159 protein-coding genes are annotated in these 173,739 nt (G+C 59.1%); 61 read left to right on the top strand and 98 right to left on the bottom strand.

Features of this window, described 5'->3' with window-relative positions; genetic code table 11:
* The 3 genes from F4Y38_00795 to F4Y38_00785 all read left to right on the top strand — a co-directional run.
* Nucleotides 1-951, top strand: a 951-nt coding sequence (locus tag F4Y38_00795) for a class I SAM-dependent methyltransferase (protein ID MXY47813.1), incomplete at its 5' end; no start/stop codon positions are given.
* 165 nt (nt 952-1,116) lie between these two features.
* Nucleotides 1,117-1,899 (top strand): class I SAM-dependent methyltransferase, encoded by a 783-nt coding sequence (locus F4Y38_00790; protein ID MXY47812.1) that lies wholly within the window; start codon nt 1,117-1,119, stop codon nt 1,897-1,899.
* A 14-nt stretch (nt 1,900-1,913) separates the two neighbouring features.
* Complete coding sequence (locus tag F4Y38_00785) at nt 1,914-2,792, top strand: class I SAM-dependent methyltransferase (GenBank protein MXY47811.1); 879 nt, start codon at nt 1,914-1,916, stop codon at nt 2,790-2,792.
* Here the strand turns inward: F4Y38_00785 and F4Y38_00780 are convergent.
* From F4Y38_00780 to F4Y38_00770, 3 genes are all read right to left on the bottom strand, one after another.
* Entirely contained in the window at nt 2,779-3,399 is a 621-nt protein-coding gene (locus F4Y38_00780; GenBank protein ID MXY47810.1) for a rhodanese-like domain-containing protein, read from the bottom strand. The genes F4Y38_00785 and F4Y38_00780 overlap by 14 nt on opposite strands.
* A 93-nt stretch (nt 3,400-3,492) precedes the next feature.
* Nucleotides 3,493-4,092: an adenylate kinase gene (locus F4Y38_00775; protein MXY47809.1), complete on the bottom strand. Its 600-nt coding sequence runs from the start codon at nt 4,090-4,092 to the stop codon at nt 3,493-3,495.
* 63 nt (nt 4,093-4,155) lie between these two features.
* Nucleotides 4,156-4,854 (bottom strand): class I SAM-dependent methyltransferase, encoded by a 699-nt coding sequence (locus tag F4Y38_00770; GenBank protein ID MXY47808.1) that lies wholly within the window; start codon nt 4,852-4,854, stop codon nt 4,156-4,158.
* Nucleotides 4,855-5,252: 398 nt separating this feature from the next.
* Here F4Y38_00770 and F4Y38_00765 point away from each other — a divergent pair, with 398 nt between their 5' ends.
* The 6 genes from F4Y38_00765 to F4Y38_00740 all read left to right on the top strand — a co-directional run bounded on the left by F4Y38_00765 (nt 5,253) and on the right by F4Y38_00740 (nt 11,797).
* The gene (locus F4Y38_00765) at nt 5,253-5,573 is read left to right on the top strand and encodes a GYD domain-containing protein (protein ID MXY47807.1); all 321 of its coding nucleotides are present in this window, start codon (nt 5,253-5,255) and stop codon (nt 5,571-5,573) included.
* A gap of 335 nt (nt 5,574-5,908) precedes the next feature.
* On the top strand, nt 5,909-6,400 hold the full coding sequence (locus tag F4Y38_00760; GenBank protein MXY47806.1) for a 4Fe-4S dicluster domain-containing protein: 492 nt from the start codon (nt 5,909-5,911) through the stop codon (nt 6,398-6,400).
* Entirely contained in the window at nt 6,397-8,244 is a 1,848-nt protein-coding gene (locus F4Y38_00755; protein ID MXY47805.1) for an aldehyde ferredoxin oxidoreductase family protein, read from the top strand. The genes F4Y38_00760 and F4Y38_00755 overlap by 4 nt, the downstream gene beginning before the upstream one ends.
* Before the next feature lie 111 nt (nt 8,245-8,355).
* Nucleotides 8,356-10,185, top strand: a complete 1,830-nt coding sequence (locus tag F4Y38_00750; GenBank protein MXY47804.1) for an aldehyde ferredoxin oxidoreductase family protein — start codon at nt 8,356-8,358, stop codon at nt 10,183-10,185.
* Nucleotides 10,186-10,239: 54 nt separating this feature from the next.
* Nucleotides 10,240-11,610: an NAD(P)/FAD-dependent oxidoreductase gene (locus tag F4Y38_00745; protein ID MXY47803.1), complete on the top strand. Its 1,371-nt coding sequence runs from the start codon at nt 10,240-10,242 to the stop codon at nt 11,608-11,610.
* Nucleotides 11,558-11,797, top strand: coding sequence for a hypothetical protein (locus F4Y38_00740; protein MXY47802.1), 240 nt, complete (start codon nt 11,558-11,560; stop codon nt 11,795-11,797). Before F4Y38_00745 ends, F4Y38_00740 begins: the two co-directional genes overlap by 53 nt.
* Here the strand turns inward: F4Y38_00740 and F4Y38_00735 are convergent.
* Together F4Y38_00735 and F4Y38_00730 are read right to left on the bottom strand one after the other, a co-directional pair.
* Nucleotides 11,739-12,638 carry an outer membrane beta-barrel protein gene (locus tag F4Y38_00735; GenBank protein ID MXY47801.1) on the bottom strand — a complete coding sequence of 300 codons (900 nt, stop codon included), beginning with the start codon at nt 12,636-12,638 and terminating at the stop codon, nt 11,739-11,741. The two genes, F4Y38_00740 and F4Y38_00735, sit on opposite strands and share 59 nt — an antisense overlap.
* 22 nt (nt 12,639-12,660) lie before the next feature.
* Nucleotides 12,661-15,285, bottom strand: a complete 2,625-nt coding sequence (locus F4Y38_00730) for a carbohydrate binding family 9 domain-containing protein (protein ID MXY47800.1) — start codon at nt 15,283-15,285, stop codon at nt 12,661-12,663.
* Nucleotides 15,286-15,545: 260 nt separating this feature from the next.
* On the opposite strand from F4Y38_00730, the gene F4Y38_00725 reads away from it, so the two are divergent.
* The gene (locus F4Y38_00725) at nt 15,546-16,505 is read left to right on the top strand and encodes a threonine/serine dehydratase (protein MXY47799.1); all 960 of its coding nucleotides are present in this window, start codon (nt 15,546-15,548) and stop codon (nt 16,503-16,505) included.
* A gap of 38 nt (nt 16,506-16,543) precedes the next feature.
* On the opposite strand, the gene F4Y38_00720 is transcribed toward F4Y38_00725, so the two are convergent.
* The 5 genes from F4Y38_00720 to F4Y38_00700 form a co-directional block, all read right to left on the bottom strand.
* Entirely contained in the window at nt 16,544-17,875 is a 1,332-nt protein-coding gene (locus tag F4Y38_00720) for a DUF4097 family beta strand repeat protein (protein MXY47798.1), read from the bottom strand.
* A gap of 48 nt (nt 17,876-17,923) precedes the next feature.
* The gene (locus F4Y38_00715) at nt 17,924-18,607 is read right to left on the bottom strand and encodes a DUF4097 domain-containing protein (protein MXY47797.1); all 684 of its coding nucleotides are present in this window, start codon (nt 18,605-18,607) and stop codon (nt 17,924-17,926) included.
* Nucleotides 18,608-18,835: 228 nt separating this feature from the next.
* Complete coding sequence (locus F4Y38_00710) at nt 18,836-20,266, bottom strand: DUF4097 domain-containing protein (GenBank protein ID MXY47796.1); 1,431 nt, start codon at nt 20,264-20,266, stop codon at nt 18,836-18,838.
* Nucleotides 20,267-20,389: 123 nt separating this feature from the next.
* Complete coding sequence (locus F4Y38_00705) at nt 20,390-21,184, bottom strand: phytanoyl-CoA dioxygenase family protein (GenBank protein ID MXY47795.1); 795 nt, start codon at nt 21,182-21,184, stop codon at nt 20,390-20,392.
* 91 nt (nt 21,185-21,275) lie between these two features.
* Nucleotides 21,276-22,247, bottom strand: a complete 972-nt coding sequence (locus tag F4Y38_00700) for an NAD-dependent epimerase/dehydratase family protein (GenBank protein MXY47794.1) — start codon at nt 22,245-22,247, stop codon at nt 21,276-21,278.
* Between the two features lie 337 nt (nt 22,248-22,584).
* On the opposite strand from F4Y38_00700, the gene F4Y38_00695 reads away from it, so the two are divergent.
* A complete protein-coding gene (locus F4Y38_00695) occupies nt 22,585-24,582 on the top strand; it encodes a hypothetical protein (GenBank protein MXY47793.1) in 1,998 nt (665 codons plus the stop codon).
* 81 nt (nt 24,583-24,663) lie between these two features.
* Entirely contained in the window at nt 24,664-25,101 is a 438-nt protein-coding gene (locus F4Y38_00690; GenBank protein ID MXY47792.1) for a rhodanese-like domain-containing protein, read from the top strand.
* A gap of 59 nt (nt 25,102-25,160) precedes the next feature.
* Here F4Y38_00690 and bshA read toward each other — a convergent pair whose 3' ends face one another.
* From bshA to F4Y38_00670, 4 genes are read right to left on the bottom strand one after another with little or no spacing between them, the layout of a single operon-like run.
* On the bottom strand, nt 25,161-26,282 hold the full coding sequence (gene bshA, locus F4Y38_00685; GenBank protein ID MXY47791.1) for an N-acetyl-alpha-D-glucosaminyl L-malate synthase BshA: 1,122 nt from the start codon (nt 26,280-26,282) through the stop codon (nt 25,161-25,163).
* Nucleotides 26,279-27,010, bottom strand: a complete 732-nt coding sequence (bshB1, locus tag F4Y38_00680) for a bacillithiol biosynthesis deacetylase BshB1 (protein ID MXY47790.1) — start codon at nt 27,008-27,010, stop codon at nt 26,279-26,281. The genes bshA and bshB1 overlap by 4 nt, the downstream gene beginning before the upstream one ends.
* The gene (gene bshC / locus F4Y38_00675) at nt 27,007-28,641 is read right to left on the bottom strand and encodes a bacillithiol biosynthesis cysteine-adding enzyme BshC (protein ID MXY47789.1); all 1,635 of its coding nucleotides are present in this window, start codon (nt 28,639-28,641) and stop codon (nt 27,007-27,009) included. The genes bshB1 and bshC overlap by 4 nt, the downstream gene beginning before the upstream one ends.
* A complete protein-coding gene (locus tag F4Y38_00670) occupies nt 28,638-31,151 on the bottom strand; it encodes an MMPL family transporter (protein MXY47788.1) in 2,514 nt (837 codons plus the stop codon). Before F4Y38_00670 ends, bshC begins: the two co-directional genes overlap by 4 nt.
* Nucleotides 31,152-31,389: 238 nt before the next feature.
* On the opposite strand from F4Y38_00670, the gene F4Y38_00665 reads away from it, so the two are divergent.
* The 6 genes from F4Y38_00665 to F4Y38_00640 all read left to right on the top strand — a co-directional run bounded on the left by F4Y38_00665 (nt 31,390) and on the right by F4Y38_00640 (nt 43,438).
* Nucleotides 31,390-33,384 (top strand): hypothetical protein, encoded by a 1,995-nt coding sequence (locus tag F4Y38_00665; GenBank protein MXY47787.1) that lies wholly within the window; start codon nt 31,390-31,392, stop codon nt 33,382-33,384.
* A gap of 1 nt (nt 33,385) precedes the next feature.
* Entirely contained in the window at nt 33,386-37,954 is a 4,569-nt protein-coding gene (locus F4Y38_00660) for an FtsX-like permease family protein (protein MXY47786.1), read from the top strand.
* Between the two features lie 19 nt (nt 37,955-37,973).
* The gene (locus F4Y38_00655) at nt 37,974-39,131 is read left to right on the top strand and encodes an amidohydrolase/deacetylase family metallohydrolase (GenBank protein MXY47785.1); all 1,158 of its coding nucleotides are present in this window, start codon (nt 37,974-37,976) and stop codon (nt 39,129-39,131) included.
* A gap of 85 nt (nt 39,132-39,216) precedes the next feature.
* A complete protein-coding gene (locus F4Y38_00650) occupies nt 39,217-41,268 on the top strand; it encodes a peptide transporter (GenBank protein ID MXY47784.1) in 2,052 nt (683 codons plus the stop codon).
* Nucleotides 41,269-41,315: 47 nt separating this feature from the next.
* The gene (locus tag F4Y38_00645; protein MXY47783.1) at nt 41,316-42,380 is read left to right on the top strand and encodes a dehydrogenase; all 1,065 of its coding nucleotides are present in this window, start codon (nt 41,316-41,318) and stop codon (nt 42,378-42,380) included.
* Entirely contained in the window at nt 42,380-43,438 is a 1,059-nt protein-coding gene (locus tag F4Y38_00640; protein ID MXY47782.1) for an Ldh family oxidoreductase, read from the top strand. Before F4Y38_00645 ends, F4Y38_00640 begins: the two co-directional genes overlap by 1 nt.
* Nucleotides 43,439-43,512: 74 nt before the next feature.
* On the opposite strand, the gene F4Y38_00635 is transcribed toward F4Y38_00640, so the two are convergent.
* Nucleotides 43,513-44,070, bottom strand: a complete 558-nt coding sequence (locus F4Y38_00635; protein ID MXY47781.1) for a DUF2911 domain-containing protein — start codon at nt 44,068-44,070, stop codon at nt 43,513-43,515.
* A 316-nt stretch (nt 44,071-44,386) separates the two neighbouring features.
* On the opposite strand from F4Y38_00635, the gene F4Y38_00630 reads away from it, so the two are divergent.
* The 6 genes from F4Y38_00630 to F4Y38_00605 all read left to right on the top strand — a co-directional run bounded on the left by F4Y38_00630 (nt 44,387) and on the right by F4Y38_00605 (nt 51,824).
* Nucleotides 44,387-45,061, top strand: coding sequence for a hypothetical protein (locus F4Y38_00630; protein MXY47780.1), 675 nt, complete (start codon nt 44,387-44,389; stop codon nt 45,059-45,061).
* Nucleotides 45,062-45,069: 8 nt separating this feature from the next.
* Nucleotides 45,070-46,719 (top strand): urocanate hydratase, encoded by a 1,650-nt coding sequence (gene hutU, locus F4Y38_00625; protein MXY47779.1) that lies wholly within the window; start codon nt 45,070-45,072, stop codon nt 46,717-46,719.
* A gap of 22 nt (nt 46,720-46,741) precedes the next feature.
* Nucleotides 46,742-48,325 carry a histidine ammonia-lyase gene (gene hutH, locus F4Y38_00620; protein ID MXY47778.1) on the top strand — a complete coding sequence of 528 codons (1,584 nt, stop codon included), beginning with the start codon at nt 46,742-46,744 and terminating at the stop codon, nt 48,323-48,325.
* 86 nt (nt 48,326-48,411) lie between these two features.
* Nucleotides 48,412-49,686, top strand: a complete 1,275-nt coding sequence (locus F4Y38_00615) for an imidazolonepropionase (protein ID MXY47777.1) — start codon at nt 48,412-48,414, stop codon at nt 49,684-49,686.
* Complete coding sequence (locus F4Y38_00610; GenBank protein ID MXY47776.1) at nt 49,683-50,930, top strand: formimidoylglutamate deiminase; 1,248 nt, start codon at nt 49,683-49,685, stop codon at nt 50,928-50,930. Before F4Y38_00615 ends, F4Y38_00610 begins: the two co-directional genes overlap by 4 nt.
* Before the next feature lie 39 nt (nt 50,931-50,969).
* Nucleotides 50,970-51,824, top strand: a complete 855-nt coding sequence (locus tag F4Y38_00605) for a creatininase family protein (protein ID MXY47775.1) — start codon at nt 50,970-50,972, stop codon at nt 51,822-51,824.
* Nucleotides 51,825-51,828: 4 nt separating this feature from the next.
* Here the strand turns inward: F4Y38_00605 and F4Y38_00600 are convergent, their stop codons facing one another.
* The 4 genes from F4Y38_00600 to F4Y38_00585 form a co-directional block, all read right to left on the bottom strand.
* Nucleotides 51,829-52,665 carry a hypothetical protein gene (locus tag F4Y38_00600; GenBank protein ID MXY47774.1) on the bottom strand — a complete coding sequence of 279 codons (837 nt, stop codon included), beginning with the start codon at nt 52,663-52,665 and terminating at the stop codon, nt 51,829-51,831.
* A gap of 101 nt (nt 52,666-52,766) precedes the next feature.
* Nucleotides 52,767-53,648 carry a GNAT family N-acetyltransferase gene (locus F4Y38_00595; protein ID MXY47773.1) on the bottom strand — a complete coding sequence of 294 codons (882 nt, stop codon included), beginning with the start codon at nt 53,646-53,648 and terminating at the stop codon, nt 52,767-52,769.
* A gap of 9 nt (nt 53,649-53,657) precedes the next feature.
* Nucleotides 53,658-54,389 carry a class I SAM-dependent methyltransferase gene (locus F4Y38_00590; GenBank protein ID MXY47772.1) on the bottom strand — a complete coding sequence of 244 codons (732 nt, stop codon included), beginning with the start codon at nt 54,387-54,389 and terminating at the stop codon, nt 53,658-53,660.
* Complete coding sequence (locus F4Y38_00585; protein ID MXY47771.1) at nt 54,386-55,069, bottom strand: class I SAM-dependent methyltransferase; 684 nt, start codon at nt 55,067-55,069, stop codon at nt 54,386-54,388. The genes F4Y38_00590 and F4Y38_00585 overlap by 4 nt, the downstream gene beginning before the upstream one ends.
* 178 nt (nt 55,070-55,247) lie before the next feature.
* On the opposite strand from F4Y38_00585, the gene F4Y38_00580 reads away from it, so the two are divergent.
* The 5 genes from F4Y38_00580 to F4Y38_00560 all read left to right on the top strand — a co-directional run bounded on the left by F4Y38_00580 (nt 55,248) and on the right by F4Y38_00560 (nt 61,216).
* Nucleotides 55,248-56,657: an aminotransferase class V-fold PLP-dependent enzyme gene (locus F4Y38_00580; GenBank protein MXY47770.1), complete on the top strand. Its 1,410-nt coding sequence runs from the start codon at nt 55,248-55,250 to the stop codon at nt 56,655-56,657.
* 553 nt (nt 56,658-57,210) lie between these two features.
* Nucleotides 57,211-58,398 carry an ABC transporter substrate-binding protein gene (locus F4Y38_00575; GenBank protein ID MXY47769.1) on the top strand — a complete coding sequence of 396 codons (1,188 nt, stop codon included), beginning with the start codon at nt 57,211-57,213 and terminating at the stop codon, nt 58,396-58,398.
* Nucleotide 58,399: 1 nt separating this feature from the next.
* Complete coding sequence (locus F4Y38_00570; protein ID MXY47768.1) at nt 58,400-59,155, top strand: HAMP domain-containing protein; 756 nt, start codon at nt 58,400-58,402, stop codon at nt 59,153-59,155.
* 14 nt (nt 59,156-59,169) lie between these two features.
* The gene (locus F4Y38_00565) at nt 59,170-60,477 is read left to right on the top strand and encodes an OFA family MFS transporter (protein MXY47767.1); all 1,308 of its coding nucleotides are present in this window, start codon (nt 59,170-59,172) and stop codon (nt 60,475-60,477) included.
* A gap of 79 nt (nt 60,478-60,556) precedes the next feature.
* Nucleotides 60,557-61,216 carry a hypothetical protein gene (locus F4Y38_00560; GenBank protein ID MXY47766.1) on the top strand — a complete coding sequence of 220 codons (660 nt, stop codon included), beginning with the start codon at nt 60,557-60,559 and terminating at the stop codon, nt 61,214-61,216.
* Between the two features lie 19 nt (nt 61,217-61,235).
* On the opposite strand, the gene F4Y38_00555 is transcribed toward F4Y38_00560, so the two are convergent.
* From F4Y38_00555 to F4Y38_00545, 3 genes are all read right to left on the bottom strand, one after another.
* Complete coding sequence (locus F4Y38_00555) at nt 61,236-61,940, bottom strand: HAD family hydrolase (protein ID MXY47765.1); 705 nt, start codon at nt 61,938-61,940, stop codon at nt 61,236-61,238.
* A 99-nt stretch (nt 61,941-62,039) separates the two neighbouring features.
* Complete coding sequence (locus F4Y38_00550; GenBank protein ID MXY47764.1) at nt 62,040-62,846, bottom strand: methyltransferase domain-containing protein; 807 nt, start codon at nt 62,844-62,846, stop codon at nt 62,040-62,042.
* A gap of 12 nt (nt 62,847-62,858) precedes the next feature.
* The gene (locus F4Y38_00545) at nt 62,859-63,344 is read right to left on the bottom strand and encodes a GNAT family N-acetyltransferase (protein MXY47763.1); all 486 of its coding nucleotides are present in this window, start codon (nt 63,342-63,344) and stop codon (nt 62,859-62,861) included.
* Nucleotides 63,345-63,411: 67 nt separating this feature from the next.
* Here F4Y38_00545 and F4Y38_00540 point away from each other — a divergent pair, with 67 nt between their 5' ends.
* The 5 genes from F4Y38_00540 (at nt 63,412) to F4Y38_00520 (ending at nt 67,664) form a co-directional block, all read left to right on the top strand.
* Nucleotides 63,412-63,867, top strand: coding sequence for an HIT domain-containing protein (locus F4Y38_00540; GenBank protein ID MXY47762.1), 456 nt, complete (start codon nt 63,412-63,414; stop codon nt 63,865-63,867).
* Between the two features lie 104 nt (nt 63,868-63,971).
* A complete protein-coding gene (locus tag F4Y38_00535) occupies nt 63,972-65,390 on the top strand; it encodes an RNA polymerase sigma factor (protein MXY47761.1) in 1,419 nt (472 codons plus the stop codon).
* A gap of 222 nt (nt 65,391-65,612) precedes the next feature.
* A complete protein-coding gene (locus tag F4Y38_00530) occupies nt 65,613-66,044 on the top strand; it encodes a hypothetical protein (GenBank protein MXY47760.1) in 432 nt (143 codons plus the stop codon).
* 35 nt (nt 66,045-66,079) lie between these two features.
* Nucleotides 66,080-66,619, top strand: coding sequence for a GNAT family N-acetyltransferase (locus F4Y38_00525; GenBank protein MXY47759.1), 540 nt, complete (start codon nt 66,080-66,082; stop codon nt 66,617-66,619).
* Between the two features lie 13 nt (nt 66,620-66,632).
* The gene (locus F4Y38_00520) at nt 66,633-67,664 is read left to right on the top strand and encodes a hypothetical protein (protein ID MXY47758.1); all 1,032 of its coding nucleotides are present in this window, start codon (nt 66,633-66,635) and stop codon (nt 67,662-67,664) included.
* Between the two features lie 2 nt (nt 67,665-67,666).
* On the opposite strand, the gene F4Y38_00515 is transcribed toward F4Y38_00520, so the two are convergent.
* The 6 genes from F4Y38_00515 to F4Y38_00490 form a co-directional block, all read right to left on the bottom strand.
* Nucleotides 67,667-68,059 carry a VOC family protein gene (locus F4Y38_00515; GenBank protein ID MXY47757.1) on the bottom strand — a complete coding sequence of 131 codons (393 nt, stop codon included), beginning with the start codon at nt 68,057-68,059 and terminating at the stop codon, nt 67,667-67,669.
* A gap of 84 nt (nt 68,060-68,143) precedes the next feature.
* On the bottom strand, nt 68,144-69,007 hold the full coding sequence (locus tag F4Y38_00510; GenBank protein MXY47756.1) for a helix-turn-helix transcriptional regulator: 864 nt from the start codon (nt 69,005-69,007) through the stop codon (nt 68,144-68,146).
* Nucleotides 69,004-69,816, bottom strand: a complete 813-nt coding sequence (locus F4Y38_00505; protein ID MXY47755.1) for a class I SAM-dependent methyltransferase — start codon at nt 69,814-69,816, stop codon at nt 69,004-69,006. The genes F4Y38_00510 and F4Y38_00505 overlap by 4 nt, the downstream gene beginning before the upstream one ends.
* A 48-nt stretch (nt 69,817-69,864) precedes the next feature.
* Nucleotides 69,865-72,270, bottom strand: coding sequence for an FtsX-like permease family protein (locus F4Y38_00500; GenBank protein MXY47754.1), 2,406 nt, complete (start codon nt 72,268-72,270; stop codon nt 69,865-69,867).
* A gap of 83 nt (nt 72,271-72,353) precedes the next feature.
* The gene (locus tag F4Y38_00495; GenBank protein ID MXY47753.1) at nt 72,354-72,791 is read right to left on the bottom strand and encodes an NUDIX domain-containing protein; all 438 of its coding nucleotides are present in this window, start codon (nt 72,789-72,791) and stop codon (nt 72,354-72,356) included.
* Between the two features lie 7 nt (nt 72,792-72,798).
* Nucleotides 72,799-73,581, bottom strand: a complete 783-nt coding sequence (locus F4Y38_00490) for a methyltransferase domain-containing protein (protein ID MXY47752.1) — start codon at nt 73,579-73,581, stop codon at nt 72,799-72,801.
* A 106-nt stretch (nt 73,582-73,687) separates the two neighbouring features.
* Here F4Y38_00490 and F4Y38_00485 point away from each other — a divergent pair, with 106 nt between their 5' ends.
* Nucleotides 73,688-76,255, top strand: a complete 2,568-nt coding sequence (locus F4Y38_00485; GenBank protein MXY47751.1) for a hypothetical protein — start codon at nt 73,688-73,690, stop codon at nt 76,253-76,255.
* Between the two features lie 78 nt (nt 76,256-76,333).
* Here the strand turns inward: F4Y38_00485 and F4Y38_00480 are convergent, their stop codons facing one another.
* The 15 genes from F4Y38_00480 to F4Y38_00410 all read right to left on the bottom strand — a co-directional run bounded on the left by F4Y38_00480 (nt 76,334) and on the right by F4Y38_00410 (nt 88,482).
* Nucleotides 76,334-76,618: a helix-turn-helix transcriptional regulator gene (locus tag F4Y38_00480; protein ID MXY47750.1), complete on the bottom strand. Its 285-nt coding sequence runs from the start codon at nt 76,616-76,618 to the stop codon at nt 76,334-76,336.
* A gap of 187 nt (nt 76,619-76,805) precedes the next feature.
* On the bottom strand, nt 76,806-77,444 hold the full coding sequence (locus F4Y38_00475; protein MXY47749.1) for a prolyl oligopeptidase family serine peptidase: 639 nt from the start codon (nt 77,442-77,444) through the stop codon (nt 76,806-76,808).
* 187 nt (nt 77,445-77,631) lie between these two features.
* A complete protein-coding gene (locus tag F4Y38_00470; protein MXY47748.1) occupies nt 77,632-78,636 on the bottom strand; it encodes a polysaccharide deacetylase family protein in 1,005 nt (334 codons plus the stop codon).
* 15 nt (nt 78,637-78,651) lie between these two features.
* Nucleotides 78,652-79,455 carry a cysteine hydrolase family protein gene (locus F4Y38_00465; GenBank protein MXY47747.1) on the bottom strand — a complete coding sequence of 268 codons (804 nt, stop codon included), beginning with the start codon at nt 79,453-79,455 and terminating at the stop codon, nt 78,652-78,654.
* Nucleotides 79,452-80,732, bottom strand: coding sequence for an aminotransferase class V-fold PLP-dependent enzyme (locus F4Y38_00460; protein MXY47746.1), 1,281 nt, complete (start codon nt 80,730-80,732; stop codon nt 79,452-79,454). Before F4Y38_00460 ends, F4Y38_00465 begins: the two co-directional genes overlap by 4 nt.
* 12 nt (nt 80,733-80,744) lie before the next feature.
* On the bottom strand, nt 80,745-81,098 hold the full coding sequence (locus F4Y38_00455) for a tRNA-binding protein (protein ID MXY47745.1): 354 nt from the start codon (nt 81,096-81,098) through the stop codon (nt 80,745-80,747).
* Between the two features lie 43 nt (nt 81,099-81,141).
* Nucleotides 81,142-81,591 carry an NUDIX domain-containing protein gene (locus F4Y38_00450; protein MXY47744.1) on the bottom strand — a complete coding sequence of 150 codons (450 nt, stop codon included), beginning with the start codon at nt 81,589-81,591 and terminating at the stop codon, nt 81,142-81,144.
* A 39-nt stretch (nt 81,592-81,630) separates the two neighbouring features.
* Nucleotides 81,631-82,395: an SDR family oxidoreductase gene (locus F4Y38_00445; protein ID MXY47743.1), complete on the bottom strand. Its 765-nt coding sequence runs from the start codon at nt 82,393-82,395 to the stop codon at nt 81,631-81,633.
* Between the two features lie 106 nt (nt 82,396-82,501).
* Nucleotides 82,502-83,608: a beta-lactamase family protein gene (locus F4Y38_00440; GenBank protein MXY47742.1), complete on the bottom strand. Its 1,107-nt coding sequence runs from the start codon at nt 83,606-83,608 to the stop codon at nt 82,502-82,504.
* Nucleotides 83,609-83,647: 39 nt separating this feature from the next.
* Entirely contained in the window at nt 83,648-84,562 is a 915-nt protein-coding gene (locus F4Y38_00435) for a hypothetical protein (GenBank protein ID MXY47741.1), read from the bottom strand.
* A gap of 66 nt (nt 84,563-84,628) precedes the next feature.
* A complete protein-coding gene (locus tag F4Y38_00430) occupies nt 84,629-85,603 on the bottom strand; it encodes an LD-carboxypeptidase (GenBank protein MXY47740.1) in 975 nt (324 codons plus the stop codon).
* Between the two features lie 122 nt (nt 85,604-85,725).
* Complete coding sequence (locus F4Y38_00425; GenBank protein MXY47739.1) at nt 85,726-86,256, bottom strand: adenine phosphoribosyltransferase; 531 nt, start codon at nt 86,254-86,256, stop codon at nt 85,726-85,728.
* An 85-nt stretch (nt 86,257-86,341) separates the two neighbouring features.
* The gene (locus tag F4Y38_00420; protein ID MXY47738.1) at nt 86,342-87,208 is read right to left on the bottom strand and encodes a hypothetical protein; all 867 of its coding nucleotides are present in this window, start codon (nt 87,206-87,208) and stop codon (nt 86,342-86,344) included.
* A 13-nt stretch (nt 87,209-87,221) separates the two neighbouring features.
* A complete protein-coding gene (locus tag F4Y38_00415) occupies nt 87,222-87,905 on the bottom strand; it encodes a class I SAM-dependent methyltransferase (GenBank protein MXY47737.1) in 684 nt (227 codons plus the stop codon).
* Between the two features lie 58 nt (nt 87,906-87,963).
* Nucleotides 87,964-88,482 carry a DUF402 domain-containing protein gene (locus tag F4Y38_00410; GenBank protein MXY47736.1) on the bottom strand — a complete coding sequence of 173 codons (519 nt, stop codon included), beginning with the start codon at nt 88,480-88,482 and terminating at the stop codon, nt 87,964-87,966.
* A 199-nt stretch (nt 88,483-88,681) separates the two neighbouring features.
* Here F4Y38_00410 and F4Y38_00405 point away from each other — a divergent pair, with 199 nt between their 5' ends.
* Nucleotides 88,682-89,176: an HIT family protein gene (locus F4Y38_00405; protein MXY47735.1), complete on the top strand. Its 495-nt coding sequence runs from the start codon at nt 88,682-88,684 to the stop codon at nt 89,174-89,176.
* 33 nt (nt 89,177-89,209) lie between these two features.
* Here the strand turns inward: F4Y38_00405 and F4Y38_00400 are convergent, their stop codons facing one another.
* The 21 genes from F4Y38_00400 to F4Y38_00300 form a co-directional block, all read right to left on the bottom strand.
* Nucleotides 89,210-91,606, bottom strand: a complete 2,397-nt coding sequence (locus tag F4Y38_00400; GenBank protein ID MXY47734.1) for an FtsX-like permease family protein — start codon at nt 91,604-91,606, stop codon at nt 89,210-89,212.
* A 27-nt stretch (nt 91,607-91,633) separates the two neighbouring features.
* Nucleotides 91,634-94,036: an FtsX-like permease family protein gene (locus F4Y38_00395; GenBank protein ID MXY47733.1), complete on the bottom strand. Its 2,403-nt coding sequence runs from the start codon at nt 94,034-94,036 to the stop codon at nt 91,634-91,636.
* A 47-nt stretch (nt 94,037-94,083) separates the two neighbouring features.
* On the bottom strand, nt 94,084-96,513 hold the full coding sequence (locus F4Y38_00390; protein MXY47732.1) for an FtsX-like permease family protein: 2,430 nt from the start codon (nt 96,511-96,513) through the stop codon (nt 94,084-94,086).
* Between the two features lie 71 nt (nt 96,514-96,584).
* Entirely contained in the window at nt 96,585-97,349 is a 765-nt protein-coding gene (locus F4Y38_00385; GenBank protein MXY47731.1) for a class I SAM-dependent methyltransferase, read from the bottom strand.
* A 20-nt stretch (nt 97,350-97,369) separates the two neighbouring features.
* A complete protein-coding gene (locus F4Y38_00380) occupies nt 97,370-97,702 on the bottom strand; it encodes a hypothetical protein (protein ID MXY47730.1) in 333 nt (110 codons plus the stop codon).
* Between the two features lie 125 nt (nt 97,703-97,827).
* A complete protein-coding gene (locus tag F4Y38_00375) occupies nt 97,828-98,004 on the bottom strand; it encodes an alpha/beta fold hydrolase (GenBank protein MXY47729.1) in 177 nt (58 codons plus the stop codon).
* Between the two features lie 109 nt (nt 98,005-98,113).
* A complete protein-coding gene (locus tag F4Y38_00370; GenBank protein ID MXY47728.1) occupies nt 98,114-99,205 on the bottom strand; it encodes an ankyrin repeat domain-containing protein in 1,092 nt (363 codons plus the stop codon).
* A 105-nt stretch (nt 99,206-99,310) separates the two neighbouring features.
* Nucleotides 99,311-101,716, bottom strand: a complete 2,406-nt coding sequence (locus F4Y38_00365; protein ID MXY47727.1) for an FtsX-like permease family protein — start codon at nt 101,714-101,716, stop codon at nt 99,311-99,313.
* Nucleotides 101,717-101,758: 42 nt separating this feature from the next.
* On the bottom strand, nt 101,759-102,598 hold the full coding sequence (locus F4Y38_00360; GenBank protein ID MXY47726.1) for a phytanoyl-CoA dioxygenase family protein: 840 nt from the start codon (nt 102,596-102,598) through the stop codon (nt 101,759-101,761).
* 213 nt (nt 102,599-102,811) lie between these two features.
* Nucleotides 102,812-103,639: a hypothetical protein gene (locus F4Y38_00355; GenBank protein ID MXY47725.1), complete on the bottom strand. Its 828-nt coding sequence runs from the start codon at nt 103,637-103,639 to the stop codon at nt 102,812-102,814.
* A 25-nt stretch (nt 103,640-103,664) separates the two neighbouring features.
* Nucleotides 103,665-104,558 (bottom strand): tetratricopeptide repeat protein, encoded by an 894-nt coding sequence (locus F4Y38_00350; GenBank protein MXY47724.1) that lies wholly within the window; start codon nt 104,556-104,558, stop codon nt 103,665-103,667.
* Nucleotides 104,555-105,409, bottom strand: a complete 855-nt coding sequence (locus F4Y38_00345; protein ID MXY47723.1) for a carbon-nitrogen hydrolase family protein — start codon at nt 105,407-105,409, stop codon at nt 104,555-104,557. The genes F4Y38_00350 and F4Y38_00345 overlap by 4 nt, the downstream gene beginning before the upstream one ends.
* Before the next feature lie 106 nt (nt 105,410-105,515).
* On the bottom strand, nt 105,516-106,355 hold the full coding sequence (locus F4Y38_00340; GenBank protein ID MXY47722.1) for a hypothetical protein: 840 nt from the start codon (nt 106,353-106,355) through the stop codon (nt 105,516-105,518).
* 103 nt (nt 106,356-106,458) lie between these two features.
* On the bottom strand, nt 106,459-108,006 hold the full coding sequence (locus F4Y38_00335; protein ID MXY47721.1) for a hypothetical protein: 1,548 nt from the start codon (nt 108,004-108,006) through the stop codon (nt 106,459-106,461).
* A 130-nt stretch (nt 108,007-108,136) separates the two neighbouring features.
* The gene (locus tag F4Y38_00330) at nt 108,137-109,375 is read right to left on the bottom strand and encodes a hypothetical protein (GenBank protein MXY47720.1); all 1,239 of its coding nucleotides are present in this window, start codon (nt 109,373-109,375) and stop codon (nt 108,137-108,139) included.
* Complete coding sequence (locus F4Y38_00325; GenBank protein MXY47719.1) at nt 109,372-110,220, bottom strand: alpha/beta hydrolase; 849 nt, start codon at nt 110,218-110,220, stop codon at nt 109,372-109,374. The genes F4Y38_00330 and F4Y38_00325 overlap by 4 nt, the downstream gene beginning before the upstream one ends.
* Before the next feature lie 94 nt (nt 110,221-110,314).
* Nucleotides 110,315-110,788 carry an HIT family protein gene (locus tag F4Y38_00320; protein MXY47718.1) on the bottom strand — a complete coding sequence of 158 codons (474 nt, stop codon included), beginning with the start codon at nt 110,786-110,788 and terminating at the stop codon, nt 110,315-110,317.
* Nucleotides 110,760-111,521: a hypothetical protein gene (locus tag F4Y38_00315; GenBank protein ID MXY47717.1), complete on the bottom strand. Its 762-nt coding sequence runs from the start codon at nt 111,519-111,521 to the stop codon at nt 110,760-110,762. The genes F4Y38_00320 and F4Y38_00315 overlap by 29 nt, the downstream gene beginning before the upstream one ends.
* Nucleotides 111,522-111,543: 22 nt before the next feature.
* Entirely contained in the window at nt 111,544-112,203 is a 660-nt protein-coding gene (locus F4Y38_00310; protein MXY47716.1) for a class I SAM-dependent methyltransferase, read from the bottom strand.
* Nucleotides 112,204-112,304: 101 nt separating this feature from the next.
* Entirely contained in the window at nt 112,305-113,417 is a 1,113-nt protein-coding gene (locus F4Y38_00305) for a VCBS repeat-containing protein (GenBank protein ID MXY47715.1), read from the bottom strand.
* Between the two features lie 106 nt (nt 113,418-113,523).
* Nucleotides 113,524-114,579 (bottom strand): peptidase M19, encoded by a 1,056-nt coding sequence (locus F4Y38_00300; protein MXY47714.1) that lies wholly within the window; start codon nt 114,577-114,579, stop codon nt 113,524-113,526.
* Nucleotides 114,580-114,755: 176 nt separating this feature from the next.
* On the opposite strand from F4Y38_00300, the gene F4Y38_00295 reads away from it, so the two are divergent.
* A complete protein-coding gene (locus tag F4Y38_00295; GenBank protein ID MXY47713.1) occupies nt 114,756-115,427 on the top strand; it encodes a hypothetical protein in 672 nt (223 codons plus the stop codon).
* 54 nt (nt 115,428-115,481) lie between these two features.
* Here the strand turns inward: F4Y38_00295 and katG are convergent, their stop codons facing one another.
* Nucleotides 115,482-117,614 (bottom strand): catalase/peroxidase HPI, encoded by a 2,133-nt coding sequence (katG, locus tag F4Y38_00290; GenBank protein MXY47712.1) that lies wholly within the window; start codon nt 117,612-117,614, stop codon nt 115,482-115,484.
* Nucleotides 117,615-117,851: 237 nt separating this feature from the next.
* Here katG and F4Y38_00285 point away from each other — a divergent pair, with 237 nt between their 5' ends.
* Nucleotides 117,852-118,739, top strand: a complete 888-nt coding sequence (locus F4Y38_00285; GenBank protein ID MXY47711.1) for a DUF4377 domain-containing protein — start codon at nt 117,852-117,854, stop codon at nt 118,737-118,739.
* Nucleotides 118,319-119,548 carry a phytanoyl-CoA dioxygenase family protein gene (locus F4Y38_00280; GenBank protein ID MXY47710.1) on the top strand — a complete coding sequence of 410 codons (1,230 nt, stop codon included), beginning with the start codon at nt 118,319-118,321 and terminating at the stop codon, nt 119,546-119,548. Before F4Y38_00285 ends, F4Y38_00280 begins: the two co-directional genes overlap by 421 nt.
* 32 nt (nt 119,549-119,580) lie before the next feature.
* Here the strand turns inward: F4Y38_00280 and F4Y38_00275 are convergent, their stop codons facing one another.
* Entirely contained in the window at nt 119,581-120,297 is a 717-nt protein-coding gene (locus F4Y38_00275; GenBank protein MXY47709.1) for a class I SAM-dependent methyltransferase, read from the bottom strand.
* A gap of 57 nt (nt 120,298-120,354) precedes the next feature.
* Nucleotides 120,355-121,509 (bottom strand): DUF1295 domain-containing protein, encoded by a 1,155-nt coding sequence (locus tag F4Y38_00270; GenBank protein MXY47708.1) that lies wholly within the window; start codon nt 121,507-121,509, stop codon nt 120,355-120,357.
* A gap of 89 nt (nt 121,510-121,598) precedes the next feature.
* Between F4Y38_00270 and F4Y38_00265 the strand changes: the two genes are divergently transcribed.
* Entirely contained in the window at nt 121,599-123,026 is a 1,428-nt protein-coding gene (locus tag F4Y38_00265) for a hypothetical protein (GenBank protein ID MXY47707.1), read from the top strand.
* A 5-nt stretch (nt 123,027-123,031) separates the two neighbouring features.
* On the opposite strand, the gene F4Y38_00260 is transcribed toward F4Y38_00265, so the two are convergent.
* The 5 genes from F4Y38_00260 to leuB form a co-directional block, all read right to left on the bottom strand.
* Entirely contained in the window at nt 123,032-123,877 is an 846-nt protein-coding gene (locus F4Y38_00260; GenBank protein ID MXY47706.1) for a phytanoyl-CoA dioxygenase family protein, read from the bottom strand.
* A 31-nt stretch (nt 123,878-123,908) separates the two neighbouring features.
* Nucleotides 123,909-124,964, bottom strand: coding sequence for an SDR family NAD(P)-dependent oxidoreductase (locus F4Y38_00255; GenBank protein ID MXY47705.1), 1,056 nt, complete (start codon nt 124,962-124,964; stop codon nt 123,909-123,911).
* Nucleotides 124,965-125,088: 124 nt separating this feature from the next.
* Nucleotides 125,089-126,000 carry a phytanoyl-CoA dioxygenase family protein gene (locus F4Y38_00250; protein MXY47704.1) on the bottom strand — a complete coding sequence of 304 codons (912 nt, stop codon included), beginning with the start codon at nt 125,998-126,000 and terminating at the stop codon, nt 125,089-125,091.
* Nucleotides 126,001-126,165: 165 nt separating this feature from the next.
* Nucleotides 126,166-127,347 carry a citrate synthase/methylcitrate synthase gene (locus F4Y38_00245; GenBank protein ID MXY47703.1) on the bottom strand — a complete coding sequence of 394 codons (1,182 nt, stop codon included), beginning with the start codon at nt 127,345-127,347 and terminating at the stop codon, nt 126,166-126,168.
* Between the two features lie 43 nt (nt 127,348-127,390).
* Nucleotides 127,391-128,470, bottom strand: coding sequence for a 3-isopropylmalate dehydrogenase (leuB, locus tag F4Y38_00240; GenBank protein MXY47702.1), 1,080 nt, complete (start codon nt 128,468-128,470; stop codon nt 127,391-127,393).
* Nucleotides 128,471-128,582: 112 nt separating this feature from the next.
* On the opposite strand from leuB, the gene F4Y38_00235 reads away from it, so the two are divergent.
* Both F4Y38_00235 and F4Y38_00230 read left to right on the top strand, forming a co-directional pair.
* Entirely contained in the window at nt 128,583-129,884 is a 1,302-nt protein-coding gene (locus tag F4Y38_00235; protein ID MXY47701.1) for a MerR family transcriptional regulator, read from the top strand.
* Between the two features lie 402 nt (nt 129,885-130,286).
* Nucleotides 130,287-131,063 (top strand): hypothetical protein, encoded by a 777-nt coding sequence (locus F4Y38_00230; protein ID MXY47700.1) that lies wholly within the window; start codon nt 130,287-130,289, stop codon nt 131,061-131,063.
* 305 nt (nt 131,064-131,368) lie between these two features.
* Here F4Y38_00230 and F4Y38_00225 read toward each other — a convergent pair whose 3' ends face one another.
* From F4Y38_00225 to F4Y38_00200, 6 genes are all read right to left on the bottom strand, one after another.
* Nucleotides 131,369-131,593: a helix-turn-helix transcriptional regulator gene (locus F4Y38_00225; GenBank protein ID MXY47699.1), complete on the bottom strand. Its 225-nt coding sequence runs from the start codon at nt 131,591-131,593 to the stop codon at nt 131,369-131,371.
* A gap of 17 nt (nt 131,594-131,610) precedes the next feature.
* Nucleotides 131,611-132,030 carry a hypothetical protein gene (locus F4Y38_00220; protein MXY47698.1) on the bottom strand — a complete coding sequence of 140 codons (420 nt, stop codon included), beginning with the start codon at nt 132,028-132,030 and terminating at the stop codon, nt 131,611-131,613.
* A 132-nt stretch (nt 132,031-132,162) separates the two neighbouring features.
* Nucleotides 132,163-133,002 (bottom strand): inositol monophosphatase, encoded by an 840-nt coding sequence (locus F4Y38_00215; GenBank protein ID MXY47697.1) that lies wholly within the window; start codon nt 133,000-133,002, stop codon nt 132,163-132,165.
* An 18-nt stretch (nt 133,003-133,020) separates the two neighbouring features.
* Nucleotides 133,021-133,821 carry a methyltransferase domain-containing protein gene (locus tag F4Y38_00210; GenBank protein ID MXY47696.1) on the bottom strand — a complete coding sequence of 267 codons (801 nt, stop codon included), beginning with the start codon at nt 133,819-133,821 and terminating at the stop codon, nt 133,021-133,023.
* Between the two features lie 65 nt (nt 133,822-133,886).
* A complete protein-coding gene (locus F4Y38_00205; GenBank protein ID MXY47695.1) occupies nt 133,887-134,699 on the bottom strand; it encodes an aminoglycoside 3'-phosphotransferase in 813 nt (270 codons plus the stop codon).
* Between the two features lie 74 nt (nt 134,700-134,773).
* Nucleotides 134,774-135,448 carry an HAD family hydrolase gene (locus tag F4Y38_00200; GenBank protein MXY47694.1) on the bottom strand — a complete coding sequence of 225 codons (675 nt, stop codon included), beginning with the start codon at nt 135,446-135,448 and terminating at the stop codon, nt 134,774-134,776.
* 218 nt (nt 135,449-135,666) lie between these two features.
* Here F4Y38_00200 and F4Y38_00195 point away from each other — a divergent pair, with 218 nt between their 5' ends.
* On the top strand, nt 135,667-136,317 hold the full coding sequence (locus tag F4Y38_00195; GenBank protein ID MXY47693.1) for an HAD family hydrolase: 651 nt from the start codon (nt 135,667-135,669) through the stop codon (nt 136,315-136,317).
* 68 nt (nt 136,318-136,385) lie between these two features.
* On the opposite strand, the gene F4Y38_00190 is transcribed toward F4Y38_00195, so the two are convergent.
* The 3 genes from F4Y38_00190 to F4Y38_00180 are packed head-to-tail and all read right to left on the bottom strand — an operon-like array spanning nt 136,386 to nt 139,410.
* A complete protein-coding gene (locus F4Y38_00190) occupies nt 136,386-137,279 on the bottom strand; it encodes a phytanoyl-CoA dioxygenase family protein (GenBank protein ID MXY47692.1) in 894 nt (297 codons plus the stop codon).
* Nucleotides 137,276-137,941: an HAD family hydrolase gene (locus F4Y38_00185; GenBank protein MXY47691.1), complete on the bottom strand. Its 666-nt coding sequence runs from the start codon at nt 137,939-137,941 to the stop codon at nt 137,276-137,278. Before F4Y38_00185 ends, F4Y38_00190 begins: the two co-directional genes overlap by 4 nt.
* Nucleotides 137,938-139,410 carry an arylsulfatase gene (locus F4Y38_00180; GenBank protein MXY47690.1) on the bottom strand — a complete coding sequence of 491 codons (1,473 nt, stop codon included), beginning with the start codon at nt 139,408-139,410 and terminating at the stop codon, nt 137,938-137,940. Before F4Y38_00180 ends, F4Y38_00185 begins: the two co-directional genes overlap by 4 nt.
* A gap of 260 nt (nt 139,411-139,670) precedes the next feature.
* Between F4Y38_00180 and F4Y38_00175 the strand changes: the two genes are divergently transcribed.
* Genes F4Y38_00175 through F4Y38_00165 form a run of 3 tightly spaced genes read left to right on the top strand, consistent with a single transcriptional unit; the run spans nt 139,671 to nt 141,679 of the window.
* Entirely contained in the window at nt 139,671-140,414 is a 744-nt protein-coding gene (locus F4Y38_00175; GenBank protein ID MXY47689.1) for a hypothetical protein, read from the top strand.
* 25 nt (nt 140,415-140,439) lie between these two features.
* Entirely contained in the window at nt 140,440-141,165 is a 726-nt protein-coding gene (locus F4Y38_00170) for a decarboxylase (protein ID MXY47688.1), read from the top strand.
* 28 nt (nt 141,166-141,193) lie between these two features.
* Nucleotides 141,194-141,679 (top strand): DUF3830 family protein, encoded by a 486-nt coding sequence (locus tag F4Y38_00165; protein MXY47687.1) that lies wholly within the window; start codon nt 141,194-141,196, stop codon nt 141,677-141,679.
* Nucleotides 141,680-141,734: 55 nt separating this feature from the next.
* On the opposite strand, the gene F4Y38_00160 is transcribed toward F4Y38_00165, so the two are convergent.
* On the bottom strand, nt 141,735-142,316 hold the full coding sequence (locus F4Y38_00160; GenBank protein MXY47686.1) for a GNAT family N-acetyltransferase: 582 nt from the start codon (nt 142,314-142,316) through the stop codon (nt 141,735-141,737).
* Between the two features lie 54 nt (nt 142,317-142,370).
* Entirely contained in the window at nt 142,371-143,063 is a 693-nt protein-coding gene (locus F4Y38_00155; GenBank protein MXY47685.1) for an HAD family hydrolase, read from the bottom strand.
* 226 nt (nt 143,064-143,289) lie between these two features.
* On the opposite strand from F4Y38_00155, the gene F4Y38_00150 reads away from it, so the two are divergent.
* The gene (locus F4Y38_00150; GenBank protein MXY47684.1) at nt 143,290-143,670 is read left to right on the top strand and encodes a hypothetical protein; all 381 of its coding nucleotides are present in this window, start codon (nt 143,290-143,292) and stop codon (nt 143,668-143,670) included.
* Nucleotides 143,667-143,879 (top strand): helix-turn-helix transcriptional regulator, encoded by a 213-nt coding sequence (locus F4Y38_00145; GenBank protein MXY47683.1) that lies wholly within the window; start codon nt 143,667-143,669, stop codon nt 143,877-143,879. Before F4Y38_00150 ends, F4Y38_00145 begins: the two co-directional genes overlap by 4 nt.
* Before the next feature lie 153 nt (nt 143,880-144,032).
* On the opposite strand, the gene F4Y38_00140 is transcribed toward F4Y38_00145, so the two are convergent.
* On the bottom strand, nt 144,033-145,694 hold the full coding sequence (locus tag F4Y38_00140; protein ID MXY47682.1) for a S8 family serine peptidase: 1,662 nt from the start codon (nt 145,692-145,694) through the stop codon (nt 144,033-144,035).
* A 364-nt stretch (nt 145,695-146,058) separates the two neighbouring features.
* Here F4Y38_00140 and F4Y38_00135 point away from each other — a divergent pair, with 364 nt between their 5' ends.
* The 3 genes from F4Y38_00135 (at nt 146,059) to F4Y38_00125 (ending at nt 150,530) form a co-directional block, all read left to right on the top strand.
* Complete coding sequence (locus F4Y38_00135) at nt 146,059-146,571, top strand: RNA polymerase sigma factor (GenBank protein MXY47681.1); 513 nt, start codon at nt 146,059-146,061, stop codon at nt 146,569-146,571.
* A gap of 102 nt (nt 146,572-146,673) precedes the next feature.
* Nucleotides 146,674-147,945, top strand: coding sequence for a hypothetical protein (locus F4Y38_00130; GenBank protein ID MXY47680.1), 1,272 nt, complete (start codon nt 146,674-146,676; stop codon nt 147,943-147,945).
* Between the two features lie 182 nt (nt 147,946-148,127).
* Nucleotides 148,128-150,530, top strand: coding sequence for an FtsX-like permease family protein (locus F4Y38_00125; protein ID MXY47679.1), 2,403 nt, complete (start codon nt 148,128-148,130; stop codon nt 150,528-150,530).
* A gap of 38 nt (nt 150,531-150,568) precedes the next feature.
* Here F4Y38_00125 and F4Y38_00120 read toward each other — a convergent pair whose 3' ends face one another.
* Nucleotides 150,569-150,856, bottom strand: coding sequence for a HigA family addiction module antidote protein (locus F4Y38_00120; GenBank protein MXY47678.1), 288 nt, complete (start codon nt 150,854-150,856; stop codon nt 150,569-150,571).
* A gap of 70 nt (nt 150,857-150,926) precedes the next feature.
* On the opposite strand from F4Y38_00120, the gene F4Y38_00115 reads away from it, so the two are divergent.
* Both F4Y38_00115 and F4Y38_00110 read left to right on the top strand, forming a co-directional pair.
* Complete coding sequence (locus tag F4Y38_00115) at nt 150,927-151,859, top strand: aminoglycoside phosphotransferase family protein (GenBank protein MXY47677.1); 933 nt, start codon at nt 150,927-150,929, stop codon at nt 151,857-151,859.
* A gap of 42 nt (nt 151,860-151,901) precedes the next feature.
* A complete protein-coding gene (locus F4Y38_00110) occupies nt 151,902-152,942 on the top strand; it encodes a phosphotransferase (GenBank protein MXY47676.1) in 1,041 nt (346 codons plus the stop codon).
* A 90-nt stretch (nt 152,943-153,032) separates the two neighbouring features.
* On the opposite strand, the gene F4Y38_00105 is transcribed toward F4Y38_00110, so the two are convergent.
* Nucleotides 153,033-155,435: an FtsX-like permease family protein gene (locus tag F4Y38_00105; protein MXY47675.1), complete on the bottom strand. Its 2,403-nt coding sequence runs from the start codon at nt 155,433-155,435 to the stop codon at nt 153,033-153,035.
* Between the two features lie 271 nt (nt 155,436-155,706).
* On the bottom strand, nt 155,707-156,267 hold the full coding sequence (locus F4Y38_00100; GenBank protein MXY47674.1) for a GrpB family protein: 561 nt from the start codon (nt 156,265-156,267) through the stop codon (nt 155,707-155,709).
* Nucleotides 156,268-156,517: 250 nt separating this feature from the next.
* Here F4Y38_00100 and F4Y38_00095 point away from each other — a divergent pair, with 250 nt between their 5' ends.
* The 5 genes from F4Y38_00095 to F4Y38_00075 all read left to right on the top strand — a co-directional run bounded on the left by F4Y38_00095 (nt 156,518) and on the right by F4Y38_00075 (nt 161,182).
* Nucleotides 156,518-157,387 carry an ATP phosphoribosyltransferase gene (locus F4Y38_00095; GenBank protein MXY47673.1) on the top strand — a complete coding sequence of 290 codons (870 nt, stop codon included), beginning with the start codon at nt 156,518-156,520 and terminating at the stop codon, nt 157,385-157,387.
* Nucleotides 157,388-157,389: 2 nt separating this feature from the next.
* Nucleotides 157,390-158,454 (top strand): histidinol-phosphate transaminase, encoded by a 1,065-nt coding sequence (gene hisC, locus F4Y38_00090; GenBank protein ID MXY47672.1) that lies wholly within the window; start codon nt 157,390-157,392, stop codon nt 158,452-158,454.
* 53 nt (nt 158,455-158,507) lie between these two features.
* Complete coding sequence (locus F4Y38_00085; protein ID MXY47671.1) at nt 158,508-158,960, top strand: GNAT family N-acetyltransferase; 453 nt, start codon at nt 158,508-158,510, stop codon at nt 158,958-158,960.
* A 507-nt stretch (nt 158,961-159,467) separates the two neighbouring features.
* Nucleotides 159,468-160,991: a hypothetical protein gene (locus F4Y38_00080; protein ID MXY47670.1), complete on the top strand. Its 1,524-nt coding sequence runs from the start codon at nt 159,468-159,470 to the stop codon at nt 160,989-160,991.
* Nucleotides 160,988-161,182, top strand: coding sequence for a hypothetical protein (locus tag F4Y38_00075; protein MXY47669.1), 195 nt, complete (start codon nt 160,988-160,990; stop codon nt 161,180-161,182). The genes F4Y38_00080 and F4Y38_00075 overlap by 4 nt, the downstream gene beginning before the upstream one ends.
* Before the next feature lie 17 nt (nt 161,183-161,199).
* Here the strand turns inward: F4Y38_00075 and F4Y38_00070 are convergent, their stop codons facing one another.
* From F4Y38_00070 to F4Y38_00045, 6 genes are all read right to left on the bottom strand, one after another.
* Nucleotides 161,200-161,544, bottom strand: coding sequence for a hypothetical protein (locus tag F4Y38_00070; protein MXY47668.1), 345 nt, complete (start codon nt 161,542-161,544; stop codon nt 161,200-161,202).
* A 90-nt stretch (nt 161,545-161,634) separates the two neighbouring features.
* Nucleotides 161,635-163,002, bottom strand: coding sequence for a ThiF family adenylyltransferase (locus F4Y38_00065; GenBank protein ID MXY47667.1), 1,368 nt, complete (start codon nt 163,000-163,002; stop codon nt 161,635-161,637).
* A gap of 392 nt (nt 163,003-163,394) precedes the next feature.
* On the bottom strand, nt 163,395-163,664 hold the full coding sequence (locus F4Y38_00060) for a hypothetical protein (protein MXY47666.1): 270 nt from the start codon (nt 163,662-163,664) through the stop codon (nt 163,395-163,397).
* An 858-nt stretch (nt 163,665-164,522) separates the two neighbouring features.
* A complete protein-coding gene (locus F4Y38_00055; GenBank protein ID MXY47665.1) occupies nt 164,523-164,762 on the bottom strand; it encodes a hypothetical protein in 240 nt (79 codons plus the stop codon).
* A 120-nt stretch (nt 164,763-164,882) separates the two neighbouring features.
* On the bottom strand, nt 164,883-165,365 hold the full coding sequence (locus F4Y38_00050) for a very short patch repair endonuclease (GenBank protein ID MXY47664.1): 483 nt from the start codon (nt 165,363-165,365) through the stop codon (nt 164,883-164,885).
* 22 nt (nt 165,366-165,387) lie between these two features.
* Nucleotides 165,388-166,560: a DNA cytosine methyltransferase gene (locus tag F4Y38_00045; GenBank protein ID MXY47663.1), complete on the bottom strand. Its 1,173-nt coding sequence runs from the start codon at nt 166,558-166,560 to the stop codon at nt 165,388-165,390.
* 588 nt (nt 166,561-167,148) lie between these two features.
* On the opposite strand from F4Y38_00045, the gene F4Y38_00040 reads away from it, so the two are divergent.
* From F4Y38_00040 to F4Y38_00030, 3 genes are read left to right on the top strand one after another with little or no spacing between them, the layout of a single operon-like run.
* The gene (locus F4Y38_00040; protein ID MXY47662.1) at nt 167,149-168,363 is read left to right on the top strand and encodes a hypothetical protein; all 1,215 of its coding nucleotides are present in this window, start codon (nt 167,149-167,151) and stop codon (nt 168,361-168,363) included.
* A complete protein-coding gene (locus tag F4Y38_00035) occupies nt 168,363-169,772 on the top strand; it encodes a DEAD/DEAH box helicase (protein ID MXY47661.1) in 1,410 nt (469 codons plus the stop codon). The genes F4Y38_00040 and F4Y38_00035 overlap by 1 nt, the downstream gene beginning before the upstream one ends.
* 55 nt (nt 169,773-169,827) lie before the next feature.
* A complete protein-coding gene (locus tag F4Y38_00030) occupies nt 169,828-170,058 on the top strand; it encodes a hypothetical protein (GenBank protein ID MXY47660.1) in 231 nt (76 codons plus the stop codon).
* 176 nt (nt 170,059-170,234) lie between these two features.
* On the opposite strand, the gene F4Y38_00025 is transcribed toward F4Y38_00030, so the two are convergent.
* The 5 genes from F4Y38_00025 to F4Y38_00005 form a co-directional block, all read right to left on the bottom strand.
* Nucleotides 170,235-170,621: a nuclear transport factor 2 family protein gene (locus F4Y38_00025; protein MXY47659.1), complete on the bottom strand. Its 387-nt coding sequence runs from the start codon at nt 170,619-170,621 to the stop codon at nt 170,235-170,237.
* A 40-nt stretch (nt 170,622-170,661) separates the two neighbouring features.
* Nucleotides 170,662-171,543, bottom strand: a complete 882-nt coding sequence (locus tag F4Y38_00020) for an alpha/beta hydrolase (protein MXY47658.1) — start codon at nt 171,541-171,543, stop codon at nt 170,662-170,664.
* A gap of 67 nt (nt 171,544-171,610) precedes the next feature.
* The gene (locus F4Y38_00015; protein ID MXY47657.1) at nt 171,611-172,024 is read right to left on the bottom strand and encodes a DUF393 domain-containing protein; all 414 of its coding nucleotides are present in this window, start codon (nt 172,022-172,024) and stop codon (nt 171,611-171,613) included.
* A gap of 38 nt (nt 172,025-172,062) precedes the next feature.
* On the bottom strand, nt 172,063-172,917 hold the full coding sequence (locus F4Y38_00010) for a phytanoyl-CoA dioxygenase family protein (GenBank protein MXY47656.1): 855 nt from the start codon (nt 172,915-172,917) through the stop codon (nt 172,063-172,065).
* A 30-nt stretch (nt 172,918-172,947) separates the two neighbouring features.
* Nucleotides 172,948-173,739 (bottom strand): DUF2961 domain-containing protein (locus tag F4Y38_00005; GenBank protein ID MXY47655.1); only part of this gene is annotated, 792 nt, incomplete at its 5' end.

The following is a 173,739-nucleotide window of genomic DNA, read 5'->3' as shown; positions in this document are numbered from 1 at the left end:
GTTTTATGTTCTCGTGCGGGATATTCATGCGAGTTACAAGATGCGTTCCCGGGTCCGGATGCGTTTTCGGGTCGACCCCGTTCACTGTTGAATCGATACCTGGTGTTCCTGGTCACTAAATTCCGGTATCGCGTTGAAGTTGCCTGGGAGTACTACATTTTGTCGGAGTATGACCGGACGGACGCCGGATTCTACGATCGCTTTTCGACAGGGATCGACGGCGACGTGGCGTTCTACGTGGAAGAGGCACGGAAAGCCGGCGGTCCCGTGCTGGAGATCGGCTGCGGCACCGGCCGGATCATGATCCCTATCGCCGAGTCCGGCGTAGCCGTCGTCGGTCTCGACCAGGCACCGGCGATGCTGGATATCGCGCGGGCTAAAGTCGCCCGTCTGCCTGATAAAACGAGGCAACGCGTACGACTCGTCGATCATGACATGCGGGCCTTCGACCTGGATCGGCGCTTTAACCTGGTCGTTATACCCTATCGCACCTTCAATTACATGTTGACCGAAGAAGATCAGCGAACCGCGCTGAAGCGCATCAACGATCATCTGACCGACTATGGCCGGCTTGTATTCGACGTGATGGCCCCCAGTCCGGATGTGATCGCCGCCAGCCTGGATACACCGGGCGGTTCGCTGGATCATATCTGGACGTTCACGCATCCGGATTCCGGTAACCGGGTCATGGCGTGGGATACGAGGCAATTCGATCCGGTTGAACAGAGCGTGACAGTCTACCAGTATTTCCACGAACTGGACCATGGAGGCAAAGAGGTTTCCAATACGGTCATTCCGATTTTCTACCGCTACCTGTATCGGTATGAGATGCAGCACCTCCTCGAACTCTGCGGTTTCGAAGTCGAAGCGCTATATGGGGACTTCCGTCGCAGTCCGTTACATCGCGGAACGGAACAGGTGTGGATGGCCAGGAAAACTGGAAATGCCTGACGGTCTTCAGTGTCAGGGCAGACAACAGCCCGCGGGATCGTATTGTCCTGCATCCCTACATATGTATAATAGTCGAGGATCAGGCTACGTGTCTTGAAAGTATTTGGAAGCGGACCGCGGATTGCTGTCCGGTATCAGGCTGTTTTTGGATGAGGAGTGCATGATATGTCGGAATACGACAGGACGGACGCCGGGATATACGACAGCTTTTCGACGGGACTCGAAGGCGACGAGGCATTCTACGTGGAGGAAGCCGCCAGGGCGGAAGGCCCCGTGCTGGAGATCGGTTGCGGTACGGGCCGGATCACGATCCCGATCGCCGAGTCGGGCGTGTCCATCGTGGGGCTGGACCGGGCTCCCGCGATGCTGGAGGTGGCGCGCCGCAAGATGGACGCGCTGCCGGACGAAACGAAACAACGCATGCAGATCGTCGAAGGCGATATGAGGACGTTCAGCCTGGAGCGGCGTTTTCCGCTGGCCATCATTCCGTACCGCGCGTTCCTTCACATGATGAGCGGCGAGGACCAGCGCCGGGCCTTGACGCGGATCCGCGCGCATCTGACGGACCGGGGACGGCTGGTTTTCAACGTGTTCGACCCCAGCATCGAGTTGATCGCGGCCTACATGAAACCGCCCAGGGGCACCCTCAATCACTTGGGTTCGTTCACCCATCCCGAGACGGGACGCCGCGTCCTTGTTTCGGATACACGCCGGTACGATCCCTTGGAGCAGACGCTGGAGGAACACCGGTTCTTCGAAGAAGTGGACGACGAGGGCCGGGTGATTTCGAAGACCACCACCCCATTGTATCTACGCTATGTCCATCGGTTCGAGATGCAGTATCTTCTCGAACTTTGCGGCTACGAAATCGAAGCGCTCTACGGGGACTTCCAGCGTGGTCCATTCGAGCATGGCAATGAACAGGTCTGGGTGGCCCGAAGGACCTGAAAGGACTTAAGATCATGTGCCGGCATCCCATGCACGAGGCGAATCGCCGGGGCTGGGACGCCGCTGCCGCCCAGTGGCAGGCGGGTTTTGACGCCAAAGTGGACTGGCGCGGGATTCCGGGCGATATCCGCATCGCCCTGGACGACGTCGAGCTGAAATACCTCGGCGACATGTCCGGCCGGTCCATCTGCGTACTGGGCAGCGGGGACAACCTGGTAGCCTTCGCCCTGGCCGTCGCCGGAGCCCGGGTCACCTCCGTGGATATCTCGCAGGCCCAACTGGACATCGCCGCCGGAAGAGCGGAAGAACTCGGTCTATCGATCGCCTTTCACCGGGCGGACGTGACCGAGCTGGGAGGCCTTGGCGATCCGGACGAACCAGGCGACCCGGACGAGCCGGGAGACCCGGACGGACCGGACGGACCGGGCGACCCTCCTGGTGGTGGGTTCGACATTGTCTACACGGGCGGTCATGTTGCCGTGTGGGTGTCCGATCTGAAGCGCTACTACGGAGAAGCCATTCGGATACTTAAACCAGGCGGACTGTTCATGGTCAACGAGTACCATCCCTTCCGCCGGATCTGGAAACATTCGGCCGGTCCGCTGAAGCAGGAATACCACTACTTCGACAACGGTCCCCTTACCTACGACCGGTCCGAGGATCTTTCAGGTGATCCGGGACCGCTCCCGAGTTACGAATTCCACTGGACGGTATCGGACATGGTTCGCGCCATGCTGGATGGCGGATGCGAACTCACGGCCATGGAGGAATACGGGGACGGGCGTCAGGACTGGGAGGGCAAGGCGCCGCTGGAGAATCTGCCGGCGAACCTGCTCCTGGTGGGGCGGAAGAAACCGCTAGGCAGGGAATTTACACGGCTCACCAGGACCTGAGCACCTTCTTCAGCAGCTTGCCCCACACCCGGTCATAGGGATGGACAACGTGTACGCGTTCGTCACCTTGATAGACGGGTCGTCCCTCATTGGCCCAGGCGAAGATTGATCCTTCCAGGTTGTAGACCTTTTCGTATCCCCTCTTATGCAGGAAGTCGGCCATCTCCGACGACCGGTAGCCCACGGAACAGTAGAGCACGACGGGCCGATCCGGAGGAACGCCTTCAAGCACCTCAATTGCCTCCTTCTCAGAAGCGGCAAGTACGGCTTCTTTCAAGTGGCTGACCTCGTATTCCTCCTTCTCCCGCACGTCCAGAAGCAGCGGACGCCCCATCTGCGCCTGCCCTGGCTCCTCCAGCCAGGTCTGCAGGCTGTCGGTGGAAAGCTGCGAGACCCCTGGGAACTTCGCACGGATCATCTTCAGTGTGGTCGACCAGAACACGGTATTATCCTCGGTTTCTACCTGCACGGCGACGGCTGGTACGGAAAGGGCGGCAGTGGGAATGAACGCCGTGTAGACTACGCAGACTGCGAAGACCAGGCAGGCCGTCACGCGCACGATGCATGAGACAGCCGGTTTCGACCACCATAGCTTGCCCCGGCGCACTTTACAGCTCCTCTTTCCAGACGATCAACCGCACATTTCAGGCTAAATCAAGATTTGATTTTGAATCAGCCTAAAATCAACGATTCGATTAAGCTACGGGCGAATACCTTTCACGGTACGCAAGAACGCTTCGATTTCCGCGTTGGATCCGAGTCTGACAAAAGCGATGTGCCGCCATTCGAGATCCTCCATGCAGGCCCGCATGCGCCGGCGCTTCCTGCCCTGCTGGGTAACGATCCACCAGACCAGCGAGTCCTCCCGGTTCCACACCTTCAGCTGGGGCCAGAATCGCTCGTAATTGGTGCCCCAGAGCAATTCTTTCGAACGCGAGCGTTTCCACGACCGGACCAGCACGCGCCAGAGCAGCCGGTGCACGGGCAGGTCCAGCCAGACGACCGTTTCCACCCTGGACCAGAAAGTCCGCATCGAAAAGCCCATGTACGAACCCGAGACCACCCAGCCGTCTCCCGATGTCGCGTCCGAGATTTGCCGTTCCAGCTCTTCGGGATCTTTTTCGGCGAGGCTGACCCATCCCGGTTCCCAGTTGAGGGCGTCCAGCTCCACGTGAGGGACGTCAAGTGCAGAGGCAATCCGTCGGCCCAGGGTGCTTTTTCCCGAACAACTGTTGCCGGTGACGTGGACCCTGCTCCCCAGGGGGACGCCGCGAAAAGTTGCACGAGAACCTTTGGTCATTACCGCCCCTGAGTGAGGGATCAGCCTGTTTCCGGCCGTCGGGTGGGACGAAACTGCCTGGCATCACACCGGCTTCTGTAACGCCGCTGAGAGCCAGACCGGGAGGGCGGCCAAGGGATTCTCCTTCCAATCCAGAAGCCGCCTGTCGCTGCACGGCAGAAATGAAGAACCCTCCCAGTAGTTCTCATCGCCGGCCGGGTGTTCCAGGACGCGGCGAAGGACAAATCCCGTATCCGTCAGAGGATTCAAGATCTCGCCGAGCGTCCAGTTGTATTCAAAGGTCTCATCTTTTTCGTCTCGATAAGGCCCGGTTTGCCAGTAGGTTTTTTCCACCTCGATCGAACAGTTCCCGCCTTTCCAGAGCCTCTGAAAGGGATGCACATCATAGAAGACGTAGTGTCCGCCGGGCTTCAGTATGCGAAAAATCTCCCCATAGACCGTACGCAGATCCGCGATCCAGACGAAGAATCCGTTGGTCGAGCAGACCAGGTCGTACGTCCGGTCCGCCAGCGGCTTGAGATCGGCTGCGTCGGCCCGAACGAATGCAATGGAAAGACCCAGTTGCTCCGCGCGACCGGATGCAGTATCCAATTGTCGATCGGAGATGTCTACCGAGGTGACGCTAGCTTCCATGCCCGCCAGGGCGAAGGCCGCGTAGTTGTCCCCACTGCCGATGACGCAGACATCCTTTCCTTCCATGTCGCCGACTAGGGAACCTATCAACTCGTATGCGCCGCCTGCGAACCCCAGTTCGGGCTCCACGGGACAGCGGCGCCACAGACCGTCCCGGTCCCGGAGCTTCGCCCACCGCCCGGCCGCTGCGTCCCAATGACGGCGATTGGATTCGTGCGGATGACTGGTCGTCGGATCGGACGGCGGAGGCACAGGCGAGACTCGGTCAGGTTGGCGGAACAACAGGAAGCGTATCGATTAATATAGATCAACGCGAATCACCGGCGCAAGTGCACAGATCTTACTGCCCGCCAGCACATCCCCGGCATGCAGACCGGGTCCTGTTCCACGCCTTCAAAATCCGCTTGACAGTCACCGCGCGATCGTACCTTGTTAACAGGTATAAACGTCTTTAGCAACCATCCGGAGTCCGTGCAGCGGGAAGGTGTGGCACGGGCCATACAACTACTTCCGTGGGAGGAAGTGACATGGCGAAGTACATGTACCGTACCAAGTACACGCAAGCGGGCCTGCAGGGACTGATCAGGGAGGGTGGCACCGGCCGGCGCGCGGCCCTTTCGCAGACGATCGAAGGGATGGGCGGCAGCCTGGAAGGTTTCTATTACGCCATGGGAGACGACGATCTCATACTGATCGCCGAAATCCCCGATGAAGCTACCGCGACCGCGATTGCCCTCAACGTGGCCGCGGCGGGCGCGCTCGAGGTATCCACGACGGTACTGATCTCACCCGAGACGATCGACGAAGCGGTCGGCAAGAGCGTGACCTACCGGCCACCCGGAGCGTAAGCAAGCCGCACAGGCCGATGCACAGGCAAGCCGGCCAGACCGATCCATAGGCAAGCCGGCTGGGCCCGGTCAGTCGTGACCAGGCCAGGACAGCCGTGGCCGACCGGCCAGAACCGCAGATTTAACTGTTGCCATTCTGTTTTTAGTTGTTATACTGTTTAATAACCCCAGCAGTATTAAGGTAATCACCTTACTTAACACATCGTTGTCCTTCGCGATGACGGGCCTTAAATCCGAACGTTAGCGGCCTGTCATATACGCTATTTTTACCGTTGTTCAAGTCTACAGAAAGAAACGCCTCCAAATCCAGCTCATCGATACAGAAGGGAGTCGGCATGGCTAAATCTCTACGCATAATCCCGGAAAAATGCACCGGGTGCATGCAGTGCGAACTGGCATGTTCCTGGGTGCAGACCGGCATGTTTCAACCATCCCGGTCGCTGATCCGCGTGAACATTTTCGATGAGCAGGCCAGTTACGCGCCGTACACGTGTTTCCAGTGCGACGAAGCCTGGTGCATGACGGCCTGCCCCGTGAACGCCATCAGCATCGACGCGGATACCGGCGCCAAGGTCGTGGGCGATGCCAACTGCGTAGGTTGCGGGTTGTGCACCATCGCCTGTCCCTTCGGTACGGTGTTCTACAATCCCGACACACAGAAGGCCTTCAAGTGCGATCTGTGCGACGGCAATCCGGCCTGCGCGGTCGCGTGCCCGACGGGCGCCATCGAGTATACCGAGAGCGAGTCGGCCGACTGGCTGGGCGGCTGGGCCGAGAAGGTCAACGAGTCCTACCTGACATCCATCGAGGGAGGGAACGCGGCATGAGCAACGGCGGATGGACAGGCACGATCCTGCGCGTAGATCTGACCACCGGTCGGATCTCCAAAGAGCCCCTCAACATGGACTGGGCCAAGTCCTTCGTGGGCGGGCGCGGTCTCGCGGCCAGGTACCTCTATGAAGAGATGGATCCGGCGGCGGACGCGCTGGGCCCGGACAACAAGATGATTTTCGCGACCGGTCCCATGACCGGTACGAACGCCTCGACGAGTTCACGTTACATGGTGGTCACCAAGGGGGCGCTGACGAACGCCATCACCACGTCCAACTCGGGCGGCCACTGGGGACCGGAACTGAAGTTCGCCGGCTACGACATGCTGATCGTGGAAGGCCGGGCGCCGGTTCCGTCCTACATCTCCATCTGCGACGGCGACGTCCGGATCTGCTCCGCAGAGCACCTGTGGGGCAAGACGGTATGGGAGACCGATGATATCGTCCGGGAGGAGTCGGGGCAGCACGATACGGTCGTTACCTGTATTGGTCCGGCGGGCGAGAACCTCGTACGTTTCGCCGCCATAGTCAATGACCGGCACCGGGCCGCCGGACGATCCGGCGTCGGCGCGGTCATGGGTTCGAAGAACCTCAAAGCCATTGCCGTACGCGGTACCGGGGGCGTGCCCATCGCCGACCCGCAGAAGTTCATGTCGGCCATGTGGGAGATGAAGAGCAAGCTGGTCGAGCATCCGGTAACGGGTGAGGGTCTGGCCGCATACGGCACCGCGGTGCTGGTCAACATCATCAACGAGAGCGGCGCACTGCCGACGAACAACCACCAGGTCTCGCAGCTCGAAGGCGCGGACAACATCAGCGGGGAGACCCTGGCCGATACGCGGCTGGTGGCGAACAAGGCGTGTTTCGGCTGTACGATCGCCTGCGGCAGGGTGTCCCAGCTACCGGGCGAGGCGCAGGACAAGTTCACCGTGACCACCCGGCCCCACAACTGGAAGATCGCGGTGGAGGGACCGGAGTACGAGAACGCCTGGGCCATGGGCGCCGACTGCGGCATCAATGACCTGGACGCCCTCATCAAGGCGAACGCCATGTGCAACGAACTGGGCATGGACCCGATTTCCTTCGGGGCGACGCTCGCCGCGGCCATGGAGCTGTACGAAACCGGCGCCGTGAGCGATGAGCAGACCGGCATGCCGCTGAACTTCGGGAGCGGTGATGCGCTCGTCGCCATGACGGAAAAGGCGGCCTACCGCGAAGGCTTCGGCGATGAACTGGCCGAGGGCTCCAAGCGCATGACCGCCAAGTTCAACCGACCCGAGTTCTTCATGGGCGTGCGCGGCCAGGAGTTCCCGGCCTACGACGCCCGGGCGATCCAGGGCATGGGCCTGGGTTACGCGACCTCGAACCGGGGCGCCTGCCACCTGAAGAGCTACACGGTCGCCCCCGAGATCCTGGGGATCCCGGAAAAGATGGACCCGGCCGTGACGGAAGGCAAGGCGGAGATCACCAAGATCTTCCAGGACGCCACCTGCACCGTGGACGCGTCGGGCCTCTGCCTGTTCCTCACCTTCGGCGTGGGCCTGGATGAGATACAGCCCCAGCTCGAGGCGGTGACCGGCATCTCCTACACGGTGCCCGAACTGCTGGAGGTCGGGGAGCGCGTCTGGAACATCGAGCGCATGTGGAACCAGCGGGCGGGCTTCACGGGCAAGGACGATACGCTGCCGAAACGGCTGCTCGAAGAACCGATCCCCGATGGACCGACCAAGGGCGAAGTGAACCGCCTCGGCGAGATGCTGCCGGAATACTACGAAATCCGCGGTTGGAACGCGGAAGGCGAACCCACTCAGGAGAAACTGGCGTCGCTGGGACTGGCGTAGCGCCCGATCCGGCTCCCGTGCCAGGGGGATTCACTGGGCGCGTCCCGGGCCAAATGTGACCGGGGCGCGACCCCGTATCACCCGGCCTGAGCCGAGGAATGGAGTTTCTTCATGACACACGGGTGGGCCGGCCATATCCTGCGGGTGGACCTGTCGCGGGGCAAGGCGACCAAAGAGCCCCTGAGACTGGACTGGGCCGAGGAGTACATCGGCGGCCGCGGACTGGCCGCCCGGTACCTCTACGAGGAGATGGACCCCTCGTTCGACGCCCTCGGTCCCGACAACAAGCTGATCATGGCCACCGGGCCGCTCACGGGCACCAACGCCTCCTGCGGTGCCCGCTACATGGTGGTCACCAAGGGACCGCTCACCGGCGCCATCACGACGTCCAATTCGGGCGGACACTGGGGCCCGGAACTCAAGTTTGCCGGCTACGACATGGTGATCGTGGAAGGCCGGGCGGACCGTCCCTGCTACCTCCTCGTCGACGATGACCGCGTCGAGATCCGCGACGCCGCCGGCGTGTGGGGCAAAGTGGTCTCGGAGACCGAGGACGCCATCCGCGACGAGACCGGCATGCCCAAACTGCGGGTGGCCGGCATCGGACCGGCGGGCGAGAATCTGGTGCGGTTCGCGTGCATCGTCAACGACAAGCACCGGGCGGCCGGTCGTTCCGGCGTCGGCGCCGTCATGGGTTCCAAGAACCTGAAGGCCATCGCCGTACAGGGCAACCAGGGCGTGCGGATCGCGCGGCCCCGGGATTACATGTCCGCCATCTGGTCCTACCACGAACACCTGGCGGAGAGTCCCGGCCGGCAGGGCCTCACGGAACTGGGCACGGCCCCCACGGTCGACCTGGTCAACACCTTCGGCGGCCTGCCGACGCGCAATTTCACGGCCGGCCAGTTCGAAGGCACCGAGGCGATCAACGGGGAGAGCATCAAGGATAACTGGCTGGTCGCCAACAAGGCCTGCTTCGCCTGCAATATCGCCTGCGGCCGCGTGACCCAGGTGTCCCCCAACGCCGACAAGTACATGGTCAACATGCATCCCCGCAACTGGAAGGTCGCCGGGGAGGGACCGGAGTACGAGAACCTCTGGTCGCTGGGGGCCGACTGCGGCGTGGACGACATGGACGCCATCGTGATGGCCAACTACCTGTGCAACGACCTGGGCATGGATCCCATCTCCATGGGCGCCACGCTGGCCACGGCCATGGAGATGTACGAGCGGGGCCTGCTGAGTGATGAGCAGACGGGCATGGCGCTACGGTTCGGCGACGGCAAGGCCCTGATCGCCATGACGGAAGCCACGGGATTCCGGGAAGGCTTCGGCGACGAGCTGGCCGAGGGCTCCAAGCGGATGACCGACAAGTTCGAGCATCCGGAGTACTTCATGGGCGTCAAGGGGCAGGAGTTCCCGGCCTATGATCCCCGGGGATTCCAGGGCATGGGCGTGGCCTATGCCACCTGCAACCGCGGCGCCTGTCACCTGAGGGCCTGGACGCCCGGCATCGAGACCAGCGGCGAGTACGATCCCCACGGTACCGACGGAAAGTCGGTCTGGGTGGCCGAGGAGCAGAACCGGACCACCGCCCACGACGCCACGGGCATCTGCATGTTCACCACGGCGGGCGCGCCTCTGGACGACCTGATCCCCGTGCTGTCCGCGGCCACCGGCGTGGACTACACCATGGACGACTTCGTGCACATCGGCGAGCGGATATGGAACATCGAACGGCTGTGGAACCTGAAGGCCGGTCTCACCGCGGCCGATGACACGCTGCCGAAAAGACTGATGGAAGAAGCCCACAAGGAAGGGCCGTCGGCGGGAGTGACCGTCGATCTCGACGCCATGCTGCCGGACTACTACGCGGCCCGGGGCTGGACGGCGGACGGACGGCCCACCAGGGAAAAACTGATGGAGCTGGGACTTGCGTAACCACTGATGACCTGTACTTTCGTTTTTCGGTACTTTCTTTAGAAGGAGCGGATTATGGCGACAGAACACGTGATTGTAGGCGGCGGACCGGGCGGGATGAATGCCATCGAAACGATCCGCGGTTACGATGCGGACGCGTCCATCACCCTGATCTCCGATGAACCGGCCTATTCCCGCATGGCCCTGCCCTACTACATTTCAGGAAATATACCGGTCGAGCAGGTGAATACAGGAGACGACGACTATTTCGGCAGGCTGGGGGTGAAGACCCGCTTCGGAGTCAGCGTCTCCGAGGTGAATCCCCACGCGAGCATGCTCACGCTCAGCGACGGATCCATGGTACCCTTCGACAACCTGCTGATCGCCACGGGATCGTCCGCCCAGCAGCTGAACATACCCGGCGCGGACGGCGACGGCGTCCACAATCTCTGGACCGTGGCCGACGCGGAAAAGACCGTGGACGCCCTGGGAAGCGATGCCGAGGTGGCCTTCATCGGGGCCGGGTTCATCGGATTCATCATCCTCAACGCGATGCACAAGCGCGGCGCACGCCTGAAGGTGATCGAACTGGAAGACCAGGTGCTGCCTCGCATGCTGGACGCCCAGGGCGCTTCCCTGGTGGGCTCCTGGCTCGAGTCCCAGGGCGTCGAAGTCCACACCGGCGTGAGCGTGCAGGCCATCGATCACGGCCACGACGGCGTGAAGACCCTGCAGCTTTCCGATGGGTCGTCCACCCGCGCGGACGTGGTCATCGTCGCCACAGGGATCAAGGCCAATATCGGCTTTCTCGACGGATCGGGTATCGAGACCAACGAGGGCGTCCTGGTCAACAACCGGTGCCAGACCAACGTGGCCAACGTGTATGCGGCGGGTGACGTGGCCGAGGGACCGGACCTGTCCTCCGGCGGTCAGGCGGTACACGCCATTCAGCCCACCGCCGTCGACCACGGCCGGATCGCGGGCGCGAATATGGCCGGCCAGGACGTGGAGTATCCTGGCAGCCTGCTGATCAACATCCTGGACGTGTGCGGCCTGCAGTGCGCCAGTTTCGGCGACTGGTCCGGCGACGGCGACGTCACCGAGGTCATCAACGCCAACCGTCCGGTCTACCGGAAGCTGATCTGGGACGGCTCCACGATCACCGGGGCGATCATCCTGGGTCCCGCGGACGACGTGGCCATGTTGAACGACATGGGGATGATCAAGGGGTTGATCCAGGCGAAGACGGATCTGGGCGCATGGAAGCAGCACATCCAGGCGAACCCGACGGACATCCGGCGGCCCTACGTGGCCACGAAGACCGCGGAGAAAATGCTGGCCCTTACCTCGCTTGGCAAGCCGTCCGAGCACCGGTCATACCAGCATGCGCAGGATGGCGGAAAGGACCGCAGCGCGCACCAGGTCTTCGTCGATTCTACGGGGTAGGGTTGGGTTGACGGCCCAGCGGTTGGAGGCTCGGCGGTTGGAAGCCCGGCGGTTGGAGGCCCAGCGGTTGGAGGCTCGGCGGTTGGAGGCCCGGTGGGCATCGCCCGGTCCGGGAAACGACATTCCAGTCAATTACCAAACAGGAAGCGCACGTTCAGTGTCACGGACCAGTGGTTCGTGGCGCTGAACGTGTTTTTGTTTGTAAGCGAAGGATCCGTATCGAAGTGGGGATGGTACTCGTACGTCCCGATGTGTTCCACGTCGTCCACCCTCGAATAGGCCGCTTTCAGGCCGACTGCGGCACGATCGTTCAGGCTGTAGTCGGCGCCCGCGTACACATGCCCCGCGAATACCGTGTCCGACAATTTGGTATCCTGCTTGCTGTTGTAGAAGGACAGGGGCGGGTCGTAGATCGTACCCTCTCCGGAGGGGTCGCTGTATTCGATCGAAAAGAAGATCCGGGTCAGTTCCACGAACGCAATGCCGGTTCCCACCCCCACGTAGGGCGTGATCCTGCTCGGTCCGAAGGGAAGGTCGTAATACGCGTTCAGAGACACCGTTCTCGTCACGAAGTCTTCAAAGAAATTTGTGCTGGTAGCCTGAACTAGCCCCCGACCAAGGAAGGAACTGGCGCCCGCCGTGCTGCCGTCGAGGTAAGTGATCTCAAGGGGCGGACCCTGGTCGACCTTGTTTCTCCGTTGCGCGTACGCGACCTCGATTCGGGTGCGGTCGAATATCCGTCCGACGGCCGCATCGTATCCGATACCCCGGTCGGCGGATGGGTCGTAACGCCACCGGTAGCCGGGAATGTCCCGCAGAATCATATCGAAACAGGCGCTGGTGGGATAACAGGTGGATTCCGTGTTCGAGCCCGACTGGTCCAGGCCGTAGGCCAGGTTGCCGCCCAACCCACCGGAAACGTACCAGCCCGAGGTTCTCCGATCCTGGGCTGCCGCCTCGCCGTGCGCAGCGAGAAGCAGACAAATCGTAAGTGCGTACACCACGGCTATCGGTCTAAGCAGGTTCATATTCAGTATGATTGGAAACAGCCTACAGGTTGAACAGGTAGGAGACCTTGGCCACGATCTGCTGGTCCCGCAGCCTTAGCGGCGTCCGTTCGTAAACCCCGAAGCTTCCGTCGGTATCTAGGTCGTCGTCACGGAACTGGTTGAAGGCCAGGAAGAACGAGTGGCCGAAGGGCGATCGGTAGGCGAGAAGGAGGTTCATCGTAACCGTATTCGTGTGGAAGTCGTCGATCTCCCTTTGCCTGTCCGCGTTGAACTGGATGAAAGAGGAGAATGAAAGGTTCGGCGTGAAGGCGTAACTCATCCGGACGCTGGGTATGAGCTGGGTACGATGATCGTATTCGTCGGCCTCCAGTCCCTCACGGTTGCCCCGGTCGACGCGGCTGCGCGTGATACCCGGTTCCAGCGCGAAACGGGGGTTCGGCTTAATGGAAAGTTCGCTCGAAAGACTGAGCAGATCGGCGCCGTAGAATCGACCGTACCGGACACTGCCTCGACCGGAGAACTTCCGGCCGCTGTCGGTGAAGAGGAACACGTTTGCCTGGTTGTAGGAATAGGATCCCTCGGGGAAATGCACGCCGGCGATGCGCGTCGTTTTGCTCAGCGTATCGAATCTCATATCGTATGAAGCGGAGATCCACAGACCCCGTTCCAGTTCCAGGAACACGTTAGGCGAGAAGGACCAGGAATCGGCATCGTTGAAGCCCGTATCCTTCCGGGTCACGTAATTACTCCGAAAACCCCCGTTGATACGCCGTATGCCAAACCGGCGCAGAAAGGTGTTGGCCGTAAGTCCACCCCCGATCCGTTGCAGGCCCTCGTCCCGGACCAGCCCGGTCTGGCTGATGAAATCCTCACCGATATCCAGGTAGGAAACGCCGTACATCAACCAACGATTCTGCCAGCGTTGGATTGCCCGGAAGGTCCAGTCCTGGTTGCTGGTGCTCAGCGTATCCGTCCAGCTCTTGGCGAAGGTGATCTGCCCCCGGTGATTGGTCGCCCGTGCGGCCAGGTTCAGATCGAACCCCAACACCCTGTTGTAGTCCGAATCCGCGTACCGGGGCAGGGCCATTCCGAACCGGTCGTCGAACCGGGGATTCGGTTCCTTGAAGGTGGCCAGCATGCCCATGCTCGACCGTGTTCCAAAGTCCTGCCGTACACGCAAAGCCTGCCAGTTGGTCAGCGGTTCCGTCTTCTGTTCGCCGTCGTCGTCGTACTGGGTCTCCCGGGTCTGGACGTTCAGGAACCCTACGGTCGTGTGACCGAACTTGCCGGTAAGGCGCATCCCGAGGTCGATGGGTACGGTTTGCCCGTCCGGCAACTGCCGGCCGACGCGCCGGCTGAAGAAGAGCTGGGGCGTCAGATCGCCGCCGCCGCGCGGAGGTCCGCGTCGCTGCGGCCGTTCGTTCAGGGTGAAGATATCGCTGCGCTCCAGGAAGAAGGGCCGCTTCTCGGTAAACTGGAATTCGAAGCGGGAAAGGTTTACGACCTCATCGTCCGCTTCCACCTGGGCGAAATCGGGGTTGACCGTGGCGTTCAGCGTCATCCCGGAAGTAATGCTGACCTTCAGGTCGCCACCCAGTTTCCGTTGCATGCCGTTGTCGAGGTCCGTCGCCGCGATGGGCAGGACGGGCGTCGGGGCGGTTTCCGTAAACCGGGAGGACTGGGCGCCGAGCACGGTGAAGGGTGTCGCCTGCACCCGCCCGCCCGGCGTGATGTCGGACAGGGCTGTCAGCCGGCCGCCCTTGCCGAAGCGGTACAGCGCCTGGTCGCCGTCCCTCAGGCTCAGCGGAACCCAGAACGATTCCTCCCTGGTGCGCTGTATGCGGCGTCCGAAGTTAATGCCCCACGTCTGATCGCGGCGATGCGGAAACCGGAGGGTGTGGAACGGGATCACGTACTCGGCCGACCATCCGTAATCATATACCTGGCTGGCCGCGTTCCACAGCCCGTTCCAGTCTCGGTCGGTGTTGTTGCCCTCGGCGCTGACGAAGGAGTCGGACCGGGCGCCGTTGGGATTGGTCTGGAATTCGAAGGCTTCGCGGTAGTGGTCAAGCGACGCGATGACGACCGTGACCATGTCGTTGGAGAAACTCATCCGGGTGTCCCGTTGCATGTCCGGCGCCATGATCTGCTCCGGATTCGGATCGAAGCAGACGAATCCCACGTACAGGTTCCTGTCGTCGTACATCACCCGGACCTCGGTGGGATACGTGGCCGGTGCACCCTCAACCGGTTCGAGCTGGAAGAAATCGTTGGCGACGTCCGCCTGCTGCCATTCGAGTTCGTCGAGATGGCCGTCCACCTGGATGGAAGAACTTACCCGCTTAGCCTCCAGCATGAAGTCCGCGGGATCCAGGTTCCGGTAGTCGAAGGGCGACTTGGATACGGGCAGGGGAACGCTGAACGGTCGCGGGTCCGACGTCCGGTCGATCGCATCAGTCATCGCCATTACGGATTCCGTCATGTCCGTTTCGGTCGCGATCCGATCCTGCGGCGCTTGCGCCCCGGTGATGCCTGGGAGGAACAACAGAAAGGCCAAAATGAAACATGTGCCGCCGGTTTTGCGGACGGGTGGGAATAACGACATTAAGTCCTCCAGCATCGGACGAAGCATTAAGGAACAACGGACATTGACGTTCACTTCCATCTTATATTTTACAATCCAGCGCGTGTAATCCTTCAAGTGATGCCCGTAGCCTGTCGGACGGGCGGAACAAGACGGTCGGTATATGGCGGGCGAAATATAGAGGCCCTTCGCGGGTTTGTCCAGCAAGACAAATCTTTTTCTTTGACAACTATGGCCCGTTATCCTGCGTGGCCCGTTATCCTGCGCGGCCCGTTATCCTGCGCGGCCGCGTAGTTGAATTCGCTTGACGGCATGATGACCGGGCACAGATTGTGTGGACCATGCTGATTACCCTGGAAGAAATCGAACAGGCGAGGAAGGAACTACCACCGCAGGTCGTCTACACGCCCGTCCTGCAGTCGGGTGCGATTTCCGATCAGGCCGGCGCGGACGTCTGGCTGAAGGCGGAAAACCTGCAGGTGACGGGGTCTTACAAGACGCGCGCGGCCTATACCATCCTGAACCGCCTTTCCGCGGACCAGAAGAAGAAAGGGGCCGCGATCTCATCCTCCGGTAATTTCGCGACCGCTTTCGCCTACATGGGCACGCTGCTCGGGATTCCGACGGCGATCGTGATGATGGAAAAGACCTCGCCCTACAAGGTGCAGCGCACGAGGGAATACGGCGCCGAAGCGGTGCTGTGCGAAAACCACAACCAGGCGAGGTGGGACACGCTGGACCGGCTGGGCCGGGAACGGGGCATCACCGCGATCAACACCTGGGAAGACGCGAATGTCATACGGGGCCATGGCAGCATCGGCGCCGAGATCATGGAACAGGCGCCGGACCTGGACGCCGTGATCGTCCCCGTGAGCAGCGGAGGCCTGATCGGCGGCGTCGCCACGGCCGTGAAGACGCTGAACCCCGCGGTGAAGGTGATCGGGGTGCAACCCGAAGGGTCGCAGGCGGTTTACCGGTCTTTTATGAAGAAGGAGATCTGCGAGGTGCCGGAACCGGACACGGTGTGCGATTCACTCGTCGCGCCCCGGCCGGGCGATCTCACCTTCGAACACGTAATGGCCTACGTGGACGAGATGGTCCTCGTATCGGACGAACAGGCGATCGACGCGGTAAAGTACCTGGTGGGGACGACGAAACTCGTGGTCGAGCCCGGAGGCGCGGTCGGTGTCGCCGCGCTCCTGAACGGCATCGCGTCTCTGGAGGGCAAGAAGGTCGTGGCGCTGCTGAGCGGCGGGAACATCATGCCCGGGCAACTCGCGGGGTATCTGGGCGCGGCCTGATCCGAGAAATCAGGTCCGCACCCGGCAAGGGCTCAGGACTACCACTTGCGAATCCGAATATCGCCATCGCTAGTCTTTAGCCTGATGAGATGGCCGCCACCATTGATGTCGCCGGTGGCCCTTATCGTCCTGCCGTTACGGCCGCCATCGTCCTGCTCGTCCAGGTCGAAATCCGAGTCGATTCGATATTCCTCTTCGCGTCCGAACCAGGACCGCTCAAGGCGGATCTCCGCCTCGAGCGTGGCCGGCAGATCCTCGGGAATCTGAATGGACAGTTCCCCGCCGGACGACTGCAGCAGCCAGTCTTCTTCCAGCGCGCTTACGGACGCCCTCATACGCGCTTCGATGTCACCGCCCGAGGTCTTCGCCGTCACGCCGCCGCCCGTCGCATTGCCGATCGTGATATCACCGCCCGAGGTGCCCGCCTTCAGGCTTCCTTCAGCGCTGTCGATGGTGACATCGCCACCCGAGGTATGCACATCCACCTCGCCACCGGCGCGTTCGACCGTGATGTCGCCGCCCGAGGTCTTCGCTTTTACCTCTCCCGTGGTATGGCCTATCCTGATGTCGCCGCCCGAGGTCGTCGCCGCTGTGTTTCCCCCGGCCTGATCGATTTCGATATCGCCGCCGGAAGTCCTCACCGTCACTTCGCCTTCCGTACGGCCGATCTCGATGTCGCCGCCCGAGGTCTTGGCCGTCACTTCGCCGGCCGCGTCGCCGATGGTGACGTCACCGCCCGAGGTAGATGCATCCACCGCGCCCCGGGCGTTCAGGATCTCGATATCCCCGCCGGAGGTGGATACCTTCGTCTCCCTTGCGCCCCCCTTGACCTTTACATCGCCTCCTGACGTGTGAACCCGGATTACCCCGTCCGTCACGTTGCCCACGTTGATATCGCCGCCCGAGGTGCGGCCAAGCACGTCGCCCCGCAGGTCTCCGACATCGATATCTCCGCCCGAGGTCTTGAGGTCCAGACTGTACGTTTCCGGCACCCTGACCCGTATATCCACCGATATGCCTTCGTTCCCGTATTTCCGTTTGCGCTCTATCCGGATGTCTACGTCGTTCTCCTGCCGGGATATATCCACCGACACTTCATCGAAGGCCTCACGGGCGCTGTCTTCGCTGATACCCGTCCGCCGTTTTTCCACCTCGACTTCTACTTCGTCGTTGGACCAGCTTTCGACCCGAACAGAGCCGAAGTCGGTATCTACGGTCAACGTGCCGGCCCCATCCACTGCGTAATTCTGGTGTGTTCTTTCTACGTGACCCATACCTTCGCGCATAAACGTGACCTCCTGTGCGCCGCATGCGTATGCGGAGGCAACAAGCAGACCGACACCGACCAGGTTCAATAATAAACGCATCATTCCTCCCAAAATGTCAATACAGGCGGTGTTGTCATCGCCGACGAACCGTTACGTTGAACCGACCCTGACTTTTCCACCCAGCGTCTTGGCCGACGCTTTGCCCGAAACGGATTCCACGGTGATGTTTCCGCCCATGGTGTAGGCGGTCAGGTCACCTTCTGTGCGTCCGACGCGGATGCTTCCACCCATCGTCTGGGCGGACACGTCTCCATTGGCGTCCCCTATATCGATACTGCCGCCCAGGGTCTTCGCGGACACGCCCCCTTCGGTCGGGCCGATGCGGATGCTTCCACCCAGGGTCCTGGCGTTCACGTCCCCTTGCGTGGCGCCGATGCGGATGCTTCCGCCTGCCGTCTTGGCCACGATCTCGCCGTCCAGGTCCGCGATGATTATGCTTCCGCCTGCCGTCTCGATGTCCAGATCGTAGGTATAGGGCACCTGGACCGTCATCTCGATGGACAGGCCGTTGCGTCCCAACCATCGCGAATGGTCGACGCGGAGGTGCACGTCGTTGCCCTGCTGTTCCGTGGTTACCTCCACATCTTCGAAGGCGCGGCGGGCCTCGTCTGCGGTGCCTTCCTTCCGTTGCTTTTCGACAAGGATTTCCACTTTGTCGGTGGTCGCGGTCTCAATCCGAACGGATCCGAAGTCGGCGTCGATGATCAGCTCGCCGCCGGGGTCGACCGTGTACGTCGCCGTGGTGCTCTCCACGAATCCCCGTTCAGTTCGCATGATGTCGGTATCCTGTGCATCCTGCGCGACGGAATCAAGAACTGGAGTAACGCTTATAAACGCAATCATTGTGATCCATATCTTCTTCATACTCATCGAACTCCCACGGTTGTATAGCTAGAGAATCTGCACGATGTTGTTATTGAGACTCTCGAAGGGATTTAAAGGTTGTGCCTTTACTCGTTGCGTACCGTCCGGACGTGCTTACCTTCGAACAAACTGACACCACTACCAATCGTCTTTGCTGCGGATTCGTATTTTTCCATCATTGGTCACTAGTATAATATCGTTCCCTCCGCCATTTATTTCACCGACAGCTTTAATTGTATGGTTACCCGGGCTGGATTCCACTTTACTAACGTCCAGATCAAAATCCGAATCGATATGCCTCAGGACATGCCACGAATTTGGCAACCAAGGATCAATGATCTCCCCGATACTTATCTGCGCATCGATAACAGCCGGCATGTCGAATGGTAGGATTATTGAAATGTCACCGGCTAGTGATTGAAATTGGTATCTGGCATCAACGGATGAATCAGTATCGATCAAATCCCCTTCGATGTCACCACTGGCTGTACTGGCAACAATGCCGCCATGTGTAGAGCCTAGCCTGATGTCTCCGCTCAGGGATCTGGTTTCGGAAACGCCGAACACGTTTGAGACCTTGATGTTTCCGGAGGTCGTATTGGCTTTTACATTACTATTTACAGCACCGATGCTGATATGGCCGGATAGGGAACTGGATTGTACACTCCCCCCAATATCCCCGGTGTCAATATCGCCGTCCGTTGTGCTGACTGTAACGTCGTTTTTCACCGGACCCGTTTTAACGCTGCCGCTTAATGACGAGGCTTTCAGATTCCCGTCAACGAAACTGGACTCGATGCTGCCGGAGTTCGTACTGACTGTCACGTCACCATGCACGGGGCCGATTACGATGTTACCACTTAAAGACTTGCCTTGTACATTACCTTCTACGCTACCTGTTTTGATGTTGCCAGAATTCGAACGGACCTTCACTTCGCCGTTGACTGGGCCGATTTCGTTATAGCCACTCAGAGTAATGGTATGCACCTTGCCTACTACGGGACCGGTTCTGATATTCCCGCTGTTCGTTTTTATGCTCAAGTTTCCTTCGGCGGGACCGGTCGAAATGTTCCCTGAAAGGGTCTTTGCGGTCACGTCACCTACGGTATTTGTAGTCCGGATATCACCGCTGATCGTACTGAGATCCAGGTTATATTCCACGGGTACCGTTACTTCGATATCTACAGATAGCCGATCCGGCCAGTCCTGCCAGAACCATCGTCTGTACGTGACGTTCCTGATCTGATCGACTTCGATACGTACCCCTTTATCCACCTGTTTGATATCGATTTCAACATTACTAAAGGCTTTACGCGCCTGGTCAGCATCGGTTGACCTTAGTCGTTTTCTCACCAGGACATCGACTTCGTCATTGTTTGAACTTCTGATGTAAATTGCCCCTAATTCGGCATCGACCGTCAGTGTACCTCCAGGATTTACCTCGAATCTTTCCTGATCGCCCTCGATATAGTCCCGCCCTTCGCGCTCAAATCCGAACTCCTGGGTGCTGCACGCGCTTGAAGTCCAAAGAAACGCGCATAAAACCGCTACAACTCCATTCCGGTTCATATCATCCTCCAGTCTCGAGTTATAGAATCGAAACTACGTACTGCGATTCTTAAACATTAGACTAATGCGACGGGTATAATGTTTCGGGGACCCAGGGAATGTCTTACTGAGGTATTGAGAATCCTACTCCGCCCAGTGAGACACGAGGGGCTTCAGCTCACCGGGCAGTCCGTCGAAGACGTCCCTGGGGAGGGTGGGGACCAGGTTTTCCGTTATGCCGGTCTCGTCCACCAGGATCCGGCGGTCTTCCGAACCGGGCCGCAGCACGTTCAGGTTCAGCCACCAGGGCGCATAGCGGACGACGACCGCCACGCGGGGATCCCGGGAGGTGTTGGCGGCCGTCGAATGCCAGAGCCGGCTGTCCATGACGAGGACACTTCCCGCCTCGCCGGTCACGTTCAGCTCGTTCGGATGGGGTTCGTCCGGAGAAACTCCGTTGTTGCCGGTGGGATTGTTGTCCTTGCGGTGACTGCCCGGGACGATGAGCGTGCCCCCGTTTTCGCCGGTGAAGGAGGAGAGCATCCAGATGGTGGTGAGGTGCATGACCGCGTCCGGGTACGGAGCGGGCACATGTCCCGCGTTCCGCTGGTTGAAGGGCCAGTCCGCGTGCCAGCCTCCGCGTTCGTTCCCGGGTTCGTTGATGGTGGCCGTGGTGAAGGAGATGCGGAAATGGCGTCCGAGCAGCACGCCGGCCAGGTCGAGGAGCCGCGGGTCCGCGAGCCAGGGCGCCAGCGACTGGTCGTACTTCAGGAAACCGCTCACGTGGCCGATGTTCGCGGGTGCATCGGGATTCCGGTGGCGGTTGGTGGAAGCGATGACTTGGTGGCGTACCTCGTCCAGCCTGTCCCCCGGGATGATGCCGTCCAGGACGCACCAGCCGTCCGTCCGCATGGCCTGTATCTGACGTTCCAGCGTCATTCGGTCACCGCCTGCAACTGATTGTACAGGTCCGATACATAGTGGAGATTCGGTTCGTTGGGGCTGCGAAGCCGCAGTACCAAGGTGGTCCCTACAGGTCGTCCGTGCTCAGCGTGCCGGCCTCGTGATGGCGGCGGAATACGTCCCAGGTCTCCCTGATCCCCTCGTCCAGCGGCGTGTAGGGGATCTCGCCCACGTCCTCCTGGATGGCGCGGTCATCGAGGTCGGGCGCGATGGGCAAGTTCAGGTCCAGGTGGGAGATGAGTCCCTCCGAACCCGGGACGACGCGCTCGATGGACGCGATGACTTCGTCGATGGTCACGACGTCGCCGCGGATGCTGTAGGCTCCGGCGCCATCGGTGGCGACCTCGGCGCACCGGATGAAGGTTCGTGCCGTGTCGTTCACGTACTGCATGTTGTTCCGCCCGCCGTACCCGATCACGTAAGGGCGGCTTAACAGGGCGGCCTTGACCGCCTTCGTGGGGTCGGAGGTCAGGCCGAAGTCCCGCCCCGGGCCGTAGACAGTCCATGGCCGCAGGCCGATGCTGGAAATGCCGTGGTCGAGGTAATACACCCGGGCGTTCGCCTCGTTGCACTGCTTGAAGACGCCGTAGTGGGTGACGGGCCGCAATACCGCGTCGTTGCCGACCGGACCCGCATCGTAGTCGTCCTCCATGCCGTAGACGGCCGCGGAACTCGCGTAGACGATGCGCTTCACGATATCGGCATGGGTTTTCGCCGCCTCGAAGACGTTGAGCGTGCCGATCACGTTGACCGTGGCGCCCTTGATGGGGTCGGCCCGGCAGACGGGCACCTGCAGCCCGGCCAGGTGTATGATGCGGGACGCGCCCGTTTCTCCGACCACCCGGGTGAAGTGGGGACCGTCGGCGATGTCGCCCTCGATGAACCGAACCCGGGCGATCTCTTCCGTGTCCATGATCAACGCCATGCGGGCGGTGTGTTCCACCAGGTCGTAGATGGCGACATCGTGTCCGTCGTCGACCAGGTTCTTCACGATCCACGAACCGATGCAACCATATCCGCCGGTGAGCAGATACTGCATGAAAACGGTCCTTTTTGCCAGGAATCAGGGGACGAAAAACAACGGCCGAAAACCCCGTCCATTGTATGGCGCGCACGGGCCGGTGTCAAGGGAAACAGCCGCGTATCCAGCGGGCCTGTCCGCGGCTCCTGGGCGGCTCGTCGTCGGCCCGTCGGCGGCCTGTCCGCAGCCCTCCGCCAGCCGTTTTAGTCCTTGATCGGACCCCGACGGGAAGATACATTGTGCCCATCCCGGAACGACCGGCGAGCGACCGGTGTACGAACGGTGAGAGACCGGCGCTCGGCCGGCGGGCGACCGGTAAATCCAGTGAATTCCATCCCCTCAAGCGATCCGTCCCATGAGCGTACGCCAGCGGTCTTCCGCGCCGTCCGGGAAGCCGGATTCCCATCCTCTCGGAGCAGGCGCTCCCGCCCGGCATGGGGGCCTGGCGTCGGGCATGACGCTCCGGGCGGTGGGTCTCGGCCTGGGACTCTCCGCACTCATGGCGTGGTGGGTCGTGCATTCCGCCTTCGAAGCCCACTCCTCCTACCTTTCCATCACCCACATGCCCATGGCGGCGCTCTTCCCCTTCATGCTGGTCGTCTTCGTCATAAACGGCCTGTTGAAGCGTTTCGCGCCCACGCGGATTTTCACCGCGCCGGAACTGATTATCATATTCTTCATCGTGTTCACGGCCTCGGCCGTTCCGGGGTGGGCCTTTACCACCTACTGGGTCGCCGTGCCCTCCATCCCCCACTACTACGCCAATTCCGAGAACAGATACGTCGAGTTGTTCTTCGAGTACCTGCCGACCTGGCTGGTCGTCACCGACGAACGACAGGCCATACGCTGGTTCTACGAGGGCCTGCCGTCCACGGGGGTCATTCCCTGGCGGGACTGGATCATCCCCATGAGCTGGTGGGGCACCTTCTTCCTGGCCCTCTTCTTCGCCAGCGCCTCGCTCATGGTGATCCTGCGCAAGCAATGGATCGAAAGGGAGCGGTTGACCTTTCCGCTGGCCCGCGTCCCCCTGCTGCTCATCGAGGATGACGAAAGCGGCTCCGTGCTGCCCCGGATCGCCCGGTCCAGGGTGTTCTGGTACGGTTTCAGCATCCCCCTCTTCATCATTCTATGGAACATCATTTCGTATTGGGACGTCGTGCCGCCCATCAGGCTGGGGGGAGACTACCGCATACCGATCACCCTGGCCGAATCCTTCCCGCCGATTCAGTTCAAGATCAATTTCGCTTTCATCGGCATCGGGTTCTTCACGAACCTGAATATCCTGTTCAGCATCTGGGTGTTCTTCCTGCTTGCCACGATCCAGATCGGCATCATGAGCCGGTTCGGCATTCCGAAGACGACCGAGATCGTCACGGCCCAGCACCTGGGCGGTTTCTTCATGTTTACCCTCTTCGGACTCTGGATGGCGCGCCGCCACCTGTATGATGTGGTGAGAAAGGCTATCGGCCGGGGCCGCGACATCGATGATTCGGGAGAGTTCTTCTCGTACCGGACCGCCATGGGCGGCGTGGTGATCGGCATCGCCTACATGTTCTTCTTCCTGGTCAGCATGGGGATGACTGTCGCCGCCGCGGCCACGCTGCTGGCCACCTGCATGCTGCTCTATATCGGGGTCACCCGCGTGGTGGCGGAAGCAGGGCTCATCAACCTCGACCTGCCCTATAACGCCCATGAATTCACCGTGTTCTCCTTCGGGTCGGCGAACCTGCACCGGGCCGACCTCACGATACTGACGCTGTCCCAGACCTTCTCGAGGAACTGGCGGACACTGGGCATGTGCGCCATGGCCCACGTCAACAAGATGGGCGACGAGATCGGCGGCGCCCGGCGCGGCATCTTTCCCGTTATCATCTCGGCACTCGTCATGGCCGCGGTCATTTCGGTCGTCTACACCATCTTCCTGGGATACAACACCACCGGGGCGGATGGATTCGCCGATGCTTTCGGCAACGCCAAAGCGGGATACAACACACTGACGACGTGGATCAATAACCAGACGCAGTTGACCGGCGGGGAGTACCTGGGTCTCGGGCTCGGCGCACTCATCGCCTGGCTGCTGATCCTGGCCCACCACAATTTCCACTGGTGGCCGCTGCACCCCATCGGATGGGCGGTGGCCAAGACCTGGGGCATCGGGATGATCGCCACGTCGATCTTCCTCGTCTGGCTCGTCAAGGCCATAATCATGAAACTGGGCGGCACGAGACTCTACCGCCAGTCGCAGCCCTTCTTCATCGGCATGCTGGTGGGGTACGTACTGGGCGTGGCGCTTTCCTACGGAGTGGATGTGATCTGGTTTCCGAACTCGGGGCATATCGTGGAGACGTGGTAGCCGGCGTTATCAAGGCGATCCGCGGTGCGGACGCGACCCGCGGCGCCGATCATGATGGCAGTTAAAGGAAGGAGTACTTAGATGAGCGTGGAACAGGTCATGCCCGACGAGGCGGCCAGGCTGGTCGAATCCGAGGGATACGCATACATCGACGTCCGGTCGGTTCCCGAATTCGACCAGGGCCATCCCGCGCCGGCCGTTAACGTCCCCCTGCTGCACGCGGACGAGCAGACCGGGCAGATGACGCCCAACCCCGATTTCGTCCGGGTGATGAAGGCGAACTATCCGGAGGATTCGAAGCTGGTACTGGGTTGCCGGACGGGCCAGCGCTCCAATCACGCCGCCGAACTGCTGCAGTCGATGGGATACCAGACGGTCGTCAACATGCGCTGCGGGTTCAGCGGCGAGATGACGCCCTTCGGCCAGGTGGTCAATCCGGGATGGGAGGAAGTAGGCCTGCCGGTGAGTCACGACAGCGGCGAGGGCGTGAGTTACGCGTCGCTGGAGGCAAAAGGGTGAGTTACGCGTCGCTTGCGTCGAAGTCGGAAGAGGCCTGACAGGTTGTCCGCGGGTTCCGGCTATCCCCGCAACATTTCCTCGTAGTAGGCTTCGTAATGCGGGACCACGGCTTCTTCCGCGAAGTTGTCCAGCACCCGTTGCCGGGCCTGCCTGCCGACCGCCTCTCGTAAGCCGTCGTTCGCAAGCAGGTCGGTGGCGTGTCGGGCCATCTGCCGGATGTCGCCCACTTCGGTGATATAGCCCGTCTCCCCGTGGCGCACCAGTTCCGGCAGGCCGCCGGCGTTGGCGCCGATCACCGGGACGCCGCAGCTCATCGCCTCCAGGGCCGACAGTCCGAAGCTCTCCTGTTCGCTGGGAAGCAGATACAGGTCCGAACAGGAGAGAATCCGGTCCACCCCCTCCTGCTCTCCCATAAAAACCACGCCGTCCTGAAGCCCCAGGTCCCGGGCCAGTTCCTGCATGGGGATGCGCTCCGGACCTTCCCCCACCAGCAACAGCTTGCACTTTATTTCGCGCCGTACCTCTGCGTACATGCGGATGATGTCCCCGATGCGCTTGACCGGCCGGAAATTCGACACGTGCGCGATGACCTTTTCGTCATCGTCGACGAAATTGCTGATGTCGCAGTGGCCGTCCCCCCGGCGGAATCGGTCGACGTCGACGAAATTGGGAATCACCCGGATGTCCTTTTCGATGTCGAAGAGGGACAGCGTGTCGCGCTTGAGGGACTCGGAGACCGCCGTGACCCCCTGGCTTTCCTCGATGCTGAACCGGGTGATCCGGTAGAAGGACTTGTCGCTTCCCACGAGGGTGATATCGGTGCCGTGCAGGGTCGTGATGACCTTGACGTCCCGGTCGCGCAGCATGTGCCGCGCCAGGAAGGCGCAGGTGGCGTGGGGCACGGCGTAGTGCACGTGCAGGATGTCAAGCTTCGCCTCGGAGGCCACGTCCGCCATTTTCGCCGCGAGCGCGAGGGTGTAGGGCGGGTACTTGAACAGCGGGTAGGGCATGACCTCCACGTTGTGGAAGGAGATGTTCTGGCTGTATTCCTGCAGGCGGAAGGGGATCGAATAGCTCACGAAATGGACCCGGTGCCCCTTCCGGGCCAGCGCCTGTCCCAGTTCGGCGGCGATGGCGCCGCTTCCTCCGTAGGTGGGATAGCAGGTGATGCCGATATTCATTGGTTACAGCCTTCGCCCGTGAAATGGGCCAGGGGATCGTCGATCGAAAGGTACTCCCGGACGACGAAAGGCTCCCCGTATCGCGCGCCGATCAACTGTCCGTAGTAACGGCTCTGGGCTTCGACTTCATCAAGGAATTCGGGCCGGCTGATGAAGGTCTCCGGTTCGGTGGATTCCGGGTCGTGGAACTGCGACCGGTGGGCCTTCACGGCGTCGATTTTCCGGCTGAACGTCGTCGTGATGTCGACGATAAAGGAAGGCCGGGGTTCCCGGTAGCGGTGGTGGGTCAGGTAGAAGACCACTTTCCGGGGCCGGAAGGACGGGTGGTCCGTCTCGACTTTCTCGAGGCCGGCCAGGAAGGCCGCGTCCGTGGCCAGGCGGGCGGTCGCCCCGTGATCGGGATGGCGGGCGATCTCGTGGGGAACGAGGAGCATGTCGGGCCGGTACCGGCGTATGGAGTCGATGAGGACGTCGCGGTGCGTCGGGCAGGAACTGACGCGGGCGTCCGGCAGCTCCAGGTTCAGCCTTTCGGACAGCCCGAGCACTTCCGCCGCTGCCGCCGCTTCCTCTTTCCGCCCGTCGACCGTTCCCCGGGTACCCATCTCGCCCAGGCTCATGTCGACGATACCGGTGGCATATCCCAGGTCGGCGAACCGGATCATCAGGCCGCCGCAGTGCAACTCCACGTCGTCCGGGTGCGGGGATACGGCGAGTACATCGAGTTTCATAGCGGGGTCATCCTGTGTCTGAAGTCCGTCTCGTCCGTGGCCTCGAAGATCGTATCCATGACGTCGAAACCGTGCAGGGCGACGTACTGCCAGATGTTGGCCACCCTTTCCTGGAGGTGCCCGTTGGGATGCAACAGGCGGTCCGCCCGCATGATCTGGCCGCGCATGACCCCGTCCGCCTTCTTCAGGGCGCGGAAGGTCTTTTCTTCCAGTCTGCCCAGGGCGAAGTTGGTCTTCCGCTCCGAGGCCTCGACGATCCGGTTAAGTCCGGGGTCTATAGCCGTCACGTGTCCCTTCAGGTTTCTGTAGTGGGCTTCCACGTCGCCCCGTGCGGCCCGGAGACCTTCGGTGACCGATGCCGGCATCTCTTCCCGTAGTTTTCGGTCGACCACGGTTTCGATGCCCCGGACGAAATGGGAGATCGCGAGGCCGTGCTTCTCCAGGATCCGGGCGGTCCTCGCGCCCACCAGCGTATGGGACGCGCGGGGATAGACCACGGGGAAGGGCAGGCCGAACTGCCGGTAGACCCCGCCGAGCTGTCCGTAGTAGGCGATTTCCGCCGGCCCGCCGATATAGGTCAGCGTCGGAAACAGCGTGTCCTGCACCAGGGGCCGGGTGATGACGTTGTGCGTGAACCGACCGGGCGTATCCTCAAGCATCCGTAGCAGTTCCTTGCCGGTAAAGGAAAGGCTTTCGTCCCGGTTGCTGAACCGTCCGTCCTCGTAGCGCAGGGCATTGCGCTGCCCGTCCTCGTAGAGAAACAGGTTCACCGCGTCCGGGGACCGGGAGACCTGGGGATGAAACCCGGCGTGCTCCAGATCGCGCGACGCTTCCAGGACCGAACCCGTGGTCGAGAGCGGCGCGCGGATTTCCCGCTCGAACACGGGGCGCATAAGGGGTTTCAGCGCCGGGTCGGTGGGGTCGACGAGGACCAGGCCCTGTTCCCGGAACAGCAGCGTCATGAGCCGCGCGAAGGCATCGGACAGGGAAGTCCCGGCAGTACAGTGCCGCCGAAGCGCCTCGATGGCGGACGGACGGTACTCCGAGTCGGGCAGGGCCTCGGCGAATTGTCCGAGCAGCGCTTCGATTCCGGGTCCGAGCAGGCGGTCGCTCGCGGACCGGCGGTCGTTGGGGTCGTCGGGGCTCAGTTCGAACCTGAGGGCGTCCCCGTCCGTCCGGCAGACGTGGACATGGTTGATTTCGGCGTAGTCATGGTCGTCGGCGGCCATCCAGAAGACGGGCACGGTCCGCACGCCGGTTTCCTCCGAGACCCGCCTCGCCAGCTTGACCGCCGTTACGGCCTTGTAGATGGTGAACAGCGGACCCGTCAACAGGCCCGTCTGCTGTCCGGTGGAAACGACGAAGGTATCGTCCCCGGCGAGGGAGCGCGCGTTGGCGAGGACCGTCTCGTCCGCCCCGAACCGGCCGTTCTGGACCTCGAGGATCCCGGCGAGCGCCTTTCGCGGCGGCGGAGCGGCGCGGGACTGCACGGCCTCGATCATGCGCGGCCATACATCCTGATCACGTGGATCGTGGGTGTAGAAAGGCCGTAATGCCTCGAAGTCATCGAGAAAGGTATGCAGCAGGTGGTCCGGCAACACCTGGCGGTAGTCCACTGCATGAGCGTTCATGTAACCGGCCTTGTTCGGCGCTTTTCCATGATGAGCAGATAGGCGGGCAGTGCGACCAGGGCCGTCGCCAGCGTGGCGATCTCTCCCACGTTGGCCATGATCCCGAAGGAATGCAGGCCCCGGTTGGACGTCAGCATGAGCGAGGTGTACCCGATCAGCGTAGTGGACGAACACATGACCAGGGCCGCGCCCGTATGCTGTACCATATTACCTATGGAACCCCGTCCGTCAAGGCGGTAGCGTTGATACAGGTTCACGCTGTAGTCCACCCCGATGCCCAGCGTGGTGGGTATGACGATGAAGTTGAAGAAGTTCACTTTGATGTCGAAGACGGCGATGACCCCGCCCATGACCAGCATGCCGCCCAGCAGGGAGGCCAGGATCACCACCGACGCGTGAATGCTTCGGAACGCCAGTACGAGGAGCGTGATCACGCCCACGAAGCAGGCGATCGTGGCGATGGGCCCGTCGCGGTCCACGGCCTTCAGCATGTCGGCGAAGACCACGGCCTCTCCGGAGGAATAGATGACCTCGTCGTCCGGCAGGCGGTTGGAACGGACGACCTCCGCGAACCGGATCAGGTTCCGACCATTCCAGAGCCCGGCGTCCGACCGCGGGTAGACGTAGATCAGCCTGCCCACCGTCCCGTCCCGCTCCTCGTAAGGCCGCGTGAGCGCTTCGGGCAGGTCGTCCACGGTGATCCCGTCCAGGCTCAGGTTGTCGCGAAAATCGTTGATCTTCGCGACCTGGTCGGGCGGTATCCCGAGTTCGTCGGGCGGATTCGTGTCGAGCATGTACTCGATGTCCCAGAGGACGTCGATCTTGTCTTCCTGGTCCTCCGGCAGCAGGTCGAAAACGGTCCGGACCCGGTCGATGGTTGGATTGGGGACTTCCCTTTCGGCTGCTTTCTTGTCCAGCACGGCCCGGCGTATGCCCGGCACCTGGTCCAGGCGGTCCGCCAGGATGACGGCCGGCGACTGGGAAATGCCGAAGAGTGCGTTGACGCGGTGGTTGAGGATCCGTTCGTAGGTGTCTCCCCGCGGCTCGTTGCGCAGTTTCGAGAAGTCGTACTCGAAGGAGTTCGGGAGCCACCACACCAGCAGGGCGGCGCCCAGCACGACCAGGGAGAAACTCGTGCCCACCACGGCCCGCGGCTTCTTCTGCACAAGGTTGGCGAGACGGCTCATCGAACTGCCCCTTGAGACCTTCCGGGTCCAGGTCTTCCGTCCGAAGGCGGTACGGTCCCAGAGCATTAGCAGCGCCGGCAGGATGGAGAAGGTCGAAAGCCAGCACAGCAGCATGCCCAGGCCGCCGATGAACCCGAAATGGTTGAAGCCCCGGAAATCGGTGATCATGAGGGTACCGTAGGCCAGGCCGGTTGACGCCGCCGAGGTGACCGTCGCCGTGAGCGTGTTCCGGAAGGCGATCTGCACGCCGTCCCGGGCGTTCTCTCCCCGCAGCCGCTCTTCCTTGTACCTGGACATCAGGATCAGGCCGTAGTTGATGCCGTTCCCGATGATGATGGCGCCCAGGAAGGCGGTCTGCATGTTCAGGTAGCCGATGCGGAAGTAGGTCAGGCAGAACGTCCAGAGGATGCCGACGACCACGACCAGCGTGATGTTGATGACCGGGACGATGGTGCGGAAGTAGAGGAATATGGCCAGGGCGACCAGGGACAGCGTGACGCCGGCCGACGTGAAGATTTCACGGTTTACGGACTCGTACTGGTCCAGGATCAGGCGGTACTTGCCGGTGAGCCCGACCCTCAACGACGGGTGGTAGGACGTGGGTTCGAGCCCTTCCGCGATGGCCAGGACCCGTTCGCACAGGTCCCGCGAGAAGGACACGCCGGTCGACGATCCGAAGGGTTTCAGGACCATGACGAGAAACTGTCCCTGCTCGTCGTGGCCCGTGAAATAGCCGTCGACCCACTTGTCCAGCTTTTCCGACGCCTCTTTCTCGTACTTCTCCTCCAGGTCGCTCACGGTGAACGGCTCGTCTTCCGTCTCCAGGCCAAGGTCTTCCTCGGATACGAAAAGGGGATTCTGTTCCAGTTTCGTCTTAAGGATCTGCCGGCTCAGCCGGCTCTGGATCTCTTCCAGGTCTTCCAGGTCGGCGTACAGGTACTTGTGGTCTTCGTAGAACCGCTTCTCGTCGTCCACCCGGTACTCGATGTAGCGGACATACCCTTCCGGCAGATCGGATCGAAGCCTTCCGGCAAGGTCGTCGGCGTACCGCTGGGCGGCGGCCAGGTCTTCCGTCTCTATGACGACGGTCAGGTTGCCGATGCCGCCGACGCGCTCCGTGAGCCGGTGTATGTCGTCGACGCTCCGGTAGCCTTCGGGGAGCAGTTCGACGAAGTCGGTTTTCAGCTGAAGCCTGGAGGCGAAATGGATGGAAAGCGAAGCAGAAAGCAGCGCGAACAGCAGGACCTTGGCCGGATGGCGGCAGATGAAGGCGATGTACCTGTTCAGGAAGCGGTCTAGGGCGGCTCTGGTCTCGGCCTTCACGGTGCATTCCTCGTGTGAAACGCGCACATCCAAGGTATGGAAATATCCCCGTAAACCACTGGGGTGTCAACCACTAAAAACGGCGAGTGCAACGGGGTTGAAGGACTTCGGCGAATGGGCGTTTTCCTTTGACTTATCCCGCGCGCGACCTTACATATGCTGGACCCGTTTTTCAATTCAAACCATTGCCAAAAAACGCGAACGACGTTCTCCGCCCACTCCATTCTCCGCCCACTCCATGGCCTCAGTACAGCAAAGTGTTTCCGCCTCCGCTGTCCGTGCGACCGCGACCCGGATCATTACGCCGCGATCCATTCTGCTGGGCCTGACGAGCGTCGTACTGATTTCCCTCATCGTCCCCTATTTCCAGTACACCATGGCCTCGTCCCAACTGGGCGCGGACCATCTCCACATCGGCGCGCTGTTTCTGGCCTTTGCGTACCTGGTCGTATTCAACGTGGTGCTGGCCAGGTGGAAGAAGGACTGGGCCCTCACGCCCCACGAGTTCGTCATCCCCCTGGCCATGGGCATGGCGGCTTCGGGGCTGACGACCAACGGCATGGGCGCCCCGTTCATCTCCACGCTGATGGCCCCCTACCTGCTGGCGACGCCCGAGAACCAGTGGGCCGATTACTTCTACCCCTACCTGAAACCCTGGGCGACGGTCACGAACCAGGGCAACGCCCTCACGTGGCTGGTGGACGGCATCCCGCCCGGCGCGTCCATTCCCTGGAGCGTGTGGGGCATTCCGCTGTTCTGGTGGCTGACCTTCATCGTCCCGGTCATCTTCATGGGCCTGTGTCTCGTGGTCATCCTCAGGCGCCAGTGGGTCGAACACGAGAAGCTCGTCTTCCCCATGATGCAGATCCCCCTCGCCTTCACCCGCGGCATGGAATCGCCGAGCCGTGTCCCGGCCTTTCTCTCGGAGAAACGGTTCTGGATCGGCTTTTCCATCCCGTTCTGCGTGATGATGTACAACATCGTCGGGTTCTTCACCCCGGTCGTGCCCCAGTTCCCCTATTTCGGGTCGGCGCCGCCCATCGTATTCGGCGAGGGGTTTCCGCCGCTGGAAATCAATTTCCGCCCGGCCATCCTGGGCATTTCCTATTTCGTCAACCTGGACGTCCTCGCCGGTTTCTGGGTGTTCTACATGATCGGGATCATCCAGGTGGGCATCGCCCACCGGATCGGGTACGACATCCCGGGACGGGACAACTACACCTCGATCCATCCCATGCTGGACTGGCAGAACATGGGCGCGTTCATCCTGTTCGTGGGATGGGGGCTGTGGCGGGCGCGGTTCCACATCCGCGCCGTGTGTTCCCAGGCATTCGGAAGGAGGTCGGACCTGGACGACTCGCAGGAAATGCTGCCCTACCGGGTCGCGGTCTTCGGATTCATCGGAGGTTTCGTCTACGGGGTGGTCTGGCTGAACCAGCTGGGCATGAGCGCGCCCATCGCCGTGTTCCTGCTCGCCGGCGTGTTCATCATCTACATCGGGGTTTCCCGGATCATCGCCGAGGCCGGGCTGCCCTACGTGCGTTCGCCCATGATCGCCCAGGTGCTCGTGTTCTATTCGGTCGGGTCGGCCAACCTTTCCATGTCCACCATGACGGCCATGGCCCAGACGTACGGACCCGTCAGCGAGATCAAGTCGACCTTCATGCCCGCCTTCATGCAGGCGGCCAAGCTGTCCGAGATCGGCACGCGCTGGCACCGCGGCCTGGGCTGGGCGATCCTGTCCGCCGCGGTGATCGGCGTGGTGATCTCGCTGGTCTGGACGATCTACATGGGGTTCGACCAGGGCACGCGCCAGTTCACCAACGGCTGGTGGTTCGGCCGGATCGGTTCGACCATCCCCTACAATGAAACGCTCACCAAGATCCGGGATCCTTTCGGGCCCGACACGTCGCGGCTGATGTTCTTCCTGGTGGGCGGTGCGCTCATGTTTCTGCTCATGACGCTGAGGGCCCGGCTGCCGGGCTGGCCGCTGCATCCCCTCGGATTCTTCCTTTCATACTCCTGGCCCGCCCGGGCGATCGTCTCGTCCATGTTCGTTTGCTGGGTCATCAAGAGCATCATGATGTGGGTCGGCGGCATCGAACTGTACCGGAAGGGACAGCCCTTCTTCCTGGGCCTGATCTTCGGCGTGGTCACCGGCGTGGTCATCTCCATGTTCGTCGACTACGTGTGGTTCCCCCACGCAGGCCATCATATCTACGGGATAGACTAGCGTGTATTCTCGGATATTCGGTTACTTCTTCCTCGCCGTGGGCGTCCTGTTGTTCCTCGCCGTGGCCGTCGCCGGCCCGGCCTGGGTGACGGAGCACGTGATCCTGAGGATCGTCTCCCTTCCCGAGGACGTGCCGCCCAGACCCCTCGAGGAGGCGCCGGTGTCCTGGGATGAGGTATCCGAAATCGTTACCCTGGTACGCGTGGAAGCCCATGTCAGGGCGATGAGCGAGAACCCGTCGCGCGTCGTCGGCTATCCGGGCAACCGGGCGGCCATGGAATACGTGGTCGATGCCTTCCATGCCGGCGGCCTGGCCGACGTAGCCGTCGACACCTTCACGGTATCCTCACCCGTCGACCACGGATTCACGCTGACCGTGCACGACGCCGTCGAGACCGAGATACCGGTGTACCAGTTCTGGCCCAACCTGGTCCGGTTGAATTCCTTTCCCGACGGGATCCGGGGACCCCTGCACTACGGCCGGCGGGGTGAATTCCAGGCCTTCAACGGGAAAGAGATCGAGGGGAGCATCGTCCTGGTCGATTTCGACGGACGCGACCAGTACCTCAACGCGCGGATGCTGGGCGCGCAGGCGATTCTTTTCTTCGACAGCGGTCCCGGTGCCGTGACCAACAACCAGGCCCAGCGGAAGATCCTGGACGTGCCCGCCGACGTGCCGCGCTTCTGGGTCCCGGACCCGCATGCATCCGCGGTCCTGGCGGCCGCGCGGTCCGGCGAGGCCGAAGTGACGATCCGTGGCCGCATGTCGTGGGAACGGGCCGAGACCTGGAACGTCATGGGGTGGATACCAGGCCGGGACGAGCCGTTGCCCGGGGGCGACGGCACGGAGAAATGGAAAAACAGGATCGTCGTGCTCTCGGCGTTCTACGACGCCATGTCGGTCGTACCCGGACTGGCGCCGGGCGCCGAGAGCGCGGGGGGCATCGCCGCCATGCTGGAGCTGATGGACGTGCTCCGGGCTCATCCGCCGGGATACACCGTGCTGTTCCTGGCCACGTCCGCCCATTTCCACGGGCTGCAGGGCGTAAACGACTTCCTGGACCGGCACCAGCGGCAAGACGAGTTCTTCCTCGAACGGATCCCCGAAGCGGACCGGATCCCCTTTGCCCTCTTCCTGGGCCTGGACCTCACCAGCAGGGCGGACCAGGTCGGCCTGTTCAGCTATGGCGATTTCATCTTCTTCACCTCGAATCTGGACCTATTGTATGAACCCTACGCGGACCGCTACCTGAATTACGCGCGCAAGGCCGGGGTCCACGATGAAGAGGAAAGCCGTACGCCCTATCTCAATACGCTGACGCACCCGCTCCGGTCGCAGGAAAGCTACATGCCCGCGGGCCCCGCCTTCGACCACGAGATGGTCACGCTCGCCGGGCTTCACGGCATGACCTTCGCCACGGTAAACGACAACCGGCTCCTCATCGATACCCCTAAGGACCGGATCGAGTACGTCGATTTCCCCAACCTGGTCCGGCAGATCCGGACACTGGGCACCCTGCTGCCTGCCATGCTGTCCGATCCCGAGGCCTTCGACGTGGACGAGTCGATACGGCTTAAGGACGAGGGCCGCGACATCGAAGGCCGGGTCCTCGAATTCGACCGCACGGTGGATTTCTTCAAGCCCAATACACCGGTTTCCGACGCCCTGGTCGTCTACGAGCCCGGATACCAGAGCCACAGCGGCGTGCGGGGGTTCATGGTTACCCACGCCGACTCGCTGGGGCATTTCCGGCACTCCATGGTCCGGTTCCCCCGGGGACCGACGGAACTGCGCAGCTACGGCCTCGCTGCCGACGGCCGGATCGTGTACGCCCCGGACCTGGGTGAAGAAGGCAACGCCACCTTTCCCCTCGCGGTGCCGAACTCGTCCAAGGTGAACAATACCATACAGGTCCTCTTCCCCTGCGAGGAGATCAATCTCTTCGATATCGTGGACCCCGGCGTCTTCGTCGCCCTGGACAACCTGACCGTACTCGGCCGAGACAACAGTCCGCTGCGCAAGTACGGCGCGGCCTTCGTGGAAGACCAGAGTTTCTTCGGCAACTGGATGACCAACGCCGCGGTGGTCTTCGCCCGGCCCGAGGACCGGGTCAAGATGTTCATGAGCTCGGGGCCCCGGGGCGTCAAGTACCTGCTGACCAACACGCCCGAATCGTGGCTCGACGATCCGCCGGAAAGTATCTCGGACGACGCCATGGCCCTGGCCCAGGGACAGGGATTCGCGGCGGACCATGGCCAGATCCTCTATCCCTTCTACCAGAGCGCTCTGGACCTGTGGTCGCTCAACCGGGCCCGCCTGATGAAACTGGAGGACCACGGCGTGACCAACGCCCGGGCCGCCGAACTCCACGAGGAAAGCACCGAGGCGCTGCGGGCCGCCCGGGAGGCCCTGGAGAACCGCCGTTACGACGCCTTCGCCGCGCGGTCGAGAGAGGCGTGGGGCTTCGAGGCGCGGGCCTATCCCGACGTGCGGTACGCCGCGGACGACACGGTGGACGGCATCGTTTTCTACTTCATGCTGCTGGTCCCCTTCTGTTTCTTCCTTGAACGGCTGTTCTTCGGTTTCACGGACATTCGGAAGCGGCTGGCCTCGGTGGGCGTCATCTTCGCGGCGGTCTTCTTGCTGCTGCAGAACGTGCATCCCGCCTTTCAGCTCAGCCTGACACCGTACATGGTCTTTCTCGCCTTCATCATCCTGGCCATGGCGCTGATTATCATCACCATGATCGTGACCCGGTTCGACACCGAGATGAAGAACCTGACCCGGTCGGCGGCCGGACTCCACGAGGCGGACATCGGCCGGCTGAGCGCCACGGCCGTGGCCATATCCCTGGGGATATCGAACCTGCGCAAGCGGAAGATGCGCACGGCGCTGACCGCGGTCACGCTGACCTTGCTGACCTTCACCGTGTTGTCCTTCACTTCATTCAGGACCGGCATCCAATTCTATACGCTGGACCGCGAGAACACCCCGCCCTACGACGGCGTCCTCATGCGCAGCCTGTCGTGGCACTCCCTGCCCACGTCCTTCCTGCCCTACGTGGAGAACGCCTTCGAAGACCAGGCGGACGTGGTGCCCCGGTCCTGGTACGAGCCGGAGGACATGACCAGTCCCTATATCGATCTCCGCGTGCCGGGCAAAGGGACCGCCACCACGGTACAGTCCGTCCTGGGACTGCACGCCGACGAACCGGCCGTCACCGGCCTGGACCGCTACCTGGTGCCGGGCGGACGGTGGTTCGCCCCGGACGAAAGGTCGGCCTGCCTGCTGCCCACGGAACTGGCCGAGCGGTTGAACGTGGGACCGGAGGACGTGGGTACGGCGGAGGTGGAGATCCTCGGCGGACGCTATACGGTGATCGGGCTGCTCGATTCCGATGGATTCGACGCCTACCGGGACATGGACGACGAGAGCATCATGCCCGCCAGTTTCTCCATGACCCGGACCCTGACCGACATGGACATCGAAGTGTTCATGTCCACCATCCAGGCCTCCGAGCACCTGCCCTCCCGCAACGTGCTGGTCCTGCCCTATCGTCAGACGCTCGACCTGAACGGGTCCACGCGGTCCGTGGCCATCGCGGGGTTCGCCGACGGCGATCAGCTCCGCGATTCCGTGGAGGCGTTCATGTCGCGGGTCCTCCTGGCCGTGTTCGTAGGCATGGAAGACGAAGTGAGGGTCTACAGCTCCCTGGGCGCCACTTCGGTTTCGGGCCTGGCCAACCTGATCATCCCGGTGCTCATCGCGGCGTTCCTGGTGTTGAACACCATGATGGGCGCCGTGTTCGAACGGTTCCGGGAAATCGGCGTGTACAGCGCGGTCGGCCTGGCGCCGAACCACGTCGCCGCCCTGTTCATCGCCGAAGCCGCCGTATTCGCGACGCTCGGGGCCGTTTTCGGTTATCTGTCCGGCCAGATCATCACCATGGGGCTCTCGCAATGGGACCTGCTGGGCGGCATGTCGCTCAACTATTCCTCCCTGTCGACCGTATACGCCACGATGGTCGTCATGGCCATCGTCTTCCTGTCCACGCTCTATCCGGCGAAGAAGGCCGCGGACATGACGGTAGAGGACGTGACGCGGCGCTGGTCGCCCCCGCCGCCCGACGAAGACGACTGGCAATTCGAGTTCCCGTTTACGGTGACCGTCCCGGAAGCGTTGCCGCTGTCGGGCTACCTGAACCACATCTTCCAGACCCATGAGGACAGTTCGGCGGAGGACTTCGTCGCGGAGGGGACCTCGCTCGACGCGATTCCGGGGGATACCTACGACACGTATCACGTGGCGTCCACCGTCTGGCTGGCGCCGTACGATCTCGCCATCAGCCAGGACGTGCGGCTTGAACTGGAGCCCGTGCTTCACGAGAGACTGTACCGCATCCTGATCGTGATCCACCGTCGCAGCGGAGACCTGGCGCAGTGGCAGACGATCAACCGGCGGTTCTTCACCGTGTTGAGGAAGCGGTTTCTCGTGTGGCGGACCCTCGCCGAGCCGATTAAGGCGCGGTACCGGGACATTAGGGCTTTCGATCGTGAAACGGCCCTGTAACCATGAAAGAGGAGCGGAGATGTACGACCTGATCATCAAGGGCGGGCACGTCATCGATCCGGAGAACGGCATCAATGGAAGCCGGGACGTCGCCGTCGACGGCGGCCTGATCGCGGCGGTGGAGCACGACATCCCGGCGGAACACGGCCGGAAGGTGGCCCGCGTCCACGGCCATTACGTCACGCCCGGGCTGCTCGACATCCACATGCACGCCTACGGCGGCTACCAGGGGTGGGTGTTCCCCGACGCCCACGTGCTCCCCAACGGGGTGACCACGGTGCTGGATACGGGGGGCGCAGGCTGGAAGAAGTTCGAGCACTTCAAGGACACGGTCATCGCCGAATCCGTTACCCGCGTGCTGGCGCTGATCAACATCGTCGGCGCCGGCATGGAAGGCGCCGTGGAGCAGGACATATCGGAGATGGATCCGGTTCCCTGCGCGGACATGATCAGCAGGTACCCGGAGCACGTCGTCGGGTCCAAGACCGCCCATTTCGGCGGTCCGGGCTGGGAGGCGGTGGACGGCGCCGTCGAGGCGGCCCGGCGAAGCGGCACCATCGCCATGATCGATTTCGCGCCGAAGCCGACCCGGAGCTACCGGGACCTGCTGCTGAAGAAGCTGAGCCCCGGCGACATCCATACGCACCTCTACGCGCAGCACATCCCCCTGCTGGAAGAGCACGGCCGGGTGAACGACTACGTCCGGGAGGCGCGGGACAAGGGCATCCTGTTCGACCTGGGCCACGGCGGCGGCAGCTTCTGGTTCCGCATCGCCGTGCCGGCCATCGAGCAGGGGTTCCTGCCGGATACCATCAGCACGGACCTCCACAAGTACAGCGCCCTGATGCCGAACGCGAGCATGAACACGACCATGTCGAAATGCCTGAACATGGGGATGACCCTGGAGGACGTGGTCATGCGCTCCACGCGGAACCCCGCCCGCGCCATACGGCGCCCCGAACTCGGTACGCTGAGCATCGGCGCGGAGGCGGACGTCGCCGTGCTGGAGCTGGAATACGGAGAGTTCGGTTTCGTGGACTCGGGTCTTGCGCGTATGCGCGGCGACCGGCGGCTGAGGTGTCTGCTGACAGTGCGGGCTGGCGAGGTGGTCTGGGACCTGAACGGCCTGACGCGGCCGGACTGGGACAAGGCGGGGAAATACATCAGGGCGGATTAGCCGGACGGACCAGGTTGAGTACGGGCGCGGCTGAAAACCGGTACGCGCCGCACCAATGCGGAAATGCCATGACCGAGCGTAAACCATGAGCGACACCACCAGGCGTGAACACCAGGAACGGCACGACCGGGAAGCCGATCCCTCCGGACAGGACGACCGGTGGCAGATCGTGCCGGACAGCCTGCCCTACGAGGACGGGTTCAGCAGCCGGATCATCTGGGCTGCGTTCTTCGTCGGGCTGGTCATGCTTCCGGGGGCGATCTACCTGGAACTGGTGACCGGAAAGAGTTTCGCGGGCGCCGCGGAATGGGTCACCATCATCATGTTCATCGAGATCGGGAAGCGCCTGTTCATCAAGCTGAAGCCCCAGGAAGCCATCATCCTCTACTGGCTCGCCGCCGGTCTGGCAGCGACGGGCCTGGGCGCCAGCGGCATGGCGGCCGGATCATCGGTGCACGGCGCGCCTTTCGCCAAGATGATCTGGTTTCAGTATCTGATCCAGTCCCCCCAGGCGGACGGCCTGGCCCAGCTTCTGCCCCAGTGGGTATCGCCGCCCAGAGGATCCGATTCCCTGATCACCCGGACCCTTTTCTCCATGGAGTGGCTGGAACCGATTCTGCTGGCCATCCTCGTGTCCATCCTCGGCCTGGTCAACGCCATTTCGCTTGGATACGTGCTCTTCCGCATCACGGCGGACACCGAACGCCTGCCCTTTCCCCTGGCGCCCGTACAGGCGGCCGGCGCCACCGCGCTGGCGGAATCGTCCGCGGGCGAAGAGACCTGGCGGTGGCGCCTGTTTACCGTCGGCGCCATGATCGGCCTGGGCTGGGGCATACTCTACGTGGTCGTCCCGACGGTATCGGGCGTAGTGCTGACCAAGGGCGTCGAGGTCTTCCCCATTCCCTTCGCGGACTTCACGCCGCGGGTCCGGGACGTGCTGCCCGCGTCGCCCATCGGCATCGGCACGGACATGGCCACGCTCCTGGTGGGCTTCGTCCTGCCCTTCTGGATCGTGGTCGGTACCTTCATCAGTTCCTTCGTCGTCACCTTCATCGCCAATCCTGCCCTCTACCATTTCGGCCTGCTGCACAGCTGGGCGCCGGGGATGAGCACCATCCCCACCTCCATCAACAACACCATCGATTTCTGGCTGAGTTTCTCCTCCATCGGCACTTCGCTGGTCATCGGCCTGATCGGCCTGGTCGCCTTCGCCCGCGCCTTGAGGAGAGACCCGGACGGCGCATCCGGTGTCCAGGGACCCCGCCGGCCGCCGCCGGACCGGGGCGATTTCAGGCTGCCCATTCCCATCGCGCTCTGGGCGGTTTCGACCCTGTGCTTCATCCTCCTGGTCTACTATCTCGAACCTACGTTCCCGGTATGGATCTCCCTGGTATTCGGGTTCCTGTGGACGCCCTTCTTCTCCTACATCGGCGCGCGCATGATCGGCCTCACGGGATCGCCCTACGGTTCGTCCTTCCCCTATGCGAGGGAGGGCTCCTTCTACCTGTCGGGCTACAAGGGCGTGGCCATCTGGTTCGCCCCGGTTCCGCTCTTCGATCACAGCGGCGTCGTGGCGACCTTCCGGCAGTTGGAACTCACCCGAACGCGATTTCCAAGCCTGGTCAAACTGTATATATTGAGCCTGTTGCTGCTCATCGTGTTCAGTTTCCTCTTCTATGCCCTGATCTGGAAACTGGCGCCCATACCGTCCGCGGCCTATCCCTTCGTCGAGAAGATGTGGCCGCTGCAGGCGACGATGGAGACGATCTGGATCAAATCGACCCTGCCGGGCGGATCGGATGTGATCGGGCAACTCATCAAGTGGGAGTACATCGGCGCCGGAATGGGGTTCACGGTGGCCCTGTACGGGGTCCTGAGCCTGCTCAAGGCGCCGCCGCTACTGTTCTACGGCCTGGTGGCCGGACTGGGCACCGGCGCCTGGATACACTACACGTTGCCCACGTTCATCGGAGCGATGCTGGGCCGGTTCTATTTCGGGCGGCGGTACGGAGAAAAACGGTGGCGCGCGTACGCGCCCGTGATCCTCGCCGGGTACGGGTGCGGCCTGGGCCTGATCGGCATGGCCGCCGTCTCCCTGGTGCTGATCGCCAAGTCCACGTCCCAGATCCTGTTCTGAGGCCTCAGAGCTTGTTCTGACGAATGTAGAGAGGGAACGGACGGTTTATGCCCGATGATTTCCGCGTAGCCCTGGTCGCCGACCTGCGAGGTTCCGACGGCGGGGTCGTGTTCGACGATTTCGGCGTCGATCTGCTGGACGAAGCCGGGATCTTCCATGCCTTCCTGAGAGAAGACCGGTGGCCCGTGACCCCGGATCAGCTCGAGGATTTCGACGCGGTGATCTCCATGGGCCAGCCCTACACGCAAGACTCCTTTGCCGGGATCGAGCGCCTGGCGCTTATTGCCCGGACGGGCGTGGGTTACGACATGATCGACATGGACGCCGCGACGGAGGCGGACGTCATGGTGACCATCACGCCGGAGGCCACGCGCAGGCCCGTGGCCAGCGCCACGATGGCCCTGATGCTCGGTCTCTGCCACCGGGTGACGATCAAGGACGCCATCGTACGGAATGACGACTGGGACATCCGTTTTGATCACATGGGTTGCGAGATCCGGGGCCGCGTGGTCGGCCTGATCGGCATGGGCATGATCGGCCGCGAGGTGGTGCGTATGCTGGCGCCCTTCGAGCCGTCCGAGATCCTGGTCTCCGATCCCGCAGTGTCCGCGGAAGAGGCCGCACAACTGGGCGTTACGCTGGTGGACCGGGAGACCCTGCTCCGCCGCAGCACGTTCGTCACCATCCACTGTCCGTTGAACGCTCAGACCCGGTACCTGATCGGTTCGCGGGAGCTGCGCATGATGCGGGAGGACGCCTACCTGGTCAACACGGCGCGCGGCGCCATCGTAGACCAGAAGGCGCTGGAGCAGGCGTTGCAGGAAGGCTGGATAGCGGGCGCGGCCATTGACGTCTTCGAGCAGGAACCGCCAGACGCCGACGATCCCCTGCTGTCCCTGCCGAACGTCATCCTTGCGCCTCACGCTTCGTGCTGGACCCATGAACTGTTCCGCGATATCGGACACGACTGCATGAAGGCGGCCCTGGCCGTCTCCAGGGGAGAAGAGCCTCCCTACGTGGTCAACCGGGCGGTGCTCGAGCGTCCGGGACTGAAGAAGAAACTGGAGAAGTTCAGGACACAGCACGCGGATAAGACACTGAAAGGAAGATAATGCCCGTAATTACCCCCGAGAAACTGCATCGAATAGGCTGCGAAGTGATGGAGGCGGCCGGCTGTACTGCGGACGACGCACGCAGCGTCGTGGACCACCTCGTGGATTCCAATCTCTTCGGCCATGACTCCCACGGCGCCATCCGGATCCCGGAATACGTCAAGGCCATCAAGGACGAGGGCCGGTTCAAGGCCCGGGCGGACGTGCGGATCCTGAGGGAGAGCCCGTGCACGGCCGTTGTGGACAACGGCGGCGCGCTCGGCCAGGTGGGCGGTACCGTCGCCATGCAACTGGCCATGAAGAAGGCGCGTGAACACGGCACGGCCACGGTTTCCCTCAGGCGCACCAGTCACGTGGGGCGCGTGGGCGCTTATCCGCTTATGGCCGCCCGGGAGGGCCTGATCGGATCGGCTTTCGTCAACGCGGGCCGGTTCGGTCGCCAGATCCCGCCCTTCGGCGGCATCGATGGGCGCATCAGCACCAACCCCATCGCTTTTTCCGCGCCTCGCCTGCACGACGATCCCGTCATGGTGGACCTGACCACTTCCGTCGTCGCGGAGGGCAAGGTGCGCGTAGCCGCGAACAAGGGCGTGCGGGTTCCCGAAGGCTGGCTGATCGACCACGAAGGGAATCCTACAACGGACCCTACGGTGATAAAGGGGCCGCCTCCCAACGGCGCGATCCTGCCCATGGGCGGCATCGTCGCCCACAAAGGGTACAGCCTCGGCCTGCTCGTGGAAATCCTGGGCGGTACGCTGAGCGGCCAGGGATGCGCACAGGGCGAGCAGACCGTATCGAGTAACGGCGTGCTCTTCACCGTCTACGACATTTCGTTCTTTACGGACCTGGACTGGTACTACGAGGAAGTCGAAGGGCTGATCCGCCACGTGAAAGCCAGCCGGACGGCGCCGGGATTCGACGAGATCCTCATACCGGGCGAACCGGAGTTCCGCCTGGCGGCGAAGCGCCGGCAGGATGGCATCAGCATCGACGACACCACCTGGCAGCAGATAGAGGAAGCCGGGATCAGAGTCGGTCTGGACCCGCAGAGCTGGTAAGCCCGCGGAAATGAAAAAGGGACAGGAGAATCGCTCTCCTGCCCCTTTGAGACTGTCTTGAAGTTACAGCGTGCTTACTTGGCGGCGAAACCGACAAGCAGACGGTGAGTACCCCACCCAACTGCGAGGTGATGCTGGCCTTCGAATTCCAGGAATCTCACGGTGAGCCGTTCGATCATCTCGTTTTCCACGCTGTACATAAACGGCACTTCCAGCACGTCGTTCTCCCGGCTGGCGCCCGGCGCGCCCCAGATCCCCACTTCACTGTTGAAGATGAGCGACCACGAATCGCCGTCCACGTGCTTGATCCAGGCGCTGTAGGAACCCGCGGCCAGGGTCTGGTCACCGAACATTAGATCGCCTTCCGTCGTGAAGGTCGTGGATTTGTTGCTGCCGAAACGCCAGACGAATCCCGCCGGCGCCATGGCGAGCATATCCCTGCCCTTCATTTCGGGACGGCCGTATTCGATAGACACCTTGCCGCCCGACAGCGTGACTTCCAACATGCCCCGTCCGGGGTCCATTTCTTCTCCGCCCGAGGGCATGGTCGTTTGGGCATCGGCGATCCCGCCCAGGGAAGTCAAGGCCATGGCAAGGGCCAGGCCGCCGATCATACGGGTAATGCGAAGCATAAATACCTCCTGTAAACGATTCTTGTTCTGACATGCCGTAGAAGCAGGCCGTACATGCCAAAAATGAGAAGAATCAGCGTTGCTGTCAACGTATTTGCATCGACCCGGCGATGCCTGGGTAACGGACCTGGGGAAAGTCGACACGTATGCCGCGACCGGCCCCGGGAGACGGTGGACCGGCGGTGTATTTCCCTTGATTTCTGGCTCTTCCCGGTCGATTTTAGCCCGTGGGGCCTACGGTTCAACAACCCCTTCCTTCTGTGACGTCTTTATACGTCCGATTGTTGCATTTCTTCAATTTAAAGGAGCTACTGGGATGACCCGTGTAGACGATGCCGTATTGAACGGTCTGGCCGAATTCGACTCGGCCACGGTTTACAACGCCGTGGAGAAAGTGCAGGGCGTTTCGAATGACGATTACACCGGACCGGAGATTCAGTACCTGACGCCTGAATTCGGCGCCGTGATCGGGTACGCCGTGACTTCAGAGGTCACCCCGCTGGACGCCACGCCGGCCAATATGAGCTGGCCCGACTACTACGACGTGCTGAACGAGACGCCGGGTCCCATGATCGCGGTGATGAAGGATGTCGACACCCGTCCGAAGCGCGCGGCCCTCTTCGGAGACGGCATGGCGCATATCCACAGGAAGCTCGGCGTAGTGGGCGCCGTGGTCGAAGGCTGCGTCCGCGATCTCGAGGGCATCCGGGCGGCGGGCCTGCCCATATGGGGCCTCGGCACGGTATCCGGCCATGGCCCCTTCAACGTGCGGGCCGTCGGCCGTCCTCTGGTGGCCGGACAGTTGCTCGTGCAGACCGGCGACCTGCTGCTCGCCGACGTGGACGGCGTGGTGAAGATCCCGCTCGAAATCGCGGAAGACACCCTTAGAAAAGCGAATGAGATCAGGACCTGGGAACGGTCCCACTTCGACATGATCAACAGCCCCGATTTCTCCTACGAAAAGTGGAAGAACCGGGAGTCGCAGGCGTAATCCGCCTATTGGACAAGATCGTGAAAGCACCGACGGGAACCGAACTGCACTGCAGAAACTGGCTCATCGAAGCGGCCTACCGCATGATCCAGAACAACCTGGACCCCCAGGTCGCCTTCGATCCGGAAAACCTCGTCGTATACGGCGGAAGGGGCAAGGCCGCCCGGAACCGGGAAGCCCTTGAAGCCATCCTGAACACCTTGCGGAACCTGGAACCCGACGAGACCCTCATGGTGCAGTCGGGCAAGCCGGTGGCGGTGTTTCGCACCCACGAGGACGCGCCGCGCGTCCTGATCGCCAACTCGAACATGGTGCCGGCCTGGGCGACGCAGGAGAACTTCGACGCCTGGGAGCGCGAGGGCCTGACGATGTACGGCCAGATGACGGCCGGCAGCTGGATCTACATCGGTACGCAGGGCATCCTTCAGGGTACCTACGAGACCTTCAGCGCGCTCGCGCGCAAACACGGTTGGGGCAGCCTGTCGGGAAAGCTCGTGGTTACGGCCGGGCTGGGCGAGATGGGTGGTGCCCAGGCGCTGGCCATCACCATGAACGGCGGCGTGGGACTTCTGGTGGAAGTGGATCCATGGCGCGCGCGCCGGCGCCTGGAGCTTCGCCAGGTGGACACCGTGGCGGAGAACCTCGACCTCGCGTTGAGCTGGGTGGACGAGGCGCTGGACGCGGGCGAATCCCGGTCGATCGCCCTGATCGGAAACGCCGCCGAGGTGCTTCCCGAACTGATTGACCGGGGGATCGTACCCGACGTGGTCACGGACCAGACCGCGGCCCACGACCCGCTCTACGGGTACATCCCCGCCGGGCTGTCCCCTGCAGCAGCGCGCCGGTTGCGCGAGCGCGATCCGGACGCCTACCAGGAGCGTTCCATCGCTTCAATGACCGTCCACGTCCAGGCCATGCTCGCGTGGCAGCGGAAGGGGGCCGTGGTCTTCGACTACGGCAACAACCTGCGGCAGCGGGCCTATGACAACGGGGTGGAGCAGGCCTTCGACTATCCCGGCTTCGTCCCGGCCTACATCCGACCCCTGTTCTGCGAAGGCAAGGGCCCCTTCCGCTGGGTCGCCCTTTCGGGAGATCCCGAGGACATCTACCGGACGGACCAGGCCATCCTCGAGCTGTTTCCGGAGGACGATCACCTGTTCCGCTGGATCACCATGGCCCGGCGTCACGTGGAATTCCAGGGGCTTCCGGCCCGTATCTGCTGGCTGGGATACGGCGAAAGGGCCCGGGCGGGACTGAAATTCAATGAACTGGTCGCTTCCGGCGAGATCAGCGCGCCCATCGTTATCGGCCGCGACCACCTGGACAGCGGCTCCGTCGCCAGCCCTAACCGCGAGACCGAGGCCATGAAGGACGGTTCGGACGCCATCGCGGACTGGCCCGTACTGAACGCGTTGATCAACACGGCGAGCGGCGCCACCTGGGTGAGCTACCACCATGGCGGCGGCGTGGGCATCGGATACAGCCTGCACGCCGGACAGGTCATCGTCGCCGACGGCACGCCCGAGGCGGCCGCGCGCCTGGAGCGCGTGCTCACCAACGACCCGGGGATGGGCGTGGCCCGGCACGTCGACGCCGGCTACGAAGAAGCCCTGGCCGTGGCACAGTCCCGCGGCGTCGAGATCCCCATGATGGAATGAATACCGGAAGCGGTGGTCGGATATGGCTGATTCCCGGAACTCCCTGGCCCTCACCGGCCACGATCTCACCATAGACGACGTGGTCGCCGTCTCACGGGGCCGTTCGGTTGCCGTACACCCCGATGCTATTCCCCGCATGGAACGGTCCCGGGAGGTCGTGGACCGCCTGGTCTCGGAAGGGCGGATCGCCTACGGCATCACCACGGGGTTCGGCCGGTTCAAGGACAAGCTGATCTCGGCCGGCCAGGTCGCCGAACTGCAGTTGAACCTGATCCGGAGCCACGCGGCCGGGACCGGTCCGGAACTGGACGAGGAGACCGTGCGGGCCATGCTGGTTATCCGGGCCAATACGCTCGCCATGGGCTATTCAGGCATCCGGACCGAAGTCGTGCAACTGATGGTGGATATGCTGAACGCGGGCGTGCATCCCTGCATACCCGGACGTGGATCCCTCGGCGCGAGCGGCGACCTGGCGACCCTGGCCCACATGTCCCTGGTGCTTATCGGCGAAGGCGAGGCCATGTACCGGTCCCGTCGTCTCGACGGCGCGTCCGCGCTGCAAGAAGCAGGCCTCCGGCCCGTAATCCTGGGCGCCAAGGAAGGTCTGGCCCTTACGAACGGCACCACGCTCATGGCCGGCCTCGGGGCCCTGCTGGTCCACCGGGCGACTTACCTGGCCCTCACGGCGGACATCGCCGCCGCCATGACCCTGGAAGCGCTGTCAGGCACCGACCGCGCCTACGACGCGCGGGTGCACGCCATACGGCCCCACCCCCGGCAGATCGCCTGCGCGGGATACCTGCGGGACATCCTGCACGGCAGCCGGCTGCTGCGTTCCGACAATCCGGGCAACGTCCAGGATCCCTATACGCTGCGCTGCGTCCCCCAGGTACACGGCACGGTCAGGGACACGATCGATTACGCCCGATGGGTCGTGGGCATCGAACTGAACGCCGCGAACGACAATCCGCTGGTCTTCGCCGGTGACGATCCCGACGACGCGGAAGTCATCAGCGCGGGCAATTTCCACGGCGAACCCATTGCCGTCGCCATGGACAGCATGAAGCTGGCGCTCGCGGACATGGGCAACATGAGCGAGCGGCGTTCGGCCCGGCTCGTGGACGCCGATTCCAACGAAGGCATTTTGCCCATGTTCCTCACGGACCACGGCGGACTGGAAAGCGGCCTGATGCTCGCCCAATACACGGCGGCGGCCCTGGCGTCGGAGAACAAGGTGCTGGCCCACCCGGCCAGCGCCGACTCCATTCCGAGCGGCGCCAACACGGAAGACCACGTGAGCATGGGCGCGGCGTCGGTGCACCACACGCTTCAGGTGGTGGAGAACGTAGAGACCATCGTCGCCATCGAGTTGATCGCCGCGGCCCAGGCCATCGATTTCAGATGCAGGGAACCCGGAATCACCCCGGAAGCGCTGGGCGCCGGTACCGGCCTGGCATACCGGTTGATTCGCCGGCATGTCCCCTTCCTCGACCGCGACGTCCCGCTTTCTCCGCTATTTGAATCCATACGAGAACTCGTCGCTAAGGGCGACGTGGTCGCCGCGGTCGGAGAGAAGGTGGAAGTCCCCGGGCCAACGCTGGACTGATCCTATTACCACCACGGGTCGAACGCGTCCCGGCAAGACCGTAGAATCCGGTTCGATGATCGCCGCCGTTTCGTAAGATGGGAAACATGGAATCCGTCGATCTGTACCTCCACAACGCGGAACAGGTCGTGACCTGCGCATCGCACGGACCGAAGCGCGGGACGGCCATGGCGGACGCCGGCGTGATCGAGTGCGGCGCCGTGGCGGTCAAAGACGGTCGGATCGTGGCGGCCGCCCCAGCCACGCAACTGGACGGGACATTTACGGCCGAACGTGTGATCGACTGCACGGGCCGGGCCGTTTGTCCCGGTTTCGTGGACGCCCATACCCATACGGTCTTCGGTGGAGACCGGGCGGCGGAATTCGAACTGCGGATCAAGGGCGCTTCGTACCTGGAAATCATGGCGGCGGGTGGGGGTATCGTCAGTACCGTCCGGCATACGCGGGCGGCATCCGTGGACGAACTCGCGCGCTCCGCCGCAGCCCGGCTCGACGAAATGCTGGCGCTGGGCACCACAACCGCGGAGATCAAGACCGGTTATGGCCTGAGTGCGTCCGACGAACTGAAGATGCTCCAGGTCATCGAAGGGCTCGACCGCGACCATCCCTGCGATATCGTACCCACGTTCCTGGGCGCCCACGCCGTGCCTGCCGAATTCGAAGGGAATGCCGAAGCGTACACGCGGTGCGTCATCGACGAGATCCTGCCAAAAGCCGCGGCCTGGTATGCATCGTCCCGGTTCGCGGCGCGCGGCGTTCCCATGTACGTCGACGTGTTCTGCGAAGATCACGCCTTCGATCTCGACCAGTCTCGTGGCGTGCTGGTAGCCGGGATCGAAGCCGGTTTCAAGACGAAGATACACGTGGACCAGTTCAATAGTTACGGTGGCGTTTCCATGGCCCTTGAACTCGGCGCCGCTTCGGTGGACCATCTCGACGTGACGGACCGCGCCGAAATAGAGGCACTCGGCGAATCCGGCACCATCGCAGTACCGCTTCCGGCCGTCAACTTCAACCTGGGCATGGCGGACTATGCCGACGCCCGGGCGATGATGGACGCAGGCGCCGCCGTGGCTCTCGCCACCGACCTGAACCCTGGTTCCGCGCCCTGTCCATCCATGCCCGCGGTCATGGCCATCGCCTGCAGGTACCAGCGGCTCACCCCCGCGGAAGCGTTGAACGCGTCCACCATCAACGCGGCCCACGCGATCGGGGAGGGCGAGGAGGCGGGTTCTATCGAAGTCGACAAACGGGCCGATATACTCGTATTGAAGGCGGGAGATTATCGGCATATCCCCTATTTTTTCGGTGGAAATCCGGTGCAAACCGTGATCAAGCGGGGGCGAGTAATGAGCCTATGAACCCAGGGAACGATGCGCCTGCGATTCGATTCGAAGCCGGCCGCTGGATCATGCCCGGCCTGGCTTCGGCCCACTCCCACGCCTTCCAGCGCGCCCTCCGCGGGCGGACCCAGCGGCGCACGACGCGGGCCGGCACCTTCCGGGGCTGGCGGGACGAAATGTACCGGCTGGTCCAGGGGATCGGACCGGACGACCTGTACGCGATTTCGCGTTTCGCCTATACCGAGCTGGGGATGTCCGGCGTCACGGCCGTGGGCGAGTTCCATTACGTGCATCACGGTCCCGGCGGGCGGCCCTATGCGGATCGCACCGAACTGGCGGGCGCCGTGGTTCGCGCGGCCCGGGATGTCGGTATCCGCATCTGCGTGATCCGAACGGCCTACCTTCGGGCCGGTTTCCGGCAGTCCGCGGTGCCCGCGCAGGAACGATTCATCGACCCGTCGATCGATCACGTACTCCAGGACCTGGATGACCTGAGGTCGCGTTACGGAGACGATCCACACGTAACCGTGGCCGCGGCCGCCCATAGTGTCCGGGCGGTGCCGATCTCCGATATCCGGACGCTGGCGGCGTACGCGGATGAATACGCGCTCCCTTTCCACATGCACGTCAGCGAACAACGCGGCGAGCTGGAGGAATGCAGGGCGGAGCACGGGACGACGCCCGTTTCGTTGCTTTCCAATGAAGGTGTGCTGTCCCCGCGCTTCGTGGCCGTGCACGCCACGCACCTGGAGGACGCGGAAGTCTCCGCACTGGGCGAAAACCACGCTTTCGTGTGCATATGCCGTACCACGGAAAGAGATCTCGGCGACGGACTCCCGCCCACGTCCGGACTGCTTGACGCCGGCGCGCGGCTCTGCGTCGGCGTGGACAGTCACGCCTGCGAGAACGCCTTCGAAGAAATCAGGGCCGTGGAACTGGACGAACGGTCACGCCTGGAGATACGACACGCCGCGACGGAAGCGCCGGTGCTGCTGGACGCGTCCACGAGACAGGGCTACGCAGCCAGTGGATTGGAAGCACATTGGCAGGAGGATCGAGTCCACCTGGATCCCGACGATCCGTCCATCGCCGCCATCGACCCGGATCTCGCTCCTGACGCGATCCTCTTCGGCGCCACGCCGCGGGCGGTGAAATCCGTCGTCGTCGCGGGGAGACAGATCATCGCCGAGGGCCGACACGCCCAATACGAAGAGACGTTGGCGCTGTACCGCAAATCGTTGCGTAAACTGGAGTTAATTTAAGTAAAGAATGATGGGCGAACGAAACGAAAGGAGGCCTTGATGGCATCGGTCAAGTATGACTACGCGGAGATGATCTGGAACGAGGTCAGAGACGCCGCGGCCCAGGACCGGGTCGCCCTCCTGCCGGTGGCGACCTACGAGGACCACGGACCCCATCTGCCGGTAGACGTCGACGTGGTCCTGGCGACGGAGATCTGCCGGCGCGCCGCGGCCCGCATCCCAGAAGAGGTCGTCCTCGCCCCGCCGGTGACCCACGGCTACAGCCCCCATCACATGGATTTCCACGGGACGATCACCATCCGGTGGGACACTTTCATCAACTACGTCCGGGACGTGTGCTGCAGTCTGGCCTATCACGGTTTCAAGCGCATCCTGATCATCAACGGCCACGGGAGCAACACCTCGCCCCTCGACCTGGCCGCCCGCCTGTCCGTGATCGATTTCGAAGGACGTGTCCTGTGCGCCAGTGCAAACCACTGGGGACTGAGGCTGGCGAGGGAGACGGGTAATGCGCTCCGTGATTCGGACTACGGCGGGACGTCCCACGGCGGGGAATACGAGACGTCGCTCTACCTCGCCCTGAAGCCGGACCTGGTCGAGATGGACAAGGCCGTGGACAACCGGAGCCCGCTGCCCGACAGTTTCAAGACGGACCTCCTGGCCGGCGGGCATCCCGACGGATCCGACGCCCGCCTGGTGCCCTACTGGAGCTCGGTTTCACCCAGCGGGGTCATGGGGGACGCCACCAAGGCGACGAAAGAGAAGGGTGAGCAGTTCCTGGAGGCCGCCATCAACGGCGTGATCGAACTGATCCGGGAGTTGCGCGGAACACCCATACTGGCGCGGCGCGTACAGCACGGGGATGTACCCAATACGAAGTGGAAGATGACCTAGGGGATCAGCCCCGCGACGGTTCGCTCATGGTTTCCCGGGCCTGGCGGCTTAATTCCGGCAGATGATCGTCATTGGCCATGACCTGCTCGAGGTGACGCATGCGGTCGGGAGAAGCGGTTCGAAGCATCGCCGGGCCGTACGCTTCGTCCAGCCAGAATCGGGAAGCGCCGCTGATGTAATCGCGCAGTTCCGGGATGAGACGCTCGGGATAGCGCTGGCACAGGTTCATGGTGAACATCCGTCGGTGCGTCCCGCCGCCGAACGAGGCGTGCTTGGTATTGTGGTTGAAACAGACGATGTCGCCCGGCCAGGTCTCCAGCGCCACCGCCGGCACGTCCCGCGGATCCGTATCCCACAGAGACGAACTCTCTCCCACGTGCTCCTGCAGTGCGTCCGCGTAGACGTCATCCCGCCTGTGGCTGCCGGGAATGACGCGCAGGCAGCCGGTGTCCCGCGTTAACGTATCCAGGTAAAAAGCGATTTTGATATGCAGGATTTCGGGATGCCATCCGTCCGAGTGCCACCTCGTATCGCCGGCGTAGTAGTTGCCGTCGCTGCCCATATAGTTGAAATCGTCGCCCAGCAGACTGACCGCGATTCCACGGATTCGTTCGTCGTCCAACAACGAGGAAAGGCGTTCGTGCTGGTCGATGAACGGTACGATGCAGGAGCGTTCCTTGCCGTCATGAGGCCGTCCGTGGTGCCCGCCTCCGCGTTCTGCCCAGACCTCCTCGTAGGCGTTGATGATCTCGTCGATACGATCGGCAAGTAGACCCGGAAAACCCAGGTATCCGAAGGTATCAAAGAAAGCGAGCTGCTGCTCGGTCAGTTTGCGGTCCATAACCTGTACTCCTTATTTCGGCATGGCTCATTATCCCGGCATGACAAGGCGCAGCCGGATCATCATGGGGATGTCCGGACCATTCGACGGATAACCAGGCACTAATCGGCAAGTCCTGCCGCGCATTCGAAATCGAATATGAGCGTATCGCCCAGGGGCACGTAACCGATTTTCGGGTAGATGTGGTTGGATGTGGGATTGGCAAGGTCGGTATACAGGCTACAGAATCTATAACCGCCCGCAAGCAGTTTCTTCGTCAACTGGTGAACGCACGAAGTCGCGTATCCCCGTCCGCGGAATTCCGGTGGTGTGTACACCAAACCCACGTTCGTGCCGGTCTTCATGGCCCTGGACTCTTTGGCGATCGAAACCGGTCCGTCGTGGTCCCAGATGTACATACTCTCTTCACCGATATACTTCTTCGCTTTTTCTATCGCCTCAGCAGAAACGGATGCATCCCCGACCGCCTCCTCCCGTGAGAACGCCTCGATCCACTTCGCCATCAGCGCAAGATCTCCCGTCTCGGCCAGGCGCAGGCTGCCCGGCGCGAGGGGCACATCGACGACGCTGCGAGCCTCGAATACCCGAAGTCGCGTGGCAATCGCCGCGGCGAGACCCGGGTTGGCCTTCACCCAGGCGTCCGCAAAACACCGCGCTTCCGACTCGGGTCCGACGATGCCCGGAAACTGCACGCCATTATCGCGCAGGAATCCAACGAGCCGGTCCATGGCCGCTTCGATATCCAGGTCGAACCTGCTCAGAACGATCCTGAGCGGCGGCGTCCGGATCGCCACGCCGACCGGACTTCCGCTTTCCTCGATGCTCAGAAGCAGTAGAGGCTCGTCGCCGTAATACCGGGGATCCCTGGCCAGCGTGTGCGCGAGTCCGTAGGGCAGGTTGTTCTCGCTCTCGCGTTTTTCCAGGCAGGTGCCGGAGCGTGCGAGGAGTTCACGGGCGTGGCCATGTTGCACGATGTCGTACATGCTGCACCTTCAGGGCAGTTCGTACCGGATCCACCACCAGTAGTTTCCGATGTGAATGTCCAGATTCGTGGTCAGGGGCTCGAATATGCGCTGCAGGTCTTCTTCGGTCGGGTCGTTTTCCACCATAATGTATTCGGATCCATCGGATAACTGCCGCGTCATGAACTGGTCATCGTGGCCCTCGACCCTGAAGAGCCTGCTTACCGCATCGGGGCTTGTCGGCCTGGACGACCGCATGAACACGACAGAATTCTTCTCGAGCCGTGCGTGGAAGCCATGCAGAAATTCCGTGTATCTCGAAGAAGGACAGGTGTGCAGAAACCCCGCCGCGAAACCACCGTCAAAACGCTTGTCCGGCGCGATGGATCCAAGGTCGAAGGCGTCGCCGGCCAGATAGCTGACGTTGGGCGGGTTGTCGTTTTCCTTGGCGATACGCAGCATATTGGGAGCGATCTCCACTCCCGTTACTGACTCCGCGGTCATCGCAATTTCCCGGGTCGCCGATCCCGGGCCGCTCGCAACCTCGAGCACCCTCCGGCCGCGCATGGCCTCCTGCGATTCCCGGACCATCTTGGCCTGTTCGGCGGGCAGATCAGGCGCGGGTCCGCGAGGTATCCTGTGCGGCATGTCGCCGTGGACCTGGCGCAGGTTGTAGTACTCGACGGTCGCCCGGTGCAGGTTCTCCGGTTCCAGGTCGTGCGAATCCGGCACTGGTTCCCGGTCGCGCGTTTTCTCGCTCATTCACGCACCGTTCCCGTAACGGCGAGGTAAACCTTTCCCTCGTATTGCACGGTGAAGTCCATTTCGCAGGCATCTGACATCCGTACGAAATCTGCTCCTTCGAAGTACCGCTTGTAGATCTCGTATTGCCGCCCGTCATTCAGCGTGCGTACCGTGGTGCCTTCCTTGGAACGGGATCCGCGGAACCGCGTCCAGTTGGAGTCCAGGATGACAACGCGTCCGCCGGGTTTCAGTGCGTTTCGCAGCCTTTGGAGAAACAGGTCTATCTGGCTGTCCGTGACGTGGCTGAGGAAGAACCCCACCAGTACGGCATCGTAGGACCGATCTTCCAGCGACACCTCGAGGGCGTCGGTCTTCACGAACCTGGTGATCGGCTCGACGCCATGGGCGCGCGTCTTCTCCCTTCCCTCCCCGAGCATATTCTCCGACTGGTCCACGAGCGTGATCGCCGAACAGTTGGCAGCGTAAAACTGTAGCCAGTATCCCGTGCCGCAGGGGATATCCAGGACGCTGCCGCGACAGTGTTCCCGAACGAGATGTCCCAGGGACCGGGCCTCTTCTTTGTACAGCTCCGGATCCGTAACCGTACCGGGCGGCCTGCCCAGCGTGTAGATTTCGTCGAACTCGGCCGCCCGTTCGTTGTAATACTCGTTCATGCTCTGCCGCAGGCGCGGGTCCATGATCACTCTCCCGATCGAAACTACAGGTTGCCGCGTTACGTCTTGAATGTCCTGGGTATTCAAAGTGTAAAACTGTTAATTGCCCAGTCAAGGATGCATTTATTGAAATAAGCACCGCTCGCAAACCAGGATGCCGGATTGAGGATGCCGGCAATCTCAACGAAAAAGGAGTTTAGTCATGAGATCGGAGAACGATGCAAACGACCGTCCCACGAAACGTCAGAATGTCATGGAACGGCGTCATTTCCTGAAAACCGCCGGCGTGACGGCCGGGTTGGCGACGTTTCTCGGCCCCGATTCCTTCCGGGGTGTCGAGGCGGCGGTGAATGAAGTCTCGGGACTGACGCCCCAGGAGGCCGCCCGCGACGAAGCGCTCTGGCGTGAAGTGAAGCAGGCGTATACCGTGAACCGCAGCCTGATCAACATGGATAACGGCTATGCCTGTCCTACGCCACGCGTCGTCACCGAAGCGTTCATTCGATACATATGGGAACAGGAACAGAGCCCGTACGGGGTGTTCGTGGAAAAGGCCAGGGAACGCCGCGAGGGAACCGTGAAGAAGTCCGTTGCGCGGCTGGTCGGGAGCAGCCCCGATGAAATCGCCTTCGTACGCAACACCACCGAAGCGCTCAAGACGGTCCTGTACGGAATTCCGCTGAACCCGGGCGACGAAGTCCTCACTACGACCCATGATTATCCTTCCCTGGTGCGTGTCGTGCGGAATCGGGAGCAGAAGGAAGGGATCAAGCTGGTCGAAGTGCCGGTACCCTTTCCCGCAAGATCCATGGATGAGTTGGTGAAGGTCATTGAAGAGGGCATTACATCGAAGACCCGCGTGATCCTGGTGTCCCACATCACGTACACCACCGGCCAGGTGTTTCCGATCCGGGAAATCTGCGACCTGGCTCATCGGCACGGAATCGAAGTCGTCGTGGACGGCGCCCATGCCGTCGCCCATCTGGACTTCAAGGTCTCGGACCTGGACTGCGATTACTACGGAACAAGCCTGCACAAGTGGCTCAGCGCGCCGAAAGGGACCGGCTTGCTGTACATGAAGCGCGAGCACGTCGAGAAGATCGAGCCGCTGTACGGCCCGGCCATGAGTCTCAGATACAACCCCCTGTCGAGCATGCAAAAATACGAATCCGTCGGTACCCAACCCCAGCCGCCGTTCCTCGCCATCGGCGAGGCCGTCGCATTTCACAACGCCATCGGACCGAAGCGCAAGGAAGAACGGCTTCGTTACCTGAAGGATTACTGGGCGGAACGGCTTCGGAAGCATCCCGGGATAAGGCTTTATACGTCAACGGCCCCCGAAATGAGTTGCTGTATTGCGGGGGTCGGGATCGAAGGGGCCGATCCGACCGGTATACGGGACTACCTTTGGGATGAACATCACATACGGACATCCCGGGGCCGGTACGACCGGGAGGACTCCGGTCGAACGTGGGTTCGTATCACGCCGAATCTGTATACCACGCTGTCCGAACTGGATTACTTCTGCGACGTGATGGAAGAGGTGGCGAACAACGGCCTGCCGGAACCGTACAGCGAGTACGAGTTCGATCCCAGACTAATGCGGAGGTAGGATCGTCTCTGGGAGACGGCAGCCTGTTAGACGGCAGTCTGTTAGACGGCAATCCGTTACCCGATGTTTGAAGTGGCCAGGGTGCCCCGGGGCGTTGTTTAAAGCGCCCTGGGGTGTTGCTCAGGATCACAAAAATACCTTGCAACGGGGTAGTCCCGGTCTTATCATTTTGAATCATTACAACAGTTTCCAAGACGGAAACAATTAGTACATTTCCTAAACCAGAACTTCGTACTGCGATTCCCGGTATAGTCAAAGTCCTGGCCCGGATTCGGTTGCCGGACGGCCGTGAGATGCACGAACAGGTATCTTCACGGCTCATTTGATGACGAGGAAGCGTATGAGTGGGCGTGACGGTAAAGGTCAATCAGGGGATCGGTCCGGGTCGCCTGCGCCGTTGTTAACGCGGAGGACCATGTTGCGCCGCGGCCTGGCGGGACTGCTTGCGGTTTCCTGCGCGGGCTGGGCGGGCCGGCCGGGCCAGGCAGGCCAGGCTGGCCGGAAGGACGCCGGTTCCATTTTGGGAGGTTTGAACATGGTCTCAGCACAGGAAATGGAAACCGGGTTCGAAGGCGCGACGGATGATGAGATCATCCTAGGCATGTCGGCCGCGTTCTCCGGTCCTTCCAGGGGTCTCGGCAGCGAGCTGTACCGCGGCGCCATGGCCTATTTCAATCACGTAAACGACAACGGCGGCGTGGCCGGACGCAAGATCACCCTGAAGCTTTACGACGACGGTTACCAGCCGGATCCATGCGTCCGGAACACCATGAAGCTCATGCTCGAGGACAATGTGTTTCTGCTCTTCGGGTACGTGGGCACGCCGACCGTAACGCGCGTGCTGCCTCTGCTCAAGAAGTTCCAGGACGAGCAGGTCTACCTGTTCTTCCCCTTCACCGGCGCCCAGCCCCAGCGGGAGCCGCCGTACGGTGATTTCGCCTTCAACCTTCGGGCGTCCTACCGGCAGGAGACGGCCGGGCTCGTCAACAACTTCCTCGCCGCGGGCAAGAGGAAAATCGGCGTTTTCTACCAGGCCGACGCCTATGGAAGAAGCGGATGGGCCGGGGTGAGGGCGGCGCTGGACCGGCACGGCGAGCGGCTCGCGGGCGAGGCGACCTACCGCCGGGGCTCGCGTTTCACCGGCAGCATGCGGGAGCAGGTGGAGATCCTCAAGTCCAATTCCCCGGATGCCGTCATCTGCATCGGGTCGTACGCGGCCTGTGCGGCCTTTGCCCGCGACGCGGTCGACCGCGATCTTCGCGTACCCATTGCCAACCTTTCGTTCGTGGGCAGCGAAAACATGCTCCAGTTGCTCAGCGACCTTGGGGAGGACGTGGAGACCTACTCCCGTTATCTCGTCAACTCCCAGGTGGTTCCGAGCTACGAGGACACGTCCATTCCGGCGGTGCGGGAGTACCGCGAACTGATGGAACGCTACGATCCGGCGGTTCCGGAAGAACTCGTTCAGGAGTCTTACAGCCCCTTTCCACAGAGTTTCGTGAGCCTCGAGGGTTTTCTGGACGCCAAGCTGATGACCGAGATCCTGCGGCGCCTGGGAGGAAGTCCCGACCGCGACGGGCTGGAGGAAGCGGTGTTCTCGGTCGACAACTACGATCTCGGGATCGGCGAGCGGGTCTCCTTCGGACCGGACCGCCGGCAGGGGCTGCAGACCGTCTACTATACCATCGTCCAGGAGGGCCGGTTCGTGACCCTGGAAGACTGGCAAGGCTGGCTATCCTAGCATGAAAGTACAGAAGCTCTTCCAGCGCACCCGTTTCGGGATCTTCCTGCTCTTCGGCGTCATCGTCCTCTGCACGTCCGCCCTGTGTATATACACTGTAGATACTCAGTTGAGGACGGAGTACGAGACCAACAGCCAGAATATCGCCAAGAGCATCGCCGACTCCAGCGTCGACATCCTGCTCAATCGGAACCTGGCCACGCTGCAGTCGATGATCGATCAGTTCGTCGAGATCCAGGGCATCCGGTACATTTACATCACCAGCGAGGACGGCGAGTATCTCGCCCATACCTTCGTACCGGGCATACCTGAGCAGATACTCGCGAGCGATCACGCAAATTTGGAGCCCGTAGAGCGAAGCATCCCAGGCCTGGGCGATTTCCTGGAGGTCGGCAGCCCCATCCTGGCGGGCGTCGCGGGCACAGTGCACGTCGGCATGGACCAGGACGAGGTAGCCCTTAAGATCCAACGCGCCATCGGCCAGCAGGTCATTCTCATCTGCATTTTCCTGGTCGTGGGCGTCCTCGCGTCGATCTGGCTGGTCAATCTCGCCGCCAAGCCCCTCGCAGAATTGCTCGCGTACGCCGTCAACATCGCGGGCGACAAGGAAACGGAATCCACGGCCGACGACCTCCTCGGACGCGATGACGAAGTAGGCGACCTGGCCCGCCTCTTCCGCCACATCTCTGATCAACCGCCCGGTTCCGGTGCGACCGGATCCGGTGCGCCCAGCGCGCCACCGGGAAACGCCCGGTAAGAGGAGGATAGGCGATGCGCATTCCCCGAAGCGCCATCGCGCTCTTCTGCACGGCGCTTCAGATCTGCTTTGGAACGGTCTACGCCTGGAGCTTCTTCCAGACCATACTGGTGCGCCAGATCGGCTGGACGCACACCGAGACGGCCTGGGCCTTCAGCATCGCGATTTTCACCCTCGGCGTGTCAGCGGCGTGGGCCGGAAACATGCTGCCGAAGATGGGGCCGCGCAAACTCGCGCTGATCGGCAGTTTCATGTTTGCGTGCGGGTACCTGGTCTCGGGCCTTGCGCTGCAGCTCGATTCTATCCCGCTGTTCTATCTCGGTTACGGGGTGATCGGCGGAGCGGGCATCGGCCTGGGTTACGTCACGCCGGTCGCTACCGTCGCCAAGTGGTTCCCGGACCGCAAGGGACTGGCTACCGGGATCGTGGTCATGGGGTTCGGGGTCGGGGCTTTTCTGCTCAGCAAGGGCCTGGCGCCCTTCCTCATCGTGCGGACCGCGGGCGCCTTGCCGGAAGTCTTCATCTGGCTCGGTATCATCTTCGCCCTGATTCTCATCCCCTGCAGCCTGGCCCTGTCCGATCCTCCGCCGGATGCCACGGGTCCTTCGACCACGGCCACGGCCAATCCCGACGAGGCAGACGAACCGAAGTACGCCCGGACCTACCTGGGCACCACGCAGTTCGTCTTCATGTGGATCGTCTTCTTCTTCAACATCGCGGCGGGGATTTCAGTCGTCAGCTTTCAATCGGAGATTCTCCAGGAGATATGGGGCCTGGCGGATGATTCCATCGAACCGACCACGCTGGCCGAGTACGGTGCCACGCTCATCGCGGTGAGTTCGATCTGCAACGGCCTCGGGAGGCTCTTCTGGGGACTGCTGTCCGACAAGTTCGGACGCGTTACGGTCTTCAGGGTGCTGCTCGGCAGCCAGATGGTGGTCTTCGGCATACTCATGACGGAGACCAACCCCTGGGTTTTCTCCGCCCTGGTCTGCTACGTGCTGCTCTGCTTCGGCGGCGGCTTCGCCACCATGCCTTCCTTCGTCCTCGACGTGTTCGGCACGAAGAAGATGTCCACCATCTACGGCGCGGTGCTCACCGCGTGGGCGGCCGCGGGGATCTTCGGGCCGCTGTACGTGGGGTACCTCAAGGACGTCTATCCCGACCGCGCGGTCATGTACTGCTTCCTCATCGGGATCCTCATGCTCGGCGCCGGCTACCTGTTCTCCTACCTGTTGAACGACGGCCGGATCCGCCTGGGCCGCCCGACGCTCGAGACCACGCTGCAGCGGTACGGTATCGCCGTGCCGGGGCGGGGTTGAGGTGGGTGAGAGGTTGAGTTGAGGGACAGCGCAAGTCCATTTTTATTTCAATATAAAGTGAAATTTACGGGAAAATACGATGCGAAGCCTGAGATTCGGTTTCATTGTCGTCCAACTGCTGGGTCTGGAGACATCCCCCGCCCTTGCACAAGGGGTTACGGGATCCGTCCACGTGGGCACGCTCGGGATCGGGGCGCAGGTCGCTACGCCACTCGCAAGCCGGATCAACTTCCGGGGAGGGATCGATATTCAGCCGGTCAGCTTCGAAGTCTCCGTGGAGGAGGTGGATTTGGATGTGGAACTTCCCGCTGCTACCGTGACGGCCGTGGTCGATCTGTACCCGAACGAAAGCGGCTTCCGGCTGAGTGCGGGCGTGCTCTACTTCGGGGGGTCCCTTGGACTCGAGGGTGCTCCGACGGAAGATTTGGAGCTTGGGAACAACGTATACACGCCGGCCCAGGTGGGCACGATCCGCGGATCGCTCGGGACCTCCAGCCTTGCTCCCTACGCGGGCTTCGGATGGGGAAACGCCATCGTGTCCGGTTTCGGCTTTGCACTGGATGTCGGGCTAGCCTACCACGGGACGCCGGAGTTCAGCCTCGAGGCTACCGGTCCCGTATCCTCGGACCCGCAGTTCAGAATGGACCTGGATGCGGAGGCCGAATCGGCCAACCAAGACATCCCCGGCGTCGCATCCGTGTATCCGGTCCTGAAACTGGGTCTCAGCTACGGGTTCTAGCCAGATGGCGGAATCTGCCTCAGTTTCCATTTTGCCCTAGACCTAAAACCCCGGGCAGGTCGGCCAGAGAGGTGAATTCAACGTCGGGCTTGACCTCGGCGTCACTTTCCATTCCTTCACGATTCAGCCAGACCGTTTTCGCTCCGGCTCCATGGGCACCCATTACGTCGTTCTCGAACGAATCCCCCACGTGTAGAAGCTCGTCCAGTGAACAGCCCGCTTCCCGTGCGGCGATCTCAAAGATCCTCCGATCGGGCTTTCGAACCTGCACATCCTGCGAAAAGACCACGAAAGCAAAACGCCCCTTGAGCCCGCATCGCTCGGGGTAACTGTTCCCGTTGGACAGCAGGCCTAGTTTGAAGTGCGGCGCAAGCCGATCGAGGGCCGGTATTACGTCCGGATACAGCTCGATGTCTTCGAAGCGATGTTTCAGGTAGAGTTCATTCAGATGGACGGCGAGATCGCGGTCCGGAGAGCCTATGCTTTCGAGCGTCCGCTCGAAGGCGAGGAGTCTGAGTTCCTCGTGGTTCCAGGTTCGCCCCTGCTCGTCCTCCTCGATCTTGTTGCGGATCGCGATCATCTCTTCCACCGTGAGGACCGCGGCGTCTTGCGTCGGAACCAGCCGGCGCAGTTCCGCCAGGGCTTTCTTCAATGAATGACGCATGACCTTTTGAAAGTCCCACAGGGTCATGTCGCCGTCGAAGGATATGGCTGAGATCGGCATTATATGGCCTCTGCATTTGGACCAAACTTATAGACGAAGGTAGCCCGGGATGACCCGCTGGAACGCTTCGTCGCAACGATTCACATTTACCGGCACTCGTCAGGGCGCCTTCGCGACGGAGAGGATGTGCGCGCTCACGCCGATGAGTGAGGATTCCGTCTCGACCAACTTAAGGAAAGTGAGCAGATCCTTACGCTTTGCCTCGTCCGCCCAAAGCTCGTCGAAATTGCCAAGCAGCCACGCCGGGCCTTCCAACCCGATTGTCCTTTCCAGGTCGAAACCTGCGTCCGTGATCTCTTCTTCGAGGTCCTCAGTCCGATGGAAGCAGGCCGTGGTGAAGTATCGGGGATCCATTTCCGGGTTTTCGTGTCGACCCTCGTTCAGATCCTTCAGGACGACTTTGGCGAACTCGGGATTGAAGAGATACCCCTGCTTGATGCCGTCCATGAACGAAGCGAACCGGGAGATGGCTGCACAGATTAGGACACCTCCCTGTTTCAACACGCGAAGGGATTCCTCAAGCGCGCCGATCCGGTCCGACCGAGCTGGAAGGTGATATAGAGGACCCATCAGAAGGACCGCGTCCATGGAATCCGTCTCGAAGTCCAGGTTTCTTGCGTCTCCAACCGCTACGCTCTTCAGGATACCGTCTTTGTTCCGTTCCTTCGCCTGCTCGATGTGGCGCGGGACAAAGTCCAGCAGATGGACTTCGTAGGACTGCTCGGCAAGCCAGAAGGCATAGGCGCCCGGCCCTCCGCCTGCATCAAGAATGCGGGCCGGCGGTGCGGGAAGATTTTCCCGAAGGATTTCCCGGGTCCTCTCGCCTTCCAACCGGGCGGTTCCCTTCTCGAGCCGGTCAGATTCGTGCTCAATCTCTTCGTAGTATCGGATTACGTTACGGTCCACCTTGAACTCCGGTCATGGTTTGACCTGCTTCGAAATCCAGATCTCTTCGGGGCATCCGGGGTTGTCCGTCCTGGATCGCTTGTACACCTTGAATCCGTGTTTCCGGTAGAATCGCCTGGTCAATTCGTAGGGTTGGTACGCGACACTATCGCCCAGCGTGTACGTCGCCAGCACGTCTATTCGCAGTTCCCGAGCTTTTGCTTCGGCCGCTTCCAGGAGACGGCTGCCAATACCGCGCCCGTGCAACTGCCTGTCGACTGCAAGCCAGCCGATGTGCATCGGTCCCTCTGCGACGTACAGGGTAATAAACCCGACCACCCTTTGTTCCCTGATGGCCACAAACCCCATCTGATGTCGAATATCAGTGGGGACAGACCTGGTTCTGGCGGTTTCGTCAAACCATTCGGGAAGGTTCTCTACGACGGCAAGAATCCCGGCATGGTGTTTCGTCTCAAGGGGTTCGATTCGGGGACCCTTCAGTTCGATTCGCACACACATGTGATCGCTTTTTTTGCTGCCGGGTCAATTGAAATTAACCCTGATTTGTGACTGTATTCGAGTGTAAATTACACACTTACCCTTAGATCGTCTATGCCATTTAATCAAGTTGACCAGGAGACCGAGTGTCCATCCGACAGGAAACCGGAAGGAGTGTGCTAGAGTGGCACGGCGTGACTGGTACTGCGAAGATGTACTTTCAGGTAAGCTCGATGTGGAACGTGTTTATGAAGACGAGTTGGTCCTGGCGTTTCATCATCTGAATCCCGTGGCCGATGTCCATGTCGTTGTGATACCAAAAGCCCACGTAACCGGGCTTATGGATGAGGCAGCATTGGATGGAGACCTGCTTTCTTCGATGGTCCAGGCTGTCCAGCAAACGGCGACTTCGTCCGGCCTGCTGGATGGCGAAGGTTTTTATGTACGGGCTAATGCGGCAGCGCCGGGCGTCACTTCACATATGCACTGGCACGTTATTGGGCCGGGAGCGGGTGCGGACTGGCCGGAGTCCAGATCAGGATGAGTGCGCTCGAACCACCACAGTACACAACGAATCGGCGGTCGATTTCGCCTCGTGAACCTTTCCCCCTCGAACTTCGCCCTGTTAGATGAAGGGAGAGCGATCTAATGGGGTTCCTCGATGATCAAAGGCTGGTCCAACAGATTCGGTCCGGCGACGACCAGGCCTTCGTGACGCTGATCCGCCGCTACGAGCGTTCGCTGGCTGCATTGATCCGGGATCGAATCGGTGCCGTGGACGCGGTCGAAGACGTGCTGCAGGAGACGCTCGTTCACGCCTGGTCGGGGCTGCGTGACAGGGCTCCCCGGCATGTTCGGGCCTGGCTCTACCAGGTCGCGCGAAACCGTTGCGCCGACTACCTGCGCTCTGTGCAACGCAGGGAGCGATTCGTAGACTCAGAGGAACTCGCAACCATGATAGACCGCTACGGCGTGCCGACGGCACGCCAACGTCGGGCAGCGGAGGACGTGATCGGTGCTTTCGATCACGTACCCGATAAGGAGCGGGCGGCACTCAGGTCGTTCTACCTGGATGGGTTGAGCATAGCGGAAATCGCGGCCCGGCATCGCTGTCCATCGGGAACCATCAAGCGGCGGTTGTCCCACGGCAGGGACATGGTTCGGAGCGAACTGGGCGTCACCATGAACAGAAGGAGTACGGCCATGAGCGCAGAAATCAGATCAGGGAAGAAGGGTTTTCCGGAACTTCGGCCCCACATATCCATCGAGAAAAGTACAGGTGACCCATTCACCATCGATTTCCGGGAGCTTGCCTGGTGGTTCATCGTTCCCGAAATCGGCGAGCAGGTCCGTTGGGCCGACTACGAACCAACGCGGGATGGAACGGCCTGGAAGTTGACCGAGGACAAAACCGCGGCCGCCCGCCGACACGCGATTATACACGGACGGGAGTGCGTCGAGATCGAGATCGAGGAACATCGCCATAAGGACCGGGAAGGGCTTCTCCCGCTCAACCATGATCCGGACAAGATAACCCGCCATACCCGGTTCTGGGGCAGTCTGACGGAGACGGAAGTACATTGGCTGGCCGTCGAGAGCATGAAATACGATGGCACCAGGGAACTGTTGACTTGTCTAGATGAGGACTTTGGGTGGGATTGGGGTATGTCGACTCGTCATATCGAAAACAAGGGCTTCCTTTTGGAGCAAACCGATGGTACGTTGACGAAAATCCCGGATGCGCCTCAGGTGTTCTCGCACGGCCGCTATACGGTGCATATCGGCGATCGGACATTCGAATGCATGCGCGTGTTCGACATCGACGAAGATGCGTCCGAGCGAGCAGTACTGGTCATGGCGTACGTCACCCGCGCGGGCCGCACGATTTTGTTCCGCCGCTACAACGGGAATCTCTGGGGAAAGCGGGAGAAGCCGCCCCACTCCTGGGGCGTCGAAATGACCTGGGAAGAGGATCTGCCGCATACCGACCGGCTGGTGATCGACGGAGTCAAGTACGTGCATCACTACGACAGCCTGACGGACGCGGCCTGTGGACTGAGCGCGTAATCGGAGCAGTAAATAACGGAGCGAGTGCGTGAATATCACTAGATTCAACACCAAGAATCCGACTCTCATCTTTAAGCCGCTTCGAAGCATGTATGCGTTCGGAAAATGCGGCATCATGCATTTATTCGACCAGGGTGATACATTAAAATACGTTCGGAAAGCAGATTTTAGGGGTGATTCGTACGCCATACGGGGAGCGAACCAATTAGCGCGAGAATCTCATTGGACGAATACCGCAATCGAAATCGCGTCCCAGTCTGGGGAGTTCCCGAAAACACTCGATGGTGGTTTACCGTCGTCTATCTGGCACTCACGGCAGCAGGCCATGTTATTATCTGGAAATTCGGGGTTTACGCTCTTTCAATCGAGCTTGTATTGGACTACATTATCAAGATAGGTGTATCATCGATATTCACGACGTTTACTATTATTGAAGGAGTTGACTTCATGGGATGGCTCTACGAATCAATAAAGCAACGACACAGGGAGCAGGGTCGTGAAGAAGGCCGCGAGGAGGGTCGGCGAGAAAGAGACCAGGCCTACAAAGAGTGGATCAGCAGGGAACAGGAGGCTGGGACACTTGGCACACCTAAGCAAAGTCCACCACCGTTTCTTGATGATGCTGTCTCACAACCAGAACGAGGCTCGGTATAAACCGTATTAGCACGAGTCGTCTGGAACTGGTATCGATGTGCCCGGAACTGCTGGAAGCGCTACTTGCCCGGAATCGGGAGTTGGCAGAGAAGATTGGCGGCTTTACGATACCGGAAGATTTCGTGATCACCGTTCGCACTTTACGCACGCGACTGAGACAACTACATGCTCGTCCGGAAGCACAGCCCTGGTTGTTGCGGGCCATTGTCTTAAAGCAGTCACAGACGATGTGCGGACGAATCGGCTTCCATTCCGAGCCGGGTCCCGAGGAGCTGCGAAATGTAGCGGCGGATGGTGTAGAACTCGGCTATGAAGTTGGTGAATCCTTCCGCCGACAGGGCATAGCCAGGGAAGCGGCACTTAGGCTGATGAAATGGGCGTATGAAGAAAATGATCAGCGTTGTTTTGTCCTGTCGATTGACCCGGGTAACACCCCATCCTTGAAATTGGCCCGGTCGATGGGGTTTCGAGAAACAGGTTATCATATTGATGAAGAGGACGGCCTGGAACTGTACTTCGCGCGACGGTTGCAACGTTGGCCTGTCGAATGGGCAACTGCATACGGGCGCTGTTGAGTAGGAAGCTTGAATGCCGAGACAGGATTTCAGAAACAGACCAATCGAGGAAGTCAAGGCCCTGCTCAATAGCCGGCGTGGTCTATTACCGCTCGAATTGCACAGCGACACCCGCGAGATCTCGTGGCTAGACTTTGGGGACATGCATCTGCGCGAGACCTTTCTCGAGATCTCCGCGGAAGAACGACTGTCGCAGCATGCCGACGCATTGTCCGTGGTAACCGACCTCGCCGTGCTTGAGACACCTGATCTTTACGATGACACACTTTTGCCTTCCGGGTTCATCTTCCACGTCGGGCGATGCGGTTCGACCTTGCTTGCCAAGGTGTTGTCGAACCTGGACAGGCACATAGTCATCAAGGAAGCGGAACCTGTACAGCAATTGTTAGGTGTCGAATACGACGAGATATTCAGAGAAAAACGCGCATCTTATTTCCAGTCCTTGCTCAACATATATGGACACAGGCGGCTGCCTGTACACGAACGATTCTTCGTTAAGTTCTCCAGCAATCACGTTAAGCGGTTGGATATGATCCGAGGGCTCTATCCCGGCGTACCCTGGTTGTTCCTCTATCGAAATCCCTACGAGATCATCCCGACCTCGCTCGACGGACCCGCGTGGTTCATCCGCAACAAGAATACCGCCGAAGGCGCTTTCGAAGCCGCTCTTCCGATTGAAGCCATCAAACGGATGAGCGATCTGGCCTTCAGTGTGCAGGTTGAATCCTCCACGCTTCGGATCGCCGTTGAAAACACCTGCGATCACTGCCTGTTCGTGGACTATACACAGTTGAGGCCGGAAAACCTCCCCCGGATCCTTCGCTTCTTCGGAATCGAGGTGACCGGGGAGGAATACGACAGTATGATCGAGCAGTTCGGATTCTACTCGAAGAGCGATGGGGAGACCGTGCCGTTTGTGCCGGACAGCGCAGCGAAGCAAGATAAAGTGACGGACGAGATCAGAGAGGCCATCAAGGAGGAACTGTGGGCACTGTATCAGTCCCTCCAGAACTCGGAACGTAACCTGGAGCGGGTCTATTCCTGAAGCTATTCCTGGTGGGGGATCTCGGCCATGAGCGCCAGGATGTTCGCCTCGCTGTCCCGGAAGAACGCCATCCATAGTTCGTGGTCCTGAAGATCGGCGATCTTGTGTGGCCGTCCAACGAACCGTACGTCCCTGTCCTTCATAATACGGTAGGCGTCCTGGATATCGTCGACTTTGTAATACAGTATTGAAGTGTGGATATCTTCAAACCCCTCCTCCGGGATATTCAACATGAGACGTACGCCCGCGCAGTCGAAGAACGCCATGTTCGGCACCTGGAACAGGAACGGCATGCCCAATTGATCGCGATAGAAGGCAACGGCTCGGTCGAGATCCTGCACCGTGACGGAAACCTGACCGATGGCCGAAAGGCCGAATTCGTTATGTTGCGACATGTTGGACCTCCTGTGGTTAGGATTCGATAGTCGTAAATGTCAAACCTAAAATACAGAAATCCTCTGCCGCAAACTTCTTCGAAATCACTTTTTTGACCTGCGGTATTGTCTCGGCGAGATTCCGTGTCGACGGCGAAATAGCCAGCTGAACGAACCCGGACTTGCGAATCCCACTTCGTAGGCTATCTCAGTCACGCTTCGGTCTGTCGTCTCCAGTAGCCTGGCGGCTCGCTCCAGTCGCTTCATAACGAGATACTGGTGTGGGGTTCTGCCGACAATCTCGCGAAACCTGCGCAGGAAGTGATTCGGGGAGAGACACGCCACCGCTGCCATCGAATCGAGGGAAACGGGATCCGAGAGGGAGGAACACATGTAATCTCGGGCCGTGTGGATGCGTCGGTAAATCTCGGTTCGCGTCACCGCACGAACGGCCTTGACGGACGCAACTTCCTTTAATATCTGCTGATGTGCGCTCAGCAGTCCAACCATCACCGCGTGCATCTGCTCCTCGACCCACCCGGGTTCTTCGCGTCTCAGCAAATATGCTGATCTGAACCGGCTCAAGGCCGGCGTCAGAACGCGGTCTTGTGGACGGGCAGTCTGGAAGAATTCCAGCCGGCGCGAGCGTCTTTCAGGATCATCGAGCAACGTAACAGCCTTCGAGTTTACGGATGCACAGACCTCCTCAGCAAATCCATCCCTGAAGAAGATACAGAATGCTTCGACTTTCGAAGGCGAGTCGATCGATACAGCGTATTCCTGTCCGTGATTCAGCACCAGGTACGATTTATCGTCGACTTCGATCGCATGGTTGCCGATTTCATACTTCGCCGAGCCGTTGGAGAATGATTTAATCGACAAGCCTCCCTTGCCCTTCCAATGATGGTACTTGCCGGCGGCATTCAGCACAGTGTTGGTCGCCGTACGTCCGTATGCGGGTCCATTCATGTCGAATTCCTCCGGCCCACGTAGAGGATGTGTCTCGAGGCGGCCACGATGCTGGGCTCCGAACTGATTTCGAAAAGGAGATTCAGCCAGCGCTCCCGCACATCACCCTCCAACCTGTTGTAACTTTCGTCGTCCGCGGAAATGGCCGGCTCTACCCCGGCGATCTGCAACGTGTGGAAACCCACCTTTTCGTGTATGGGCGCGATCTCCTCCAAACGGGAAAAGTGTCCCCGGAAGCCGCCTCTGGGCGCATCATCCGGCCGACGGCCTTTTTCGATCAACCAACGCACCTCGTCGCGGTTCTCGATCCACGAAGGGTTCTTCTTGATCAGGTTGCCGAAATTTCCGAACCTGGAAAGCCAGGCGGACAGGACGACTCCACCCGGTTTCAGACAATCATACGCCGAACGCAGCGCTGCCGTTCTGTCCTCTTCAATCACCAGATGGTACATAGGACCCAGAAGGAGGACTGCCTCGAAAGCACCGCGGGGGACTTGCTCCAGCGTGCGGGCGTCCCCCGTCATGAAATCGATCCGGTCAGCAAGACCGAGTTCATCCGCCCTGGCTTTGCATCGAGTGGTAAATTCATCGGAAAGATCCACGGCAGTGATCTGGAATCCGCACCGAGCCAGCGGAAAGGTGTACGCACCGGTGCCGAAACCCACATCGAGGATTTCGCCCTGGTCGGGCAAATACCGGTCAAGGTAGCGCCAAGTAACTTCGGCCTCCAGCTGCCGGTGCACCAACCGGCCGGCCTCCCTTTCCCAGCCTTCGTTGTAGAATGCGCGTATGTCGGAAAGATCATCCATGGTACTGCAACTCCGTGGGAATCCGGATTTCCTTCCAACTCAATCTCATCAGTTCTGCTTCAGCGCGTTCACCGGGTTCCTGCCCGCCGCAGCCAGCGCATGCGCACCGATCGTCAACCAGGCGATAACGAGTGCGACGACGCCTCCCGCGATGAACCACGCGAAGCTGATTCCCGCTGAATAGGCGTAGTTCTGCAGCCAACGCGCCATAACGAAATACGCAAGCGGCCAGGCGATGACATTGGCGAGCAGGACATACTTCATGAAGTCCCTGGAGAGCAGCAGCACGATATCTGAAACGGTGGCTCCGAGCACCTTTCGGATCCCGATCTCACGGGTTCTCTGCTGGATTGAGAAAGAAGCCAGCCCGAGAAGACCCAGGCACGCGACGAAGATCGCGAGAAAGGCGAAGACCGCGAAGACCGTACCCAGTTGGTTTTCGGCGCGGTAGAGGCTGTCTAAATCGTCGTCGAGGAACGTGAATGCCAGGGGATAGAGGGGATCGACCTCCCGCCACACTTCCCGGATCCGGGAGATGATGTCCGTTACGTCCTCCGGCCTGATCCGGATAAGCACGTCGGTGAAGTAGAGGGCATGGTGCGTGAAAACGATCGGCTCGATTTCCTCGCGAATCGATTGGAGGTGGAAATCCTCCACGACCCCCAGAACGCGTCCCCGCAATCCACCGTACTCGATCCATTCGACCGGCATGCCGATCGCGTCGGGAGGCGCTTTCCAGCCCAGTTTAAATGCCGCGGTCTCGTTGAGCAGGAGTACCATGGTCGAATCCCTGCTCCATTCGACCGGAAAGTTTCGGCCCGCCACGAGATCAATTTCCATGACGTCCAGGAACCGGTCGTCCGACGTGAGCACGGACACGATCAGGTTGTCCTCGGGGCTCATCTCATCGGAACGAACGGCCATAATCCTCGGTGCCTTCACGCCGGGTACCCCATCGGTCGTCGCCATTCCGACCACGCCGGGCATCTGCGCCAGGCGCTGTTTCAGTACCAGGATGTTTTCCCGTTGCTCCTGTCCCGTGATTTTCACGACCATCACGTGCTCTTTGTTGAAACCGAGTCTCATGTCCTGTATGTACGCGAGCTGGTCGTAGATGACGGCGGTGCTGACCAGCAGAAAGATGGACATGACGAATTGGATTACCACCAGGACCTGCCGAAGTCCCATCCCATGCGTTCCAGACTTCAAACTTCCTTTCAAAACTTCGGTGGGCAGGAAGCCCGAGAGGTAGACCGCGGGATAGCTGCCGGCTGCTACTGCGATCACGAGGGTACCCGCCACGAGCGCCCCCAGCACCAATCCGTTCGTCAGCGCGAAGTCCAGTTGCTTTCCGGCCAGCGCGTTCACGCCGGGCAGGCAGAGGTACACAAGTGCGATCGCGACGATCATGGCGAGTCCCGTCATAACGACGGCTTCTCCCAGGAACTGCCCCAGCAACTGGTACCGGTTGGCCCCCATCACCTTGCGTACGCCCACTTCCCTGGCGCGCATGGCCGACCGCGCCGTGGCCAGGTTCACGAAGTTGATGCACGCGATGAGCGGTATCAGCAGCGCGATGATCAGGAAGAGCACCACGTAGCGGAAATCACCGTTGGGCTCGAGTTCGCTGTCCCGGTGCGAATGCAGGTGAATGTCCAGCAGGGGCTGCAACGAAGGTCTCAATACCTTGGTCGATTCACTGAACCTGCCTGATTTGTTCCGTTCCAGAAAGGCGGGCAGTTGCGCTTCCAGGTCATCCGGAGAGGCGTTTTCATGCAGCATGATGTAGGTATATTGATTCTCGTGCATCTCCCACTCATCGAGGCTGTTCGGATACAGGGCGTTTCGTGTCAAGAGGGATATGATCATATCCGGGCGCAGATGCGAATTGGCGGGTATGTTCCGCATGACGCCGGACACCGTGAAATCCCACTGGTTATCCCCCCTGAGGACTTTCCCCATGGGATCTTCGTCGCCGAAGTACTTGAAGGCCATTTCCTCCGAGATCACGATCGAATACGGTTCGGTCAGCGCGGTCCGGGGATCGCCGGTGACAAAGGGTATGGAGAACATGTCAAGCAGGGCCGCGTCGGCCCAGATGACCTTCTGCTCGTAGAATCGCTTTTCCTCATGCATGATGAACCAGGCCGATGTCGTGCCCCTCACCCGGGCGAACAGCTCGATTTCAGGGAAATCACGTTTCAAGGCAGGTCCCCAACCCGAGGGCGAACCCGCCGTCCGGACGGTCTGACCGGCGCTTTCAATGTCATCGACGACCCGGTAGACCCGGTCGGCATGGGGATGATATCGATCATAGCTCAACTCGTCCCAGACGTAGAGCAGGATCAGCATGCAGGCCGCCAGCCCGATCGCGAGCCCCACGATGTTGATGAGCGTGTAGGAGGGGTACCTGAGGAGGTTGCGCAGGGCGATGGTGAGGTAGTTATGGAGCATGGGATCTCAACCGATCTGAACTTCTTTTCTAAAGTTTCCGTAGTCAGAAGAGGCAGCAAATGGCACAGTTCACAGTTGACGCACTATCGCCAACCGTAGCTGTCAAAGAACAGGCCATTTACCCAGTTCTCGATCGCTCTACGTACATAGGGAATGGTGTTTACAGGCAAATCACAAATTGGAAACCATGACAAGTCATCACACCTTTCAGGCTCCATGTTGATGATATCTCCGGACCATCTCGAAGCAGAAAGAAAAAAGGAAATCCTTTCGTCGTCTTGTTTCCTGTGCATTACCCCCACTACCTTGATATCCATATACCGAATCTCGATACCGGTCTCCTCCTTAGCCTCCCGGATTGCAGCCTCCATCACTTCTTCGTGACCGTCGAGATGTCCTGCGATCACACTGTAGTATCCGTCTTCGTATCCAGTATTGGCCCGTCTGAGCATTAAGATATCGTCATTGTCGTTTTTGAGAAAAACATGAACGTCTGTGATCGTCTTGAATCTGTCGACCATGTCGGGTTTACTCTTGGCTAACTTGACGAGAATGCAATGGCTTCATCAGTACTGCCCATAGACCGGAGATACCAAAGAGGCAGCTATCCTCAGGTTGTGTCTGCATGGATCGAAACTCAATAATCTCAAAGTAATGTTGCAGGATATCTCGCAGTCGATCTTCGGTGTAACCGATTCCCGGTGGCATATTGCCTTCCTCGTAGATCTCCCAGTCTTCTTTGGGTACGCCGCCGGTCAGGTCGAAGCAGGTCATCCCGAACAGCCCGTTCGGCTTGAGAATTGCATGTACCTTTTCGAGATAGTATGGCCTTTGATGAGGCTGCAGGTGATGAAGAAGGCCTGCGTCGTAGGCCAGGTCGTATTGGCCGCCGGGTAAGGCCAGGTCGAAAATCGACCCGACAATGAAATGAACTTTAGCCTCCGACCGACGTGCAAGTAACCGTGCTTTCTCTATAGCTGTTTCCGACAGGTCGATGGCGTCAACATGGCACCCCGATTTCGCCAGGAATACGGCGTTACGGCCTGTCCCGCAACCCAAATCAATAACACGGTCGGGTTTGAGATGGCCGTGTTCGAAATACCCGACCAGATTCTCGTCCGGTGAATCCGTAAGAAACGGAGGATTACGCTTGCCTTGGGAATAGAAGGATTCCCAATCGATCTTGTCGGGCAGGACGCGATCGAACAGTTCCGCGACTTTTTTGGTGTGAATGGGTATTCTCGGGATGTTCGACAACTTGTGGCCCTGTCTGCGACTGCCGTACCGAAATATCTGTACTATGCAAGATATACCTTATTGACGAATTTGAAACCATGTTACTTACTTTAAACCCCCCGTTCTTCCATACGGCCACGAGCCGGCACAAATCTGTCTTTTGGAATTCCGGAAACTGACGATGCCCGCCCATGCTCCCGAACATACGACCGACACATCGCAACAGGCATCGATCCCTGTTATCCGCCTCGAAATGCCCAGGTTGTTCAGGCCGGCCGACGATCCTGGCTTCCGATACGAGGCTCCGGCCGATCCGGTCCGTCGTCGCATCCTCTCCAACCTCCTGGACGACTGTGAACTGTTTGCAGGCCAGCGTCCCTGGCGACGGGTTCCGCGTCGGGCGCACAGCCCTCACCCCAACCACCAGCTCTACCTGACCTTCTATACCGCCATGCAGGCCACGGCCCTGATCGAGAATTACGCCTTCACCTGGCGACTTACGGGCGACCCACGCTGGCTCGGACAGGCCCGCGCATGGCTGCGGGCCGCGGCGAACTGGGACCACGGCGATCACGTGGAGGAGCACTTCTACACGGTCAACCGGTATATGCAGGCATTCGCGCTTGCTCTCGACCTGATGGACGAGGTATTGCCGGATGTAGAGAAGCGCCAGGTCCGCGACTGCCTCGTGGGGCTGATGGATCGCTGGTGGCCGTACGTGGACGAACGACGGCACTACACGGCAGGAGGGCACCACACCGTCGTCGACTATGGACACTTCGGCGTGGCCGCGGTTCACCTGCTGGGTGAACACCCCCGGGCGGAAGCCTGGGTACAGGCGGTTGTCGATCGTTTCCGCGGCGCCCTCCTGCCCAACGGATGCGGTCCCGGCGGAGAGCCCATCGACGGTCCCACATTCTGGGGATTTGAAAACCTCTGGCTGCTGCATTTCGCCGATGCAATGCGCAATGTGACCGGTGTCGACCTGCTAAGCGAGGCACCCGCCAGGCTGCGACTGCCGCTGAACTGGTTCCGCGCCCACTGGACGGCGCCTCGCGATATTCCAGATATGGTCTACTATCCCCCCAATGCAAACGTCCTGCTCGGTGGCCAGCTCAACGTCAATTCGCCGGTCCTCCTGCGGCTGGCCCAGGAAGCCGGAGACGGGAGGCTGCGGGACGTGGCCCTTTCCGATCCCCGCCTGGGCCGGCTGTATCGCTTCGGAATGAGCGTCAGGGGTACGACGGCGGAGTGTATGATTTCCTACGGGCCGTACGCTTATTGTTACTACGATCCCGCGTTTCGGCCGAACAGGGCGCGGCGCGTGACGACGCTGGCGGGTCGTTTCGACATGTACACGGGCCGTTTCGCCGTGATGCGCAGCAGTCATGATCCCGAAGCGGCTATACTTTGTGTCAGCGGGTACGACGGCGGCCTGGCCGCCTGCTTCATGGACCTGCACGTTCAGTGGGCGGGCAGTCCTCTTCTGCGTACCATCAGTGCCTTCGAGGCCCAGCCGGTGCGTTGCGGCAGCCTGCCCGGCGTGGGCGGCCAGAACGAGAACGTCGCCAATTTGGGTGGCCTGAAGCGCACGAAGGACTGGCAGCGGTTGCGCGTCTCCTCCCGGCGGACTGAGCACGAATACTGGATTTCTCGCGGAGATGATCCGGTCCTGCTCGTGGCGCTGAGGCGTCGACCGCGCGGTGTGCGGGTAGTCGCTGACGGCAGTTCGCTGATCCGGCTGCGTGGCGGCGACGTCCTGCAATACGAAGCGGAACGCTGGTTCCGCGCGAATGGGGGACGCCTGCGGATTCGCTTCCGACTTCGGGGACGCGCGAGCGCACACGAAAATGCGAGCGGACTCGAAAACGCGAGCGGCCCCCGGGTGCTGTTCAATGCAGGGAACGGCGTCGGCGGGCATTTCGGGACGGGGGTCAACACCTTCGCCCTCGTTGTCGACACGGACGGACGATTGTGTTTCAGCGTGCAAAGCCAGAACAGCAACCTGGTTACCGTGCATGCGCCGGGTACGGCAGGCGTGGGAACCTGGCACGAAGCGCAGATCGCCTGGGACGGCTTCAACCGGCGCGGCGCCAATCCGTGGATGGAGATCGCCCTTGATGGCAAATCGAATCGACTGGACGACCCGGCGGTCTTCGGCGAGCTGGGACGGGACTCGCAGGGACTCGCTTCGCGGAAGGAGCCGCGCACGTTCTACGCCAGGCCCAATACCGCCCTTGCCTTTGGCGGCTCGATACAGACGCCCGGAGTAACCGCGGACTGCGATCTGTCCCTGATCGACCTTCGATGCCCGGGCAGGCGCCGGCTCACGGTGGACCCGGCCGTTGGCCTGGGACCCGAGACCGGTGGCGGCGAGCTGTCCTACAAGCTGAATCCCGTGGAACTGCTCGGCCTGGAGGGAGACCGCGCTCGCCTTGGTGCGGGATCTCGGGAGGTGGAGTTGATTTCAGTACTAGGTAGCGGCCTGACCATTCGGAAGGAAGAGGTGCCCTATGCGCCTCCGGGGCTCGCAGCCGGCAGCCTGGTCAGCTTTCTCCCGGATGCTACCGAGCCATCAACGCGGCTGGTGGCGGGTACGGACGGTGACATCCTGGTCCTGGCATTTAGCGACAGTTCGTCGAAAGCTCGAATTTCCCAGGTGGACGACCGGTTCAGACTGAGTGCGGGCGGCCGTGCGTATGCGTTTGAAGTTTCGCGGGGCCGAGGTGGGATACTGCGGCCTATCTGAGGATAGCTCGATCACGGGAGCAGTCACGTCCAGTCGTATCTGACCTTCAAACCGTCAACTCACGTCATCACATAGGTGCTAGATCGCGTGGAGATCAGCAAGAGCCGCCCTGTAACATGTTTTCCGTTTAAGCCAGAATCCGACCGTACTTCCCAGCACGCGTGCCAGTTTGATGGCATTCGCTTCCGAGAACGTAGCCTTTCCAGTCACTAGCTTGCTCACATACTTGCGCGACACACCTAGCCGATCCGCCAGCTGGTCTTGCGTCCAATTGCGCTCTTCAAGCAAGTCCGCTATGGTGTGGCCGGGTGGCGAGATCCAGTCCCGCTTTAAGGACCCTTTCTTTGTTTTACTCTGTGGCACAGTTGCTCCAGTTCCCTGTTCGCGGTCGATTTCTCAATACGAGGCAATATAAACCTGTTTTCCAATTCCGTTTACATATTTAGAAAGTCGTATGTAAGGGAATTCAATCCCACAACCGAAATGCTTTGATGCCTGGTTGCGGAATCAGGGGTTAGTCAAGTTCAGAATGAAGTAGGATGTTTCTCTCTCAGTCCCGCCGCTGCTTCACCAACCAGTCCCAGAGTTCGGGATCGCCGTACGCGTTTTCCCATGCCCCGACATGTCCCGCTTCCGGGTACACGGTAAACTGGACATCCCCACCGGCAGCCTCAAGCGCATCGACCATCTCCTGCGATCGTTGGAGCGGTACGGCCTCGTCTTTCGCACCGTGGAATACCCAGGTCGGAATCTCTTTCATCAGCGGTGCCTTCTCCGGCTCCCCGCCCCCACAGATGGGAACGGCCGCGGCGAACAGGTCCGGATAGGTGTAGGCCAGTCCCCAGGACCCGTATCCACCCATGCTGAGACCGGTGACGTAGATCCGGGACGTATCGATGCGATGCGTTTCGACGACTTCGTTGATCAGCGCATGAAGCGTTTCGATTGACCACCACACACCTTCAGGACATTGGGGTGATATGACCACGAAGGGGAAGTCCTCGCCTTCCGCGATCATCTTCGGCGGACCGTGGACCTTCACCAGTTCGAGATCGTCCCCACGCTCGCCTGCGCCATGCAGGAAGAGGAGCAGCGGCCATTCCTGCTCGTTCGTTTCGTATGCCGATGGCAAATAAAGGAGGTAATTCATCTCGCTGGTCTCTCCATTGCTGGTTGGTGCCAGGCGCATTTCTGCCTGTCGTTCCGAGGTTTGGGCAGTGCCTGGGTGGTCGATCAGCAGGTTGCAGCAGAGCGCAAAAACTAGTGTGAAGAATAGACGTGAAATCATGGCGGATTTCTCTCCTTCGATATAGCGGATTCGTGGATGTTCGGCGGGATGTACTAAGCAAGGCCGTGCGTGAACGTATTGGAACCATTCAGGATATCGGTCGGTCACCCATCTCGACCACTGTCCCGTCTCGCACTTGCGCCGTGAATCGCAGCACACCGGGCCGTACGACTTCTGCGGCCAGTTCCACACCGTACACCACGACGCGGGGATCGCGGCACCAGGCCGGCGGGACACCGGCTTCCATGGTCAGACTGCGGTACGGGACCTGGTCGGGCAAATCCGGCAGCCCAATTCGGTAGCGTTTCGAGTCGCCCTCACCCCCCGCCTTCTCAATCCGAGCGTGCTTTCGCATCAGATGATAGCTGAGCGCTTCCTCGGGCACCGCGCACCAGACCGAATCGCCTCCCTCGGACAGGACCGTTTCAAGGCGTTGCCTGAGCTGGGCTTCGGAGCAGTCCTTGTTGGGATGGACGGGCGTCTCCAGCGGGCAGTGGCAGTAATCGATGAGCCAGCCCTGCACGGCCTGGGCCTGGCGGATATTCCGGAAAGGATCGTAGGCACTGTAGAAGGGCGGGTAGTAGTGGTCGTGTAGCGGAGTTCGATTAATCCAGAACAGTTCGTCTTCTGGTAGGTTCAGCGCATCCGTCAGGCTCATGGCGCCCAGGTAGCCGTAGCGGTGGCAGGCATCGAGGACGTGGTCAGCCATGTTGGTGTTGTCCCCGGGTGAGCAGTACAGGATGATCGGCTCACCGAGGGCTTCCTCCAGAACCTGCCTGGCTTGGCCGATCTCCTGGTCCACCATCTCGGGCGTAATAACCTCGTGGCTCCAAGAGTGGTTGCCTACGCCCCACCCGCGGGCAAGCAGGTCGCGCAGCTCATCCGCGTTCATATGGCGATATCCGTTGAAACTGGAGTTGCCGATGTTCCGGATCTCGCCCATCTGGCCGACGACGACCTCGACGTGGCCCGGGATGCCGTACTCCTCGTGCATGGGAATTGCGAAGCGATGCAGGTCGGCCAGGGCCTCGTCATAGGTGATCGAGTAAACCCAGCGTTTGCCGTATTTCCAGGGACAGATGCTCAGGCTCATGGCGCGTGTCTCACATCAGGTGGACGGATCGTCCTGAATTTGCTCTATTGCCTGCTTGAACTGAGCGAAAGTGCAGCCGTGGCCGAGGGTCCACTCGAAGATGTGGAGCCCATAGTTGGTCGCCAGCCGCTGCGGAAACGTGTCCGGCGACTCGACGCCGACGGTCGCATCTCGCATCACTACGCAACGATAGCCGCGCGCCAGCATGGGCCGGGCGGCTCCCTCGGCGCCGAGCAGGCACATGTCGGCCGCGAACCCCATGTAGATGAGCGTGTCGATGCCGCGTCCGCGCAAGTAGTCGTCCAGCGCGTCGGAGTAGAACACGAGGGGCTCGTCACCGACCGGAGAAACGATTTCGGCGCGACGCATCTCGGCGAGGGGCGAGCGCTCCATATAGTCGATGCCATGGGCCCGTTCGAACAGTTCCTGCCTGACCGGGTGAACGGATGCCGCCGCGTCCGACCGCCGTGACTCGATGTGGGGATACTTTCGGTCCATCCAGTCCGTCTCGACGTGGCAGACCGCCATCCCGATGGAACGCGCCAGGTCCATGGCCGGCCGGATGACCTCGGCCATGATGCGGGCAGCCTCCTGCGTTGGCTGGGGCCAGCCCATGCCGACGCAGTAGTTGGCGTCCGTGGCCGGACCATCCGGACAGCCGATGTTCCAGCAGTGGATGCCGACCAGGGCGGTCTTTTCCAAGGGCAGTGAAAGGTTGACTTCCTCGTATCCCGCGCGGTCCGTCGGCACGGAACGATAGTACCGGGCGGCGAGTTGGAGCGTTTTCTCCACCGAGTGATCTCCGTCGTTTTCGCTCATCGCCGGTTCACCTCCGCGACGCGGCGTACGATCGCGGCCGCCTGTTCGCAGTGGTGGGGCTCGTACTTATCGCAGAATGAACTCCAGCGGATGAAGCGCTCCAGTATCTCGTGGGCGTTCGGACAGCTTTCTGCGTCATATCGGTAGGTGCGGGACGCCGGTGGGTGCGAATAGGGGAATCGCTGCCGCGTTGCCGCCTCGTTCAGGAAGGGCAGGGCCACCGGCAGCAGGTAGTAGCGCATCGGACTCGCCCCGGGGATGCCTCCGGCCGCCACCCGGGCGCCGAACGCCTCCAAGTCGCATCGAAACTGGTCCGTGTCGATGGTGAATCCCGCCATCCAACAGGAGTATACTTCGGTATCTGGAGTGATCGGCAATGCCGTGATGCCCGGAATCTCGTCGAGGAGCGCGCTCAGCAGGCGGATCATGCGGTCGCGCTTTTCAACCTGTGGCCGGATGATCTCCAACTGGGCAAGGCTGATGGCCGCGGTGGACTGGGTCATGCGATGGGCAAAGCCGTTGGCCGTGTGCACTCGACCGAAGTGCTCCACCATTTCTCCGGCCCGGCTCTGGCCGATAAACCGCGCCCGTTCGGCCAGTTCATCGTCGTCGGTGAGGATGCAGCCGCCCACGTCGGAGCCCATTGTTTTCTCGGCGTCGAAGGAAAAGCCCCCGGCCGTCGCCAGGGTGCCGGCATAGCGTCCCTTGTAGCGGCCGAAGACCGCCTGGCAGGCGTCCTCGTAGACCACCAGACCATGGCGCGCAGCGACTTCGTTAATGGCGTCCATGTCGCAGATCAGACCGCTCAGGTGCACGACGAGAATCGCCCTCGTGCGATCGGAGACGCACGCCTCAATGGTCTCGACGCCCACGTTGATTGTACCGGGCGCGGTGTCGGCGAATACGGGGATGTATCCAGCGCTGATCAGGCCCTGCACGGTGCCGAAGTCGCTGACCGAGCTGACTATGATCTCGTCGCCCGGTTCGAAGTCGAAGGCCGCGGCCAGCACGGCCAGGGCCGGCGTACACCCCGGCGTGGCGATACAGTGGGCGACGCCGTTGGCCTCGGCGAAGGCCCGCTCGAACCGGCCCACCATGTCGCAGGTCAGGCCGGAATCCACCACTTCGGCCAGGTACTCCATGGCGCGCGGACCGATCTCCCGGGGAAAGGGTTGCGGCAGCGGACCGTCGAAATCCTCCTGCGTGCCGGCCCCGTAGCGCGCGTGCTCGCGATTTTGACCGGTTGAAATTTTGGACGCCATGCAACCTCCATTCATGCTTTGATCGCGTCAACCCGCCCTGGCACCATCCGGCACAGGTCGTTCGGGTACCAACAGGCATGGTGTGAGCCCGTCCGCATACCCTATGTCGAAGAGCATGCCCTGGGAAACCTCCCCAGCCATCTTCCGCTCGCCCAGGTTTACCACGAAGAGGGCTTGCTTACCTTCGATTTCATTTGGGTTTGCGCGCTCTTGCTTGATTCCTGCAAGGATCGACCGGGTGTGGTCTCCGAAGTCGACTGTCAGCTTCATGAGTTTGTTCGATGCAGCCACCTCTTCGACCGCGGTGATCGTACCGGCGCGGATGTCGGGTTTTTCGAAGTCCTCAAAAGAGATGGTCTTCTTTAGTGGAGCGGGTTTCATGATTTAATGGCCTCGAATTCTGATTTTTAAAGATAACCTGCCGCTATGTTTTTTGCCATGCCAGTTCGACGGCGAACTCGGCTAACGGTCCAAGCGGCAATTCCCGAATCCGTTTTTCGGTCAGCCACTCACAGTGATCGGTGGATCCTTCTTTTTCGGGTCTCAGGTCGAACGCCGCGAGCACGACCTCATAGACGATGCCGATGTGGTGTACCGGATCGCCTTGCCAATCCGTTCGACCTTCATAGGCATGGGAATACACGGCGGCCACGTGGTACGCCTTGATGTCCACGAGTCCGGTCTCCTCTTCCAGCTCGCGGCGCAACGCGGCATTCGGATGTTCGCCCCATTCGATCCCGCCACCGGGCATCGTCCACAGGCCTCCGTCCTCGAGACCGGCCGTCGCGCGAACCAGGAGCAGGCGGCTGGAAGGGTCGCGGCACAACGCATAGGCGCCGATGTGGACGTGCTGATTTTCGGGTTCTGTGGTCATTATCTGTTACTATCGGAAAGTCTGTAGACGTGGGTATCCTTACCGAATACCGCCATTGCTATACATCAACTGGCCGTTTATCCAACCACCCTCTTCGGAACAAAGAAAACTGACAAGACGGGCACAGTCTTCAGGAAGGCCGATTCGTCCGAGCAGTGTTTCATGTAGTACGTATTCCTTCAGATCATCCGACATCCAGCCCGTGTCAGTCGCGCCCGGATTGATCACGTTCGCCGTGACTCCCTGGTCCCTGAATTCCTGCGCGGCCGCGAGGACGATTCGATCCATGGCTCCCTTGCTGGCTCCGTACGGCAAGTTGTGCGCTGTATGATCGCTCGTTATCGAGATAACTCGTCCACGTCCGTATTCCCTCTGGTAACGTTTCCCGAACTCCCGGATCAGCAGCCACGTAGCTCGAGCGTTTATCGTAAAATGCAGATCGAAACTTTCGATTGTGGTGGACTTGATGCTGCTGTCTACTGAATGACAATGAGCCATAACCAGAGCGGCTACTGATCCAAGAGAACTTTCGACACGATCGAAAAGACGCTTCGGTGACGCGGTGTCTGACAGGTCGGCCTCTATGGAAATTGTCTTTGCTGAGAAGCCATGGATCTGATCGGTGATTTTAACGGTTTCGTTATCATCGCTACCCCAGGGCATGGCAGCATCGTACGGTCGCCAGTAAGTAGTCGCCACATCCCAACCTGCTTTCGCTAAAGCCAGAGAGATAGCTGCGCCGATGCCAATCTTGCGGCTCACTCCGGTAACTAGTGCGACTGGACGACCAGGGGACTCTTTCATTGTTTCACCTTTGAATTCCGGCAGTCTCCGAAAACCACTGCACAACTCGGCACAAGACAACACGTTTAAAACGGAGGATCCGAAGTCTCGAACTAGTGCACCGCAATCAGCTATACACCACCCTATTCAACCAGTCGATACAGGGGTACTCGCCGCCCAATGCCATACTGCACAACGCGGACCAAAGCTTGTAGCCATTCGATCCATTGGCCATGGCCACTAGACCCGTTCCCTCTTCAGGATACCCTATCGCAAATGCCTTGAAGGGACCGTTGTCACCCCAATGCCAGATAGCTTTCAGCCCGTTATGGTTTTGGGTAGCCCAGCCAAGTCCCCAGGAAACAAAAGGATCATCCTTTACCGGGACATCCGGCCAATTGTCATGCCACGAAGCAGAATCGTTTATCGGGACCTGTGCGGTGGTCATTTCCTTCGCCAATTCGGCGTTGATATGCCACGAAGCGCCCGAGTCAGGACGCATACATGCACACAAGATTCTTGCGACGTCCGAAGGCGTCGAATGAAGGCTGGCGGCGGAACACATGGACCTGTACAACTGTTTTTTGGCCGGTCTCCCGTGTTCATCATGCCCGGTCGCCAGGTCAGTCGCTTGATCTGCTGTACATAGATACGTGCTGGACTTCATTCCTGCCGGCTTAAACAACTCGGACTGCATGTAAGACTCACCAGTCTGTCCCGTTACATGCTCGACAACATGCTGCACGTACATGTATCCTTCACCGGAATAGCTGAAACGTTCGCCAGGTGCAAAAAAGGTTTGCAGTGGTTTGCCTTCAGGATTCCATCCTTCCTCATTCCAGCAGTCCGGGCGCCAGTTAGGGAAACCGGCGGTATGAGCGAGGGCTTGCCTCATGGTAATCGTCTGAACCCTGGGCTCATTGGGAACATAGGGCTCAGATAGGTACTGGGAAAGTGGCTTGTCCAGATCAATACTACCCGTTTCGCAAAGTTTTAGCGCAGCATATGCGAAAACCGGCTTGCTTAATGAACAGCCTTCGAAAACAGTTCCCGGATTTACGAGTTCACGTGATTCCGCGTTCATCACGCCGAAGCCTTGCGTCCATGCAGTCTCCCAGTTCTGTATCAACGCGAAAGAGAGACCGGGAACGTTGGCTTCATGCATTGTTCCAGGGATCCGTTCTTCCAACAGCAACACCAGTTGGTCGAGTGACTCATTAGGTTTTGACGTCACGTTGCCCCTTCTAGACGAGACACTACAGATACTCGAAACTTATTGACCGTATCCACTTTCTTGCAGGAATCGCAGCGCATCGGGACCATCCTTGATGGCCAGTATATCTCTAACGGCCTGTCGTTTGTCGTCCATCTTCTCGTAGTATGATTCGCATATTCTGTAACCCATGAAATAACCCATATCAGGTGGCCGATCACCTAGATCTTCATAATAGTTGTAGAGCCAGTTTTTCATGTTGTCTTCAAGCATTACTTTGGAAAAATCATCCCAAAGCACCGATTCGTGAATCCTTCCGTATTCGTGCTGAAGTTGGTTCAGAAATCCGCCGCTGGCAAGTTCTCCAAGGAAATCGGCCGCCCCTTCCGTTAAGGATTGGCCCAGAAGCGTGTTGCCATCAAAATCGTACTGCTGCTGGGGATGGATTAGCTCGTGAATAACCACATAGGGCAGGTACTCAATCGGTTTGACAAGGTTTATGTACACCGGTGACAATTCTCCTTCCGGTAGATCGTCCGTACAACTTAGCATCTCGGTACCGATGAGCAGCCCATTCGGCGAAAAAGTACCGGCGGACATCATTCTACCTATAACGAAATACACGTCGGGAAAAACGGCTTCAGTATGGAGGTCCTTCCACGCGTGCATATAGCCGCGAATCCGATTCGTCATCTCCAGAACACGATTCGAGCTTTCCCTGATGGAGGCGTAGTACTTCGGCATGGCCTCAATTGCATGTACCAATTTCTCGGCATCTTGGATATGGAGTTTCACGAAATCCCTGAGACCAATGCTACCTTTCGCCAGGTATTCCTTTTCGTAGATTTCGATTTTCTCGTCCGTGGTTTTGCCTTCCGATATGTCATATGCCCGCCAGAAGTTGTCTATATCGGATGTTACCAGCCGGACGTCGTCCGGTTCGACATGATTCACGAGACTTTCTGCTGACTGCATGGCGTGTATTCCCTCACTACCAGAAAGACAACTACAATGAAAATAATGACCGAAGCTCCAGCACATTCAGGAGCTGCGCTGAACGATGTCTTCAAGCACCGTGATGCGCTTCTCGTCAGCGTTCAGTTCAACCTCGGCCCCGTATGGTATCGGAAAGGCCCCCTTCGAGTGTTCCATAGGCACATTCATGAGCGTGGGCTTGTTCAATGGGGTTATAAACTCGTCCAGGTAGCTTCTCAAGGTCTGTTTGTCGTTTACCAAACCTGTTTCCATTACGTTACCCCACTCGGGCACCTCTCCCAGATGAGTTTGAGCCACGATGATAAACCCCGCGGCCTCTCTGAGCTTATTCGCATAATTTAACTGTGTGAGAAACCCGGACCACAACATGTTCCTGTGGGACAGATCCAGTACGACGATTTTCCCTTCAAAATCGACCTCCCAGGGTGTCCCCAGCGTGAGATTGATTTCACCACCTCCAGTAATCGGAGCCCGTATTCGGCCCGACACGAGTGACTCTACTGGTGGGTTCAGATCCTCAAGTGGAAAATCCCACGGACGGCCATGGCCTCGAACGATTTTATTGAAACATCTCATAGCCCGTTTCATCTCTTCTGGTTTTTGCTGGCGGAAAACGGAGAGACTTTGAAAGCATATGCTCCACGGAAAGGCATGTTTGTGAAGCATGAAATGTAGTTGGCAGATATTACTGTGACCAACGAGTAGCTTTGGGTGCTGCCTTATTATCCCGAAATCCAGCCAGGGGAACAGCCGCTCAGCCCCTATGCCACTGTGAATGCACCAGATCGCCTCGATCGTGACGTCCTGGAACATGGCCATGAGATCGGCGGAACGTTGTTCGTGAGTTCCCGCGAAATACCCCACCTTTTCGCGAGCGTATTTGCCGACAACAAGCTCGTATCCCAGATTTTGTGCGGCAGTGATGCTCTCCTCCATGTGCGGAAGGGGTATTGCCCGTGCAGGCGAAACGAGTCCGATTCTCGAACCTTCTGACAGAGCGTTGGGTTTGGTTAATTCCACCTGTACTGCCTCCTGATCCAAAATGATCTCGTCGATCGCGAACTAATCGATTGGTGCGCGAAGATGCTTCGTCACCGGCAAGTGGAGCACAGATCCTGCTTTGGCCGAGCAGTGCATACATGTTACTCACACACCAGCGCCATATGAATGGCGTGCACGTTGTGCGTCTTAATCAGACGTTCGGTCTTCCTGCTCCGGTCCGCAACCAGCACCGAAACACCGACGACTTTACCCTGTAGACGTTCGATCAACTTGATCATGGCCTTTACCTGGGTGCCGGTGTCGATCACATCATCCACGATCAGAATGCGTTCGCCGGGTTTTATCAGGTCTTTATTCACCTCCAGGGACTTCTTTCTGTTCGTGTAGTCTACAAAAGAGATCCTCGACCGGTGCTGACGATGGATGGGAAGCTCTCCCCCTTTACGGAATGGAATGAAGCCCCGGTTCAGCCGCTGGGCTACCGCGCTTCCCAGGATGAAGCCCAGTGATTCCGGACTCGCTACCTTGTCCAGATCGACGTTGCGGAATGGACGGGCGAGATCGAGAATCAGGTTCCTGCGGACTTCCGCATCGTTACACAGGGGCGTCAGGTCTACTTTGTTGCCGGGAACTCTCCGGTCTATATGAGGACGGTAATAGTCCCATTTCATACTTGGGGTCTTTCGGAATGATGGGCGGGTGTCCGTGGGCGGGTGTCCGTGGGCGGTTGTCGGTTTGTAGACACAGGCGTTTGATTCAGCCGCTCAACTGCAATCTCAATCCGTCATAGGCCACCCGATAGCCGTGCCCCCTGGCGTATTCGTCCAACTCGTCGTGTTCCCGGTTCCCCTCATGGGACAGGTGGGTCGCGTATACCACGCCGCCATCCTTGAGCAATCCGTCCTCGCGAAATCGATCCGCGTGGACGGCGACATCCTTCGACGCGAGATGGTCCGCCGGCCTGGACTCGAAACCGATTCCATAGGTGTGATCGAGAACGACCACGTCATACAGGATGCGATCTTGCTGAAGGTGCTCCCATACTTCCTCGGACAACACCGACGTGTCGGTACCATAGAACAAGGCCTGGTCTCCCTGCGCGATCGAATAAAGCAGAAACCCCTGGTCGTTGCCGTGGTTGGCCGGATATCCGGTAACGCGATAGTCCCCTATACGGTACGATTCAAAGGACATAAAAGACATGATTTTCAACTGCAACGCAGACTGCGTTTCCAAGTCGAAAATACTCCCGTATGCACTCTGTTGGCGGACCAGCGCTTCGATCGCATGAAGGGTCTCGTCAGAGCCTCCAAACAACAACTCGCCTGAGACGGTTGTTCCGTATTCGGCATGCCTTGAGAGGATGAATTCGATGTCCAGATGGTCCGCATGCGGGTGCGTCTGAAGACATAGGCCGATGCCGGCGAGTGAGATTCTGTGCTGGAACGAAGCGGTGGCAAGGTCGGGGCCGATGTCCACCAGCAGATCATCGTTGATCACCAGCGACGATCTCCTGCGTAGATTCTTGCCGCCGATCCGCCGGGCGTCCGTGCAGACCCGGCAGGTGCAGAAGGGGATCGGCATCGAAGGCGCGGCTGCGGTTCCGAGAAAGGTCAGTTGCATATGCGATTTTGTATCAGGGTTTTCTGGCCGTTATCTCAACACCATTGAGTCCATGCATTACAATGTTATCTACCGTTAGACCCGATCTTTCGATCATTCGTCTCAAATCGTCGAGGTAAGGGGTGTTTTCAAAGTCGTCTCCCGCCAACTTTTCCTTCAAGAACTTCCATCCCTCCGGTCCGAAGTGACACTCCCACTGGGTCATGATTTCCGGAACGCGCTCCTCGAACTCCTCTTGAGGGAAGTTAAATGAATCATCCTCCAACCGGAAGATACCGCCTGATCGCAAGGTAGCATGAACGCGGCGAAACACTTCCTCCTTGCCGACATCAGGCACGTGATGGATGGCGTAGTTGGACATCACGGCGTCCGCCAATTCGAAACCCACGTCAAACTCCCTGAAATCCGCATGGATCAACTCGATGTTACCGATTTCGAGATCTGTCAGGGATCTCCTGGCAGAAGCGAGCATATGCGCGGAGGCATCAATACCGATTCCCGTGTGAATACATGGAGAGATTGCCGCCAGGAACTTGGCCTCACCACACCCCAGGTCCACCACGATGCTGTTGCGATCGACCTCCAGCTGATCGATGAACTTCCGGGCATCGACTTGCTGATCCCTGGTGAATTTGGAGTAATTCCTGGCATAGGCGGGATCGTTCCAGCGCCCCAGGTAATCTTCGCTTGAGTCCATGGTTGCCTTTATCCAGTGCGTAGCTCACGCCCCGAACAATAACGATAGCTCTTATGCGTTATCCAAAACGTGGATGCAGAGGGTGGTTCAGAAACGGGATCTCATCTATGTCGTTCTCGATAAGTAAAGGCTCGTGATTCACCGACATTTTGGTTGGGAACGGCGCCACGGAGTTCAGGTAATCAATGAAGGCCCCTTTCTCAAGCAACGTACACCACCATTCAAGTGCTTTCGAAGCGCCTTCATACCAATTCGTTCCAAACATCCCGTTTTCATATGCTTCATAAAACTGTGTCTCATCTTCGATCATATACGAGGCGCCGTCCGGTTTTACTATGATGTCCAGCAAAATGTCCGTCGTGTAGAGTGATCTTCCACTGCAGTAATGCGGCGTTGTGATGTCGCAGTTAAAGGCAAACGGGAAATGAAATTCGGAATCGGGTTTCAATTGCAGCGACTCATCGAACGTCACAAGTACCGACATCCAATGCTTCATGAAGTAATAGCAGCGGCAATGTGTGTCATCCTGTTTGTTTTTCACCGAGAAATCGAAAACGACGGCCTGATCATTCAGCAAATGGACTCCGTACGGATACGTGAATACAAGAACCTTCTGGGAGCGTAGATGATGTTGGTACAGTGTATCAGGTTCAAGCACAGGTATGGACCTCCGATACGACTTGTCCCCAAGTACAGCTATACACCGCCCGGTTAAACCAGGTAATATAGTAAAATGCGATACAACTACCTTGGTGAGACCATTCGAGAGGTCTGGTATGGACAACAGCGAAATGTGCAAAACGTGCGAAATGACCCGGCAACGAAGGCTGGGCAATGCGCCTTTGTGGGACAACGTTTACCAGGCTGGCTTCTGGGACGTAGTGCATGCATACAATTCGGCTCTGCCAGGATGGCTTGTACTGGTTCTGCATCGACACATCGAGTCGGTTGACGAGTTAACCGAGCAGGAAGCTGTCGAATTAGGTATCCTGATACGCCGGGTATCTCTTTCTCTCAAGCGTGTTCTCGGATGTATGAAAACCTATGTGATCCAGTTCTCGGAAGCCAGACTACATCCACATGTGCATTTCCATATCGTTCCTCGCATGGCTGATCAGCCCGACGACCGGCGCAGTGCCAGAATCATGGGTTACCTGGGCGTCTCCCAGGAGGAATGCATAAGCGAGGAACGTATGATTGAGATCTGTACTGAGATCAGGAAGGTTCTGCTTTCTCTGGAATCCCGTTTGGGTAGGGCAGAGGATAAATGAAGAATCTAAATCCCGCCACAACCCATTTCCCCATCACCCGTTCCGCAGCACGTCCGCCAGGTTCGACGTGACCGTCCTGATGACGCGGTAACCGAGCACGGCCAGGACTACCACCAGACTAAGGACACCGACCATCACAAAGGTGTCGGCGCTGATATCGATTCGATAGGCAAATTGCTGCAGCCAGAAACTCAGTCCGTAGTACGCCAGCATCCACCCGATGGCGTTGGCGACGACGATCAGCACGACAAACTCCCTGGATAGCAGGACGAGGACCTGGGAAACCGAGGCGCCCAGGACCTTACGGATGCTGATTTCTCTGATGCGCTGTCCGACGCCGAATGAGGCCAGGCCGACCAGGCCCTGAAGGGCAATGAACGCGGCGATACTGGTGAAGATTCCGCACACTTGCCCGAAGTGGCGATCGGCTTGATACATCCTGTCGAAATCATCCGACACGAAGGAATACCGCAACGGGAATGCGGGGAGAATCGATGCCCAGGTTCCCCGGATGTGGTCTAACGTGTTTTCCAGGTCAACCGGGCTCAGCTTTGCCGCGAAAAACGTGGTTCCGTACGTATAATGAAGCAGCGCCAGTGGCCGGACCGGTTGATGTAGTGATTTGACGTGAAAGTCCTTCATTACGCCAACCACATCCACTCTGTACTCGTTATTCAGCATGACCTGACTGCCTATCGCTTCCCCCGGCGCGACCCATCCCAGTGCCCTGGTTGCCGTTTCATTTAAAATCACTTTCCCCAGATCCGAATTAGACTGTTCGCCCGTAAGGAAGCTGCGGCCGGCAAGCAACTCGATACCCAGCGTCTCGACGAAATCCGACCCGGTTTCGATGTAACCGAGGTCGATCGGATGGGTACCGGCGCCTTCAAAGACTTCCGCGGTCATCGAAAATACAAACCCCTGGCTGCCGGCGACGCCGGGCATCGAGCTGGCATCCGTCACATTCAGCACGCCGGGATGTTGCAGCAACGCCTGTTTCAAGACGGGAAAGCTTTCTTCAATGTCGCGAATGCCGCTGGGGATGACCATTACCTGCTCTTTCTCAAAACCCAGTTTGACATTTCGCAAGAAACCCAGCTGCTGGTGCAGCACCAGGGTTCCGACGATCATGGCGACTGAAATCGTGCACTGAACCATGACCAAACCCTTTCGCAGATAGTCCTGCCGTCGATGAACCGGCTGGTTTCCAGTCAGCATTCCAGTCGGTTTTATGGCCGAGACGAATACCGCGGGATAGAGGCCGGCAAGCAGGCCCACCAGTACGGTCAACCCGAACCACGCAACGAACCAGGCGGGATCATCCAGCATCACCAGCGAAAGCTGTTTGCCGGACAGGTCGTTGAACGTGGGAAGGACCAGCCATACGATGATCACCGCCAAAGACGAGGCACAAAAGGCCTGCAGCATCGTCTCGCCGATGGACTGCTGGATCAGCTCCCACCTTTGCGCACCGGCCACTTTGCGAAACCCCACTTCCCTGACGCGCACCATCGCGCGCGCGGTCGAAAGGTTGGTGAAATTCACGCAGGTCAATACGATGACGAATCCCGCGACGACCAGCAGGATGGCGACGTAGGTGCGGTCTCCGTTGACGCCCAACTCGTTTTCCAGGTGGGAATGCAGGTGGATGTCGGTAAGCTGCTGCAAATACGGTTCGAAGCTGCCTCCTGTAGATTCCAAATAACCACCCATATGCTTTTCCACGAATGCGGGGAGTTTATCCTCGAGCAGCGCTCCCGGGTAATCTTCGGTCAGCAGAAGGTAGGTGTAGAAATACCGCGCGCTCCAGCGGATCAACGCCCTCGGATTGCCTACATGTGGACTTGTAGACAGGGACACGAAGTAATCCATTTTGAAATGGGAGTTGTCCGGTATGTCCTCCATTACGCCGGTAACGCGCAGATCGGCGAAACCATTATCCGCGACGATCACTTTCCCCATGGGATCTGCGTCCCCGAACAGCTTCCGGGCGATCGACCGGGTAATCACCACGGAAAAGGGATCTTTCAGAGCGGTTTCTGGGTTCCCTCTGAGCAGCAGAAACGAGAACAGCTCGAAAAGGGTCTCGTCGGCCCAGGCCACATCGGTTTCATAGAATACCCTGTCCTCGTAGGCCATGAGCCAGATGCCGGCGGTTCCCTGTATGCGCAGAAAGTGTTCGACTTCCGGGAATTCTTCCTGCAGCGCCGGACCGAGCAGGGGCTGCGTCTTGACGTCGCTCCCTTCGACGATCCGGTAGATCCGGCCCGCGTTCTCGTGGTAGCGGTCGTAACTCAACTCGTTCTGGACGTAGAGGAGGATCGGTATGGCGCAGGCGAACCCAATGGTCAGTCCCAGGATGTTGTTCAACGCATAGCTCTTGTACCTGGTGAGATTACGGACGGCTATGGTGAGGTAGTGTCTGAACATGATGGACTTACTCGCGTAGCTGGTCCGTCACCCCTGCCTCAACGCGTTCACCGGATTCCTTCGCGACGCCGCTACCGCGTGCGCCCCGATGGTCAACCAGGCGATGACCAGAGCTGCGACACCGCCGGCCAGAAACCACATGAAATCGAGGGTCTCCGCGTAGGCGTAGTTCTGCAGCCAGCGCATCATGACGAAATAGGCCAGGGGCCAGGCAATCACGTTGCCCAGCAGGACGTATTTCATGAAGTCCTTCGACAGTAGCACGACGATTGTGGAGACCGACGAGCCGAGTAACTTGCGGATCCCGATCTCCCGGGTGCGTTGCTGAATCGAAAAGGAGGCCAGTCCGAGGAGACCTAGGCAGGCCACGAAGACGCCCAGCACCGCGAAGATCGCGAAGACCTCGCCAAGCCGCCGGTCATCCTGGTACAGCCGGTCGAAATCCTCGTCCAGGAAGGTGTATTCCAGGGGGAAGCCGGCATCGACGTTTCGCCATGCCTCCCCGATGCGTGAAATGGTCTCGGGAATCCGTCCGGGTTCGAGCCGAATGAGCACGTAAATGTGATAAGAACTCGTTAAAACAACGATCGGTTCGATCTCCTCGTGGATGGTACGGAGATGGAAATCTTCTACCACGCCGATCACATTTCCTTTCTTCCCGCCGAAGGGCAGCCACGCGAACGGTTTGCCTATGGCTTCCGGCGGCGTTCCCCAGCCAAGGTAGCGAACGGCCGCCTCGTTGAGCAGGAAGCCCGTGGTCGAGTCCGTCCCCCAGTCCGTCGAGAAGTTCCGTCCGGCTGCCAGATCGATCTCCAGGACATCCAGGAAGGACTCGTCCACCTGCAACGTGGCCATCATGAGGTGGTCTTCCGGCGCCATGCCATCGGGCCGGACCGCCATGATCGGGATCACCCGCATTCCCGGTACCCCGCTAGCCGTGGCCACGCCCAGCACACCGGGCAACTGGGACAATCGTTCTTTCAGTACGGGTGTATTCCGACGCTGCGTGGATCCCGTGATGGGAAGCACCATCACCTGTTCCTTGTTGAAACCCAACCGCTTGGTACTGATATACTCGAGTTGGTCATAGATGATCGCCGTGCTGACCAGCAGGAAGATGGACATGGCGAACTGTACGACGACCAGGACCTTTCGCAGATTCAGTCCCCGTGTACCTGTTTCAAGGTTGCCCTTCAATACTTCGGTGGGCGCAAACCCGGAGAGATAGACGGCCGGATAGCTTCCTGCCGCCAATCCAATGACGATCGCACCGAATGCGAGTGCGGCCAATAGCAGTCCGTTCGAGAGCGGGAAGATCAGCTGCTTCCCGGTGATCGCATTCACCGCGGGCAGGGCGAGCTGTACCAGGATCGACGAAATCACCATGGCGATCGCCGCCATGACGACGGCCTCTCCCATGAACTGCCCCAGCAACTGGGTCCGGTTGGCGCCCATCGCCTTCCGGACGCCCACTTCCCGGGCGCGCATAGCCGACCGGGCCGTGGCCAGGTTGACGAAATTGATGCACGCGATCAGCGGAATCAGGAACGCGATCAGTGTATAGAGGACCACGAAGCGGATGTCGCCGTTGGGCTCGAATTCGCTTTCCCGGTGAGAATGAAGGTGGATGTCGACGACGGGTTGCAGCGACGGCCTCAGCACGACGCCCGATTCGCGGTATTTCTCCCCGGCGTACTTTTCGAGGAAGTCCGGAAACCGCGCTTCGAGATCATCCGGATCCGCGTTTTCACGTAGCCGGATGTACGTGTAGAAGTTGTCATGAACCTCCCAGTTTACCCGGTAGTAACTGCCGATGGTGGCGAGGGAGGAATAGGAGGTGAACATGTCCGCCCGCATATGGGTATTGGCGGGCAGGTCCCGCATGATTCCGGTGACCTTGAAATCGTAGGTGTTATCCACGCCCAGAATCTGCCCCATGGCTTCTTCACCGCCGAAGTACTTGGCCGCCATCGTTTCCGAGATGACGATCGTAAAGGGTTCTACCAGCGCGGTATTCGGATCTCCGGCGACCAGGGGGATAGCGAACAGGTCGAACAGGCCGTCTTCCGCCCAGATGACTTTTTTCTCATAGAATTGCATTTCTTCTCTATGAAACAGCCAGGAAGAGGCCGTACCCCGCATCCGAACGAACCGCTCGACCTCGGGATAGTCTTGCTTCAGCGCCGGCGCCCAGCTCAAGGGCGATCCCGCTGTCCGGATGGTCTGCCCGCCGCTTTCGATATCGTCGACGATCCTGTAAATCCTATCCGCGTCCGGGTGATAGCGGTCGTAGCTGAGCTCGTCCTGTATGTACAACACGATCAGCATGCATGCCGCCATGCCGATGGCGAGTCCGACGATATTGATGAGGGAATAGACGGGTTGTCTGAGGAGGTTGCGCAGGGCGACCGTGAGGTAGTTGCGGATCATATGTGCATTACATGATTGAAGTGTCAGTTCGTTACGGTTCGCCGACCCTATTCAGATCGAAGGGTCTCCACAGGATTCACCATCGCGGCGGTGACTGCTTTTGCGCTGACCGTAACCAGGGCGATGGCCAGTGCCAGGAATGCGGCGATCAGGAACCATCCGGGACCGATATCGACCCGGTACGCGAAGTTCTGCAGCCAGTTGCTCATGGCCCAGTAGGCCAGGATCCAGGCGACCGGCACGGCAATCGCCACCAATATCAGGAAATCCCTGGAGAGCATAAAGGCGATTCGCGCCACCGAAGCGCCCATAACCTTACGGATCCCAACCTCTTTCGTTCGTTGCCGGGTGGCGAATGCAGCCAGGCCGAACAAGCCCAGACACGCGATGAAGATGGCCAGAAAGCTGAAGACGCCGAGCATATTTCCCGCGCGTCGCTCCGAAAGGTAAAGCCGGTCGAAGTCTTCATACAGAAATGAATACGCAAGGGGGTAGTGGGGGAAAACTGAGGCCCAAGTTTCTTCAATCGCTTCAATCCCGCCCGGGATATTCTGCGCCTGCAACCTTACCGCCGCCTGGCCGCCGCCACCGCGTTTTAGTAACCTCAACTGCATGGGGCCCACTGTACTGTGAACGCTCTGCATATGGAAATCCTCAACCACGCCAATGATTCTGACAGGAGGGCCCGTAAATCGTCCAGGGTGTATACGACGTCCAACGATTTCTTCCGGTGTGGCAAGGCCCAGCCGTTCAGCCGCGGACCGATTCACGATGACCGCGATGAGCGAATCAACGGTCAGCACACTGGAGAACGGGCGACCGGCAAGCAACTTGATGCCGAGGGTTTCTTCGAAATCGGCAGATACAAACAAGGCGGGAATCCTGGCTGTGTTCTCTTCAGGCTGATCCGCCAGACGCGTCGGAAAGGCAGGCATTATGGCAGAGCTGGCCATGCGTCCCGGCATCAGTACGGACCGGGTAACCCCCTGTATATGCGGACTCCGGGAAAGCTGTGTCTTGAAGGCATTGAAATCCCGCTCCGCACCTCCGATCAGTGGTATCACCACGACCTGGTCCTTCTCGAATCCCAGCCGTTTGCTTTGCATGTAATCCAGTTGTTGATACACCATAGCGGTACTGATGATCAGCAGAATCGACAACGTGAACTGACCTACCACAAGGCACTTGCGCAGCGTGGGACCCGAGGTTCCGCCCGTCAATTCGCCCGTAAAAATCCCCACCGGATGAAATCTCGAGACAAACAGGGCGGGATAGCTGCCGGACAACAGCCCCACAAACAATGTAATGCCCATAAACCAGAGCAACCATTCCGGGTTGTCCAGGTAGTTGATCTGATAGGCTTTTCCAACCAGTGTGTTGAACCAGGGAAGGATGGCTGCCAAGAGACCCAAGGCCAACAAAAAGGCCAATCCGGCCGACAACATGGACTCGCCCATAAACTGTAACATCAACTCGCCCCGCTGCGCGCCGACCGCTTTCCGAATGGCCACTTCTCTGGCCCGGTATATGGATTGAGCCGTAGCCAGATTCATGAAGTTGATACAGGCGATCAGTAAGACAAAAAACGCGACAACCGAGAACATGTAGATATAACTGATATCGCTGTTGCCGGCCATATCCTGTTCCAGTTGCGACCGCAGGTGGATGTCGGTCACAGGCTGCAGCCGGAGATTCAGCGGCTGACCTCGCTCATTGAGCGCCATCAACGGTTCATAGGAGTCTGCCCACCGGGCTATTTTGTCTTCCAAGGCAATGGGATCTGTTCCTTCCGACAGCAGGACATAGGTGAAGAAGTTCGCGCTGTACCAACTCGTCGCGTAACGCTCGCGCGTATTGTTCACGTTGAGATTCTCAGATACGAGATAGTCGACGGCGAAGTGGGTATTGGCAGGCACATCCTTCATGATACCGGTCACCCGGAGATCTTCCTCGTCGTCGGCGCGGATCCGCTTGTCAATGGGATCCTCATCGCCGAAGAGTTTGATCGCCATGGATTCACTGATGACAACCGTCTGTTCCGAATGGGCATAGTCGTCCAGCGCGGTTCGCGGATTGCCCCGTACAAGCGGAAAGGTGAAGACATCAAAGAAGTCTTTACTGACCCTGTAGACGTTACTTTCGTAAAACCCTTTATCATTGTAAGACATCATCCAGATATTGATTGTGCCCCGCATCCGGGCATAATCCTCTACCTCCGGGAAAAGTTTTTCGAGCGTTGGTCCCACTGCGGGCGGCGTGCGTGCGGAGTTGCCTATTACCAAGGAGTTGTCACTAACCACGCGGTAGATCCTGTCGGCGTGCTCATGATAACGGTCGTAACTCAGTTCATTCTGGATATACAGCAGAATCAGCATGCAAACAGTGATGCCGATTGCCAGTCCGAGGATGTTGATGCCGGCGTAACCCGGCAGCCGGATCATGTTACGCAGTGCGATTCTGAGATAATGAAATACCATGAACACCTCGGGCCGAGGGTGTGGTTGACGAGAAGCAACTACTCCGGAACTTAAGCGGATGCACTACATGCTCAGTTGCTGGAGTGGGTGGCCTTTTTGAGGCAAACTACGTAGCTGATGGCCGACTCGAGAGGTGCTGTCTTTGCCAGGGACTCAGTTTCCCAATCCCAAGCGTCGCGGGTCTCGATGTGTTCGATATCCAAATCAGTTGTTCGTAGCAGCAACCGCAGATCGGGCGGCAGGTAAGTCCTGAGCGATTGGGTTAAAGAGGTTCCGTCATCGTAGGTCCAGGTATCCAACCATCGAGCGTTTTGTGCATCAAAGTCATAGATGCGGGCACAGGTTTTGAATTGTACTTTCCTACCTGTTGACTTGGAAGCATACAAAGGTGAATAGACTTCGATTAGAACCCTGCCATTTGGTTTCATCCAGTTCGAGATTCGATTCAACAATCTGATCTGGTCTTCGTCCGTTCCGGTCCCGAATCCATCCCAGTAAGTAACTAAATCGAACCGATCAATGAGATCGACTCTAAAGAAATCTCCTTGAATTACGCGTAAGGATCCACGGTTCGTACCGATAGAGGAAAGGTGTTCTTTGATTCTTTCACAGCATTCCGGGATCAGTTCCAAAGCGGTCACCGAGAAACCCAGATTCGCGCATGCAATGGCATTCATTCCATTGCCCGCTCCCAATTCAAGCAGCGTGGTGCCGGTGTTTGGAATTAACCGGTTTATGACAGACATTTTTCGTGCACAGTACGCCGCACTGTCTTCCGCCCCTTCATGCGCAAGAGCGGCGTGTTGCCTGGAATAGAAATCAAGTACCCAATCCAAGTTTTTCTCCGAAATGGTGCCTACTTATTCACCCGATCTTTCAGTTTACCCAGCCAGGCAAGTACTACAATTACCACCGGCCATAACATCGTATTGAGTAAGTCGTGTACACTTGCCGTCAGGGCGGCCGTGCGAATGTTACCCTGGTGGGTGTAATCATCTCGAAGATCGAGCAACTCCATCAAGGATGCGACAATTTCCACAGGAATCAGACACCAAGCATCAAATGAGCCTTTTCTCCACAGGACCACGCCCGCAAAAAACACGAGCAATCCTATATGAATGTGGACCGCGTCCTTTGAAATCTCCAGGATGGACAGGATTACCAGCTTCAAGTTCTGGTATTCGGACATTTCCCAGTCGATCTCCTACCGCTCAATCACCCCTGTCTCAGCGCGTTGACCGGATTCCTGCGCGACGCCCCGACCGCAAAGGTCAAGTGCCCTACCAACAGCAACAAACCATAGGCACGGACGTGTTATGTGCTGCGGGCAAATTTCTTTACGAATCCCCTTAAGATATCCTTGAGCTTGTCCTCTTGCCCAAGCACGTGCTCGGGATGTCGCATCGAATAGGCCAGTACTAAATCGGCTCCAAATGAATGACCAATCATAATCCAGCGACCTATCTGGTAGTGTTCGCGAACAGCGTGCAAGTCCTCTCAGTCATCTTCCGCCCCGACCAAATGCCTATTGTACATAAAGTCTCGCCAGTGGCGCTGGGGAGGGCCGCAGCCCTTTCCCCGTTTACCCCTCCGGCCACACTCATGCATTCAGTTGCCTGCAGTCCAGCCGTGCCACCTGCAGCGGCGTTTTCCCTGTTTTTGTTTCCAGCTTCGTGTCCGCACCCAGCTCGATGAGCACTTCCGCCGCTTCCAGCCGGCCTTCGTAGGCAGCGCGGTGGAGGGGAGTGCGGCCCTTTTTATCCTGTGCATTCAAGCTGGCTCCGTGCTCCGCAAGCAGGCGGATCGGCTCGGTCTGACCCCTCTCAGCGGCCAGGTGAAGGGGAGTTCGTTTCGTGACGGTCTCGGCGTCGACCTCGGCTCCGTTCCTCAGCAACCATTTCACACACCCGGCTGAACCCGCGCGTGCCGCCCAGTGCAGGGGCGTCATCTTCGCCTCCCCTCTCTGCATTAACGCCGTGGCATCCTCCCCAACCAGTTCGCGCACACGCTCGAGGTCGTTCAACCCGCATGCCGAGAAGATATCGTAGAACGCCCCATGCTCGAGGAGAGCACGGACTGTGTCCGCCACCATCGAGTTCCAGCGCTCGGTCCCGCGGCGTGCCGCCGCCTCCTGCAAGGGCGTGTTTCCTCGCTCCCCGTTCCCGGAGAACGGCACTTCCGGGTCGGCGCCGTACTCGAGCGCAAACTCGGTGTACTCGACAGGTCTGCCGACCGCCCAGAACAGCAGCGAGGTGTTCGCCGGCCATCCCACGTGAGACGTGCTGATGACGGAGGCGTCGGTGACACCGGCCTCGAATACCGTGCGCAAGGTGTTAAAGTTTCCGTGGTAGAACGCCTTGGTTACCGGCTCGTGCTGGTGTTTTCTGTCAAGTCCGGTCTCGCAGTCGTAGAATCGGTTAATCCCGCGATCCAGCAGGAAGCGGACCGCCTCGAGCGTGCCGTGGTAGGAGGCCGCCATCGAGAGCGCGACCGAACCAACCGTTTCGAGAAGCGAGGGGCTTTCCTTGAGCAGGGCTTTCATTCGGGGGACGTCGCAACTGGCATGGCTCAGGTCCGTGGCGTCGTGCGCCGTGGCTCTCAGGAATAGATTTTCGAGCGAGGTCAACTTCCTGCCCTCTCTCATTTCGAAAGCCCGCGTCATCTTTTCCAACAGGTATTCAGTGTCGTTCATTGGAGGTGAGCCTTTTGCGTGTATTTACATCCCTTGAGTTTGTAAGGTGCCGCCATGCTCAGAACCAATGTCACCTCTCCGGCGGTCTGTGACAATTCGGTGTAATCACCCCTGCCTCAGCGCGTTGACCGGGTTCCTGCGCGACGCCTTGACCGCGTGGACTCCGATCGTCAGCCAGGCGATGACGAGGGCCACGAAACCCGCGGCCAGGAACCAGGTGAAATCCAGGGCCGCAGCGTAGGCGTAGTTCTGCCGCCAGTTGACCATGACGAAGTAGGCCAGCGGCCAGGCGATCAGGTTCGCCAGGATCACGTACTTCATGAAATCCTTCGACAGGAGAACCACGATGCCCGATACCGATGACCCGACGACTTTGCGAATCCCGATCTCACGGGTGCGTTGCTGGATCGAGAACGAGGCGAGACCCAGGAGACCCAGGCAGGCCACGAAGATCGCGAGAAACGCGAAGACGGCGAAGATCTCGCCGAGCTGGTGGTCGGTCCGGTACAGTGCGTCGAAATCCTCGTCCAGGAACGTATAGTCGAGCGGAAACCGGGGATCCACGTCTCTCCACACTTCCTCGATGCGCCCGATGGTTTCGGGGATATTATCAGGCGCGATCCTGATTAAGACGAAGATGTGATAGGTGCTGGTCATGATCGCCGCGGGCTCGATCTCTTCGTGTATCGTCCGCAAGTGGAAATCTCGAACCACACCAATTACGCGCCCTGGAACCACCCCTTCAAAGGACAGCCGCTCGAACTGCCTGCCGAGCGCGTCAATGGGCGCTCCCCATCCCAGATTCCGGACGGCCGTCTCGTTCAGCAGGACTCCACCGGTCGTATCCGTGCCCCAGTCAGGCGAAAAGTTCCGGCCGGCAACCACATCGATATCCATGACATCCAGGAAGTTCTCGTCCACGTGCAACGTGGCCATCATCAGGTGGTCCTCGGGCGGCATTCCATCGGGCCGGACCTCCATGATCGGCAACACCCTCATGCCCGGTACGCCGGTAGTCGTAGCGACACCGACTACACCCGGCATTCCGGACAGGCGCTGCTTCAGCACGGGGGTATTGGGTACCTGGTGGGAGCCAGTGATGGGGACGACCATGACGTGCTCTTTGTCGAAACCCAGCCGCTTGGTCTGGATGAATTCGAGTTGATCATGGATGACGGCCGTGCTGACCAGCAGGAAGATGGACATGGAGAACTGTATCACCACCAGTACCTGCCGCATCCCAAGGCCTTTCTTTCCCGTTTCCGGGTTGCCTTTCATGACCACGGCGGGAAGGAATCCAGAAAGGTACGCCGCCGGATAGCTGCCCGCGGCCAGTCCGATCACTGCCGTACCCAGGGCCAGCGCGGCCAGCACGATCCAGTCGGTAAGCGGCAGCGCGAGCTGCTTCCCGGCGATCTCGTTTACGCCCGGCAGGGCGAGTTTAACCAGTATGACCGCCACGATCGCGGCGAGAACCGCCATAAGGACCGATTCTCCCAGGAACTGCCTGATTAACTGCAACCGATTGGCGCCCATCACCTTTCTCACGCCCACCTCCCTGGCACGCATCTTGGAACGTGCCGTGGCCAGGTTGATGAAATTGATGCATGCGATGATCAGGATCAGGAAAGTGATGATCAGGAAGAGGGCCACGTACCGGATATCGCCGTTGGGTTCGTGTTCACTCTCCCTGTTAGAATAGAGGTGGATGTCCACGAGGGGCTGAAGCGAGGGCCGCAGGCTGATGCCGGATTCCCGGTACTGGTCGCCCGCGTGACGCTCCAGGAAGGCCGGCAGCTTCGCTTCGAAATCACTCGGTGATACGTTCTCACGTAGCCGGATGTAGGTATACAGGTTCCGGTGAAACTCCCAGTCGCCCAGGTCCCAGGACCCGATCACGTTCATCGTGGTGTAGGATACGAACATGTCCGGCCGCATATGGGAGTTGGTCGGGATGTTCTTCATGACGCCCGTCACCATGAAGTCCCAGCGATTGTCGAGATTGACGACTTTCCCCACGGGATCTTCGGTGCCGAAGTACTTGAACGCCAGATCTTCCGAAATCACCATTGAGTACGGCTCATCCAGCGCGGTACCCGGGTCGCCCAGGACCAGTGGCATGCTGAACATTTCAAACAGCTCGGGTTCCGCCCAGATGACCTTGCGTTCGTAGTAGATGGTGTTTCCGAGGTCGACCAGCCACGCGGATCCGGTGCCGCGCATGCGGACGAGGAGTTCGATCTCCGGGAAGTCTCGCTTCAGGGCGGGTCCCCAGGCGGTAGGCGTACCGGCCGTCTGAACGGTCTGGCCCCCGCTCTCGATATCGTCGACGATCCGGTATACGCGATCGGCGTGAGGATGATACCGGTCGTAGCCGAATTCATCCTGGATGTACAGGAGGATCAGGATGCAGGTGGCCATGCCGATGGCGAGCCCAGAGATGTTGATGAGCGAGTAGGCGGGATGCCTGCGGAGGTTGCGCAGGGCCACGCTGAGGTAATTGCGGAGCACTTTAGCCTCTTCCGATCTGATGGTGTTGCGATCGTCGTCGTTCTATTTGCCCTGGCCGGCCGGTCCGTTTTGCCCGTCCCGTCCGTCCAGTCTGCGGACCCGCTCCGTAATAACGATTCTCGGCCTGTCGCCGCGGTTGGAAGATGCGGTATGGATGATCCAGGGATGCATGAAGATCACGTCACCGGGATCGCCGGTGAATTCGACGGCCTGCACGGGAATGCCGGAGACGTCGACGGGATTCACAAGGTATCGGTCTTCGCGGTTTACACCCGAATCGCGGTCTCCGTCCAGGTCGCGGGACCAAAGATCCCGCAGACTCGGTGCAGCCCGCTTGACCGCATTGGTGATGTGTTTGGACCGGCCCTCGCCAATCAGCTCCGGCTGCCGGGCAAGGTGCCGGACAAGCCGATGAGAACCGGCGAGGGCGATCGTCGCGCCGCCCTGGGCGGCCAGTGGTTCCAGTATGGCGAAAACTTGTACGCCGGGGTTTTGCTCTGACTCAGCGTCTACGGCCTTCTGCAGGTCCATGTGCCATGAATGGTTGGGCAGAAACCACGGGCCCGCAACGGGGAAGGTAAGCAGAAGCGCTCCCCACGGGCTTGGTTTCTCCCAGTGGCCGGGTTCGAGGAATTCGTCTATAGCTTCTTGAACGGCCGAGCCGCAGGTTGGTTCGAAGGCACCGGAACGCATCAGCCTGTTGAAACCCTTGGGTCTTGCTTCCGGCCAGGTCTCCGGGTCATCGCGCGGAATCCCGCACCGTTGCTCCAGGTCGTCCCAGACGCGGTCGAGCACGGAATGGACGTCCGTTTCCGGAATGAGGCGCGGTACGCGAACCCAGCCGTGCTCATCGAATTCGGATTTCTGCGCAGCGGTCAACATAGTTGGCCAAATGTTACATTCGGAACTACGGTTTGTTAGGTCGGCTTACTTGCTATAATCACAGACCAGTTCAAACCATATGGGAGAACACTTATCACTCGAGACCCGAGCACTTAATCATTGTATTCGATTTATCAAGAATGGCTGTGTTTTTGAAGTAATCTCCAGTGAAGTCTCGGTCGCTATTTATCGTAAACTTGTGTATCTCAATAGTCAGACAACATTCCAACGCGCTTTGTAGATGTGTTCTCCCGGAAATGGAAGATCGGAATCAGGATTCAATGTGCGGATTGTCTCTGACCACCATTCGCCCGGATCCGCTCGGACGTAGACCAGTTGATCAGTGTCAGGATGTATCGATATGCTCTTGACGTCTTTTTCGTTCGCAAGCCTGGGTAGAGGACTGAAGATCATTCGGTCCCGGTCAAACAACCAGCAATGTTTCTCCGTACTGACCGCCAGGAAAGCTGTGTCGCCAACCGGAATCAAATCGTGACCCGAAACATCCGGGAGGTTAATCGCCTTGACCGTTGCAAGAGACGGATTAGAGGTGTACCAGTTCTCTAGATGGTACATCCAAAGTTTAGTATCGGATAGCGCCCAGAGAACTTGGCGAGTCTCATCCCAAACTACACCATGCCCCCATGACAGTTCTTCACTTAATAGCTCCCTATCCGGGGTACCAAGATCGTAAACAATAAGTCTGTCACCACCGGGAGCGTGAGAGGCGGCAACAGCTATCCTGTGCCCAGGAAGCAAGTCGGCGGAGTGAGCATTTGGTACGCTCGCATAGAAAACAACCGAGCTTGTTTCGCGTTCGATGAGCGCGGCCCCGCCGCCGGATGACGTGATCAGTATACGTTTGCCACCATCAATGGGTTTGCACTCATCGGTGGTACCAAACCGCGTCCTCAAATAACCGGGCAATTCGTTACGGTCGGTTGCTTTCCAACTCCAGACCTTTCGCTGGGTCCCGTCCTTCGTTTGACCGATTTCCAGGACAAATACTTCATCCCAGCCACAGACAATAAGTTCACTCATATCTTCGCCGGTTGAAATGTATAGATTACTGTTCCGAACCCAACCGTTTGAGTCGGTCCATCCGTTCGGGTTCGTTTTCCACCAGCCAACCGTCTTTCGACAGTTCCTGATAGGCGCGGCCGAAATGGGGCCGTGCTTCATCCGGCCGCCCCAGCGCAAACAGGCACTCGGCGATTTCCTCGAAGACGTAGCCGTCCGACGTGCCGGCCGCTTCGTGTTCCTCGAGCAGACACTGGTGTATGGCCAGCGCTTCTTCGGTACGCCCGAGTGAGCGCTTCGCACGCCCCACGGTCCATTTTGCGATCCGCGTCGCTTGAGGATTGTCCCGCTCGGTACACCAGGCAAGCCCCTTTTCGAAGAGTTCCAGTGCCTTTTCGTACTCGCCCGCGTCGTGGTACGTCCACCCGGTGTTGTTGTAGAGGGCGCCGAGCCAGCCCCTTGCACGCGGACCGTCAGATGCTTCCGCGGCCTCCATCGCCTTGTTATTCCACATAAGGGATGCATCTGCCGGCTCGCAGATCCCCAGCATGTGGGCTGCGTCCACGGCGTGATTGTCCTCGCCGGCCTTTCTCGCCAGTTCCCAGGCCTCCTTGAAGAGTGGTCGTGCGGAATCTGTGTCGCCGGCCGAGTTGAAGATGCGGCCGCGTTCGAGGAGAAGGCGGATTCGGGCGGTCTGTGTTACACCGTTAGAAGGGTTGTCAATATTGACAATCAATGTTTTAGCGTCATTGAGGATGCGGTGGGCTTCGTCGAACTGCCGTCGAAGGCTGTGGGTCCGCGCGATCTGCGAGAGAAGTTGGGCGTGGTAGTCGTGGTCACCGGCTCTCTCGGCGATGGGTAGCAGACCTCGGAAGGCCTTCTCGGTTTTCGCCGGATCGTTGTAGTCCCAGAGTTTGTCGAAGTCGGGGAGGTCGCTCAATTGGACAGGTCCACCGTTTGTAGTTCGAAGGCGTGTTTCTTGGCCACCGGGATCACGACAACTGCACCGTCTACACGATTGATCTCGAACAGACGCATGTCTTCTTCCGTCCAGGCCGCCTGGTCCAGGACCCGTCCCGATGCGTCGCAGGCAACCGAGCCACCCAGCGTGCGTCCTTTTCTCAGCGAATCTTGGACTGAAGTTTCGCTGGCATAGGAAACATAATTGGATTGGATCACGGGGACATTGAAGACACTCGCGATTTCACGGGCAAATTCAACATTTCGGTCACGGATGACGTTACCTGCTTCATTTATATCGCTCATGAATACGCTGGACCACAGGATGATATCGCTTTCTTCCAAACCCTTACCCCGAATGTAATCGAGGTTGTTTACCTCTGCACAAAAAACCGAGCCGATCTCAATACCCAGAACAGGCACTGGTAGACGATCCCGAGGTTCAACGAATCCCATGCGATTTCTGTCCCCTACAGGCAAATGGGATCTCGCACCAGCAAGAAAGGCTTCTTTGCCAGGCTGGAGTAGCATTATGGCGTTTAGTTGGCCACTGCTGTAACGGTGTGGAGCACCTACCAGGACACTGATACCTGCGGCATCGACTACCTTGCCAAGTTCGTCCAGTGCTTCATCGACCGGCGCATGCCAATCGGGTTTAGCGGTTTTAGCGTATAGCTCGATGAAGTGTACATCATAGCCTGTCAGCATCATTTCGGGGAAAACCACAACGTCTGCGCCGGAGTCAGTGGCCCGATGGATCCATTTGGTGATGGCCGCCACATTATCAGGAATAGAATCCGACATGTGGGGCTGAACCGTGCAAAGTTTCATGGTTGGTGTCCCTGCCGTCCTGATGCTCTAATTGCCGAATCTACCAATCGACAAGAATCTTCCCATCCGTTCTTCATTCAGCGCCCGGGGTTACTCAAATCCAATGTCAGCCTGATCGTCTGTCAGCCCGGTCGGCGCCGTTCCCTGCCAATTTCACGGCAATGTTACCATTGTCCCGTACGATGTCGATCATCAACATGTCTTCCTTCGTCCGGGATGCCTGATCCAGGACCCGTCCTTCAGCGTCGCAGACCACGGAACCTCCGATTACGTAACCCCAGGATTCCGCTTGTTCGGATGATTCCTGGGTCGCATGTGAGATGTAATTGGCCTGTATCACTGGAATTCCGTAATACCGGGCAATCTTTCGCGCCCCTACTATTGAGTTATCCGTGGTGATTTCATTTTGTTTGTTCTTTTCGCTGTTGATCGAACCACTTGGCCACAATATGACGTCACTTTTTCCCAGTCCTTTACCCTTGGTGATTTCAAGGGAAAAGGCCTCGTGGCAGAATACGGAACCTAAAGCGATGTCCTGGATTTCTACAGGAGTACGGTCCTCTGCTTCCGCGAATCCCCACATCGTCTTGAAATTCTCTTCAATTTGCGTCCTGCCGCCTGCCAGAATCGGGGCTGCTCCTGACTGAAGCAGCACAAGCGCGTTCAGGTAGCCGTCACCGATCCGATATGGCGAACCAACCAATACGCTTGTCCCAGTCTCGCGTGCAATCTCGCCTAATGCTCGTAAGGCTTCTTCGACCTGTGCGTACCACCCGGGCATCTTGAATAGACTGTGCAGATGCTGGTCATAGCCTGTCAGCATCATTTCGGGGAAAACGACAACGTCTGCGCCGGATCCGGCGGCCCGATGGATCCATTTGGTGATGGCCGCCACATTATCAGAAATAGAATCCGACATATGGGGCTGCACTGTGCACAACTTCATGGTTGTCGCCCGATCCTGTTCTGAGGAAATTCAGTGATCCGGTCGTCTGTCGTTCCCTGACGGGCTGGCATCCCCTGATCAGGCATTCACGCCTGCCCGCCCATCACATCTGCCCGCCCACGGGCACGAGGGGCTCATCGTACTCCACGATCAATTCGACCTGGTGCAGCACGCGGTCGCCGCCCATTCCGGTGAATCGCTTGTCCAGCACGACCTCGACTTCGTTTTTCCCTTCGCGAACCAGATCGCGGGGCAGATCGAAAGTGAACCAGAAGTGGGTCAGGATGCGTTCCGGAAGTCCGCTTCTCGCGGCCGTGTAGGAGACGATGCCGCCGTAATGGTGCGAGCTGTCGGACGGCGTGATCGTCTCGCCGTTGAACCGGAAGGAGATCTCGTCCTCCGGGCAGCAGTGCCCGATGCGAACGCCCAATGTCACGCCTTTGAGTTCGCCGTCGTCCCGGGCATCGGCCAGCCTGTCCCCCACCCGGAACGGCACACGGGCGGGCACGCCTTCTGCGAGATCCACAGGGAGATCTCGCTCGGGGGCGTGCGGTTCCGCGTTGGGTTCCCGTTGCGCCGGGAAATAGTGCTTCTTCTTCCTGAGATGGATATCCGGATCGGCCATCTCGCGAAAGACCTGGTATTCGCGTTCGGTATGCGGCCAGGGCAGGTCCGACAGGTACAGACCGTCCGCTCCCATGGCGCGATAGTTGGCGGCCGCGGCCCGGTACATCTCGATGGGCGGCAAATGATGCCGGTCGTCGTAGGGCGATCGTCCCAGCATGGGGTAGACCGGCGTCTTCGGTCCGGCGGCCGCTTCGACCACCCAACCAATGGGCATCTCCTGGTCGAAGAGGAAGCTCTCGGTCCAGGGTATGACGATGTCCAGGAGGCCTTCCTCGAGCCAGGTGCGCACGTCCATGCCCAGTGCGAGGTTCGCTTCCTCGGTAGCGCGCACCCTGGCGGCCAGGCACAGAGATTCCCCGCGCGTATCGCCCAGGCGATCGAGCAGTTGCCTGATCTTCCGCATGAATCCCGTAAGCACGGGTGCTCTATCCCGCGCCTCCGACGGCTTGAAGAACACGCCGACGTAGGGATCGAACTCCAGCCCGTCCATACCGTACCGTCCGCATACCTCTTCGATGACGCCGAGCCGCTCGGTACGCACCTCATCGCGGGTGTAGTCCGCGCAACCGGCCGCCCGGGGGTAATCGGGATGACTCTCGCCGATCATGACCTCCGGATGCTCCCGCTTGAGGCGGCCCAGCATGTAGGGGTTGTCATCATCCGGCGAAGTGGGCTCGGTCATCCGCATGCTGCCCAGGATGCGCCGCCCCTTCTCGTGGGCCCGCTCCACCGCCACGGCGAGGGGATCGATACCCGCCTCGAGCGCCAGGTTCAGGTTCTTCGTCGCCCGCCACCACATCATGCTCATGTTGTGTTCTTCGACGCCTTCTCCCCACTTCAGCCCGGCCTGAGTACCGTGGAGAAAGGTCTCGCCGGAACCCAGGCCGTAGACCAGTGTATCCACGTCGGTACCCAGGATCTCGTCCACGGGTTGCCGCCATTGGTGCAGGCTCATCGGAGGCTCGTAGCGATAGATGCTGTAGTGACGGGCGTCGTTGTAGTGGATCAGCTTCGGTTTATGCATGTTTATTCGCTCTGGTCGAACGCCTCCCGGATTTTATGATCTGTAGGGGCCAGGTCTTCTGTGAATCTATTGTACAATTGTACAATATCAAAGTCCGCACGCGATCCGTGTCCGTTTGCGCGCGGCCCCTTCACTTCTCGAGCACGACGCCTTCCCGTTCGATTCTTGCGAACATCTCCCGGTACGCATCGGTGCCGTCATCGTCCCAGTATTCGGTGGTAATGGGCGCGTCGTAGCTCATGGGGACCATGCCGCGCCGCCGGTCGGGCCGCACCATGAAAATGGAATCCTCCGGGTCGGCGATGTTGTACATCCGGGCGCCGTTATCGTACCGAGACCGGATGATCCACCTATCCTGGCGCGGCAGTTCGAGTCGCTTGAGGCGTTCCAGTTCGTCGCGGTCGAGTGTGACCCCGAGCCCGGGCGTCTCAGGTACCCGCACGAATCCGTTGACGGGCTCGAACCGTTCCGTGACCACGTCGCTTTTCCAGGTCTCCGTCGCACTGATGAAGTGGAAGTTCGCCGACGGGAAGACCGCTGTCATGTGGGCCGTCATGGCCCGGGTGATATTCCCGCCCACGTTCTGAAGCATGAAGGGACTGTCGTCCGCGGCGAACAGACCCGCCCGCCGCACCGCCTCGCCGATCGGCTGATGCCCCAGCATGTACGCGTCCGCGGGTTTCATCAGCACTTCGTAGGTCGCCCCCATGGGGAAATGGTGCAGCACAACAGGCAACCTGGTACGCTTGCGCAACTCGATGTAGCCCTGGATGTCCCCCGGAGGCAGGGGGTCTTCGAAGCAGCCGGCCACCGAAAACCGCTCCAGCTTGTCCAGGAGTTCGGGCATGTGGTCGTCGGTGCCGTGCATGGTGAAGTCGTAATGGATCCTGAACCCTTCCGGCGCCGCGGCCTGCATCGCCTCGGTCTGGTCCATCACGTTCTCGAAGGGCGAGAGATGGTACTTCATCCAGGTGTAGCCGCGCGCCGAGTACTCGCGCACCGCTTCGGCCATGCGGTCCGGGTGTGTCGACACGGTCCAGCTTCCCACCGGCACCCAGGACCGGACCTTCTGTCCGAACAACTGGTAGACCGGCACGCCCACGGCCTTGCCCATCAGGTCGTACATCGCCGTGCCCAGCGCCAGGGAGGTTTCGTCACCGACCCATTCGAAGGGGTTCGTTCCGATATACCGGTCGACCACTTCCTCCGGCTCGGCGTCGTGCCCTTCGCCCAATCCGATGAGCCCGTCGTCCGTATGCGCGACGTAGACCGTCCGCTTCGCCGGCCCGTAGAAATGGCTGAGCTGGTAAGCGATCCAGTCCTCGTATTCGGGGGTGATCTCGTGTGCCTCGATCTCGGTGACCTTCATGGGTTGTTCCTGTTCTTCTGATAAAACGCGATGAGTTCCTTCCGAACCGCGCTGCACCGGTGTACGACGCCGTGCGATTCATCAGGATACATGCTGAATTCGGCTCCGGGGATTTTCTCAGCGAGATCCCTTCCCCATGATACAGGCACTTCCCGGTCATTGGAACCGTGGACTACGCGTGTCGGAACGGATATACGAGCACATGTGTCCGTCAGGTCCCGGTCAAGATACGCGTCGATGGCCCGAAGCTGGGTTTCATACCAATGCACGAGGTCCTTCCGGGTGCACTGCTTCAGTGTCTGTGCGATGCGATCCTCGTATGCTGCAAGGACGCCCCGCTCCTTCATCTCCTCCCGCTCCCACAGCACGTCCAGCGAAAGCTCGACGCCTGGCGGCCGGTTGTCCCAGGCAGCTTCCGCTCCCCGTTTGTCGAGGATTTCAAGCTGCTCTTTGACTATCCGGGTTATCGGGTCTTCGTCCGGCCAGAGATTCGCGGCGGTCCCAGCCAGCACGAGGGTCCGGGTCCTTTCCGGGTAGATCGCTGCGAAAAGGATCGCGATGGGTCCCCCCGCGGACGAGCCAATCACATGCGTTTTATCCACTTCGAGGTGGTCCAGCAACTCGGCCAGGTCTCTTGCCTGGTGCTCAAGGTCATAACCCGACTCCGTACGGGCAGACCGCCAGCAGCCCCGGCGATCGTACGCGATGAATCGTGAAGCCGTCGCGAAGTCGGTCTCCCAGGTCCACGCACCAATCGACGGTGCGCGAAGATGCATGTCCATAGAAGGGAATCCGCCGTGTATGAAGACGACGGCCTCTCCCTCTCCTTGAACTTCGTAGAACATACTGTAGCCGTTCAAGCAAGCGTACGGCAATGTATCTACCTTGTGTATACTCTCTGATTCCGCGAAAACGGGTGAAGATCGGATGCTGATTCTGTTACGCTGTTTCTTTCTGGAGCGCGCTTTTCAAGGGTCCCGCAATGTCCTTCAGCGACTGCAACGAGTATTCCCGGCGCGCACGGTCGGCGAGATTTTTGGGATAGACCACGAGATGTCCATCGTCCGTGTATCTGGGGAATATGTGCCAGTGGACATGAGGTATTTCCTGAAATGCCGCGGGACCATTGGACTGCCAGATCGACAACCCGTCGGGGGCGTAAACCCGGCGAACCGCCCGGGCGACCTTACAGACTGCACTGGCAAGAGCGGCAGCCGCGTGTTCGTCAAGATCATAGATCTGTTCGAAGTGGTTTTTAGGGACGACCAGGACGTGCCCTTCGTTGCTTTGGCGAAGATCGAGGAACGCCAGGGCAGAATCATCTTCGTATACGGCCGCGGAATCCAGTTCGCCACTGATAATGCGACAAAAGACGCAGTCGTCGTCATGTACCATCGTGTACCTCTCCCGCATTGCTCCGCTCGGAGTTGCTCCGCTTGGCGCGTCCAGCCTGCCGCGCTTCCGCCTTCAAGATACTTCGCCTTTTCTTATCCTCCGCCTTTTGTCTTTTCTTCGCTGCCTTCAGTTCCCGCTCCTCAACGGCCGATGCATGCCGCTCCCGACTCTTCCGCACCTTGTCCAGCCATTCCTGCCGGGTGGAAAGGATCTCGGGACTGCTTCTGCTCCCATAACTCAGTTGGTTCAGAAAGTCGATGACTTCGCTGGTCTTCCCGGCGATGAGATCGCGTGCTCCCGGCCCGGTCAGACCCCCTTCGAGTTCCCAGTGATATCGGTGGATCAGTGTATCTATGAGGATCAGTTTCTCCTGAGGTGATCTCGCGACCCTGTACTTCTCCACGTATTCCTCCAGGAAGGCGGTCATGCCGGAGGCAATCAGGTGTTTGCCCTGAAACGATTTCTGGTATTCGGCCCAGACCAACTCCCAGTTACAGGCTTGGCAGCGCAGCAGAAACGCCGGGTCGAAGTCGTGCGGGATTTCGCGCCGGCAGAACGGGCAACTCGCGAGGCCGCTGTTTGCTTTCCTGGCACGGAAGATATGCTCGATTCTCACCAGCAGGCCGATGCCCACATCGTCGATCAGTACTTCGTCACAGATCCCGAGGGCCTCCTTCTTGTATAACTCGGCGATCTTGTGGCGGGGAATCCGGCCTGGCCAGGTTGGTCTGTCGTGTCGTACTTGGGTCATGGGTAAGTCCAGTAAAGGGCATTCAGGATTTCGATAGTACGCCAATATATCCGGCCCCACCGGAATCCAGGAATTCCTTTACACGCCAGCCCGTGTCATTGAGAATCTGCGCCATCTCCTCCTTCGACACGAAGAGATAGTCAAACCATGGCGTCTTCAGATTCTTGAAACGAACTCGAATGCGCACCTGCCCAGACATCCTACCTCTACTTCTGTTTCCCTTGTGATACGCTCTGTGAACCGGCTCTGTTGTTAGATAGGGATCTCGAGATTCTGCAATGATTCGAGCTGTTGGTGTAGTCATTCTGTGGAATCGCTTGAGTAGCCGACTCGCACGCTCACGGTTTCCCAAAGTGCCGAAATTGCCTCCCAGCATCAGTACCGTATCAAAAACGCCCAACGAAGCGACTACCTGTGTAACCGACATTACCCTACCGTGTCGTAACCCCCTGTGTCGTGAAACCTGGATGGCACCTGGAGAGACGTCTATTCCCAAGACACGGTAACCTTGTTCCTGACAGTAGATCGAGTGGCTGCCCGCACCGCAACCTATATCAAGAACCCGGCCACCAACGTAATTCATCGCCGTCAGGTGATGAAACGGCCAGTCTTCAAACGAGGTGAAGTACCGGTCTCCGTAACCAGCTTCAATGAAACCATCATCGCGCTCGATGATCTCCAATGATTCGTTGCCATGGAGGCAGCTTAGAAGAAGCTGTCCGAAAGCGTCTTGGGATCTATTCGTCGGACTACCAACTTGAACCGGATACTGCCTGCCACACCTCACTCCGGCATGTACAAATACAAATTATCCACCAACTGCGGCCGTGGCGCGGTGTCCTGGAGCCAGCGGTAGGGCTTGCTGATGATGCCGACTTTGCCGTCCAGCTCGATGACTTGGGCTTCATGCGTACCGATCCCTGTGTCGATGACGTGCTCATCCATGTGGTCGCCGCGACTGAGATAGAGCAGTTGCCGGGGCGGGTGAGGCTTCGTCCAGTCTCCCCGGCCCATCTCGCCCACGTAGATGTCGGGCCGGCCGTCTCCGTCGAAGTCGGCCACCTGCAAGGTGTGCGCATCGAGCAACCGGTCATTCAGAACCTCGGCCTCCCAGGGGTGCTCGACGTCCGTGCCTGGTCTGAAAAGCGCTAGCCGTCCGTAAGTCTGCCCGATGTCGAGGGCCACCTCGCACACAGCGATTTCGACTCGCCCGTCCCCGTCGAAATCCGCCGCGCGGACCCGCACACCGCCATAGCCTTCGGCGAAGACGTGCCGATCCCAATTACCGTTCGGCAGCAACCTGTACCACGAAGTTCCGGCGATGAGTTCCAGCCGCCCGTCTCCGTCCACGTCGGCGGCCGCGAAGTCCTGTTCGCTCACGCCCGTGGCTACCTTGCTGACGCCGGGCCATGGAGACACATATGGATCCTCGGGCACCGGCACCGAGAATATCGTCCCGGCGTCGGGATTCCATACGTACAGCTGATCCCGGCCGTCGCCGTCGATATCCGCCACCAGTAGGTCGTGGATCCTACTATGGGGAAGCTCGAAGATCACGCGGCGGGTCCATCGCTGCGTGGGATCGTCGGGGCACGCCCACCAGAATACGTGGTTGCCCCTGTCACTGGTGCCGGAGATCAGGTCGAGTCTACCATTCCCTGTGAGGTCGACGAGGGCGGTGCCGACGCTGATGCTTGGAAAGGAGTCATCCATCAGATGCGGTACCCACGTGCCCTGATCGGTGCGGCCGAACCAGTGCAGTCCGTCCGGATTCCGGGTGGCGATGACGAATTCCTGCACGCCGTCGCCGTCGAGGTCCCCCACGACGCAGTCCATGCGCTCGGCGGGACCGCCTTCGTAGATGGTGTGACGATGGAATACGGGGGCTTCAGGCATGAAGCGGCCTCAAGTTTTCTCAGGGAGTGAATGCCGGCCTCTTGGTACTGCCGATCATTTTCGTGGTGGCTGGTTCGGACGCGAACGAAAGCGACGCTTTTCGTCGTCAACCCCACGCCGCGCGCAGCGTCCGGACCCAGTTGCCATGCATGATGTCGGCGATGTCGGTCTCCGAATAGCCCCGGCTATCGAGAATTGCGGGGATCTTGCGCAGGTCGGCAATGGTCTCGAGATCGGCGGGACACTGTTCTTTGCCGTAACCGCCGTCTACGTCGGTGCCGATGGCCGCGTGCCGCGCGCTCCCGGTCAACTGGCAGACATGGTCGATGTGGTCCACCACAGTTTCAAAGGTGATGGCCGAATTATCCATGGCGACCGGGTCCCAAAGAGGGGAGATCATCCAGATGTCCATGGCCGTGCCGATGACGCCGCCGCGTTCGGCCAGGGCTTTGATCTGCCGGTCGTCGAGCTGGCGGTCGTGGTCGCACAACGCCCGGCAGCAGTTGTGGGTGGCCAGCACGGGGCCGTTGAAGTGGGCCAGCGCTTCCCAGAAGGCCTGCTCAGCCAGGTGGCTCACATCCAGAATGATCCCGGCCGCCTCCAGGGCTTCGAGCATGGGGCGGCCACGGGGCGTCAGGCCGCCGGGCGCCTGGGTCCCGTGGGCATAGGAACTGACCCCGTAGTGGCACAGGCTCACCACCCGGAGACCTTCGTCCCACCAGCCTGCCACCTGCTCGGGCCCCACGATGCCGTCCGCGCCTTCCATGCTGAGGACATACCCCAGCGGCGTCGTAAGGGGATCGGCTTCCCATTCGGCCAGGTGGGCGTCGAGTTCGGTCCGGTTGCGCACCTGTCGAAAGACCCCTTTAGCTTCCATCAGGCGGTAGTAGGCCAGTTCGCCCATGCACCGAGCATAGGCGATGTCCTGGGTGCGCACGCCGGAGAAGCGCTTGCCCATCGAAGCGATCCGGCAGTTCACCGTGACGAACATGAGCCCGATTCCGCCGCGGCGCAGTTCCTCGAAATTCACCACGCCCAGGCCGCGGCCCTTCTGTGCCATGCCGGCTTCTGCCTCGCGGATTTTAGATATGGGCTGGAAGAGGTCCCGGTCCCATTCGAGGGCGTTGTAAGCGATGTCCAGGTGGGAATCGACGATCAGCATGGAGGTTCTCCCAGAGTCAAGTCCGCGTATAGAAGCATTGCCGAACCAAGAAACTTGTACAAATCCGATCCGGAGGGTTACCTTGGATTCAAGGAAAGGCGCGCATCGACGAAAAAGCGCGCGAGTAAGGAATGGCGCGCTTCAACGAAACGGCAAACCGAGAATAGGAGATCGGGATGGCACCCGGACTGTTCGCCGCGCTTGCGGTCGTGTTCCTGACGTTGCTCGGTATTGGAACGCGCTACTACGTCTTTAGCGACCTCAACGCCATACACAGCCTGCTGAGCCTGTTTTTCTCGGCCAATCTGCTGGTTTGCTACTGGGAGATCTGCCTGTTCCTCAAACGTGATTATATCGAGGAACGCACCGAATACTGGCGCGCCCGGAAACGCGAAACGGGCCGTACACCGGCGGTCGAGTTTCTGCTGACCAGGGTGCCTTTGAGGCGGATATTCTCCCCGACGGTGTGGGCGGACGTCTGGGCTACATATTCCCTGATCGACGGGTCGTTCTCGGACCGCCGCACCTGGGGGTTTAACGTCGATGTCGCGAACGGATTCTTTACACCGATTCCGACCCTGGTCCTCTACGCGGCCCTAACCTTGAACATCATGCCGGCTGTCCTGGCCGGTATGCTCGGGCTGGTACTCTCCTGGCAGTGGGCCTACGCCACGTCGGTCTACGGGGTCAGCTTCTTCATGGCCAGGCGGCAGCGTCTCATCACACGGACCGAGCTGTTCGTTTATGTCGGCGTCCTGAACGCACCCTGGGTGCTCTTCGGGCTGCTGGGCATGTACGTGTCGGCGCGCCTGGTCCTGGACGGCGACTACCGCGTGCTGGGCTACTGAACCGCGGCCTGCGCCTGGCATGCTGGGCGACTCCACGTCCCGCACACGCCAAGACTATGCCAGGTCGAACCGATCCAGGTTCATTACCCTGGTCCAGGCGGCCACGAAGTCGTTCACGAACATCTCCCGCCCGTCGTCGCTGCCATAGACTTCCGCGTAGGCCCGAAGCTCGGAGTTCGAACCGAAGACCAGGTCCACCCGGGTTGCGGTCCACTTCACCTCGCCGGTCTGACCGTCGCGTCCCTCGTACGCGTCCTCCTCTTCGGACGAAGCGCTCCACGCGATATCCATGTCGAGGAGGTTCACGAAGAAGTCGTTGGTCAGGGTCCCCGGCCAGTCGGTGAGCACGCCATGCCGGGACTGTCCTGTGTTCGCGTCCAGGGCCCGCAGGCCCCCGACGAGCGCCGTCATCTCGGGCGCGGTGAGGTTCAGCATGTACGACCGCTCCACCAGCAGGTCTTCCGGCTTGCCGTTCTGGCCGGCCTGGAGGTAGTTGCGGAACCCGTCCGCGGTGGGTTCGAGCACGGCGAACGACTCAGCGTCGGTCCATTCGTCCGTCGCGTCGGTGCGTCCCGGCACAAAAGGTACCTGCACGCCATGACCGGCGTCCCGGGCAGCCTGTTCGATGCCCGCGCATCCGGCCAGGACGATCAGGTCGGCCAGGGAGACCCGCTTGCCGCTCGACTGCCCTTTGTTGAACTCCGCCTGGATCTGCTCGAGTTTCGGCAGCACCTCGCCGAGGGCGGCCGGGTCGTTCACTTCCCAGTCCTTCTGCGGGGCGAGACGGATGCGCGCGCCGTTCGCGCCACCGCGCTTGTCCGTGCCGCGGTAGGATGACGCGGCCGCCCAGGCGGTCGAGACCAGCCGGGAAACGGACAGGCCGGAGGCCAGGACCTGCTCTTTCAGGGCGGCGACATCCTGCTCGTCGATCAATGCGTGATCGACCGCCGGGACAGGGTCCTGCCAGAGCAGCGATTCCGCGGGGACCAGCGGACCGATATACCGGCTGCGGGGGCCCATGTCGCGGTGAAGCAGCTTGAACCACGCCCTGGCGAAGGCATCTTCCAGGTCCGCCGGACGCTCGAGAAAGCGCTGGGTGATCGCCGCGTATTCGGGGTCCGCCTTCAAGGAAAGGTCCGTGGTGAGCATCATGGGAGCATGCTTCTTCGAAGGATCGTGCGCGTCCGGCACGTTGGCCACCTTGGCGGCGTTCCTGGGCGTGTACTGCGATTTGCCCGCGGGACTCTTCGTCAGCTCCCACTCGTGGCCGTAGAGGTTCTCGACGAACTCGTTGTCCCACTTGACCGGATTGCTGGTCCATGCGCCTTCCAGGCCGCTGGTGATCGTATCGCCGGCCTTTCCGCTTCCGTGGCTGCTTTTCCAACCGAGACCCTGCTGATGAATGCAGGCGCCTTCCGGCTCGGGACCGACATGGTCCTCGGGTCCGGCGCCGTGGGCCTTGCCGAAGGTGTGTCCACCGGCGATCAAGGCGACCGTCTCCTCGTCGTTCATCGCCATGTTCTTGAAGGTCTGGCGGATGTACTGTGCCGCCAGGGCCGGGTCCGGATTGCCGTTCGGACCTTCCGGATTCACGTAGATCAGGCCCATGTGGTCCGCCCCGAGGGGACACTTGAGTTCTCCGTCTTCGCTGTGGCGCTGGTCGTCGAGCCACGTCGTCTCCGAGCCCCAATCCGTCTCGTCCGCCTCCCACACGTCCGGGCGGCCGAAGGCGAAACCGAAGGTCTTGAACCCCATGGATTCGAGCGCGCAGTTGCCGGCGAAAATGAGCAGGTCGGCCCAGGAGAGGTTCCGGCCGTATTTCTTCTTGATCGGCCAGAGCAGGCGGCGCGCCTTGTCCAGGTTCCCGTTGTCCGGCCAGCTGTTGAGCGGTGCGAAGCGCTGGTGGCCGGAACCGCCGCCGCCCCGCCCGTCGCTGATGCGGTACGTGCCCGCGGCGTGCCAGGTCATACGGATGAAGAGCGGTCCATAGTGGCCGTAATCGGCGGGCCACCAGTCCTGCGAGGTCGTCATCACCGCTTCGATGTCCTTCCTAAGCGCATCGACGTCGAGGTCCTTGACCGCCTCGGCGTAGTCGAATTCCTCGTCCATCGGGTCGGATTGCGGCGCGTTCCGGCGCAACGGCTTCAAGTCCAGTTGATCCGGCCACCATGTCTGGTTGGTCGTCATTTCGATCCTCCGTTTACGTGTACTGGATGATGGTAAAACCTATGGGATTCGCTACTAGTCTGATATAGGAACTTACAGCTAGGAAAAATACCGGTTTCACCCGTGCTCAGGCAAGAGGAATATGGGGGGTATTTGCACGCTTTGGGGAACCATCCCGCCGCAAAATCGTCTTGATGATACAGAGGGAATGTCGCAGGTTGAAATCTGGTTCACGTTGTCCCATCCAGGAGCGCCGACATGCCATCCAGGACACTACATCATTCAGGACACGACATCATGCCATCCGTACATACTTCAACCCGTCGCTGTCAAAGCTTCGCTCTGCCGCTCATTGTGGCCCTTGTCACTGCCAGCGTCTTTGCCGGCTGTGACGGCGACACGGATCCGACAGGGCCCGGCCCGGACGTGCAGGAGTACATCGAGACCCGAGTCGTTACCATCGGCCCCACCCTGGCCAAGTGCTACGGCGTGGGCCTGCGGACCTGCATGGTGGTCGACGGCGGGTTTTTCTACGATGCGATCGAGGGTTTCGAATACGAGACCGGCTATACCTATCGCCTCCGGATCGGCAAGTACGATCCCTGGGGCGGGCGTGAACCGCCGCAGGACGCCAGCCGGTACGCCTACCGCTTGCTGGAGCAACTCGAGAAGAACCCGGCGCCTTCCACGGCGGTAACCCTGACGGTAGGTCCCGCACGCGTCCTATGCTCCCGGAGCGACGACTTCTGTCCAGTGGTGAACGGCGTGCCGTACGACGACACCATCAACGACTTCGATTACGAGGCCGGCTATCACTATGTTCTCGAGGCGAACAGATACAACGATGGCCGGTACGTCCTGACGAACGTGGTCTCGAAAACCCAGGCGGAAGGAACAGAGGAAGAGGAGATCACCATCGATTGGGGCAGGGTCGAGTGCGGGGACGGCCATGCCGGGTACTGCAAGGTCTACAACGGCGTCCCCTACCGTGGCGAGATCGTGGGCTTCCACCCGAGGCACGAATACAACTACCGGCTGCGGGTCGAGAAGTTCAGCATGAGTCCCGACGGCATGGACGTATCACCCTTAGTCCCGGCTTACGGCTATCGCTGGCTGGAGACGCTCGAGGAAACGCAAGGCGGTTGATTTCGTGGCCGGTACCGGTTGCCGTGCGCGAGAGGTGCAGAGTGGAACGCCGCCATTCCAAAGAGGTCATCATGTTGACCGACGAACAAGCAATTCAGTACCGGGAAGATGGCTATCTCGTTTTTGAATCCCTGATACAGGGCGAGCGACTGGCCAGATACAAGCAGGTATTCGATGAACTCGTCGACCAGGGCAGCCGATTGACCGAGCAGGAACCGCACTGGGCACTCGAACTGGACGAACGGGGCGACCCCCGAGCGGGTTTGCTGCACAAAGTCCAGGGCGTATGCGTGGTCGACTACCGCGTGCTGGAACTGGCGCGCGAACCGGCGATCGTAGACCGCGTGGCCGTACTGATCGGGGATAACATCGACGTATTCGGCACCAAGTTCTTTCCGAAGTTGCCCGATGGCGGAACGTCTACGGGCTGGCACCAGGATAACTTTTATTTTGGTACCGATACGGATCGAATCGTCAGTTGCGGGATCTATCTGGAAGATGCGGACGTGGAGAATGGTTGCCTGCGGGTGGTGCCGAGCAGTCACCGGATGGGAGAGATCGTCGAGCACCGCAGTCAGTTAAGCAGGCATGGCAGCTGGACTCAGGTCGATGAAGCGCAGGCCGTGGACCTGGTCATTCCCGCGGGTACGGTCGTGCTGTTTTCCGCCAATCTCCTGCACGGCGCCTACGACAACCACAGCAGCCGCACCCGCTACAGCACGGCATGGCATTATATGCCCGAAGAACTCAATCCCGAGAAGTTCCGCAAAGGGATTTACGAAGACCGGCACGTGGCGAGGAAGGTTTGAAGTGCATTCTGACGCATGTAACCGCGAACGGCTCATGTATTTCGCTTCCTTAAAACACATTTGAAATCTGACTTCTTCAAATCTGAACTCACCACCTGAAACGGGGATGCTTCCAGTTCTGCCATGAGATCTTCGGCGAAGAAGAAGTGCAAATAGTGCGGCGCTCCCAGCACGAATCCGTCTCCCTCTTCCAGGGTCTCGTATTCGGGAGCGTATCTACGGTGGTTATCATCGCAGATGTCTTCGTAACCTTCCAGTACAGAATCCAGGACAGTCTGCGAAAGAAAAACCTCGCCATGTGGATTTAGCACACGCGCGATCTCTTCCAGAAAAGCGATTCGTGACGCGCGGTGCGGGACATAGCAATAAACGTTTCCCATAAATGCAGCGGCAAATGAGGCGTCGGGAAAAGGCAGAAGCGGCATTTCGTATTGAAGAAACGTGACGTCGACGCGTTCCGCTTTCGTGGTTCGCCTTGCTTGTTCAATCTGTTTCTCGGCAACATCAATACCGGTGACGTCGTATCCCTGCCGCGCAAGTGCGAAGCATAATCGCCCCGTCGCGCATCCTATGTCCAGCAGGCGACTGTTTACCGGGTACTTTCCTGCGAACGCCTGTTCCGCCTCCCGGATACCGTTTTTAAGCTCGTCTTTTCTGATATCAAGTTCTTCAGGACCATTGTATTTGTCCTTCACGGAATGCAGTAATCTTTGGGATTCCTGTGTTTTGTTGGAGGCCATTGGCGGCATCACCTTAATGGCTGACGGAACGCGAAGTGCCTGGAATACAAACCCCTCGACCCGTGCTCAATAAATCCCTGGCACGATCCGGTACTTCACCCGATCCCGGTATTCCGCCCACTTTTCGGCGCCGTATTTCACGGCGCAATGACGGTCGTCGTCCCATTGCCGGTACAGAAACAGGGACACGATGAATATGAAATAGGTCCAGGCCCAGAAGTTCGCGAAGTGGCCGAATATCAGGGCGATAGACAGGGCAAGGAATCCCTCGCCCATGTAGTTGAGGTGGCGGGCGACGCCCCACAGGCCGCTGCACAGGATCCTGCGGTCGCCGGCCTGGATGTACTTCGGCGCGATGAGGCCGAGGAACTTGCGGTCCGGCCATCGCTTGAAGGTGTATTTCTGGAGGTTGGCGCCGCGCGAGATACCCCAGCCGAACAGGAACAGAGCGGACGCACCGATGAGCCAGAAGTTAGTCCAGGCGGGCGAGAATTCGGGGTTCGGGTGCGCGGCCAAGCCCCACAGCGGGAGAATGAACAACCAGCCGTAGACCACGAGGCAGCCCCAGATCAGCTTGAAGCCGACATTCTCGTGAATCAGGTCGTAGGTATAGAGCTGTACTCGCTCGAAGACCATGTAGTCCATGATGTAGAAGGTGAAGAAGGCCGCGTAGAGTATGACGCCCGGATTGGCGTGCTCGCCGAAGAGTTCGTAGTGGTACACGGCGCCGGACAGGGCGTTGAGCGAAAGCATCGACCCGCCGACCACGTACATGTACATCTTCACGTCGATGCGTTCGTTGAAGAACGAAATTTCCTGCGCGCGGCCGAACCACCACGCCAGGAACCTGTTCTTCACCTTGCCTTCCGGTTGGGTAAACACGGCGATCAGGGTGAAGATTATGCTGAAGACCGTGCCGCCGGCCACGGCATAGACCGAGGACCGGTAGAACCAGTCGTGGGGAAGCCCGGTGAGTTCGAGCGCCCACACGACGATCGCGATCAAGAACACGAGCATGCCGTTCAGGCGGTAGTTGCGGGGTTCGCCGGTCTCCGGGTTGACGACGTAGCCGGGGACCCACCTGCCGGGAAGCATGAGCTGGATCACGAAAAACACGGCGTAGACGATCAGCGGGGTGAAGAATCCCCAGATCGCTTCGGTCCGGGACAGTTCGAAGAGGTGTTCGACTCCCAGCCATTCGATCATGATCGAATTCCCCATTCTAAAATGTGATGTGGATGCTTTATGTTAGTCTTTATCAACTTGCGGCGAAAGGAAAACGAAGAGAAGAAATCGAAGAAAGGAAGACCATGGATACGTCAAATCAGTTAAGCGCCGGCGCGGCGATGATCGACATTTCCCCACCCGAAAGAACGCATCTGGCGGGCAGCGGGGCCGGTGACCACCGTCCGACCCAGGCCGTGATCGATCCGCTCTATGCCAAAGCCATCGTATTCGAGTCGGGCGGGCGGCGCGTCTGCCTGGTGATCCTGGATCTCACCATCGTCACCGGCAACTACACGGACCGGATCCGCGCGGAAATCCACGAACAGACAGGCATTGAACAGGACGCGATCATGGTCCAGGCGACGCAGACGCATTCCGCTCCGAGCCTCGGCTACTTCATGCTGGATCCGGATTTTCCGCTGGAGACCACCGAGGAGACGGAGTATCTGCGCGGCGCCGAGCGCGCCTATGGTGACCGGGCCGCTGTCGCTGCCGTGGAGGCCGCGATCGAAGCGGCGGGCAGGCTAGAGCCCGCGCGCATCGGGCTGGGCCGCGGCGTGTCGGGTGACCTGGCTTTCAACCGGCGCGGCATACGCCGGGACGGCACCATAGTCATGCCCAGGCCACAGGGACGGGAGCAGCAACCCTTTGGGAACTCTGAGGTCTGCTATCTCGAAGGACCGATAGATCCGGAGGTGGGCGTGTGCTGTGTCCAGGACATGAACGGAAAACCGCTGGCCTTTCTCCTGCACTACACGTGCCACCCGGTCAATGCGTATGGAAACCGGGAGACCTTCCTGGCCGCGTCGGCGGATTGGCCCGGCGCCTGGTCCCACGAGATGCAGCAGGCCTTCGGTGCCGACACAGTTCCGCTGGTCGTCAATGGGTGTTGTGGCAACATCAACCCCTGGCATCCCTACGACCCGGATTTTCAGCCGGATCACCTGAGGATGGGCCGTGAACTGTCCGGTTTGAGCGAGCGTATTGTGCGCGACATGGCGTTCGCGGGCAACTTCTCGGACGACGTTGCGCTGGATACCAGGATCGAAAGGATCAGCCTGCCCTTTCGCGATATACCGGACGAGCGCCTGCGCGAAGTCCACGAGATTCTCACCGCGTATCCTGGGCCGCCGCGCGAAGCGGATGGTCAGGTGGATCTGCGCTGGTTCCGGGCGGCATCGACCCGGAGCGTCGAACTGTGCAGGCGGCGGGACGGCGTGTTCAGCTACGAGATCCAGGCCTTTCGCGTTGGCGCCCTCTGTATTGTCGGCCTCCCTGGTGAACCCTTCGTGGAAGGGCAACTGGCGCTCAAGGTAAACTCGCCGGCGCCCTTCCTCTTTCCGGCCCACCTCACGTCGCACTATGTCGGCTACCTGCCGACAAGGGAGGCTTATCCCCGCGGTGGGCACGAGGCCAACGAAGACGTCACCTACTGGACCAAGCTCGCCCCCGGCTGCCTCGAAACGGTGATCGAACGGGCACGGGGCATGGTGCGGGAGCTGTTTGGGTAATCGAATTACCGTGGGCCGTCCTCGACGTCCAGGACGTAGCGTGCCAGCGGGGACAGGCGTTGGTCCGTCTCAGGTCGCAGATACTCCCGCTGATTCGTCTGCTGGGGGTGTTCACGGGCGATAAAGGCACAGTGCAGGGCACGACGGGGGGCGTCGCTGCGGTTGACATAAGAGCTGTGCCAGAGGCCGCCGTTGAATACGGCCACCGAACCGGCGCGGCCCGTCAGGTGTACCTGGTCGGGGTGGTCCGCCAGTCGATCAGCCAGGTGGTCGGTAATCCGGCCTGGTATTCGGTGGCTGCCGGGCACGCAGCGTGTCGAACCGTTGACCCGGGTGAAATCGTCGAGCATCCACATGGAGTTGACGACGTGGTAGGGTCCGCCGGGTTCGGCAGGTTGTCCCCAGTCGGCGTGCAGGATTTGCAGTCCGCTTCCGGGCAGCGGGTCGTGGCCGTTGAGCGAGTGCAGCTTGAACGGCCGCTGCAGGACATGGAAGACCGCCGTCAGTAGCTCGGGCTGCAGGTAGACCGCGTCGAATACCGATCCCTTGTTGATCAGATCGGCAAGCCGGCGTACGCCTTCCATCTGCGCGACCTCCTCGCCGGCCTTGTCGCCCTCGCGGTCATGAATGTCATCGAAAGCATGACGCAAACTGGCGAGCCAGTCCGGCGAGATGATTCCTTCCAGCACGAGGAAGCCATCGGTGTCCAGCGCCTGGCGTTGCGCGGTCGTCAGCGGGCGGTGTGAGAATCCTCGTTCAAGTAGTTCGTGGTCCAAAGCGGGTCTTCCTGAGATTTGATCCCCCGGAGGTTTGATTTCCCGAGGTTTGATCCCCCCGGGCTGATTATGGATTTACGTTACGCGCAGCGCGGTGTGCGGCGTGTCACTCGATGGCCCCGACCCACCGTACCGACTGCTCCCACAGGCGTTTCGAGGCGTCGGCGTCCAGGCTGTCTACGCTCGGTTCGGCGACGGCGCAGTGCTCGTAATACTTGCCTCCTTGCAGCGGGCGCTGGCTCGCGCACATCACGATGGTCTGCGCCCCGGCAGTCGGGGACAGCAGGACCAGCGAGGCCAGCGCGGAACTGATACGATGCGCTGCCTTGCCGATCCGTCCTCGAAACGCCTGCGGCAGGGTCAGGTTGGTCATTACGACGCCCGGGTGTACGGCTACCCCGTGCAGGTTGTGTGATTCGGCGAATCGTCTTTCGATTTCAAAGGCCATGTGATTCATCGCCAGTTTCGACTTGCCGTACGCGTCCCAGGAGTGGTAGCGCGGCCTATCGTGGGGTGGCAAATCGCCATGCGTCAAGTTGCGGCGCGGCAAATCGCGATTCGACCGGTGGCGGTGCGCAATCTCGCCAAAAAGATCCGCGTTCCCGACCCGGTCGTGGAGTCCGGAGGACACGTTGACGATCCGCGCGTCGCCGCTTTCGAGACCGGATTGTTGCAGGAGGGGCAGCAGCGCCCGGGTCAGGTGAAAGGCGCCGAGGTAGTTGGTCCGCCAGTGAACCTCGAAGCCGTCATCGGTCAAAGGCGTTTCCGTGCGAGGGGCCAGGGTCTTCCTGTGAATGCCCGCGTTGTTGACCAGTACATGGAGCTTGCCCTGGTGACTTTCGCGGTACCAGGTGGCGAAGGCGTTGACGCTGTGCGGGTCGGAGAGATCCAGTGCGTGCGCCGAGAGTTTGTCCGCGTTGGTGCCGCGCTTGCGCAGGTCGTCTTTCAGCGCCGCTTCCATCAGGACCACGTCTCGGACCCGGGTCGCCACGACCGTCGCGCCCCAGCCGGCGAGGATCCTCGCGGCTTCGTACCCGAGCGAACCGGGTGACGCCCCGGTCACGATCACGTGACGCCCCGACATATCGACCGGCTCCGCCATCGGTTTGGGTAAGAACATCCGCAGCAGGTGCCTGGCGGTTTTTGTAAGGGGATTGGGCATGTCCGGGGTGTCCTGGGACAGCGTGTCCAGGTGCGGGGCATGTCCTGGCGCAGGGTGTGACCAGGCGCGTGCAAATCAATGAGCGGTCCGCGTGGTATTCGCGGCGGTTCGCCTCGCGGACCGACTACCGCGGCTCCCGCTTGACCACGTCCAGGTCCCAGTCCTTCCAGTAGTACTTCACCGGATCGTCCTCATCCCAGTTTTCGTAGATCTGGTCCCACGTCAACCAGTTCATGTGGGGCTGGAGGGAATCCTCCCGGACCGGGTGGCTTCTCGGCTGGTACCGGTAATCGGACGACAGCCGGAGACGGTCCGCCGTCATGTTGTCCCGGCCCTGGTGGATGGTCAGGCTGTGCAGGATGATGACGTCGCCGCAGACATAATCACCGCCTACCCACGCGGAGGCGTCTTCGACGGGTACCTGCCGCCCGCCCGGCCCCACGCCTTCGGTCGTCTCCAGCATGCCGCCGCGGTGGGATCCCCGGTTGACGGCGAGCCCGCCCAGTTCCTCCGGACAGTCGCCCAGCGGGATCCAGGCCGTCCACGTCTCGTCCGAACCGCCGATGAAGTAGTTGTCCTGGTGAGGCGGGGTCGAGTGGGTGTTCGTATCCGGGAACACGAGCCGGCAGATGTTCCGGCTGTGGGCCAGCACAGGTTCTCCAAACAGCACTTCGAGCATACCGACTACCGCGGGGTCGAGGGCCAGTGCGTGGAATTCGCGGATCCGCTGGACATCGTCGTAGACAGCTATCCAGCGGGGGTCGTCGCCTTCGAACACGCTGATGCCGGGATCTGCGATACCGGCCTTGAGATCCGATCCGGGAGCGAGCCACCCGTGTTCCCGGCACACGGCGAGTATCTGGTGCCGGACCTCCATCACGCGCGCCGGATCGAGCAGACGTCGAAAGAACAGGCAGCCGTCCTCCGCGGCGCGCTGCCGCAGTTCGTCGGGGCGGCTCAGCAGGTCCGTCGCGTCTTCCGGGGCGTGGATCTGCTTCATATCGACCATCGCCATTGGCTGTTCCTTTCCCAGCATTTCCCTGGTGACCGTTCCAAAATCATGCCGATATTCGTATCGATGTCTCGGGGAGGTATTATGCGGAATTCGGACGCGTTATGCCAGCGTTAAGTCGATAAGTACCGCGGCAATCATTACCGGTAACAAAGCCAATCGCGACAATGCGCTACTCGTGGTAATGCGCTACCGATTGTCAACGGGCGTCCACCGCCTGGTCATTTCACCCGAGTAATGGGAATCGGGACGAAAAATGCGGTCTACGGCTTGTTGCTCGATGCAGTGGGCGGTCCAGCCGGCGACGCGTCCCACGGCGAACATGGGGGTGAAGAGGTCCGGGTGAAGACCCAGGCCCTTGAGGAGAAGAGCGGTATAGAACTCGACGTTGGTCTGCAGGCGCCGGCCGGGCTTGTATTCTTCGAGGAGTTCGAGGGCGGTTTTCTCGACGTGCACGGCCAGGGCGTACAGGTCGTCGTGGCCATCGTGGCCGTAGTCGACCTGGCCGTCGTCGTCCCGGTCGTCGTCCTTGTCGTCGTCCTTGCCGTCGTCGTCCCGGTCGAGAAAGGTCCGGGCGGCGCGTGAAAGGACGTCGGCCCGCGGGTCGCGAACGCGATATACCGCATGACCGAAACCCATGAGCCGTTCACCGGATTCGAGTATTGCACGAAGGTAGGATTCGGCGTTATCGGCGTCGCCGATCGCTTCGAGCATGGAAATGACGGGGCCGGGTGCGCCGCCGTGGAGGGGTCCTTTGAGCGCGCCGATCGCACCTGAAACGGCAGAAACGAAGTCCGAACGCGTGGAAACGATGACCCGCGCCGTGAAGGTGGAGGCGTTCATGCCGTGGTCGATCACCGTGTTGAGATAGGTCGTCAGTGCCCGTACCCGGTCGTCGCCGGGGATTTCGCCGTCCAGCATGTACAGCAGATTGGCCGCGTGGCCGAGACTGGCTTCGGGTGCTACCGGTTCTTTGCCGTGAAGAAGGCGCCAGTAGGCCGCCACCATGGTCGGCAGGCCGGCCACCAGGGATCGGGCGTCGGCTGTGTCGTCGATGGAAGGAAGGGAGGCCGCGGCCATGCGAACCACGTCGATGACGGGTCGGCGTTCCTTTGCCGCGCCGCGCAACAGATCGTGGGTGACCCCGGATAGCGGACGGCTCGCGGCCAGTTCACTCGTGAATCCATCGAGGGCAGCCTCGGTGGGCAGCGCTCCGTGCCAGAGGAGGTGGACCATCTCCTCGTAAGTCGCACGTTCCGCAATTTCCTCGAGTGGATATCCCCCAATGACCAGTACGCCGGCTTCGCCATCGACATGACTCAGCCGGGTTTCCGCCGCCACGACGTCCTTGAGACCGGTTGAGTAAGTCATGATAAGCTCCCTGTCAGGGAATTCGTGTGATCCTGCGCAGTAATCAATCCCTCAACATTCTGGCCACTAGATCGCCCATTTCCGAGGTGGATACCTCTTGCTGACCGGGCGATCTCAGGATGTCCGCGGTCCTGTAGCCACCTTCGATCACCCTGCCGACGGCGCGGTCGATATCGTCGGCGCCATCCGGACATTCCAGGCTGTACCGGAGCATGAGGGCGCCGCTCAGAATCATTCCGATGGGATTCGCGATGTCCTTCCCTTCGATGTCATTCGCGCTTCCGTGTATCGGCTCAAACAGCGAGGTGCTGTCCAGAGAGATCTCCGCGGACGGGACCATTCCGATAGACCCGGCAAGCACGGCCGCCTCGTCGCCCAGAATGTCACCGAACATGTTGGGCATGATGATTACGTCGTATTCGGCGGGCCGCTGGATCAGGTTCATGGCGCCCGCGTCGACGATTTCATGCCGTGTATCTACATCGGAGTATTCCGAAGCCACTTCCTCGACGACATCGCGCCAAAGCCTGGAAGATTCCAGGGCATTCCACTTCGACATCGAGGTCAGTCTGCCACGTCTCTGCCGCGCCAGTTCGTATCCGTAACGGGCCAGCCGCTCGACCTGGAAATCGTAATACTCGATGGTATCGACGGCCCTTCTGCCGCTGGGAGTGACTTCGCTGAATTTCGGCCGTCCGTAGTAGGCGCCGCTGGAAAGCTCCCGCAGTATGATGAAATCAACGCCCCCGGAAATGAGATCGACTTTGACCGCGGACGCGTCCTCCAGCCCCGCGTACAACCGGAATTGCCGCAGATTCGCGTAGACGGAAAGTTCCTGCCGTAAACGAATCAGGGCATGGTCCGCCCGGTCCTGCATGTCCAAATGGTCCCATTTGGGGCCGCCCACCGCGCCGAAGAGCACCGCGTCGCTGCGCCGGCAAACTTCCACGACCTCATCGGACAATGCGACGCCCTGCGCATCGAGCAGCGCTCCCCCGACCAGGTGGTGGGTGAAGTCGAGATTCAGCTGGTGCCGCTCCCCCACGGCCTGCAGTACCTTGACGGCCTCGTGGGTGATCTCAGGTCCGATCCCGTCTCCGGGCAGTACGGCGATATGGTGCAAGGATAATGCTCCTTTATCAGGCAGATGGCAGATGGTCCTTCCGCATCTAACAAAAGGAAATTTGACATATTGTCAATATTGATTAAAATATCAATCAACATAAGTTTTCGAAATGGGACATACCACAGCGGGCCGGTTGCCCACGGCGGGCCGGTTGCCCAGAAACTTTTCGATACGAGAGGACGTTGTAATGAACAGCAGAAGATACATGACATCCACCGAAGCGGCCTCCGCGCTGAACGTCAGTCCGTCGACGCTCTATGCGTATGTAAGCCGCGGCATGATCCGGTCTGAAGCAAGCGGCGACGGCCGGCGGAAGCGGTTGTATCGCAGTGAGGACATCGAACGGCTGAAAGCCCGCAAGCGCGCCCGCCGGAATCCGGGATGGGCGGTAAAACGGGCCCTGCACACGGGAGATCCGATCCTGGAATCGGCGATCACGCTGATCACGGATGAACGGCTGTTCTACCGGGGGCGCGACGCGACGATCCTGGCGGCGAATGAATCGTTCGAACGCGTCGCGGCATTGATCTGGACGAATGACAAGCGGTTTTCTTTTCCGATTTTCTCAAACACCTACCAGAGGGACTACCGCGAAAGCTGGTTGAAACTGAAGAAGCTCAAACCCGTCGAACGCTTTCAGACGCTGCTCCCCCTGGCCGAGGCGGATGACCTGGCCGCGCTGGATCTGCGGCGGGACACGGTCGCCGCCACGGGCATGCGTATTCTCTGGTTCATGACAGGGGTAGCCACGGGCGAAGACCCGATGGGTGGGATCGCGCAGGCGTTGCGAAGGGCCTGGGCGCCGGAGATTGATGGCGCGGCGGAGCTGATCAATACGACCTTGGTGCTGTTTGCGGATCACGAGTTGAACGTATCGACCTTTACCGTGCGATGCGCCGCATCGGCCGGAACGACGCCCTACAGCGCGGTATGCGCGGGACTTGCCGCACTGCGCGGATATAAGCACGGCGCGGCCAGCGAGCGGGTCGAAGCGCTGTTTCAGGAGGCGGAATCTATCGGCAGCGTTGAACGGGCGATTGCCAACAGGTTGCGGATCGGTGAGAAAATACCCGGGTTCGGCCACGCCGTTTACCGCGACGTGGACCCGCGAGCGAGCCTGCTGTTGCGCAAGCTGGAGGACCGGTTTCCGGGATCGAAGGACCTGCTTCTTGCGCGGGAAATCATCGAAACAACCCATCGCCTGGTCCCGGACCGGTACAACATCGACCTGGCTCTCACGGCGCTGGTCCGCGTCCTCAACATGCCGGAAGGCAGCGCCATGGCCCTGTTCGCCCTCGGCCGCACGGCCGGCTGGATCGGACACGCGATCGAACAGTATGAAAGGGACCAACTCATCCGGCCGCGGGCCAGATACACCGGGTTGCGGCCGCCGCAGATTTCCAGTTCCTGAATGGCGTACAAAAAACCCGGTCCGGTTTGCGTCTGTTCACCCTTTCCCCGGAACCTGTAAATGGCCACGGTAGTTAAACAGGGTAGAGACGCCGTCAACCTCGATGAGTCTGCGAGGAAAGACCATGATCGGGATCTGGGTGTGCAAATGCTTCTCTTTTTTGCAGGACAGGCTGTCTTTGGACGGGTTGGTGGATTTGTGCGGTCTGCACGTCAACTCGTTGTCTCGCAAGATCCTGCTGCCTGTCTCTGCATCTCCAGTCATTTACGTCGACAGCGATTCTAACACAAAACACGGGTTGCCAGATGTCATAAGCAGCAGCTGGCAGTCGAGATCTCCTCCGTGACTAAATGTCCGTAGTTCCTTCCTGTTCTCATTCACACATCAACAAGGGAGCTACCCATGTCACGGTCAATCCTGCTTACCTACTTTTTGATCCCTTTAGTAGCGGTCACGCTCGTGGTCGTCTGGATCGGATTCTCCAGTTCCACGCCGTCACCGCAGGTGAAGCAGTCGACGGAGCCGGCGCTGTATTGGCAGCCCGCATCGGGCATCTTCAACACGAAATCCCTGATTCGGCCCGTGCACCACGGCCCCAACCACCCTCCGTCCGTAAACGACCCGATCTTTGATCGTTCACGCGTCGTCCTGTTCCCTGCGGGTCCCGGTACGGACCTGGAGTTCGAGGCGGATCCGGCGTCGGACTTTGAGGAGGATGTGATTACTTACCGGTTCGGTGTCGCGATTCCCGGCAGGCTGGGCATTCGTTCCCCCGAGGAAGCGCTGCTCTGCGTCGATCGGTATGGCAGTCGATTCATCATCAGGCCCCGGAGTTCCGTGACGCCGGCCGAATTCGCGTCTGTATACGGGAACGTCGGTATCGTTGCCGTACTGCCGACGGTCATCTACGCCAGTGACGGCAAATCGGAAAGCAAACCGGTGCTGTTCAACCTTACGCTGGTGTATGACGAATCCACAGCGAATTCGGAGTCCTCCGAATCCATGGGAGGATATTTCGAGGAAAACACCGAGCTCGCTGACCAACTTGAAAGGTCGTCGGATTCGTTTGTCAAAACGCTTGCCGATCTGGAAAAAGTTTCGTCTGTATCCCGGGTTTGGCGGCTTGATCCGCCGTTACCTTTCTCCGGAACAGTCCGTCCGTTCCAGACCACGAGGTGAAGGGACGCCACGAGGTGAAGGGATACCTCGCATCGTGAACCGGTCCTACTCGGCGAGGCGTGGCCCCGTGGATGTCTCGGGGCCACGTTTTCTCTTACTTCCACAGAAGAGAAGGTGCTAGATTTTGCCGACGACCTCGACGGACGGTACCAGCTTCCGCTGCACCGACTTCCACATCTCCGGATTGTTGGCGCAAAGCAGTCCCTTGCGGTCATCCACAGGGGAGTACTCGGTGCCGTCCAGCCTTCGCACGAAGCCGCCAGCCTCCTGCGCGATCAGGACGCCTGGTCCGTGATTACTTGTGCCTATCCGCGACGCCCGGGCTCTGCGTCGTCAAACTGAAACACTTCTTCGAGCGGCTTGCCGAACACGTGGGCAATCCGGAACGCGACTTCGAGCGAAGGCGAGTATTTGCCGCCCTCGATCGCGTTGACCGTCTGCCGGGTGACACCGACCAGGTCGGCGAGTTGCTGCTGCGTCATCTCGCCGTGGCGGAACCGCAGGATCCGGATCTGATTGCGGATGCTCATCCTCGATCTAGCCACGTTCAGATCCCCCGGCGGTAGTAGACGATCTGCAACACGTTCTTCGTCACCTCGGATACGAACAACGAAATGAGAAGCAGGTGAGCCACCCAGACGCTACCGACCGAAAAGATCAGCGCCGTGATCGCGCCAATGACGCCGAAGCCCAGGATCCATGACGACCCGCTTTCCGCACGCCAGCCGATGAGCCGATCACGCTCGTCGACCTCGTCCGACCGGCTGGTGGCTGCCGCGACGATGTGTCCTACGATATTTACGGCCACGATGAAGACGACCGCCACGGCGAAGACCGGCACGAAGGGAGGCAAGGCACTGACACCGTTTGACAGCATGCGGCCGGCGACAACCAGGTAGCCGCCCAGGCCGATGAAGTAACTGACGAATTCAACCCAGACACTCTTCTCTTCGAAGGACATGTTCATGGCGTCTCCCAAAGCGGATGAAATGACTGATATACTTGACATGGTGTAAAAAATACTAGACATCATCAGTCGTGTCAAGAATTTTTGACATCAGCTGTTGTCCGGTGTCGGTACCTTAAACCGTAGCGGAACCTAACCGACAACCGATATTGACGGCACCAGCGTCCGCTGTACCGATTTCCACGTTTCCGGGTTGTTTGCGCACAGCAGCCCCTTGCGGTCATCCACCGGCGAATACTCGGTGCCGTCCAGTCTTCGCACGAAGCCGCCCGCCTCCTGCGCGATCAGAACCCCCGGCGCGTGATCCCACACCAGGGTACGATAGTAGAACAGGAACTGCAGTTCATTCTTCGCGAAGGAGGGATAGTTGTACCCGGAGCACCGGGTGCGTTCTATGTACAGGAAGGTATCCAGCGCCGCATCGGCGGTGGGCTTGAGCGCGTCCGGTAGGTACCACGTCATGGCCACGCCGCGGGCGCGATCCAGGGAAAGGGGCGATGGATCGACGACCAGGCGCGTGGATTCACGGGCCAGGCGGTCATCACCCTGGAAGGCCCCGCACCCCCGTTCCGCACTTGTCAACTGGCCGTCAATCGGGTTGAGTATCCACGCTCCAATGATCACGCCCGACTGAATGAGGCAGACCATGACAGCAAACTTTGGCTCGCCCGCCGCGAAGTACCGCGTACCGTCCAGTGGATCGATTACCCAGACGGGCGCGTCCGTTTGCAGTGCGGCCAACAGGTCGGGATCGTCATAGACGCTCTCCTCGCCCAGGACCAGCGAGCCTTCGATCAACCCGGGCAGGTGAGATGACAGGAAGGCCTCGCACCGGGTATCGGCCGACGTTGTCAAATCGCCCGCGCTCTTCTCGGTGACGTCCTCCCGACCCAGGTTCTTCCAGAGCGGCATGACAATCTGATCGGCCGCCTCGCGAAGAAGGGCCTCGACCTGGGCGTGAGGGATGTTCATCGGGAGACGTTCATCTTTCTATGCCAGCGGCCTGCCCCAGACAACCCGGGTCTGCAGCTGGAACTGGATAACCCCTTCGTTATCGGCAAAGTCTGCGAGGATTCGGGACAATTCGGCGTCGAAGGCACTGGCGTTTTCGTCACCCATGTGTTCCCTGGACATACTCTCCCTCGAATGAAAGGACTCGACATAGTCTTCAACCGTCTGGGAGAAGCCAACCGGGACCGTCCTCCTGTCTCCGGCCAGGAGCAGATGGTTTCGATCCACAAGCTCCTTGATCAGGTCGATCTGTTGATAATGACGATTGGTGGAGTACTGTCGTATGAGTTCGCGCTCCGCCTCACGCCAGGGCGCATTGAAAGGGCGGTCTCCTTCAACGATCGCGACATACCCGACCGGGGTCAGTATCTCACGAAACCTCGGGAACACCACGGTCCAGTCCATCCAGTGGATGCTCGCTCCGGCGGTCACCAATGCGTAGCCCGGTGTCAGCTCGACCTCTTCGACCCGGCCCAGAATCCAGTTGAGGTTGGGATGGTTGCCCTTGTCCTGCGACCTGCCCACGCGGATCATCTCGCGGGAGAAGTCGACCGCGTCGACGCTCGCCACGTGATCGACGAGCGATCTTGCTATCCTTCCCGTACCGCACCCAACGTCAAGGACGCTTCCTCCCGTCACTCCGGGCAACCCCAGCAGTATCCTGAAGGTTTCATCCGGATAAGGAGGCCTGCCCTCATATGCTTCCGCCATGCTTCGATGTTTGAAGCGGGCGGCGTATGCGTCCTGGTATTGTAGCAGTCTCGACGGATTGCGGTTCAATACTGGCTCCGTGGTGGGTACCGGTTTCTGCGAATCCGTCGGGGTGTCGTTCGCACGCCTTTTTCCTATCGAAAAACAAATTCGAACACGCTCTGCCAGGCCCTCATTTTCTCCAGGTCGGGATGCTCTAGACCATAGGCGTGGAAGAACGGGTCAACCCATTCCTCACCCAGGTTTCTCTGTATCGTCCAGCTCGCGGACACGAAATCCAGGTTCCGGTCGCCGACACCCGCGAAACCAAGGTCTATGAATCCGGTCAGCTTGCCGTCCGTGAACAGGACGTTGGGCAGGCAGTAGTCGCCGTGCGTGAAGACCAGGTCTTCCTCCTCGGGAACGGCCTCCTTTATATCAGACAGTTTGTCGAGAAGAATGGTTCGGTGCTCGCCTTCCTTTAACTGGTCGTCCAGCGCACCGCTTTCGATCAACCCTTCCGCCCACTGAAAGAACCGCGACATGCGCCAATCCATGGGACAGGATCCGATATCCAGTGCGTGTACTTCGCGCAGACCCCGTGCGAATTCCGCCACGAGTTGCGCTGGATCGCCGGTCGCTTCCGGATGTATCCCCGTTACGCCCTCCAACTGCGTCATGAGCAGGTACTGCGTATCGCCTTCCACTTGAAAACACCGGTATTCAGGCACGGGGAGTTTGTCCTGCAACCAGGTAAGGGCCACGGTCTCCGCCAGCAGGTCCAATTCCTGTGGTCTCAGCCGGATGTCCCTCGTCTTCAGGATCAGACCGCTCTTCAGCGGATGCGTGTAGAGGAATACGTCGGAGCAGGATTCGGTCCGGAGGTTTCGGCCGTCGGAAGAATAGCCCCTCAGGCGGGACTGGACGGGTGCGGGAAGGCGATCAGAAGCGGGCGGATGGGAACGCATGGTTTACTCATTAAATCGATAGCAACCGGCATCAGCAGCTTCAGCAGGATACTGTACCGCCTGGGTTCGGGGCGTCAACCAAACCACGAGCGCAGTGCGGTAGACACTTCACGCACATCGGCCACGGTCGCATCGGGAATCTCATCCAGTGTGCGAGGTTCTATGATACTGTAACGCCCCCACCGAATCCAGATGGTCTTCATGCCGATTCGCTTGGCCGGTATGATGTCGTTATCGAGCCGATCGCCGATCATGACCGATTCAGACGCTTGCGTGTCCGCATTCGCTAGTATGGTCTCAAAGAACCGTTGATCCGGCTTCTTGATTCCAATACTCCCGGAAATGTCGGTATGTGTGAACCAGCGCAATACGCCGAATACATCCAGTGATTTCAGTACCGACGCAGGCGCATTTCCAGCAAGGCCAAGGGTGAAATCATTTGCCAACATCTCAAGCAGTCGATCCACACCGGGATAGAGTCGGTTTTCGATCTGCCTGATTTCATCATATTGCGAACGAATCTTGCGAGTTATGTCGTCATACAGGCCTTTATCCGGATTCGCAAAATGCCACGTAATCGCATGCATCGCACTGGGCACGAATGACCTGGTCATCGCATCATCCAGCTGCCGGTATACGTCCTGCGATATGGGAAAGCCAAAGTCCTCCAGGACGTTTCGGTGTACATCCATCAACGCGTCCATTTGTGATCCGGCGTCCAGGATGGTCTCACCGATGTCGAAGAACAACGTTGTAATCAACGGTAGACTTTCTCAGAATGGATCGCGCGTTTACATTGGGCCATGATTCAAGTGATTGGCACGTTGGAGAGAAGCTTGCCCACAGGCTGGCAGTTCAGACCTTACTATATCCAAAACTACGCGATTACCGGACACTGTTCAAGGGAAGGGATGCGGAGAAGCCTTAGAGGCGGTTACTGAATCAGAAGAGGTGTACGCCGCGACGCATGGAAAGAGCAATCATATTTGATTTCGACCTGACGTTAGCAGATTCGACAAAAGGCGTGATAGAGTGTGTCAATTTCGCGCTGGATGGAATGGATTTGCCCCGGGCTGATGATGAGCGGATCAGGCATACCATCGGTTTGTCATTGAAGGCTACTTTTCAAAGCCTTACAGGACAAAAGCGGAATGAGGACGCCGACGTGTTCGTTAGCCGCTACGTCGAACGAGCTGACCAGATTATGGCCGATCTGACGGTGGTATATGACGGTGTTCAGGACACGACCGCTCAATTGATTGAAACCGGTTTCGAGTTGGGGATCGTGTCGACCAAGTTCCGGTACAGAATAGAAGATATCCTCGAGAGAGAAGGGCTTTCAGATCGCTTCAGCATCATCGTTGGTGGAGAAGATGTAACGGAACACAAGCCGCATCCAGAAGGATTGCTAACTGCTGTGTCCAGCCTGCGAATGAAAACCGGCAATGTGTACTACGTAGGAGACAGTATGGTGGATGCGTTAACGGCCGAAAGGGCTGGAGTACCCTTTATCGCCGTACTGACGGGTACAACGTTTGAAAGTGAATTCAATGAACTTCCCAACATCGCCGTGATCGACGACGTTTCAGCCCTACCCGGTCTTTTCGATGTCCTGTAGAAATTACATTCCATAACGGCGTTGAGTATCCGAATGGCTATCACATTCAGTAACAAGTTTCCGCCCAGCTACTCCGCCCTCCACTCCCCGTCGAAACCCGTATAACCGTCGGTGAAATGCTTGAGGCGATCCGGTAGTCGATCGCCGAGGGCGGCGGCGGAAGCAGGCAAAGGCCACGGCGCGTCGATGCGCCAGGCTCTGGGGCGGAAACCGATGCCGCAGGAGTAGCGCCGCTCGCGGGTGGCCATGTTGGCATGCCAGGTGAGCGCGGCGAAGCAGATCAGGTCGCCGGGGTCGGCAATCACCGGGACGCAGCCCGGGACGGACATGCCGTCGTACGGGGTTTCCGGGGTACCGCCCTCCGGGTACAGGCCACTTCGGTCCGGTCCCATGACGAACCCTTCGGGGCCCTCCCATTCCAGATTATGAGATTTCTCGATGACCGCAATACCGCTTCGATCCGGATGGCTTCCGTTGAGATAGAACCAGCAACCGCTGGGGATGGGATAACGGTTGAGGACGTCATTGGCCTGCCGCGGTTTCTCTATATGTCCCCGGTGATCCTGGTGCCAGCGTCCCATGCTCTCGCCCGGCGTGCGCAGGATGGCCGCGGAGCGATGCAGGCAGAGGTCGTCGGTGCCGTGGATAGTGCGAATGAATCCCATGTAGGCCGGGTGGTCGACCAGGTCCCAGACGGGTTCGCTTTCCTCGGCGAAGGCCATGTGATACCGGTTGGACGCCGGGGGCAGGTCGCCCTCCGGATCCAGGTGCCGGTCGATGGAATCTTTCAATGCGGCGACCATGTCCCGGTCGATCAGCTGCCGGATGACGCAGAAGCCGTACTCATCCAGGCAGGCCAGGGCCGCCTCTATATCGTCTCGATCGAAGTGATAGTTGTAATCGGGCATGGTGTGCTCCGTCGCGGCCTGCTCCGCCGACGTGTACTTTCTCCGCCGTGTCACGTTCGGACTTCCTGCAACAACCGCTCGACCTCTCCGGGATGGTCCACGCCTGCATACGGGCCGATCCCGGCAGCGGCCTGCTCGAAAGCCAGCGTTTCCGATTCGGATTTTGACCACAGGGCCGCGAAGAATGAGACTCCCGCGGCCGTCGCAGCTTCCAGGTCACCGACGGAATCGCCGACGTAGATGGTATCGGAAGGTGAAGCGCTCAGGTTGCTCATCGCCTTCACGAGACCTTCGCTGTCCGGTTTGGGCGCGGATACATCGTCATCGAAGACCAGCGTATCGAATGCGCCCAACCGGATGTGTTCGCGGGTGATCGCCCAGGCGCCCCGGCTCTTGCCGGAAACGATTCCCAATTTGAAGCCTCGACTGCGCAGCGATGTCAACAGTCCGTCAACGCCGGGATACACACCATCGAAGTAACTGGCGTGTAGGCCTCGGTAGTTTTCCAGGAATCGCCGGTGGGCGCCTTCAACCTCATCCGGAGGATAGAAATGGGCCATAAGGCGCGGTTCGGAATTCAGGCGGAGCGCCAGTACTTCTTCCAGGGACAACAGGTTGTGTCCGGTCGCCTGCAGCGTCTGTACGACCGCCCGAACATACAAATTCAACGTGTCGATCAGCGTACCGTCCAGATCGAAGAGGACAAACCGGGTCATTTCGCGGGAGAGGGCCTTTCCACAATGTCTTCCGACTTCACCCTTTGCAGCAACTGCGACATCTCCCGGACGAGATCGGGATGGTCGCCGTACCGGTTTACCCGTTCCGACAGGTCTTTGTCGAGATCGAAGAGTTCGCCGGGGAAGTCGTGGGCGGTATAGCCCCGCTCCTCCTTGAACCAGTCGGGTTCACGGTTGTCGTCTCCGTCCGGCGCATCGATGAAGACCCAGTTGCCCCTGCGGATGGCGAAGGTTCCGTGGCAGCTGTGGTGTACGGCGAAATCCCGCACCGGATCTCCGGTCTTCCCCTGTAACAGCGGAAGCATGCTCACGCTGTCCTCGCCTTCGTCCTCCCCTAGATCGACGTCGGTCAGGTCGGCGCAGGTCGCCATGAAGTCGCCCAGGGTGGTGAGCTGGTCGCAGACCGCGCCGGCGGGTACAACACCCGGCCACCGGGCAAGGAAGGGGACCCGATGTCCGCCCTCCCAGACGTCGCGCTTGACGCCGCGCAGGTTTCCCATGCTGTAGTGGCCGTGGCGGCGCGCGTGTTCGTAGCTCCCGCCGTCCGCGGCCGGGGCGCATTCCGGTCCGTTGTCGCTGGTGAAGATCAGCAGGGTGTCGTCGGCGATGCCGCGGCGCTCCAGGGCCGCCATGATCTGGCCCACCACCCAGTCCACCTCGCACACGAAGTCTCCGTAGAGTCCCGAACCGCTCCGGCCGATGAACGGCGCGTTGGGCACGATGGGCGTGTGGGGCGACGTGAGCGGGAAGTAGAGGAAGAACGGATCGGGTCCGGAAGATTCGATGTAGTTGACCGCGCGGCGTATGAAAGCGGGGATCATCTCCTCGAGCGACCAGCCCTGTTTCATGATGCCGGGCCATCCGAACATCTCGTCGGGCTTAGGTACCGTCGGCTCCCCGGCGAGCCGGTCCTGCTCGAACCAGGTGTAGGGCGGGAAATTCGGTACGTCCACGCCGAAGTACGTGTCGAATCCGCAGTCGACCGGTCCCCCTCGCATGGGCGCGTTGAAATCGACCTGCCGTTCCCGCCCCTCCCGTAGTTCCCGATCCAGCCTGCCCACCGCCGTGCCCTCGTGGGCGGGTTTCCCGTCCAGGGTAGCCCATTCCCAACCGAGGTGCCATTTCCCGATGCATGCGGTGCGGTACCCCTGCTCGCGAAGCAATTCCGCCGCGGTGAGGCGGCCGGGCTCGATCAGGGGCGGATCGTAGGGCCAAAGGACGCTGTTCTGCAGGGGCGTGCGCCAGCAGTAGCGGCCGGTCAGCAGGGCATACCGGCTCGGGGTGCACACGCTCGATGGGGCGTGGGCGTCGGTGAACCGCATGCCTCCCTCGGCGAGCAGGTCCAGGTGGGGCGTCGGGATCTTCGAATCGGGGTTGTTGCACCCCATGTCGCCGTATCCCATGTCGTCGGCGAGGATGTAGATGATGTTGGGCGTGGAATTGGGCATGGTTACGTTATGTTGGTCCGGGAAACGATCCTGCGCCACCCGCTTCCGGTTGATATGGTCTCGCAACCGCTGACTGATTCGGCCGTAGCAATCACAGGTGTAGACGTTGACAGAGACGTTGACGAAAATGTTGGCGGATTCATCCTGTACCTAATATGCCAATCGTTTAAGTTAATGACAAGTCGCATGGTCCCGGACCGTGTCGCTGGAGATCCAGACGTGTCGCTGTAGAACCGAACCATGTTGCTGGAGCCGCGGACATGAGACTCGAACACGATGACGGTTGGAACATCCCGGCGGGAAGCCCCTTCTACCCACCGCTTCCGGCGGTCTATCGAAACGTGCGATTCCAGTTCGTCTTCTTCCACGCCGCGCCGTCCGCCGTACAGGATTTCCTCCCGGAGCCCCTGCAGGCGGCGGAAGATGGGTTGTGCGTGGCCTCAGGGCTGGAGGTGCCGGATTGTGAGCACTACGGCCCCTTCGAAGAGTCCTTTATCGTGATGAAGTGCCATTTCCGGGATCAGACCGGGTTCTACTGCTCCTATGTCTTCCACAACGGTCCCGCCGGCATCGCCGCGGGCCGGGAGATCTACGGAACGCCGAAGGTGTACGCGGATTTGAAGGTGACCCATGCGGACCGGTCCATGATGACGGAGACTTCCTATGTCGGTGCGCCGGTATTAACTATTCGTACCAGGATGGAAACCGACGCGCCCCACGACGCGATGCCCGCCCTGACCCCGGCTTGGCGTTTGAAGATCATACCCCGGGCCGACGGTCCGGGGTCCGCCCTCAAACAGCTGATCGATTGCACCGAAACGACACAGGACGTGGAAGTGCACTCCTTCGCGAAGGGGAAGGGCACCATCGAACTCGGCGCTTCCCTGCGGTGCGACCTCACCCCGCTCAAGCCGCTCGAATACGGCGATGCCTTCCACATGGAAAGCAGTTATACCGAAGGATATGCGCGGGTTGTTTACGACTATCTGGGCGATGGGCCGTAACGGATTGCGCGAGAAACCATAACCGATGGGCGACACACTGAAGGTCGGGATACTATACCCTCTACATTCCGCGGAGGACGACTATCCTCGCCTCGCCGCCGCGTTGAAGCCCGCGGTAGATGTCCGGGTGGTCCATACCGACAGCCCGAACCTGCATCGCATCGACGAGACGCAGATCACCGGCAGCCGGGAATACCTTCTCGCCGGGGTGGAGGAGTTGCGTTCTCAAGACATTGAAGTCTGTATGTGGGCATGCACGAGCGGGAGTTTTGTCTTTGGGGTGGAAGGCGCGCGTCGCCAGGCGCAGGACCTGGCCGATGCGCTCGGCGTTCCGACATCGAGCACGTCGCTGGCGTTCTTGAGTGCCTGCAATGCCGTCGGGCTCAGAAAGGTTGCCGTCGCCGCGACCTACCCGGAAGAACTGTCAAAAGCCTTTCGCTCTTTTCTCGAGGCAGACGGCCTCGAAGTAGTCCACATGGGATGTCTCGAGGTCTGGACGGGGGATGAGTCCGCGCTCATTGAACGCGACGAGGTCCTGCGCTTCGCACGAGCTAACGATAATTCAGACGCGGAAGCAGTCCTGATTCCCGACACCGCATTGCACACCGTGGGTTTCCTGTCTGAACTCGAGACGGCAGTCGGCAAGACGGTGCTGACGGCAAACCAGGTGACGATGTGGGAAGCCCTGCGGCTTGCGAACCGTCTGACAAAGCAGTCCGGTCTGGGACGGTTGATGGAAGCCATCGCATGACGTATGACGGGTACCCAAGGAGATCGGCATGGATCGTTTTATTGAAGTGACCTTGAGAAAACGCTGCGTGAGTTGCATCGCGCGGTTGCTGGACGATCTCGCACCCAGAACATGCGAGGCGATGTGGAACGCCCTCCCGCAGGAGGGAGATGCCTATCACGCCAAGTACGCGAGCAACGAAGTCTATACCCTCGTCCCTTCCTTCGCGCCAAGCGAGATCGGTATGGAGAATCCCACAGTTACGCCGATCACCGGCGATCTGCTTTACTTCTTCTTTCCCCCCGGCGCCGTCAATGTGCCATCGTTGCGCGAGGCCGCGTTCAGTACGGGTCTGGTCGATCTTGCGATCTTCTACGGACGGGACAATCTGATCCTGTCGCCCAACATGGGCCTGGTCCCCGGTAATCGCTTTGGCGAGGTTACGGAGAATCTCGAGGAGATGGTGGAGGCGTGCACGAGCGTCTGGCGCGAGGGATTCGCGGGAGAGCGTCTGGCGTTCAGCCGAGTGGCGTAGATCGGATCAGTTCACCCATCGAGTCGCTCTTTAGGGTTCTTTCGTTGAGCCTGCCTTATGGATTCTGATCGGGATGAATCGGGCGTTGCCGGACATATTCCGACCGCGTGATCTCGAAATCCAGCTTTCTGTCCGACGATTCGCAGGCGATCCTCAGTCCGCTGGCCCGCCATAGCGCGACGGAACGGGCGTTGTCCACGGAAACATCTAAGGGACGAAGCCGGTCGATTTCCAGCACTTCAAACGCGTACTCCATCAAACAGCATACTACTTCCCTGCCATATCCTCGGCCCCACAAGGACTTGTCCCAAATCCCGATCGGCATGCGCATCACCTTCTCGCCCGGAATCTTTGCGCGGTCCAGATTCATCCACTGAAGGCACACCTCGCCGATCGTCCGGCCGCTCGCCCTTTCCACGATGGCAAAAAGAAACCCTTGCTCTGCCATGATCCTGCCCACCCGCATGAGCGAATCCGCCGTCGGAGGATTGGCCGGCGGTTCTCCTTCCATGGCATTCAGAAATTCGGGATCCTGGTAGAAGGCCTCCGCGATCTCGAAATCTGCCTCCCGGAAAGGACGAAGATGCAGGCGCGCAGTTTGCAGATGTATCTGGTGCCCGGCAAAGTGATCTGGCATATCCGAATGATGTTCCCTGACCTTGATTTCACGTGAATACGTTTCGAATCAGGCTCAATCCAGACTTAACAGGGCAGGAAGTTCGGTCAATGAAGCGATTTGATAATCGGGTTCTATTCCCAGATCATTGAATGCGCGATTGCGGTTCAACCACACCGCGCACGCACCGACAGCCTGTGCGCCTTCGACATCCGTTACCAGCGAATCGCCCACGTGTAGCAGTTGGTCGAGGCTACAACCCGCCCTTTGCGCCGCGATCTGGAAGGTCCTAGGATCCGGTTTCTCGATTCCGATATCCTGTGCGTAGACGGCAAAGTCGAAACGTCCTTCCAACCCGAAGTACTCCGGGTAGTTGTTGCCGTTCGACAGCAGACCGAGTTTGAAGCGCGTGCCGAGGGCATCGAGCATGGGCATGACATCCTCGTAAGGCCTGATGTCGTTGTACCGGTGTCGCAGATACACTTCGTTGAGACGCGTCGAGAGATCGGGTCCCGTGTATCCGACATGACCGAGCATCCTGAGGAAGGACCTACGTCGAATCTCGTCAAAGTCTCTCACCTTGCCCACGTAATCTTTTTCTTCCTGGTCACGAATAGACCACATCTCCTCTACCGTCAGGTTTCGGGTTCGCTCGCCCGGTACGCGCTTGATCAGTTCATCGCGAACGGATTCCATGGATCGCATGATGACCCGGTCCGTGTCGATCAGGGTCTGGTCGACGTCGAAGGAGATTGCGGTGATGTTCACAGTTTACCCCGGGTAGCTCCGGCTAAAGCCAAACAGTCAGATTTAGATCGGAAAGTCGCACTTCAGCCTAAAGTACAGTATTAGGCAGTAGGGATCACCCTATATATAATGTAAATAAAACTTGATAAAAAGGATATATTATTTTACATTATGTCATAATAACTCGACACGGCGATCACTTCAGTACATTTCAAATTCAATCTTCGAGTGAGGAGGGCAGCAGACGATGCGACAAAGTTCTTTACGCTACTTACTGGAATTCGGCGGTTCCATGCTGGCCTATTCAGCCGTGCTGGTAGTGTCACTAATGTTTCTGAGAGAGAACCCCGTTTCACCCTGGCGGATCCCGGTTACGGTGGTGCCGGTGATCCCCCTCGTATTCATGATGCTGGCCGTGGTACGTTTGGTTCGGCGTATGGATGAAATGCTCCGGCATATACATCTGCAGGCGGTAATCATCGCATACCTCACCACCGTGATACTTTGTTTCAGCTATGGGTTTTTGGAAAACGTGGGTTTTCCTTCTTTCAACACGATGTGGGTTGGCGTTGCCATGATCTGTCTATTGGGTATTGGCCAGCTACTCACATACAGGAAGTACCGATGAGAAACCGTCTGAAGGTATTGCGCGCCGAGAGGGACTGGACCCAGGCAGAATTGGCGGATCGTTTGACAGTCTCAAGGCAGACGGTGAATGCCATTGAGAAGGGCAAGTATGACCCGAGTCTGTCTCTGGCCTTCAGGATCTCCCGGTTATTTGATATGCCGATTGAGCAGGTGTTTGTTGATGAGGATACTACGAATCTTGAGCAGTAAACCGAAGTGTATGACCGTTGCTGAAACATCAAGTCCTCAGGCATTTGTCACCAACTCAGTCCCTGGATGAGGCCGAACTTCGTGCTCCAGGCGACCTGCTGAATGTCGCCTTGCTACTTATGGTCTCTTACTTGTGTATGAATGGCTGAGACGCTACGCACGTTCCGGCAGCCACTCTTCCCGGATCCACTCATTCCATCGGCGCGCAAGATCAAGCCGCGATGCACGGAGGTCGTCGGAGTAGAACGGCTCTCCATGCCTGTAAGGCGGCGTCATCTCCAGCCGGTGATCCGTTATTGATTCCAGGGCATTCCTCCTGACTTCAAAGCTCGAAATTCGATTCTCCCGAGCGTCCTCCTCCAGGCCGGCCAGGATCGCACCGGCCATTCGCGGATCCGCCATCTGTACGGCGAGTTGGAGGGCCGCGTAGCGGACATCCGGGTTCGTATCATTGAAGAGGTCGGGTAACGCCTTGGTGCATTCGGACCAGAGATCCGAATGATTACGCAGCAGATTGACGGCAGCGGCGCGGACGTAAGGAGAATCGTCCCTGATCGCTTCGATGATCTCGGAAGCGTTTACCAGGGAACGTCCCATGGCCAGGGCGCACGCCCCAGCGGCTCGGACGTGGGGATCCGTATGTCGCAAACACTTCCGGAAGGGTATCCATACATTGTCAGGAAGCGCGTTCTCGTCTCCGACAAAAGAGAGAATGGCTGCTACAACGTGTTCCGGATCGCTATCTCCCAGCATCCCTAGTCTGGACGCTACGGATAGCGAGCGTAACACGGTCCAGGGCTGGCGGGGCCAGATTCCGTGGTCACGACGGGTTGCCGATGGCGTTGAGCCCAGGGCGGCGCGGACCGAAACGAGACCGGCGCGCAGGTCGGTCCATCCCGGCTGTTGTATGGACGATTCGATGAGGGCCGACTTCATTTCCTGGCTCGTCCATTCGGGTCGCGCCTGCCACAGACAGGCTGCGGCGCCAAGGACCATCGGTCCGGCGAACGAGGTGCCGTGCAGTCGCGCGTATCGACGGGGCAGATCGTCGATCTTCCCGTAGTAGTGGTGCTCAATCTCTTTATCGGTTCCATGCGGCAGCACGATGTTCGCTGCGGGCGCCAGGATTTCGGGTATCCACTTCCCTTCGAAGGTCGTTCCCCGGCATCCGGGAAAAACATCCGCACTCCCGGGATCTCCATTCGATGGAATCACGACCCCGCCGACAGAAAGTACGGAAGGAGCCGCTGCTTCTGCCATGGCGGCCGTCCGGTCAGATAAGTTTCCCGAACCGGATACGATAAGAACCCCCTCGGACGCGATTTCCTCGCACAATACCCTGACGGGGTCCGACTGCCAAGGTAGAAGGCTTGCGTCCAAAGCGCTTTTTCTGGCCGTTAAAACTCCACGAATCTCATACTTCCGCCAATTGTCCCGGATCCATTCGAGGGACCTGAGATGCGCTTCATCTCGTTTTTCCGGTTGCCGGCTCTGTCCGGTGAAGTACTGGGCAATCAGGAAGAGATCCGCATCGTGGGCCACACCCTTGTACAGCCCCCTGGATTCGGCGCCGGAACTTGCCGCGGCGGCCGCGGCCCAGAGACCGTGGGCACCGCCTTTCCACGGTCCGGATTCAACGTTAAACTCCTTCGGAACCGGATCTGGATCCATCACCATTACTTTGTGGGAAGTACGGTGTTGGTTCGTAGTGATATCTGGATGATTCGGGAAATCGCCGTCGACAATGGCGATACGGACGCCTTTCCCCGTTAACGCTTCGGGTACGTTCAGGAAATCCCGCAAAGCTGGCCACATAGTTCCTCCTGGCGGAGTCTCGTACGGTGGCGTGATCAGTCACGACATCATGATTGCCGCGTCCCGCTCTGTATTGACTTGCCTGGCCGGGTTTTGGTTTCGTCTCCACGGATTTACATGCTTTTTTCAAACGGTTCCTCATCGTGGATCGTCGTAGATAGTAGACGGCCACCCGCGGCGGGGCGCCACCCGTGAGAGGCCGTCACCCGCGGTGGAGCGTTATCCGTGACAGAACACCACCCGCGGCAGCGCGGCACCAACGGAGGAGTGCCACCCGCGGCAGCGCGCCCTGGACGCCAGACCGCCATGGGTATTAGAACTGCTTCGATTTTACTTTCTCTCAGGTTGATGATCGGATTCGCGGATGACTGTCGATGATCTTTATGAAACGTATGCCGCTCAACTGATGAAGCACGCTCGACGGCTGGCCGCGGACAAAGACAACGCGGACGATTTGCTTCAGGAGACGTTCATGCGAGCCATGAGAAACCTGGGTCTGCTCAAATCGCTGTCGTCCCACCGGAGGCGTGCCTGGATGTTCAGGACCATGGGCAATCTGTTCGTGGACAAGCAACGTGCCCGGCGGAGAGAAAGGGCATTCCTCGGGACACTACACCAAATCCTAAAGGAGGAGTCGATCCACAAAACCGCCGGATGGCGGTCTGATACGGATGCACACATTTTCGAAACGATCAGCATACCGGAGATTATGAGGCACATACCGGAGAAAGATCACGATCTCTTTCATATGCGTTTCGTAACGGGAATGACCAGCGAGGAAATCGCCAGCCGGACGGGAATTCCGGCTTCGACAGTGCGTTTCCGCCTGCACGTGGCCATCAGGAAGCTGCGTGCGCGAAGGTCCCGATTCGCCTGACGATGCGTCGTCATCGAATACGCGGATAAATGATGCCGAGGCACCTCAGTTACTGGTTCTCGTTTGCGGATGCATGCTAAACCAAAGGACAGGAGGATTACAATGAACCTCGACGAGCGCGCCCCCCGTTCGGTTCGAATCAATTGCGGCACCCTGGACATGCGGGAAACCACGGAACAGGTGGCGTCCAGGATTCTGCATGTCAATGCCGGCACCGTATTGGTTACGCCGGAAACCAGGGACTTTCTGTCGATGTTTTCCAATAACATGGGAACCCTGATCGAAGTCTCCAAAGAAGTTAGGCTGAAGACGGTTATGGCAGATGAGATCATGGGCCGTGATGCGTTTTCCGGTGAAGCAGAGCCGTTTCTTATCCTGAACATGAGCAACATCACGCTCGAACCGGATGTCACCGCCGAGGGAGTGGACGAATCATGGAGTGAAATCATCAACATGGGGAATATCCTGTATCCGGAGCACGTGGCCGGACCGATTACGAATAAACTGACGTCCAATATGGGCGGCCTCGTTTCGTACAGGGCCTCCGCGCAACTCATTAACGGCGACGTCGTGCTGGATGAAGTCTATCTGGCAGCGCTGGCCGATGGCGCGGACCTGGTCATCACCGGGAATCTAAAGATTCCGGAGCCTGTGCCGAACGACGCGCTCGACCGGAAGCTCAATACCGTCCACGTCAGAGGCAATGTCCTCTGCCGCGCGGGAAACGTTCGCGTGCTTCGTTCCAAGTATGATCCCGGGGCCGGTACTCCGCAGACTACCGTTGTGCCAGACGACCATGAAGTGATCGAACGCGACCTGTTGCTGACTGCCGGAAGCATCCGGTCATGGAAGGGGAGGAAGGTCTACACTGCCGTCAACGTCACGATTCATGAAGACATTGACGCAGACGCATTGGACCGGGCCCTCGACAGTCTCGTCTGCACGGGCAAGGTCCTGTGCCCTGAACCGCTGAGCGAAGTCTTTTCGGGCGTATGCGATACACTGAACACCGATGTCTTCTTCTATGAGGGCGCCCTTTGGGTGGTAGAGACCGACCTCACGCTTCGCCAGTCGCGTCTGGATCTGATCGACGGGACCGCCACATTGTACAATTCGGGAAACGTGACCATCGAAGAAGACGTGGACGCCGGGGTCCTCTATGATCGCCTGGCCGCAGTTTACAACTGGGGTACGATAACCTGCTTTCCGGACCAGATGAGCGCGGTCGAAGCAAGAACGGTCGTCAATGAAGGCACGATGCACGATGCGGCCGAAGGGGCGGAAAGTGACGAAGAGGCGCAGGGGGAGCAGGGAGAACACGAAGAGCACGAAGACGGAACGCTTACAATCAACGCCGGGAACTACAAGCTGTAGCCGGGGCAAACGGCCGCCGATCGGGAATCACGGATACACATCACGAGTCCGTTTTATTTATATTTGACATTTGTCCGGTGAGAATCGTCTAACAGACGGACTGAACGGGTCCAACTCTTCCGCATCATTATACGCCGAATACCCGGAACGATCGGGACGTTCGAGCTTGTCGGAACAGCGTCATGTTCAGAAACTACCTGGCCACCGCGATAAGGCACCTGCTCAGGTACAAAGGGTATTCGGCGATCAACGTGCTGGGACTGGCCGTCGGCATTACCAGTTGCATACTGATCATGCTCTACGTGCAGGACGAGCTCAGCTACGACCAGCACCACGAGAAGAAGGAAAGAATCTACCGCCTGGTAAAATCCGATACCGCGGACGGCAAGACCAACGAGTCGGCATTTACCCCTCCGTCCTGGGCGCCGGTACTGGCGATGGAATACCCCGAAATCGAGCATTTCACCCGGCTTAAGCCGGCGAATTCCCGCTGGCTCGTTCGTTACAGCGACAAGCGGGCATACGAGAAACACTTTGTCGTGGCGGATTCATCGGTCTTTGACATTTTCACCATCCCGCTCGTTCAGGGAAATGCGAAAACGGCCCTGGCAGAGCCCCATGCCGTGGTGGTTTCAGAATCCATGGTTGAGAAGTACTTCGGAGATGAAAACCCGATAGGGAAAGTGATCGCCGCGGACGACAAATACATGTTTACGGTTACGGGGATCATGCGGGACCTGCCGAAGAACTCGCATTTCCACGCGGACTTTCTGGCCTCCTTCGCCACCACGGCGGCGGCGGGCATATACTTCGAGCCGACCACGATACAGAACCTGAATTCCACCATGTATACCTATTTCCTGCTCAAGGAAGGATATACAGCCGACGATCTGGAAAGAAAACTCCCTCAGTTTATGGACAAGTACTTCGGCGAACGCCTCGAGTCCGTCGGCGTCGAAATGCGACCTTATCTGCAATCTATCACCGATATCCACCTTCATTCGAATCTGAATAACGAGATCGAAGCGAACGGCGACATCCGGTACGTTTACATCTTCTCCTCGGTGGCCGTTTTCATTCTGCTCCTCGCCTGCTTCAATTTCATGAACCTTTCCACCGCCCGCGCCGCTCGGCGAATGCAGGAGGTCGGCGTTCGAAAGGTACTGGGGGCTCAACGGGTTCAGCTGATCAGGCAGTTTATCGGCGAGTCGGTCTTCTTCTCCTTTATTGCGCTGGTTGTGGCGCTGGGACTGGTCCACCTGCTTCTGCCGCAGTTCAACCAGTTGTCCGGCAAAATGCTGGAGATGAATTACGAATCCGCCTGGCTGCTTCCGGCCCTGGCGGCCATTGCAATGTTTGCGGGACTCGCTGCCGGCGGGTACCCCGCGTTCGTTCTGGCTTCATTCAAGCCGGTGGCGGTTGTGGGCGGCGCGTCGAAAACCGGAGTCTCCCAATCAATGCTGAGAAAGGCGCTGATTACCTTCCAGTTCACGCTTTCGATCGTCATGATCATTGGAACCGCCGTGGTGCTTGACCAGGTGGACTACATACAGCACAAGAAGCTGGGCTTCGACAAAAAACACCTCGTGGTCATTCGACTTCCCGATCAAACGGCCGTGCTCGGCTATCCTGCCTACAAGCGCGGGGTCATGCAGTATCCTGAAATCGTAAACGTGAGTTCATCGGCCAGTGTGCCGGGTACACCAACCTCGCTGAATCTGATACAACCCGAAGGATTCCCCGAGGATCAGTCGCCCCTGGTCTCTACGATCTGGGCGGACTTCGACTTCGTGGAAACTATGGACATCGAAATCAAGTCCGGCCGTTCGCTTTCGCGTGAATTTGTCTCAGACAACAACGCCGTCGTGATCAACGAAACCGCCGCGCGCACCTTCGGATGGGAGGATCCCATTGGAAAGACCTTCAGGTATCCAGGGGCCCCCGATACCTATCCATCCAGGGAGGTCATCGGCGTCATGAGCGATTTTCACCACCAGTCGCTGCATCAACGCATTGAGCCAATGATTGTTATGTATTGGGTTGAAGGCCGGTTTATGGTGGTCAGGCTACAGGGACGGAACCTTTCCCGCGGGCTTGAAATCCTCCAGGCACAGTGGCGGGAAACGTATCCAGGTCATCCCGACATGGATTTCTACTTCCTCGACCAGGAACTCGAGCGGCAGTACGCTGCCGAACAGAGGCTGGGATCTGTCTTCATCGCCGGCGCGGTGCTTTCCATTCTGATCGCATGCCTGGGACTCCTGGGACTGGCGTCATATATGGCGGAGCAGCGGACCAGGGAGATCGGTGTACGCAAGGTCCTCGGCGCCACGATTTCGAACGTTGTCCTGTTGCTGTCGAAGGAATTCACCAGGCTCTTTGCACTTGCGTTCGTGATCGGTGCTTCGGCGGGATATTTCATGATGCAGGTGTGGCTGGACAACTTCCCCTACCGCATCGACTTGAACCTGTGGGTTTTCGTGTCTGCCGGCCTTGCGGCGCTTTTCATTACCTGGTTGACGGTGGGATACCACGCGCTGAAGGCCGCCACGGCCAACCCCGTCGATGCGTTGCGGGCGGGGTGAAACTGAGCCGGGTGCCGAACGCAGACCATGCATGAGACTCATCTTACCACTCGGAGTCTCGGAACCTTTTTCTGCGGCCGTTTCTTCGCCAGTTCATGACTCCTTTGTAGGTTCAGCCAGAACTCCGGCGTTGTATCCAGTGCTTGAGACAGTAACCAAGCGGTCTCAGGAGTTACGCCTCTTTTACCTCGGATAACTTGGTTTATCCTTTGAACAGACACTCCGATATGCCTTGCAAACGCCACCTGAGTTACCCCCAGAGGTTTCAGGAAATCCTCCAGTAATATCACGCCGGGGTGGGTTGGGATACGGTTCTCCGGTAACATTTTGCCTCCTGTGGATTATCATTTGTTAATGTATTAGTAGACTGAGGTTTGGATAATCTAGAAACGAAACTTGGCACGATTGATACCGATGACATGTTTAGAGTTCTTGAAAGACGAAGGCGCATTAGCCGATAGCATCAGGCGTACCTTTGACCTCGGCAGTTCCGCATTTTCCCTTCACAGGATTGGTGCGGGTTTTAAAAGCGTAGTCGTGGGAAGCCCCGCCGGCCTGGTCTTCCGGGTGGCGTTGAATGAGAAGGCTCAGACAGGGCACCGAAGGGAGTGCTATATCCTTTCAAAGCTCAAGTCCCTTCTTTCCGTTCAGGTACCGGAGGTCCTGGGTTATTGCGAGGCATCGGACGACTTCCCTTTCGGGGTCATGATGCAGAAGAAAATCGAGGGGCCGCCCCTGGGTTCGGTACTTAAGCGCTCGCCATGGGTTAAGCCAATTGCTGCTTTAATGGGCGAGTTGGTTCTCGCCATACAGACGATCAGGCAGGACGAACTGCCGGAACTGCCGTCATCCTCGGCTCCCCAACCTGAGGAAACATGGTCGTACGCGCACTCTTACCTGAAAGCGACCTTCTCGCCACGCGAACTGTGCAGAGCTCAGGACTGGTGGGAACAGTACTGCGAGGACTGGGAACAAGGTGGTCCGATTCAACGATTTTCTCACGGTGACCTGTGGCATGAACATATCCTGTTCCATGCGACCGATGAACCACGGGTCGCAGGGGTCCTTGACTGGGAATACGCGGGATTTGGTGATCCAATCTTTGATTTCGTGCCACAGGTGCGCCTGGGTCGTGAATACGTGACCTACATGCTCGAGGCATACCAGGCGAAAGGCGGTGAATTCGGCCCTGGCGCCCTCTCGCGTATTGAACTGTACCTCCCCTACAGGGAACTCGGAGGGCTGTGCTATTGCCTGGAGACCGGCGACATGCGTGAAGCCCGGTTCTGTGTAGAGAAGTTCAGGAATGTGCTGGGTCCACTTGCATAGATTGCTTAGTTGATTGTCGCATCATTCTGACAACCACCCCTCTTGGCTAGAAAAGGCGGATCGATCATTCAGTACCCTGTTGTGACCACCCCGGATGTTGAAGGCCTGCTCGTCAGCCGCGAACTAGATCACGGTCGGATCCATCCCGTCACGGGAGGCTGGTCTTACTGGACCTTCGAAGTTGGGCTCAGTGCCCACGATGACCACGCCGATTCCTCGACACCCGGCTGGATCTTTCGATTCCCCAGAAACCGTGTTGTCACAGAAAACCTGCAAAAAGAACAGGCGATACTGCCCGTTGTTGCTCCACGGATTAACTTCGCCGTCCCGCGTTTCGAGCACGTAGGAACCTGGCGTGATCAACCCTATGCGGGATATCGGCGGATACCGGGTCGTCCCCTGTCCAGCCGCCCGTTCACCGGCAGTAAAATCGTAGATGAAGTGGCCGAATCCATAGCGTCGACGCTCTCCTCGCTGCACGACATTCCCACCTTGCTGGTCGCCGAGGCCTGTGCCGTGGAACCCACGGTTGATGCATGGCGGCAGCACTACCGTGCGCTGAGGGAAACTGTCCGGGCCAGGATATCGCCCTTACTGGACTCACGCATGCGTGAAGTGGTCGAACGCGGATTCAGCCGGTTTCTCGACGAAGAACTCGCGACGCTCGAAGACGTCGCCCTGGTGCACTGCGACCTGGGCTGTGAGCATATTTTGATCGAAGAGGACGGGACGACCGTGACCGGACTGATTGACTTTGAAGACGTGACCATCGGCGATCCAACAATCGATTTCGTTGGTATCTACGTCACGTACGGCATGGAGGCCGTTGACAGGATTCGAGACTGCTATCAGCGCAGGTCAAACGGTCAGCGCGGGTCTGACGGTCAGCGTGCATCAGACATCCAGCGCCCGTTAGGCGTCCGACGCGCTTTGGACGTCAACTTCGTGAACAGGCTTCAATTCTACACCTGGATGGCTTCCTGTCACGAGGTCATCTACGGGTTGGAAGAAGGGAAATCGTATCTGGTGGAGGAAGGTATTGCGGGATTGCAGGCCCGACTCGACCACGCCGGGTTGTTATGATCCGAGCACGAACACGGGGTACAAGCTCGCCGAGCCGGAACCACTCCTTGATCGGCAGCCCCTGGCTCGCCAAACCACCATGCGGCCGCCCTACTCATACCTCAGCGTATCCACCGGGTTTGCCCGGGCCACCCCGACGACACGGAAACTCACTGTAATCAGGGCGATGGCAAGGACTACCGCGCCGGCGGCAAAGAAGGCGGCGGGACCGACGTCCGCCCGGTAGGAGAACAACTGCAGCCATTGCCGCATGGCAAAGTAGGCGATGGGCGCGGCCAGTACCGTAGCGATCAGGACCAGGTAGACGAATTCCTTCAGGAGCAGGCCCGTCGTCTGGACGACCGTGGCCCCGAGAATCCTCCGCATCCCTACTTCCCGCGTACGCCGCGCCGACATGAATGAGGCCAGGCCGAACAGCCCGGCACAGGCCATGAAGACCGCAACGGACGAAAAAACGCCGAAGACTTCGCGGAGCGTCGCCTCCGCCGCGTAGAGCCGGTCGTAATCCTCATCGAGAAACGAATACATCATGGGCACGTCCGGCATCTGTTGCTTCCAGGTTTCCTGGATCCAGGATACCGTGCCGCTTACGTCATCGGATTGGATTCGGATCGCGTAGAAGGGCAGGTTTTCTCGGGGCCAATGCCTGATGATCATCGGCTCGATGCGATGGTGAAGCGACCGCATGTGGAAATCCGCGATCACGCCGATGATCCGGCGATCGTGCGCCCAGGGATGGCCGATGTGGATCAGAATCTCCTGATCGACGGCCTCTTCGGGCGTGGTCCATCCCAACTGCCGCATGGCGGTTTCGTTAATCATCACGGCTTCCTCCCGATCCGCCAGACGCGAACTCGACAGGCTCCGGCCGGCCAGCAGTTCCATCCCGAATACCTCGACGAAATCATCGGTGATCGCCCAGTCGAGCAGGTTCTGCGCTTCCGCCTGCGGCCGGTCGGTCCGCCGCGTTCCCGTTGTGGCAAGCAGACCCTTGCGTCCCGTGCGGCCGGGCAGCATCAGGGTGGTACCGACGCTTTCGATACGGGGGTATTGCTCGAGCGCTTCCTTGAAAACCGGATACTGATCCACGAAGGTCGGGAAACTGGACGGTCCCACAAGCACCCGTTCCGGCTGCAGGCCCAGCCGTTTGCCCTGGATGTAGTCCAGTTGCGCGGTGAATACCCAGGTGCTGCCAAGCAGCAGGATCACCATCATGCACTGGCCCATGACCAGCAGCCTGCGTACCAGGTGGCGGGTTGCGCCGGTCCCGGTCCGGCCCTTCAGGTGTTGTGCCGGCGTGAAGGCCGCTGTGAAAAACGCTGGGTAGCTGCCGGAAACGAACCCCACCAGGAGGGTCACCGCGGCGATGCCCGTCCAGAATTGCCAGGACTGGAAGATGTCGAGTGCGATGGTCTTTCCCGTGAGATCCTGGAAGAACGGCAGACTGACTGCTACGAGCATCAGTGCGGTCACGATGGCGACGCACGTGATACCGAAGGACTCGCCCATGAACTGGCGGACTAGCTGCCCCCGGTTCGCACCGAAGGCCTTCCGAAGCGCGACCTCGCGGTTACGCGTGAGCGAACGGGCGGTCGCCATGTTCATGAAGTTGAAACAGGCAAGCAGGACGATGACGACGGCCAGGGCGCCGAGCAGCAGCAGGTACGTGCCGTTGCCGTTCTCTCCGGCCTCGTTCTCGAGTCTGGAGTAAAGGTAGATGTCGGTCAGCGGCTGCAACCGGGGGTTCATCGTGATGTTTTCCGCTTCCCATCGCGCGCCGAACCGGTCTTCGAGCACGTCCGGCAGTTTCTGCGCGAAGGCGATGGGATCCGCATCCGGCGACAGCAGCAGGTAGGTATAGAAGGAAGGCCAATCCCACTGCTCCAGGTAATCATTTCCCAGGATACCGAGCGACCCCTCGATCCCGAGAAGGAAGTCTGCCTGAAAATGCGAATGCTCGGGCAGGTCCCGCATCACCCCGGTGACGGTGAAAGGATACGTATCCAGCGTAATGGTCTCACCGAGCGGATCCGCGTTCCCGAAGTACTTGCGCGCCATGGACGCGGTGATGACGACCGATCCCGGATCCTGCAGCGCTTGCTCGGGATTGCCCCGCACCAGTGGGAAGGAAAAAACATCGAAGACTTCGGGATCCGCCCAGAACACGCGGTCTTCGAAGTACGATTGGTCTTCATACCGAATGATCCACCCGCCAAAGGGCGGACTGAGACGGGCGAATGACTGAACTTCCGGAAGGAGTTCACGTATGGCGGGGCCGAGGGCGGGGGTCGTCTTCGCGTTGGTCCCGTTCACGACACGGTAGATGCGGTTCGCGTTCGCATGGTGCCGGTCATAAGCCCGTTCGTCTTGTATATACAGGCCGATGAGGACCGCGCAGGCCATGCCGACGGCCAGGTTCAGGATATTGAGCGCGGCATATGGTTTATGCCTGAGCAGGTGTCTCGCACAGATCGTGAAGTAGTGTTTCAGCAAGACGCAACTCCGTTACCGGCCATGCAGCATCTCCATGAATGCCTTCTGGCTTGAGAAGTCTTCAGAATACCTGAGTCGGTTACATGTCTGTATGTATTCCACGTTTTGCGGATGCACACATCTCCCAGAACGTCTCGTACCGCGGCGACGTACAAGTCGTCTTCGAAACCGGCACTTTCGACCAGGGTCCCATCGATGTCGAAGATTACGGCGGTCTTGTTTGTTGTTTCCATACTTTTTGTAATGATGCGGCGTCAGCGTAAAATGTTCATCAACTCCGCGTTGCGCGTGCCTTTTGTAACACCTCTTTGATAAACTCGGTCTTGGCAGCCTGGTATGCCACGCGGTCACCGGCCAGACGATCCAACAGGGCGGACTTCAAGCGGGCATATTCATCCGAAACGCGCTGATCGGATCTCAGGTAATCCCGAAACAGAATCAGCTTCGCCCACTCGTCGCTGGTTTCTTCGCCCATGTGAATATGGTGTGTGCAAGGCTCGCCTTTCGTGAAATAGTGTCGGCGGGGTATGCCGTTCTCGCCCTTGAACGTATACCCCAGCGCAGCGAGCGGCGCGATGCACACTCTGGCCATCTCGAAATCTTCTACCGCAATCGCGATATCGAGGATCGGCTTGGCAGGCATGCCGACGATCGCCGTGCTGCCCACGTGCTGGATATCCTCGATATGATTCCCTATTGCTGATTCGATGGTCTCCTGCTCGGATTCGTAAAGCGCCGGCCATTCGTCGCGGTAGGGAGAGAGGCGCAGTTCACCGCTGTTCAGTCCGAAAGGAAGCGTTGGGTCTGGGGAGTCGGGTCGGTGGTTTTGCAAGGTCGGGTACTGCTTTTATGGGTGGTACCACTCTTATTTGTAATGGACATTCCCGGCGTGTCGTGCTATTTTCAGGCGGCTTTGAGATGGACAGACCATAAACGGAAACCGAATCGCCATTGGGTCGAAATTGCGCTGCATTGGTGCAGAACAGATCTAGAAAGCGCTGCACTGATACAGAAAGCGCTGAACATCTGTCAAAGTAACACAGGGAATCGATCCCTACAAGAGTCACGAGGAGAACACTGAGATGTTAGTCAAACTGGCGCTGCCGAAAGGAAGCCTGCAGGAATCCACCTTTGAGCTCATGCGTAAGGCGGGGTTTCATTGCACGGTCAGCAGCCGGTCTTATTCCCCCTGGGTGGACGACGAAGAGCTGGAGATCATGCTGATCCGGGCGCAGGAGATCGGCCGTTACGTCGAGGACGAGGTCTTCGACGCGGGGCTTACGGGCAAGGACTGGATCGTGGAGACCGGGGCCGACGTGGTGGAGGTGGCGGAACTGGTCTATGCCAAGCATACCCGGCAGCCCCTGCGGTGGGTGCTGGCCGCGCCCGAGGCTTCGGACATTCACAGCGTCCAGGACCTGGAAGGCAAGCGCATCGCCACGGAAGTCGTCAATATCACGGAAGCCTACCTGAAGGAACACGGCGTGAACGCGAAGGTGGAATTCTCCTGGGGTGCCACGGAGGCCAAGGCCCCGGACCTGGTGGACGCGATCGTGGAGATCACCGAAACGGGCGGTTCTATCCGGGCCAACAAGCTTCGGATCCTCGATACCTTGATGGTGTCCACCAACCGACTCATCGCGAACAAGACGAGCTGGCAGGATCCGGACAAGCGTCGCAAGATCGAGAACATCGCCCTGCTGCTCACAGGCGCCATGCTCGCCGAGGAGATGGTCGGTCTCAAGATGAACGTGAAACGCGCCGACCTCGACGCCGTGTCCGAACTGCTTCCCGCGCTGCAGAACCCCACCATATCCCCCCTGGCCGATACGGAGTGGGTGGCCATTGAAGTAATGATCGAGGAGCACACCATCCGGCAGCTGATCCCGGCGCTTAAAAGGGCCGGCGCCCAGGGCCTGGTGGAATATCCGCTGAACAAGGTGATTTACTGACGGTGGCCGCTTCGAGCATAAAACCCGCCGTCCGCGCCATGTCCGGTTACACGCTGGTCCAGCCGGACTGCCCGGTCAAGCTCAACCAGAACGAATGCCCCTTCGACGTGCCCGAGGAACTGAAGCGGGAGATCGTGGACGAGGCCCTGGCGAGCAACTGGGGCCGCTATCCTGGATTCGTTCCCGGCGAGGTCAAGGCGGCCATCGGCAAGCGGCATGGGCTGGGTCCCGAGCACATCCTGATTGGAAACGGCTCGAACGAACTGATCCAGTCGATCTTCCAGGCTACGGTCTCGACGGGCGATGCGGTCGTACTGCCCGCGCCGACCTTCACCCTGTACGCCCTCATGGGCAGGATCGCAGGCGCGGACATAAGGACGGTACACCTCAAGCGGGATTTGAGCTTCGACGTCGATCGGCTGGTGGAGGAAAGTGCCGATCCGGATGTCAGGCTGGTGGTGCTGTGTTCGCCGAACAACCCCACCGGCTCGATGATCACCCCGGAAGATACGGCGCGGATCGCCGAAGCGACCACGGGCCTGGTCGTGGTGGACGAGGCCTATTTCGAGTTCGGCGGCGTGTCGTGTATTGAACTGCTGGACCGTCATCCCAACCTGGTGATCACGCGCACCTTCTCGAAAGCCCTCGGCGTGGCCGGCCTTCGCCTGGGGTATCTCGTTGCCGATCCTGCCGTGGCGCGAGAGATCGAGAAAGTCAAACTTCCCTACAACGTCAACATCGTCTCGCTGATTACCGCACGGAAGCTGATCGGTCAGGATGCACTGATCGAGGAGCGTGCATCGATGATCCGGTCGGAAAGGCAACGGGTCTACGAAGCCCTGCGGGACCTGCCGGGCATCAACCCCCATCCGTCGCACGCCAACTTCGTCTTGTTCGAGGCGGACCGACCGGTGGCCGGGATCTTTCACGGACTCATCGAACGGGGCGTACTCATTCGCGACGTCAGCCGCTATCCCATGTTGGATCGAGGCATGCGCGTGACGATCGGACTGCCGGCAGAAAACGATGCCTTTCTCGATGCGCTGCGGGAAGTGCTGGCCACGTAATTCGTGTGATCGCCAGGATCATCCAAAGTCCCCCCGAAGTCGGACGTTTCCAAATGCACGTCAGGTTAGCCGTTCCGGAAGACACCGATCGCCTGCTCGAACTCATGAAGGGGCTGGCGCGGTACGAAGACTACATCGACCAGTTCGCCGTGACGCGGGAGAGCATCCTCGAGCACGGATTTGGGGATGAGCGGCTGTTCACCGCGTTCGTCGCCGAACACGACGATGAGCTGGTTGGGATGGCGGTCACCTATCCGATCCATTGGACCTACACCCTTCGGCCAAAGCTCGTGCTCAAAGAGCTGTTTGTCGTCGATTCCGCCCGGAATATGGGCGTGGGAAAGGCGTTGATGGCGTCGGTGACTGCGCATGCCCGGTCAATAGTCGCGTCCGAAGTCATCTGGACGGTCATGTCCGGGAACGCCGCCGCCGAGGCGTTCTATCGATCCCTGGATGGCTCGCCGGACCACAAGTGGAACAACTGGACGCTGCGTCTCGATACGTAGCGGTTGTTAACTTTGGATTAAACTGATCGGTAGTCACCGAGATTAACAGCTTAGTCCCACGGTGTTTGTGAAGACAGCATTGTCTGGCTTCTAGTTCACGATTGCGCTAACTGTATTTACAGCATATCATGTGGACATGAATTCCTCACAAGCCTCATCTAACAACGGCAAAAGATAGTGACAAGTTATCTTCTGCAAGACGGAAATAACGGGAACAGCGGAAATAGGAACGTACCGCGAGTATGCACAATTCAAGTGATGGCAACCTGGTACGGTACGAGACCACTTGGCCCGTTGCATTTTTGACCGAAACCTTTTGGTAGGTTTCTCGTAACTACGTGTGGCACGCGTTGCGACAGGATAGCAACCACCTATAGTGACGACATTTCCACGAGGTGAACACTGTCCGGCAGTACTTGGTGAAGACATCTGATTTCGTGGTGTTGTACCTTTAGCGCTTCATGACGTCCCAAACGAGGACGTAGCAACCGATAGGCAAGGTTCATATTGGCCTCTTATGATTGGATCGAAATCCAGGGACCCCAAGACTACGATCAACTCATAGAAGTGTTGGACCCGGAGTTCGGCCCTAAGAAGATAAGTCAACATCTCAAGCTGGAGGTCACCGCTGCAGTTAAAGGCGTGCTTGTGGAGCACGGATACGTAGACAAAGACTATCGGAGCACGTTTTACAACTTTTATACAAAGAAGGGTCGTCAGTATCGAGCAGATTGTGTCCGTCTGCACTTCTTTGATGGTTCGGTTCTGTATGACGACGTCAAGTCAGACATCAAATCTACGGACGAGCGTCCACAAGACCACTACTTCGGCTACATCGTACTGAGACCAACCATCGTCGCCACTTTAGGGCGATCAGTGCTCTCGCCAAACATCCGACTCGGTGCACATGGAAGTGCAATCCAGTCACCTCACACAGTCAACCTGCTTGGCCATCAACTCCCCATATGGGGTTTTCCTTCTATGGCCCAACATGTTGATATAGCTGTGTGCGCCCATGTGGCCTGTTGGGCCATACTTCGGTATTATAGCGAGACGTTCCCGCAACATCGAGAATACCTCGTTCACGACATTACACAACTAGTCGCCCCATTCGATCCTGGCGGATTGGTGCCCTCACTGGGCTTCAATGTAGATGGAGCCGAACGTGTGTTTCAGGCATCCGGCTGCTACCCATTAGTTGTTGGAAAGTGCAGTTCCTCCTCGGACGAAGCGTTCTTCTCTCAGATGTTGGCCTATCTAGAGTCAGGATTTCCACTCTTCGTAGCCATGCATGCCGAGGAACACGCCATCGTTGCCGTCGGCTATAGCTGGCTGCAAAAACCGATTCTTCCAAGTAGTTCGTCATCGCACGTCTGGTCGCAAGTGGATAACTTTCTGGCCGTTGACGATAACCTACTTCCATATAGCACCGTCACACTGAATTCAACAGGAACACCGTCGAATACCTCTAACTACACAGCCGACTCGTTCGACGCTTTCGTCGTCGCGTTACCGGACAAGGTTTACTATCCCGCTGACGCGATAGAAGTATTTAGTAAAGAGGTCGAGGATGTAGTAACACGCATGTGCAGTTCCCAAACTGAACCGCTTCAGCTTCGGCGTTACTTCATTACGACCATATCAAGGCTTCGAGAAGATGCCCGAGTTCACCACTCACAGCTAGGTGACACCCTTGTGGGACTGATGATGCACTTGGATACTGCTCAATACGTGTGGGTAGTAGAGTACTGTAGTTTCACTCAATGGCAAACAGCACATGTTGCTGCGCGGGTGATCGTCGACGCTACTGCTAGTCATTGGGAGCGATACCCTATGTGGCTGCTGCACAATGGAGATGTCGCTTACGTATTCGACCGGTCTTCGGTAGAAATGAACCCCACGGCTATCGACCTCGCTCGTACTGGTCTCGGACCATTACCACGAATTGAACTTAATCTTCGCCCTGTCTTAGAGTCGCCGGCACCCCTCAACACGATCACAGAAACCTCAGAACTCGGAGGTGAAAAGTGAACGACAAACTCAAGAAGTATCTGGAGAAGTGCAGTCCAGCTAAAGTGGACATGACTCTAATAGATGAGTTGCGCAGCGCTTTAAAAAAGGCTGTCCCTAAAATCGCTGAGAAGGTCAAGCAAAGGGAGAAACTTGCTGCTCAATTACGAGTTACCGCATCTACTCCGCGTCAGTCCAAGAGTGACAAATAAGTCTTGAGGTTTGTTGTCTACCGCTTGAGCTTCTCGTAGGCCGTCGTGATGATGGCTTCGAGCGCGTCAGCCCCTTCCTCATCAAGGTTTGGGTCCGCACGTAGTAGCCTGGTAACCTTAGCAACAGCTTCAGGTTCGTTCCTCGGAGTTTTTGTGAAATCTACGGGGTTGAGCCCTGACCACGCAGAGAGAGCCGTAAGGCTGGCTGCGTCTGGTTGGCGGCCCTTTGACATCCTAGATAGCGTGGACTGAGAGACCCCGGTTTGCTCACTTACCTTCTTCCAACTAAGACTTCGAGCGGTCACGGTAGTGCTGAGTGCTTTAAAGTAAGCTGCGAAGTCGAAATCTAATCGCTGAGTCATTGACAGGTTCCCTTTTTGTCCCACTCTATATGAAATAGAATCAATGATTGAATTGACCTTGCACAAACTTCCAAGTCCAGCGATACCACGTCATCCTTCCACAACCGGTAGTTCGAGTGCGTCGCCCATAGCCAACCTGTGTACGCATTCTCTACATTCCTTATCGTGGCGCGGAATAACGTTTTGTATCTTGCTATGATGGAAATGAAAGTTCTGAAAGGCTGTATCCGTTTCATCTTTTCTAAGATCTAAAAAATCGAACAGAAAGTCGTTAACGGCATGGGCGGCAGCAACTGCGTTTAAAGTGATCACGCTAGGGTTGGCTTCTTGTACACCGTAGGCCTGATTCTTTCGTTCCTGGTCCGACTTTGCCTCAATAGCAAGCTGAGTCGAATCGATCAGACCGTTACACCATAGGCAGCCTATACCCGGTCTGATATTTCGCACCGCACACATGGCATCATCAAGTCTGCCACGATTACCCCTCCGTATCTTTGCACCCATTTGTATCGTTGGAATGAGGTACTGATGGGCAAGAGCATTGACAACAAGCCGGGCTCGCATGGAGTCTGCGGCTAGGAAGATGAAGTCACAATCACGCAGAATCTGAGCAACCGACCTCCGTGAAACGTCTAAGGCGATTGGCTGCAGTGTGGCATCTGTCGCCATCTCCCGAATGTGACGAACCGCAATCTGGGTTTTGAGCTGACCCATTTCAACGTCGATTCTTGTAGCACCAACTACACGACTAAGATTACTGCGTTCTATTTCTTCCGGATCGATGAGTACTAGATTCCCAACCCCAAGTCGTGCGAGGTATTCCGCCACTAGCGAACCTACACCACCAAGCCCGATTACAGCAACCTTGCTCGCATTCAGGATCTGTTGTCCAGCTGAGCCGAACATTCGTACTTGACGATCGTGCTCGTTTTTCGACCCACGAGCTCGACGGGGTTGAGAGTAAAGCCTTGTAATCTCGTTGCCGATGATACGGTATGACCCAAGCGTGCGACGGCTACCATCTGGCAGCCAGATATCAGCGGCCACGGATCGGTGGCCATACACTAGAGCACCAACCGGAACTCCGCGGCCAATATCGAGGAGCGCCGGATACCCGCGTTTATGCGAATCGATATCGATTTTACTGAATCCGACTTTGCGATCACTTCCATGGTTGTGAATTGCGAGGTAAGCCAGGCCTGAATCCCGGCACTTGATGATTTCTCTGTGAATGAAGGTAGGTGTGAGTGCCCGGTATCCGTATTGGCCTGGGACGTAGTCGGTTCCGAATTCCGCCGGCTGTACGTTTTGCACCAACAATCGCATGGAAGATCCATTGCGCACGACGCCAGCACGAAGGATCGCACCGTACTCATCATGATCGCCGGGATACAGATGCTTCATGATTTGCTGGTGATGCTTGGAAGTCACCAGGATGTCGCAAGTCTCCGCAGTCATCGGAGTTCCTCTAGGAAATGTAATACCTTAACGAATTTCGCCACCGCTGTCTGAGGATAGTTCTGAGTATGGTTATTGCGACGAGACACCTGCAAGGCCGGTCGACCGAGGAACTGAGCTCCGGCGGTAATTGGCGGTTCAAAAGGCACACCGTCTATTCGGCTTACGTCGTCTCCAATGAAGTGTGGATATATGTCGGCGTATGGATATAGCGCCGTGATATGGCCTCCAAGCCAAGTGGTCGATGGCTGATACCGATCCCCGATTTCGACATTCTCGATAACAACGTACGCCCCCCCGCTTCCGTCCTCCGAACTACATACTACGGAGGACGGAAACGCTCGTTTCAACTCCTCAATCGCGGTAGCTACATCTTGTTTCATTGGACGTCCCTAGCTATTGTCATCCGCGGCGATAGCGGTGAAGGCGAGGTGATCAGTCAATGGTACCTTGTCCCCATCTCCGATTACCTTGCTTGATCCGTTCGGCAGTTGGACCTGTAAAACGAAGTTCAGTTGAATACTGACCCCCTGTTTGATCGCGGCCTCCTTTATCTCAAGGCCTGTCGCTGGTCCGCCATGCATCTCCACCTTATGGTCGTTTACTTCAATGGTGACAGTCTTGACTTCGATGACCTGCGGATCATTGTTTCTCGTCGTCATTTTCTCGCTCCTTTGGAAGGTGGTTGTTAGTGTCGAAGGGCAATATAGTCATTGCCTATTCGCATGTCAATTGCTTTTTGACAATTTTTTATCTCGGTTCAACATATACCCAATGCCTTTCGCTGAGTATCTGTGGACCGGCAGGTCAACTGAGCCAATCTCCCAGCGTTAGGTTACTTCTGCCCCGACAATGCTTATGCGGGCTGTCACCTTTCTCGGTTAGCCTCCAACTCCACCAGGCGTGCCCGCAAGGCCCTCTCCTGTAGCGCCTCCGGCAAGTCGGTCCCTTGCTTGATTCGGAAAGTGGTTCCTAATATCCAGATGCCTTCTTCACCGGACTCCTCTTTCATCGCCACGGGAATGCGTATGTTTTATTGTGGAAACCGACATGTTTCGTTACGGTCGACATGGCCACGAAGTCTCTCTTCAGCCAGAAGACCGGAATCTGGTAGTTGACGCGCTCGGTGCATTCAGGTTCGGTCACGATGCGCTGATCGAGGAACGTGCGTCGATGATCCGGGCGGAAAGACAACGGGTCTTCGAAGCCCTGCGGGACCTCTGCCGGCAATTAACCCTAACCGTCGCACGCCAACTTCATACTCTTCGAGGCGGAACGTCCTGTGACCTAGATCTTCCACGGACTCATTGACCGGGGTGTGCTGATTCTCGACGTGAGCTGGTATCCCATGCTGGAACGAGACCTGCGGGTCACCATCGGGTTGCCTGCCCGAAGAGAACGATGCCTTTCTGGATGCACTACGGGAAGTGCTGGCCGTGTAGCTCCCAGCTTCCCACCGGGTTGCAATCCGCTTCCCTCCGGCTACCCGCCTGCGTCTCACCTGTACCCAGACCGGCTTCCTACTTCTTTCGCGCTCTCAATCGCGCTTGTACGATGTAGATCACGAGTGCGAGTACCCCACCGTAGATCGCAAAGGCGGGCGTATCGGCGCCCTGATCGCCAAGCATGAAATTTAATGTTCCACCGGCAAGAATGCCTATCATCATGACAATCAAGGCCTTCACGAATGTGGGCATTTGAGGACGTGGTCTGCGCTCTGTCACTTTCGGGGCTCCGTTTGGTAATTCCGGGAATTCCATGGAATCCTGCTGTACGCACTTACAACATTTTGGCAGTGTCTACAGTGCCCTTATTTGTGCTAGGTACTGTGTTACGTTGCCGTAAAGACTGTCTAGCCGATTGCCCTTCGCATAGCTGGTTTATAGACGTCCTACAGTGACTCCCGGAGATCTTGGTCTCCCTAGTCGATTCCACATTTCCACACGCAGCAGGAGCCGCCTTTCTAGTTTGCTATATGTAACCTCAATCCGGCGACCGTTCAAATCGTGGCTCCAGAACCGCCACACACTGTAACCCATTGACCTTAATTTACGACGGTTAGCTCTATCGCGTTTGACGTTCTTCGCCAGCTTGGGCTTCCAGTAGGCTTGATTAGTGTCTGGGATTCGTCCGTGCTGCGGGCATTGATGGAAGAAACAGCTATCGAGGAACACAATGAGCGACAGGGTAGGAATGAGTACATCTGGTTTCCCTGGTAGATCACCCACGTTGTACTCAATGCGCCAGCGGTGGCCCAGTATTGCCCGAACCATACGCTGCAAATGGACTTCTGGTGCGGTGCCCGTACTTCTGATCTTGCCCATAATCTCACTACGCTTACGCGGATCGAAGATATCGGGCATTCAGATGCCTCATCACTACGGTCTACCGCCGCTTTACTAGATGCTGCTTGACTGAGTTAGCAATGGCGGCCGCTAGAAGAGGAGGAACGGCATTCCCAACTTGGGCATACTGAGAGCCAATCCCACCGTAGAACCGGAATCGATCTGGAAACGACTGTATTCGAGCAGTCTCCCGGACCGAGAGCGTGCGATTCTGCGTAGGATGTATGTAGCTTCCCCAGTGAGGATCACACTTTGTGAGTATTGTACAGCTTCTGGATCTTGATCTCGGACGGCCGTAGCGTTTCGTATGTGAGTTACGATTTGCCCGTCTCATACCAGCAGGAAGTAGATCCCACGGAAGGTCCCTCCAAGATCCGCCTTCAGGAACTACCTGTATCCGCTTCATCATATTCTCACTTAAACACCTCGTATAATGATTATAGACGTATTCCGCTTTATCTCGTAATAAGAACTGGAGCTGAGTCTTCGGGGGGCTGCCAAACTTCATCATGTCAGAGCCTCCACCGTTTTCAATCTCAGGCAGATCGCCGATAGCGGCGCCGACAGTTAATGAGTTCATATGTCCGTACACCATGCTGTTACAACGTCGCCATCGATGAATAAAGTGCCCTGAGTGTTTGGATGGCTTTGGCCTTGGACCATAGGTGCCATCTGGGATTAGGGAGTCATCCCAGCCCAATCTGGTGGCTGTAATAAAAACCCTCCTTCGCTCCTGGGGAACTCCGTACTCCTCAGCATAAAGTATCCGTGTCTTGCTCTGGTATCCGAGTGCAGCCAGGGATTCCTCGATTTCCTTAACGACAGCACCGTTGTTGATCGACAGGATACCTGGAACATTCTCCATCACAAGAGTGCGGGGTTTCAGTGCTTTAACGATTCGAAGGTAATCACGAAACAGCCCCGCCCGATCATCTTCTGCTGATCTTCGATGGTTGTTTATGCTGAATGCTTGGCACGGCGGACCGCCAATGACACAATCAATTTCGCCTTCAACTATGCTGTGTCCATTAACCAAGTTCTCAGGTTGCAGAAGTTCAATAGGGCCCTTGATGAAACGAGCTTCTGGGAAATTATCTCGGAAAGTCTCAGTTGAAGCCGGATCTGCGTCGTTCGCTGAAAGGACTTTAAATCCAGCTTGTCGAAATCCCTCAGCCATTCCACCAGCCCCAGAGAACAAATCTATACAACTCATATCCGTGTTATCGGATTGTGAAATGGACGGTTCATAGAAGACCATTTGATCTTTCTGCATAGTCACTCCCCCCATGCAGAATATACCACCTGAGACAACTAAACAAAAGAATAGTATTAACCATCTCAGGAAAAAAAGCTGTTGCTTTTTGCTGAGGCGGTATATACTTTGTCGATATCATGATTGAACTTGTCGAAACAAGAATTGTTTTGGATTGGGTTGGACCGATGCTGCTATGTAACGAGGAGGTGTCACGCATTCCGTATGGAATCGGAGGTGTATACATGTTGCACTCGTTCTCTTGTGCTTATGGTGGCTATCCCGTGTTTTACGCTGGGAGGACTAATAACATCCGTCGTCGCCTGTGGGAACACATAACTCATCCTCGAGCAAAGACATCAATCCGGTGCATCCAGGACATCGATACCACCTATTTTAGCGCGGCTCCAGTCGGTCCGTTCCTCTCTTATAGAGTGGAATCTTTTCTCATTCGGCTTCTTGACCCGATTTGCAACGACCAGGTACCTGCTGCTCCACCACTGTTTTCAAACTTACCACCGATGGCAGTGCCATCATTGGATATAGGAGATGACTCAGATGAGTGAAAAGCAATTTAACCCGGTCCCGAATTACTATCGTGAACACATTGGAGGAACGGAATACCAGCTTCCTGCAGATGAACTAGACGTCTTCGACGATGTCCATCTCTGGTCGGACAATCCGAGGCTCATCCCATATCTAACAGAGGGGATTCCTAGCGAAGATGAAATGGAAGCCACCCTGATGCGGACTAACGGCTACGATGCACTGAGAAAGTCCATCGACGATCTTGGCCAGTTAGAACCAATTTACGTTTGGCCTAGCGAAGGCCATAGATACCTAGTGATAGAGGGTGCAACCAGGGTAACAGTCCTCCGTGATCTGTCTCGGCGATACGAAGGAAAGCCGAACCAAAGTCGATATCGAAGGGTAAAAGTCAAGGTTCTTCCACCTAATTTTTCAGAAAGGGAAAACGCAGTACTTCTCGCACAGATTCATGTTCGTGGTTCTGGTGTGAGGAATTGGGGCAGGTATGTACAGGCAATGTTTATCTACGAGAAGGTCGAGGGTGATTCAGCCCTGTTTAGTTTGACAGAACTTGCTTCCCATATGGGAAAGAGCACGTCTTGGGCCTCCCGGTTGAGAGATGCGTATAAGTTCGCTAAACAGTTCGTGGAGTTCGTCGACGATGACGACGCTCAGAGGTTAGCCCTTAATCACTTTAGTACTTTGGAGGAAATCAGCAAGGCAACAGGTTTCGGGGCGAAGGTGAAAGCTAACACTGCCGAAGGTGAGCAGTTAAGAGGAGAGGTCTTTGAGATGGTCAGGCATGACGTCTTCAAAGAATACCGGGATGCCAGACACATGGCACAGTATCGCGAAGACCCGGAGAAATGGGAGGTCTTGAAATCCCACGAACGCCACGCCGCTCACAACATCGCAAATCAGTTACGGGCAGGCCAAACCGGAATCAATGGCAAGATCTCAGGACTACATGGACAGCTGGAACGTGCGTTGGAGCGCGACGAGGAGTTCGACGATGAGGTGGTCGACGAATTACAACGTTGCGTTGACTTGCTGGCGTCTCGTCCCGCTGGCGTCGGAGCTTTCCGTCTACACCTGCGTCAATTTACACTCGGGTTACAATCTGCTTCCCTAAAGGATGTCAAGTCGATAACCCGTGATGAGTATAAAGACCTGCAAGAGGGGTTGGAGGATTTCGAACACCGCCTCCAACGGTACTCGCCATGGAGGTCTAGCTAGTGCCCAAACTAATGTCCCACCAAATCGAGGGCCGTGAATTCCTTGTCAGGCAAAGGTGTGGAATCCTTGCATTTGAACAGGGGTTGGGAAAAACACTAACCGCAATTGAGGCATTCTTGAAGTTGCGCCATCAGAACCGTGCAGAGCACATGCTCGTACTTTGCCCGAATTCATTGAAGCGGACATGGAGCCGGGAGATCAGAGAATTCGCTCCAACTTTAACCGTCAGAATAATAGAGGGATCTGCTCGGACAAGGCGTGCACTGTTAGCGAACGTATTCGAGGATGTTGTTATTATAAACTACGAAGCGGCGAGAGGGGAGATAGCACCGATCAGAGCACTCATGCGCCGACTCCATCCAGTCCTGGTGCTCGATGAATCGCACTATGTCAAAAGTAGATACTCCCTCACTAGTGTTTCCGCACGATACTTAGCCCCCTTAGCAGATTTTCGGTGGCTGTTGACGGGTACTCCTGTCACGAATAGCCCGAGTGATATCCATACCCAGATCGGCCTTGTCACCAATGACAACATTCTCGGACCCTACGATGTTTTTATGATCGACTACGGCGATGCGACTGAAAACCCAATTTTACAGGAGAAACTTGCATCCAGGATATCCACTTATTTGCTCCGCCGCACCAAGGAGGAATGCTTAGATTTGCCAGCAAAAACTTTTGTGGATATATACGTCCCTCTTCCGCCTTGGCAGCGCGAACTCTACTGTGACACACGTGACGGTATCGTGAGGGACGTAAGTAGCATGGATGGGGAGGAGTTTCAGGCCTTCGCGTCGACGGCTTTCACTCGACTTCTAAGATTATCCCAGATTGCAAGCAATCCTGCCCTAGTCAATCCAGAAGAAAAACGCGAACCCGCAAAGTTCGAAGAATTAGATAGGATGTTACATGAGCTAATTGGCTCGTGTGGCAGAAAAGTGATCCTCTGGTCATACTACGTACGTACCATTGAGGATCTTGTGGAAAGATACCAGCACTATGGGGTGGTGAGTTTGTATGGGGGTACGCCTACTGACGAAAGGCAAGACATTGTCCAGTCATTTCAATCGGACGGGAAGGTAAACCTGCTCATCGCCAACCCCGCGGCCGCCGGAACTGGATTCACAATGACGGCCGCAACCTACGCCATCTATGAGACGCTTAACTGGAGATATGATTTGTATGCACAAAGCCAAGACCGTAACCATCGTATTGGCCAGGAATTGGGGGTTACTTATCTCCGCTTGATTGCTGAAGATACGCTCGACGAGGTTGTTGTGCAGGCGCTTGAGAGAAAAGCTGAAATGGCCCGGCGAATCGTCGGAGATCCCAATAAGGGTGTTTCCTTCGCCAACATGACACCTTTGCAATTTTGTGAAATGCTGATGTCGAACAGACTACCTGATTGAAAACCTGAATGATCCAACTAATCTCGGGAATGTAAGTAACAATATAACAAAGAGGATGAAGCCGGCCATGGCGAACTATTACCTTAACCATAATGCCCAGCAGAACGGCGATCACGAGGTACATATGGCTCCGTGTGTTACTGTGAGCAGTTTTATTGTGTCCAACATGGAATATCTGGGCAGCTTCGCATCGTGCCATAGCGCAGTAAATGAAGCGCGAAGGCGCCATCTGTTCTGGAAGATTAACGGCTGCTATTTTTGTTCAGCACCGTGCCATACGACGTAAGCAAATCCATGATCATATCCTTTTCGCGTCGGGTTTTACGATAATCGGTCGAGGTTTTTGCCTTAACCGGACTCCAACTCCAACAACCGTGCTCGCGAGGTATTCTCTAGCAGGGCCTTTGGAAGCTAGGCAAGGTACGCGTCCGCCTCGTCCGGGGCGTTTCTGGTCGGCTAGGCCTACTCATCGTCTAGGGCGATCGAGTAGGAGGTCATGGTCTTTATCTTCATGCTCGCCGCACTGGTGAATTGAACCACATCGCAGAAGGCGTGGGCCTGGCCCGAGTTCGATCGGATCACGCCGTTGACTGCCGCCTCCCGGCCATGGGTGATGATGGATTCGATGACCAGGTCGCTCGTTCCGACCCCTTTCATCGCTTCCAGCAATGCGCGGACGTTCTCTTTTCCTTCGATCACGCTGTCGCCCACCAGGTTCCAGACGATATCGTCGCTCATCGGCGACAGGACGCCTTCGATATCGGCATGCGCGAAGGCGGAGATGAAATCCCGCAACAGGGCCTTCTTTGGCGCGTTCTTGCAGTCAGGTTTTACGGTGATGTTGGGCATGACATGGCCTTTCGATAATAGACCTGACCTGCAGGTCGTCTCAGGTTTCGAGCAGCGAACGCACGGCCTGGCGTACGGTGGGCCACGTCGCGGAACCCGGTACCATGAACTCGTGATGGCCGGCGTTCGGGATGATGACGTGTTCGACAGGGTCACCGGCCGCGTGGGCTGCCGCCGCGTAGGCCTCACCCAGTTCCAGCGGTACCACCCAGTCGTGTTCCGTGCTGATCATGACCTGCGGAAGGCCCAGGGGCAGCATTTCTATGGGCGATCCGCATCGAAATCGCCCCGCTATACGCTTCTCAAGTTCTTTGGATGATACGCCGGCACATCCAAGCAGTTCCGTCACCACGCCCTGCCGGCACTCCGTGTCCGCATGAGGAATAAACCGATTCAGATCACCGGGGCCGCCCAGTACGACGGTGCCGCGTAACGGCAACGGGTCCGCGGTCCAGAGCGGGCTTTCCTCAGGCAGCCGTTGGCGTGCCGCCGTCCAGAGGGCCAGGTGTCCGCCCGCCGAGTGACCGATGGTGATGACGCGGTCCAGGTCGAGATTGTGATCCGCGGACAGGGTGCGCAGGTGGTCCGTCGCATTCCCGGCATCGTGAAAAGTCCCCGGCCATCCGCCGCCCTCCTGGTCCACGCACCGGTATTCGACGTTCCAGGTCGCGATGCCCTCGTCCCGCAGGGCGTCGGCCAGCGCATTCGCGTTGCGCAGGTCAGTGTAAATCGACAGCCAGCAACCGCCGTGCAGGACCACAGCCACCGGATGAGGACCACGCCCGGCCGGTATGCGCAATTCCCCGTATTGAGGAGGCATTGATCCGTAAGACGATCGGAAATCCGCGGGCTTGCTCGGTAGCGCGTTGACTACGTCGGGGGTAACGAAGGGATGGTTGTCTGAAGTGAATTTGGCGGTCATGATGGGAGGGTAGCGAGGAGAGGGACGACACAGATCGAATGTACAGGACACAAATCGATGTCGCCCGTCACGGAAGAAACCGATCGCGTTCTTTGGGCGTGGGCATCCTGCACGCGTCGCGCCTGCCGAACCAGCGGTACCGGTTGCGCGCGACGATGTGATAGATGAAATCGCGCTGGGGACGTGGAAAAACATACAGCACGGCGATCAATCGCCATGCGCCGCCCAATCGTATCAGGGCGTGCAAAACGGCATTGGACTGTTCGTATTGCCTGTCTGTATCGAGGAATATGAAAGATCGGGGATCGCCCGCCTGGGGATCGCCCGGCTCGTGGCCACCGGCCTGATTATGCATTCCCAGCAGGCGTCGCGCGGTTTCGCCCTGAAGCGGCGCAAACCGGAACCGGTGCTGCCTGTCGGCCTGCAGCATAAAGTCGACGAACCGGTTGCAGAGGCCGCACACGCCATCGAAAAACAGGATCGGATGCCTGTGTTCCGACTCGCTATGGGCGGGCTCGTTCACCGGGCCCAGGTCTTGTTCTCGAGGACCGACTGGGTCTCGTAGATCGAGCCGCCTCGTTCCGGTCCGGGAAGGGGCATGCGCACGGGTAGGTCGGCCATGCGCGGTACGTTGGTCGGTTCGCCCCGGAGGAGGTTGCCGTTGAAGACGTCCCAGTCGCCCGCTCCCGTGAGCGGCCAGGCGTCGGCGGCAGCCATCTGGAACAAGAGCAAGCGCCGTGGTGCGCCCGAATAGTTCGGCGCTGAACCATGCAGCGTCCGGACGTGATGGATGGATATCCCGCCTGCGGGCACTTCGAGCGCCACGACGTTTTCCGCGGTGAAATCGGGATCGTTCACCGCGCCGCAGAACCTTCCGTCCTGGTGGTGATTGTAAGTCGGGCCTTTGTGGGAGCCCGGAATCACCAGCAGGGCGCCGTTGGCTTCGGTCATCTCATCGATGCAGACGCCCACGGCCAGAATGTCGTCGTTGGTGTGGGGATAAAAGGACCAGTCCTGGTGCCACTCCACCGGGCTGCCATAGTCGGCGGACTTCATGTTCAGCTTGTTGCCGTTGGTCCGGATGTCGTCGCCGATCAGTTGCGCGACGATGTCCAGGATGTTGTCGTGTTTGATGGTGCGCATGTACACGTCGTGGTGATCGATCGGGCTTTTGAGGCGGCGCACCTGCGGATCGTGCGCCGAGTGCCCCGGCTCGAGATCGTAAAAATCCGTGTGTTCGGTAAAGGCGGCCGCTTTCTGAACGAATTCGTCCGTCACCCGCTGCAGATCCGCGACCTCCGCGTCGGAAAGCACTTTGTCGACGGTCATGTAACCGTTCTCGTGGTAGAACTCAACCTGCTCCTGTGATAACATCTGGACCTCCAATAATGGGGCTGCTCGTCCTCAGCCGTACCACTCCTCGTTCGGTCGCGGCAGTCGTTCGTCGACCGGCAACAGGACCGGTCCGCCGCTCCGTGGTTCGGAAAGATAGTAGTAGGCGGTGCTGGCGTAATCGTTGCTCAGTTTGTTCGCATGGCCGTGCTCGATGGACATGCGGAAGCTCTTCCGAAACCGGATCGGATCTTCAATATGATAACGGTATACGGTGTTCTTGCCCTTGAATCTCCAGTCCGGGTTCCCGCTGTAGAGTATGATCCCGTGGTACGGCGCCTGGAACTCCGTCGTCGGACCGTACGCGCCGTGATACCAGTCTTCGGTGCCGGTCCCGTGCAGCGACGGGGGCCACGCCTCTCCGTCGATAAACATCATGTCGTCGCCTTCGCCGTACCAGTCGTTCGGGTTCCGCTGAAAGCAGTCGATGTCCAGGTGGGCGCCGCAGTAGATACCGTCGCCCTCGACGTCGCAGATGACGTAGTTGTCCCGGTCGCTCGTATTCAGCCAGCGCGGGTCCTTCCGGTATTCGTCGGGTTTGAGCCCTTCCTCGAAGGCCCAGCCCTTCGTATCGGCCTCCCGGCGCCACTGTACGTGAAAATACGCCTGATCCGCCACCGCGTCAACGGTGGGATAGGCCTCGCAGTCGATGTAAAAGTAATGGAAGTAGCCTTCGTCGCCCTGGTTTTCCACTTCCAGCACGGCCTTTTCCTTGAAGGGCATGGGCCACCACGCGTTGAATCCCTTTCCTTCCTGCGGGCTCATCTGCAGCGGCGCGGTGATGAAATCCTTGCGCATGCCGTG

This window comes from Gemmatimonadota bacterium (assembly GCA_009838645.1).
GTDB lineage: Bacteria > JAAXHH01 > JAAXHH01 > JAAXHH01 > JAAXHH01 > JAAXHH01.
This window is presented reverse-complemented; position numbering and strand designations above follow the sequence as displayed.

What these genes read in the sequence shown, in the direction of transcription:
- F4Y38_00400 (MXY47734.1), bottom strand. Translation starts at nt 91,606, where the DNA reads ATGTTCAGACACTACCTCACCATAGCCGTCCGTAATCTCACCAGGTAC.
- F4Y38_00720 (MXY47798.1), bottom strand. Translation starts at nt 17,875, where the DNA reads ATGATGCGTTTATTATTGAACCTGGTCGGTGTCGGTCTGCTTGTTGCC.
- F4Y38_00085 (MXY47671.1), top strand. Translation starts at nt 158,508, where the DNA reads ATGCACGTCAGGTTAGCCGTTCCGGAAGACACCGATCGCCTGCTCGAA.
- F4Y38_00130 (MXY47680.1), top strand. Translation starts at nt 146,674, where the DNA reads ATGAACCTCGACGAGCGCGCCCCCCGTTCGGTTCGAATCAATTGCGGC.
- F4Y38_00500 (MXY47754.1), bottom strand. Translation starts at nt 72,270, where the DNA reads ATGCTCCATAACTACCTCACCATCGCCCTGCGCAACCTCCTCAGGTAC.
- F4Y38_00525 (MXY47759.1), top strand. Translation starts at nt 66,080, where the DNA reads ATGTGCCCGGAACTGCTGGAAGCGCTACTTGCCCGGAATCGGGAGTTG.
- F4Y38_00590 (MXY47772.1), bottom strand. Translation starts at nt 54,389, where the DNA reads ATGAGCGAGAAAACGCGCGACCGGGAACCAGTGCCGGATTCGCACGAC.
- F4Y38_00280 (MXY47710.1), top strand. Translation starts at nt 118,319, where the DNA reads ATGCTCCCGGAGCGACGACTTCTGTCCAGTGGTGAACGGCGTGCCGTA.
- F4Y38_00145 (MXY47683.1), top strand. Translation starts at nt 143,667, where the DNA reads ATGAGAAACCGTCTGAAGGTATTGCGCGCCGAGAGGGACTGGACCCAG.
- F4Y38_00420 (MXY47738.1), bottom strand. Translation starts at nt 87,208, where the DNA reads ATGCAACTGACCTTTCTCGGAACCGCAGCCGCGCCTTCGATGCCGATC.
- F4Y38_00665 (MXY47787.1), top strand. Translation starts at nt 31,390, where the DNA reads ATGGCCTCAGTACAGCAAAGTGTTTCCGCCTCCGCTGTCCGTGCGACC.
- F4Y38_00390 (MXY47732.1), bottom strand. Translation starts at nt 96,513, where the DNA reads ATGGTATTTCATTATCTCAGAATCGCACTGCGTAACATGATCCGGCTG.
- F4Y38_00020 (MXY47658.1), bottom strand. Translation starts at nt 171,543, where the DNA reads ATGACCGCCAAATTCACTTCAGACAACCATCCCTTCGTTACCCCCGAC.
- F4Y38_00600 (MXY47774.1), bottom strand. Translation starts at nt 52,665, where the DNA reads ATGGACCGCAAACTGACCGAGCAGCAGCTCGCTTTCTTTGATACCTTC.
- F4Y38_00320 (MXY47718.1), bottom strand. Translation starts at nt 110,788, where the DNA reads ATGCGGGAGAGGTACACGATGGTACATGACGACGACTGCGTCTTTTGT.
- F4Y38_00235 (MXY47701.1), top strand. Translation starts at nt 128,583, where the DNA reads ATGGGACATACCACAGCGGGCCGGTTGCCCACGGCGGGCCGGTTGCCC.
- F4Y38_00180 (MXY47690.1), bottom strand. Translation starts at nt 139,410, where the DNA reads ATGCCCAATTCCACGCCCAACATCATCTACATCCTCGCCGACGACATG.
- bshA (MXY47791.1), bottom strand. Translation starts at nt 26,282, where the DNA reads ATGAATATCGGCATCACCTGCTATCCCACCTACGGAGGAAGCGGCGCC.
- F4Y38_00595 (MXY47773.1), bottom strand. Translation starts at nt 53,648, where the DNA reads ATGTACGACATCGTGCAACATGGCCACGCCCGTGAACTCCTCGCACGC.
- F4Y38_00120 (MXY47678.1), bottom strand. Translation starts at nt 150,856, where the DNA reads ATGTTACCGGAGAACCGTATCCCAACCCACCCCGGCGTGATATTACTG.
- F4Y38_00195 (MXY47693.1), top strand. Translation starts at nt 135,667, where the DNA reads ATGGAAAGAGCAATCATATTTGATTTCGACCTGACGTTAGCAGATTCG.
- F4Y38_00615 (MXY47777.1), top strand. Translation starts at nt 48,412, where the DNA reads ATGGAATCCGTCGATCTGTACCTCCACAACGCGGAACAGGTCGTGACC.
- F4Y38_00405 (MXY47735.1), top strand. Translation starts at nt 88,682, where the DNA reads ATGGACAACAGCGAAATGTGCAAAACGTGCGAAATGACCCGGCAACGA.
- F4Y38_00575 (MXY47769.1), top strand. Translation starts at nt 57,211, where the DNA reads ATGGAAACCGGGTTCGAAGGCGCGACGGATGATGAGATCATCCTAGGC.
- F4Y38_00695 (MXY47793.1), top strand. Translation starts at nt 22,585, where the DNA reads ATGAGCGTACGCCAGCGGTCTTCCGCGCCGTCCGGGAAGCCGGATTCC.
- F4Y38_00775 (MXY47809.1), bottom strand. Translation starts at nt 4,092, where the DNA reads ATGACCAAAGGTTCTCGTGCAACTTTTCGCGGCGTCCCCCTGGGGAGC.
- F4Y38_00425 (MXY47739.1), bottom strand. Translation starts at nt 86,256, where the DNA reads ATGAAATGGGACTATTACCGTCCTCATATAGACCGGAGAGTTCCCGGC.
- F4Y38_00645 (MXY47783.1), top strand. Translation starts at nt 41,316, where the DNA reads ATGCCCGATGATTTCCGCGTAGCCCTGGTCGCCGACCTGCGAGGTTCC.
- F4Y38_00225 (MXY47699.1), bottom strand. Translation starts at nt 131,593, where the DNA reads ATGAGCATCCGCAATCAGATCCGGATCCTGCGGTTCCGCCACGGCGAG.
- F4Y38_00605 (MXY47775.1), top strand. Translation starts at nt 50,970, where the DNA reads ATGGCATCGGTCAAGTATGACTACGCGGAGATGATCTGGAACGAGGTC.
- F4Y38_00555 (MXY47765.1), bottom strand. Translation starts at nt 61,940, where the DNA reads ATGCCGATCTCAGCCATATCCTTCGACGGCGACATGACCCTGTGGGAC.
- F4Y38_00315 (MXY47717.1), bottom strand. Translation starts at nt 111,521, where the DNA reads ATGACCCAAGTACGACACGACAGACCAACCTGGCCAGGCCGGATTCCC.
- F4Y38_00705 (MXY47795.1), bottom strand. Translation starts at nt 21,184, where the DNA reads ATGACGCTGGAACGTCAGATACAGGCCATGCGGACGGACGGCTGGTGC.
- F4Y38_00475 (MXY47749.1), bottom strand. Translation starts at nt 77,444, where the DNA reads ATGCGCCTGGCACCAACCAGCAATGGAGAGACCAGCGAGATGAATTAC.
- F4Y38_00220 (MXY47698.1), bottom strand. Translation starts at nt 132,030, where the DNA reads ATGAACATGTCCTTCGAAGAGAAGAGTGTCTGGGTTGAATTCGTCAGT.
- F4Y38_00650 (MXY47784.1), top strand. Translation starts at nt 39,217, where the DNA reads ATGAGCGACACCACCAGGCGTGAACACCAGGAACGGCACGACCGGGAA.
- F4Y38_00580 (MXY47770.1), top strand. Translation starts at nt 55,248, where the DNA reads ATGAGATCGGAGAACGATGCAAACGACCGTCCCACGAAACGTCAGAAT.
- F4Y38_00140 (MXY47682.1), bottom strand. Translation starts at nt 145,694, where the DNA reads ATGTGGCCAGCTTTGCGGGATTTCCTGAACGTACCCGAAGCGTTAACG.
- F4Y38_00325 (MXY47719.1), bottom strand. Translation starts at nt 110,220, where the DNA reads ATGTTCTACGAAGTTCAAGGAGAGGGAGAGGCCGTCGTCTTCATACAC.
- F4Y38_00340 (MXY47722.1), bottom strand. Translation starts at nt 106,355, where the DNA reads ATGAAGTTGTGCACAGTGCAGCCCCATATGTCGGATTCTATTTCTGAT.
- F4Y38_00785 (MXY47811.1), top strand. Translation starts at nt 1,914, where the DNA reads ATGTGCCGGCATCCCATGCACGAGGCGAATCGCCGGGGCTGGGACGCC.
- bshC (MXY47789.1), bottom strand. Translation starts at nt 28,641, where the DNA reads ATGAACGCTCATGCAGTGGACTACCGCCAGGTGTTGCCGGACCACCTG.
- F4Y38_00745 (MXY47803.1), top strand. Translation starts at nt 10,240, where the DNA reads ATGGCGACAGAACACGTGATTGTAGGCGGCGGACCGGGCGGGATGAAT.
- F4Y38_00755 (MXY47805.1), top strand. Translation starts at nt 6,397, where the DNA reads ATGAGCAACGGCGGATGGACAGGCACGATCCTGCGCGTAGATCTGACC.
- F4Y38_00175 (MXY47689.1), top strand. Translation starts at nt 139,671, where the DNA reads ATGAGACTCGAACACGATGACGGTTGGAACATCCCGGCGGGAAGCCCC.
- F4Y38_00095 (MXY47673.1), top strand. Translation starts at nt 156,518, where the DNA reads ATGTTAGTCAAACTGGCGCTGCCGAAAGGAAGCCTGCAGGAATCCACC.
- F4Y38_00495 (MXY47753.1), bottom strand. Translation starts at nt 72,791, where the DNA reads ATGGTCGACAGATTCAAGACGATCACAGACGTTCATGTTTTTCTCAAA.
- F4Y38_00700 (MXY47794.1), bottom strand. Translation starts at nt 22,247, where the DNA reads ATGCAGTATCTGCTCACCGGCGGATATGGTTGCATCGGTTCGTGGATC.
- F4Y38_00725 (MXY47799.1), top strand. Translation starts at nt 15,546, where the DNA reads ATGCTGATTACCCTGGAAGAAATCGAACAGGCGAGGAAGGAACTACCA.
- F4Y38_00765 (MXY47807.1), top strand. Translation starts at nt 5,253, where the DNA reads ATGGCGAAGTACATGTACCGTACCAAGTACACGCAAGCGGGCCTGCAG.
- F4Y38_00255 (MXY47705.1), bottom strand. Translation starts at nt 124,964, where the DNA reads ATGCCCAATCCCCTTACAAAAACCGCCAGGCACCTGCTGCGGATGTTC.
- F4Y38_00165 (MXY47687.1), top strand. Translation starts at nt 141,194, where the DNA reads ATGGATCGTTTTATTGAAGTGACCTTGAGAAAACGCTGCGTGAGTTGC.
- F4Y38_00275 (MXY47709.1), bottom strand. Translation starts at nt 120,297, where the DNA reads ATGCCGCCAATGGCCTCCAACAAAACACAGGAATCCCAAAGATTACTG.
- F4Y38_00515 (MXY47757.1), bottom strand. Translation starts at nt 68,059, where the DNA reads ATGTCGCAACATAACGAATTCGGCCTTTCGGCCATCGGTCAGGTTTCC.
- F4Y38_00370 (MXY47728.1), bottom strand. Translation starts at nt 99,205, where the DNA reads ATGAACGACACTGAATACCTGTTGGAAAAGATGACGCGGGCTTTCGAA.
- F4Y38_00655 (MXY47785.1), top strand. Translation starts at nt 37,974, where the DNA reads ATGTACGACCTGATCATCAAGGGCGGGCACGTCATCGATCCGGAGAAC.
- F4Y38_00560 (MXY47766.1), top strand. Translation starts at nt 60,557, where the DNA reads ATGCGAAGCCTGAGATTCGGTTTCATTGTCGTCCAACTGCTGGGTCTG.
- F4Y38_00305 (MXY47715.1), bottom strand. Translation starts at nt 113,417, where the DNA reads ATGCCTGAAGCCCCCGTATTCCATCGTCACACCATCTACGAAGGCGGT.
- F4Y38_00245 (MXY47703.1), bottom strand. Translation starts at nt 127,347, where the DNA reads ATGACTTACTCAACCGGTCTCAAGGACGTCGTGGCGGCGGAAACCCGG.
- F4Y38_00330 (MXY47720.1), bottom strand. Translation starts at nt 109,375, where the DNA reads ATGAAGGTCACCGAGATCGAGGCACACGAGATCACCCCCGAATACGAG.
- F4Y38_00710 (MXY47796.1), bottom strand. Translation starts at nt 20,266, where the DNA reads ATGAACCGGAATGGAGTTGTAGCGGTTTTATGCGCGTTTCTTTGGACT.
- F4Y38_00415 (MXY47737.1), bottom strand. Translation starts at nt 87,905, where the DNA reads ATGGACTCAAGCGAAGATTACCTGGGGCGCTGGAACGATCCCGCCTAT.
- F4Y38_00485 (MXY47751.1), top strand. Translation starts at nt 73,688, where the DNA reads ATGCCCGCCCATGCTCCCGAACATACGACCGACACATCGCAACAGGCA.
- F4Y38_00455 (MXY47745.1), bottom strand. Translation starts at nt 81,098, where the DNA reads ATGAAACCCGCTCCACTAAAGAAGACCATCTCTTTTGAGGACTTCGAA.
- F4Y38_00505 (MXY47755.1), bottom strand. Translation starts at nt 69,816, where the DNA reads ATGGATGATCTTTCCGACATACGCGCATTCTACAACGAAGGCTGGGAA.
- F4Y38_00585 (MXY47771.1), bottom strand. Translation starts at nt 55,069, where the DNA reads ATGGACCCGCGCCTGCGGCAGAGCATGAACGAGTATTACAACGAACGG.
- F4Y38_00750 (MXY47804.1), top strand. Translation starts at nt 8,356, where the DNA reads ATGACACACGGGTGGGCCGGCCATATCCTGCGGGTGGACCTGTCGCGG.
- F4Y38_00040 (MXY47662.1), top strand. Translation starts at nt 167,149, where the DNA reads ATGACTCAGATGAGTGAAAAGCAATTTAACCCGGTCCCGAATTACTAT.
- F4Y38_00445 (MXY47743.1), bottom strand. Translation starts at nt 82,395, where the DNA reads ATGAAAGAGTCCCCTGGTCGTCCAGTCGCACTAGTTACCGGAGTGAGC.
- F4Y38_00010 (MXY47656.1), bottom strand. Translation starts at nt 172,917, where the DNA reads ATGTTATCACAGGAGCAGGTTGAGTTCTACCACGAGAACGGTTACATG.
- F4Y38_00160 (MXY47686.1), bottom strand. Translation starts at nt 142,316, where the DNA reads ATGCCAGATCACTTTGCCGGGCACCAGATACATCTGCAAACTGCGCGC.
- F4Y38_00470 (MXY47748.1), bottom strand. Translation starts at nt 78,636, where the DNA reads ATGAGCCTGAGCATCTGTCCCTGGAAATACGGCAAACGCTGGGTTTAC.
- bshB1 (MXY47790.1), bottom strand. Translation starts at nt 27,010, where the DNA reads ATGAAACTCGATGTACTCGCCGTATCCCCGCACCCGGACGACGTGGAG.
- F4Y38_00730 (MXY47800.1), bottom strand. Translation starts at nt 15,285, where the DNA reads ATGGAAGTGAACGTCAATGTCCGTTGTTCCTTAATGCTTCGTCCGATG.
- hutH (MXY47778.1), top strand. Translation starts at nt 46,742, where the DNA reads ATGGCTGATTCCCGGAACTCCCTGGCCCTCACCGGCCACGATCTCACC.
- F4Y38_00295 (MXY47713.1), top strand. Translation starts at nt 114,756, where the DNA reads ATGGCACCCGGACTGTTCGCCGCGCTTGCGGTCGTGTTCCTGACGTTG.
- F4Y38_00055 (MXY47665.1), bottom strand. Translation starts at nt 164,762, where the DNA reads ATGGAATTCCCGGAATTACCAAACGGAGCCCCGAAAGTGACAGAGCGC.
- F4Y38_00355 (MXY47725.1), bottom strand. Translation starts at nt 103,639, where the DNA reads ATGAGTGAACTTATTGTCTGTGGCTGGGATGAAGTATTTGTCCTGGAA.
- F4Y38_00630 (MXY47780.1), top strand. Translation starts at nt 44,387, where the DNA reads ATGACCCGTGTAGACGATGCCGTATTGAACGGTCTGGCCGAATTCGAC.
- F4Y38_00635 (MXY47781.1), bottom strand. Translation starts at nt 44,070, where the DNA reads ATGCTTCGCATTACCCGTATGATCGGCGGCCTGGCCCTTGCCATGGCC.
- F4Y38_00135 (MXY47681.1), top strand. Translation starts at nt 146,059, where the DNA reads ATGACTGTCGATGATCTTTATGAAACGTATGCCGCTCAACTGATGAAG.
- F4Y38_00760 (MXY47806.1), top strand. Translation starts at nt 5,909, where the DNA reads ATGGCTAAATCTCTACGCATAATCCCGGAAAAATGCACCGGGTGCATG.
- F4Y38_00535 (MXY47761.1), top strand. Translation starts at nt 63,972, where the DNA reads ATGGGGTTCCTCGATGATCAAAGGCTGGTCCAACAGATTCGGTCCGGC.
- F4Y38_00125 (MXY47679.1), top strand. Translation starts at nt 148,128, where the DNA reads ATGTTCAGAAACTACCTGGCCACCGCGATAAGGCACCTGCTCAGGTAC.
- F4Y38_00360 (MXY47726.1), bottom strand. Translation starts at nt 102,598, where the DNA reads ATGTTGACCGCTGCGCAGAAATCCGAATTCGATGAGCACGGCTGGGTT.
- F4Y38_00050 (MXY47664.1), bottom strand. Translation starts at nt 165,365, where the DNA reads ATGCCCGATATCTTCGATCCGCGTAAGCGTAGTGAGATTATGGGCAAG.
- F4Y38_00205 (MXY47695.1), bottom strand. Translation starts at nt 134,699, where the DNA reads ATGCGTTCCCATCCGCCCGCTTCTGATCGCCTTCCCGCACCCGTCCAG.
- F4Y38_00230 (MXY47700.1), top strand. Translation starts at nt 130,287, where the DNA reads ATGTCACGGTCAATCCTGCTTACCTACTTTTTGATCCCTTTAGTAGCG.
- F4Y38_00250 (MXY47704.1), bottom strand. Translation starts at nt 126,000, where the DNA reads ATGCTGGGAAAGGAACAGCCAATGGCGATGGTCGATATGAAGCAGATC.
- F4Y38_00025 (MXY47659.1), bottom strand. Translation starts at nt 170,621, where the DNA reads ATGCCCAACATCACCGTAAAACCTGACTGCAAGAACGCGCCAAAGAAG.
- F4Y38_00170 (MXY47688.1), top strand. Translation starts at nt 140,440, where the DNA reads ATGGGCGACACACTGAAGGTCGGGATACTATACCCTCTACATTCCGCG.
- F4Y38_00715 (MXY47797.1), bottom strand. Translation starts at nt 18,607, where the DNA reads ATGCGAACTGAACGGGGATTCGTGGAGAGCACCACGGCGACGTACACG.
- F4Y38_00510 (MXY47756.1), bottom strand. Translation starts at nt 69,007, where the DNA reads ATGAATGGACCCGCATACGGACGTACGGCGACCAACACTGTGCTGAAT.
- F4Y38_00520 (MXY47758.1), top strand. Translation starts at nt 66,633, where the DNA reads ATGCCGAGACAGGATTTCAGAAACAGACCAATCGAGGAAGTCAAGGCC.
- F4Y38_00335 (MXY47721.1), bottom strand. Translation starts at nt 108,006, where the DNA reads ATGCATAAACCGAAGCTGATCCACTACAACGACGCCCGTCACTACAGC.
- F4Y38_00610 (MXY47776.1), top strand. Translation starts at nt 49,683, where the DNA reads ATGAACCCAGGGAACGATGCGCCTGCGATTCGATTCGAAGCCGGCCGC.
- katG (MXY47712.1), bottom strand. Translation starts at nt 117,614, where the DNA reads ATGACGACCAACCAGACATGGTGGCCGGATCAACTGGACTTGAAGCCG.
- F4Y38_00270 (MXY47708.1), bottom strand. Translation starts at nt 121,509, where the DNA reads ATGGGGAATTCGATCATGATCGAATGGCTGGGAGTCGAACACCTCTTC.
- F4Y38_00735 (MXY47801.1), bottom strand. Translation starts at nt 12,638, where the DNA reads ATGAACCTGCTTAGACCGATAGCCGTGGTGTACGCACTTACGATTTGT.
- F4Y38_00690 (MXY47792.1), top strand. Translation starts at nt 24,664, where the DNA reads ATGAGCGTGGAACAGGTCATGCCCGACGAGGCGGCCAGGCTGGTCGAA.
- F4Y38_00215 (MXY47697.1), bottom strand. Translation starts at nt 133,002, where the DNA reads ATGAACATCCCTCACGCCCAGGTCGAGGCCCTTCTTCGCGAGGCGGCC.
- F4Y38_00640 (MXY47782.1), top strand. Translation starts at nt 42,380, where the DNA reads ATGCCCGTAATTACCCCCGAGAAACTGCATCGAATAGGCTGCGAAGTG.
- F4Y38_00065 (MXY47667.1), bottom strand. Translation starts at nt 163,002, where the DNA reads ATGACTGCGGAGACTTGCGACATCCTGGTGACTTCCAAGCATCACCAG.
- F4Y38_00045 (MXY47663.1), bottom strand. Translation starts at nt 166,560, where the DNA reads ATGAGTTGTATAGATTTGTTCTCTGGGGCTGGTGGAATGGCTGAGGGA.
- F4Y38_00545 (MXY47763.1), bottom strand. Translation starts at nt 63,344, where the DNA reads ATGTGTGTGCGAATCGAACTGAAGGGTCCCCGAATCGAACCCCTTGAG.
- F4Y38_00300 (MXY47714.1), bottom strand. Translation starts at nt 114,579, where the DNA reads ATGCTGATCGTCGATTCCCACCTGGACATCGCTTACAACGCCCTCGAA.
- F4Y38_00285 (MXY47711.1), top strand. Translation starts at nt 117,852, where the DNA reads ATGCCATCCAGGACACTACATCATTCAGGACACGACATCATGCCATCC.
- F4Y38_00740 (MXY47802.1), top strand. Translation starts at nt 11,558, where the DNA reads ATGGCGGAAAGGACCGCAGCGCGCACCAGGTCTTCGTCGATTCTACGG.
- F4Y38_00395 (MXY47733.1), bottom strand. Translation starts at nt 94,036, where the DNA reads ATGATCCGCAACTACCTCACGGTCGCCCTGCGCAACCTCCTCAGACAA.
- F4Y38_00380 (MXY47730.1), bottom strand. Translation starts at nt 97,702, where the DNA reads ATGTCCGAATACCAGAACTTGAAGCTGGTAATCCTGTCCATCCTGGAG.
- F4Y38_00030 (MXY47660.1), top strand. Translation starts at nt 169,828, where the DNA reads ATGAAGCCGGCCATGGCGAACTATTACCTTAACCATAATGCCCAGCAG.
- F4Y38_00565 (MXY47767.1), top strand. Translation starts at nt 59,170, where the DNA reads ATGCGCATTCCCCGAAGCGCCATCGCGCTCTTCTGCACGGCGCTTCAG.
- F4Y38_00465 (MXY47747.1), bottom strand. Translation starts at nt 79,455, where the DNA reads ATGAGCGAAAACGACGGAGATCACTCGGTGGAGAAAACGCTCCAACTC.
- F4Y38_00185 (MXY47691.1), bottom strand. Translation starts at nt 137,941, where the DNA reads ATGACCCGGTTTGTCCTCTTCGATCTGGACGGTACGCTGATCGACACG.
- F4Y38_00150 (MXY47684.1), top strand. Translation starts at nt 143,290, where the DNA reads ATGCGACAAAGTTCTTTACGCTACTTACTGGAATTCGGCGGTTCCATG.
- F4Y38_00265 (MXY47707.1), top strand. Translation starts at nt 121,599, where the DNA reads ATGGATACGTCAAATCAGTTAAGCGCCGGCGCGGCGATGATCGACATT.
- F4Y38_00450 (MXY47744.1), bottom strand. Translation starts at nt 81,591, where the DNA reads ATGACCACAGAACCCGAAAATCAGCACGTCCACATCGGCGCCTATGCG.
- F4Y38_00060 (MXY47666.1), bottom strand. Translation starts at nt 163,664, where the DNA reads ATGACGACGAGAAACAATGATCCGCAGGTCATCGAAGTCAAGACTGTC.
- F4Y38_00435 (MXY47741.1), bottom strand. Translation starts at nt 84,562, where the DNA reads ATGCAGTCAGCAGAAAGTCTCGTGAATCATGTCGAACCGGACGACGTC.
- F4Y38_00460 (MXY47746.1), bottom strand. Translation starts at nt 80,732, where the DNA reads ATGAATGGAGGTTGCATGGCGTCCAAAATTTCAACCGGTCAAAATCGC.
- F4Y38_00345 (MXY47723.1), bottom strand. Translation starts at nt 105,409, where the DNA reads ATGAAACTTTGCACGGTTCAGCCCCACATGTCGGATTCTATTCCTGAT.
- F4Y38_00570 (MXY47768.1), top strand. Translation starts at nt 58,400, where the DNA reads ATGAAAGTACAGAAGCTCTTCCAGCGCACCCGTTTCGGGATCTTCCTG.
- F4Y38_00070 (MXY47668.1), bottom strand. Translation starts at nt 161,544, where the DNA reads ATGACTCAGCGATTAGATTTCGACTTCGCAGCTTACTTTAAAGCACTC.
- F4Y38_00790 (MXY47812.1), top strand. Translation starts at nt 1,117, where the DNA reads ATGTCGGAATACGACAGGACGGACGCCGGGATATACGACAGCTTTTCG.